The organism is Bradyrhizobium sp. WYCCWR15520 (assembly GCF_056174665.1).
This window is the reverse complement of the sequence record NZ_JBWBWM010000019.1, coordinates 1-178,810: the sequence shown is the minus strand read 5'-3', so window position 1 is coordinate 178,810 and position 178,810 is coordinate 1. Positions and strand designations below refer to the sequence as shown.

The 178,810-nt window shown below is 62.7% G+C and carries 175 protein-coding genes, 2 tRNA genes and 2 pseudogenes; 93 read left to right on the top strand and 86 right to left on the bottom strand.

Going from position 1 to position 178,810, the window contains the following annotated elements; translation table 11 throughout:
* Positions 1-289 (bottom strand): acyl-CoA dehydrogenase family protein (locus AC0QUY_RS22770; RefSeq protein WP_475388471.1); only part of this gene is annotated, 289 nt, incomplete at its 3' end.
* Between the two features lie 185 nt (positions 290-474).
* Here AC0QUY_RS22770 and AC0QUY_RS22765 point away from each other — a divergent pair.
* Together AC0QUY_RS22765 and AC0QUY_RS22760 are read left to right on the top strand one after the other, a co-directional pair.
* Positions 475-1,128, top strand: a complete 654-nt coding sequence (locus tag AC0QUY_RS22765) for a TetR/AcrR family transcriptional regulator (RefSeq protein WP_475388470.1) — start codon at positions 475-477, stop codon at positions 1,126-1,128.
* Between the two features lie 7 nt (positions 1,129-1,135).
* Complete coding sequence (locus AC0QUY_RS22760; RefSeq protein ID WP_475388469.1) at positions 1,136-1,633, top strand: Lrp/AsnC family transcriptional regulator; 498 nt, start codon at positions 1,136-1,138, stop codon at positions 1,631-1,633.
* Positions 1,634-1,676: 43 nt separating this feature from the next.
* Here AC0QUY_RS22760 and AC0QUY_RS22755 read toward each other — a convergent pair whose 3' ends face one another.
* Positions 1,677-1,982 (bottom strand): ETC complex I subunit, encoded by a 306-nt coding sequence (locus AC0QUY_RS22755; protein ID WP_161854494.1) that lies wholly within the window; start codon positions 1,980-1,982, stop codon positions 1,677-1,679.
* A 233-nt stretch (positions 1,983-2,215) separates the two neighbouring features.
* Between AC0QUY_RS22755 and AC0QUY_RS22750 the strand changes: the two genes are divergently transcribed.
* Positions 2,216-3,376: an OpgC domain-containing protein gene (locus AC0QUY_RS22750; RefSeq protein WP_161854493.1), complete on the top strand. Its 1,161-nt coding sequence runs from the start codon at positions 2,216-2,218 to the stop codon at positions 3,374-3,376.
* An 18-nt stretch (positions 3,377-3,394) separates the two neighbouring features.
* Here the strand turns inward: AC0QUY_RS22750 and AC0QUY_RS22745 are convergent, their stop codons facing one another.
* On the bottom strand, positions 3,395-5,209 hold the full coding sequence (locus tag AC0QUY_RS22745; protein WP_475388468.1) for a carbamoyltransferase family protein: 1,815 nt from the start codon (positions 5,207-5,209) through the stop codon (positions 3,395-3,397).
* A gap of 338 nt (positions 5,210-5,547) precedes the next feature.
* Here AC0QUY_RS22745 and AC0QUY_RS22740 point away from each other — a divergent pair, with 338 nt between their 5' ends.
* Positions 5,548-5,826 (top strand): hypothetical protein, encoded by a 279-nt coding sequence (locus tag AC0QUY_RS22740; protein WP_161854491.1) that lies wholly within the window; start codon positions 5,548-5,550, stop codon positions 5,824-5,826.
* Between the two features lie 112 nt (positions 5,827-5,938).
* Here the strand turns inward: AC0QUY_RS22740 and AC0QUY_RS22735 are convergent, their stop codons facing one another.
* The 3 genes from AC0QUY_RS22735 to AC0QUY_RS22725 are packed head-to-tail and all read right to left on the bottom strand — an operon-like array spanning position 5,939 to position 8,888.
* Positions 5,939-7,036: an amidohydrolase family protein gene (locus AC0QUY_RS22735; protein WP_475388467.1), complete on the bottom strand. Its 1,098-nt coding sequence runs from the start codon at positions 7,034-7,036 to the stop codon at positions 5,939-5,941.
* A gap of 41 nt (positions 7,037-7,077) precedes the next feature.
* Positions 7,078-7,854: a cyclase family protein gene (locus AC0QUY_RS22730; protein WP_475388465.1), complete on the bottom strand. Its 777-nt coding sequence runs from the start codon at positions 7,852-7,854 to the stop codon at positions 7,078-7,080.
* Positions 7,855-7,904: 50 nt separating this feature from the next.
* Positions 7,905-8,888 carry a fumarylacetoacetate hydrolase family protein gene (locus AC0QUY_RS22725; protein ID WP_475388464.1) on the bottom strand — a complete coding sequence of 328 codons (984 nt, stop codon included), beginning with the start codon at positions 8,886-8,888 and terminating at the stop codon, positions 7,905-7,907.
* Between the two features lie 87 nt (positions 8,889-8,975).
* Here AC0QUY_RS22725 and AC0QUY_RS22720 point away from each other — a divergent pair, with 87 nt between their 5' ends.
* From AC0QUY_RS22720 to AC0QUY_RS22700, 5 genes are read left to right on the top strand one after another with little or no spacing between them, the layout of a single operon-like run.
* The gene (locus AC0QUY_RS22720) at positions 8,976-9,899 is read left to right on the top strand and encodes an ABC transporter substrate-binding protein (protein ID WP_475388463.1); all 924 of its coding nucleotides are present in this window, start codon (positions 8,976-8,978) and stop codon (positions 9,897-9,899) included.
* 10 nt (positions 9,900-9,909) lie between these two features.
* On the top strand, positions 9,910-10,608 hold the full coding sequence (locus AC0QUY_RS22715; RefSeq protein ID WP_475388462.1) for a GntR family transcriptional regulator: 699 nt from the start codon (positions 9,910-9,912) through the stop codon (positions 10,606-10,608).
* Positions 10,609-10,611: 3 nt separating this feature from the next.
* Entirely contained in the window at positions 10,612-11,415 is an 804-nt protein-coding gene (locus tag AC0QUY_RS22710) for an ABC transporter ATP-binding protein (protein ID WP_475388461.1), read from the top strand.
* A complete protein-coding gene (locus AC0QUY_RS22705) occupies positions 11,412-12,176 on the top strand; it encodes an ABC transporter permease (RefSeq protein ID WP_475388459.1) in 765 nt (254 codons plus the stop codon). The genes AC0QUY_RS22710 and AC0QUY_RS22705 overlap by 4 nt, the downstream gene beginning before the upstream one ends.
* Entirely contained in the window at positions 12,173-12,940 is a 768-nt protein-coding gene (locus AC0QUY_RS22700) for an ABC transporter permease (protein WP_161854483.1), read from the top strand. The genes AC0QUY_RS22705 and AC0QUY_RS22700 overlap by 4 nt, the downstream gene beginning before the upstream one ends.
* A gap of 432 nt (positions 12,941-13,372) precedes the next feature.
* Here the strand turns inward: AC0QUY_RS22700 and AC0QUY_RS22695 are convergent, their stop codons facing one another.
* The 7 genes from AC0QUY_RS22695 to AC0QUY_RS22665 all read right to left on the bottom strand — a co-directional run bounded on the left by AC0QUY_RS22695 (position 13,373) and on the right by AC0QUY_RS22665 (position 17,107).
* Positions 13,373-13,597, bottom strand: a complete 225-nt coding sequence (locus AC0QUY_RS22695; RefSeq protein WP_475388458.1) for a hypothetical protein — start codon at positions 13,595-13,597, stop codon at positions 13,373-13,375.
* Between the two features lie 71 nt (positions 13,598-13,668).
* The gene (locus AC0QUY_RS22690; RefSeq protein WP_475388478.1) at positions 13,669-14,214 is read right to left on the bottom strand and encodes a CAP domain-containing protein; all 546 of its coding nucleotides are present in this window, start codon (positions 14,212-14,214) and stop codon (positions 13,669-13,671) included.
* 109 nt (positions 14,215-14,323) lie between these two features.
* Positions 14,324-14,400 (bottom strand) — tRNA-Pro (locus AC0QUY_RS22685).
* Between the two features lie 62 nt (positions 14,401-14,462).
* Positions 14,463-14,909 carry a DUF192 domain-containing protein gene (locus tag AC0QUY_RS22680; RefSeq protein ID WP_475388457.1) on the bottom strand — a complete coding sequence of 149 codons (447 nt, stop codon included), beginning with the start codon at positions 14,907-14,909 and terminating at the stop codon, positions 14,463-14,465.
* 178 nt (positions 14,910-15,087) lie between these two features.
* Complete coding sequence (locus AC0QUY_RS22675; RefSeq protein WP_161854481.1) at positions 15,088-15,753, bottom strand: cold-shock protein; 666 nt, start codon at positions 15,751-15,753, stop codon at positions 15,088-15,090.
* Positions 15,754-15,953: 200 nt separating this feature from the next.
* Positions 15,954-16,715: an SIR2 family NAD-dependent protein deacylase gene (locus AC0QUY_RS22670; protein WP_161854480.1), complete on the bottom strand. Its 762-nt coding sequence runs from the start codon at positions 16,713-16,715 to the stop codon at positions 15,954-15,956.
* Between the two features lie 152 nt (positions 16,716-16,867).
* Positions 16,868-17,107, bottom strand: a complete 240-nt coding sequence (locus AC0QUY_RS22665) for a hypothetical protein (protein WP_475388456.1) — start codon at positions 17,105-17,107, stop codon at positions 16,868-16,870.
* Positions 17,108-17,146: 39 nt separating this feature from the next.
* On the opposite strand from AC0QUY_RS22665, the gene AC0QUY_RS22660 reads away from it, so the two are divergent.
* On the top strand, positions 17,147-17,464 hold the full coding sequence (locus AC0QUY_RS22660; protein WP_475388455.1) for a hypothetical protein: 318 nt from the start codon (positions 17,147-17,149) through the stop codon (positions 17,462-17,464).
* Between the two features lie 442 nt (positions 17,465-17,906).
* Here AC0QUY_RS22660 and AC0QUY_RS22655 read toward each other — a convergent pair whose 3' ends face one another.
* Positions 17,907-18,092, bottom strand: a complete 186-nt coding sequence (locus AC0QUY_RS22655) for a hypothetical protein (protein WP_475388454.1) — start codon at positions 18,090-18,092, stop codon at positions 17,907-17,909.
* A 448-nt stretch (positions 18,093-18,540) separates the two neighbouring features.
* Here AC0QUY_RS22655 and AC0QUY_RS22650 point away from each other — a divergent pair, with 448 nt between their 5' ends.
* Both AC0QUY_RS22650 and AC0QUY_RS22645 read left to right on the top strand, forming a co-directional pair.
* Complete coding sequence (locus tag AC0QUY_RS22650; protein ID WP_202639079.1) at positions 18,541-18,687, top strand: hypothetical protein; 147 nt, start codon at positions 18,541-18,543, stop codon at positions 18,685-18,687.
* Positions 18,688-18,818: 131 nt separating this feature from the next.
* A complete protein-coding gene (locus AC0QUY_RS22645; protein WP_161854478.1) occupies positions 18,819-19,013 on the top strand; it encodes a hypothetical protein in 195 nt (64 codons plus the stop codon).
* A 57-nt stretch (positions 19,014-19,070) separates the two neighbouring features.
* On the opposite strand, the gene AC0QUY_RS22640 is transcribed toward AC0QUY_RS22645, so the two are convergent.
* On the bottom strand, positions 19,071-19,250 hold the full coding sequence (locus AC0QUY_RS22640; RefSeq protein ID WP_475388453.1) for a hypothetical protein: 180 nt from the start codon (positions 19,248-19,250) through the stop codon (positions 19,071-19,073).
* Positions 19,251-19,279: 29 nt separating this feature from the next.
* Between AC0QUY_RS22640 and AC0QUY_RS22635 the strand changes: the two genes are divergently transcribed.
* Positions 19,280-19,558 (top strand): hypothetical protein, encoded by a 279-nt coding sequence (locus tag AC0QUY_RS22635; RefSeq protein WP_475388452.1) that lies wholly within the window; start codon positions 19,280-19,282, stop codon positions 19,556-19,558.
* Positions 19,559-19,591: 33 nt separating this feature from the next.
* On the opposite strand, the gene AC0QUY_RS22630 is transcribed toward AC0QUY_RS22635, so the two are convergent.
* Both AC0QUY_RS22630 and AC0QUY_RS22625 read right to left on the bottom strand, forming a co-directional pair.
* Positions 19,592-19,888 (bottom strand): putative quinol monooxygenase, encoded by a 297-nt coding sequence (locus AC0QUY_RS22630; protein ID WP_475388450.1) that lies wholly within the window; start codon positions 19,886-19,888, stop codon positions 19,592-19,594.
* Between the two features lie 81 nt (positions 19,889-19,969).
* Positions 19,970-20,128, bottom strand: a complete 159-nt coding sequence (locus AC0QUY_RS22625; RefSeq protein WP_475388449.1) for a hypothetical protein — start codon at positions 20,126-20,128, stop codon at positions 19,970-19,972.
* A 265-nt stretch (positions 20,129-20,393) separates the two neighbouring features.
* Between AC0QUY_RS22625 and AC0QUY_RS22620 the strand changes: the two genes are divergently transcribed.
* Positions 20,394-20,558 carry a Flp family type IVb pilin gene (locus AC0QUY_RS22620; RefSeq protein ID WP_202639078.1) on the top strand — a complete coding sequence of 55 codons (165 nt, stop codon included), beginning with the start codon at positions 20,394-20,396 and terminating at the stop codon, positions 20,556-20,558.
* Between the two features lie 7 nt (positions 20,559-20,565).
* Here the strand turns inward: AC0QUY_RS22620 and AC0QUY_RS22615 are convergent, their stop codons facing one another.
* Positions 20,566-20,727 carry a hypothetical protein gene (locus AC0QUY_RS22615; RefSeq protein ID WP_475388448.1) on the bottom strand — a complete coding sequence of 54 codons (162 nt, stop codon included), beginning with the start codon at positions 20,725-20,727 and terminating at the stop codon, positions 20,566-20,568.
* A 171-nt stretch (positions 20,728-20,898) separates the two neighbouring features.
* On the opposite strand from AC0QUY_RS22615, the gene AC0QUY_RS22610 reads away from it, so the two are divergent.
* The 4 genes from AC0QUY_RS22610 (at position 20,899) to AC0QUY_RS22595 (ending at position 22,545) form a co-directional block, all read left to right on the top strand.
* On the top strand, positions 20,899-21,351 hold the full coding sequence (locus AC0QUY_RS22610) for a VOC family protein (RefSeq protein ID WP_475388447.1): 453 nt from the start codon (positions 20,899-20,901) through the stop codon (positions 21,349-21,351).
* Between the two features lie 48 nt (positions 21,352-21,399).
* Complete coding sequence (locus AC0QUY_RS22605; protein WP_475388446.1) at positions 21,400-21,570, top strand: hypothetical protein; 171 nt, start codon at positions 21,400-21,402, stop codon at positions 21,568-21,570.
* Between the two features lie 47 nt (positions 21,571-21,617).
* Positions 21,618-21,740, top strand: coding sequence for a hypothetical protein (locus tag AC0QUY_RS22600; RefSeq protein ID WP_475388445.1), 123 nt, complete (start codon positions 21,618-21,620; stop codon positions 21,738-21,740).
* A 157-nt stretch (positions 21,741-21,897) separates the two neighbouring features.
* The gene (locus tag AC0QUY_RS22595) at positions 21,898-22,545 is read left to right on the top strand and encodes a glutathione S-transferase family protein (protein WP_475388444.1); all 648 of its coding nucleotides are present in this window, start codon (positions 21,898-21,900) and stop codon (positions 22,543-22,545) included.
* 8 nt (positions 22,546-22,553) lie between these two features.
* Here the strand turns inward: AC0QUY_RS22595 and AC0QUY_RS22590 are convergent, their stop codons facing one another.
* Together AC0QUY_RS22590 and AC0QUY_RS22585 are read right to left on the bottom strand one after the other, a co-directional pair.
* Positions 22,554-22,784 (bottom strand): porin, encoded by a 231-nt coding sequence (locus AC0QUY_RS22590; RefSeq protein WP_475388443.1) that lies wholly within the window; start codon positions 22,782-22,784, stop codon positions 22,554-22,556.
* 57 nt (positions 22,785-22,841) lie between these two features.
* On the bottom strand, positions 22,842-23,102 hold the full coding sequence (locus tag AC0QUY_RS22585; RefSeq protein WP_065756268.1) for a PilZ domain-containing protein: 261 nt from the start codon (positions 23,100-23,102) through the stop codon (positions 22,842-22,844).
* 237 nt (positions 23,103-23,339) lie between these two features.
* Here AC0QUY_RS22585 and AC0QUY_RS22580 point away from each other — a divergent pair.
* The 4 genes from AC0QUY_RS22580 to AC0QUY_RS22565 all read left to right on the top strand — a co-directional run bounded on the left by AC0QUY_RS22580 (position 23,340) and on the right by AC0QUY_RS22565 (position 25,738).
* Positions 23,340-23,414: transfer RNA gene (locus AC0QUY_RS22580), tRNA-Glu, on the top strand.
* A gap of 443 nt (positions 23,415-23,857) precedes the next feature.
* Entirely contained in the window at positions 23,858-24,004 is a 147-nt protein-coding gene (locus AC0QUY_RS22575; protein ID WP_475388441.1) for a hypothetical protein, read from the top strand.
* A 1,007-nt stretch (positions 24,005-25,011) separates the two neighbouring features.
* Positions 25,012-25,296, top strand: coding sequence for a PilZ domain-containing protein (locus AC0QUY_RS22570; protein WP_475388440.1), 285 nt, complete (start codon positions 25,012-25,014; stop codon positions 25,294-25,296).
* 232 nt (positions 25,297-25,528) lie between these two features.
* On the top strand, positions 25,529-25,738 hold the full coding sequence (locus AC0QUY_RS22565) for a hypothetical protein (protein WP_475388439.1): 210 nt from the start codon (positions 25,529-25,531) through the stop codon (positions 25,736-25,738).
* A 616-nt stretch (positions 25,739-26,354) separates the two neighbouring features.
* On the opposite strand, the gene AC0QUY_RS22560 is transcribed toward AC0QUY_RS22565, so the two are convergent.
* On the bottom strand, positions 26,355-26,879 hold the full coding sequence (locus AC0QUY_RS22560) for a hypothetical protein (RefSeq protein WP_475388438.1): 525 nt from the start codon (positions 26,877-26,879) through the stop codon (positions 26,355-26,357).
* A gap of 374 nt (positions 26,880-27,253) precedes the next feature.
* Here AC0QUY_RS22560 and AC0QUY_RS22555 point away from each other — a divergent pair, with 374 nt between their 5' ends.
* Together AC0QUY_RS22555 and AC0QUY_RS22550 are read left to right on the top strand one after the other, a co-directional pair.
* Positions 27,254-27,424 carry a hypothetical protein gene (locus AC0QUY_RS22555; protein ID WP_475388437.1) on the top strand — a complete coding sequence of 57 codons (171 nt, stop codon included), beginning with the start codon at positions 27,254-27,256 and terminating at the stop codon, positions 27,422-27,424.
* Positions 27,425-28,135: 711 nt separating this feature from the next.
* Complete coding sequence (locus AC0QUY_RS22550) at positions 28,136-28,345, top strand: hypothetical protein (protein ID WP_475388436.1); 210 nt, start codon at positions 28,136-28,138, stop codon at positions 28,343-28,345.
* A gap of 603 nt (positions 28,346-28,948) precedes the next feature.
* Here the strand turns inward: AC0QUY_RS22550 and AC0QUY_RS22545 are convergent.
* Entirely contained in the window at positions 28,949-29,392 is a 444-nt protein-coding gene (locus AC0QUY_RS22545; RefSeq protein ID WP_475388435.1) for a hypothetical protein, read from the bottom strand.
* Positions 29,393-29,865: 473 nt separating this feature from the next.
* Between AC0QUY_RS22545 and AC0QUY_RS22540 the strand changes: the two genes are divergently transcribed.
* The 8 genes from AC0QUY_RS22540 to AC0QUY_RS22505 all read left to right on the top strand — a co-directional run bounded on the left by AC0QUY_RS22540 (position 29,866) and on the right by AC0QUY_RS22505 (position 38,342).
* Positions 29,866-30,540 carry a PEPxxWA-CTERM sorting domain-containing protein gene (locus AC0QUY_RS22540; RefSeq protein ID WP_475388434.1) on the top strand — a complete coding sequence of 225 codons (675 nt, stop codon included), beginning with the start codon at positions 29,866-29,868 and terminating at the stop codon, positions 30,538-30,540.
* A 201-nt stretch (positions 30,541-30,741) separates the two neighbouring features.
* Positions 30,742-31,437, top strand: coding sequence for a PEPxxWA-CTERM sorting domain-containing protein (locus AC0QUY_RS22535; RefSeq protein ID WP_475388433.1), 696 nt, complete (start codon positions 30,742-30,744; stop codon positions 31,435-31,437).
* A gap of 616 nt (positions 31,438-32,053) precedes the next feature.
* Positions 32,054-33,286, top strand: a complete 1,233-nt coding sequence (locus AC0QUY_RS22530; protein ID WP_475388432.1) for a hydantoinase/carbamoylase family amidase — start codon at positions 32,054-32,056, stop codon at positions 33,284-33,286.
* Between the two features lie 18 nt (positions 33,287-33,304).
* Positions 33,305-34,519: an MFS transporter gene (locus AC0QUY_RS22525; protein ID WP_475388430.1), complete on the top strand. Its 1,215-nt coding sequence runs from the start codon at positions 33,305-33,307 to the stop codon at positions 34,517-34,519.
* Between the two features lie 145 nt (positions 34,520-34,664).
* Positions 34,665-35,708 carry a PrsW family glutamic-type intramembrane protease gene (locus AC0QUY_RS22520; protein ID WP_161854464.1) on the top strand — a complete coding sequence of 348 codons (1,044 nt, stop codon included), beginning with the start codon at positions 34,665-34,667 and terminating at the stop codon, positions 35,706-35,708.
* A 115-nt stretch (positions 35,709-35,823) separates the two neighbouring features.
* Positions 35,824-36,411 carry an HdeD family acid-resistance protein gene (locus tag AC0QUY_RS22515; RefSeq protein WP_475388428.1) on the top strand — a complete coding sequence of 196 codons (588 nt, stop codon included), beginning with the start codon at positions 35,824-35,826 and terminating at the stop codon, positions 36,409-36,411.
* Positions 36,412-36,626: 215 nt separating this feature from the next.
* On the top strand, positions 36,627-37,715 hold the full coding sequence (locus AC0QUY_RS22510; RefSeq protein ID WP_161854462.1) for a 3-deoxy-7-phosphoheptulonate synthase: 1,089 nt from the start codon (positions 36,627-36,629) through the stop codon (positions 37,713-37,715).
* A 297-nt stretch (positions 37,716-38,012) separates the two neighbouring features.
* Positions 38,013-38,342, top strand: a complete 330-nt coding sequence (locus AC0QUY_RS22505) for a hypothetical protein (RefSeq protein ID WP_475388427.1) — start codon at positions 38,013-38,015, stop codon at positions 38,340-38,342.
* Here AC0QUY_RS22505 and AC0QUY_RS22500 read toward each other — a convergent pair.
* The gene (locus tag AC0QUY_RS22500; RefSeq protein WP_475388426.1) at positions 38,339-38,707 is read right to left on the bottom strand and encodes a DUF6665 family protein; all 369 of its coding nucleotides are present in this window, start codon (positions 38,705-38,707) and stop codon (positions 38,339-38,341) included. The genes AC0QUY_RS22505 and AC0QUY_RS22500 overlap by 4 nt on opposite strands.
* A 76-nt stretch (positions 38,708-38,783) precedes the next feature.
* Positions 38,784-39,977, bottom strand: coding sequence for a lanthionine synthetase C family protein (locus tag AC0QUY_RS22495; protein ID WP_475388425.1), 1,194 nt, complete (start codon positions 39,975-39,977; stop codon positions 38,784-38,786).
* A 442-nt stretch (positions 39,978-40,419) separates the two neighbouring features.
* Between AC0QUY_RS22495 and AC0QUY_RS22490 the strand changes: the two are divergent.
* Positions 40,420-41,609: pseudogene (locus tag AC0QUY_RS22490) on the top strand (MFS transporter).
* A gap of 78 nt (positions 41,610-41,687) precedes the next feature.
* Here the strand turns inward: AC0QUY_RS22490 and AC0QUY_RS22485 are convergent.
* From AC0QUY_RS22485 to epmA, 4 genes are all read right to left on the bottom strand, one after another.
* Positions 41,688-41,942: a hypothetical protein gene (locus tag AC0QUY_RS22485; protein WP_475388424.1), complete on the bottom strand. Its 255-nt coding sequence runs from the start codon at positions 41,940-41,942 to the stop codon at positions 41,688-41,690.
* A 30-nt stretch (positions 41,943-41,972) separates the two neighbouring features.
* Positions 41,973-42,116 carry a hypothetical protein gene (locus AC0QUY_RS22480; RefSeq protein WP_475388423.1) on the bottom strand — a complete coding sequence of 48 codons (144 nt, stop codon included), beginning with the start codon at positions 42,114-42,116 and terminating at the stop codon, positions 41,973-41,975.
* 76 nt (positions 42,117-42,192) lie between these two features.
* The gene (locus tag AC0QUY_RS22475) at positions 42,193-43,284 is read right to left on the bottom strand and encodes a lysine-2,3-aminomutase-like protein (protein WP_475388422.1); all 1,092 of its coding nucleotides are present in this window, start codon (positions 43,282-43,284) and stop codon (positions 42,193-42,195) included.
* Positions 43,281-44,333 carry an EF-P lysine aminoacylase EpmA gene (gene epmA / locus AC0QUY_RS22470; protein WP_475388421.1) on the bottom strand — a complete coding sequence of 351 codons (1,053 nt, stop codon included), beginning with the start codon at positions 44,331-44,333 and terminating at the stop codon, positions 43,281-43,283. The genes AC0QUY_RS22475 and epmA overlap by 4 nt, the downstream gene beginning before the upstream one ends.
* 475 nt (positions 44,334-44,808) lie before the next feature.
* Here epmA and efp point away from each other — a divergent pair, with 475 nt between their 5' ends.
* Both efp and AC0QUY_RS22460 read left to right on the top strand, forming a co-directional pair.
* The gene (gene efp / locus AC0QUY_RS22465) at positions 44,809-45,375 is read left to right on the top strand and encodes an elongation factor P (protein ID WP_057863529.1); all 567 of its coding nucleotides are present in this window, start codon (positions 44,809-44,811) and stop codon (positions 45,373-45,375) included.
* 43 nt (positions 45,376-45,418) lie between these two features.
* Entirely contained in the window at positions 45,419-47,011 is a 1,593-nt protein-coding gene (locus AC0QUY_RS22460) for a M23 family metallopeptidase (RefSeq protein WP_475388420.1), read from the top strand.
* 3 nt (positions 47,012-47,014) lie between these two features.
* Here the strand turns inward: AC0QUY_RS22460 and AC0QUY_RS22455 are convergent, their stop codons facing one another.
* Complete coding sequence (locus AC0QUY_RS22455) at positions 47,015-47,494, bottom strand: carboxymuconolactone decarboxylase family protein (RefSeq protein WP_475388418.1); 480 nt, start codon at positions 47,492-47,494, stop codon at positions 47,015-47,017.
* Between the two features lie 101 nt (positions 47,495-47,595).
* Here AC0QUY_RS22455 and AC0QUY_RS22450 point away from each other — a divergent pair, with 101 nt between their 5' ends.
* Complete coding sequence (locus AC0QUY_RS22450; protein WP_475388416.1) at positions 47,596-48,132, top strand: MarR family winged helix-turn-helix transcriptional regulator; 537 nt, start codon at positions 47,596-47,598, stop codon at positions 48,130-48,132.
* Between the two features lie 66 nt (positions 48,133-48,198).
* Positions 48,199-49,431: a lytic murein transglycosylase gene (locus AC0QUY_RS22445; protein ID WP_475388415.1), complete on the top strand. Its 1,233-nt coding sequence runs from the start codon at positions 48,199-48,201 to the stop codon at positions 49,429-49,431.
* Between the two features lie 66 nt (positions 49,432-49,497).
* On the opposite strand, the gene AC0QUY_RS22440 is transcribed toward AC0QUY_RS22445, so the two are convergent.
* On the bottom strand, positions 49,498-50,187 hold the full coding sequence (locus AC0QUY_RS22440; RefSeq protein WP_475388414.1) for an FMN-dependent NADH-azoreductase: 690 nt from the start codon (positions 50,185-50,187) through the stop codon (positions 49,498-49,500).
* A 109-nt stretch (positions 50,188-50,296) separates the two neighbouring features.
* On the opposite strand from AC0QUY_RS22440, the gene AC0QUY_RS22435 reads away from it, so the two are divergent.
* Positions 50,297-51,187: a LysR substrate-binding domain-containing protein gene (locus tag AC0QUY_RS22435; RefSeq protein WP_475388412.1), complete on the top strand. Its 891-nt coding sequence runs from the start codon at positions 50,297-50,299 to the stop codon at positions 51,185-51,187.
* Between the two features lie 50 nt (positions 51,188-51,237).
* On the opposite strand, the gene AC0QUY_RS22430 is transcribed toward AC0QUY_RS22435, so the two are convergent.
* Both AC0QUY_RS22430 and recJ read right to left on the bottom strand, forming a co-directional pair.
* Positions 51,238-52,047, bottom strand: coding sequence for an SDR family NAD(P)-dependent oxidoreductase (locus AC0QUY_RS22430; protein ID WP_475388410.1), 810 nt, complete (start codon positions 52,045-52,047; stop codon positions 51,238-51,240).
* Between the two features lie 36 nt (positions 52,048-52,083).
* Complete coding sequence (gene recJ, locus AC0QUY_RS22425) at positions 52,084-53,925, bottom strand: single-stranded-DNA-specific exonuclease RecJ (RefSeq protein WP_475388409.1); 1,842 nt, start codon at positions 53,923-53,925, stop codon at positions 52,084-52,086.
* Positions 53,926-54,240: 315 nt separating this feature from the next.
* Between recJ and AC0QUY_RS22420 the strand changes: the two genes are divergently transcribed.
* On the top strand, positions 54,241-55,335 hold the full coding sequence (locus tag AC0QUY_RS22420; protein WP_475388408.1) for a methyl-accepting chemotaxis protein: 1,095 nt from the start codon (positions 54,241-54,243) through the stop codon (positions 55,333-55,335).
* A 4-nt stretch (positions 55,336-55,339) separates the two neighbouring features.
* Here AC0QUY_RS22420 and AC0QUY_RS22415 read toward each other — a convergent pair whose 3' ends face one another.
* The 5 genes from AC0QUY_RS22415 to AC0QUY_RS22395 form a co-directional block, all read right to left on the bottom strand.
* The gene (locus AC0QUY_RS22415; RefSeq protein WP_475388406.1) at positions 55,340-56,059 is read right to left on the bottom strand and encodes a haloacid dehalogenase type II; all 720 of its coding nucleotides are present in this window, start codon (positions 56,057-56,059) and stop codon (positions 55,340-55,342) included.
* A gap of 141 nt (positions 56,060-56,200) precedes the next feature.
* Entirely contained in the window at positions 56,201-57,199 is a 999-nt protein-coding gene (gene glpX, locus AC0QUY_RS22410; RefSeq protein ID WP_161854445.1) for a class II fructose-bisphosphatase, read from the bottom strand.
* A gap of 77 nt (positions 57,200-57,276) precedes the next feature.
* Entirely contained in the window at positions 57,277-58,596 is a 1,320-nt protein-coding gene (locus AC0QUY_RS22405) for a homoserine dehydrogenase (RefSeq protein ID WP_161854444.1), read from the bottom strand.
* Between the two features lie 27 nt (positions 58,597-58,623).
* Positions 58,624-59,844 (bottom strand): LL-diaminopimelate aminotransferase, encoded by a 1,221-nt coding sequence (locus AC0QUY_RS22400; protein ID WP_475388405.1) that lies wholly within the window; start codon positions 59,842-59,844, stop codon positions 58,624-58,626.
* Between the two features lie 270 nt (positions 59,845-60,114).
* Positions 60,115-60,411, bottom strand: coding sequence for a hypothetical protein (locus AC0QUY_RS22395; protein WP_161854442.1), 297 nt, complete (start codon positions 60,409-60,411; stop codon positions 60,115-60,117).
* A 292-nt stretch (positions 60,412-60,703) separates the two neighbouring features.
* Between AC0QUY_RS22395 and AC0QUY_RS22390 the strand changes: the two genes are divergently transcribed.
* A complete protein-coding gene (locus AC0QUY_RS22390; RefSeq protein WP_475388404.1) occupies positions 60,704-62,509 on the top strand; it encodes a PHA/PHB synthase family protein in 1,806 nt (601 codons plus the stop codon).
* 68 nt (positions 62,510-62,577) lie between these two features.
* Positions 62,578-62,976 carry an MAPEG family protein gene (locus tag AC0QUY_RS22385; RefSeq protein ID WP_161854440.1) on the top strand — a complete coding sequence of 133 codons (399 nt, stop codon included), beginning with the start codon at positions 62,578-62,580 and terminating at the stop codon, positions 62,974-62,976.
* Between the two features lie 83 nt (positions 62,977-63,059).
* Here AC0QUY_RS22385 and AC0QUY_RS22380 read toward each other — a convergent pair whose 3' ends face one another.
* The 8 genes from AC0QUY_RS22380 to AC0QUY_RS22345 all read right to left on the bottom strand — a co-directional run bounded on the left by AC0QUY_RS22380 (position 63,060) and on the right by AC0QUY_RS22345 (position 70,548).
* Positions 63,060-64,466 (bottom strand): outer membrane protein, encoded by a 1,407-nt coding sequence (locus AC0QUY_RS22380; protein WP_475388476.1) that lies wholly within the window; start codon positions 64,464-64,466, stop codon positions 63,060-63,062.
* Positions 64,467-64,656: 190 nt separating this feature from the next.
* A complete protein-coding gene (locus tag AC0QUY_RS22375) occupies positions 64,657-65,250 on the bottom strand; it encodes a class I SAM-dependent methyltransferase (RefSeq protein ID WP_475388403.1) in 594 nt (197 codons plus the stop codon).
* A 14-nt stretch (positions 65,251-65,264) separates the two neighbouring features.
* Positions 65,265-66,317, bottom strand: coding sequence for an N-acetyl-gamma-glutamyl-phosphate reductase (gene argC, locus AC0QUY_RS22370; RefSeq protein WP_475388402.1), 1,053 nt, complete (start codon positions 66,315-66,317; stop codon positions 65,265-65,267).
* A 12-nt stretch (positions 66,318-66,329) separates the two neighbouring features.
* Entirely contained in the window at positions 66,330-67,310 is a 981-nt protein-coding gene (gene argC / locus AC0QUY_RS22365; RefSeq protein WP_475388401.1) for an N-acetyl-gamma-glutamyl-phosphate reductase, read from the bottom strand.
* Positions 67,307-67,975 (bottom strand): FMN-binding negative transcriptional regulator, encoded by a 669-nt coding sequence (locus AC0QUY_RS22360; RefSeq protein WP_475388399.1) that lies wholly within the window; start codon positions 67,973-67,975, stop codon positions 67,307-67,309. The genes argC (AC0QUY_RS22365) and AC0QUY_RS22360 overlap by 4 nt, the downstream gene beginning before the upstream one ends.
* Positions 67,976-68,199: 224 nt before the next feature.
* Positions 68,200-69,189, bottom strand: coding sequence for an MBL fold metallo-hydrolase (locus AC0QUY_RS22355; RefSeq protein WP_475388397.1), 990 nt, complete (start codon positions 69,187-69,189; stop codon positions 68,200-68,202).
* A 193-nt stretch (positions 69,190-69,382) separates the two neighbouring features.
* Positions 69,383-69,913: a DedA family protein gene (locus AC0QUY_RS22350; RefSeq protein WP_161854433.1), complete on the bottom strand. Its 531-nt coding sequence runs from the start codon at positions 69,911-69,913 to the stop codon at positions 69,383-69,385.
* Between the two features lie 188 nt (positions 69,914-70,101).
* Entirely contained in the window at positions 70,102-70,548 is a 447-nt protein-coding gene (locus AC0QUY_RS22345; protein WP_475388396.1) for a PEGA domain-containing protein, read from the bottom strand.
* A 219-nt stretch (positions 70,549-70,767) separates the two neighbouring features.
* On the opposite strand from AC0QUY_RS22345, the gene parE reads away from it, so the two are divergent.
* Positions 70,768-72,822 carry a DNA topoisomerase IV subunit B gene (gene parE / locus AC0QUY_RS22340; RefSeq protein ID WP_475388395.1) on the top strand — a complete coding sequence of 685 codons (2,055 nt, stop codon included), beginning with the start codon at positions 70,768-70,770 and terminating at the stop codon, positions 72,820-72,822.
* 232 nt (positions 72,823-73,054) lie between these two features.
* The gene (locus tag AC0QUY_RS22335; RefSeq protein ID WP_475388394.1) at positions 73,055-73,855 is read left to right on the top strand and encodes an outer membrane protein; all 801 of its coding nucleotides are present in this window, start codon (positions 73,055-73,057) and stop codon (positions 73,853-73,855) included.
* 84 nt (positions 73,856-73,939) lie between these two features.
* Here the strand turns inward: AC0QUY_RS22335 and AC0QUY_RS22330 are convergent, their stop codons facing one another.
* A complete protein-coding gene (locus tag AC0QUY_RS22330; RefSeq protein WP_475388392.1) occupies positions 73,940-74,584 on the bottom strand; it encodes a hypothetical protein in 645 nt (214 codons plus the stop codon).
* Between the two features lie 182 nt (positions 74,585-74,766).
* On the opposite strand from AC0QUY_RS22330, the gene AC0QUY_RS22325 reads away from it, so the two are divergent.
* From AC0QUY_RS22325 to AC0QUY_RS22315, 3 genes are all read left to right on the top strand, one after another.
* A complete protein-coding gene (locus tag AC0QUY_RS22325; RefSeq protein ID WP_475388390.1) occupies positions 74,767-74,952 on the top strand; it encodes a hypothetical protein in 186 nt (61 codons plus the stop codon).
* A 156-nt stretch (positions 74,953-75,108) separates the two neighbouring features.
* Positions 75,109-75,879 (top strand): SDR family NAD(P)-dependent oxidoreductase, encoded by a 771-nt coding sequence (locus AC0QUY_RS22320; protein ID WP_475388389.1) that lies wholly within the window; start codon positions 75,109-75,111, stop codon positions 75,877-75,879.
* Between the two features lie 468 nt (positions 75,880-76,347).
* Positions 76,348-77,079 carry an outer membrane protein gene (locus AC0QUY_RS22315; protein ID WP_475388387.1) on the top strand — a complete coding sequence of 244 codons (732 nt, stop codon included), beginning with the start codon at positions 76,348-76,350 and terminating at the stop codon, positions 77,077-77,079.
* A gap of 177 nt (positions 77,080-77,256) precedes the next feature.
* Here AC0QUY_RS22315 and AC0QUY_RS22310 read toward each other — a convergent pair whose 3' ends face one another.
* The 3 genes from AC0QUY_RS22310 to AC0QUY_RS22300 all read right to left on the bottom strand — a co-directional run bounded on the left by AC0QUY_RS22310 (position 77,257) and on the right by AC0QUY_RS22300 (position 82,460).
* On the bottom strand, positions 77,257-78,465 hold the full coding sequence (locus AC0QUY_RS22310; RefSeq protein ID WP_475388385.1) for an FAD-dependent oxidoreductase: 1,209 nt from the start codon (positions 78,463-78,465) through the stop codon (positions 77,257-77,259).
* Positions 78,466-78,579: 114 nt separating this feature from the next.
* Positions 78,580-79,896: an O-antigen ligase family protein gene (locus AC0QUY_RS22305; protein ID WP_475388384.1), complete on the bottom strand. Its 1,317-nt coding sequence runs from the start codon at positions 79,894-79,896 to the stop codon at positions 78,580-78,582.
* 1,064 nt (positions 79,897-80,960) lie between these two features.
* Positions 80,961-82,460, bottom strand: a complete 1,500-nt coding sequence (locus AC0QUY_RS22300; RefSeq protein ID WP_475388383.1) for a caspase family protein — start codon at positions 82,458-82,460, stop codon at positions 80,961-80,963.
* A gap of 382 nt (positions 82,461-82,842) precedes the next feature.
* On the opposite strand from AC0QUY_RS22300, the gene AC0QUY_RS22295 reads away from it, so the two are divergent.
* Positions 82,843-84,327 carry a DEAD/DEAH box helicase gene (locus tag AC0QUY_RS22295; RefSeq protein ID WP_475388381.1) on the top strand — a complete coding sequence of 495 codons (1,485 nt, stop codon included), beginning with the start codon at positions 82,843-82,845 and terminating at the stop codon, positions 84,325-84,327.
* Between the two features lie 129 nt (positions 84,328-84,456).
* Positions 84,457-85,524: a GGDEF domain-containing protein gene (locus AC0QUY_RS22290; protein ID WP_475388379.1), complete on the top strand. Its 1,068-nt coding sequence runs from the start codon at positions 84,457-84,459 to the stop codon at positions 85,522-85,524.
* 6 nt (positions 85,525-85,530) lie between these two features.
* Here AC0QUY_RS22290 and AC0QUY_RS22285 read toward each other — a convergent pair whose 3' ends face one another.
* The 10 genes from AC0QUY_RS22285 to AC0QUY_RS22240 all read right to left on the bottom strand — a co-directional run bounded on the left by AC0QUY_RS22285 (position 85,531) and on the right by AC0QUY_RS22240 (position 93,598).
* Positions 85,531-85,980, bottom strand: a complete 450-nt coding sequence (locus AC0QUY_RS22285; protein ID WP_475388378.1) for a TfoX/Sxy family protein — start codon at positions 85,978-85,980, stop codon at positions 85,531-85,533.
* Between the two features lie 27 nt (positions 85,981-86,007).
* Complete coding sequence (locus tag AC0QUY_RS22280) at positions 86,008-86,394, bottom strand: HesB/IscA family protein (RefSeq protein ID WP_475388377.1); 387 nt, start codon at positions 86,392-86,394, stop codon at positions 86,008-86,010.
* Positions 86,395-86,523: 129 nt separating this feature from the next.
* Positions 86,524-86,937, bottom strand: coding sequence for a VOC family protein (locus AC0QUY_RS22275; protein ID WP_161854418.1), 414 nt, complete (start codon positions 86,935-86,937; stop codon positions 86,524-86,526).
* Positions 86,938-86,946: 9 nt separating this feature from the next.
* Positions 86,947-87,318 (bottom strand): SUF system Fe-S cluster assembly protein, encoded by a 372-nt coding sequence (locus tag AC0QUY_RS22270; protein ID WP_161854417.1) that lies wholly within the window; start codon positions 87,316-87,318, stop codon positions 86,947-86,949.
* Entirely contained in the window at positions 87,315-88,562 is a 1,248-nt protein-coding gene (locus AC0QUY_RS22265) for a cysteine desulfurase (RefSeq protein WP_161854416.1), read from the bottom strand. The genes AC0QUY_RS22270 and AC0QUY_RS22265 overlap by 4 nt, the downstream gene beginning before the upstream one ends.
* Positions 88,559-89,884 carry a Fe-S cluster assembly protein SufD gene (gene sufD, locus AC0QUY_RS22260; RefSeq protein ID WP_475388376.1) on the bottom strand — a complete coding sequence of 442 codons (1,326 nt, stop codon included), beginning with the start codon at positions 89,882-89,884 and terminating at the stop codon, positions 88,559-88,561. Before sufD ends, AC0QUY_RS22265 begins: the two co-directional genes overlap by 4 nt.
* Positions 89,885-89,895: 11 nt before the next feature.
* Positions 89,896-90,651: a Fe-S cluster assembly ATPase SufC gene (gene sufC, locus AC0QUY_RS22255; protein WP_161854414.1), complete on the bottom strand. Its 756-nt coding sequence runs from the start codon at positions 90,649-90,651 to the stop codon at positions 89,896-89,898.
* A 16-nt stretch (positions 90,652-90,667) separates the two neighbouring features.
* The gene (locus AC0QUY_RS22250; RefSeq protein ID WP_161854413.1) at positions 90,668-90,871 is read right to left on the bottom strand and encodes a hypothetical protein; all 204 of its coding nucleotides are present in this window, start codon (positions 90,869-90,871) and stop codon (positions 90,668-90,670) included.
* A 6-nt stretch (positions 90,872-90,877) separates the two neighbouring features.
* The gene (gene sufB, locus AC0QUY_RS22245) at positions 90,878-92,359 is read right to left on the bottom strand and encodes a Fe-S cluster assembly protein SufB (RefSeq protein WP_161854412.1); all 1,482 of its coding nucleotides are present in this window, start codon (positions 92,357-92,359) and stop codon (positions 90,878-90,880) included.
* A gap of 84 nt (positions 92,360-92,443) precedes the next feature.
* Complete coding sequence (locus tag AC0QUY_RS22240) at positions 92,444-93,598, bottom strand: cysteine desulfurase family protein (RefSeq protein ID WP_475388375.1); 1,155 nt, start codon at positions 93,596-93,598, stop codon at positions 92,444-92,446.
* A gap of 264 nt (positions 93,599-93,862) precedes the next feature.
* Between AC0QUY_RS22240 and AC0QUY_RS22235 the strand changes: the two genes are divergently transcribed.
* A complete protein-coding gene (locus tag AC0QUY_RS22235) occupies positions 93,863-94,510 on the top strand; it encodes an alpha/beta hydrolase (protein WP_025589847.1) in 648 nt (215 codons plus the stop codon).
* Between the two features lie 455 nt (positions 94,511-94,965).
* Here AC0QUY_RS22235 and AC0QUY_RS22230 read toward each other — a convergent pair whose 3' ends face one another.
* The 3 genes from AC0QUY_RS22230 to AC0QUY_RS22220 form a co-directional block, all read right to left on the bottom strand.
* The gene (locus AC0QUY_RS22230) at positions 94,966-95,295 is read right to left on the bottom strand and encodes a DMT family transporter (RefSeq protein WP_161854410.1); all 330 of its coding nucleotides are present in this window, start codon (positions 95,293-95,295) and stop codon (positions 94,966-94,968) included.
* Positions 95,296-95,299: 4 nt separating this feature from the next.
* Positions 95,300-95,980, bottom strand: a complete 681-nt coding sequence (locus AC0QUY_RS22225; RefSeq protein ID WP_475388374.1) for a glutathione S-transferase family protein — start codon at positions 95,978-95,980, stop codon at positions 95,300-95,302.
* A 118-nt stretch (positions 95,981-96,098) separates the two neighbouring features.
* A complete protein-coding gene (locus tag AC0QUY_RS22220; protein ID WP_475388372.1) occupies positions 96,099-97,199 on the bottom strand; it encodes an anhydro-N-acetylmuramic acid kinase in 1,101 nt (366 codons plus the stop codon).
* A gap of 178 nt (positions 97,200-97,377) precedes the next feature.
* Here AC0QUY_RS22220 and tyrS point away from each other — a divergent pair, with 178 nt between their 5' ends.
* On the top strand, positions 97,378-98,631 hold the full coding sequence (tyrS, locus tag AC0QUY_RS22215; RefSeq protein ID WP_475388371.1) for a tyrosine--tRNA ligase: 1,254 nt from the start codon (positions 97,378-97,380) through the stop codon (positions 98,629-98,631).
* A gap of 70 nt (positions 98,632-98,701) precedes the next feature.
* Positions 98,702-99,949: an MFS transporter gene (locus AC0QUY_RS22210; RefSeq protein WP_475388369.1), complete on the top strand. Its 1,248-nt coding sequence runs from the start codon at positions 98,702-98,704 to the stop codon at positions 99,947-99,949.
* On the opposite strand, the gene AC0QUY_RS22205 is transcribed toward AC0QUY_RS22210, so the two are convergent.
* The gene (locus AC0QUY_RS22205; protein WP_475388368.1) at positions 99,939-100,865 is read right to left on the bottom strand and encodes a LysR family transcriptional regulator; all 927 of its coding nucleotides are present in this window, start codon (positions 100,863-100,865) and stop codon (positions 99,939-99,941) included. The two genes, AC0QUY_RS22210 and AC0QUY_RS22205, sit on opposite strands and share 11 nt — an antisense overlap.
* Before the next feature lie 101 nt (positions 100,866-100,966).
* Between AC0QUY_RS22205 and bla the strand changes: the two genes are divergently transcribed.
* A complete protein-coding gene (gene bla, locus AC0QUY_RS22200) occupies positions 100,967-101,863 on the top strand; it encodes a class A beta-lactamase (protein WP_475388474.1) in 897 nt (298 codons plus the stop codon).
* A 106-nt stretch (positions 101,864-101,969) separates the two neighbouring features.
* Here the strand turns inward: bla and AC0QUY_RS22195 are convergent, their stop codons facing one another.
* Positions 101,970-105,635 carry a YhdP family protein gene (locus AC0QUY_RS22195; protein ID WP_161854403.1) on the bottom strand — a complete coding sequence of 1,222 codons (3,666 nt, stop codon included), beginning with the start codon at positions 105,633-105,635 and terminating at the stop codon, positions 101,970-101,972.
* Positions 105,636-105,851: 216 nt separating this feature from the next.
* Here AC0QUY_RS22195 and AC0QUY_RS22190 point away from each other — a divergent pair, with 216 nt between their 5' ends.
* From AC0QUY_RS22190 to AC0QUY_RS22175, 4 genes are all read left to right on the top strand, one after another.
* The gene (locus AC0QUY_RS22190; protein WP_475388366.1) at positions 105,852-106,628 is read left to right on the top strand and encodes a peroxiredoxin; all 777 of its coding nucleotides are present in this window, start codon (positions 105,852-105,854) and stop codon (positions 106,626-106,628) included.
* A 101-nt stretch (positions 106,629-106,729) separates the two neighbouring features.
* Entirely contained in the window at positions 106,730-108,085 is a 1,356-nt protein-coding gene (locus tag AC0QUY_RS22185; protein WP_475388364.1) for a M23 family metallopeptidase, read from the top strand.
* Positions 108,086-108,315: 230 nt separating this feature from the next.
* A complete protein-coding gene (locus tag AC0QUY_RS22180) occupies positions 108,316-108,765 on the top strand; it encodes an SRPBCC family protein (RefSeq protein WP_161854400.1) in 450 nt (149 codons plus the stop codon).
* Positions 108,766-109,105: 340 nt separating this feature from the next.
* Entirely contained in the window at positions 109,106-111,181 is a 2,076-nt protein-coding gene (locus AC0QUY_RS22175) for a carbamoyltransferase C-terminal domain-containing protein (RefSeq protein WP_475388363.1), read from the top strand.
* Positions 111,182-111,222: 41 nt separating this feature from the next.
* On the opposite strand, the gene AC0QUY_RS22170 is transcribed toward AC0QUY_RS22175, so the two are convergent.
* From AC0QUY_RS22170 to AC0QUY_RS22135, 8 genes are all read right to left on the bottom strand, one after another.
* Entirely contained in the window at positions 111,223-111,717 is a 495-nt protein-coding gene (locus AC0QUY_RS22170; protein WP_475388361.1) for a cupin domain-containing protein, read from the bottom strand.
* Entirely contained in the window at positions 111,714-112,397 is a 684-nt protein-coding gene (locus AC0QUY_RS22165; RefSeq protein ID WP_475388360.1) for a helix-turn-helix domain-containing protein, read from the bottom strand. The genes AC0QUY_RS22170 and AC0QUY_RS22165 overlap by 4 nt, the downstream gene beginning before the upstream one ends.
* A gap of 84 nt (positions 112,398-112,481) precedes the next feature.
* Positions 112,482-113,387 (bottom strand): DMT family transporter, encoded by a 906-nt coding sequence (locus AC0QUY_RS22160; RefSeq protein ID WP_475388359.1) that lies wholly within the window; start codon positions 113,385-113,387, stop codon positions 112,482-112,484.
* 74 nt (positions 113,388-113,461) lie between these two features.
* Complete coding sequence (locus tag AC0QUY_RS22155) at positions 113,462-114,331, bottom strand: NAD(P)-dependent oxidoreductase (protein WP_475388357.1); 870 nt, start codon at positions 114,329-114,331, stop codon at positions 113,462-113,464.
* Positions 114,332-114,334: 3 nt separating this feature from the next.
* Positions 114,335-115,466, bottom strand: a protein-coding gene (gene prfB / locus AC0QUY_RS22150) for a peptide chain release factor 2 (RefSeq protein WP_141688374.1) whose coding sequence is annotated in 2 segments (ribosomal slippage) — positions 114,335-115,396 and positions 115,398-115,466 — 1,131 coding nt in all. Because the reading frame shifts where the segments join, the coding sequence is not laid out codon by codon here.
* A gap of 126 nt (positions 115,467-115,592) precedes the next feature.
* A complete protein-coding gene (locus tag AC0QUY_RS22145) occupies positions 115,593-118,151 on the bottom strand; it encodes a penicillin-binding protein 1A (RefSeq protein WP_475388473.1) in 2,559 nt (852 codons plus the stop codon).
* 204 nt (positions 118,152-118,355) lie between these two features.
* Positions 118,356-120,890 carry a penicillin-binding protein 1A gene (locus AC0QUY_RS22140; protein WP_475388356.1) on the bottom strand — a complete coding sequence of 845 codons (2,535 nt, stop codon included), beginning with the start codon at positions 120,888-120,890 and terminating at the stop codon, positions 118,356-118,358.
* A gap of 249 nt (positions 120,891-121,139) precedes the next feature.
* On the bottom strand, positions 121,140-122,465 hold the full coding sequence (locus AC0QUY_RS22135) for an N-acetylmuramoyl-L-alanine amidase (protein ID WP_475388355.1): 1,326 nt from the start codon (positions 122,463-122,465) through the stop codon (positions 121,140-121,142).
* A 712-nt stretch (positions 122,466-123,177) separates the two neighbouring features.
* On the opposite strand from AC0QUY_RS22135, the gene AC0QUY_RS22130 reads away from it, so the two are divergent.
* The 4 genes from AC0QUY_RS22130 to AC0QUY_RS22115 all read left to right on the top strand — a co-directional run bounded on the left by AC0QUY_RS22130 (position 123,178) and on the right by AC0QUY_RS22115 (position 129,619).
* Entirely contained in the window at positions 123,178-126,285 is a 3,108-nt protein-coding gene (locus AC0QUY_RS22130; RefSeq protein WP_475388354.1) for an Rne/Rng family ribonuclease, read from the top strand.
* A gap of 298 nt (positions 126,286-126,583) precedes the next feature.
* Positions 126,584-127,963 carry a hypothetical protein gene (locus tag AC0QUY_RS22125; protein WP_475388353.1) on the top strand — a complete coding sequence of 460 codons (1,380 nt, stop codon included), beginning with the start codon at positions 126,584-126,586 and terminating at the stop codon, positions 127,961-127,963.
* A gap of 76 nt (positions 127,964-128,039) precedes the next feature.
* On the top strand, positions 128,040-128,252 hold the full coding sequence (locus AC0QUY_RS22120) for a hypothetical protein (protein WP_161854391.1): 213 nt from the start codon (positions 128,040-128,042) through the stop codon (positions 128,250-128,252).
* A 473-nt stretch (positions 128,253-128,725) separates the two neighbouring features.
* Complete coding sequence (locus AC0QUY_RS22115; protein ID WP_475388352.1) at positions 128,726-129,619, top strand: ferritin-like domain-containing protein; 894 nt, start codon at positions 128,726-128,728, stop codon at positions 129,617-129,619.
* A 64-nt stretch (positions 129,620-129,683) separates the two neighbouring features.
* Here AC0QUY_RS22115 and AC0QUY_RS22110 read toward each other — a convergent pair whose 3' ends face one another.
* Positions 129,684-130,301, bottom strand: a complete 618-nt coding sequence (locus AC0QUY_RS22110; RefSeq protein ID WP_475388350.1) for a biotin transporter BioY — start codon at positions 130,299-130,301, stop codon at positions 129,684-129,686.
* Between the two features lie 53 nt (positions 130,302-130,354).
* A complete protein-coding gene (locus tag AC0QUY_RS22105) occupies positions 130,355-131,542 on the bottom strand; it encodes a pyridoxal phosphate-dependent aminotransferase (RefSeq protein WP_475388349.1) in 1,188 nt (395 codons plus the stop codon).
* 250 nt (positions 131,543-131,792) lie between these two features.
* Between AC0QUY_RS22105 and AC0QUY_RS22100 the strand changes: the two genes are divergently transcribed.
* The 4 genes from AC0QUY_RS22100 to AC0QUY_RS22085 all read left to right on the top strand — a co-directional run bounded on the left by AC0QUY_RS22100 (position 131,793) and on the right by AC0QUY_RS22085 (position 135,644).
* Positions 131,793-133,196 carry a M48 family metalloprotease gene (locus AC0QUY_RS22100; RefSeq protein ID WP_475388348.1) on the top strand — a complete coding sequence of 468 codons (1,404 nt, stop codon included), beginning with the start codon at positions 131,793-131,795 and terminating at the stop codon, positions 133,194-133,196.
* 129 nt (positions 133,197-133,325) lie between these two features.
* Positions 133,326-134,093, top strand: coding sequence for a DsbA family protein (locus tag AC0QUY_RS22095; RefSeq protein ID WP_161854388.1), 768 nt, complete (start codon positions 133,326-133,328; stop codon positions 134,091-134,093).
* Positions 134,094-134,361: 268 nt separating this feature from the next.
* Entirely contained in the window at positions 134,362-134,703 is a 342-nt protein-coding gene (locus tag AC0QUY_RS22090) for a hypothetical protein (protein ID WP_475388347.1), read from the top strand.
* 152 nt (positions 134,704-134,855) lie between these two features.
* Entirely contained in the window at positions 134,856-135,644 is a 789-nt protein-coding gene (locus AC0QUY_RS22085; RefSeq protein WP_475388346.1) for a DUF1236 domain-containing protein, read from the top strand.
* A 104-nt stretch (positions 135,645-135,748) separates the two neighbouring features.
* Here the strand turns inward: AC0QUY_RS22085 and AC0QUY_RS22080 are convergent, their stop codons facing one another.
* Complete coding sequence (locus AC0QUY_RS22080) at positions 135,749-136,861, bottom strand: helix-turn-helix transcriptional regulator (protein WP_475388345.1); 1,113 nt, start codon at positions 136,859-136,861, stop codon at positions 135,749-135,751.
* Positions 136,862-137,104: 243 nt separating this feature from the next.
* On the opposite strand from AC0QUY_RS22080, the gene AC0QUY_RS22075 reads away from it, so the two are divergent.
* The 8 genes from AC0QUY_RS22075 (at position 137,105) to AC0QUY_RS22040 (ending at position 144,926) form a co-directional block, all read left to right on the top strand.
* The gene (locus tag AC0QUY_RS22075; RefSeq protein ID WP_475388344.1) at positions 137,105-138,421 is read left to right on the top strand and encodes a YadA-like family protein; all 1,317 of its coding nucleotides are present in this window, start codon (positions 137,105-137,107) and stop codon (positions 138,419-138,421) included.
* Between the two features lie 10 nt (positions 138,422-138,431).
* Positions 138,432-139,046 carry a hypothetical protein gene (locus AC0QUY_RS22070; RefSeq protein ID WP_246738207.1) on the top strand — a complete coding sequence of 205 codons (615 nt, stop codon included), beginning with the start codon at positions 138,432-138,434 and terminating at the stop codon, positions 139,044-139,046.
* 265 nt (positions 139,047-139,311) lie between these two features.
* A complete protein-coding gene (gene aroQ / locus AC0QUY_RS22065; RefSeq protein WP_475388342.1) occupies positions 139,312-139,782 on the top strand; it encodes a type II 3-dehydroquinate dehydratase in 471 nt (156 codons plus the stop codon).
* A gap of 90 nt (positions 139,783-139,872) precedes the next feature.
* Positions 139,873-140,370, top strand: a complete 498-nt coding sequence (accB, locus tag AC0QUY_RS22060) for an acetyl-CoA carboxylase biotin carboxyl carrier protein (protein WP_161854382.1) — start codon at positions 139,873-139,875, stop codon at positions 140,368-140,370.
* A gap of 24 nt (positions 140,371-140,394) precedes the next feature.
* Entirely contained in the window at positions 140,395-141,756 is a 1,362-nt protein-coding gene (gene accC / locus AC0QUY_RS22055) for an acetyl-CoA carboxylase biotin carboxylase subunit (protein ID WP_161854381.1), read from the top strand.
* 112 nt (positions 141,757-141,868) lie between these two features.
* Positions 141,869-143,398 carry a sensor histidine kinase gene (locus tag AC0QUY_RS22050; protein WP_475388341.1) on the top strand — a complete coding sequence of 510 codons (1,530 nt, stop codon included), beginning with the start codon at positions 141,869-141,871 and terminating at the stop codon, positions 143,396-143,398.
* A complete protein-coding gene (locus tag AC0QUY_RS22045) occupies positions 143,395-143,835 on the top strand; it encodes a response regulator (RefSeq protein ID WP_161854379.1) in 441 nt (146 codons plus the stop codon). The genes AC0QUY_RS22050 and AC0QUY_RS22045 overlap by 4 nt, the downstream gene beginning before the upstream one ends.
* A complete protein-coding gene (locus tag AC0QUY_RS22040; RefSeq protein ID WP_475388340.1) occupies positions 143,832-144,926 on the top strand; it encodes a sensor histidine kinase in 1,095 nt (364 codons plus the stop codon). Before AC0QUY_RS22045 ends, AC0QUY_RS22040 begins: the two co-directional genes overlap by 4 nt.
* Before the next feature lie 202 nt (positions 144,927-145,128).
* Here the strand turns inward: AC0QUY_RS22040 and AC0QUY_RS22035 are convergent, their stop codons facing one another.
* Both AC0QUY_RS22035 and AC0QUY_RS22030 read right to left on the bottom strand, forming a co-directional pair.
* Positions 145,129-146,244 (bottom strand): serine hydrolase domain-containing protein, encoded by a 1,116-nt coding sequence (locus tag AC0QUY_RS22035; protein WP_475388339.1) that lies wholly within the window; start codon positions 146,242-146,244, stop codon positions 145,129-145,131.
* Positions 146,245-146,833: 589 nt separating this feature from the next.
* Positions 146,834-147,637 (bottom strand): IclR family transcriptional regulator, encoded by an 804-nt coding sequence (locus AC0QUY_RS22030; protein WP_475388337.1) that lies wholly within the window; start codon positions 147,635-147,637, stop codon positions 146,834-146,836.
* A 162-nt stretch (positions 147,638-147,799) separates the two neighbouring features.
* Between AC0QUY_RS22030 and AC0QUY_RS22025 the strand changes: the two genes are divergently transcribed.
* The 6 genes and pseudogenes from AC0QUY_RS22025 to AC0QUY_RS22000 all read left to right on the top strand — a co-directional run bounded on the left by AC0QUY_RS22025 (position 147,800) and on the right by AC0QUY_RS22000 (position 152,440).
* Positions 147,800-148,777 carry a Bug family tripartite tricarboxylate transporter substrate binding protein gene (locus AC0QUY_RS22025; RefSeq protein ID WP_475388336.1) on the top strand — a complete coding sequence of 326 codons (978 nt, stop codon included), beginning with the start codon at positions 147,800-147,802 and terminating at the stop codon, positions 148,775-148,777.
* A gap of 11 nt (positions 148,778-148,788) precedes the next feature.
* Positions 148,789-149,406: a flavin reductase family protein gene (locus AC0QUY_RS22020; protein ID WP_475388335.1), complete on the top strand. Its 618-nt coding sequence runs from the start codon at positions 148,789-148,791 to the stop codon at positions 149,404-149,406.
* 57 nt (positions 149,407-149,463) lie between these two features.
* Positions 149,464-150,324, top strand: coding sequence for a fumarylacetoacetate hydrolase family protein (locus AC0QUY_RS22015; protein ID WP_475388334.1), 861 nt, complete (start codon positions 149,464-149,466; stop codon positions 150,322-150,324).
* A gap of 3 nt (positions 150,325-150,327) precedes the next feature.
* The gene (hpaH, locus tag AC0QUY_RS22010) at positions 150,328-151,131 is read left to right on the top strand and encodes a 2-oxo-hept-4-ene-1,7-dioate hydratase (RefSeq protein ID WP_475388332.1); all 804 of its coding nucleotides are present in this window, start codon (positions 150,328-150,330) and stop codon (positions 151,129-151,131) included.
* Between the two features lie 28 nt (positions 151,132-151,159).
* Positions 151,160-151,537, top strand: a pseudogene (locus AC0QUY_RS22005) (RidA family protein); the annotation flags it as partial.
* 27 nt (positions 151,538-151,564) lie between these two features.
* Positions 151,565-152,440, top strand: a complete 876-nt coding sequence (locus AC0QUY_RS22000; protein WP_475388472.1) for an amidohydrolase family protein — start codon at positions 151,565-151,567, stop codon at positions 152,438-152,440.
* A gap of 12 nt (positions 152,441-152,452) precedes the next feature.
* On the opposite strand, the gene AC0QUY_RS21995 is transcribed toward AC0QUY_RS22000, so the two are convergent.
* Entirely contained in the window at positions 152,453-153,394 is a 942-nt protein-coding gene (locus AC0QUY_RS21995; RefSeq protein WP_475388330.1) for an AEC family transporter, read from the bottom strand.
* A gap of 135 nt (positions 153,395-153,529) precedes the next feature.
* On the opposite strand from AC0QUY_RS21995, the gene aat reads away from it, so the two are divergent.
* Entirely contained in the window at positions 153,530-154,204 is a 675-nt protein-coding gene (aat, locus tag AC0QUY_RS21990; RefSeq protein ID WP_475388328.1) for a leucyl/phenylalanyl-tRNA--protein transferase, read from the top strand.
* 97 nt (positions 154,205-154,301) lie between these two features.
* Here aat and AC0QUY_RS21985 read toward each other — a convergent pair whose 3' ends face one another.
* Entirely contained in the window at positions 154,302-155,297 is a 996-nt protein-coding gene (locus tag AC0QUY_RS21985; RefSeq protein WP_161854367.1) for a DUF2155 domain-containing protein, read from the bottom strand.
* Between the two features lie 493 nt (positions 155,298-155,790).
* On the opposite strand from AC0QUY_RS21985, the gene AC0QUY_RS21980 reads away from it, so the two are divergent.
* From AC0QUY_RS21980 to AC0QUY_RS21950, 7 genes are all read left to right on the top strand, one after another.
* Complete coding sequence (locus AC0QUY_RS21980; RefSeq protein ID WP_475388327.1) at positions 155,791-156,570, top strand: SDR family NAD(P)-dependent oxidoreductase; 780 nt, start codon at positions 155,791-155,793, stop codon at positions 156,568-156,570.
* Positions 156,571-156,617: 47 nt separating this feature from the next.
* Positions 156,618-157,565, top strand: coding sequence for an alpha/beta hydrolase (locus AC0QUY_RS21975; protein WP_475388326.1), 948 nt, complete (start codon positions 156,618-156,620; stop codon positions 157,563-157,565).
* Positions 157,566-157,603: 38 nt separating this feature from the next.
* Positions 157,604-158,824: a citrate transporter gene (locus AC0QUY_RS21970; RefSeq protein WP_475388325.1), complete on the top strand. Its 1,221-nt coding sequence runs from the start codon at positions 157,604-157,606 to the stop codon at positions 158,822-158,824.
* 26 nt (positions 158,825-158,850) lie between these two features.
* A complete protein-coding gene (locus AC0QUY_RS21965; RefSeq protein WP_475388324.1) occupies positions 158,851-158,997 on the top strand; it encodes a hypothetical protein in 147 nt (48 codons plus the stop codon).
* A 151-nt stretch (positions 158,998-159,148) separates the two neighbouring features.
* On the top strand, positions 159,149-160,045 hold the full coding sequence (locus tag AC0QUY_RS21960; protein WP_475388323.1) for a hypothetical protein: 897 nt from the start codon (positions 159,149-159,151) through the stop codon (positions 160,043-160,045).
* Between the two features lie 400 nt (positions 160,046-160,445).
* Complete coding sequence (locus AC0QUY_RS21955; RefSeq protein ID WP_475388321.1) at positions 160,446-160,952, top strand: hypothetical protein; 507 nt, start codon at positions 160,446-160,448, stop codon at positions 160,950-160,952.
* Between the two features lie 138 nt (positions 160,953-161,090).
* Complete coding sequence (locus tag AC0QUY_RS21950; protein ID WP_475388320.1) at positions 161,091-161,591, top strand: hypothetical protein; 501 nt, start codon at positions 161,091-161,093, stop codon at positions 161,589-161,591.
* Between the two features lie 11 nt (positions 161,592-161,602).
* Here the strand turns inward: AC0QUY_RS21950 and AC0QUY_RS21945 are convergent, their stop codons facing one another.
* Positions 161,603-162,541, bottom strand: coding sequence for a GlxA family transcriptional regulator (locus AC0QUY_RS21945; RefSeq protein WP_475388319.1), 939 nt, complete (start codon positions 162,539-162,541; stop codon positions 161,603-161,605).
* Between the two features lie 130 nt (positions 162,542-162,671).
* Between AC0QUY_RS21945 and AC0QUY_RS21940 the strand changes: the two genes are divergently transcribed.
* On the top strand, positions 162,672-163,376 hold the full coding sequence (locus AC0QUY_RS21940; RefSeq protein WP_161854360.1) for a DJ-1/PfpI family protein: 705 nt from the start codon (positions 162,672-162,674) through the stop codon (positions 163,374-163,376).
* A 448-nt stretch (positions 163,377-163,824) separates the two neighbouring features.
* Here AC0QUY_RS21940 and AC0QUY_RS21935 read toward each other — a convergent pair whose 3' ends face one another.
* The 3 genes from AC0QUY_RS21935 to AC0QUY_RS21925 form a co-directional block, all read right to left on the bottom strand.
* On the bottom strand, positions 163,825-164,520 hold the full coding sequence (locus AC0QUY_RS21935) for a hypothetical protein (RefSeq protein WP_475388318.1): 696 nt from the start codon (positions 164,518-164,520) through the stop codon (positions 163,825-163,827).
* A gap of 68 nt (positions 164,521-164,588) precedes the next feature.
* The gene (locus tag AC0QUY_RS21930) at positions 164,589-165,059 is read right to left on the bottom strand and encodes a MarR family winged helix-turn-helix transcriptional regulator (protein WP_475388317.1); all 471 of its coding nucleotides are present in this window, start codon (positions 165,057-165,059) and stop codon (positions 164,589-164,591) included.
* Positions 165,060-165,105: 46 nt separating this feature from the next.
* Positions 165,106-165,516: an NADH:ubiquinone oxidoreductase subunit NDUFA12 gene (locus AC0QUY_RS21925; RefSeq protein ID WP_475388316.1), complete on the bottom strand. Its 411-nt coding sequence runs from the start codon at positions 165,514-165,516 to the stop codon at positions 165,106-165,108.
* Between the two features lie 266 nt (positions 165,517-165,782).
* On the opposite strand from AC0QUY_RS21925, the gene AC0QUY_RS21920 reads away from it, so the two are divergent.
* Positions 165,783-166,463: a BA14K family protein gene (locus tag AC0QUY_RS21920; protein ID WP_475388315.1), complete on the top strand. Its 681-nt coding sequence runs from the start codon at positions 165,783-165,785 to the stop codon at positions 166,461-166,463.
* Between the two features lie 60 nt (positions 166,464-166,523).
* On the opposite strand, the gene AC0QUY_RS21915 is transcribed toward AC0QUY_RS21920, so the two are convergent.
* Positions 166,524-167,414, bottom strand: coding sequence for a DMT family transporter (locus AC0QUY_RS21915; RefSeq protein WP_475388314.1), 891 nt, complete (start codon positions 167,412-167,414; stop codon positions 166,524-166,526).
* Positions 167,415-167,595: 181 nt separating this feature from the next.
* Here AC0QUY_RS21915 and AC0QUY_RS21910 point away from each other — a divergent pair, with 181 nt between their 5' ends.
* From AC0QUY_RS21910 to AC0QUY_RS21900, 3 genes are all read left to right on the top strand, one after another.
* Positions 167,596-168,000 carry a response regulator gene (locus AC0QUY_RS21910; RefSeq protein ID WP_161854354.1) on the top strand — a complete coding sequence of 135 codons (405 nt, stop codon included), beginning with the start codon at positions 167,596-167,598 and terminating at the stop codon, positions 167,998-168,000.
* A gap of 18 nt (positions 168,001-168,018) precedes the next feature.
* On the top strand, positions 168,019-170,253 hold the full coding sequence (locus AC0QUY_RS21905; RefSeq protein WP_475388313.1) for a CHASE3 domain-containing protein: 2,235 nt from the start codon (positions 168,019-168,021) through the stop codon (positions 170,251-170,253).
* Positions 170,254-170,357: 104 nt separating this feature from the next.
* Positions 170,358-170,690, top strand: coding sequence for an HNH endonuclease (locus tag AC0QUY_RS21900; RefSeq protein WP_475388312.1), 333 nt, complete (start codon positions 170,358-170,360; stop codon positions 170,688-170,690).
* Positions 170,691-170,711: 21 nt separating this feature from the next.
* Here AC0QUY_RS21900 and AC0QUY_RS21895 read toward each other — a convergent pair whose 3' ends face one another.
* Both AC0QUY_RS21895 and AC0QUY_RS21890 read right to left on the bottom strand, forming a co-directional pair.
* A complete protein-coding gene (locus AC0QUY_RS21895) occupies positions 170,712-171,776 on the bottom strand; it encodes a ketopantoate reductase family protein (protein ID WP_475388311.1) in 1,065 nt (354 codons plus the stop codon).
* A 215-nt stretch (positions 171,777-171,991) separates the two neighbouring features.
* Positions 171,992-172,888, bottom strand: coding sequence for a DMT family transporter (locus AC0QUY_RS21890; RefSeq protein ID WP_475388310.1), 897 nt, complete (start codon positions 172,886-172,888; stop codon positions 171,992-171,994).
* 783 nt (positions 172,889-173,671) lie between these two features.
* On the opposite strand from AC0QUY_RS21890, the gene AC0QUY_RS21885 reads away from it, so the two are divergent.
* Positions 173,672-177,406 carry a vitamin B12-dependent ribonucleotide reductase gene (locus AC0QUY_RS21885; protein ID WP_475388309.1) on the top strand — a complete coding sequence of 1,245 codons (3,735 nt, stop codon included), beginning with the start codon at positions 173,672-173,674 and terminating at the stop codon, positions 177,404-177,406.
* An 89-nt stretch (positions 177,407-177,495) separates the two neighbouring features.
* A complete protein-coding gene (locus AC0QUY_RS21880) occupies positions 177,496-178,686 on the top strand; it encodes a hypothetical protein (RefSeq protein WP_475388308.1) in 1,191 nt (396 codons plus the stop codon).
* Positions 178,687-178,810: the final 124 nt, after the last annotated feature.

Genomic DNA, 178,810 nt, shown 5'->3' with positions numbered 1-178,810 from the left:
CGCCGTAGGACAGACCCACGGAAGCTGACGCCCGCGACATCTCTTCCACCGCGATGCAGTGCTCGAGATAGCCGAGGCCGGCGCCGCCATATTCCTCTTCCACCGTGATGCCGTGCAGGCCGAGCGCACCGATCCTGGGCCAGAGGTCGCGCGGAAACTGATTGCTGCGGTCGATCTCGGCGGCGCGCGGCGCGATCTCGTTCTGGGAGAACGCGTGCACGGTCTCGCGGATCGCATCCGCGGTCTCGCCAAGGTCGAAATTGAGCAGCAGCGCCCGGTTCGAGGCCATCATTCCCTCCGCAGTGTTGTTCTGGAATTAAACGATCATACGTTTTTTTACTATCCCTGCAAGTAGAACCACAGAAAGACTAAAGCACACACTCAGACTATTGAATTTACTACTGTTTCGTGCCAGAATTAAACGATCAATCGCTCGTTTCACGACGGCTACCTCCTTCCCTTTCCAGAGGCCCAATGGCGCGGACGATCGGCTCACACGGCCCCAAGACGATGGAGGCGATCCGCAAGGCCGGGCTGCGCCTGATCTTCGAGCACGGCTACGCCGCCATGAGCCTGCGCCAGCTCGCGGCCGAGGTAGGGATCCAGTCGGGCTCGCTCTACAACCATATCAGCACCAAGCAGGAATTGCTGTTCGATCTGGTGCGGGACCACATCAACGAACTGCTGCGTCAGCTCGATCGCGCGCTCCAGGGCAAGCAGCAGCCGTCCGACAAGCTCCGCGCCTTCGTCGCCTTCCACGTCACCTACCACATGACCAAGAAGCGCGAGGTCTTCATCGCCAATTCCGAGCTGCGTAGCCTGGAGCCGAAGAACTATGAGGAGATCGTGGCGCTGCGCGGCGCCTACGAACAGCGGCTCGCCGCCATCCTCGCCGAGGGCGTGGCGGAAGGCGAATTCGAGGTGGTCGACGTCCAGGTCGCGACCTTCGCGATCCTGGCTTTGCTGACCGGCCTCACCACCTGGTACCGGCCCGGCGGCCGGCTCACCAAGGAGGCCATCGTCGCCGCCCACGAAAAACTGGTGCTGTCGAGCGTCGCCCCGGCTGGAACGCCTGATCGGGCAAGCCTGCGCGCCCCCTCCCCGCGTGGCGGGCTGGAGCGCTGCTGAGATGCCGATGACGGAACATCACGCGCTCGACGAAATCGACCTGAGGATACTGGCCGAATTGCAGAAGGATGGACGCATCCGCAACAATGAGCTGGCTGAAAGGGTCGGGCTCTCGGAGCCGCCGTGCCGGCGACGGGTTCGCTCCTTGCGCGAGCGCGGCTATGTCAGTGCCATCAGAGCTACGCTGGACGAAAAACTGCTGGGATACGAGGTCATTTCCTACGTATTGATTCAATTGCAGAGCCAGGCTCAAGCGACGTTGCAGGCGTTCGAAAAATCGATCGCGGCCATGCCGCTGGTGCAACAGAGCTGGCGGATTTCGGGCGATGCCGACTATCTGCTCAAATGCGTGGCGCGGAACGTCGAGGGCATGCACCAGCAGCTTCTGCAATTTTCAGCCATGCCCGAGGTCCGCCACATCAGAACCTTCCCGGTGCTCGGCGTCGCCAAGGATGCTCCGCTGCCGTTGCCCCGCGCCCCCTCGGCATCTGGCCCGGCGCAATAGCCCACCAAACCTGGCGTCGCACGGAAGCGCGCCGGTCTGCCCCCTAGTGGGTCCAGGGCTCGACGCGCTTGAAGGCGAAATTGTCGGCGTAGGCGGCCGGCCGGCGCACCGAATCCTTGGGCTCGATCACCTGGTAGGCAATGCCCTTGCGCTCGCAATAGGCGATCGCGTCTTCCTTGGTGTCAAAGTGCAGGGTGAGCTGCTGTTTCATGTCTACCGAAGAGGTCCATCCCATCAGGGGCTCGATCGCGCGGGGCTGCTCGGGCTCGTAGTCGAGCTGCCATTCCCGGGTCTTGGCCCTGCCCGATTGCATCGCGTTTTTGGCGGGCTTGAAAATGCGTGCGGTCATGGATGGTTGAGTCCTCAGGCGATATGCGACACGGTAGCGGTTGGTGGAAACACCCGGGATAGTATAGAGACACCTTTCAGGAAATTTGATCGGTGATTCCTGCAAACCCGGATGTACCATTACCGTACCGGTATAGTCATTATGCCGTACTGTGACAATCTAGGGACATCGGGCGGCCGGCCCCCGGTCTTGCGGCGCGATCTTCCCGAAAGCAGCAGTTCGAAGCGGCACCCATGAAAATCAACGCCACCCTGCCAGAAAAAGGACGCGACCTCCGGCTCGACCTGTTTCGCGGGGTCGCGAACTGGGCGATCTATCTGGATCATATCCCCGACAACGTCGTGAACTGGATCACCACCCGCAATTACGGGTTTAGCGACGCCGCCGACCTCTTCGTTTTCATTTCCGGCTATACCGCCTCATTCGTCTATGCCCGGATGATGCTGGAACGCGGCTTCATCGTCGGCGCCACGCGGCTGACCAAGCGCGTCTGGCAGCTCTATGTCGCCCATATCATCCTGTTCGTGATCTATATCGCCTCGATCAGCTATCTTGCCTTGCGGTTTGGCGATTCCCAACTGGTCAACGACTTCAACGTCGCCGGCCTGATCGACAACGCGACCGAAACGCTGCGGCAGGGCCTGTTCCTGAAATTCAAGCCGGTGAATCTCGACGTGCTGCCGCTCTACATCGTGCTGATGGGTCTGTTCCCGCCGGTGCTGTGGTTCATGCTGCGCCAGCCCAACTTGACCATGCTGGCCGCCATCGTGCTGTGGCTGGTGTCGCGGCAGACCGGCTGGAACCTGCCCGCCTACCCGACCGGACACTGGTACTTCAATCCGTTCGCCTGGCAGGTGCTGTTCGTGTTCGGCGCCTGGTGCGCGCTCGGCGGCGCCCGCAAGAACCTGCACATCATCAACTCGCCGATCACGCTGTATTTCTGCATCGCCTACATGATCCTGGCGCTTGTCATGACCATGGCCGGCAGGTTTCCGACGTTCGGCGAGATGTTCCCGCAGTGGCTGTATTCGATGTTCAATCCGAACGACAAGACCAACCTCGCGCCCTACCGCTTTCTGCACTTCGTGGTGATCGTGATCCTGGTCATCCGCTTCGTGCCGAAGGAATGGCCGGGGCTGGAGTGGAGGATCTTCGATCCGCTGGTGGTTTGCGGCCAGCAGTCGCTGGCCGTGTTCTGCGTCGGCGTGTTCCTGTCGTTCGTCGGGCACTTCGAGCTGTCGCTGAGCTCAGGCTCGCTGTTCGCGCAGATCTTCGTCAGCGTGACCGGCATCGCGATCATGACCATCGTCGCTTACTACATTTCCTGGTCGAAGCGGCAGGACAAGCCGCTCAAGCCGCCGGCGCCGAAAGCCACCCCGGCGGCTTCCGGCTGAAGCGCGGCAGCCCCGGCGTCAGGCCGGCTGCGCCGTCGAGGCCACTAGCGTGCGCACGTCGGCGTAGACGTTGAGTACCGGCGCCACCACTTTGTGCATCGCGTTCTTCGATACGATGGTGTCGTGGATGACGAGATGATCGACGCCGGTGGTCAGGAAGCAATTCACGGCATCCTGCGGCGTTTCCACGATCGGCTCGCCCTTGATGTTGAATGAGGTGTTGATCAGCACGGGAACGCCGGTCAGCGCTTCGAACTCCTTCAGCAGGCGGTAGAGCATCGGATTGGTTTGTTCGCGTACGGTCTGCACGCGCGCGGTGCCGTCGACATGCACGATCGCCGGAATTTTGTCCCGCCACTCGGGACGTACCGGCTTGGCAATCAGCATGAAGGGCGAGTCTTCGTCGCCCTCGAAGATTTCCTTCATGCGCTCGGCCAGCACGATCGGTGCGAAGGGGCGGAACGCCTGCCGGTGTTTGACGCGGCTGTTGAGGATGTCCTTCATCTCTCCCTTGCGCGGATCAGCCAGCAGGCTGCGGTTGCCGAGCGCGCGCGGCCCGAATTCCGACCGGTCCTGAAACCAGCCGATCACCTTCTGGTCGGCCAGCAGCTTGGCAGTGTCGCGGCAGACATTGTCGCTGCGCACTGCATCGGCCTGGATACGCACCAGAAACTTTTTCAATTCCTTGGCGGCGTCCTGATCGCTATAGCGCCGGCCGACATAGGAATGATCCATCACGAAATCGCGGCGCTGCTTCAGGATTTCGAGCCAGCCGTAATAGGCGCAGCCGATCGCGATGCCGTCGTCGCCGGCCGCGGGTTGGATCCAGACGTTCTCGAATCCGGCCTCGCGGGCCACCCGGCCGTTCGCCACGCAGTTCAGCGCAACGCCGCCGGCCATGCAGAGATTCTTGGCGCCGGTGGTTTCGCGCAGCCAGCGGGCGCGGGCCAGCAGCACGTTTTCGGTGTCGTCCTGCGTGCGCCAGGCCAGATCCTCCCAGTGCCGCATCGCGGGGTTCTTTTCCCAGTTGCTGCCGGGTTCGAACACATAAGGTTGCTTGAAGTCGGTAGCGTTCCAGTGCGGTACCTGCAGCTTGTCGCCGTTCATTTCGAGCAGATGCTTGACCTGGTCGCGGCGGCCATAGGGTGCCAGGCCCATCAGCTCGCCGCATTTATTCCAGTCGCCGAAGATATAGGTCGAGGCGCGGCTGTAGAGCGCGCCGAGCCCGGGCATGTTGTAGAATTCGTCGCTGAGGAAGCCGCGGTCCGGCTCCATCCAGACCTTCTTGACGCACTCCAGCGTCTTGCCGCTGAACTTGTAGTAGCTCTCGGATTCCCGTGCCAATGGCGTCGCCGTGTCGGCGGGCGGATAGGATTCCATGACGTCGGACTGGTAGCTGCCGACGCCATCGACGATCATCACGACGCCATCTTCGAACGGCGACACCGCAAACGCACTATAGGCATGCGCCAGATGGTGGGAGATCGTGACAACCTTGTCCGAATGCTTCAGATAGAGCGGATGCTTGGCCGCATCGCCGCGCTCGAAGTCCGGCAGGAAGCCCGGCGCGTCGAAATAGACCAGCCGCTCCTCCATTTCCGGGACCGGCAGGATGTAGCAGTTGCGCACGACGAGATCGACGTCGTCGAGCGTAATGCCCTCGGCCTCGAGGCAATAGTCGATCACTTCTTTGTAGAAGCCGGAGGCGTGCTTGGCGCGGGTGATCCGCTCCTTGGCGATCGCGAACGCGATGGCGCCGTCGCGCAACAGGCAGGCGCTGACATCATGGTCATAAGTGTTCAGGCCAAGGACGTAAGTGTGTTTTTTGGACATGGGTACTCGTTGGGAGAGGATCATCTTGCGCTGAAAAATGGAGATCGTGTCGACATCAAGTTGTTGGCGTGGCCTCGCGGAATTTTTTCAGAATTCTAAGTTCCTGCAGTGCACAATCCCAAGTGTTCATCCAGTATTCAGATAGATGAACGGCGCAAGAAGCCGCGACAGATCGGCCGTAACTTGACCTTACCTGCCCTTCTTAATAAAGTCCCAAAAGCCCGAAAGAACCTTAGTGAAAATATTGTCTTAGCGCATCCGAACCGAAGGCTTTCTCACGCGTCTAAGTGAGATAGTGCAGAAGTTCAGATGTTCGGAAGTGACCGGGAGATCCTCGTATGGCTAAACGCTATAATATCCTGACCCGCTGCCTTGCAGCACTGGCCCTGTTGTTCGTCTATGTGGCCAGCACCTCTGCCATTCTGGTGGGCGGGACAACGACGTCCGCGCAGGCCTATCGCGGCGGCCGCGGTTATCGCGGTGGCCGTGGCTTTTATCGCGGCGGTCGTGGCTTCTATCGCGGCGGCCGAGGCTATTACGGCCGAGGCTATGGCTTCTATGGCGGCGGTCCCCGCTGCTGGTGGAATCCCTACGGCGTTCGCGTCTGCAGGTGGTGACATAGATCGATCGCTGTCAGATCAGACGCGATCATGCTGGGAATCAGGCGTGCCGACCGGCACGCCTTTTTCTTTTGGGTAATCGATTCTGGCAGCGTTGGCCGTACCCGACCTAACTTGCAAGCCGCGGAATCAATTTAAGCGCGTTGCCACGCTCGATCGACGCGACCTGTTCGTCCGTGAACACGCCTGCCTCGCGCAATCCTTTCACATGATCGCCGCCGGTGCGGTACGGGAAATCCGTCCCGAACACGATCTGCGACGGCGGGATGATGGCCGCGAGCGCCGACATCGAACCGCGGTTGGAGGTCTGGGCAGTGTCGTAGAAGAAGCGCTTGAGCTCCGCGAGCGTGCCATCAGGCACGGTCTCCTTGGCCTTCGGCGCCAGCAGCGGATGCCGGACGAAGCGCTCGATCAGAAACGGCATCGTTCCGCCCGCGTGCGAGAAGATCCAGCGAATATCGGGAAACCGCCGCGCATTGCCGGAAAAGACGATGTCGGCGATGGTGCGCGTCGTGTCGGTGCCGAACTCGATCATGACGGGCGGCTGCGTCGGCACCAGATTCGCGCAGCAATTGGCCGCCGTCGGATGGGTGTAGACCAGCGTCTTGCGCCGATTGAGTTCCTCCATCACCGGCAGGAATAGCGGATCGCCAAGCCACTTGTCGCCATAGCTCGTCATCAAGGCGATTCCATCGGCCTTGAGCGTATCGAGCGCATATGTCAGCTCGCGCAGGCTGCCTTCGGCGTCGGTGAGCGGCAGCATCGCGAAATTGCCGAAGCGCCCGGGATAATCGGCAACCAGTTTCGCGGCATACTCGTTCGACTCGCGGCAGAGCTTTCGCGCGGTGTCGCCCTTGGTGAAATTGACCGCCGGCGTGGTGACTGAGAGCATCGAGGTGGCGATGCCGGCCTTGTCCATGTCGGCGAGCGATTTCACGATCGTCCAGTTCTTCATCAGCGGATCGCCAAAACCCGCATCATTCGACGCCGTCACATAGGTCGGCGGCGATAGATGATGATGGACGTCAATTCGGAACGGTTTTCCGTCGGCGGTTTGTGCATCGGCGCCGCCGCGTCCCATGGCAGCGGTCAAGGCCAGCGCGCCGGCACCGAGCATGAAGCTGCGCCGGCTGGGCGTAAAGAGCGACGGAGTTGCTGGACCACAGCAGAAGCATCCCCGCAAACGCGGCGCGCGCAAATCCGTCATTCGTTCTCTCCCGGTTTTTTTGTTTGTTGTTGCGTAAACCTTCAGCCGTCGAGAATGGCGACCGCCCGGGTCCAGCCGGCCGAGGCACGCTCGATCTTCACCGGGAAGCACGACACCATGAACCCAGTCGAGGGCAGTTGCTCGAGATTGTGCAGCTTTTCGAGGTGGCAATAGCCGATATGGCGGCCGGCCTTGTGGCCTTCCCAGATCAGGCTGGCGTCTTTGGTCTCGGCATATTTCTTTGCCGTGTAGACGAACGGCGCGTCCCAACTCCAGCCGTCGATGCCGGTCAGCCGCACGCCGCGCTCCAGGAGATACATCGTCGCCTCGTAGCCCATGCCGCAGCCGGAGGTGACGTAATCGGGCCTTCCGTATTTGGCACCGGCGCTGGTGTTGACCACCACGATCTCCAGCGGCGACAACGTATGGCCGATGCGCTTGAGTTCGGCTTCAACATCCTTGGCGGTCGCGACATAGCCATCAGGCAAATGCCGGAAGTCGAGCTTCACGCCCGGCTGAAAACACCATTCCAGCGGTACCTCGTCGATGGTCCATGAACGCTCGCCGCGGTTCATGGTGGGATGAAAGTGCCAGGGCGCATCGAGATGCGTGCCGTTATGGGTGGAGAGCGATACCTGCTCCACTGCCCAGCCCTGCCCGTCAGGCAGATCTTCCGCCTTCAGCCCGTCGAAGAACTGCAGCATGCGCGGCAGCCCCTGCTGGTGATCGATGTACTGAATGGTCGGGTGATTGCCGGGCGGATCGGCCGGCACGTCGTTTTGCAGGGGAACGGAGATGTCGATCAGTTTGCGCGTCATGGCGTTTCCTAAGGCTTGATGTTCTTTTTGGTTAGCGTCGCCGGAACAGACTATTGCCGCTCGACCCGGTTCTTCAAAATGCCGATCTTTTCGATCTCGAGCTCGATCGTATCGCCGTGCTCGAGATACCAGCCGAGTTCGAGGCCACAGCCATTGCCGACAGTGCCGGATCCGATGAACTCGCCGGGCATCAGGGTTTCATCCTTGCTGACATGGGCGATGATCTCCTCGAACGAGAATAGCATGCCCTCGCTTATCCCTTGCGAGCGCCTCTCTCCGTTGACGCGCGCTTCCATCTTCAATTTATAGGGATCGCCGATCTCGTCCGGCGTGACGATCCACGGCCCCATCACGTTGCCGCCGTCGAAACTCTTGCCTTTCGCCGGTCCGAGCCGCCCTTCCATTTCGATGCGTTGGGCATCGCGCGCGGAAAAGTCGTTGAAGATGGTGTAGCCGAAGATGTGTTCCTTGGCCTTGGCCGCCGAAATGTTGGCGCCCTTGTTCCTGGTGACGATGCCGAACTCGAGCTCGTAGTCCATCACCTGACTGTAGCGTGGCCATTTCACGGTCGTGTTGGTGCCGCGAACGCTGAAACGGTTGGTGATGTAGTAGATCGGCTGCTTGCGATAGACCTCCGGCAGCTCGCCCAGCGGCTCGGCCTCGATCCGCGCCAGTTCGGCCATGTCGCCTTTGGCGCGCGCGGCGAGCTTGAGCTGCCCGCGCGGCGCCTGCAGGATGTGCAGCGGGAACGACATGCCGTCGCGCATCTGCCGCGGCTCCGGAACGGGCGCGAGGATTTCCGCCGTCGCCACCGGTATCGACAAGCTCTCGTCCTTGCCATGCTTATCGAACGCCGCTGCTGCCGCTTCGAGCGCGGCGTCTCCGGTATCGATCAATGCTAGCATCGAGGCAAACGCCGGGTTGGCGCTTCCGCTTCGGCCGGCGGCGGCTGCGAGGTCGAAAAGGCGCGTATCGCCTCCATGCACGATTCCGATCTTTTCCTGGCCGCCGGATTTGAATGTCGCGAGTTTCACTGGACGCACCCTTGTTTTCTGTCGAAATATATGATCAAAAAAAATATCGATAAACAAGACAGAAAAATGTGTCATGGGGAGAATGCCGTGAAGAAGGTCCTTGCCGCCCTTGCGGTCAGCGTGGCGCTGACCGGCACCGCCTCTGCGCAAGCCAGGATCCAGGTTGGCTGCACGGCGACCTCGGACTGCGCCTCGGCCATGATCGCGATCGACGAAGGTATCTTCAAAAAGCACGGGCTCGAGGTCGAGATGACGCCGATCGGCATCAACTCGAACATCCCGGCGGCGATCCTGTCGAATTCGATTCAGATCGGCGGGCCGACCTCGACGGTGTTCCTGCAGGCTGTCGACGGCGGGCTCGATCTCGTCGCCATCGCGGGAGCCACCGTCATGAGCCCGGTATCGAACGGCAACATCACCGCCTTCGTGCGCAACGGCATCACCATCAAGGAGCCGAAGGATTTCGTCGGCAAGAAAGTCGGCGCGCCGGGCCTCAACGCCTTCCTGCACGTGCTGTTCGTGAAATGGCTGGTGGAGAAAGGCGTCGATCCCAAGGGCGTGAATTTCGTCGAGGTCACCTTCCCGACCATGGCCGATATCATCAAGTCGGGCGGCGTCGATGCCGTGCTGACAGCCGAGCCGTTTGTGACCCGCATGACCAATGCCGGCCTCGGCTCGGTCGGCGCACGCTATGCGGTCGAACTGGCGCGCACCGATCCGATCATCTTCTACGCGGCGTCGCGCGAATGGGCAGAGAAGAACGCCGCGGCGATCAAGAAATTCCGCGAAGCGCTCACTGAGTCCGCCGTCATCGTCAACAATGATCGCGAAAAGGCGTCGAATTCGATTGCAAAATTCACCAAGCAGCCGATCGAGCTGGTCAAGGCAACGCCGCCGAACCGCTCCGAACCGACGCTCAAGCCTGAACAGCTCGCCTGGTGGATCGAGGTGATGTCGACGCAGAAAATGCTGCAATCCAAGCTCGACACCTCGAAGCTGGTGCTGAAGTAAGGGACTGCCGATGCCGGCTTCCGACCGCCAAACGACCCGACCGGTGACCGAAGCCGCCACCTTGAGCGAGCGCGCGGCGCTGCTGGTCGAGCAGGACATCCTCGCCGGTCACCTGGCGCCGGGGTCGCGGCTCGGCATCGTCGATCTCGTGCAGCGCTACGAGATCGGCGCGACGCCGCTCCGCGAGGGCCTGTCGCGTCTGATGTCGCGGGGGCTGATCGTCGGCATCGGGCAGCGCGGCTTTCGCGTTGCCGACATCAGCCGGGAGGATTTGCTTGATATCACCACCATGCGCACGGCGGTCGAGGTCGAAGCCATCAGGCTCGCGATCGTCAACGGCGATGATGCCTGGGAGGCCGGCATCGTCAGCGCGCTGCACCAGATGCGCCGCCATATCGAGCGCACCGGCGATGAATTCCGCGAAGGCGCCGAGGATTTCGACCGACTGCACAAGGGCTTTCACACCGCGCTATTGGCGGCCTGCGGCTCCAAACGCCTGCTGGCGGCCCATTCCGATCTCTACGATCAGGCCTATCGCTATCGGCGCGTGATGATGCGCTCCGTCGACAGTGGCAAGAAGTTCGTCCGCGCCCATCAATTGCTGGCTGATCGGATCATCGCGCGCGATATTCCCGGCTCTCAGGCCATGCTGACGGCACATCTGCGTTCGACCATGGACTTTGTCTATCCCTCAGGCAGCGAGAGCTGAACCATGGCAAGCGCCGCAAAACGCCTCGACGCCGCCCCCGGCACGCCTGCGCCGCAAATCAGCTTTGACGCGGTCACGCTGCAGCTCGGCGGCAAGACCATCATCGAAAATCTGCACCTTGGGGTCCGCCCTGGCGAATTCCTCTGCATCGTCGGCGCTTCCGGCTGCGGCAAGACCACGGCGCTGCGTCTCGCCGCCGGTCTCTACCAGCCGACCAGCGGAAGAGTGAATTTCGACGGCCAGCCGATGCGCGAGCCGCGCCGCGAGATCGCGATCGTGTTCCAGGATTACGGCAAGGCGTTGCTGCCATGGCGCACCGCAGCCGGCAATGTCTCGCTGGCGCTGGAAGCAGCCGGCATGCCATCGGCCGAGCGCCCGGCCCGCATCGAGGAGTTGCTGCGCACCGTCGGCCTGCCCGGCCACGCCGGAAAATATCCGTCGGAAATGTCCGGCGGCATGCAGCAGCGCCTGCAGATCGCCCGCTGTCTCGCGCAGGAGCCGAAGACGCTGCTGATGGACGAGCCGTTCGGCGCGCTGGACGCGATGACGCGGCAGGGTTTGCAGGACGAGGTGCTGTCGCTGGTGGCGGCCAGCGGCGCCACCGTGATCTTCGTGACCCACGACCTCGATGAAGCGATCTATCTCGGCGACCGCGTCATCGGCCTGCTGCCGCATCCGGGACGAATCGGCATCGAACTGGCGGTCAACCTGCCGCGGCCGCGCGACCAGCTATCGACCCGCGAGCATCCGGAATTTTTGCGGCTGCGCCGACAATTATTCGACTTCATCAAGGCGACCGAGCAGTGACGGCGAATTCCGCCAAGGCGCTGGCGCTGCCGCTCGCCGTGCTGGCAGCGTTCGAGCTCTGGGCCCGTACCACACATCTGCAGAGTGATAGTCTTGCGCCGCCGAGCGACATCCTGATGGCGCTATTCGGCGCCTTCGCCGATCTCTCCATCCTGGCGGCGACGCGCGACACGCTGTTTTCGGCTTTCGCCGGGCTTGCGATCGGTACCATCATCGGCCTGGCCTTCGGCATTGCATTCGGGATTTCGGACACCTTGAACCGCCTGATGGAAGTGACCGTCGAGGCGATCCGCCCGATCCCCTCGATTGCGCTGTTGCCGATTGCGCTGATCGCGCTCGGCTTCGGCTACCGCATGGAAATCGTGATCGTCGCGTTTGCCTGCGTCTGGCCGGTCCTGATCCTTTCGCGCGCGGCGGTACGCAGCATCGAGCCGCGGCTGATGGAAGTGGCGCGGGCGCTGCGGCTGCCGCCGGCGCAACGGGTCTGGAAGATCATCATCCCGGCCGCGCTACCACGGATCTTCGTCGCTTTCCGCCTATCGGCCGGCATCGCGCTGATCGTCGCCGTCACGGTCGAAATCGCCATCAATCCACTCGGCCTCGGCGCCGGTATCATGCTGGCGCAGCAGGCGCTGCGCCCGGACCTGATGCTGGCCTATCTGGTCTGGATCGGCGCCATCGGATACGCGCTGAATGTCCTCCTGGTCGTCGCGCAGAACCGCCTGTTCGGCCGCGCCGCAGTCAGCGGGGACAGCAGATGAATCGCGGCGCAATCCTCTGGCGGGTGGCAAGCTTTGCGGTTGCGGCCGGCTTCATCGGGCTATGGCAACTGATCGCCAATCTGAAACTGGTCTCGCCGGTATTCCTGCCGGGGCCTGACAGGGCCTGGGCGTCGCTGGTGCGGGGATTTTCCTCCGGCGATCTCTGGAGCAAGCTCGCCGGCACGCTCGAACACATGGCCTATGGCTGGCTTCTCGCCTCTATCGCCGGCATCGCGATCGGCGCGATCATCGGCTCGTCTCGGACGATGCGGACCTATGTCGCGCCCTCGCTGGAATTCTTGCGGCCGCTGCCGGTCTCCGCGATCATTCCGGTTGCGATCGCCATGCTCGGGCTGACGCAGGCGATGGCGCTGTTCGTGATCTCCTTCGGCGCGATCTGGCCGATCATGCTCGCGACCATCCACGGTTTTGCGGCGGTCGAGCCCCGGCTCTACGAGGTCGCGCGGTCGCTGCAGATGTCGCGGCTTGCGGTGATCTTCAAGATCGCCCTGCCCTCGGCCAGCCCCGACATCCTCGCCGGCATGCGCCTCAGCCTGACGGTCGCGCTCATCCTCTCGGTGGTCTGCGAAATCCTGGCCGGCCTCGACGGCCTCGGCCACTGGGTGCTGCTATCGGCCCGCGCGTTCCGGTCAGCCGACCTGTTCGCCGGTGTCATCCTGCTGGGGGTAACGGGCTATGTAACGTCGGTGGCGATGTCGCTGGCGGAACACAGACTGCTGGCGTGGCAAGCGGCGCAGCGCTGACGTCGGGCCGCGCAGCTAGAGCATGATCCGGAAAAGTGTGCAGCGGTTTTCCGAAGAGATCATGCTCAAACAAAAAGATAACGCGGGATGGCGATTCGAAGAAAAGTCATCGCACTTTAGGTGTCCGCAACAGGGCGAGCCGAAACCTCGGGCTCCTTCGACGTGGTCATAAGGCGCCGGCAAGCCCGCCCAATCGAGCGCCAGAGCGCGCGAAGACTGAAGGTGACGAGCACCTCATGGTGCCGCATCCCCTTGCCGCCCTTGACCAACCCAAGATCGCGGATGATGCAATACGTCCCGCTGCTCATGCGGGCGAACTTCGCACCTCGAAAATGATTGCGCACACGCGACAACATGCACGCAGCTTGCACCGCGGATCGATTCCGTCAATCTTGACCGGCGGCGAATCAACCCGCCGAAATACGAAAGCCGTCAAAGCGTTGCGTTGTTGCCCCGCTCGCCGATGCGATAGAGTTGCGCAGTCCGAACCGGCAACCGATTGAGCACGGCGCGCCGCTCGTTCATGCGCGCACTCGGCGAATCCGGCTGCGCAAAGTATTCAAGGATCTGGATCCGGATTTCCTCCGCGAGCGGACCCTCGACTTGGCGCATCCGATTCCAGAGCCGGATGATTTCCCGTTGCTTCTCAACATCCATTGGTCACCTCCGAAGATGACCAATGAGAACATACCAAGAACGATATTACAAGCCGAAAATTGCAACCTGTTCTAGAAGCAGAGGCTAAGAATCTTCAGTCGGCAGGCCTCGGCCGGGCGGGATTTCGGCTTCGCAACGCTTGCCTGCTTTGATTCCTTTGGCGAAGTCTTCGGCGAACCCTTTGGCGTCTTGGGACGCTCATAGTCGCCCGCGATCACCATGGCCCAGTACATGCGGCCGGTCTTCGCGCTTTTCACGCTGGCAACACCGACGCGCGTCGCGCCGGGCAACAGCAGGTTTTTCCGGTGCCCCGATGAATTGATCCACTGGTCGAGGGTTTTGGGAAAGCTTTCGTAGCCGTAAGCAATATTCTCTGCGGCGCGGCCTGCGCCCGCCGGACTCATACGCGTATTGAACCGGCCAAGGACATCGTGATCGAGCTGGTCCTTGGCGGCCATCGCCTGGGCCTGATCGTGCGCGATCCGTGTGAGCGTCGCGTCCAGGGTTACGCGCTTCTCCCCGTGCTTCAGCCGAAAATCAGAAATCATCTGCGCGGGATTGGCCATGGCCGCCTGGCTGTCGGCTACCGCGGCAAAGCAAATCAGCAGCCCCAGCAGCAGCACCCGCCGCGCCACAATGACCGTCTTCCTACTAATCACAATTGTTCCCCGCCCATCGCGCCGGGAAAATTCGGCGCGAAAAGAAACAGCAAGTCATTGATTTTATTGGTCGGGGCAGCTGGATTCGAACCAACGACCTGCAGTACCCAAAACTGCCGCGCTACCAGGCTGCGCTATACCCCGATCCCCTGGAAATGCGTCGATACACGCTAAAACCGCTGCCAGCAAGGCGATGGAAGGCCGGGTCAGCGCTTGTTGAACAGCGGGTGCGCCACCCGGTCGCCGGGCTGAATTCCATATTTTTGGGCCGTGCCGGCAATCACTTCCAGCACGCCCCTGGCGAGCCCGCCCGACGAGATGATCTTGGTGGACATGGGCTCGGTATTTTCGGCGATCCGCAGGATGCGGCCGTCGGCGCGGATGAAGATCATGTCGAGCGGGATGTAGGTGTTCTTCATCCACATCGAGATCTGCTGCTCAGGCGAGAAATCGAACAGCATGCCTTTGCCGTCGGGCAGCTCCTTCCGGTACATCAGCCCTTGGGTTTTCTCCTCCTCCGTCGTCGCCATTTCGACCGAGAACACTTGCACCCCCGATTTGGTGACGATCTCGAGCGGCTGGATGCTGGCGGCCTTGGCGGCAGGATTGGCACAGAGGGTGACAAGCACGGCGAATGCCGCCAGCGACGCCATAAGGCGGCCCGCGAAGCGAACCCGCACAATCATCAAAGCGAAACTCATCAAAGCACTCACGCGGAAATCTGAGGGGGGATTGCCGGCGAACCCTACCCCAGGGATTGCGGCAAATGCCAGATGCCGCCGCGCAGGTGCACGGCGGGCGGCTCACGTTTCCGTCAGTGGTCCGGCGGGATTAGTGCGAGGACAGTGCCGACGGTCCGGTCTCGGGATGGATTTCGGCCGCCATCATGCCCTTGGATCCGGGCCCGAAGCGCACCAGCACGTACTGGCCCGGCCGCAGCTCGGTCATGCCGAACCGCCGCAGCGTTTCCATGTGGACAAAAATATCGGGAGTGCCCTCGCCGCAGGTCAGGAAGCCGAACCCGCGCAGCCGATTGAACCATTTGACCTGGGCCCGCTCCAGACCGCTGGTCGGCGTGACGCTGACATGGGTTCTGGGCGGCAGCATTTGCGCCGGATGGATCGCAGTCGATTCGTCCATCGAGACGATTCGGAACGCCTGATAGCCCTTGGCGCGCTGCACGCATTCGACCACCAGCCGCGCGCCTTCATAGGCGGTCTGATAGCCATCGCGCCGGAGCACCGTGACGTGCAGCAGCACATCGGGCCAGCCATTGTCCGGAACAATGAAACCGTAGCCCTTCGAAGCGTCGAACCATTTGATGACGCCCGATATTTCGACAAGGTTGGCTGCGGCATCGCCGAGCCCTGAAAGCGCATCCACTGCCGGATCGCGCTGCGCGCCGGCTGAGTATTCACCTGGTCCAAGTCTGTTTTGCCCTGTCCCGCCTGGCGGCGGCCCCCCGAGCTTCTTGGACCCAAATTCGTCCGACCCCATGACCCCGGACCTCACACTTCTCAAAAAAGCGGCCCGCTGTCGCCGAAGCGGACCGGAACACGCGCCCTACCATGACCATCATGCTAACGCAGCGCGAATCTCTCGAATCAAAGATAACACTACCGATTGCGGCGCATAGCTAAAAAAAACAAAATTGCGGAGACTATGAACAGCTTGCACAACTGCGAATCAGTTGGCGATCAATTGCCTACAAACGGTCCGAGCGTTTCTCCGATGTCGTGACGGATCACGAGATCAGCGACATCATCCTGTTCCGTGGGCTCATTGTTGATGATCACGAGCCTGGCGCCGCAGTTCCTGGCCATCAGCGGAAAACCTGCAGCCGGCCAAACAACTAGCGAGGATCCGATCGCCAGGAACAGATCGCATTGCTGGGCCAGTTCGGTGGCGCGGCGCATCGCGTCTTCCGGCATTGCCTGTCCGAACGAGATCGTCGCGGTCTTTACCGGCTCGTCACAGACGGTGCAGTCGGGCGCACTGCCACTTTCTTCGAAACGCGCCTTTACCCAAGGAAGATCATAGGCATGTCCGCAGCCGATGCAGCGGGCATAGGTGGTATTGCCATGCAATTCGATCACGTCGTCGGCCTTGAAGCCGGACGCCTGATGCAAATTATCAATATTCTGGGTGATGATCGCAGGCGTCTTGCCGGCCTTGTAGAGCGAGGCCAGTGCCCGATGTCCGCGGCCGGGCTTGGCCGCAGCAAAAGTCTCTTCCATCGCAAAGCGCCGCCGCCAGGCCTCGGCCCGCGCGTCGGCACTGGCCACGAATTCGTCGAATGCGATCGGGCGGTTGCGGGTCCACAGGCCGCCGGGGGAACGGAAATCCGGAATGCCGCATTCGGTCGAAATGCCGGCGCCGGTAAAGGGGACGATGCAAGTAGCTTCAGCAATCATGTTGCCGAGTTGCTCGACGCCGCTGCGCAAATCCTTGGCGATCACCGCTGATAGTTCCGAAATGATTGGGCCACGCGACTATAGCACGGACGTCCGGATTGCCAGATCGATACGCCCTGCCCGGCGCCACAGCACGCGCATCGCAACGGCGACGCTATCAAACCGCCTTATATCGCGCCCCTTGTCTTGCCGCCTCATCAGGCGGCCTCTGCAATCGATTCCTTCAGCTCCTTGGCTTCTTCGGACTTCTTCGCCTTGGGCGCGGGTGCGCTTTCCGCTTTCTTCACCGGTGGCTTGCCGTATTGGGCGAGCTTCTCCAGTTCCGCTTCGAGTTCGGCGCGCGTGTAGCGACTTTCTCGAACAGCTTGTCGGTGGCGTGTTCGCGCAGGCCTTGCGAGCTCTTCGATATTAAGTGAATCCAGATCGATCTTTGCCATTGGAACCTCCCGTTTTGTGTTTCGCTACCGGGAACCCGCGTGAGCAATAAGAATTCAGCACACTTTATCCACCGTTTCGCCGCGCAACGACGCGCGATCACGATGCTCCAATGTCGCCTCCCAATTCACGCCTCATTTGCGCTCGCAGTTGATGGCGGGGCACGAATCAAAACAAGCAACGGATGGGCGATGACAGAGAAGGAAGAAAGACTCGCGCGGGACCGGGCCGAAATTGCAGCACGTGTCGCAAGTTTCAGGCAAACCCAGCAGAAGTTCGAACGCGAGCGTGAAGAGTATTACGAGACGACGCTGGCGAACGCGCTGAACGGATCCGGTCGACCCTCCTTCTGGCGCTAGCCCGGAACCGGCAGGCGCATTTGCGTATCCCTCGCGTTATTTCTAATGGAATATCACGCGGAACCCATGGAGAATTCATCGCGGGGCGGAACGAAGTCAGCGCGGCGACGTTTTCCTCACAAGTGCAGCAACCTTGCGAGAGGTGAAAGCACGAAAGACCCCGTCGGCATCCTCGGATGTAGGCGGGGTTTTTAATTGCCTATCAGACCGGATGCGCCGTCACGGGATCGCGAGCCATGCGATCGCGCGGGTCTGATCATCGAACTGCGCAGGAACAAACACGCCCCTCGCGGAGTTTATCGTGAGGGAGAAGTGCGTCATGCCCGTGTGGATGGAAATTCTGATCAATGTGATCGGTTACGCCGGCTTCATCGCCATCGCGACCTATCACAGATCGCCAGGCGAAAACTTGCCCGATCGTTGAGCGCCGGAGTCGCGGGCGTCAGTTCGCCTTATGCGGTTCTCCCGCGGTGCGGACCAGCCTGTCGGCCTTGACCAGCACCTGGCCGCTTTCAGCTTGCGGCCGCAATGAAAAGCTGATGACGACAAAGACGAGACACAGCAGCAGGCCGACCACCATGACGCGCCGGTGAGTCGGGTTGTCTGCGTTGTGAAACGAAGGGAACATGGCCTGTTTTCCTCAAGGCCATTCCCTATCGCAACGTCGGATACGCACAACGCTATCTGGATTTTAACCTAACCAAATAGGGTTATCTGCGTTTCTCAGTGAATTTGAGACGGCAGCCGCAGCGCTTTTTAACTTCCGCACGCGGTCGGTTTCCCGTTATTTCAATCGTCGGCAGCGAGTTCGAAACCTCGTCTCGGGGCGTCGCGCTTCCCAATGTCCGCAAACGGCTCCCTCATCCCCCCTTGCGGGATCTGCGCCAAACCACGATCCGCGCCGAGGGTGAATCGAAGCAATCCTGCATTCATCGAAAAAAGACTCCTTTTGTTCTCCTGGAACGAACAGGGGGCGCATTTTCCAGCACGATTGCCTTCTTAAGATACCGTTACCTCGCGGTGCCGGCCGTCGAACCTTTTCGGCGCCATCCGTACTCATCTAAAAAGGTGCTGCGATGACCCAAGCCGACCATTACCGAGAGCAGTCCACCAGGGCGCGGCGGCTTGCCGAAGCCGTGAAGGATCCGGAAGCCTCGAAGAAGTTGATCGAGATGGCCGAGGAATTCCGCCTCTACGCCGAGCGGCTGGAACAGAGGCATTGATTTTTTTGCACCCGGCGCGAAATCTTAACCGCGCATTTACCGAGTCCCCCTGAAGTGCTGCGCCGTTAACCGAACCTCTTTACAAGACGTAAATGCGCGCCTGACAGGTTTGGCCCAGGAGGGTCAATCCCATGGTCATTTATCCCATACCGGTTGAAGTGACGCAGGCCAGAATACAACTCGTCGTCGACCAGAACGCCAAGGCGCCGCCGAATACGATCAATCAGGATCTTCAGGCCGTCTATCATGCCAAGGCGGCCGCCGTCGAAGCGGCGCTTGCGGAAGTGCAGGCCGACGAACCGTCCCTGCTTGACGTCAAGGTCTGACCTGACGGGAATACTAACTTTGTGCGCAAGGGCCCGACTGCGTCCGGCCCTTCTCTCTCACGCTCGCCATGCGAGCTGCTGCGCATGCACGACGCTGAGCGCGAGCAGGCCGCCGATGCCCGCGAGCACGGCCAACCCTGCGAACCACACCCACTGAGGCTTTTCCTTGTAAGCGAGAAAGGCGGAGCAGATCGTACACACGATGGTCGGCATATTCGCGGTGAAGTGGATGCGCAAGGGCTAACGCGTCCGCGCGTGAGACCACTGTGCCCCGGGTCACATCGGCGACGCGGTCATCGCGCTATCGTCGCGCCATGATGCTGTTTCGCACCATCGTGATCTGGGCCGTACAAGTGCTGCTGTTTTGCGTCGGCATTGGTGTCGCGGGACTGTCCGCGCACCTGTTCGGCCCGATCATTGCCGAGACTTTCAGCATCCACGAACTGATCCCGACCGCGCTGATCTTCTTCGCAGTGGCGGCGACGCTGGGCTGGATCGGAAACAGGTTCTGGCCCGAAGATTGGATGTGCAATCCCCTGCTCTAGCCCCGCTGCGACGGATTACGGCGTGCAGCGGCCTTATCGCGGTATCGTCTCGGCGCGATAGATGTTCGTTCCCGAGGTTTCGACGATCCGGTCCTTGAGCGATTTTACGAACGCTTTCGAGCCTTCGACGGCAAAATGCGTGCGCAACGCCGCCTCGTCTTCCCATCGTTCGAAGAAGAACAGCCGCATCGGGTTCTGGCAGTCGACATGCACGTCATGCGAAATGCAGCCGGGCTCCTTGCGGGAGCGCTCGACATGCTCGATGCACGAGCGAAGCACGTCGTCGAACGTGTCCTCGCGCGCCAGAATGCTGCCGGTTACGATAATCATGCCGATCCCCCGTTCGCGCCAGCCAACCGCCCGCCCTCGAAAGGCGCCGGTCGTTACGCGTCGAGGCGGGCAGTTCTTTCGTTAATGCATCAGGCGCGGCACGACAACCGATACCGCCAGCAACACGCCGAGGCTGCTGACCACGGACAATTTCATCCGGGCCGTCCTGAAATCGGTGATCGGTAGCACGAGAAAGAAAGCCATCGCGAGTATGAGCAGGCCATAGAGCAAATACATCATTGAACCCTCCATTGGTGCGACAATGGAGGGCGGCGCTGGTTGCGTATGTGGAGGGGATCACGCAGGTCATGTGACGCTCTGGGGGCCGAAACAGATGCCAACAACCAAGCCGGACAAAACAAGCCCCAACAACGCTATTAGCGTCGCTTATGAAGTTCGTCGGCCCCCGGGCTTCAGAATAACAAATACTGCAATTTTACGCTTTTGGTTGTTTTGATGGCAACTTGAGCGTGCCACACCGTTTCTGATCGAAATTCGAGAGAGAATGGGAATGCTTGGAAAGTTTCTGCGCGACGAGAACGGCGCCACCGCAATCGAATATAGCCTCATCGCCGGGTTTATCGCATTGGCCATTATCGCGGCTGTCGGAATGACCGGACAAAGGCTCGTGGAGCTGTTCGAGAGTCTTATTCCGGCGCTGACGCGGTAGGTTACGATCAAAACATTATTGCAAAGGCAAGGCTAGCGAGGCCGACCAGAACCCAGAGCGCAATCCCGGCAAGCATTGATTCAAATTCACCCGGGTCTTGTCGGCCAAATAGCCGGAGTACCCACAGTCCGGTGCCGACGATAACAATTTCGAGAAGCGCTTCGATCATCAGCTTTCACGTCGCCGCGGCGTGCCTCGCCGTTTCGCGCTTGTCCAGGTTTCGCGTAAACGGGACGGAGTGAGACCCGCAGCCCCTGCCCTACATTGCAATTTGCTGCTAATTGTTGCCCTCGGGAGCTGAAGAAACTCCAAATTTCGCAAAGACCAGAGGACAACAAACATGCGCTATCTCCACACCATGCTGCGCGTTCGCGATCTCGATACCGCGATGAAGTTTTACCGGGATGCGCTGGGGCTGAAGGAAGTACGCCGGGTCGACAACGACAAGGGGCGGTTCACGCTGGTGTTCCTGTGCGCGCCTGAGGACGAGGGCCTGTTCAAGGCGGCGCCGCAGAACCGCGGCGCGCCGCTGGTCGAACTCACCTATAATTGGGACGAGGAGAAATATGGCGAGGACCGCTATTTCGGCCACCTCGCCTATGAGGTCGACGACATCTACGCCACCTGCGACCGCCTGATGAAGGCCGGCATCACCATCAACCGTCCGCCCCGCGACGGCAACATGGCGTTCGTGCGCTCGCCCGATCTGCATTCGATCGAGCTGTTGCAGAAAGGCGAGCCGAAGCCGCCAGCCGAGCCGTGGACCTCGATGCCGAACACCGGCCACTGGTAGGCCTTGTACCATTTCTTCGTCCACGTCCGTCATCCGAGCTACCGGCTCGTGACCCGAGCGGACACGCCGTTTCCTGACCAGACCAGTGAGCGCGAATGGCGGCTGACGCGCAGCCGCCATTCCGACGATGTCAACGCCGAAGTGCGCGAGGCGGTGGAGCGCGACGGCTACTCGCTGTTTCGGATCGGATTGTCGCTCGTGGGAATTCCGAAATCATAAAACGTTCCTCGCCTAGCGTTGTTTTATCCGCAGGAACTGGCCACGGCATGACGCGTTTTCTCCTCGAATATATTTTGAAGGAGGAAGTGATGGGACGAGGGATTTTGCTTTGGTTGCTGGGCGTGCCTATTCCGGTGATCATTCTGCTCTGGCTGTTCCTGGGCCACTGACCGAGCTGACGTTAGCCTTGCATAATGCGAGAAACGGGCTCTGTCGCGCTGCGGCAGAGCCCTGTTTTTTGTTGACGCTGGCCGTGCGCGAACGCGAGCTTTTTCGTCGATCTTCGGCTAAGAACTGAGCGCAGGCAGATCAGCGGGAGCGAGGCGCGTGGCCGACAACAAGAAACAACAACTCACCATCTGGGGCCGGGCCAACTCGGTCAACGTTCAAAAAGTGCTGTGGTGCCTCGCCGAGCTCGATCTGGCCTATGAACGAATCGACGCCGGCATGCAATTCGGCAGGAACAACGAGGCGCGCTATCTCGCGATGAATCCGAACGGCCGCGTGCCGACGCTGGTGGATGGCGACTACGTGCTGTGGGAATCCAATTCGGTGATGCGTTATCTCTGCATGGCCTATGGTGAGGGCTCGCCGATCTATCCCGCGCAGCCGAAGGCGCGCGCCGGCGTCGATCGCTGGCTCGACTGGACGCTGTCGACATTGCAGCCGGTCGACCGGCCGGTGTTCTGGGCGCTGGTGCGCACGCCGGTCGAAAAGCGCGACATGGTCGCGATCCAGAAGGATGCCGACGCCGAAGGCCTGGTGTGGCGGATCGTCGAGGCGCAGCTGGCGACGCGGCGCTTCATCGAAGGCGATCAGTTCACGATCGCCGATATCGCGCTCGGCGCTTATGCGCGGCGCTGGTTCGGCGTCGAAGGCGTCACCAAGCAGAGGCTGCCAAACCTCGAACGCTGGTTCGCGCAATTCGCTGCCCGCCCCGGTTTCGCCGAGTTCATCGCGCCACCGATGACGTAAGGGCTTGTTCAGCGCGAGCCGCTGGATACACCAGCGCCGACGCTTATCGCGCCGCCAATCTTCATGCAGGTGTTGGTGCCTTCGATTCTGACGAAGCCCGCGCCGTATTCCGCGCACGCATTAGCCGAACTCGGACGCTTCAGCGGAAGCGCCCTGCCCGATGTCGCGGCCTTGTCGGGCTTTTGCGGGCGGGGTTGCTCGGCGAACGCGGGAACCGAAGGCAGCAGCACCGCGATCATGACCAGGAGAGATTTTCGCATCCCGCCTTTTATCGCTGCTTGCGGATCGATGCCAGATTAGCGGACGAACTTCACGCCGACCGATTTGCCGCGGCGCCAGACCACTTCGCAGCGCCGTCCGGTCCTGGCATCGCGCGAAAACGCCAGCCGCAACTTGGCCGGCAGCGAGTTGGGATCGTCGATCGTGACCTTCGCCCCCGTCGTGGACAGATCCTGCACGACGCACTGGCGCGCGGCAAAACCGCCTTCGAGTGTGATCCACCCGGGCTGGCTCAACGATTTGCGCGTCTCGCGCTTCTTGCTCGATAGCAAAGCCATGTCGGAAGTTCCCCCCGATACAGCCTTACGCCAGGCGGCTTTAAAATTCGTTGCGTGTCGTCTGTCGCCGTCGCGCCGATCGAGATCAAAAACAGCCGCAAAACGGCTTTTCGAGCGGCTTGCCCACCCGGCCAAACGCCACTATACGTTCGCCCGTCGCCGCCTCCACGAACCTTGGACGGCCGGTGGCCAACACGGCCCATCAAGCGCCTAACGCCTTGATTTTCCGGTTGTTTTGCTCCCTTCGTCTATCGGTTAGGACGCCACCCTTTCACGGTGGAGAGAGCGGTTCGATTCCGCTAGGGAGCGCCAACAATTTCAATGGGTTAGCTCCTCTGCCGGCTGCGCTGTCCAACAAATGGACAATAAACGCGCACGAGCGAGGGGCGACAAATGGAAACAGCTTGTATCGCGATCGCCGTCTGCATCGCGCTCTACTTCGCAGTTCGGTTGACGCTGCGATACTACTTTCCGCCGGATACCTGATCCCGCCTGCCGGCGGTAATCTGCAAGGCGATGGCAAAGCGCGAACAGAAGATCACGCTGGGGGAAATGCGCTCAGGCGGCGGCCCTCGCCAGCTGTTGGTCTACTGCCCCCATAGCGCCCATAACATCATCGTGGATGCCGATCAGTGGGGCGATGAAGTCCGCCTGTCCGACCTGGAGCCTAAGTTTACCTGTAAAGTCTGCGGCCACCGCGGCGCCGACATCAGGCCGGATGTTCGAACACGCCCGCATGGGCACAGGATCCTGAGATGACCGTCTTTGTCTACGTCGACACCAGTAAGCAGGTTGGCGATGCCGATCACCTCAAGGTCTTCGCGAACGCTGACGCCGCGGAAAAGTGGTTTGAGCAAAACGATCCCAAAGGCGACGCCTTTGAGTACGAGGTTCTGGAATGAAAGAGGCCGCCAACTGAGGCGGCCTCTTCACAATCGAAGTTACGGTCCATTACTTTTTGCAATTCGCAGCAGAACAATATTTGGCGTCCTTGGCACGTGGTGTTCCGGCCCTAGAACAGGTCCCCGCTGGACACTGCACTCCCTTGTCGGTGCATACTCCTCCCGAACAGTTGCCCTTGCCGTCCATCCGACCTGCTGAAGCTGTAGTCGTTGGAACCACAGAACTTAATAATACCAGCGATAATGCCACGATAAAAATTTTCATTCCTTCCTCCCAAAAAAGCTCATTGCGAGCATGGGCCATAATGGCAGCAATCGCGCATTTGTTAACAGTCGATTTAGGACACTAGCAAAATCAGATTGGGACACCGGGGCAATACGGACAGCACCGAGATCCTAATGAGAACAAATCCAGAGACGAGAGGGAATGGCCCGCCGGCGTGAACCGGCGACCATAGGAACTATCGCTCGGCGATCCAATTGAGTCCGCGCTCAGTTAGGCGCGTACCATGAACAATACGGATCAAGAAACGGTATTGCGGGCTATGGAGGATGCCAGGCGTATCCTCGGAGAATACATCGAGCCGGGCCCACGAGACGCCACGCGTACAGTGCACCGGCTCATCGCCGTCCTCGATAGAGATGATGTCATCCTTGCTCTCGATCGAATGAAACGGCGCCGAACCCTTCGAGTTGTGGAATAGAGGCCCGCCGCGATGAGCAAGGCGGCCCTAGCGCGTGCGCCAGAGCCGCCAACCTTGATGCCAAGGTCTGCTACCGGCGGGAGCCTTAAGGCGACGCAAACCGGAAGCACCGAATCGACTCCCTCAAACCAATATCGTTCCTAATAGCGGGCCCGACGCACGACGTTGCCGGATGACATGCTCCGGCCTTACCACTGCCCTCCGCGGCGAATTTGAAAGCCGACGGCGCTATGTCCGTTGGCGGACAGATGATGCGTTCGAATTGCGCTAACGTGCCGATATTGCCGGTTGGAATGAAGCAGTTTGAAACCAGGAAGTATTGAGTTCAGCGGGCGCACGATCGCCTGCCTCATCCGTTGCCAGTCTGAGACTGGAGCGGCGCTGGAGGTCGTCGGCCTTTTAGGCATTCCGACCCAGTTTACTCTACTGATCATTGCTGATCGTTTGAGATGCGATTGCAAGGTGATATGGCGAACCGAACGCTTGATCGGAGTCAAGTTCACCAAGCTTGATGCGTCGAACGGATTACCCCGCCAAAGTTCGGGGTATGACAAAGTAGGCTGTCCCCGCTCTAATCTTCCCCGATAGTCTAGATCTGCGTTCGGACAGGGCGCGCAAGAGGACGGCTCCGGCACGCGGCCCCAGCCCCGCGCCGGGGCTGTTCGTTGCAAGGCCCGCCAACGTGAACCGGCGGGCTTTGATTTTGTTGACAATCAAACGCCCAGGCACGAAGCTTTGCTTTCATAAGAACTTTGAACGTTAGCGCTATCCCTTTTTATTCTCTCGAATAGTTTCTTTCTTTTATTCATTCGGAGGCACCGTGACCGACGAGAATTTCGCCCGTCTGCGCGCCCATGACAACAACATCAGCCGATATCGACGACTGCTCAAAACCAATCTCTCAGACCTTGAGCGCCAATTTCTGGAACGGCGCCTGAGGGAGGAAAGGTCGGCTGTCGAGAGCTTGGCTCATCCTGCTCCCACCCCACCGACTGGTACAGCCGGCCAGTTTGACGCGGGTGCGTTTTGATCTTTTGCTCGTGACACGCGCTCAAAAGATCACCATCGGCGACCGGCTAAAGCGTCGATATGGGCTTCCGGAGACCAGCCCCCAAAGCCCCCCTCCGGAAGAGGGCGGCCCCAGCTGCTGGAAAGAAACTGGGGCCGTTTCTCATTCAAGCCACGTACTGACACGGAAGCAAGCCCGCGCCGCGTAGAGCCGGATCAGGCGCATTCGTTGTCCCCGATCCTCGTCATCGACTGCGACGCTGCTACTTCTTTTCGACAGTCCAGCGATATCCTGAACCAGGCCCCACAAACACGCCGCTCTTCATGCACTGAGCGGCAGCGGCGTCACATTGTGCAGGGGTCACCGATGTTCCGGCTTTAGATGCACCAATTCTCTCCTTACAAAACTGAGCGCCCCCGGAACATGAAGTTGGTTGGTTCTGAGCCCAAGCGGCCGAAGAGGTGGAGAGGATCACAGCAGCGATCAGAATCCTGTGCATGTCGATAACTCCTTCAAATTGGGCAATCGGTTAAAAAATACGCCTAGGCTCCGAAGGTCATATCATTGGGTCTTTAGGGTGCACGGCGCAAGCAGAACCCGCCGGCGTGAACCGGCGGGCCAAGATTTCCTAGATCACCTACGCAACGCCAAGGGCCAGGGCAGTAGCTACGTTTTCAATTAGAAAGTAATGCCACGTCCGCCGTTTGCCGTCGTCCGATACCAGTTCGGCAGGCCAAGCGCATACGTCGGTGTCGTGCATCAAGGCGTGCTGGAGCAGCGCGAGTAGCCCCGCCTGCGTTGTGGGCCGCACGGTAACCAAGGTTACGGCTGCGTCCATCTCGGCGTCCCAAGCTCGTATTATCTCCCGCTCGCATTCAATCCAGCGCGGGTCGTCGGTTTCGACTATCTTTTCCTCCCAAATGGTCACGAACGACCGCCTTTTCTCTTTGGGCAATTCCTTTTCGAGGATGGTGTGGGTGTCCAAAACAGCCACCACAGCGGACATCGCAGCCTTGTGGGTTTCGATCGCCGCCAGGATCGGGTCAGGGACTCGCTGAGAGTCTTCAGCCGATACGGGCAGTGGGAAGTGCCATCCCGAGAACGGCGCCACCGGCGGCCACGCCAGCGGCTTGAGTAAGGAAGCGACGCCGCGACGGGGCATCGGATTGGGTTTGAGGTATGGGCGCGTTTGTGGGTGGCGTGCTATGCACGCTGTCAGCCCGGGTCATTGGATCACAGTCCTTCGTGGCTCGGGTTAGAGCCGTGCAAGTGTTCCAGCACTTGTTCGGCTCGCTATTTTATGGCACCATCAAATCATGAAGTCAACAATTAATAGCGCTAAAAAATCCCGCGGTCGTCCGCCCGTTGAGTCTGAGGCGGTGAATGTCCGTTTGACCCTGCCCGCCCTCAAGGGAATAGATGATTGGCGCCGTCAGCAGGAAGATCTGCCTGGCCGGCCAGAGGCCATCCGCCGGCTTGTAGAGCTGGGGCTGAAGGCGAAGGGAAAGTGAAGTCCAACAGCACAACGAGGGCGATATGATTTCTGCTTTGATAGGGGTTTTAATTATCGTCGTCGTCGGCGCAATCTGCTTTTGGGCGATCGACAAGTTCGCCACCGACAGCCGACTAGCAAATCTGCTCAAGTTGCTCGTGGTGCTCGTTTGCCTCGGTGCTATTTTGCAACGAGTGCTGCCGCTGACATATTAGCCAATGCCCCGGCTTGTGGAGCTGGGACTAAAAGCAAGGACACCTGCGCGGTGAATTGGGGACGCGGCCTATTCCGGTTGTGGGTGATATTCAGCGCCTTTTGGATCGCAATTTGTGCGGCCATCGTCGTCATCGACGGGCGACTGCTTGGAGACCTTTACCTCTCATCTTCCCAGCAGAGTCTCGATCTATTGAAATCGTCAATGAGCCTTGCATCTATCGGAACAATAGCTCCGAAAAGCGTGGGCAGGTTGAGGGGGAGAGTGTCGGGTGTCACAGATGGAAAAGACGACAGATTTACGCCCGGACAAGAACTGCAGTTTCATGTTCGGATCCGCTTCTCGGACGAAAACGATACCATAAGAACTTTTCCTGTCACTCGGCGCATTTTGTCGCCGCAAGCGGCAGAGCCGTGCCCGCCGTCATTTACCCTCGCCGCTCGGCCTGAGGGTTGTTGAGCGAGCGCGACCTGATTGGCTTCGCTCGGTTGGCCGCTCAATCGCGATCCCCTGCCCTCCGGTGCTGGCACTATGCGGCCGTGCCGCTCGATAGACTTCCGGACTGGGGCTGGTACGATGTCTGCGCACATTTGAAGTGTACGCAATGCGGCCCCGTTGGTTGGGTCGATCAGCGGCGAATTGGACTGAAGTAATAGATTATCAAAGGGGTATTTTTCGCCCTAGTTTATATTTGCTGGTCGAGCATTATCGCATGTCTGTTTCTGACGATCTGGCCGATCTCATTCCTATTGGCGAAGAAAACGCGATATCTGGCTTGTTGCTTTGGAAGCAACTGAAGATGTGGTCGCCCGCGAGCATTAAACACAATCTGAGGCTGATGGCTAAAGAGGGCCAGATCGAACGCAAGCGAGTTCTGCTGGGCGGGCATGAGACGACTTTGTATTTCAGGTCCCGAAGTTAATTCAGCCAAAGACAAGGTCCGGTGATGCTCGCGCGCATCGGCGTCATGCGAGCGCTGAACCGGCACCGCTTCGAGCGGATGTCCGCTCCAAGCAAGAAGCGCGCGAAAGCTTACAGGGTTATCTCGGCACGTCAGCCATCATGACGGCGAAGCCGAAGCCGCTTTCGTTCCCGTGCCGCCATTAGGTCAAGGACCGCGACGATAGCGGCCCATAGCCCCAAACCCACTACACCCATAATGAAGAATGTTGCTTCGTTCATCGGACAAGACCATCTGGCCCCGCTTATGAACGTCGCACAGTTCTTCACGTTCCAGATTATCGATAGGTTGATCTAGAATCCTGGCGTCTTTGAGCGCCGAGGTTCCCTTGCTGAGGAACCTCGCGTGTTGCTCAAATCTTCGTCTTGTCTCACTGCACCCATGACGCTTCACTTCTCCTGCAGGCCATTGCGAGCGACATCGGCCTTGGTCACAGGCTACCCTCGCTCCATACCCTGTGTGCCCCCGTCGTGCTCCATGTTGCGGCGGGGGTTTTTCATGCAAGGCCCGGCGGTTGATAGTTGAGACGACGATCATCCACCCCTCGCCAGTTTCATCCAGCCCTCAAGTCGCCATGTCCCGCGCATGGTTGGTCTCGCCAACCCGGCCACGGCGCAGGATTTGAGCACGGCGCATAATGCTGGGATTGTCGGAGAGCACTTCCTCCAACCCGATATCGATCCGCCGGCCGTATTCGGACACACCGTCACCCCGCCGGACTTCACCGATCGTATTGCGGATGATGCCTGACGCTCTGCTAAGCCGACGCTCGCCAAGGGCTTCCAGTTCGCCGAAGGTGCGATCGTGCTGCTTTGCCAAGCCCGCCACTCTGGCGCCGGTTGCCCGGGCTTTCTCGATCGCGGTGGCAAATTCCTTCGTTGCCGCTTCGAGCTCGTCAGATTGCTGGCGATGTTCGGCAATCAACGCATTCTTGGCGTTCGCATCTTCAAGCTTGCGCGCGTCGGCCTGCTTCTGGCTAAAGCCAGCCCTCGCCGCCTCCAGCGTCATCAGGTCCTGATCCAGCTGGGCAATCGCTGTGTGGATCTTGCCCGGGTCGCGGCCGGCTACGATCGCTTCCAGCTCGGTTGCCGTGTGGACGCTCGCTCGGCGATCGGTACGCGATATTGCACAGGGCCGCTGGGCGGCCGATACCGTACATCATCCCGATCGTACTCAGACCGGGAAGATTGCGCATTTATTTTGAGCGCTCCTTAATTTATTTATAGGTTCATGAACTAAAAATTAAATGGAGGGCAATGGATTGTCGGCAGTCGCCAATACAGCCGTAATGGGCCTTTACAGGCAGATGTGAAGGGTCGCAGCGCAACCTATAATGGCTGGAATTATTTTATTCAGAGGTATTTCAGTAAGCCCACTTCCCTTTACGGGTTTTTAATAAATGATATAAGTCGGGAAAATCTGGCAATTCGCGCCGGCAAATAAAAGCAATTTTGAATTCCAGTTATTGGCAGGAGTTGCGCATGGTCAAATCAAATACCCTGGGTGCAATTTGCATCCTCGCTCTGACCGCCGGTGTTTCGCTGCCGGCCCACGCAGATATCGTCATGGTGCCGGCGAGTTCGATCCAGGGCGACAATGTTCTTTTCAACGATGGCACTCAGACCGGTACGACCGTTTTGGGACATACGCAGTCGGGCACGCTTGTCGAGTTTTCAGGCACCACGTACGACGGCGGCAACACGATCACCGCGAACGGTGGACAGGCCCGGATCGAAGGCACAGCGGAGGCGCGCCTCACCAGCCTGAACTGGCATCTCCAAGGCGGCGGCACGTTCAACGACCTGGAGTTCAATATCAATACCGTGCTGAACGGCCGGAACGGCGGCGGCGCAACGTCGGTCAGTTTCACTCTTTACGACGACAACCTGGACCCGTTCTCGTTTAACAATTATGCCCTCGCAAACGGCGAGAACTTCTTTGGCTTTCAGGGCATCAACGGACAGTCCATTTCCTCCATCTTCATGACGTTCAATGGAGGGAACGGCGTTCAGGATGTGAGGCAGATCAGACTTGAGGAAGTCACGGCCGCCGTGCCCGAACCGTCCACATGGGCGATGATGATTCTGGGCTTCGCCGGCGTTGGGTTCTTGGCCTATCGCCGCCGCGGGCAAGGCAAGGCGCTGCGTCTGGTCTGATGGGCGCGTTCCATAGAAAATCAAAGGGCCGCCACTTGTGGCGGCCTTTTTTCCGAAATGACGGCCCACGAATATTAAGTCGCAGCGGGCTGTGCCATCAGCGGTGTTGGGGGCGTCCGAAGTGCGGCCACACGGGCCTTGCAAAGCTCATCATATGCTGGAACACTCCATAATATTTTCACTCATACTCAGGATTGTACGATGAAGCATTTTGCTAAAGCGATCTTCGCAATCGCCGCTCTCGCAGTAGTCGAACAATCCCATGCTACTACGATCACGTTTGAAGAGGTCGGATTGGTTGCGATGGGCAACTCGCCAGGAGCAGCAGTACCGGTTGGCGCTCAGCTCTCTAATCAGTTCTTGGCAGCAAGCGGCGTGTTGTTCACCTCGGGTGCCGGTTACGCCGCTGTCGTCGATCATGGGTATCCATGGTTGACTCCCACTCCGCCCAACATCATCGGAGGCACAACAGCGAACGGAACTCTCGATTACTCCGCTGCAATTGGTGCTTCCTTCTTCACGGTAGCCAATACCTCCATCTTGGCTACTACGAATTTTGTCAGCGTGCTGGGCGAAACCTATGGCCTCGGCTCCGGCACCGTTACGTTGTCAGCTTATGACTATCTCGGAAATTTGCTCGGCTCGGTAAGCGACACCGACAACTATCCGCTCGGCACCGGGCCAACTTTGACCCTCAATTTTGCAGGCATACACTCGGTCACCTTCACTGGCACCTCGGGCACGGTCGGTTTCGACAATTTCCAGTTCGGCGAACTTACGGCGGTTGGTGCAGTGCCCGAGCCCGCCACTTGGGCATTGATGATCTTGGGTTTCGCAGGTGTCGGCTTCATGGTTTATCGACGCAAGGAGCAACAAGGCTCGCTGTGTCTAGCCTGAGGTTATCAGTAGCTTTGCGGAAAGCCGCCTCCGGGCGGCTTTTTTTTGACCAAAGTCTGGAACCGGCTCCGATTCGTTCCCAAGGGGAGGATGACTGAAGAGTGCTCCATGCTCGGCATGCGGCGAGATCATCTCTCTTAGCGCCGCCAGCATGGCTTCGGTCAAGTCTCACACCAGGCGCATCCGGTCGCTCAGCGCGCGGCCGAGTGGTGTCGCCGATCGGAAATGTGGAAGCCCTGCCCGGCCTTCGCGCATTGATCCCTTGGGCCACCAATCCCTCTCTGCACCAGACTTCTTTCGATGAGAATGCGCGAGTAAACTCGTCTCACAACGATCCGCATACCACTACTCTTTTTACGGAAAGAATGCGCGACTACACGCTCAAGGAGAAGGCGAAGATCACCGCTGGCGCCGTGGCGGCACTCGTCATCGTGGCGTGGCTTGCTGTCTTCGCATTGGCGCTGCTATCGACGGGATAGACAAGGCAACCGGCGATATCACAGGAACTTTGTTCTGCTACTGGAACGATCGCAGGAACTTTGTTCTACCCCGGAGAACTACCTCAGGAACTTTGTTCTTCTCCGGAGAACTACGGGGCGACAGGTACGCAACTCAAATGACAGACAATCTCTCACGCGTCGACGGCACGCGAGTCCTCGCCGACCTTCGCGCACTGCGTGCAATCGGCACGTATAAGTCCGGTGTTCACAAGCCGACGTTCTCGGAGCCGCATCTGCGTTCACTAGCGTGGCTGGTGCAGCGGCTGCCCGAGGCCGGCCTTGCGGGCGAGATCGACGGCATCGGCAATATCATCGGCACCAGCACGAAAGACGGACCGAAGCTGTTGGCGGGATCGCATCTGGAAAGCCAAAACCACGCGGGCTGGCTCGATGGACCGCTCGGCGTGATCTATGCGCTCGAAGCCGCCCGCGTCATCAATCCCGATCCAAATACAAACGGCGCGGTCGAAGTTGCGTCCTGGTGCGACGAGGAAGGGCATTTCGGACATTTCCTCGGCAGCCGGTCGTATGTCGGCGGCGTCACCGAAGCCGATATCGACGCGGCGCGCGACCGCAACGATGGCAGGAGCATGCGCGATGCGCTGCGCGACGCGGGTCTTGCCGGCCGCGCCCGCGCGCGGTGCGAACAAGGTCGGCATATCGGATATCTGGAAGCCCATATCGAACAGGGCGAGACCCTCGAAAGCAGCGGTCTCAACATCGGGATCGTCACGTCCATCGTTGGCATCTGGCAATATCGCATCACCTTCACCGGCGAACAGAACCACGCCGGCACCACGCGGATGGCAGTTCGCCGCGACGCCGGCCTCGCGCTCGCCAGGTTCTGCGTCGCGATCGACGACCGCTTCCCCGCGGCCTGCGGTCCGCGCACGGTGTGGACCACGGGCCGCATCACGCTCGATCCCGGCGCGCCGAGCATCATCCCGGGCGCGGCGGAAATGCTGTTCCAGATTCGCGACGACGATCCCGCCGTGATCGCGCGGCTGGAAGATCTCCTCCGCAGCATGGCTGCCGAGGTCAGCGCGCAGGGCCGCTGCAGCGTCGCGGTGGAGCGCATCCGCACCGGGGCGCCTGCGTTGATGGACGCCTCATTCCAGCAAGCCGTCGAACAAGCCAGCGCAGCCTTTGCTGGCGGCAAGTCGCTCCGCATGCCGAGCGGCGCCGGCCACGACGCCCAGATTCTTGCCACCGTGATGCCGGCGGGCATGCTGTTCGTGCCCTCGATCGGCGGCATCTCGCACCACTGGACCGAGAACACCACCGACGCCGACATCGTCACGGGGGCCGAGGTGTTTGTTGATGCCTGCCGGCGGCTGTTGGCGCGATGAGGCGGCACGAGAAACGACATGGCCACTGAGACCAAGCCGACCCGTTCGATCAGGGATATTCCACCAGGCGTATGGGTCCTGGGCTTTGTCTCGATGCTGATGGACATCTCGTCGGAGATGATCCACGCTTTGCTGCCGATCTACCTGGTCTCGGTGCTCGGCGCGTCGATGGTGACGGTCGGCGTCATCGAAGGCATCGCCGAGGCCACCGCCTCCATCACCAAAATATTCTCCGGCGCGCTCTCGGACTGGCTCGGCAAGCGCAAATGGCTGGCCGCCATCGGCTATGGCCTCGCGGCCTTCACCAAGCCGGTGTTTCCGCTCGCACCAACCGTCGGCTGGCTGGTGGCTGCGCGTTTCGTCGATCGGATCGGCAAGGGCATTCGCGGCGCGCCCCGTGATGCGCTGGTGGCGGATCTCTCGCCACCCGACCTGCGCGGTGCGAGTTTTGGGTTGCGCCAATCGCTCGACACGATCGGCGCCTTCACAGGCCCCCTGCTCGCCATTGCCCTGATGTGGTGGACGGCTGATAACTTCACGACGGTGTTCTGGGTTGCCGTGATCCCCGCCTTCCTGGCGTTCGCGCTGATCGTTTTCGCCGTGCGCGAGCCGGAACGACCGAAAGCGCTGCGCACCGTGCGCAATCCGATCAGCCTGGCCGAGATCAAAAACCTGGGAACGGCCTATTGGTGGGTGGTGGCAGTCGCGAGCGTGTTCACGCTGGCGCGATTCAGCGAAGCCTTCCTCGTTCTCCGCGCCCAGAATGTCGGGCTGCCGATCATGCTGGTGCCAGTCGTGCTGGTGGCCATGAATGTCGTCTATGCCCTCGCCGCCTATCCCGCCGGCGTCATGTCGGACCGCATGAGCCGGACGGCCGTGCTGGCGAGCGGCATTGTGTTGCTGATCGCTGCGGATGTCGTGCTGGCCCTGATGCCCTCGGTGGGCGGCGTTGCGCTGGGCGTCGTGCTCTGGGGCCTGCACATGGGGCTGACGCAAGGCTTACTGGCTGCGCTGGTTGCCGATACGGCGCCGGCCGAGTTGCGCGGCACGGCTTTCGGATTCTTCAACCTGCTCGGCGGCGTGGCGATGCTCGCTGCCAGCGTCATTGCCGGCGCGCTCTGGGATATCGCGGGGCCGCAGGGAACGTTCCTGGCCGGCGCCGGCTTCGCGCTGGCCGCGCTGGCGGGATTGCTGATGGTACGGGGCAAGATCGGCCAACGGATCCGCGTTTAAGCCGATGGCGGATTGATCCGCCATTGCGGCGCCCGCAAAGGCTGGAACTTCAAACCTTGCTTGGCGACAAGGAGTCGCGTTCGACTTTTCTTGCAAACGGCTGAGTTTACGGCCATTTACGCTCGCATGAGGTAAGTTCCGCAAGATGTTGCTGCTCCAGGCCCTCCCCACATCGATCGGCGTTGCCGCCATTGCACCGGCGTTGCTGGTGCTCTGGCTCGTCATTGCCGCCGACGAACGCCCTGGCCCGCCGGCGCGGGTATGGCTGGCGTTCGTACTCGGGGCCGCCAGCATTTCGCTGTTGGGAGTGGCGCGCGCCCCGTTTGCCGCGATCCTTGCCGTGCCGGGAAACCCCTGGATGACGCAGGGCCTGCGTTCCATCTTCGGCGTCGCCGCACCGGAAGAAATCGTCAAGGTCCTCGTGATCATTGCCGTATCGCTGCCGGTGCGTCGACGCACGTTTGCGGATCCGATGGACACCGTGGTCTACGGCGCGGCCGCCGGCCTCGGCTTCGCGGCTTACGAAAACCTCGCTTATCTGGTGCAGCACGCCGACATGTGGCGCTCGCTGGCGGCCTTGCGCAGCGTGCTGACGGTGCCGTTCCACGGCGCGCTCGGCATCATCGCGGGCGCCTATATCGCGATCGCGCGCGCGGGTACCGCGCTCGGCGCGCATCGGCATCATCGCGACTGGGCTCGGATCTCGAGTTGGTGCCTGGCGCTGTTCGCGCCGGTGGCGCTGCACGCCGCCTTCGACTTCCCGCTGCTGACGTTGCAGAAACATCCCGATCTCGGCCCCACCACGCGAATGCTGCTGGCGGCGACGAGCCTTTTGATCGGCTTCAGCTCGATCGGATTTGCCATCCGCCTGGTGCGGCGCGTCGGCCGCCATCATGCGCCGCGCACCGAACTTGCACGTGAGCGGCTGAGCCAGTTGCGGCGGATGTGGGCGCTCTTGCTGGTGGGCAGCGGTGCGGGCTTCGCGGGCGCGGCTTTCGTGCTGACCTCGCTCCATCACTGGTTCGTCAATCCGGATCGCAACGCCTCGCTGCTTCTCGTTCCGCTCGGCATGACCTCCATTCTGATAGGCCTGGCATTGTTGCTGGCGACATCTGCGGTTTATGTGTTCGGCCGCAACCGCATCAGGACGTCCTCGGAGGGATTCTCGTCGGCGCCCGAACCGGGCTGAGTGTCGTCTTCCCGTCGTTGATCTCGCTTAAACCTCACGAACAAAGTTCACCCGCAGTCGGCGTACGGGCTATATTGGAAACCCAATCGGCGCGGCAGGCATCGGGAGTTTTCCAATGACCCTTCCCCAGGATGGCGGCCCCCCAGACTTCGGCAAACTGCAGTCTGAAATGAACGCCGCGGTGAAGGCGCGCTGGAAGGCTTTTCTGTTCGAAGGCATCGTGCTCGCCCTGCTCGGCCTTGCTGCGATGATCATGCCGCCGCTGGCTAGCCTCGCCGTCACCATCTTCCTTGGCTGGATGTTTCTGATCAGCGGCATTGCCGGGCTGTTCGTCACGTATTGGGCGCGGCAGATGCCCGGCTTCTGGTGGTCATTGTTTTCGGCGGCGCTGGCCGTTCTGGCCGGCGGTATCCTGCTCGCAAGGCCTATGGAGGGCATTCTCACCCTCACTATCGTGGTCGGCGCGTATTTTCTCGCCGAGGGCGTCGTCACCATCATGTACGCCCTGGAGCACCGACGCGAATTGTCGGAGCGCTGGTCCTGGCTGCTGATCTCGGGCGTGATGGACCTCCTGATCGCGTTCATCATTGTCGCCGGGCTGCCGGATTCGGCGCGATGGGCGATCGGCCTCCTGGTCGGGATCAACCTTATGCTCGGCGGCGCCTCGATGGTCGGCATGGCGCTCGCCGCGCGCAAATCCTGACGCCGATTATGGGGTGACAAGCCCGAATGGCTGGGCTATAGAGCCTGCCATGATCATGATCGCCGCCAGCAACTTTTGGTATTTTAGCTACGACAGCTCGCTGGCGGTGGGAGGATCGCGCTCAATCTGATGAATTGAAGCATAAAGTCCGAACAGCCGCCAAACCTGGCGGCTTTTTTATTGGCCGGCAGGTTTCCTAACCAGGAGCCAGAGCCGTGTTGAGCACCACCGACGACCTTCGAATTCGCGAACTGAAAGAGCTGAGTACGCCGCAGGAGGTGATGGGCGAGATACCGCGCACCTTGACCGCGACGCGCGTCGTGATGGCGGCGCGCAACGCCATCCACGCCATCCTGAACAGCACCGACGACCGCCTGCTGGTCGTCGTCGGTCCCTGCTCGGTCCACGATCCCGCCGCGGCCGTCGATTACGCCGAGCGGCTCGCCGCGTTGCGCGAACAGCTCGCCGACCGCCTCGAGATCGTGATGCGGGTCTATTTCGAGAAACCGCGCACGACGGTCGGATGGAAGGGTCTGATCAACGATCCCAATCTCGACGGCTCCTTCGACATCAACAAGGGCCTGCGCCTCGCCCGCAACGTATTGTCCGCCGTGAACAATCTCGGCCTGCCGGCCGGCACCGAATTCCTCGACATGACGACGCCGCAATACATCGCCGACCTGATGGCGTGGGCGGCGATCGGCGCGCGCACGACCGAGAGCCAGATCCACCGCGAGCTCGCGTCCGGGCTGTCGTGCCCAGTCGGCTTCAAGAACGGCACCGACGGCAATGTCCGCATCGCGGCGGATGCCGTGAAGTCGGCCTCCCATCCGCATCATTTCATGGCGGTGACCAAGGGCGGACGCTCGGCGATCGCGGCGACCACCGGCAACGAGGACTGCCACATCATCCTGCGCGGCGGCCACAAGCCGAACTACGACCGCGAAAGCGTTGAAGCCGCCTGCCTCGAACTTGCCCGTGCCGGCGTCGCACCGCGGCTCATGATCGACACCAGCCACGCCAACAGTTCCAAGAAGCCGGAGAACCAACCGTTGGTGGTCGCTGACATCGCACGCCAGATCTCGAACGGCGAACAACGCATCACCGGCGTGATGATCGAGAGCAACCTCGTCGCCGGCCGCCAGGATGTGGTGCATGGCAAGCCCCTGACCTATGGGCAGAGCATTACCGATGGCTGCATCGACTGGGAAACAACGGTGTCCGCGCTGAACGTGCTGGCCGATGCGGTGACGACGCGCCGGAACGCACAGTCGCGCAAGTTCCGGGAAGAGCGTTCGGCTTAAGCCGCCCGGCTCAAGGACGGTGAAGCAGGGCACGCCGACGGCGCGCCCTGCTTCTGCCTGTTAAAGCACCAACCACGATCCGAACGTGCACGCATAATCGGCACCCGTCCCCCAAACGGCTGATTACGCCGGCAAGCCGCAGCACAGGCTTTGCAAGAATCGGCGGGGCTGTGGGATAGCTCACATGAAGAAATCACGCTTCGAAATATACGTTCCTGCAGCAGTCAGGCCCGTAACCGGTCCCTTGGCGGTGTGGGCAATTCGAACACTGTTTCATTATTTTTTTGGAGTATTGCGATGATCAATTCGGTCGTTCGATTGTTGTTGGCCTTGGTTCTACTTGCTCCGATTTCAGCACTTGCGGCCGATCAGGCCCACGTTCAATTGTGTTGGGCGATGGGCAAGTTCGATCATACGGTCTACTTCGCCGAAGTCGGGAATCGCGAGGACCGGCAGGCGAGCTTCGATACGCTGCTCGAGATATCAGCCATCGATCATCACGCTGTGAAATGCACCACGTCAGATTTTGAGACGCATCGCGTAGCGCGTGCGCAACTGATGATGGATTGGCGGGAGTCCGAATTTGAGATCGTGAACACAACGTTCCTGTCGGACCTCGACTACTAGAGCGTGGGCATTGGCGTCGACATTGCCTCAAGCTCCGCGGTCTTCGTTGGATGGATGCTCGGCGAGGCCAATGGCCCCATGCGGACATACACCTCGTTCGGCACCCCGTAGTCCCGCATCACCTGGGAGATCTTGTTGAGGCCGCAGGCCTCGCGTTGCACGACGAAGAGCCAGAGCGCATATCCCGCCTGTTCGACGAGACCATCGCGGATTTTTCGATCGGAGTTTGCCGTCCGCGGGCATGCGGCAAGTGCCGCCAGCGCGGCCTCAAGCCGCCGTCCAAGCCGTCCGAGCGCTGACGCCCTCTCCTGGGCGATCTCATGCTCGAGAGTTGCGTATCCAGAACGAAGTAAATCCAACGTCATACTGGCGCGCTCCGAAACATTGGCCTGCCAATTATCTCTTATCTTATTGGTCGGCAGGGCGCTGTTCAAGACAAGGTCAGAACACGTCGATCGTCGGGAAGCGAGGCTCCCCAGTGAGGCAATCCCAAAGGTAGATTGCAAGCCCGACGTCGCCGGTCCAGAGCGTATACCGTCCGCGGCCAACGACGGCATGAGCGCCGCGATACTGGACGATGGCCGTCATCGCGAATTGGCGTGCGCGGTCGAGCCAAACCGGGTCGTTCGTGCGGCGGTAGAGCTTGAGGAATGCGTAGCCATTCCCGGCGGTGCCGTGGCAAAGGCCCGCGCCCTTGGTAAGCGGTCCGGCGGCCCAGGCGAAGCGACCGCCATCGACAAGGAGTGCGTCGAATTCAGGGGTAGCAAAGGGCGCGTCCGCAAATGTCGTCACCATGCCGGGCGCACCGTGGCAATGCTGACAATAGAGAGGCGGCCTCGCGCGCTTGCTTCTCGCCGCCCAATTGGTCCCGTTTTCCGACTGCCACGCATTCGCTGCGAGTGTCTGCGGCACAAATTCGGCCACCCGTGCTTGCTGCGTCGGCGTCAACCAATCCCAACCATGCAGCAACGGGATGACGTTGCCGGCAAAACCGTGAACGGGCCCCAGCCAACGGTCATTCTCACCATAGAGATCTTGGGTCCAAAGTTGACCTTGCGGCGTGTCCTCAAGAGCGCCCAACAGCCGCGCCGCCTGCGTTTCGAACAGGCCGCGCCATCGCATTTCCCCGGTCATCTCGGCCATATGGATTGCCGCAAGCATAGAGCCGGGCATGCCCCACATGAGCTCTCGGATCGGCAGTCCCATATTTGCTTCTGCGCGCGTATGCACCAGATCCGCCAAGCTCGATGTAGGGGCGAGACGCATGGCGAGCAGCGCCGCACCCATGTCGCCTTTGAGCAACGAGCCATGCTTCCCGTAATCGGCAGGCGAATTGTTTTCGAAGGCCAAGAGCGTCCGCTCCAGCAGCCGAGGCAGAACAGGGCGAAAGTCTTCAGCAACACTGACAGCGTCGATCCGATGCAAATAGTCCAGCGCCCAAATGACACCGGCCGCGCCCGTGTAGAAACTGGGGTTACCGTCTCCCACGCCATCGTCGCTTGGATGACCCGGCCAGAACGTGTCGGAATCGAACTGCGCTATGGCATCGGCTGCAATTTCTTCGATCACAGCCCGGACGGCCAATTCACTCCAGGCGTCCTGTGCGAGCGGACGATGACGACCGAGGGCAATCATGCCTGAGGGCCTCCCGAGCGCGATCCACCTCGTTCAGACGAGGGAAGGATCGCACGAGCGTCGAAGGCGGCCCAAAGCCCCTCCCACTATCTTCCAATCGTCACGCCCGCGGTTGAGCGCATAGCGCCCTGAGGCGGGTGGCTTTTCATGTCATCGAGCACTTCTCTCGTCAACACGGCGGTCTGCTGACCCCCGACTGACGGCTCCCTCCGGACCGCGATGCCAGGAGCGAGCGGCATACGGACCGATCGCCGATATCGATCAGCCCGGCCATTTCGGTGTCTGAACAGCCTCGGCGTCTTGAGCGCCCGGCAACAAGCGTGTATCGGCGCTAGCGGAATTCAAATGCCGCGCCGGCCACATCGCCGTCGCCGAAGCAGGTGATCGATTGAGCTCAGAACCACAAACGAAGCCCGTGGCTGCATCCAGCTCGTTCGCAGCCATGAAGTCGCAGCCCTATCGCGCTCAGTTCATGGCCTACGTGCTGGCCATGATGGCCGACAACATCGAGCATGTGATCAGCTATTGGGTGGTGTTCCAGAAATTCCATTCACCCGCGCTGGCGGGCTTTGCGGTGCTGTCGCACTGGCTTCCCTTCCTGTTCTTCTCCGTCGCCGTGGGCGGGCTGGCCGACCGGTTCGACCCGCGCAGCATCATCCAGTGCGGGATGCTGCTCTTCATCGTCGCATCGAGCGGATGGGGCGTTTTCTTCATTACCGATACGCTTGAGATGTGGCACGCGATGCTGCTTCTGGTCATTCACGGCTGCGCCGGTGTGCTGTGGCAGACGCCGAACCAGTTGCTGCTCTACGACATCGTCGGCCCCGCCGATCTGCCAAGCGCGGTGCGGATGAACGCGACGGCGCGCTATCTGGGCATCCTGGTCGGTCCGGCCGTCGGCGGCGTCATCATGCTGACGCTGGGCCCATCCCACGGCATCATTTTCAACACGCTGTTCTATTTGCCGATGCTGCTGTGGCTGTTCTGGGCGCCGGTCCGCGACAAGAGCCTGGCGGTGCGCCGCCTCGCCGTTCGCGGCCTTGCCGATATCGTGCAGACCATCCGCGACATCGGCACGCACCGGGTGTTGACCTTGATGACGCTGCTCGCCGGTTTGACCTCCTTCATGATCGGCAACGCCTACCACGCCCAGATGCCGGGCTTCGCCGGAGAACTCGGGCATGGCGACCCTGGCGTCGCTTACAGCGTGCTGCTGGCCGCCGACGCCGCCGGCGCGCTGCTTGCGGGCATCGTTCTGGAAGCGTGGGGACGGCTCAAGGTGACGCCGCGGACCGCCATCGTGCTTGCTATTCTCTGGAGCCTGTCCCTGCTCGCGTTCGCCTCCGTCGGGATTTACGCGCTTGCGATCGCATTGCTGTTTGCCGCGGGGTTTTCGAGCTGTCGTTCAACACGATGGCGCAGGCCCTGGTCCAGATAAATGCGCCGACCGACATTCGCGGCCGCGTCGTCGGCCTGTTCAACATGGCCGGGCTCGGCATGCGTGCGTTCAGCGGGATTACCGTGGGCCTGCTCGGTGCTGCGATCGGCATACACTGGTCGCTCGGGCTGTCAGCCGCCGTGCTGTTGGCTTTCCTGCTTATCCTGCATCGCCGCGCGGCGAAGTACGGCTGAGATCGCAAGCGGAGATCAGCCGCAAGCCAACAGGGTTCGCAGCAACCATCGCTTTCCGGTTCTCAGGGAGCAGGTTCCCTAGCAGCCGCGGCAGATGCTCTTGATCTTGCGGTCGAGCGCTGCGTTTTCCTTGCTCAAGGGATCGTTCGGGTCAGTCACGTTCTTTTCGGGCACGTCGCTGCGACGGGGCTGACGGTGTCCGATCGGCGCCTCCGGAATCCCTCCAGCACTCGGGCTGCTACTCTTTGGCATTGTCGACGTCCCGCCCTGCGCGAATGCAGCAGGCATGCCAAGCAGGACCATCAGCGCGACCGACAAGATTGTTTTTTGCATCCTGATTCTCCCGCCTTTTATTAAATTCAATTAACGTGTCCGTTCCGGCACGTCGATCGTGGCGCAGTTACGGCGTCCCTGGGCCGCGCAGTCCTGCGCCTTTCGTACGTCGGCCATGGTGCCGAGCAACCAGATTCCGGCGGCCACCAGCACCACGAAGAAGCCGAGCAGCACCGCGTTTTCGATTCCGCGATGGCCCTCTTCTTCTTGCGGCTCCGTTTCTCCTCGCCGTCCTCCGTCATCGCGAGAATCACGGCTTTGGCGGATAGAGGTGAACGTCGCCGCAATAGTCGACGATACGATACTGCGTTTCCGAGGATAGTTCAGATTCACTGGAACTTGCATGCGACAAATAATTCGGTCCAATCGGCGCCTTTCCATGGCCGCCGGGAATATCGAGCACATATTCCGGCTGGCACAGGCCCGAGATGCGGCCACGCAAATTTCGCATCAGTTCCCGGCCTTCCGCGATCGTGGTGCGCAGATGCGCGGTCCCCGGCGCCAGATCGCCATGATGCAGGTAATAGGGCTTGATCCGGTTTTCGACGAAGGCGCGCATCAGGGCTTCCAGCGTGGCGGCGTCATCATTGACGCCGCGCAGCAGCACCGTCTGGCTCACCAGCGGAATGCCGGCGTCCGCGAGCCGCGCGCAGGCTGTTCGTGCCTCGCCCGACAGTTCGCGCGGATGATTGGCGTGGACGGCGATCCAGGTCGTCGCACCATCGACTTTCAATGCCCTGATCATATCGCCATCGATACGCGCGGGCGCCGCCACTGGCACGCGGGTGTGGATGCGAACAATTTTAACATGATCGATGGCCGCAAGGTCGGCCATGATTTCGGCCAGCCGCCGCGGCGACAGCATCAAGGGATCGCCGCCGGTCAGGATGACCTCCCAGATTTCCGTGTGCTCGCGGATATAGTCCAGCGCGTCGCGATAGGCCGCATCCGACAACGCGGTGGCCTTGCCGGGTCCGACCATCTCGCGGCGGAAGCAGAAGCGGCAATACACCGCGCAGACATGCACCAGCTTGAACAGCACGCGGTCGGGATAGCGATGAACGATGCCGCTAACCGGCGAATGCGCGTCGTCGCCGATCGGATCAGCATTTTCGCCCGGCGCGCTCACCAGTTCGAGCGCGCTCGGGATAAACTGCCGAGCGATCGGATCATCCGGATTTTCCGTGTCGATCAGGTTGGCGAGCTCAGGCGTCACGGCAATCGCATAGCGCGCGGCGACCCGTTCGAGGTCAGCGAGCTCCGCCGCCTTCGCCAATCCGCGCTCGACGAGATCGGCGGGCCGCCGCAGCGTTGCCGACAATTTCGGATCGATCCTGTTCATGTCTCTCCCGAAGGCGGCGTCCACACCACCTGATCCACCCGCAGCGCGCCGCTGGCCAGCATCACCAGCCGGTCGAAACCGAGCGCGACCCCGCTCGATGGCGGCATCTCGGCAACGGCCGCGAGAAAATCCTCATCCAGCGGATAGCGCTCGCCGTAGCGCCGCTCCTTCTCGTCCATCGCTGCGGCGAAACGGCGGCGCTGTTCGTCGGCATCGGTCAGTTCGCCAAAGCCATTGGCGAGTTCGACGCCGCAGGCATAGACCTCAAAACGTTCGGCGACGCGCGGATCGGCCGCCTTCGTCCGCGCCAGAGCGGCTTCGGGCGCCGGATACTCGAACAGCACAGTCAAACGTCCCTGCCCCAGGTTCGGTTCGACATGCTCGACCAGCACCTTGCTGAAGACGTCCGACCAGGTGTCGTCCCCCGTGATCCGCACCCGCGATTTAGCCGCCGCCGCAAGCGCCGCGCGATCGCCCTCGCCATGGCTGATGGTGGAGAGTAGATCGATTCCTGCAAAGCGTTCGAACGCTGCCGCGACAGTCAGCAGTTCCGGCTCGGCAAACGGATCGGCCGTTCTGCCGCGGAACAAAAACCGGCCGATCCCGGTTGCCTGCGCCGCATGGGCGATGACGACGATGGTATCGGCCATGACAGCGTCATAGCTGGCGTCAGCGCGATACCATTCCAGCATCGTGAATTCGGGCAGATGCAGATCGCCGCGCTCGCGGTCGCGGAACACGCGCGCGAATTCGAATATTTTGGTCTCACCGGCGGCGAGCAATTTCTTGGCGGCGAACTCCGGCGATGTCCGCAGATAGCGCGTCGCGCGGGTGGCGTCGTTGCCGACGATCTCGGTACGGGGCGCATGCAGGTGCGTCTCGTTACCCGGCGAGACCTGCAGGACGCCGGTCTCCACCTCCGTAAAACCCTGCTCGTCGAACCAGCCGCGCACCGCCCGCGTGATCGCCGTTCGCGCCATCAGGAACGGCTTTCGGTCGGCGTGCCGCACGGCCGACCACCACGGCGACGGCTGGTCGGTTCCAGCCATCACAGCCGGTCCCGAATCCGCCGAGCATCCTCAGCGGAGCCAATCAAGGTGTTCAGGGAATCGACAAATACCATTGATATTGTTCAACTTTCTTTGCGGCCGATACGACTGGCCGGAGCAGACGGCGAGGTCCGGCTCGTGATCGGTCATTTCATGTCGAAAGACGCTCTGATTGTCCATTCACCCGGTGGATGTCGACGCGGCCCATGGAAGCTGCGAGCAATCGCGAACCGCTTAAAACGTTGCTTTCAGAGCCATCGGCATCGGTCAGCCCCACCGTCAAATTACTTGCCACCGTCGCCGGCTGACACGGCGAAACAGGGCCGTTGACGGCCTCAGGGGGCCTCGCTGAAGCGGCCGCAAAACGCTGGCATCGACGGGCAAAATCAGTATGTTGCAGCCCGAAACCGCCTGATTGGCCCTGCGGACGCCCATGTCCGGTGTGGCCGAAGGCCAGAAATTCGGGAAAACAGCTTTGAAAGTCATCGCCAGTTCTATTCGCAAGGGCAACGTCATCGAGCAGGACGGCAAGCTCTATGTCGTCCTTTCGGCCGAAAACATCCATCCGGGCAAGGGAACCCCGGTCAGCCAGATCGAAATGCGCCGCATCGGCGATGGCGTGAAGGTATCGGAACGCTACAAGACCACCGACCAGGTCGAGAAGGCCACCGTCGAGGACCGCAATTTCAACTACCTCTATGAGGATGGCGATGGCTTCCACTTCATGAACGCCGAGACCTACGACCAGGTCCAGGTGTCGAAGGAGATCGTGGGATCGTCCGCACCCTATTTGCAGGAAAACATGACGGTGAAGCTGTCGATGCACGACCTCAATCCGGTCGCCATCCAGTTGCCGCAGCGCGCGACCCTTGAAGTTGTGGAGACCGAGCCGGTCACCAAGGGTCAGACCGCGTCTTCCTCCTATAAGCCTGCTATCCTCTCCAACGGCGTGCGGACCTCGGTGCCGCCGCACATTGGAACGGGAACACGGATTGTGGTCATGACCGAGGACGGCTCTTACGTCGAGCGCGCAAAGGATTAACACCGCGCCATAGGCTACGGAGCATACGCCGGGGGGCGATGCATTGGGTACGAAGGCTGTCAGCTTGCTCTCGCGGTGGCTGGCAGCCTTTTGTTTGCTATTGGCCGGGGTGACCGGCGTTTCCGCCAACGAGTTCCGGACGCCGTCGATTTCGGCCATTCGCGTCGAATGGCGCGCCGTCCTCGATCAGCTTCGCACCGAGATCAGTTCCCAGCCGGCGATCGCCTCGCGCTTTACCTTCGCAGGCCGGGCGCGGTTGCCGGCATCGGATCCGCGCGCAACGCCCGCGCTGGTGCAGTTGAACGCGATCAATTCGCCGATGTTCACCGGAATCGGAAACAGTCCGGTACCGGTGCTGTTGCCGTTCGACACCGCAGCCTATCTCGAGGCCCAGGCCCGTGGCACGCGCCATCCGGCGGTGTCGCGCTATCAGGCCGACTTCCGCCCCGTCGATGTGTTTCACGCCGGCGCCTCCGGCTACGACGCGGTGTTTTCGCTGGAGCCCGGCGCCGGCGACGGCCTGCCGTCGCGAACGTTCGCCCGGCCGGTCGAGGTGCAGATCACGGGCTCGGTGCTTGTCTACGACCTCGCCGATCCGCTCGGCGGCAAGGGCGAGCCGGTCAAGGCGCTGGCGGCGCAATTCCCTGACATGCGCCGCTTCATCCGCGAAGGCTATGTGCGCTACGCCTTCACCCGTTTCGGCGTGCCCTATGTGGTGTCGATCCAGTGCCTCGATTCAGCGCCGCGCCCGCGCAGGCTTGCTTGCCGCGAGGCCTATCCGGTCGCCGAGCGCTTCCTGAAAGCGCTGCGCATCGCCGGGGGCCAGCCGGCGCGTCCGCGCTTCGATATTCCCTCCGGCATCGCCGAGCGCCCGGCAGCGGCTTCCGCTGACTTCACCTATCGCCCGAGCGGCGACATCATCGCCCGCAGCGGTGCGCGGAGGCGCGGCGGCCACCCCGATCTCGCGGTCTATTCGCAGATCCGCTTTCCGCTGGCGAGAGCCCCGGCCCTGGTCAGTTCGCAGCAGTTCGGCACGCGCAAATCCGGCGAACGCAACGGCGTCTATCCGTGGCGGGACAATTTTTGCGAGGCGCGCAGCTTCCAGGTCGGCCAATGCGCGGCCGGCTTCGGCCATCAAGGCCAGGACATCCGCCCTGCGCCCTGCCCGCCGAACAGCGGTGCCGAGAGCACCTGCCATCCGCGGAAACAGGCCGTCGTCGCCGTCCGCGACGGTGTCATCATCCGTTCCCTCAAGCAGCAGGCAGCGACGCTGCAAATCAACACAAGCAACGAGCACATCCGCTTCCGCTACATGCACATGAACCCGTCAGCCTTGGACGCCGACGGCGTCCTCAACGGCCGCCGCGTCGCCGAGGGCGAGAAGATCGGCGTGGTCTCCAACTATCTCGATTTCCCCAACGGCACCTCGTACCACCTGCACTTCGACGTGCAGGTGTTCACGCGCGACGGCTGGATCTGGGTCAATCCCTACACCACCCTGATCGCGTCCTATGAACGGCTGATCCGCGGCCGCGGCCGCGAGATCGGCACCCAACCTCCGGCCGCCGCCGTGGCACATGCATGGCCGGAGGATGTCGTCCGTCACGCTGCGCGCGAGGGCCGTCGCGAGAACTGATCGCTACGAAGCCGCGGCGCCCACGGCGTGCTTCCGCGCCGGCGGCGTCCAGCGAAACGCCGCGCCGAACCTGTTCCAGACATTGATCGACGCCACCGCTGAGGTGAGATAGGCCAGCTCTTTTTCGGAGAACTCCGCGCTCGCCTGTGCATAGACCTCGTCGCTGACGCCCTCGCTCAGCAAGGTCAGCGCTTCCGTCCAGGCCAGCGCCGCGCGCTCGCGCTGCGAAAACTGCGGCGCCTCGCGCCAGACCACCACGAGGTTGAGCTTGTCGGTGGATACGCCGAGCTTCTCGCCTTCCAGAATGTGATACTGCACGCAGAAGGCGCAGCCGTTGATCTGCGAGGCGCGCAGCTTGATCAGTTCGAGCAGCTGCTTGTCCATGCCCGCCTTGCCGGCGATCTGGCTGAGCTCAAGCACGGCCGCATAGGCATCCGGCGTCAGCGCCATGAAATCCTTATATTCCTTGCGGGCGTGTGACATCGGCCGTTCCTCATGTTATCAGTGCTCTGATTGATTATAAGAGCACTGATATGCAGCGCAAGGCATCGCAGACCACGGCCGCGCGATCGCGAAATCCATCGGTGAAAACTCCACAAGCGAAACAAAAACCGCCGGCCGGAAAAGCCGGGCGACGGCCGCAAAAATTCGGCGAAAATCGCGCACCATTGATGCTGCGCCCGCCGCCGCCCGGCGAAGGCAAGCGCGGCGAACAGGGCTACCTCGCCTATCTCCTGCGCCAGGCGCAAGGAGCGACCCGGCTGGCGATGGAGCGTTCGCTGGCCGAACTCGGCGTCACCTCGCCGCAATTCGTGGTGCTGACGATGCTCAAGGCCTATCCCGGCCTGTCCGGCGCCGACCTCGCACGGGTGGCGATGCTGACGCCGCAGACCGTCGGCGTCATCATCCGTAATCTCGAGCGCGACGGCGCCATCCGCAAAACTCCGCATCCGGTCCACGGCAGGATGCTGCAATGGACGGTGACGCCGCGGGGCGCGGCGCTGCTGGGTCGATGCCGGCGGCACGCCGAGACGGTCGAACGGCGGCTGGCCGCCGGGCTTTCCGCCGAGGCGGAGCGCACGATCCGCCGCTGGCTCGCCAAAATAGCCGCGGATTTGTAAGAATTCGCCGGTTCCCGCGGCGTCATGGCTTTTGGCCCGGGCGTCCCGCCCCGGTAGAATGGGGGCATGAAACAGCCTGATTCCCTTGATGACCCGAGCCGCCGCGCCCTGCTGAAAGCCGGCCTCGGCGGCGGCATCCTGCTCGCCGCGCCATCCGTCGCGTTTGCGGCGCCGGCCGGCTTCGACCAGTGGCGCGACAATTTTCGCGCGCGCGCACTAGCCAAAGGCATTTCGGACGCGACCTGGACGCGGGTGATGGGGCGCATCGAGCCCGACATGACCGTGTTCCGGCAGATGCAGAAGCAGCCGGAATTCCACGAGCAGATCTGGCAATACATCAACCGCCGCGTCTCGGACTGGCGCATCATCCATGGCCGCGAGGCGCTGAAGAAGCACGAGCCGTTGTTCGCGCGGATCGAACAGGATTTTGGCGTCGAGCGCGGCACGCTGCTGGCACTATGGGGCGTCGAATCCGCCTATGGCGATCCCCTGGTACAGCAGAACCATATGCGCCCGATCTTTCCGGCACTCGCAGCTCTTGCCTGGAATGAACCGCGCCGCCGCGCCTATTGGGAAACCGAACTCATCAACGCACTGAAAATCGTCGATCGCGGCTGGGGCACGCCAGAGGAAATGCGCGGATCCTGGGCCGGCGCAATGGGCCACACGCAATGGATGCCGGAAGTTTGGCTCAATGTCGGCATGGACTATGACAAGGACGGCCGCGTCTCGCCGTTCGGCAAGCCCGACGACGCGCTCGGCTCCAGCGCGCGCTATCTGCTCAACCGCGGCAAGTATCACCGCGGCGAGCACTGGGGCTATGAAGTCCGCAGCTCAGGGGGATCTTCGAGCGGCAGCCGGACCTATGCGGCATGGGCCAGCGCCGGCGTCACCCGCGCCGACGGCAAGCCGTTCCCGCAGCCGAACGCGTCAGCGCAGATGTGGGTGCCGGTCGCCGGCGGACCTTCGTTCCTGCTCGGCCCGAACTTCTATTCGGTGAAGAGCTATAACCCGTCGATGAACTACGCGCTCGCGATCTGCCATCTCGGCGACCGCATTCTGGGCGCCCCGCCCTTCATCAACCCCTTCCCCGGCTCGGAGCGCGCGCTCACGCTCCCCGAGGTGCAGGAGCTGCAGACGCGGCTGACCAAAGCGGGCTTCGACACCGGCGGCACCGACGGCCGCGTCGGCAATGACACGATGAAGGCGGTCCGGGATTATCAGACCAAGATGGGGCTACTGCCGGCGGATGGCTATGGCGGCCTGAAGGTGCTGGCGCGATTGAGGCAGGGTGGATAGCGACCAGGATCGGAAGCGACAGGATCATCAAGCGTCCTCTCGTCAAGGCTCCGCGACGAGACGCGCTCAAGCCGCTTCCCGCTGCTCCGCTTCCCGCACTACCTGATCGACCAGTTCATCGACCGCGCGTTCAGCCGCCGCAATGGACGCCTGCAAGCGATCACCGCCGAACTCGTCATACTCTACCGCAACGCTGTGGAATGCGGTGACGCCGAGAAATGCGAACACATCGCGGATAGCGCCTTCCACATGATTGATATGAGCGATGCGGCCGCCGGGATCGTACCCGTAATCGCCGCGCGACCCGAGCAAGACAAGACGCTTGTCCATCCCCGCCAGCAGCGGCGTATAGGGATCGTCCGGCCGTGAACGGTCAAAACCGAACGTGCGACCGACCCGCACGACGTTGTCGATATAGGCCTTGAACTGCGCTGGCATCCCGAAATTGTACATCGGCACGCCGGCGACGACCAAATCGGCCGCGATCAGTTCGTTGATGAGCGCATCGCTTTCGGCCAGCGTCTCGCTCATCCACGCCTCGCGTTGGTCGGGCTTGGCGAAGGCGGCCCCGATCCATTTTTCGGCGACGGGATGCGGCGGTGATTGGCCGACATCGCGACTGATCAGAACATCATTCGGCCGCAGTTGCAGCCAGCGCCGAGTAAACCGATTGGTGAGCCTGCGTGTATGCGATCCGCGCGAACTTTGGTCTGAGGGCTGGGAACGCGCGCTGGAATCAATTCGTAACAGCTTCATGGCATATCTCCGATCATCTGTAGATTCTTAGATCGGTGCAGAAAGCCGCATTGACAAACGCAAAATACTCAGCCTATGGCTGAATCGAATTCATCTATAGGCCGCCGCAATGAGACGTCTGCCTCCATTGATTGGCCTGCGCGCGTTCGAGGCCGCCGCGAGACATCTGAGCTTCAAGCGCGCAGCGCACGAACTGCACGTCACGCCGACGGCGATCAGTCATCAGGTGCGGCAGCTCGAGGAAGCCATCGGCGTAAGCTTGTTCGAACGGCGTACGCGCCAAGTGCTGCTCACGGCGGCTGGGCAAGTATTGCTGCCGGTCCTGCGCGACGGCTTCGATTCCTTTGCACGCGTTATCGACGGCTTGAGCCGCACGCCGCGGCGCACCGTGGTGACGCTCTCCGCGACGCCGGCTTTCGCGGCCAAGTGGCTGGTGCCGCGCATCGCAGCATTTCGCCAGACACGACCGGACATCGATCTCACATTGCTCGCGACGCTGGAGGCCGTCGACCTCGGTGCGGGTGTCGCTGATCTCGCCCTGCGCTATGGCCCCGGACCCGATCCCGATCTGGTCGCCGAAACCCTGACCGTCGATCGCTTTGCGCCGGTGGCAAGTCCGCGTCTCGGTATCAAGAAGGCGCGCGACCTGCAGTCAGCAACCTTGCTTCATTTCGACTGGTATCGTCGCGATCCCCGCAATCCGACCTGGCGCCGCTGGATGAAAATTGCCGGTATGGACGGCATCGATGCGCGGGCGGGCTTGCGCTTCAGCGATGAGACCCATGCGATCCAGGCAACGGTTGCCGGCGCCGGGATCGCGCTTCATAGCCTGCTGCTGGTCTCCGACGAACTGGCGCAGGGCACGTTGGAGGTCCCGTTCGGACCGGAGCTTGAGGGCTTCTCTTTGCATCTGGTGCGCGGCCGGGACAGGCCGCTGAGCGAGCCGATCGAGGCGGTACAGACTTGGTTGCGGGCGCAATTCACCGCAGCGCCCCAATAGTGCTCTGATGCCCGTCACACCGAAGAAGCAAATTCCGCACGCGTTACGTCTCAAGTCCTCCGCGCAATGCCACCGGCAAACATCCCGCCGTCGATGACGAGTTCGGTCCCCGTCACATAGCGCGAAGCATCCGACGCCAGATACAGCACGCCCTGCGCGATCTCCTCGGCGTGCCCGGCTCGTCCGAGCGGCGTCACCAGTTTCGCGCGTTCCTCGGGATCGATCGGCGCATTCTGTCCGCTGCCTGTGGCACCCGTCGGGATCTTGCCCCAGATCGGCGTGTCGATGATGCCGGGATGCACCGAGTTGACGCGGATGCCATCACCAAATGTTGCGCACTCCATCGCAATCGACTTGGCGAACAGCCGGACGCCGCCCTTGGTCGCGGAGTAACCGGAAAGCCCGGCTGCGCCGCGCAGGCCCGCCAGTGACGACATCATGATGACCGAGCCGCCGCCGGTCTTGCGCATCACGGGCAGGCAATGCTTCACCGAGAGGAACACACCGTCCAGATTGATCGCAGTCTGCCGCCGCCAGTCTGCCAGCGTCATCTCGGTGATCGTCGGCACTGAGATGCCGATGCCGGCATTCGAGACGAGTACATCGAGCCGGCCGTAGCGCTTCATGACATCGGCCACGACCTCGATCCAGCGCTCCTCGCTGGTGACGTCGTGATGCCAGAAGCTCGCCTCGCCACCAGCCTTCTTGATCCGCGCGACGACCTCGGGGCCCCTGAGATCGTCGACGTCGGTCACGGCAATCGAGGCGCCCTCGCGCGCCAGCAATTCGGAAACCGCTTCCCCAATGCCGGATGCACCGCCCGTCACCAGCGCGACCTTGCCCTGAACCTGCCCTGTCATGTCTTCTCCCGCTTGTTGTTCTTGGTTGTTGTTGAACTACCTGATCACGGCCGGCCCCGGGTCCGGCACCGCGACGTCGAGCACGCGCATCTGCACGCGTTCCGAGCCCTGGAAGCGATCGACCGCGAGCGACCCCGCCACATGCAACGGCTGGCCGCGGTTCTGCGTCAGCGCCTGGCCGAGTTTTTGTCCGACCGCGCGAAACGCGATGCCGTTGACGATCGCGCCGTCACCCGCCTTGAAGCGCACGCGCAGGTGAGCCTGCCCGACTTCATCGGCGTAGACGAGCTGATGCGCCGGCAGCGCGATCACCGGCTCGGGATTGGCGGCGCCGAACGGCCCAGCGCGGTTCAGCGTGTTGGCGAATTCCACCGTCACACCGCGCGCGCTGATCGCGCCATCGATGAACAGCTCGTTCTCGTGCCGCGAATTGGCGACATCCTCGGCCAGCGCGCTTTCCATGAAGGCACGAAACTCCGCGAGCTTCTCTTTCCGCAGCGTCACGCCGGCCGCCATGGCGTGGCCGCCGCCCTTCATCAGGATCCGTTCCTTCACCCCCTGCCGCACCGCCTTGCCGAGATCGACGCCCGAGATCGAGCGGCCCGAGCCGGTGCCGATGCCGCCCGGCTCCAGCGCAATGGCAAAGGCGGGACGGGCAAACTTCTCCTTCAGCCGCGAGGCGACGAGGCCAACGATGCCGGGATGCCAGCCTTCGGCGGCGGTGACGATGACGGCGCCTTTGTCCTCGAGCCCCAGCGAGGCCAGCGCCTCGGCTTCGGCCTGCGCCTCGGCCGCCTGTTCGATGACGCGGCGCTCGCCGTTGAGCCGGTCGAGCTCGGCCGCGATCCGCGCGGCCTCGGAAACATCGCCCTCCAGCAGGAGCCGCACGCCGAGATCGGCGCGCCCGATCCTCCCCCCCGCATTGATGCGCGGTCCCAGCATGAAGCCGAGATGCCAGGCTTCGGGCGGGCCGTTCAGCCGAGCCACATCCATCAGCGCGGTATGGCCGACGTGGTCGCGGCGGCGCATCGCGATCAGGCCCTTGGCGACAAAGGCGCGGTTGAGCCCCATCAGCGGCGCGACGTCGGCGACGGTGCCGAGCGCCACGTGATGCAGCATGCCGAGCAGATCCGGCTCCGGCCGCTCGGCATTCCAGAAGCCGCGGCCGCGCAGCTCCCGGTTCACCGCCACCAGCGTGATCAGCACGAGGCCGACGGCGGCAAGATGACCGAGGCCGGAGAGGTCGTCCGGCCGGTTCGGGTTCACCAGCGCATCGACCTCGGGCAACTCCTCCCCGGTCTGGTGATGATCGATAACGACGACGGACATGCCGAGCTTGCGCGCTTCCGCCAGCGGCTCGATGCTGGTGGTGCCGCAATCGACGGTGACCAGCAGCGTCGCCCCCTTGGCCGAAAGCGCCCGCACCGCCTCCACATTGGGTCCGTAGCCCTCGAAGATGCGGTCGGGGATATGGATCAACGGATCGAGCCCGCAATGGCGCAAGTGCCAGGCCAGCAGCGCCGCCGACGTCGCGCCGTCGACGTCGTAATCGCCGAAGATCGCGACTTTCTCCCCGCGCACCGCCGCATCGGCAATGCGCTTGGCGGCCACCTCCATCTGCGTCACGGTGTGGGGATCCGGCATCAACTTGCGGATGGTCGGATCGAGAAAATCCTCGACGTCGTCGATGCCGACATCGCGACCCGCCAGCACGCGCGCCAGCATCTCCGGCAACTGGTAGCGCTGCGTGATCGCCAGCGCCCGCGCCGCCCCCCTCGCGTCGAGCCGGTCCCGCCACAATTTGCCGGTCGCCGAACGCGACACGCCGAGAAACGCCGGCGGTGCTTCAACAGGCAGTGCAGATGCGGGGAGGATCATGGTGCCTTCGAGAAATAGGGGCAAAGCGGCCCTGCGGCAAACGCAAACGGGTCGATAGAGGGCGCCTTCCCCCGCCGAATCGCGGCGGCAGAACCCACCCCAACGCCAGTCGGCACCTGCCACGGGCTACTGCCGACAAAAACGACTTGCACAAAGAAGATGCAACTCGTCCCGGCAAAACTACCCGCAAGCCGCTGAAACTTAAACCAATCGTTAGCCATGATCCCCGACAAAGGAGTCGAACACGCTCTCATTTGAGTCCCCGGCGATCCGCAGAAGATCGATTTCCGCACAAAGACTGAGGAATTCCCGCCAATGTCCGTCGCGCTTCGCTCCCAGACCGCAACGATCAAGAAACAGCCGGCCAACGCAGCGGGGGCCGAGGACGAAGCCGACGTTTCCGCGCTGATCGCCAGATTGACCGCCGAGGTCAACCAGGTCGCCTGCGAGAAGACCAAGTCGATCCAGAAAATCACCAACCAGATGAAGATGCTGGCGTTGAACGCGCTGATCGAGAGCTCGCGCGCCGGCGCGCAAGGCGCGGGCTTTGCCGTGGTGGCGCAGGAAGTCCGCAACGTCGGCCAGCAGGTCGAAACGATTGCCCGCGAGCTCGAAAGCCAGCTCACCAACCGGACCGGCAATCTGATGAACTCGATCGCGCAGATGGCCGACCGCTCGCGCGGCGAGCGCATGGTCGACCTGTCGCTGAACGCCATCGAGCTGATCGACCGCAACCTCTATGAGCGCACCTGCGACGTGCGCTGGTGGGCGACCGACTCCGCCGTGGTCGATTGCGCGGCATCGCCGCAAGCTGCCGCTGTTGCCCATGTGTCGGAACGGATGGCCGTGATCCTCGGCGCTTACACCGTCTATCTCGATCTTTGGCTCTGCGACCTCGACGGCAATGTGCTGGCCAACGGGCGCGCGGATCGCTTCAACGTGACCGGCCAGACCGTGGCTGCGACCAAGTGGTTCCGCGCCGCGCGTGCCCTGCGCTCCGGCGACGACTACGCCATCGGCGACGTCGAATGCCAGCCCCTGCTCGGCAACGCCCAGGTCGTGACCTATTGCGCCAGCGTGCGCGAAGGCGGCAAGGCGCATGGCAAACCAACCGGCGTGCTGGCGATTCATTTCGACTGGGAGCCACAGGCCCGCGCCATCGTTCAAGGCGTGCGCGTCGGCGCGGCCGACAAGGCGCGCGTGCTGCTGGTCGATTCGAATTTCCGGGTGATCGCGGCGTCCGACGGCCAGGGCCTGCTCACCGAGCGGATTTCGCTCCCACTGGAAGGGCGACGCTCCGGCTTCCATCAGGACCGCTCCGGCGCGATGGTAGCGTTCCACGCCACGCCTGGCTACGAGACCTACAGAGGCCTCGGCTGGTTCGGGGTGATTCAGGCCGGCGCGACGTAAGCTGCTAGCACCCCAGCCGGTCGGCGATCCCGCCAAAATCCTTGGCGACGATGTCCCAGTCGCCCTTGGCCTCGAAATCGTATTTCTGGTGCGGGCCGTATTCGGTGGGACGCGCGACGAAGGCGGTCTTGAGGCCGTTCTGCTGCGCAGCTTTGAGGTCGCCATTATGGGCGGCGACCATCATCACCTGCTCCGGTGGCAGGCAGAGCAGCTTTGCCGCGCCGAGATAGGTTTCGGGATCGGGCTTGTAGTGCTCGAACAATTCCGCCGACATGATGAGGTCCCACGGGAGTCCTGCGAACTTCGCCATGTTGGTGAGCAGCGCGACGTTGCCGTTGGAGAGCGGCGAGATGATGTATTTTGTCTTCAACCGCGTTAGTCCCGGCACGCTGTCGGGCCATGGATGCAGGCGATGCCAGCCCATGGTCAGGTAGTGCAGATCGGCGTCGCTCAGTCCCTTGATCGAAAAATCGGCGACCAGTTTTTCCAGCGACCGTCGGTGCAGTGTGTCCAGGATCTGATAGCCGCGTTCGGGATGCTTGCGCACCTCGTCCATCGAGGCCATGTAGACGCCGCGCCAGCCGTCGACCAAAGCAGTCCAGTCGGCCTTGATGCCCGAGGTTTTCGACCACTCGGTAAAATCGTTGATGAGGCTGGTGCGCCAGTCGACGACGGTGCCGAACACGTCGAACACCAGCGCCTTCACTGCTGATACGTCGGACATCGTCGCCCTCCCCTGATTTTTTCTTTTTTGTCATTCCGGGGCGCGCAAAGCGCGAACCCGAAATCTCGAGGTTCTCAGGTGCGCAAATTGCGCACCATAGTTCGATGCTTCGCATCGCTCCGGAACGACGTCGTCACCAACTCAATCCAGGTGGAACTTGTCCAACTGCCGGTGCTCAGCCTTGATGGTGCGCACCGTGCCGGTGACCGATCGCATCACCACCGTTTCGGTCTCGATCACATCCTTGCGGAACTTGACGCCCGTGAGCAGCGAGCCTGTGGTGACACCGGTTGCCGCAAACAGGCAGTCGCCCCGTACCATGTCTTCTATGCCGTAAATCATCTTCGGATCGGTCACGCCCATCTTGTGCGCACGCGCGCGCTTCTCGTCGCTGTCGAGGATCAGCCGGCACTGCATCTGGCCGCCGATGCAGCGCAGCGCTGCCGCCGCCAGCACGCCCTCGGGCGCGCCGCCGGTGCCGATATACATGTCGACGCCGGTGTTGTCAGGATCGGCGCAATGGATCACGCCGGCGACGTCGCCGTCGGTGATCAGCCGCACCGCGGCGCCGGTTGAGCGGACGCCGGCGATGATGTCGGCGTGGCGCGGGCGGTCGAGCACCAGCACCGTGATCGCGGCAGGCTCGACGCCCTTGGCTTTCGCCAGGCGACGGACATTGTCGGCGGGCGATGCGTCGAGCTCAACCACGCCCTTGTCGTAGCCAGGGCCGACCGCGAGCTTCTCCATGTAGACGTCGGGCGCGTGCAGCAGCGTGCCGCCATCGGCCATCGCCATGGTCGCGATCGCGCCCGGCATGTTCTTGGCGCAGAGCGTGGTGCCTTCCAGCGGGTCGACGGCGATATCGACCTGGGGACCTGCATTCAGCCCGACCTTCTCGCCGATGAACAGCATCGGCGCCTCGTCGCGCTCGCCCTCGCCGATCACGATGGTGCCTTCGATCGGCAGCTTGTTGAGTTCGCGGCGCATCGCATCGACCGCGGCCTGATCCGCGGCCTTCTCCTGGCCGTGGCCACGCAGCCGCGCGGCTGAAACCGCAGCACGTTCCGTCACCCGCACGATTTCGAGCGTGAGGATGCGCTCAAGCAGCAATTGCGGCGGAACGGAAATATGGGTCGACATCGGCTTACTCCTCTAAACGTGCACAGGCTTCGCGGCCCGCAATCAATCCTATAACGCGCGATCGGTTGGATCGCGCATCAGTTCTTTTCGATCCGTATCACTTGCGGCCGGCCGCTGATCACCTTGTCGCGCTGCACCGCCTCCAGTGCGCGGTAGACCGCGTCCTCGGAAGTGGCGTAGGTGATCAGGATAACCGGAACCGGTGACGCTTTCTTCGCAGAGCCGTTCGCGTCCACGCCTTCGGGATGACGCTGCACGATCGATTCCAGCGAAATCTTCTGTTTGGCGAGGTGGGTGGCGATGGTGGCGGCGGTGCCGGCGAGATCGCGCGCCATCAGGCGGATGTAGTAGCCACCCTCGTGGCGCTCCATCGGCGCCTTGGTGGTATCGCGCAGCCGCTCCACCGGACGCCCGAATGGCTTTGCGCGGATGCCGCGCGCGACGTCGGCGATGTCGGCTACCACCGCTGACGCGGTCGCGGCGCCGCCGGCGCCGGGCCCGACCAGCGTGATCGCGGGAATGCCCTCGCCGTCGATGGTCACCGCATTGGTAACGCCCATCACCTGCGCGATCGACGACGATTTCGGCACCATGGTCGGATGCACGCGCTGCTCGATTCCCTTGGCGGTGCGCACCGCCACGCCAAGCAGTTTGACGCGGTAGCCCAACTCCTCTGCCGCGCGAAGGTCTTCCGGCGTGATCGAGGAGATGCCTTCGACATAGACCGCGCTCTGCGCTACCTTGGTGCCGAAGGCGAGGCTGGCCAGGATCGCCAGCTTCTGCGCGGTATCGTGACCATCGACGTCAAAGGACGGATTGGCCTCGGCATAGCCGAGCCGCTGGGCGTCCTTCAGGCATTCGGCGAACGACAGCCCCTCCTGCTCCATCCGGGTCAGGATGTAATTGCAGGTGCCGTTGAGGATGCCGTAGACGCGGTTGACGCCGGTGCCGGAAAGCCCCTCGCGCAGGGTCTTGATGACCGGAATGGCAGCGCCCACCGCCGCCTCGTAATTCAACGCCCCGCCATGCTTTTCGGCGGCCTTCGCCAGCCGCACGCCGTGCTTGGCGATCAGCGCCTTGTTGGCGGTTACCACCGACTTGCCGGCCTTCAGCGCGGCCTCGATCGCCGACAGCGCCGGCTCGCCGGAGCCGCCCATCAGTTCGACGAAGCAATCGACGTTGGGATCGCTGGCCAGTGCCAACGGGCTCTTGGCCCAGTCGATGCCGCGCAGATCGAGCGAACGCTTTTTCGCCTTTGAGCGCGCGGTGACGGCAACGACGCGCACGCCGCGCCCGCTGCGCTCGGACAGCGTCCGCGACTGATCTTCGATGAGGCGTACGACTTCGGCGCCAACAGTGCCGAGCCCCGCGATACCCACTCTGAGGGGTGCGACCATGAATGAGAGAACCTGCAGTAAAAGGAATTAGCGCCGGTTGGCGAGAGGAACCACGTTGTGCAACGTTTCAATGCCGCTTTCAAGGAAGCGCCGCACCCCGCGCGCGGCCTGGCGGATACGTTGCTCGTTTTCCACCATGGCGATGCGGACATAGCCCTCGCCATGCTCGCCAAAGGCGACGCCGGGCGAAACCACCACGCCTGACTTCTCCACCATCAGTGTCGCGAATTGCATGCTGCCGACGCCCTCGAACGCCTTGGGCAGCGGCGCCCAGGCGAACATGGAGGCCTGCGGCGGCGGAATATCCCAGCCCGCGCGGCCGAATGATTCGACCAGCGCGTCGCGTCGCCTGCGGTAGGTGTCGCGCATCTCCTTGATGCAATCCTCCGGCCCGTTTAGTGCCGCGGTGGCGGCGACTTGAATGGGCGTGAACGCGCCGTAGTCGAGGTAGGATTTCACCCGCGCCAGCGCGGCGATGATCCGCTCATTGCCGACGGCAAAGCCCATCCGCCAGCCCGCCATCGAGAACGTCTTCGACATCGAGGTGAACTCGACGGTGACGTCGACCGCGCCGGGAACCTGCAGCACCGAGGGCGGCGGATTCTGGTCGTCGAAATAGACTTCGGCATAGGCCAGATCCGACAGGATGAAGATCTCGTGCTTCTTCGCGAACGCCACCAGATCCCTGTAGAAATCGAGGTCGGCGACGTAGGCGGTCGGGTTCGAGGGATAGCAGACGATCAGCGCGATCGGCTTCGGGATCGAATGGATGATCGCGCGTTCCACCGCCTCGAAGAATTGCGGCGTCGGTTCCGAGGGCACCGAGCGGATCACGCCGCCCGCCATCAGGAAACCGAAGGCGTGAATCGGATAGCTCGGGTTCGGGCACAGCACGACGTCGCCGGGGGCGGTAATCGCCTGCGCCACATTGGCAAAGCCTTCCTTCGAACCCAGCGTCGCAACGATCTGGGTGTCGGGATTGAGCTTTACGCCGAACCGCCGCGCGTAATAGGCAGCTTGCGCCTTGCGCAGGCCGTTGATGCCGCGTGAGGCCGAGTAGCGATCGGTCCGCGGCTTGCCCAGCGTCTCCTTCAGCTTGTCGAGCACATGGGGCGGCGTCGGCAAATCCGGATTGCCCATGCCCATGTCGATGATGTCGGCCCCGGCATTGCGCGCGGCCGCCTTGGCCTGATTGACCTTCTCGAACACGTAAGGCGGCAGACGACGGATGCGGTAAAAATCTTCCATGGAACCCTTGCTCCGACAACCGGCAGGACAGAATCGATTGGAACTCTCGCAGCCATCGAAACCGGACGGGTTTCGTTCAGAAGTCGCGTCCAATCAACGAGTTAGAGCGAATTCCGGCGAGAGGTCCTTAAGCTCTGGACCCGCAATGCGGTTGAATTGGGTTCTTTTACCACGGGAGCCCGGCCACGCCAGTTTTATAGTGTTTTCAAGCGAAGTCTGACCGGGGATTGCCATTTCGCGCCGGGGAGCCCCGCCGCACCAAGGACATCCCTACTTTTTGGCCGGTTTTTGCGGAGTCGTCGTAGCCGTCGCCTGACGGTCCCGGGCGGCGGTCAATTCTGCCTGGATTTTAGCCAGCTCGGCCGGCTTCATCGCTTCCTCGTTGCGGTCCGGCGGCATGTCATGAACCGGCAGATAGCCACCGGCTTCCTTCGGACGTTCCGGCGCGTCAGCCGGCAGACCAACGCCCGGCATATCCGCGATCTGCGTCGAGCAGCCGCCAAGCGTGAGCGCCGACGCGCACAGCGCGGCCATCGACCACAGCCTTATCGTTCGATCGACCGGCATCCGTCCGGAAATCCCCAACTACCTGCGCACCCCGCATCGCGATGGTATCTATGCGCTGGTACGAGCCTTGCAACGCCAAACCGTCCCGCGGCGTTGATTTCGCTGTAACCGTTCAAACCATTGTCGCCCGAAACGATTAAAGCCCAAAGAGCAAATGCGACAGGTGCGGCTGCAATGTGTGCAACTTGTGTGAACACGCAAACTTTATCGCAGTGCAACAGGGTTAACGCCAACCCTCTTGCCATCAATCGACGCGGTGACGAACGCGAAATGAAGCTATAGTGTCCTTGATATGAGTGACGTCAATACCGAAACGCAGTTTGCGAAAACCTTCAACGCCGAAGCCTTCGCCATGAACATCGCCAGGGCGATGGAGACGAGCGGCCAGGCGCTCGCGGCCTATCTCAAGCCGCGCGAGGGCGGGGAACCAAAGGACAAGCCGCCCAGCGAAATCGGCGAAGTCGTCAAGACCTTCACCAAGGTCGCGGAATACTGGCTGTCGGACCGGGAACGCGCCGAGAATCTGCAGATCAAAATGGCCAAGGCCTATCTCGATCTCTGGGGCTCGGCGGCGCGCCGCATGGCCGGAGAAGAAGCCAAGCCCGCGATCGAGCCGTCGCCGCGCGACAAGCGCTTCAGGGATCCCGAGTGGAAATCGAACCAGTTCTTCGATTTCGTGCTGCAGCTCTATCTGCTCACCGCGCAGTGGGCGCAGGAACTGGTGAAGAATGCCGAAGGCGTCGATCCGCACACGCGCAAGAAGGCCGAATTCTACGTTCAACAGATCACCAACGCGATCGCGCCGTCGAATTTCGTGCTGACCAATCCGGAAGTGCTGCGCGAAACGCTGGCCTCGAACGGCGACAATCTCGTGCGCGGCATGAAGATGCTGGCGGAAGACATCGAAGCCGGACGCGGCACGCTGCGCATCCGCCAGTCCGACCCGTCGAATCTCGTCGTCGGCGTCAACATGGCGACGACGCCCGGCAAGGTGATCTACCAGAACGAGTTGATGCAGCTCATCCAGTACACGCCGACGACGGAGACGGTGCTGCGCACGCCGCTTTTGATCGTGCCGCCCTGGATCAACAAGTTCTACATTCTCGATCTCAAGCCGGAAAAATCCTACATCAAATGGTGCGTCGACCAGGGCATCACCGTGTTCGTGATCTCCTGGGTCAATCCGGACAAGGAACTCGGCAAGAAGACCTTCGACGACTACATGAAGGAAGGCCCGCTCACCGCGATGGACGTCATCGAAAAGGTGACGGGCGAGATGAAGGTCCATACCGCCGGCTACTGCGTCGGCGGCACCCTGCTCGCCTCGACGCTGGCCTGGCTTGCAGAGAAGCGGCGCCAGCGCGTCACCTCGGCGACATTCTTTGCGGCACAGGTCGACTTCACCCATGCAGGCGATTTGCTCGTGTTCGTCGACGAAGACCAGATCTCGACGCTGGAGCGCGAGATGGAAGAGCGGGGCGTGCTCGAGGGCAGCAAGATGGCGATGGCCTTCAACATGCTGCGCTCCAACGACCTGATCTGGTCCTACGTCGTCAGCAACTACCTGAAGGGCCAGCCGCCCACCGCCTTCGACCTGCTGCACTGGAATTCCGACGCCACGCGGATGCCGGCGGCCAACCATTCCTATTACCTGCGCAACTGCTATCTGGAGAACCGGCTCTCCTCCGGCAGCATGGTGCTCGACAACACTCTGCTCGATCTCTCGAAGGTCAAGGTGCCCGTCTACAATCTGGCGACGCGCGAGGACCACATCGCGCCGGCGGATTCGGTGCTCTACGGTTCGCAGTTCTTCGGCGGCCCGGTCAGATATGTGCTGTCCGGCTCCGGCCATATCGCCGGCGTAGTCAACCCGCCGGCCGGTGGCAAGTACCAGTACTGGACCAACGACAACATCAAGGACGTCACGCTCGCCGACTGGATGAAGAACGCCCGCGAGCACAAGGGCTCGTGGTGGCCCGACTGGCTGCAATGGCTGGATGGCCTCGACCCCGAGCGGGTGCCCGCGCGCGCCGTCGGCTCCGAAGCGATGCCGCCGATCGAGGACGCGCCCGGCAGCTACGTCAAGGTCCGCGCATAGCGCTGCCGCGCGCACTTCGCTATAAACAGTCATCCCGCGCCGGGATTCGAAATCAATTGGGGGATACAATGACCCGCGAATTGTTCTGGCTGACGCTGACCGTGATTTTGACCGGGCTCCTCTGGATTCCCTACATCATCAATCGCTGCCAGGTGCGCGGCCTCTCCGGCGCGATGGCCAACCCCTCGCGCAACGACAAGCCGCATGCGGAATGGGCCAACCGGCTGATGTTCGCGCACGACAACGCGATCGAAAATCTGATCATCTTCGCGCCGCTGGTCCTGATCCTCAACGCCATCGACTATTCGGACAGATGGACCGTGATGGCCTGCGCCGTGTATTTCTGGTCCCGCGTCGCCCACCTGATCGTCTACACGCTCGGCCTGCCGGTATTCCGCACGCTGGCCTTCACTGTCGGCTTCCTGGCGCAGGCCGTGCTGGCACTGGCGATCTTCAGGGTGGTCTAGGGTTCGCTCCAGATACACGACAGCAAAGCAAAACCCCGGGGGCTCGGCCCCGGGGTTTTTCATTGGCGCTTCTGAAACGGCACTCAGTACTTCGCGACGACCGGCGAATTGAAGTGGTAGTTGATGCCGGTGCGGAACACGTGCTCGGTCACCGAACGGGTTGCCGTCGCCGGGGTAGCGCCGATGATGAAGTTGTCCGAGTTCGAACCGAGGTCGACATAGAGATATTCGGTCTTGGTCGTCCAGTTCGGCCCCAGCAATCCAAGCAGCGTAAAGGGCGTCTCGATGCCCGCGCCGGCAGTCCAGCCGGCGTTGGTATGCGAGAACGATTGCGTGACCGGGACGCCGGTGGCGAACGTGTTGATCTTGGTCTTGATGTTACCGTACGCGAGACCGCCGGTCGCGTAGAACAGGGTCGAGCCGACCGAATAGCCCACCCGCCCGCGAACCGTACCGAACCATGGCAACGTGGCATCGTACGCCGCGAAGAGCCCGGGCGTGCAGGTGAGAATGCACGTCTTGTTGTCTTTCTGGGTGCTGCCCTGAATATCAGCCTCGAGACCGAACACCCAGTTGGCCGCCTGCCAGTTGTAACCCGCCTGGACGCCGCCATTGAGCCCGTCAGGCGCGAGGTTGAACGACTCAACAATCGGCACCGCCGGTATGCTCAGCGAGCTGCGATCGCGGCCTGTACCGGACCCGAAATTGCCACCGAGATAGAACCCGGCCCAGTTGGCGGCAGCGACCGGAGCATATGCCTTGCCGCCGATGCGATAGTTCAGGCCGACCCGGAAGATGTTCTCGCGAATTTCGGTATTGATCGGAGCCGTCGCAAGAAGGGTGGAAATGTCGGTCTTGTTGCCGAGATTGAGATAGAGATACTCGATCTTTCCAGTCCAGTTGCCGCCCAGCGACGCTTCGACGCCGCTGCCGAAGACCCAGCCACTTTGCGTGCGGTCGGTGGAGAAGCTGGACGCGAGCGGGCCGATCACCTGCGTCGCGTTGGTCTTGACGTTTCCGAATGCGTAGCCGGCGGTCACATAGCTCAACACTGGACCATTGGCGATGCCGACACGTCCGCGGGCGGTGCCGAACCAGTCGAGCTTCTGGCTGTAGCTTGTCGTAATGGGACCGTTGACAAAACGGGTGTGGTCATCGCTCAGGTCGCCGCCCTGAATATCCGCCTCGACGCCGAAAACAATGGGTCCGAGCACCGAACCCGTCTGCCAGTTGTAGCCGATCTGGCCGCCGCCGAAGCCCCCCTGTGGCGACGCATAGAACGAGTACGGCGAGCCTGAATTGAGCCAGTCGTGTTGAAAGCGATCACGGCCGATGCCGACGCCGGCGTTGACGCCGATGTAGAAGCCGGTCCAGTCGTAGACGGCTGCCAGTGCGGGAGCTTTGGTGTAGGGCCTTGCGGCGAGGTCTGCGGCGATTGTCGGAGCGGAACCAAGGCCAACGAGCGCGGTGGCCAGCAGATACTTCTTCATCTTCATTTACAGCATTCCCAGTCCGGCATTCCCAGAACTTCCCGACGCAAGATTGGTCGGCACTTGGGCAGTGTTTCTACTGGATTCGGATTCTAATGCTGTAGCCTGGCAGCCACATCTTTCCGTGAATTCGCCAGCTCCGAATAACGCGACAATATCCCACCAGAATCATAGGGTTAGAGGCCGATCTTCAGCGCCTTTTTTGGGCCACAACAAACAGCATCGGCGCCATCTTGTCGTCGAATCCCCGGACCTCGCCGCGCTCGATCGACAGCGCGTTCCAGTTTCCTGCCTCGGCATAGGTCGCACGCAGCCAGTCCTGCGAAGGATAATTGTAATAGCGACTGAGCGTGTCGCGGCCGTCGGCGTCACCTTCCTTGTAAGAGGCAAAGAACACGCTGCCCGGTTTCAATGCGCGCCAGATCAACGAAAGCACGGTCGCAAGCTGGTCGCGTGGAACATGCAGCAGGCAGGCATTGGCCCAAATACCGTCGAACGCCTCGACTTCGTCGAGCTCGTGGAACAGCAATGTCTCGACCGGACGGCCGAGGCGCTTTGATGCCACCTCGGCCATTTCCGGCGATCCGTCGGTCGCGCGGACATCGAAACCTCGCGCCAACATTTCAGCGGTGTCGCCGCCTGCCCCGCAGCCGAGTTCAAGAATGATGGCGCCCGGCGGAAGCTGCGCCAGAAACGCCGTCAGCCGCGCCTGACGCGAGGTGATCTCGCGCCCGGCATAGGCCTCGGCATTGCTGCGGTAGAACTGCAGCGTCGCTTCGTCCACCGCAGCACCTCTTGTCACGGAAACAGCGCGATCTGCTCCAGCCCCGCCGTCTCGGGCAGGTCGAACATCAGGTTCATGTTCTGGATCGCCTGTCCGGCCGAGCCCTTCACCAGATTGTCGAGCGTGGAAATGACGATCGCCCGGTTCTTGATGCGGTCTGCGATGACGCCGATCTGCACATAGTTGGAGCCGCGCACATTCTGGGTCTGCGGCAGCACGCCCTTCTTCGCGACATGCACAAAGGGCTCGTTGGCGTAGGCATTCTCCAGCGCGCCGCGCAGATCGTCCGGCGTCGCGCCGCCTGCGAGCTTGACATAGGACGTGCATAGTTCGCCTCGCGCCATCGGGATCAGGTGCGGCGTGAAGTTCACTGTCACCGCAGAGCCGGCGGCGACGCCGATCTCCTGCTCGATCTCGGGCGCATGCCGGTGGGTGCCGACCGAATAGGGCGACAGCCCCTCGCCCGCCTCGCTGAACAGCGTGTTCTGCTTCAGCCCGCGCCCTGCGCCGGTGACACCCGATTTCGCATCGATGACGATGTCGTCGACGTCGATCAGTTTTGCCTTGGCAAGCGGCACCAGCGCGAGCAGCGCCGCGGTCGGATAGCAGCCTGGACAGGCGACGAGCCGCGCCGACGCGATCTTCTCCCGGTAGAATTCGGTCAGGCCATAGACCGCCTCGCTTTGCAATTCGAGCGCCCGGTGCTCATGGCCGTACCATTGCGCATAAGTGTCCTTGTCGCGGAGCCGGAAATCGGCGGACATGTCGAGGACCTTGATCTTCGGATTGGCCTTCAGGACGGCGGCGATGATCTCCTGCGTGGTGCCGTGCGGCAGCCCGCAGAACACCGCGTCGAGGCTGGTCCAGTCCACTTTCTCCCATTCCACGAGTTTCGGCAGGTCCAGCATGAAGAAATGCGGAAAGACATCACCCATCGCCTTGCCCGCATGGGTGTTGGCCGTGAGCGCGGTGATCTCGGCATTCGGGTGCCGCGCCAACAGGCGCACCGCGTCGGCCCCGGTGTAACCGGAGGCGCCGAGAATGCCGATCTTCTTCTTCGAACTCATCACGCGTTCCCTTTACGTCTCGGCAAGGCCGAGCATCAGCCGCATGTTCTGCACGGCTGCGCCAGAGGCACCTTTACCGAGATTGTCGAGCCGCGCGACGAGCACCGCCTGACGATGTTTTTCGCTGGCAAAGACGTAAAGCTCGAGCTGGTTGGTCTCGTTGAGCGCCTCGGGCTCGATCCGCCCGCCTTTGGTCGCCGCGTTCTCGAGCGGCATCACCGAGACGTACTTGCTTCCCGCGTAGCGCTTGGCCAGTGCGGCGTGCAAGTCGGCTCCGCTGGGCTTGCCGAGCAGCGTGTCGAGATGCAGCGGCACCGAGACCAGCATGCCCTGCCGGTAATTGCCGACCGACGGCACGAAGATCGGCCGCCGCGTTAGCCCTGAGTAAAGCTGCGTCTCCGGCAGATGCTTGTGCTCGAAGCCGAGGCCATACAATTCGAAGGACGGCGCGCTGCCATCCTCGAAACTGGCGATCATCGACTTGCCGCCCCCCGAATAGCCCGAGACCGCGTTGATGGTGACGGGATAATCGGCCGGCAACAGACCGGCATCGACCAGCGGCCGCAACAGCGCAATCCCACCGGTCGGATAGCAGCCGGGATTCGAGACTTTTCGCGCGGCCTTTATCTTGTCGGCCTGATCCGGCGTGAGTTCCGGAAAACCATAGGTCCAGTCGCTGGCGACCCGGAATGCGGTCGACGCGTCCAGAACCTTGGGCGCGGACGCGCCCATGCTGTCGATCAGCGCAACGGTTTCCTTCGCCGCGTCGTCAGGCAGGCAGAGGATGACGAGGTCCACCTCCTCCATCAGCGCCCGCTTGGCGCCGGCATCCTTGCGCTTATCCTCGGCGATGCTCTTCACGACGACATCGTTCTGCAACCGCAGGCGCTCCTGAATGCCAAGGCCCGTGGTGCCGGATGCGCCGTCGACGAACACGGCAGGCTTGGTCGAGACGCCGGCGGTTTTCGGCTGGTGGCTATCGGTGAGGGTCATGGCACGGTCCTTTCGAGCTGGTTCGTTTCGTCGGCAAAGGCATTGGGCCGCGCCTCTTTCATCAATCGTGCAATCTCTTGCGCGCCGGCGTCAGCCTGCGCGGCAAGCGATCCCGCAACCGCGGCATAGTCGGTCTCGGACTTGTGCTGGTTCAGCTTGAAGCTGCCTTCAATTTCTTCAACCGTCATCTCAAGACCCACGATCGCCTTCTTCATCGCTTCCAGCCGCCCGGCCGTCATCTTCGACGACAGCCACGGTTTTTTTGGCAGCAGCCGCCCTTCGAACTTGGCGCTGAGCGCCTCGATCTGCGCAGCGAGTTCATCTTCGGACATCGCCCGCACCGGGCCAGTCAGATGCACCGCCTGATAGAGCCAAGTCGGCACCTGATCCGGCGAAACGTACCAGTCCGGCGACACATAGGCATCCGCGCCGTTGACGGCCAGCAGCCAGGACGTCGTCCCGTCCGCGAGCTTTACCAGCGGATTGTGACGCGCAACATGAAACGCCACGCGCGGCGTGCCGTCATTGGCCGAGGTCAGATAGAACGGCAGCGACGAGGCGACCGGCTTTGCGCCATCCCACGCGCAAGCCAGCCCAAAGCCGCGCGCTTCCGCGAACGCGAGGCTCGCGGCGCGGTCGGACTTGAACGGTGGTGGCGTATACATCTCAAACTCCTGCTTGACGTAGGAGCCGCCAGTTCAGTCCGCGATTTCTGGAAAAGGAAGAAGCCGCGGGACCGGATCCGGCGGCAGGGGCGATGATCTTAAACGCAGACGACCGCCCGAACCGCGATGGCGCGGCGGCGGCGAGCGATGGTCGAGGCGTTGATCATGGGCGCGGCTATAAGGCCGCGCCCGCCGGACGTCAAGTTATGACTGCCATTCCGGCGTCAGATCACTGGATTCCACGGTGCCGGGATCAGCCGGTAACCATTGCCGTCCTTCTCGACAAAGCCATTGGCCGGGAACGGATAATGGAAGCCCTGGACCCGCATCTTGTCGGCGACCAGCATGTCGTAGACCCGGCGGCGGGTCTTTTCCGCCAGCGCCGGATCCTGGTCGAACATCAGGTGCCAGCCCGGATTGGCGACGAACAGCGCCGGCAGGTTGGTGACGTCGGACTGGATGAACACCTTGTCGGAGCCGGAGGCGAGCACGAACGAGGTGTGGCCCGGCGTGTGGCCGACAGTTTCCACCGCGGTCAGTCCCGGAGCGACTTCCTTGCCCCATTCGTAGGGCGTGGCCTTCTTGTTCAGGCCTGCCTCGAACACGCGGCGGGCGTTCTTGAACACGGTCTGCATCCGCCCTTCCGGCGCCCGGCTCATTTCGCCGTCATCCATGAAGTATTTCCATTCCGCCGCCGGCACCAGCACTTCGGCATTGGGGAACGCCAGCTTGTTATCGGCGTTCAAAAGCCCGTTGATGTGGTCGCCGTGGAAGTGCGAGATCACCACCATGTCGACCGCATTGGGATCGAACCCGGCGGCGACCATGTTGGTGGCGAACTGTCCGACATTGCCCTTGCTCGAGGCAAAGGCGGCCGCGCCATTGCCGGTGTCGACCACCACGAGCTTGCCGCCGGTGTTGATTACCAGCGGCGCAAACTGGATCGACATCTTGTCCTTTGGCATGAAGTTCTTTTCGAGCACCGCGTTGACTTCGTCCTTCTTGACGTTGAGCACGAAAGTATCGGGCAGCGCGAAATTGTTGACGCCATCCGAGATCGCCGTCACCTGGGCATCGCCCACCTTGTAGCGATAGAAGCTCGGCGCCTGCTTGTCCGCGACCGGAGCTGCGGCCCTGGCGGGCGCTTGCGGCAACAGCGGCGTGGCGGCGAGTGCCGCGGCGCCAGTGAGTGCGTGACGACGTGTCAATTCCATAGTGATATTCTCCCCAGTGAGACGATGGATGCGGTTCGCGGGAATTCGCGTTTCTTGCCTGCCCTTGTTCGGTCGCGGCGGAACCTATCAGCGATTCTGCGTTGGTGCGACGACAGCCGGGCGACGGCAATGCGAAGATGGCTCCAGTATCGTGGGAGCTAACACCCCCGCCGTCAGCTTATTCCAGCATGCCCTACGCCAGACGCCACAGCCATTCGGCGATCTTGCCCATGACGTCGCCGACCAGCAGCAATGCGGCCGACCAGATCAGCGCGGAGACGAAATTGGCGATCTGGAATGGCCAGTAGGACATTTCGAAAATGCCGGCGGCGAGCGGCACCGAGGCGCGCAGCGGCCCGAAGAACCGGCCGATGAAGATCGAGGGCACGCCCCATTTTTTCACGAACTCTTCGCCGCGCGGCAGGATCTCGGGATAGCGCGACAGCGGCCACATCTCGGCGACGTGCTCCTTGTAGCGGTAGCCGACCCAGTAGGAGACCCAGTCGCCGAGCGCAGCCCCAATGCCGCCGGCGAGCCAGACCGGCCAGAAGCTGATGCCGCTGACGCCAATCAGCGCGCCGATCGCAACCAGCGCTCCCCAGGCCGGCACCAGCAGCGAAACGAAGGCAAGCGATTCGCCGAATGCCAGCAGCAGGACGATCGGTGCGGCCCAGGCCTGGTTGTCGCGCACGAAATCAGCCAGCGCGCGCACATAGTCTTCCATATCTTGAGTGCCTTCCCAGCCCCGTTAATGCCGTTGAATTCCTCCGATTCAAGGCTCAGGACAGCTAAGCCAGCCGCTTGCGTGACTTCAAGTCACAATGGCGGGGACGGGTTGTGATTAAAGGCCGCTCGTCCCCTCCCCCGGGGCGTCGTTCCATGTCGTGTCGCCCCCGGTCTTCCGAATGCCGATCAGCTCTGCGGCTGCGGCGGTCGTCGTGGGGGTCGCGGCTTGGCCACACGGGGCGGTGCGGCAGGCTGCAGGGTCACAATGACCGGATTTGGCTTGTGATCCAGCGCCGCGCCGGTCGCAGCATCCACGCCCATTCCGACCAGGCCACCGAGCAGGACATTACCGGCGAAGCCTGCCGCCCCGGTTCCGGGGATCTCCTTGGTCAACGGAATAATCTGCGGCTCATAGCCTTCCTTGCTGACCGTTACGGTGATGTCGGCGTTGCGCTTGGCCTGAACCACGCATGGCGTCACGCAAGCCGTTGGAATATCCAGCCCGGTAATTTCGGCTGTCGCGCCCGCTGGCGTGCTCGAAATGGAAATATTCTCTGTCGTTCCCCGTGTCACCGAGGCACACCCAACACACGGCGCCGCGATTGCGACGGCCAGCACTAGTCTGATAATCATTTGATCGGTCCCCCTGCCCGCCGGAACATTCCGACAACCGCAAAGTGAATGCAAGGGCACACCCGCGCCGACGTTGACATATAGTTATTTGCAAGCCCCGCGCTGCAGCCTTAAGAGCCGCGAAGCGCCCTTGCCCACCGTCACCTTTTGAGCCCATCCGTGGCATAGTCAGACCAACCGATTCGCTCGCGCGAGATCGCGCGCAACACCTAAAGAGCCATGTCCAAGCCATTGAAATCTGCAGCAAAACCTAAATCCGCCAATGACCTCTTCGGCGCGGAATCGAAGGGTCGCGCCGCGCCCAAGGCCGCCTCGCGCGGAACCAGCGCCGAGGCCGGCTATACCGCGGCCGATATCGAGGTGCTGGAGGGATTGGAGCCGGTGCGCCGGCGTCCCGGCATGTATATCGGCGGCACCGATGAGAAGGCGCTGCACCATCTGTTCGCCGAAGTCATCGACAACGCCATGGACGAAGCTCTGGCAGGGCACGCCTCGTTCATCGAGGTGGAGCTGAGCGCCGACGGATTTTTGACGGTCACCGACAACGGCCGCGGCATCCCGGTCGATCCGCATCCGAAATTTCCGAAGAAGTCGGCGCTCGAAGTCATCATGTGCACGCTGCATTCCGGCGGCAAGTTCGACTCCAAGGTCTATGAGACCTCGGGCGGCCTGCACGGCGTCGGCGTTTCCGTCGTCAACGCCCTCTCCTCGCGCCTCGAGGTCGAAGTCGCGCGCAGCCAGAAGCTCTATCGCATGAGCTTCGAGCGCGGTCATCCCAAGGGCAAGCTCGAAGACCTCGGCAAGATCAACAATCGCCGCGGCACCCGCATCCGCTTCAAGCCTGATACCGATATCTTCGGCGCCAAGGCTGCGTTCAAGCCGCAGCGCCTGTTCAAGATGACGCGCTCGAAAGCGTACCTGTTCGGCGGCGTCGAGATCCGCTGGCGTTGCGATCCTTCGCTGTTGAAGGGCGTCGAGGACGTGCCCGCCGAGGATAGCTTCCACTTCCCGGGCGGCCTGAAGGATTATCTCGGCGCGGCGATCCACGCCGACACGCTGGTGCACCCCGATATCTTCTCCGGCAAATCCGGGCGCAACGGCGCCCATGGCGCCTGCGAATGGGCGGTCGCCTGGACCGCGGACGCCGACGGCTTCCTCTCCTCCTACTGCAACACGGTGCCGACGCCTGATGGCGGCACCCACGAATCCGGCCTGCGCAGCGCGATGCTGCGCGGCCTGAAAGACCATGCCGAGCGCATCGGCCAGGGCAAGCGCGCCGCGCCCGTGACGTCGGAAGACGTCATGGTGGGCGCCGCCGTGATGCTGTCGGTGTTCGTGCGCGAGCCGGAATTCCAGGGCCAGACCAAGGATCGTCTCGCCACTGCGGAAGCGCAGAAGATCGTCGAACAGGCGATCAAGGATCCGTTCGACCACTGGCTGTCGGGCAATCCGCTGCAGGCCAACAAGCTCCTGGATTTCGTCATCGAGCGCGCCGACGAGCGGCTGCGCCGCCGGGCGGAGAAAGAGACCTCGCGCAAGACCGCGGTGAAGAAGCTGCGCCTGCCCGGCAAGCTCGCCGACTGCACCAACACGGCAACCGAAGGCTCCGAGCTCTTCATCGTCGAAGGCGACTCGGCCGGCGGCAGCGCGAAACAGGCGCGCGACCGCAAGACCCAGGCCGTGCTTCCCCTGCGCGGCAAAATCCTCAACGTCGCTTCCGCCGGCAAGGACAAGCTGATGCAGAATGCGCAGCTTGCCGACCTGATGCAGGCGATCGGCTGCGGCACGCTCGCGCATTATCGCGAAGAGGATCTGCGCTATTCCCGCATCATCATCATGACCGACGCCGACGTCGACGGCGCGCACATCGCTTCGCTCTTGATCACGTTCTTCTACCGCCAGACGCCGCGGCTGATTGACGAGGGCCATCTCTATCTGGCGGTGCCGCCGCTCTATAAGCTGACCCATGGCAGCAAGTCGGTCTATGCCCGCAACGATGCACACAAGGACACGCTGCTGAAGAGCGAGTTCAACGCCAACGCCAAGGTCGAGGTCAACCGCTTCAAAGGCCTCGGCGAGATGATGCCAGCGCAGCTCAAGGAAACCACCATGGACCCGGCCAAGCGCACGCTGCTCCGCGTGGTGCTGCTGGCCGACGACCGCGAAGGCACCGCCGATTCTGTCGAGCGGCTGATGGGAACCAAGGCCGAGGCGCGGTTCGCCTTCATCTCCGACAAGGCGGAATTCGCCAGCGACGACCTGCTGGACGTCTGAATCGCCAGTTTCAGGCTGTTTTCGGGCGATTTCCGGCCAATTTGGCCGGAAAGCGCCGGTTTATGCCTGTTTTCTGGGCCGTTTCGCAACCGCCGATTTCGATCGCCTGTGTTCCTCACGCAACAGCAATTTGAGCGGAACTGCGTATAGTCACGGTACTGGATTTTGGGAATCGGCGCTCGCGCACCCCAGTGGGGGATCTACTGGGGCCACCTAAGTGAGGAATTTGAAAATGAAGAAGTTGGTGATCGCGCTGGCTGCGGCAGCGACTTTCTCGGCCCCGGCCGTTGCAGCTGACCTCGGAGCTCGCCCTTATGCCAAGGCTCCGGCCCCTGTGGCCGCGGTTTACAACTGGACCGGCTTCTACGTCTTCGGCGGCGGCGGCGGCGGGCTCTGGAACGCCGATAGCAACGTGCAGACGTTCCCCGGCGCTGTTGCACTCACCCGCGACCAGCGGTTTGGCGGCAGCGGCTGGTTCGGAACGGTCGGCGCCGGCTATGACATGCAGTTCGCCGGCCGATGGGTGGCCGGTATTTTCGGTGACGCACAGTTCGGAGATATCCGTGGCTCCCTCGGCGATCCTTTCTTCGGTACCGAAGGCCGTATGAAGCTCGAGACGAGCTATGCCGCTGGTGTGCGACTGGGCTATCTGGTTGCCCCCAATGTGTTGTCTTACGTTAATGCTGGCTACTCTGGTTCAGAGTGGTCGGGCACTACTCAATCCACTGTCTTCGTGCCCGGTGGCCCTGGGTTCTACACCACGCCCTCCTTCGATCGGAATGGATGGTTTATTGGCGGCGGCGTCGAGAACAACCTGGACCTCTTCGGCATCTCGGCTCCCGGCTGGTTCATGAAGACAGAGTATCGCTCTGCTTTCTATGACCGCGTCACCTTGCCCGGGACGGTCACGCCTGCCTTTGGCGGCGGTCCGACCGGCACCGCTGCGACCTTCAAGCCCTGGACGCAGACCATCAGCACCTCGCTGGTCTACCGCTTCAACTGGGGCGGCCCCCCGGTCGCCGCCAAGTACTGATTTCTTCGAAATCGGCAATTCAAAAGCCCCGGCATCGTCCGGGGCTTTTTTTGTTGTCCGGATTTGGGATCTTTTCGAACCGTCTTAGCCGCCAGCCACCGCCGCCTTCAGCGACCGATACGCGCGCCGCAGCGGGCACTCGATCTCGGACCAGTCCGCCTCCATCATCCCCTGCCCGCGCGCGTCGCGCCAGGCCATCGCCTCGGCGCGGCCGATGCCTGATATCACCAGCGACGGATCGTCGGCCCGCTTGCCGTAGGTGATGGCGGCGACGCGGGCGACCGTCAGGCCGTACTGCGCCGGGGCCACGGCTTCGCGCCGCGCCTGCCACCAGTCGAGTTCGAGACGCGCGGCCTCCTCGGCATCGAATCCGCCGGGCGCGGCGGATGCCAGCAGGCGGTAGTAGATCACGAGCGGCGGCAGCGCGGCGTTGGCCGCTTCGCGGGAGCGCGTCGGCTGAAACGCTCTTGCGGCCTGCGCGGCTACCCAGGCGATCCGGAAGCTGTCGAGCGGCGCGAAGCCGAACTGCGTCCGCGACAGCTCGTAGAGATGGTAGAACGGCGCGCCGTAGCGCTTGTCGTAATAGTCGCGCCACATCGCCGTCTCCAGCTGGGCGATTTCAGCCGGCTCGAAGCGGCGCAGATCCGCCTGCCGCGGCAACGACGCGTAGACGCCCAACGCCAATGCGGAAACTAGCGCGAGCGTTGCAATGACGGTTCGGCGGTTCATGACGTCCCTTGAGATGGCGCCGCGACGCCGCCCTTGCGAAGCCGGCCGGCTTTCTATTCGATCGGAAGCTACGGCCGCCGCCGGCAATGGTTTCCAGCGGCGGCCCAGGAAATCGTACGATCGGAACGCACGATACGCCGCGCGGCGCGTAGCAACCGGGACGGCAATCAGGGAGAACAGCCATGGCCCGATCGCTGTCGATTATCGGCTTTCTGGCGCTCGCCATCGGCCTCCTCTGGATCGGTCAAGGCACCGGCGTGTTTCCGTGGCCACCATCGAGCTTCATGATCAATCAACTGCAATGGGCCGGCTATGGCGCCCTGCTCGGCGCCGTCGGCCTAATCCTGATCTGGCAAGGCAACCGCTAGACTGCTTCTCGCTGGTCATGGCCGGGCTTGTCCCGGCCATCCACGTCTTTAAACATCGGCGGCAAGGAAGACGTGGCTGCCCGGGACATAGGCGAGCGCAAGCGACGCCGTCCCTCCGGACGGCTATGCCCGGGCATGACAAGGAAGGGAATCGCAATGACAACAGGACTCTTCGACCTTACCGGCAAGGTAGCCATCGTCACCGGCGGCAATGGCGGCATCGGGCTCGGCATGGCCCGCGGCCTCGCGCAGGCGGGCGCTGCGGTTGCCATCGTCGGCCGCAACGAGGCCAAGTCGGCCGGCGCGGTCGCAGAGCTTGCGCAGGGCAGCGCCAAGGCGATTGCGGTCGCGGCCGACGTCACCGACAAGGCGGCGGTCGCTGCGATGACCGAGCGCATCGTGCGTGAGCTCGGCCGCATCGATATCCTCGTCAACAATGCCGGCATCAACATTCGCAAGCCGCCGCAAGCACTCGACATTGCCGAGTGGAACAGCGTGATCCAGACCAACCTCACCAGTGCCTTCCTGTGCTCGCAGGCGGTCTATCCCGCGATGAAGGCAGCGGGCGGCGGCAAGATCATCAATATCGGCTCGATGATGTCGATCTTCGGCGCCAGCTTCACGCCGGCCTATGCCGCGAGCAAGGGCGGCATCGTGCAGTTCACGCGCTCCTGCGCCTGCGCATGGGCGGCCGACAACATCCAGGCCAACGCCGTACTGCCGGGCTGGATCGACACCGACCTCACCAAGCGCGCCCGCCAGGAGATCGATGGCCTGCACGACCGCGTGCTGGCGCGTACGCCGGCGGCGCGCTGGGGCGCGATCGGCGACTTTGCCGGCATCGCCGTGTTCCTCGCCTCGCCTGCCTCGGATTTCCTCACCGGCACGGCGATTCCGGTCGATGGCGGATATTCGATCATGGGTTGAAGCGCCATCCTCGCACAGGCGACTAAAGAAGAAGCCCCGGACGATGCCGGGGCTTGCTTGCGCTGGGGCGTAGCACGCTCGGTATTTAATTGGCGATCACACACCCCGACGCAGTCAGTTCCAAAACGCCGCCGATCCCGATTCGGAGGTATGCACCCATTGAGCGAGCACGTAATCGCATAAGCGCCGGTAATATATTATAGGGCAGGCGAGTCGAATCGCTGGAATCGTTAAGTGTCACTCGTAATCGGCCTCGATGAAGATCCGTCCCCGGGCGTCGTTTGGGTGGAGGATCGTCGAAACCTCGATGTTTTGCCCGCTTCCCAACCGAATTTCGGCGATGCCTTGGTCCTCACGCGTCGAAGGTTTGCGACTGTGGCGTGCAGGTGACAGCCTTGGTGCGACTCCTGGGCTATGTTGCATCCACATCAATTGCCCGCATTACTTGTCTGAAAATTGGGGAACACAATGAAAAAGCTCGCTATCGCCGCCGCCGCCCTGGTCATCGGCACCGCCAGCGCTTCGGCCGCTGATCTGGCTGCCCGGCCTTACACCAAGGCTCCCGTCGCGCCTGTCGTCGCCGTCTACAACTGGACCGGCTTCTACATCGGTGCACAGGTCGGTTACGCCTGGGGTGACAACAGCACCCGTGAGTTCGTCACCGTAACGGGCCTGCCCACTGGCTTCAATCAGGGTTTCAACACTGACGGCTTCGTCGGCGGTGGTCACCTCGGCTACAACTGGCAGTTCGGTCAGTTCGTCTTCGGTCTCGAAGGCGACATTGAAGGCGCCGACATCAATGGCGGCTATCGCCTGGCAAACCTCAACGGCACGGACTTCCGGATCGATGCTCAGGCCTCTATCCGTGGTCGCCTCGGTGTGGCCTTCAACAACTCGCTGCTCTACGTGACCGGCGGTGCGGCCTGGGCCGATATGGACCACACCTACGTCTTCGCGAACACCCTGTTTGAAACTCACTCCACCACCCGCACCGGCTGGACCGTGGGCGCAGGCTGGGAATACGGCTTCACGCCGAACTGGTCGGCCCGTCTCGAGTACCGCTACACCGATTTCGGCAACTTCCGGAACAACTCGGTCTTCTCGTTCCCCGGCTTCACCTACGAGCATGACCCGGTGTTCCATACCGTGCGTGGCGGTATCAGCTATCGCTTCGGCGGTCCGGTCGTCGCGAAGTACTGATCCGGCTACCTGATAGCCTCAACAGCTCAAAGCCCCGGCATCGCCCGGGGCTTTTTGTTGCCTAGAGCATGATCCGGAAAAGTGTGCAGCGGTTTTCCGAAAAGATCATGCTCAAACAAAAAGATAAAGCGGGATGACGATTCGAAGAAAAGTCATCACGCTTTAGTCGGGCACTAACTAGCCGCCCGGCGACTGCACGTGCTCGGGCCGCACGCCCAGGCCCACAAATCGCGCCGTTATGCCTTGCAGCCAGGGCACCTTGGTGACCAGCCGCATCACGAACGGAACCTTCAGCGGCTGGTTTCCCGGCTTCAGCGCCGCGTTGACGATGTTGTTCTGCACGACCACCTGCATCCGCTGCGTCATCCGCACCGGAAACGTGCGGCGCCGGCGCACCGCGTCGAGTTCATCCTCCGATGGACAGCCGCTCACCAGCTTCGATGCCAGCAGGTTCGCGGTCGCGACCGCATCCTGCACCGCGAGGTTGACGCCGACCCCGCCGATCGGCGACATCGCGTGCGCAGCGTCGCCGATGCACAACAGCCCCGGCCGCGTCCAGCGCTCCAGCCGGTTGACTGCAACGGTCAACAGCTTGACGTCGACCCAGCTCTTCACCTCGGCGAGTCCGGGTTTGAGGATTGGCGCCATCCGCGCAATGTCGTCGAGCAGCGCGGGCAGTCCCCTCGCCTTCACCGCATCATGCTGCCCCTTGGGAATGACGAACGCGCATTGCCAATAGTCGCCACGGTCGAAGGTCACCATCATCTTGCCGGGCTCGACCCGGGCGAACAGGTTCTCGCTTTCGCCCTCCCGCTTGCCGGCGCGAAACCACAGCACATCCATCGGCGCGCCGATTTCCTCGACCGCAAGGCCCGCGCGCTCGCGCAGCAGCGAATGGCGGCCGTCGCAGGCAATGGTGAGATCCGCCTCGATATCGATCACGCCATCCGGCGTCCTTGCCTTGACGCCGGAGATACGCTCGCCGTCGCGAAGCAGATCGATCGCTTCGGTCGACATCATCACCTTGAGTGAAGCGAAGCGCTTGCCGCTCTCGCGCAGGAAGTTGAGAAAGTCCCACTGCGGCATGAAGGCGATGAAAGGATATTTGACTTTGAGCCGGCCCAGATCGGCAATCCGCACGGCCTCTCCCCCGAACATGCCTTCCATCTTCTGCAGGCGCTGATGTGGCAGCTTCAGGAATCCGTCGATCAGCCCAAGCTCGTCCATCACCTGCAGCGTGGATGGATGCACGGTGTCGCCACGAAAATCGCGGAAGAAGTCGGCGTGCTTCTCCAGCACCACGACCTCGATGCCGGCGCGTCCGAGCAGATATCCAAGCATCATGCCGGCCGGCCCGCCGCCGACGATGCAACAGCGCAGTTTCATCGCGCTACCCCATCAATCGTGTTACGCGAATTGTATAGGGTATCTTCCAGCCCAAGGGAATTGGTCGCGAATTGGTCGCCGCCGCTGAGGCGCGTACTTTGCCGTCGATATTGCTTAAGGCCGGCTCATGCCTGCCTGCTCTGATCCGCAGCCTGAAGCAAATTGAGACTGCGCACGCGCGACCATGCCGCCCACTACCCCGACGCCGAGAACGTAGATCCAGCCTTCGTGGAAATCGAACAGGTGCGAATTGAACAGCGAACTGACGAAGTTCTGAACCACGACCACCATTCCAATCCACGCCGCAAGCGTCGAACCCCGAAACAGCTGCAGGTGAAAGTACCACATCGCATACAGGATAAGGCAGCCGAGCACGCCCCACTGGATGGCGGCGTAAAGCGTCTGGTTGTGCGGGTTGCGAATGGACCAGCCCCACTCGCCGCTCTTGCCTTCAGCTTCTCGTTCAAACAGCTGCTTGGTCGATCCGGTACCGTGACCGAAAATCGGCGACTCCGAAATCGATCTGACCGACGCGCGCCAATACGCCAGCCGCAGGCCGTTCGAGGTCGCAGCCGGAGTTGCTGCATTGGAATCCACAGTGACCTGCGAGTCCTGCACCGTGCGCTCGACGCGGTCGCGCAGATAGGGTGACGTGAACAGAACAGCACCCTCGACGATCGCCGCGAACACGAGCAGATAGATTGCGTGTCGCCGGTTCAGATATTTGAAGGAAAAAAAGACCAACAGCACGGGGAAGCAGACCAGCGTGGTGCGCGACGTCGCCACAAACCGCATGTCGCAATAAAAGCCCAACATGATGGCTGCGAGCGAGATAGCCCAGGCGCGATGGCCGTTTGCAGCAAATGACAGCAGCAGCGGCGCCACGGCAAACAGGCACAACGCGAATTCGTGGCTTTGGTCGATGTAGTTTCTGACGGGGACTCCGGCCATGCCGCCCGGCGAAGGCTTCCAGTCCGCGAAATATGTCGCCCATGACACACCCATGAGGAGAACGCAGGAAGCCAGGAAGGCGATCAGCACCCAGTGCCCGCGCTCCGAACGCTGGTAGTGATAAATGAGAAGCGGAATGGCCAAGAGCTTTACGACGGGACTGAGCCCCAGCAATTTTGCCGCAGCAGTATCGCCGGCCCAGAGAACGCCGAGGAGCGCCAGTGCAAAGAAGGCCAGAGGCACGGACCGCGCCGGAGCACGCAAGGATTCGAAGAACGCCGGCCAGTGGATCGTGGGCAGCACGATGGCCAGCCACACCGCCGTAAATACCGAGACCGCTGTCGTCGACCATGGCAGCGCGGCTGCGGCCAGTGCCGGGTAAACATCAACACTAAGCAACCAGAACCGGGACAGCGGCCAGGCCGCAACTAACCCTGGAATTCCCGGTCTCAAGACTGGAGTGGCGGCTAACTCTGACATACGCAACACAACTCAAAACAGATTTTACAAACGAAGCTGCAACTGCAGCGACACCGCAGATGTCCGAAATGATCGTCTCTTCGAGGTGTCGGCTAATCCACTTGGATGCAGGCACATGATGGCCAAAAGAGGAGCCATTTCGGCCGGCGATATGGTGAACATCCGGCCTTTTATCGCGGCCGCTGTACCGCTGCCCTGCACTCGTCCGCTTCGCGCCGCGCAGGTACCTCATTCTGCGCGCATTGGTTGATGCAACATTGGGGACAAACGGATCAAAAAGCCGCCGCGCGAAAACTGAAATTTGCGCAGCCATTTCAAGCTGATTTGGGCAGTCCAGTCGTCGGCCGAAAAATATACTGCTTTCCCTCGCACCCAAATCAGTGGCTATTTCCACCCGTCTCGACCCGGCAAGAGGGGCGTATCGCGATCGTCACGAACGCGGGACGGGATGCGGTGGACGCGACAGCGTCAGGCGCGAGACGTTGTTCGCAGGGCGGATTCTTCCGTGAGCGAGCACCGCGCGCAGGATGACGGCGCTTGTTGCGTACGGCAAAACCGTGTGGTCCTGACACCCGTGGCTGGTGCCAAGCTGCCGGTGACTATTCTGATCCAACCGGATCGATGCGTCATCAAGCCGGCAGTGACGGAGGCCAGAGGAATTCGGCTCCGGGGAGATCACGGCATAAGCCGTCAACCCATTGCGCAGGGAATGCCGGCGTGCCTCGGCTGTACCTGTATGCTCGTGTGCGCATTTCTTTCCACACTTTGTACACGAGACCGCGGGTGCAGCAAGCACCCGGCATTCCCTGCTCCCTCGTTTGGAGGGAGGAAAGAAGGTTGATGCAAACCTCGGGCGCGGTGCGCCGCGAGAATGCAAAGGTCTGTCCACCGTCATTGCTGCGGAGCGAAGCAATCCATTGTCGCCGAGCATGCCGAAGGATGGATTGCTTCGTGGAGCCTGTCATCGGGCGGCGCTTCGCGCCGACCCGTTGGCTCGCAATGACGTGGAAAGGCCGCGGTGTACTGGGTACCCGCCTGCGCGGGCTATAACACCGGCAAGAACTCTACCGCCTGAAACTCTTGATCTCCGACACGCTGCCGTCGCGGTACGTCAACTCCACCGAAACCGACCTGGTCGCCGGGGCGAGCTTCAAATACGGCGTCGCATCATGCGGAATGGCGATGGGATCGCGGGGATCGCAAGGCGGCATTTTCAAAACCTTGTCCGGCACCGCGGAGTCGATGCCGACGCGCACCTCGCGGATCGCGCAGCGATACGACATCAGGTGCGTGTAATAGACCAGCAGCCCGTTGAAGTCGCGGAACGACAGCCAGCTTGTCGCCGTCATGTCGAGGATCTTGCGCTGGTCGCGGATCAGCGCAGCTTCAGGATCGAATCGGATCGGAAACGGCCCCTGCAACTCGCCATTGGTGTCGACATAGCGCACCTGGATCACGGCAGCCGGTGCATCGGCCGGCAGTTCGATCGACGGGTTGGGCATCCGCTTGCGGGTGCGCGGGTCGAGCGTGTCCATGAACCCGGTCTCGCGGAAATTGCCGCTATCCCCGATCCGCCAGGAAATGCCGAGCGTCGGATCGGCGATCGAGAACACCACGGTCCATCCGCCGTTGTGGCGAGAGAACATCGCGATCGGCGCGTTGATGGAATCGTTCTGCGGCTTGAGTTGCTGCACCGGCGGCAACGCCGCAAGCTTTTGCAGCGGCTCGGCGGATTGCGCTGCAGCCTCGGGCTGCGCTTTTGCAAGCCCGTTCAGAAAAACGTCGTCGACCATCTGGTCGAAATAGACCGGGATCTGCTTGTGACGGACGGTCTCCGCCAGTTCGCTGACCGCGCGCCGCGTGCGCTGCGCGACCTGAACGAGGTTCGCGCCGGGCTGCGTCAGCTCCTTGGCGAAGGTGCGCGTGAACACCGAATTGGGATTGGCGTCGTCATTGGAGAGCCGGTCGAGCGCGGTCTGCCGCGGACCGGCCGAGAAGATCGAGAACACGCCTTCCGGCAATTGCGTCATCGGTGCGAGACCGCCGCCGCCGGCAACCGCGCGCGTGCCGGGACGCTCGAACGGATTGTTGCGGCAGGCGTCGAACACCAAAATGGCGGTGCGCACCTTGCGGTTCTGCAGCCGTTCGATGATGCGGTCGGCGAGGATCGAGGCGTCGCGCACCAGCTCCTCCTGCCCTTCGGTTGCCGGCGGCACGTCGGTCGGCAGCAGGAAGTTCTGGCCCGCGATTTCGAAACCGTGGCCCGCGAAGAAGAAGAACGCGGTGTCGCCGGCATCGACCGCCTTGTCGAACGCCAGCAACGTCTGGCTGAACGCCTGCCGGCTCTGGTTCTCCGCCACCATCACCGTGAAGCCGAGCTGCTTGAGCGTATCGCCCATGGTGCGGGCGTCGTTGACCGCCTTCTGCAGCTTGGGCACGTTCCGGTAGTCGTTGTTGCCGACCACCAGCGCAACGCGCTTTTCCGCACACGCGGGCGCGGCGAAGACTGCGATGCACGTTGCGAGGCTCGTCACCGCGAGCAGTCTGGTAAGCCAACCCTTCATGGAATTCCCCATCCGCACGATTCGTCCTTTGGGCCGTGCGATACCGCTTCATGCCATAGTCGGCGGCCCGTTGCCCACGGTTCAACAGCTTCTCTTGATTGGAATGGGATGGCCGGATTTGACGGCCAAATGACGGTTTTTGCCGTTATTTGTGCGAAAACATTAAGCTTTTTGGGCTTCAATGGGGGTTCCTAGATTGACTTTGGTCATTTCGACCCTATGTTCGCGCTCAACGCGGCCTTGGATCGAAACGCGATTCCCTAGGTTAGCCGCTCGTCTGCGTAAGTCAGAGCCCCCAGCTTTTCAAAGCGCGCCGTTTCGGGGCAAAACGCGACAGCCTTTTTACCCTCGATTCCGAACGGCGGTGTCGACTAGAGGCTCAATGTCTTTTTCCAATCTCGGCCTTTCCGATAAGGTCCTCGCCGCAGTTGCGGCCACCGGGTACACCACCCCCACCCCCATCCAGGAACAGGCAATCCCGCACGTTCTGGCCCGCCGCGACGTCCTCGGCATCGCCCAGACCGGCACCGGCAAGACCGCCGCCTTCGTCCTGCCCATGCTCACGCTTCTGGAAAAGGGCCGCGCCCGGGCACGAATGCCCCGCACCCTGATCCTCGAACCGACCCGCGAACTCGCAGCTCAGGTCAAAGAGAACTTCGACAAATACGGCGCCGGCCAGAAACTCAACGTTGCGCTCCTGATCGGCGGCGTCTCGTTCGGCGACCAGGATTCCAAGCTGACCCGCGGCGTCGACGTCCTGATCGCAACCCCAGGCCGCCTGCTCGACCACACCGAGCGCGGCGGTCTCCTTCTCACCGGCGTCGAACTGCTGGTGATCGACGAAGCCGACCGCATGCTGGACATGGGCTTCATCCCCGACATCGAACGCATCTGCAAGCTGGTGCCGTTCACACGCCAGACGCTGTTCTTCACCGCAACGATGCCGCCGGAAATCAGCCGCATCAGCGAAACCTTCCTGCACAATCCCGAGCGCATCGAAGTCTCCAAGCCCGCCACGACCGCGACAGGCGTATCGCAGTTTCAGGTCGGTTGCGGCCGCGAGCCACACGAGAAGCGCGAAATCCTTCGCCGCCTGTTGCGCGACGCCAAGGATCTCAACAACGCGATCATCTTCTGCAATCGCAAGCGCGAAGTCGCCGTCGTTTACAAATCGCTGCAGAAGCACGGCTTCAGCGTCGGCGCTCTGCATGGCGACATGGACCAGTCGGCGCGCACCGCGGCGCTCGATCAATTCCGCAAGGGCGAGATCCCGTTGCTAGTTGCCTCCGACGTCGCCGCACGCGGCCTCGACATTCCCGCCGTCAGCCACGTCTTCAATTTCGACGTGCCGCATCATGCCGACGACTACGTGCATCGCATCGGCCGTACCGGTCGCGCCGGACGCGCCGGCACCGCGATTTCGATCGTAACCTCGCTCGACAACAAATCGATCGCTGCGATCGAACGACTGATCGGGAAAAACATTCCCCCCGCCGAAGGCGATTACGCCGTGCACTCGGAGACGTCCGAGGACGGCGATCAGCCGCGCGAACATCGCTCGCGAGAAGGATCGCGCGGCGGCCGCAAGCCGCGGCGCGAACGCGAGCCGCGAGCCGCCAGGGGTTCTGATAAGCGCGGCGACAAGAGCGCCGAGCGCGAACCGCGGCCCGCCAAGGGCACGGGCCGCAACGCCAGACCGCAGCCTGAGGCTGGAGCCTTTACGCCGCCCGCCGCTGCGCAGCCTTCGCGGGTGCCCTCGATCGGACGGCCTGAGCCGCGGCGTGCCCATCGCGAGATCGAATCGGAGCCCGCCGATCACTCGCATCTTCCCGCATTTCTTTTGCGGCCCGTTCGCGCCCGCGTCTGACCGGCGTCGAACCCGACGGCCGGAAGCATTTACCGGCCGTTCATCCTCCTCCGTTAACTTGGCGGCGATAATTTAGTCATTGCTGCTGCCCGGCAACGACCGGCGCTGCTCGTTATTGGGGACGGATCAGTGGTCAAGCTGCTGGACGAACACGAACGCACGATGGCGTTTGCCGAAGTTGCGTTGGGCCAGATCAAGTCCCTCCGCCAGACCGCCGTCCCGCGCAACTATGAAATCTGGTACGTCTACGCGACCGGATACAACGCCCAGCTTAACAAGATCATCAACGAGACGCTGGCGCGCAACGGCAAGCTCAGCGAAGCCGATCTCGAACAGATCTACGAGACCTACCTCTCCCACATCAAGGCATCCGACCGCATCGACAAGGTCGGCGCGCGCGTGATCGGCGAGATCGACGACGTGATGACGCTCATCACCGAAGCGCTCGCCATGTCGCAGAGCTATGACTCCAGGCTGAGCGGCGCGAACGAGAAACTTAAGGCAGCCAAGAGCCGCGATCAGATCAAGGCGGTCGTTGACGGCCTCTTGAAATCGACACGCGAGATGCAGGAGACCAACAAGGCGCTGGAGAACCGGCTGGCGCTGTCGAAGACCGAGATCAGCAATCTTCAGCACAGCTTAGAGGCGATCCGCGCCGAAAGCCTGACCGACCCGCTGACCGGATTGGGCAACCGCAAATATTTCGACCGCTCGATCGAGATGGCGGTGCGGACGGCGCTGGCGAACGGCGAGCCGCTGTCGCTCCTGATGTTCGACATCGACCATTTCAAATCGTTCAACGATTCCTACGGTCATCTCACCGGCGATCAGGTGCTGCGGCTGGTTGCGATGTCGCTGAAGCAGACCATCAAGGGCCAAGACATCACTGCCCGTTACGGCGGCGAGGAATTCGCGGTCGTGCTGCCGAATACCGGGCTGCGGCAGGCGCTGACGGTTGCCGACCACATCCGCCGCGCGGTGATGGCGAAGGAGTTGAAGAAGAAATCCACCGGCGAGATTCTCGGCCGCGTCACCATCTCCGTCGGCGTCTCCATGCTGAAACCGGATGATGATACGGATTCGCTGATCGAGCGCGCGGACGCCTGCCTCTACGCCGCCAAGCGCAACGGCCGCAACCGCGTGATCTGCGAAGTCTACCCCGAATACGCCGACGAGACCCGCAGCCAGGTCGCCTGAGGGAATCTATTTGCGCGGCGCCGTCCTCGTCCGCGCGGCCTTCCTCGCCCCCGTCGCCTTCCGCTTCGCAGCCGGCTTGCGCGCAGCCTTCCCCGAAACCTTCGCCTTCGCTGCCTTGCGCGCCTTCGGCCGCTTGCGCAGGGCCGCGCGCTGCGCCGCGGCCAATGCCGCCCTCGCCCATCCGGCCAGTTCCTCGGAATCGTCGAACAGCCGTGCCGGCAATTGCCAGTACGAGTTCACAGTGACCGTCTTGGCCCGCGTCTGATACTGAAACGGCTGCGAGCCTTCCGCTTCGAATTGCGGAATGGTCTGGTCATCGGCGCGGAAATAGAGACCTGCCCTGAGGGCGAGCGCGAAATTGGTGCCGTCGGCGGAAATGCCAAAGCCTGAAAACATCGGGCGGATGGTGACGGGGCCGAAATCGGCAAACAGGTCGGTCAGGAATTCGCGATCCATTTGCTCACCGCCCCGGCGATGCGATCGCTACACCTTCGCCGGCGTCAGTTGCACCGACTCGCCGCAGCCGCAGGCGGAGACCTGGTTCGGATTGTTGAAGATGAACTGGGCCTGCATTTTGTCGGCTTTGTAGTCCATCTCGGTGCCGAGCAGGAACAAGACCGCCTTGGGATCGACCAGGATCTTGACGCCCTTGTCCTCGACCACTTCGTCGGTCGGACGAATCTCGTGGGCGTATTCCACCGTATAAGACTGGCCGGCGCAGCCGCCGTTTTTGATGCCGACGCGCAAGCCGACGATCTCGGAATCGGCGCGCTTGGTCAGTTCCGTGATCCGGGTAGCGGCAGCCTCGGTCAGTTTCATGACCTGCGGACGGGGCCGCGGCTTCGGCTTGGACTGGATGCTGGTATCCATTGCGGTCGATCTCCGGCGTCGCCTCATGGCGACGAGCTATCATAGCATTAAAATAACAACGAAATTCCCAGTGTGAAGGTCTCTCGTCATGAACTCAGTCAGAACCCGTCGAAACAAGCCGCAAGCTTCCTAGTAAATCGCCCATATTCCCGGCGTCGCCAGTTCCAGCAGGTGATTGTCGGGATCACGGAAATAGATGCTCTTGCCGCCGCGCGGCCAATCCGTCCTGCCCTCGATCGCGACATCGTGCTCACCAAGCGACTTTTCCCAGGCCGGCAGTTCGGCCGCCGCGATGGCAAAGGCCATGTGGATCGGGCCGCTGCCGTCATGTGGCGGAATTGTCCCGCCGGGCAACTGGATCGGCTCGGGTGTTGAGCCGCGGAGAAAGAGCAGCAGCACGCTCCGGCCACCGATATCGTAAGCAAGAAACCGCGAATCCGCCGTCAGCGGCACAAGCCCGAGAACCTTCTCGTAAAACGCGCGGGCGCGGTCGAGGTCATCGACGTAAAGTGCAGTTTCGATGACGCCGGATAGCTGCGGCAACGGATCCCTTCACCACATGTTGAGGACGAGGCGCGCCTCGTCGGACATGCGATCCGGCGTCCAGGCCGGATCCCACACCAGATTGACATTCACGACGCCGACGCCGGGCACGCTGGCGATGGCGTTCTCCACCATGGTCGGCAGCTCGCCGGCCGCGGGGCAGTTCGGCGTGGTCAGCGTCATCGTCACGTCGACGGCGCGATCGTCCTTGAGGTCGACCTTGTAGATCAGGCCGAGTTCGTAGATGTCGGCCGGGATTTCAGGATCGAATACCGTCTTCAGCGCGGCGACAATTTCGGTCCCTAGCCGCTCGGTTTCCTCCGGCGGCAGCGCCGACTGGGTTTCCATGTTGGCGGTTTTGACTTCGGCCGTATCACTCATGAGAACAATTCCCGCGCCTTCATCAGCGCCTGTGCCAGATGGTCGACTTCTTCCCGGGTATTATACATTCCAAACGACGCCCGGCAGGTGGCTGTGACGTTGAACCGCTCTAAAAGCGGCATCACGCAATGGGTGCCGGCGCGCACCGCAATGCCCTGCCGGTCGATCACGGTCGCGACGTCATGGGCATGCGCGCCCTTCATCTCGAAGGAAATCACGGGACCCTTGTTACGGGCGGTGCCGATCAGTCGCAGTGAGTTGATCTCGCGCAGTCGCTCCTGAGCATAGGCAAGCAGGCCCTCCTCATGCGCGGCGATGCGCTCCTTGCCGATCGAGTTGACGTAATCGATCGCAGCGCCCAGCCCGATCGCCTCGACGATCGGCGGCGTTCCGGCCTCGAACTTGTGCGGCGGGTCGCCATAGGTGACCCAATCCTTTGCCACCTCGCGGATCATCTCGCCGCCGCCGTTGTAGGGCCGCATCGCCACCAGGTGCTCATGCTTGGCATAGAGCGCGCCAATCCCGGTCGGGCCATAGATCTTGTGGCCGGTGAAGGCATAGAAATCGCAACCGAGGTCCTGTACGTCAATCGGCAGGTGGACCGCGCCTTGCGCGCCGTCGACCAGCACCGGAATGCCGCGGTCATGAGCGAGTTTCACGACTTCCTTGATCGGAACGAAGGTGCCAAGCGCGTTCGACATTTGGGTGATCGCGACGAGCTTGGTGCGCGGCGTCAGCAGCTTCTCAAATTCCTCGATCAGGAAATTGCCTTCGTCGTCGACCGGCGCCCATTTGATCACCGCGCCATGGCGCTCCCGCAGGAAGTGCCAGGGCACGATGTTGGAGTGGTGCTCCATGATCGAGAGCACGATCTCGTCGCCCGGCTTGATGTTGGGCTCGCCCCAGGACGATGCCACGAGATTGATGGCCTCGGTGACATTGCGGGTGAAGATAATTTCTTCGCTGCGCGCCGCATTGATGAATTTCGCCACCTTGGCGCGGGCGCCCTCGTAAGCCTCGGTCGCAGCATTGGCGAGGTAATGCAGGCCGCGATGCACATTGGCGTACTCGGTCTTATAGGCTTCCGTCATGCGGTCGAGCACGGCGGTCGGCTTCTGCGCGGAAGCAGCGTTGTCGAGATAGACCAGCGGCTTGCCATAGACCTTCATCGCCAGCGCGGGGAAATCTTCCCGCACGCGGGCTACATCATAGGCGCCATTCTTGACCGCCGGATGCTGCGTCATCCCCGTGCCTCCAGCCAACGATGCGCGGCAGCGATCGCAAGCTCACGCAGACCGTCATTGACGATCGATTCAATCGCTTCGCCCGCAAACGCCTGGATCAGCAGCGCCTGAGCTTCCTTTTCGGACAGGCCGCGGGCGCGCATGTAGAACAGCAGGCTCTCGTCGAGCGCGCCGGTGGTAGCGCCATGGCCGCAGGTGACGTCGTCGGCGAAGATTTCGAGCTCCGGCTTGTTGTCGGCCTCGGCCTCGTCGGACAGCAGCAGCGCCCGCGTCATCATCTTGGCGTCGGTCTTCTGCGCATCGGGACGCACGATGATACGGCCCTGGAACACCGAATGGGCGCGGTCGTCGGCGACGGCGCGGAACACCTCACGGCTAGCGCAATGCGGCACCGCGTGATCCATGAACAGTGTAGTGTCGGCATGCTGGCGGCCATTGAGCAGATTGACGCCGTTGGTCTCGACCCGGGAATGCTCTCCCGCGAACGCAATCGTCGCCTGATAGCGGCTGACGGCAGCGCCCGAGGTCATGCCAAAGGTGTTGAAGTGGGCATGCGCCCCCAGCGTGACGACGGCGGAGGAAATGTTGAAGGCCTCGCGGCCGTCCTCGACCAAGCGAACCTGATCGAGCCGCGAATTATCGCCGATCGTAACGATCAGCGAGTCGTGAACCTGATAGGCTTTCGCGCCATCGGCCGCAATGTAGCTTTCGACCAGCGTCACGCCGGCATCCTTGCCAAGACGCAGCAGCGAGCGGGTGAACATCGCCGCGGGTGCGGCGCCGCTGGCGACATGAATGATTTGCAGCGGTTGCTTCAGCACCAGGCCGTTGGCAATCTCGATCACCACGCCATCGGTCATCATCGCGCTGTTGAGCGCGACCATCGGATTGGTGTTGTCGGGCGTGAGGAGCTCTGCTTGCAGTACGGCGTCGCCGGCTTCCAGCACGTCTCGCAGGGTGCGGACGGCAAGGCCCCTCTCCAGCCCATCCAGTTCGGAAAGCTTTGGCGCGAAAACGCCATCCACCAGCACCAGCCGGCGCGCGCCCTTGATCGCCTGCACTTTTACGGCCGTTGCAGCCCGCTTCAGCGCTGCAGCATCCGGCGCAGGAGCAAGCGGCAGCACTTCGCGCATGAGCGCGCGCAGGTCGGTGTATTTCCAGTCCTCTATCCGCCGGTGCGGCAGGCCCACACGATCATAGGCCTCGAAGGCGGCGCTTCGCGCCTCGGCGATCCTGCCGGTGCCCGGCAGCCGGTCGCGCGCGATGGCGAAGCTGTCGCTCAGCGCGCGTCCGGTCTCGTTCTTTGCCAAAGCCAAATTCATCACGATACCTGTCAGGCTGCGTCTTCGAACTGCGCGTAGCCCGAAGCCTCGAGCTCCAGCGCCAGATCCTTGCCGCCGCTTTTGACGACCCGGCCCTTCGACATCACGTGCACGAAATCAGGCACGATGTAGTTCAGCAGCCGCTGGTAGTGGGTGATGACCACCATGGCACGGTCCGGCGAACGCAGCGCGTTGACGCCGTCGGCTGCGATCCTGAGCGCATCGATGTCGAGGCCGGAATCCATTTCATCGAGAATGCAGACAGCCGGCTCGAACAGCGCCATCTGCAAAATCTCGTTGCGTTTCTTCTCGCCGCCGGAGAACCCGACATTGACGCCGCGCTTGAGCATGTCCTGCGGGATGTTGAGCGACTTCGCGACCGCGCGGACCTTCTTGAGGAATTCCGGAGACGAAAGCTGGCTCTCGCCGCGAGCTTTGCGCTGGGCGTTCAATGCAGTGTGCAGGAAATTCCAGGTGGTGACGCCGGGGATTTCGACCGGATACTGGAACGCCAGGAACACGCCCTTGGCGGCGCGCTCATCCGGCGACATCTCAAGGAGGTCCTCGCCCCTGAACAGGATCTGGCCGTCGGTGACTTCGTAGCCCGGCTTGCCGGCGATCACATGCGACAGCGTCGATTTGCCCGAGCCGTTCGGCCCCATGATCGCGTGCACCTCGCCCGGATTCACGGCGAGCGTCAGTCCGTGGAGAATTTCGTTATCCTCGACACGAACCTTCAGGTCTTTCACTTCAAGCAACGCAGTCATCTTGTTTCCTTGTGGCCTATAACGCCCGAATAAAAGCCGGAATAAAAGCCCAGACGAAGAAGCCCAGGGCCCCACAACCGGCAGCCAATTTGCCCAATTCGGCTACATCAACCCATCCCGCCAAGCTGCCAATCAGAGCCGCAAAGGCTCCAGCGATCGCAACAAACAAAAAGATCGCAAACGGCGCAAAACGAACAAATGCGAAGATGTTGCTGATCATCTGGGCTTATCCGACACTGCCCTCCAGCGAGATCGAGATCAGCTTCTGCGCCTCAACCGCGAACTCCATCGGCAGTTGCTGCAGCACATCCTTCACGAAGCCGTTGACCACGAGGCCGACCGCTTCTTCCTGCGAAAGGCCGCGCTGGACGCAGTAGAACAGCACGTCCTCGGAGATCTTCGACGTCGTCGCTTCGTGCTCGAAGGTCGCCGACGAGTTCTTCGCCTCGACGTAAGGGACGGTGTGCGCACCGCATTTGTCGCCGATCAGGAGCGAATCGCACGCCGTATAGTTGCGCGCGCCGGTGGCCTTCCGATGGGCGGTGACGAGGCCGCGATAGGTGTTCTGCGAGACGCCCGCGGCGATGCCCTTGGAGATGATCCGGCTGGTCGTGTTCTTGCCGAGGTGGATCATCTTGGTGCCGCTGTCGACCTGCTGGTGACCGTTCGAGATCGCGATCGAGTAAAATTCGCCGCGCGAATTGTCGCCGCGCAGGATGCAGCTCGGATATTTCCAGGTGATCGCCGACCCGGTCTCGACCTGGGTCCAGGAGATCTTCGAATGGTTGCCGCGGCAGTCGCCACGCTTGGTGACGAAATTGTAGATGCCGCCCACACCCTCGGAATTGCCGGGGTACCAGTTCTGCACCGTCGAATATTTGATCTCGGCGTCATCGAGAGCCACGAGTTCAACGACGGCGGCATGCAACTGATTCTCGTCGCGCTGCGGTGCGGTACAGCCTTCGAGGTAGCTGACGTAAGAGCCCTTGTCGGCGATGATCAGCGTGCGCTCGAACTGGCCGGTGTTGCGCTCGTTGATGCGGAAATAGGTCGACAGCTCCATCGGGCAGCGCACGCCCGGCGGCACGTAGACGAACGAGCCGTCCGAAAACACCGCCGAGTTCAGCGTCGCAAAATAATTGTCCGAGGTCGGCACGACCGATCCGAGATACTGCTTCACCAGTTCGGGATGCTCGCGGATGGCCTCCGAGATCGGCATGAAGATCACGCCGGCCGCCTTCAGCTCTTTCTGGAACGTGGTCGCCACGGAAACCGAGTCGAACACGGCGTCGACCGCGATCTTGCGCTCGCCTTCCGGCTTCACGACGCCTTCCAGCACCTCGACTTCACGCAGGGGGATGCCGAGCTTCTCGTAGGTCTTGAGGATTTCCGGATCGATTTCGTCCAGCGAGCCGATCTGCTTCTTCGGCTTCGGCGCGGAGTAGTAATAGAGATCCTGGTAGTCGATCTTGGGGTAGTTGACGCGCGCCCAGGTCGGCTCGGTCATGGTCAGCCAGCGGCGATAGGCCTCCAGGCGCCATTCCAGCATCCAGGCCGGCTCGTTCTTTTTCGCGGAGATGAAACGGACAGTGTCTTCCGACAGTCCCTTGGGAGCCTTGTCGGATTCGATAAGCGTCTCAAACCCATATCGATATTGGTCGACGTCGATGCGCCTGACGCGCTCGACCGTCTCTTGTACGGCTGGCATTCCATCCTCCGCTCGCGGTTTCAAGGACCGCGGTGGAACAAAATCTGTGACGAAGCTTGTCCGGCGAAACGCGCTTAGAACGGTTCAAGCCGTGTTTCGTCGTCCTCTAAGTAAGACATCAGCAAGCTTTCGCCAAGCCTCCAGGGCCAAATCAACGTCTGTTTCCGAGGTAGACCAGCCCAGACTAAGCCGCACCGCTCCCTGTGCCAGATCCTTGCCAAATCCCATAGCGGCCAGGACATGCGACGGTTGCACCTTGCCGGAGGAACAGGCAGAGCCCGAGGATACCGCAATACCGGCAAGGTCGAAGCCAATCACGGCCGTTTCCGCCTTCAGCCCGGGAACCGTGAACAGGGTGGTATTCGGCAACCGTGGCGCATCTTCGGAAAACACAATTACATCAGCGGTTTGCTTGAGCCCTTTCTCAAAGCGCTGACGCAAGGCCAGAAGCCGGTCGGCATTTGTCGGCAGTTGCGCCGTCGCGGCTGTGGCTGCAGCGCCAAAGGCCGCGATGCCGGCCACATTCTCGGTACCCGCCCGGCGTCCAAGTTCCTGCCCGCCGCCGCGCAAAAGCGGCTCGATCCCCTGCACACCCTCGGCCAGAACCAGCGCGCCAACGCCCTTGGGGCCACCAATCTTGTGTGCAGACAGCGTGACCAGATCGGCCCGCATGGCCTTGATATCGATCGATATTTTTCCCACTGCCTGGATCGCGTCGACATGCAGCAAGCCGCCGGCCTCATGCACAATGTCAGCGGCTTCGGCGATTGGTTGAATGGCGCCGGTCTCGTTATTGGCCAGCATTACCGACACCAGTGCCGGCGGCCCTTCCGCCAGCAAGGCACGCAGATGATCGAGGTCCACCACGCCGGCGCCGGAGACGTTGATGGACGCGATCGCGTCCGCCGGAAACCGTCCCCCTGACAGTACCGATGGATGCTCGATGGCTGAGACCACCAGCCGCTGGACTGGCCAGCCCGTGCCGGGGCGCAATCCCGGCGTGAGCGCCATTGCATTGGCTTCAGTGCCGCCGGAGCAAAACACCACGTCCTGCAGCCGGGCCGAAACGGCCGCAGCCACGGCGGCACGCGCTTCTTCGACCAGCCGACGTGCCTGCCGGCCTTCGGCATGAACTGAGGAAGGATTGCCGGCCATGTCCCAGGCAGCCGCCATTGCCTGCCGCACCTCCGGGCGAAGCGGCGTGGTTGCATTCCAGTCGAGATAGACCCGATCAGGCATTGCTGTACTATATTACCTATACTGATAAGTGTCTTTCGCGCGCGAGCGCCAGAAGCCTTATTGCAATTGGCGATCGCCTCGTCTGCAGGCAATCGCAAACTAGCACCTTGAACCGCCTTCTAGACGTTCAAGATGCTTGCTTTTTGCCCCTCGCCTCATGTTAGAAGGCCGCCATCAGTTCACGGGAGCGTCGTTCGCGCATCGCCCAGCGACGCCTGACCCCATTCTCTCCGCCGGATCACATCCGTTGCCCAGGAATCATCAATGCCTGAAGTAATTTTCACCGGCCCCGCGGGCCGCCTCGAAGGCCGTTATCATCCGGCCAAGCAGAAGAACGCGCCGATCGCGATGATCCTGCATCCGCATCCGCAGTTCCACGGCACGATGAATCACCAGATCGTCTACCAGTGCTACTACGCGTTCGCGCATCGCGGCTTCTCGGTTTTGCGTTTCAATTTCCGCGGCGTCGGCCGCAGCCAGGGCTCGTTCGATCATGGCACCGGCGAGCTCTCGGACGCCGCCTCCGCGCTCGACTGGGCGCAGACCATCAATCCCGAAGCGCGCGCGTGCTGGGTCGCGGGCTTTTCGTTCGGCGCATGGATCGGCATGCAGCTATTGATGCGCCGCCCCGAGGTCGAAGGATTCATTTCGATCGCGCCGCCCGCCAATCTCTATGACTTCTCCTTCCTCGCGCCCTGCCCGTCCTCGGGCCTGATCGTGCATGGCGAGAAGGACGCGGTGGTGCCGCCGAAGGACGTCAATACGCTGGTCGAGAAGCTGAAGACCCAGAAGGGCATCGTGATCGATCAGCAGATCATCCCGGGCGCCAACCACTTCTTCGACGGCAAGCTCGAGCCGCTGATGGAGACGGTGACCGGCTATCTCGACATGCGGCTGGCGAACGTGCGGTAAGAATCCGTCGGATGGGGTGAATTCGTGCGGTCGCCCCTAACGAGGCTTACTCTTCTGCTTTTGCCCGCCCTCCTGACGGGTTGCTCGGAAGCCGTTCCAGACTCTGACCTGGTCGGCAGCTATGCCGTCAATTACCGCGGGGATACCGCGACCTTGTCCTTGAGGGCTGATCATACTTACACGCACACCGTCCTTGTGAATGGCAACAAGGTCGAGGAACAAACGTCAACGTGGAAGACCACTCAGTCGAAATTTGGATGGACCGACATCTATTTAGAGAAGTTCGTCACAGCTCCAACGTATCGGAGGAACCAGGGCGACAAAACAGAGCCCTTGACTTGGGGCCCCACGATCGAGCGGACGTGGTTGGGGAAGATAGAACTCTGCTTCAATTCGGATGTTGGATACTGCTACGCTAAGCAGCGCTAGCCCCTAACTCCCAGGCATTCATCACTTCACGACGGCGCAAACTTCAGCGCCGCGATCCCGGCCAGCACCAGCGCGATGCCGGCGAGCTTCATCGCGCTCATGGCTTCGCCGAACAGCAGCACGCCCATGATCAGCGTGCCGGCGGCGCCGATGCCGGTCCACACCGTGTAGGCGATGCCGACCTCCAGCACCTGCAGCGCCCGTCCCAGCAGGAATACGAACGCCGCCAGCAGCACCAGCGACACGAGGCTCCAGCCGAGGCGCGTATAGCCGTCGGCATATTTCATCGCGATCGCCCAGCCGACATCGAGCAGGCCGGCGGTGACCAGCGCGATCCACGCAACCGACGGCGACATGGTTTTACGCCGCGAGCTTCAGCATGTGCGCATTGTGACGGTCGAGGAACGCGCGCAACAGTTTTGCGTATTCCGGTGACACCGCGCCGCGCACGCTTGCACGCTTTGCGAGTTCGACACGCCATGCCCGTACTTTCGGAGTCTCGGCGAAGATCGCGAGATCAGTGAGCTCGTCGAACACGTCGAAATAGCGGAAGATAGGCGCGAACACTGCATCCACCAGGCTGAAATCCGCACCGGCGAAATACGGCCCCGCGCCGAGCGTCTTCTCGACCTGCGCGAATTTGGCGGCGACCGCCTTCCGCTTGGTTTCAAACACCGCGGGATCACCCGTCGTCTCCAGGCCCCAGAGCTCGCTCAGAATGGTGGAGCCGAACTCCATCCACGCACGATGCTGCGCGCGTTGGAGCGGATCCTGCGGATGCAGTTTTTCGCCGCCTTGCGTATCTTCGATGTACTCGCAAATTACGTTGCTCTCGAACAGCGCAACCTGGTTGCCGTCGTCGCCGGTCACCACGAGCACCGGCACCTTGCCGAGCGGCGAAATCTTCAGGAACCAGTCCGGCTTGTTGGCGAGATCGATGTCGACCCGCTCGAACGGAACGCCCTTTTCGTTCAGCGCGATCACCGCGCGCTGCACGTAAGGGCAAAGCTTGTGGCTGATCAAAGTGAGTTTTTGCGCCATGACGACCTCCCAAGGCGAAGGCTGGCCGCCCTCGCTCCATGCATCTGCATCCAAATTAGATGCACATGCATGCAGTCGTCAAGGTCGATGCAGTTGCATCAACAGATCTTGAACCGGCTCACGGTCGCGCGATGATGCCGCCGGTCATCGGGATCGGCACCCCCGTGGTGGCGGGGTAGCTGAGCGGCAGGCCTTTCAGGCCCCGCGCCGCCAGAAATCCAAACGCCTGCGCCTCGATGGCGTCGGAGGCCCAGCCAAGTGTATCCGCCGCCTGGACCTGTGCCGGCGCCAGGCATTCGCGCAACATCCGCAGCATGGTCATGTTGCGGGCGCCACCGCCCGCCACGATCCAGCTATTGGGCTCCTTCGGCAGCAGCGGCACCACCCGGGCGATCGCAGCCACCGTAAACGCGGTCAGCGTCGCCGCTCCATCCTCGGGCGGCATGTCGCCGAGCTTCAGCCCCGCAAAATCATTGCGATCGAGCGATTTCGGCGGAGGCAGCGAAAAGAACGGCATCTGCAGCGCGCGATTGATCCAGGCCGCATCGACCTTGCCCAACGCCGCGATGCGGCCCTCGGTATCGAAGCGCTGGTTCATGCGGCGGAGCATGTGGTCGTCGAGCAGCGCGTTGCCCGGGCCGGTATCGCAGGCGATCAGCGTGTCGCCGTCGATATAGGTGATGTTGGCGACGCCGCCGATATTGACCACGACGGTCGGCCCCTCCCGCTCCAGCGATTGGGCCAGCGCGCGGTGATAGACCGGCACAAAGGGCGCGCCTTGGCCACCGGCTTCGACGTCGGCAGCGCGGAAGTCGTACATGACCGGAATGTGGATAGCCTTGGCCAGCATCAGCGCGTCGCCGATCTGGACCGTCAGCTTCTTCTCGGGCCGGTGCAGCACGGTCTGGCCATGGAAGCCGACAATGTCGATGTCGTCGAAGCGCATCCGGTGTTGGGCGGTGAAAGCGGCCACCGCCTCGGCATGGGCCGCCGTAACGACCCGTTCGGCCTCACGCAGGCACCCGGGCCGCGCCGTACGATCCGGCAGGTCGGCAGCCTCGTACAGCGCCTGGCGCAGCAGGCTGCGCTCCGCATCCGTATAGGGCCGGTATCCGGACGGTCCGAGCGCATTCACCCGGCGGCCGTCGGTTTCGATCAAAGCGACATCGACCCCGTCGAGCGAGGTGCCGCTCATCAAACCTAATGCCGTCAACATCATAGCAGATTGTGCCTTTGAAACGCCCTGCTCGATACGTCCCGCCGACGACGACCAGCTTGTGCCAAACACGCACATCTTATAATGCCACAGCGCCCGGCCCTGCGGCAGCCTGTTCCGCGATGGTTCCGCAAAACAGTTACAATTACAGTGAAAATAGAATGATCAAAGCAGCCCGCCAATGACCGCATTTAAATCAGATTTCCTGAACATTTTACAGGAGCGCGGCTTCATCCACCAGTGCTCCGATTTCGAGGGTCTCGACGCGCTGGCGGCGAAGGGCCAGGCAATCGCCTATGTCGGCTACGACTGCACGGCGCCCTCGCTCCATATCGGCAATTACCTCACCATGATGATGCTGCACTGGCTGCAGCAGAGCGGCAACAAGCCGATCACCCTGATGGGCGGCGGCACCACCATGGTCGGCGACCCCTCCGGCAAGGATGAATCGCGCGCCATCCGCTCGATCGAGGAAATCGAGGCCAACAAGGCCTCGATCCGCGGCGTGTTCGCCAAGGTGTTGCGCTACGGCTCCGGGGCCTCCGATGCGATCATGCTGGATAACGCTGAGTGGCTGACCAAGCTGAACTGGATCGAGATGCTGCGCGATATCGGCCGGCATTTCTCCGTCAATCGCATGCTGACGATGGACTCGGTCCGCCTCCGCCTCGAGCGCGAGCAGGAGATGAGCTTCATCGAGTTCAACTACATGGTCTGCCAGGCCTACGACTTCGTCGAGCTGGCGCGGCGCACCGGCTGCCGGCTGCAAATGGGCGGCTCCGACCAATGGGGCAACATCGTCAATGGTGTCGACCTCGGCCGCCGCATGGGCACGGAGCAATTGTTCGCGCTGACCACGCCGCTGCTGACGACCGCCTCCGGCGCCAAGATGGGCAAGACCGCGCAGGGCGCGGTGTGGCTCAATGCCGACCAGTTCTCGCCTTACGACTTCTGGCAATACTGGCGCAACGCCGAAGACGCCGACGTCGTCAAGTTTCTAAAACTGTTCACGACCCTGCCGATGAGCGAGATCCAAAAGCTTGCGGCGCTGCAGGGCGGCGAGATCAACGAAGCCAAGAAGGTGCTGGCGACGGAGGCAACCGCGCTGCTGCATGGCCGCGATGCCGCCGACACCGCCGCCGAGACCGCCCGGCAGACGTTCGAGCAAGGCGCGATCGCGGAGAACCTGCCCACCGTGGAAGTTTCGCGCGGCGAACTCGAGGCCGGCGCTGGTGTCGTGGGGCTATTCGTGAAGGCCGGTCTCGTCACCTCGAACGGCGAGGCGCGGCGCCAGATCAAGGGCGGCGGCTTGCGCGTCAATGACGCCGCCGTGACAGACGAGAAGATGGTGCTGACGCCGTCCAACCTGACGCCGGAAGGCGTCATCAAACTTTCCATGGGGAAGAAAAAGCACGTCCTGCTCAAGCCGGCCTGATCCGGCCTGCATGGGCGCATTCGCTTTTTGACGCTTGCGGGGACCTGCGGAAACGCGCTCCCTGCATGCCATGGATAGCAAGACGCCAGATGAAGACACCTCGGCCAGGCTGCTCAAGCCGGACCGGGTTGCGCTCAACGTGCTGGCGCTATGCTTTATGCTGGCGCTGCTCGGCCGTGGCCTCGGCGAGAGCTTTACGGTTTTCCTGAAACCGATCGCGGAGAATTTCGGCTGGGACCGCGCGGAAGTGGTGTCGGTCTATTCGCTGACCTGGCTGGCCGGCGGGCTGATGGCCCCGGTGGTCGGCCGGCTGTTCGATCGCTACGGCCCGCGCACTGTCTATTCGCTCGGACTGCTACTGCTCGGCGGCGCGTTTCTGGGGGCATCCCGCGCGCAGGCACTGTGGCAATTGCAATTGAGCACCGGGCTGTGCGCCGGGATCGGCATCGCCTTCATCGGCAACGTGCCGAATTCGATCCTGCTCGGCCGCTGGTTCGGCCCGCGGCTGCCGACGGCGATGGCAGTGGTCTATTCCGGGGCCGGCGCGGGTGTGCTGGTGTTGTTACCCGCCTCGCAGCTGCTGATCGACCATGTCGGCTGGCGCGGCGCCTACCAGATCTTCGGCATCGCTGCGCTTGGCCTGCTGGTGCCGTTGCTGCTGCTGCCGTGGGGGCTGTTCTCCACCGGCTCGCCACACATCGCCAGAAAAGCCGAACCCGGTTTCGTCGACGGAGGCTGGACGCTCGCCAGCGCCATGCGCCACCACGCATTCTGGGCGCTGTTTGCAACCTTCTTCTTCACGGCGGTGGGGATGTATGCGCTTGCCGCACAGATCGTTGCCTATCTGATCGACGCCGGCTTCCCGCCACTGCAGGCGGCGACCGCCTGGGGCTTTTCCGGCATCGTGCTGCTGTTCGGCATGCTCGGCGTGACCCAGCTCGACAGCATCATCGGGCGACGCCCGTCGGTGCTGCTCAGCTACGCCATCTCGATCGTCGGCATCATCCTGCTCTGGCTGTTGCAGTACTATCCGAACTTCTGGCTGCTCGGCGCCTTCGTCGTGACCTTCGGCAGCATGATCGGCTCGCGTGGGCCGCTGATCACGGCAACCGCGATGAAGATCTTTCGCGGCGAGCGCGTCGGCACCATCTACGGCACTATTTCGATCGGCAGCGGCCTTGGCTCGGGGTTGGGCGCCTGGGCCGGCGGCCTGATCCACGACTGGACCCACAGCTACAACCCCGTGATCGCGTTCGCGCTGGTCGCGGTGGTGCTGGGGATGATTCCGTTCCTGGTCGTCCCGGCGCTCAGGCGGTAGTCAAGTCTCGGCCCGCTTGCCGGGGGCTACTCTTTTTTGCTGCGATCGTTTCAAGCAGCCAGTTCTTGAATGAGAGCATCGCTTGTGTCGGTTGCCGGGAGCGCAGCGACGTAATCCAGTAGTCGCCGAGTGCCACTTCAATCTGGAAAGGCCGGACCAGCCGCCGTCGACCGATCTCATCCTGAAACAACGCCGCCGGCAGCAACGCAACACCGAAGCCCCGCGCGGCTGCACTGGCGATCGTGATGGATGAATCGAATACCATTCCCTTGAGGACCGGACTTTGCAGTCCCGCCGCGGCAAACCATCGCGGCCATTCCTCCTGCCGGTAGGAGCGCAGCAGCACCTCGCGCTTGAGGTCGGCCGGACGGCTCAGCCTGCGAGCCAGCGACGGCGCGCAGAGTGGGGTAAATGGCGCTCCCATCAAGCGGGTCGCATCGGTACCGTGCCAAAGGCCATCGCCAAACCTGATCGCGTAATCGAGGCCTTCGCCCGCGATGTCGATACGGTTGTTGTTGGTGAACAGGCGCAGATCGATCCGCGGATGGGCCTTCCTGAAGGCGTCGAGCCGCGGCAGCAGCCATCCCGAAGCGAAGGTACCGACCACGCCGACAGCGATGACGTCCTGGTAGTGGCCGTCTTCAAAACGATTGAGCGTTTCAGTGAGCCGGCCGAAGGCCTCGACAATGCTCGGCAACAGCAACTGCCCCTCATCGGTGAGCGCGACGCCACGGGGTAGCCTGCGAAACAACTGCACGCCAAGCCGATCCTCCAGCACCTTCACATGCTGGCTGACGGCCGCCTGCGTGACCCGAAGTTCCAGGCCGGCGCGGGTGAAACTGAGGTGGCGCGCTGTCGCTTCGAAGGCCCGCAGCGCGTTGAGCGGAAGGTGCGAAAGCTTCGTGCGGCGCCGCATTGCTTGTCCCTAGTTTTTCTTATGCCTGCCCGCAGAACTGATCGTTTGTCAAGATTGCGGCCTGTCGGCACTTTCCCGGCCGCAGCAAGGAGAGATTCATGATGATCACGAGAAGACAGTTCCAGCTTGGATGCGGCGCAGTGCTGGTAGCGATTGCCTTGAGCGGCCGGCTGAAAGCGGTACGTGCGTCGACCCCAAATCAACGACTGATCGACGAGATCAAGCGGCTGGAGAGCGAAAGCGGCGGCCGGCTCGGTGTTTGTGTACTGGACACCGCAACGGGCACTCGTCACGTCCACCGGGGCGACGAGCGCTTCCCGATGTGCAGCACCTTCAAGGCGCTGGCGGCCGCCGCGATCCTGGCGCGGGTCGATGCCGGCAAGGAACAGTTGACGCGGCGCATAACGTACGACGCGTCCGCACTCGTCACCTACTCGCCTGTCACTGAAAAGCACGTCGGCGGCGACGGTATGACGCTCGCTGAAATTTGCGAGGCGGCGGTGACGCTGAGCGACAACACGGCCGGCAATCTGCTGCTCTCTGCTCTCGGCGGACCTCCGGGGCTGACGGCGTTCGCACGGAGTCTCGGCGACCAGATCACGCGGTTGGACCGGGATGAGCCCTCGCTCAACGAGGCTTTGCCCGACGATCCCCGCGACACCACGACCCCGAACGCCATGGCTTCCAATTTGCAGGCTCTCGTCGTTGGAACTACTGCGCTGTCGGCGCCATCGCGCGAGCAACTGACGGCATGGCTCGTCGCCAACAAGACCGGTGATACGAGGCTGCGTGCAGGCCTTCCGAAAGACTGGCGCGTCGGCGACAAGACCGGCACGGGTGCGCGCGGCACGAACAACGACGTCGCCGTGATCTGGCCTCCTGGCAAGGCGCCCATCGTAATCACCGGCTATCTGACTGGCGCCACCGTTCCTGCCGCGCAGCAAAACGCCATTTGGGCTTCGGTCGCGCGGGCGGTCTCTGTCATAGCGTCCGGCTAGGTGCCGAATGCACATAGCAACTGCCGCGGATCAGAGCGGTGATTTCTGCCGGACGCAGCTTCCCATCGCGAAGCTTCGATCATGCACCGCCCGCGGCGGTGCCTGACTAATTATTCGGCGGGAGTTCGATCGGGTTGTTGTTCTGCTTGCCGGTATTGAACTCGAAGATCTTGCGCAGCACGCCTGGCATCACCGCCGAAATCGGATTGACGCGCAGCACCGGCTGGCCCGGCGTGCCGACCACTTCATAGGTGACGCCGATCAGGCCCTCATTGCTGCCACCGCCGAGGAACAGGCCCAGCACCGGAATCTGGCCGAACATGTTGTTCAATCCGTACATCGGAACGAAGGTGCCGCTCATGCGCACGGCATTGCCGACATAATCGATGCTGCCTTCGATGGTCGCGCCAATGGTCGGACCCTTGACGACACCGTCGCGGATCGCGAGCTGTCCGCTTTGCCGGGTGAATTCCGCCCGCAATGCCGAAAAGGATATGCCGCTCTGGGCGCCGGCCGGTGCGCCGGCAGCGGCGCGCTCGAGCGCGGCCTCGCCCTTGACGGAGAAGTCGCGAACGTTGATCAGGCCATCCTTCGCGCTGGGTTCGACGGTCGGCGGCTCCATCGCCAGCGAAAGTTGGCCGCCGACCATTTTCGAGTAAGTGTCGGTGAAGCGGAAGAACGCACCCGCATCGTTGGTCTGCAGCACGATGATGTCGCGGCCCTGCCCGGCTCCGCGGCCGCGCAGGTCTGCCGTCACGGCCGTGTCGCGCCCGACCTTGCCGGCGAGCGTAAAGGCTCTCACGACGCCGTTGCGGCGGGAGAACTTGCTGTCGACGCTGCGCAACGCCTCGCCGTTGAAGCCCGCGACCGCACCAAGCTTGACGTCGATATCGAGGTCGATGTTCCTGGACTTGCTCTTGTCGGCTTCCTTGCCCGAGATTGCCGATTTGAGGAAGCCGCGGCCGTCAAATACATCGCCGCGCATCATGACCTTCACGACGCCATCGGCGCCGCGCTCGGCCTTCAACGAGGTCTTGTCGCCGTCCGACGGCGCGTAGGTCGGGAAGTTCGCGCTCATCAAGTCGCCATTCTGGTCGACTTCGAGCGATCCCTTGATCGAGACGCCGCCGCCTTCGACCACGATATCCTGGAACAGCGTCGACTGTTCCTTCTTCACGACGTTGAACGTCGCCTTGCCCGACTTGCCGGGCACCTTGACCCAGCCCGGCAGGATGTTGTCGAGCCGCAGCGAGGTCAGATCGGCCTCGATGCCGACACGGCTGTCATTCTCGCCGATCTTGCCGACCACCTTGATCGGGATCGAGCCGCTCACCGCAGGTCCGAGATCGATCCCGAGCCGCGCGCGGCTGGCATCGTCCAGCGTCGCCTGCAGCCTGATATCGGCGTCGCCCTCGCTCGGCTTGCGATAGTCCAGCGAAGCCGCCTGCCCGTTGATCTTGACGTCGCCCTTGACCTGGTAGCCCGCATTGTTGGCCAGCACCTTCAGCGCGTTGGCCTCGAGCTTCTGGTTCATGACGAGCTTGTCGGCAGCAAACCCGCTGAGGTCGCCAATCACGGTATAGGTGGTATCGGCCTTGGTCATCGAGCCCTTGACCGGCATGCCGAGCGTGATGGTGGCGGCAACGTTTCCCTTGCTGGCGTTCGGATCGATCAGCGTGCCGGAGAGATCGCTGATGCGGTCGGAAGCCAGAATCTCGGCCGCGGCCGGCACCGGGCAATCCACCCTGAATTTCACGCGCGAGGGTGACGGCTTCGGCGCCATATCCGGTACCTCGAAGATGAAATCCGAAATGTTGATCTTGCGTCCCGCGGGCGTGTCGGCGATTCCCTGCCCGATCGTCACCGTCGCGGTGCGCCCGGTAACCCGCGCTTTCAAGTCCGCATCGCGGACCGCCGGCATGTCGTCGACCGGACGCGCCGTCACTCCCGAAGCGACGATGTTGACGGCCAAGCCATCGTCCGGAATCGGCGGTCCCTTGCGCGACAGGTTGCGGACCGGCGAGTTGACGCCGACTTCGATGCGCTGGAGTGTGCCGCGCTCGATGCGCTCGATCACCCATTCGCGCACTTCGGGCACGATCAGGATCGGCCACATCCGCTTCAGCGCGGATGCCGACATCGGCGTACCCGCAAAACCAAGCTGCAGGCGAGCCTCGTTCGCATAGTCGATACTGCCGGTGCCGGCGATGCCAATCTCGCCGTTGCTGATATCGGCCTGGGTGAGCAGCACACGTTTCCGGTCAGTGTCGAACTTCATCCCGATCGAGATGCGGTTGAAGATCAACGGCGGTTCATTGTCGGTGCCGGCCAGCAGGATCGTGCCGCCGCTAAGGCCGGCCTGCCATTCGGTGGTGGCGCCGTTCGGCGGCTCAAGATGGCCGAGCAGCGTAATCCGGTTCGCGCCGGAAACGACCTTGAAGGGCGCGACCAGCACGCGGCGTCCGGCATCCCACTCCACGCTCATCTCCGCCGAATCGATCGGCATCGGATAGTCCGGCGTGTCGGTATCGATGAGATGCCCGGCGCCCGCGGTGACCTTGCCGCGGAAATAGGTCGGGATGCCATCGCGGCCCAATTCGCCTTTCAGTTCGCCGGAAAGCGGCAGGTCCGCGCCATAGGTGAGATCCTTGACCCGCATTGCCAGCAGGATGTTGGCGGCCGGCACTTTGTCGGCGCGAAGATCGACCGAGCGCACGCCGTTCTGCGGCGGCCCGACCACCACCTTCAGCGACCACGGACGCGCGCCCTCCTCGCCAAGGCTCACCGCAACCCCGCCACTGCTCGGGCGGCGCATGCTGAGACTGATATTGTCGAACGTCCATTTGTTGCCGCGCTGCTGGTCGTCGACGACGAGATTGCCGTTCTTCAGGCCGATCTCGTTCAGGTTCTGCCCGTCGAGCCCGGTCAGGCTGAGGCTGTCGAGCCAGTCGAGGCCGGCCAGCAATCCGTTCTGCGTCGGATCGGGAGCCGTCGCCGGCGCACCCTGGACAGGCGCAGGTGCTTGGCGGGGGAATGTCGGCGCCATGCCTGCATCGCGCTTGGAGGCAACGCCCGTCGCCAGCGGCTTGGCGGTGTCGCCGGCGGATACCGTCACCTGGCCGTCCGGCGTGATGCGTACCGCGAGTTCGGCGTCGACCAGATTAAGGCTTTCGGCGCGCAGTCGCCCCAGCAAGAGCGCCGTTCCCGACAGTTTCACCTCGGCCTTCGGCGCGGTGGCGACAACGACCTGGTCGCGGTCGCGGACCACGATGTCGCGAATGCGCACCGCTATACGAATCCGTCCGGCCCGCTCGATCTGCGTACCGCCAACCGCAACCGTATTGCCGTGGCCGATATTTTCCTCGATCGCGGCCGCGAGCCACGGCGTCGCGATATCGAGATTGATGGGCCCGGCGCCGAGCCGCCACCACAGCCCGCCGAAGCAGCCGATGAAAATCACCGCCAGCACGGCGATCACGATCGCCAGCCGCTTGACCCAGCGTTCGCCGCTCATCCACCTCCGCAGCGCTGAGAACCTGTCGCCCGCACGGTGAAATCCGGAATCGGAACGCGACAACAGGCGCCGCGCGCGGTAGCCGGCGGCCTCGTCCTGTTCCCAGCCCGCCGCGTCATCCCATTGCTGGGTCTCGGCACGCGGATTCGACCCCTTTGGCGAAGTATTCCTAGCCATTGCCTCTCGGTGCCGGCGCTGAGGTTGATCGCCGCCAAGGACGCGCTCTTCGATCTGTATCGAGCGCTCCTGTGCCGGCATCGCTGCCATTCCTCGATTAATACTGTTACTCGTGGTCGGGCCCAAGGACTGATTAGGCGGCCCCATCGACGAGCGGACGGGTGTAGCGTCGAATTCCTTGTAACCATACTCCGGGGTCATCAAAGTTGCCCAGCAGCCGGAGCGAATCCGACGGTCAAAGGCGAGACCCGCAATACCCTAATGGTTGATCTGCGGAAAGCGACGAAAGGAAGGCGTATGTCCAAGAAAACGCGCATGAAATCCTCCAAGCCATCCCCCAAGACCCGCAAGCCGCCAGCCGCAAAACCGGCCGCCGCCAAGACCGCCCGCCGCACCGCACCGGCTCCTCCAGCCAAGAAGCCTGCCGCCAAGACCGCCACTACGGCCGCCAAGAAGGCGGCCAAAACCGCAGCCACGACGCCCGCGGGCAAAACCGGCAAGACGGCCAAGACTGCAACCAGCAAGACCGTATCGGCCAAAGCGTCGCACAAGCCCCCATCGAAATCGTTAAAATCCAATCAATCGGCTGCGCCCCAACCGGCTGCCGGAACCGGGCTGGCCGAGGGCGCGCCGGCGCCCGCCTTCAGCCTGCCGCGAGACGGCGGCACCAACGCGTCGCTGGCCGACTATGCGGGCAAGAAACTGGTGCTGTTTTTCTACCCCCGAGCCGACACCCCCGGCTGCACCCGGGAGGCAATCGACTTCACGCGACTCAGTAGCGCGTTTGCCGATGCGGGCGCGGAGGTGCTCGGCGTCTCGGCCGACACCGTGAAGGCCCAGGAGTCCTTCCGCGACAAGCACCAGCTTTCGGTTCCTCTGATCTCGGACGAGCAACATCAGATGCTGGAGGCCTATGGGGCCTGGGGCGAAAAATCGATGTATGGCAGGACCTTCATGGGAATCATTCGCACCACGGTTCTGATCGATGCCAATGGGCGGATCGCAAAAATCTGGCGCAATGTCCGCGTCGACGGCCATGCCGACGAGGTGTTGGCCGCCGCCCGAGCCATCTGATTGGCCAGTTCCCATTTTCCAAAAATTAACCATGAACGGGTCAAATCGGCCCCGCAAATTGAGCCGTACGGAACTTTTCTCCGACCGGCGCGGGAGTGCCGATGTCGTACCGTTCCGGTCATTATTCCGATCACCACCATCCCCATGATCATGGCCGGACGCCGCCGCGCCGGCCCGCGCCCCAGGCAGCAAGGGCGGCCGCAGCGCTCGATGGCAATGGCTATGCCATCGTCCATGCCGGCAAGCAGGTCCGCTTCGGACCGGTGGTGTTCTGGATTGTGGTCGGCACGATCGTCCTGCTCGGCATGTGGTCGGCGGCGACGGCCACCTATTTCGCGTTTCGCGACGACGTCCTGACCCGGTTGATCGCCCGTCAGGCCGAGATGCAATACGCCTATGAAGACCGCATCGCGGAGCTGCGCGCCAAGGTCGACCGCACCACCAGTCGCCAGTTGCTCGATCAGGAACAGTTCGACCAGAAGCTCGACCAGATCATGCGCCGCCAGACCGCGCTCGAAGCGCGAGCTACCGCGCTCGGCGCGATGCCGGATGCCGCAGCTACCGGTTCGATCAGGCCGCCGGCCCGCGGCGCGGCCGTGGAGACGCCCGCTTCCGGCACCCTGAAACCCTCCCCGATCAGTGATACCGTGATCTTCGTCGCACCGCCGGATCGCGAAGCGCGACTGGAATCGCGCACGCCGATCGTCGCCAAGCCGCAGACAAACCAGTTCGCCAAGGTTCAGGGCGTCGACAATGTGCTAGTCCGCCTGCAGAGCTCGCTCGATTCCGTCGAGCGGCGCCAGATGGCGGCGCTGAGCGCGGTCGAGGACAGCATGGAATCGCGCGTCCGCCGCATGCGCGGCGTGTTCACCGATCTCGGCCTCGACATGGCGCAACTCGAGGCGGCAACGCCGCGCTCGGCGATCGGCGGCCCGTTCGTGCCGGTGAAGCTGTCGGCCGATGCCGGTGCGTTCGAGCGCCAGCTCTACCGCATCAACCTCACCCGCGCCCAGATGCAGCGCCTTAACGCGACGCTGGCATTGGTGCCCTACCGCAAGCCTGTTGTCGGCGAGGTCGAATTCACCTCGGGCTTCGGCGTGCGCAGCGATCCCTTCCTTGGCCGCCCTGCCATGCATACCGGACTCGATTTCCGCGCCGCCACTGGCGACCCTGTACGCGTCACCGCGAACGGCAAGGTCGTATCGTCGGGATGGATGGGCGGTTACGGCCGCATGGTGGAGGTCGACCACGGCAACGGCCTGTCGACCCGCTACGGCCATCTGTCGGAGATTCACGTCAGGGTCGGCGAGGTCGTCAAGATCGGCCAGGTGATCGGCGCTGTCGGCTCGACCGGCCGCTCCACGGGCCCGCATCTGCACTATGAAACGCGGATCGACGGCGATGCAGTCGATCCGCAGAAGTTTTTGCGCGCCGGCGTGCGACTGAGCGCGGGATAGAAATGCGCCGTCAGAACTGGCGCGCAGGCTTGTTGATCTTCCGCGGAATACTTCCTTCCATTCTCTCCATTTTTCTGCGGTCACTAAGCGGAACCGCCGCGCAGGCGTCAGCGAATTTTTTTCGAGCCTCATGTCGGCTCACATGGAGTTCAGTCGTCCTTGTGGCAGAGACTGAGCTAACCTGACCAAATCATGTGAAAACCCCGCTCGGTACCGGAGAGTATAACGTCATGTCCCAAGGCAACACCGTTCGTTTGCACCGCGTTTTCGCCACCAAGCCGGAGAAGGTTTTTCGTGCCTTCCTCGATCCGGAAGCCATGGCCAAGTGGCTGCCGCCCTACGGCTTCACCTGCAAGGTCCACCACTTTGAAGGGAAAGTCGGCGGCACATTCAGGATGTCGTTCACGAATTTCACCACGAATACGGGCCATTCGTTCGGCGGCGAATATCTGGAGATCGTGCCCAACGAGCGTATCCGCTACACCGATCGTTTCGACGACCCCAATCTGCCTGGTGTCATCGAGGTCACGGTGACCCTGAAAGCAGTTTCGGTCGGGACCGAAGTCAACATCGAACAGACAAACTTGCCGACGGTGATTCCGGTCGAAGCCTGCTATCTCGGTTGGCAACAGTCGCTCGCCCAGCTCGCGCTGGTCGTGGAGCCGGATATTCCGGGATAGTGTTGGGTCGAGGCACCACACCGTAGTGCCTCTTTTCTCCAGCCCGCCAGGCCAGCATTGTCCTGCATGCGACCCGACATCGTTTTCTCCCTTATTTTTCAGCCTTCTTGCAGGCACGTCTCGCAAGCCGCATCCGCGCTTGCGAGCATGTGCTTATTCCGCATGGTGAAACGGCATTGTTGCCCGGCCGCAATTGTGATTGATGCTCCTTCGCGTCATTACCGAGCGTGCAAGGCTTCGAAGGTTGGACAGGTTGAAACCGAACGTACGAATTGGACCGCGACATCCCAGGCTCGCGGCCGGCGGCTTCCGCATCGCGCGCTGGCTGGCGGCGAAAACCATGGCTGCTGCCGGATTTCACCAGCTCGGCTCTGATTTCGCCGATGCGCGGATCGCGCATGTTCGCGGAAAACTTGCGCGGGGCGAAACCGTCTATCTTGCGGGCCTCGGTGCGCCCGGCACGCATAATTCCGGTCTGGCGCTGATCGAGGTGACGCAAGCGGACGGGCCGCGGCTGATCGTCAACAACGAGGAAGAGCGCTTCTCGGGCAATAAACACACGACCGAGTATCCAAAACTGTCGGTCGACGCTGTCGTGGCGACGCTGCGGGAGATGGGCCGCGATATCGGCGATATCGATGCCTGGCTCACGAGCTGGGACTATCCGACGCTCGCCGGCACGTTGGCGCGCTCGGTGATCGAGGAACTGCCGCAGAGTTTCAAGCTTGCGCGCACCACCGAGGCCGCCGGCTTCGACGGCCGACGCCTCGACCAGATGACGCGGACGCCAAAGATCCTTGCCCGCCAGCTCGGGCTTGCCGAGCGCGTGCCGCTGATCTGCCTGCCGCACCACGACAACCACGCCTGGTTTTCCTACGCCGCCTCGCCGTTTGCCGACGACGGCGAGCCGACAGCGATTGCGGTGCTCGACGGCACCGGCGATCAGGGCTCGATCTCGCTTTACGTCGTCGAGAACGGCGCGATGCGCCGGCTTTACTGCAATGACAGCATGTTCGACTCACTCGGCGCGTTCTACAGCGTGATCTCGTCGACGCAGGGCGGTTGGACCTGGTTGTCCTGCGAGGGGCGCTACATGGGCGCTGCCGCCTGGGGCGACATGGACCGCGCCAGCAATCCCTATTATGCGCGCTTGCGCGATGTTCTGCATTTCGGTGCGAACGGCGAGGTTCAACTCAATCGCGCGCTGGCCAACTGGTACTGCGACCCCTTCGATCATCCCTACAAGCAGGCGCTCACCGAGATACTCGGCGAGCCGCTCAGGCCTGATCAGCTCTGGAATCCCGATGCCGTGCTGCGCGTCGAGGACATCCATCATCGCCCCGACACAAAAGATCGTCTCGACAAAGCCGCCGCGACACAATTGGTGTTCGAGGACGCCATGATCCATGTCGTCGCTCATCTGTTGCGCACGACAGGCGCCGACCGGCTGGTGCTGACCGGCGGCGTGGCGCTGAACGCGGTCGGCAATATGCGGTTGCTCGAACATTTCGATGAAGCATGGTTCGCGCGCGTGCAGCAGCGCAACGCGAGACTGCATCTGTGGGTACCGCCGGTGCCCGGCGATCCCGGCGTCACCATTGGCGCCGCCTGGCTGTTTGCGCATCTGGCGGGCGCCCGGCGCGGTGCGCCGATGACACATGCGTTCTACTGCGGCACGCCGCCGTCGCGCGAAGACATTGCCGACGCCATTAAGGCCGATGAGATCGCCGCGCAACAGATCGGCGATATCTCGACGCCTGAAGGCCGCGATGCGATCGCCGACCTGATGGCGTTCATGGTGGCGCGAAACGGCGTCATCGCGCTTTATCAAGGCGCGGCGGAAACCGGTCCCCGCGCGCTCGGTCATCGCTCGATCCTCGCCAATCCCTGCGATCCAGACGCGCGGGAACGGCTGAACGAGCGTGTCAAATACCGCGAGGCCATTCGGCCGCTGGCGCCGATGGCGACGCTGGAAGCGGCACAGGAATATTTCGAGTTACTGCCCGGCGCTGCGGACGCTGACTACAACGCCTATAATTACATGGTGCTGACGGCGCATTCGAAGCCGCATGCCCGCGAAAAAATCCCGGCCGTCATCCACGCCGACGGCACCGGCCGTATCCAGATCGTGCGCGCGGAGGACGATCCCCTCACCTACGCCTATCTGAAGGCGCTCGGCCGCCATGTCGGAGTCGAGCTCTCCGTCAACACGTCCTTCAATGTCGCAGGTCCCATCGCCCAGACGCCGCAGCAGGCGATCGATACGCTGCGGCGTTCGAAGGGCCTTGATGTCGTCATCATGGTCGCCGACGACGGCACCGTGCACGCGGCCTGGCATGGGGGGACGCGCGACAGCGGAAGGTTCAGAAACTGGCTTGCCGACTGGAAGAAGACGTCGGCTTCCAGTCAGCCTTAAGCGATAATTCGCTTCCTCCCCGAGATCGAGTGATCGCCGGTTCAGAGATCGACGCGTTCGCTCGCAACCGCTTTGCGTTCCGCCATGTTGAACCGGTCGCTGTAGATCGGGCGCTCACCGGTCGTCGGACCAGGATACTGGACGATGAATATCTCTCCACCCGTTTCGGTGCGGAATTCGCCCTCAAAGTGCGGGTCGGGATGGAACAGAACCGTTCCCGGACCATGCAGCGTTCCGTCGATTGAAAACTCGCCTTTCAGGATATGCCAGACCTGCGCAAAGCCATGATAGTGCTCGGGGTGATAGGCGCCGGGCTCAAGCCGCAGAATTCCCGCGTTCGGTTCGGTCGGACGTTCAGGTCGCGGATGAAAAAGCATTTTGCCTGTTTCGCCCGGCCAGCGGATCGTCTCCCATTCGACGTCGTCGAAATGGCGCGTCTCGTAGGGCTTGTGGTCCTTACGCGACGCTTCGCGCGCGGTCGTCAATTCCGCATTGGCAGCCGCCGTGTCGGGAATCTCCTTGCTCCTGACGCTCATTTTGCTCTCCCTTTTGCAGTTTTCTCTCGTTCGCCTTTCTTGCCCGCAATATTGCTCCACCACTCAACCGCGATGGCCGACTGGTTTTCGATTGATGTCACCATGAGCAGGCGCGCACGGCCAGACTCTCGCGCCCACGCCATATGCGGCACGTCCGAGCGCAGATGAATCGAATCGCCACGCTCCAGCGCGATGGTCTCATTGCCCACCTGAAATTCGACACTGCCTTCGAGGACGAAGCACATTTCTTCGCCGGGATGCGCGACCAGCGTCGGCTTGCGCGGCTTTGCCGACAATTCGAGCAGAAAAGTTTCCAGCCGCTGCTCGCCGATGCCCGAAGCAAGCTTGCACCAGGCATAATTTGCGTCGGCGTCCTTCGATGGAGCGGCATCGCTTGACCGCACCACGCGATAGGCGCGTGTCCGGTCCTCGCCTTCGATGTCGGCAAACAATTCGGCCGGCGGCAACTGAAGGACGCCAGCAATTTCCAGGAGATTGCCGATCGAACAGGCGATCAGTCCGCGCTCGATCCGCGAGAGAAATGTCACTGACAGCCCGACCATTCCGGCGAGTTCATCGAGTGTCAAGCCGCGCGCCGATCGGGCCCTGCGAATGACGGCTCCAATTGCGGCAAGGCGCGCCGCCTCGCGGGCGCGCCGGCCAGCTTCCGCCGAAACCATGCGATCCCCCTTTTGCTTATAAGGCAAATCGTATTGCTATATAGGCAAATGTCAAGTTGGCGCGTGTCGCCTGGCGAGAGGAAATCAGCGTGCGAAAAACTTCAGCACCCGGCCGTCGATCACCAGCAGTGCGCTGCCAATCACCAGTGCGCCCGCGATTTCACGCAGCGAAATCTGCTCGCCGAGCACGAGCGAGCCGAGCAGGATGGCCGTAACCGGCACAAGCAGCGTCACCAGCATGACGTTGGTCGCGCCGGAGCGCCGCAACACCTGGAAGAAAACAATATAGGCCAGCGCCGTCGACAAGCCGGCAAGGCCGAGCACCGCGAGCCACGTCACGGTCCCGGGCATCGGCAATTGCCAGGGACGCTCGAAAATTCCGGCGACGACAATCATCATCAGGCTCGATGCCATCAATTGAAATGTGGCGGTGGCAAGCGGCGGCGTCTCCGATAGCGCGCGCCGCGCGATCAGCGCGGAGATGCCGTAGCTCAGAGCCGCCGCGAGACACAGCAGGACGCCAAACCCCTGCCCGCTGGCAAAGCCGATCCCGCTGCCGCGAAGGATCACGACGCCGACAAGGCCTGCAATCACACCGGCCACACGTCTGATGATGAGCTTCTCCTCGCCCGCCACCGCCATCACCGCCACCGTGAACAGCGGCGTGGTGGCATTGAGGATCGAAGCCAGCCCGCTCGGGATGTAGACCTGTCCGGAGACGATCAGCGAGAACGGCAGCACATTGTTGAACAAGGCAACGAGGAAGAACGGCTTCCAGCCCATCCAGCCCTTCGGAAACGGCAGCCGCTGCGCGCAAAGCACCGGCAGCAGGATCATGGCGGCCAGCAGCACGCGCAACAGCACCAGCGTGAACGGCGGCAGTTCCCTCAGCACGACACCGTTGAAGAAGAACGATCCGCCCCAGAGCACCGACAAGGCGACGAGCAATGCCCAATCGCGCGTATCGATCCGGCCGTCGCTGGCTGACATTTCGCAAGAACCTGATGAAATCGCGCAACCAGCTAGGACCGAATGCACGTCGCCGTCCACCCGATTTCCGAAGCCTATTTCGGACGCGAGACGATCTCGATCATCTTGCCTTCGTCTTCATCGGGCGCGTTTGCCTTCGCCTTCTCATAGGCGGCGAGTGCAGCGCGGCTGACGGGCACGCCGGGCAGCAGCGTTTCGGCGAGCGCCACCGCATAGGCCGCGTCCTTGTGGCGAAGCGATGACGTGAACGACGCCCCGGAGAAATCACGCGCCACCATGCGCTTGGAGTGACGGATCACCTGCGGGCTCGCCACCGCACCCGTCGCCAATGCTTCCGCCACCAGATTCATGTCGAGCCCGGCCTGTTCGGCCATCGCCAGGCCTTCGGCCAGACTCGCGATCTGCACCGCGCCCATTAGATTGTTGATCAGCTTGAAGACGGTGCCGGTGCCGACGGCGCCAAAGTGCCTGATCACGTCGCCAATCGGGGCGAGATAGGGTTTTGCTCGATCGAGATCAGCCGCGTCAGCGCCGACAAGCAAGGTCAGTTTCCCGCTGGCCGCCGCCTGCGGCAGGCCGGTGACAGGACAATCGATATAGATCAGGCCGCGGCCGCGCAGTTCGCGCGCCATGTCGAGTGCGTGTTGATGCGAGACCGTCGAGCATTCGATCGCGAAACTGCCCGCCTGCAGCTTCGCGGCTGCGCCGTTCTCGCCGAGCCAGACGAACCGCGACGCCTCGTCGTCGGCAACCATGGTGACGACGGCATCGGCGCCGTCGGCGGCCTCCGCCGGAGACGCAGCCCAGCGCGCGCCACGCGCGATCAGGTCTTCGGCTTTCGTCTTGCTGCGATTCCACACCGCAACGTTAGAACCTGCATCGAGATATCGGCCGGCCATGCCATGACCCATCCGGCCGAGCCCGATGAAGGCCACTTTGCTCATGGATTAGTCCACATCCTCGACCGAGCCCGGGCCCGTGCCGAATGCGCGCTGCGCCAGCGTTGCCGCCATGAACTCGTCGAGGTCGCCGTCGAGCACACCAGACGTATCGGAGGTCTGCACGCCGGTGCGCAGGTCCTTCACCATCTGATAGGGTTGCAGCACGTAGGAGCGGATCTGGTGGCCCCAGCCGATATCGGTCTTGGCGGCCTGATCGGCGGCAGCCTGTTCCTCGCGCTTCTTCAGCTCGATCTCGTAAAGCCGGGCGCGCAACATGTCCCACGCCTGCGCACGGTTCTTGTGCTGCGAGCGGCCGGCCTGGCAGACCACGGCAATGCCGGTCGGAATATGCGTCAGCCGCACCGCCGATTCGGTCTTGTTGACGTGCTGACCGCCGGCGCCGCCCGAACGCATGGTATCGGTACGAACGTCGGATTCCTTGATCTCGATCTTGATGGAGTCGTCGATCACGGGGAATATCTGCACCGACGAGAACGAGGTGTGCCGCCGCGCGTTGGAATCGAACGGCGAAATCCGCACCAGCCGATGCACGCCGGCCTCCGTCTTCAGCCAGCCATAGGCATTGTGCCCGCTGATCTGGATAGTGGCGGACTTGATGCCGGCCTCTTCGCCCTGTGACTCTTCGAGATATTCGATCTTGAAGCCGTGATTCTCCGCCCAGCGCGTGTACATGCGCAGAAGCATCGAGGCCCAGTCCTGGCTTTCGGTGCCGCCGGCTCCGGCATGCACCTCGAGATAGGAATCGAACTTGTCGGCCTCGCCCGACAGCAGCGCTTCCAGCTCGCGGCGCGCCACTTCCTTCTTCAGGGCTTTGAGCGCGTTCTCGGCCTCGACAACCACGCCTTCGTCGTTCTCGGCTTCGCCGAGCGCGATCATCTCGACATTGTCGTCGAGCTCGCGCTCGACCTTGCCGATGCCTTCGAGCGCATCCACCAGCGAGGTGCGCTCCTGCATCAGCTTCTGGGCTTTCTGGGGATCGTTCCAGAGATTGGGATCTTCGGCGAGACTGTTCAGCTCGGCGAGCCGGGCCGTGGATTTCTCGACGTCAAAGATGCCTCCTCAGCAGCCCGACTGACTGCTTGATCTCTTCTACGAGGCGTTCGACTTCGGCGCGCATGGTCTCTTCTGTCTGCGGTCAACGACCGCTACTGGATGGCTCATTCGGTTCCAATTGAATCAGAACCGATCGCGGGTCTTGTGTGACGCGTCGGATGTAGCGGCGCGCGCCACAAAGCGCAATTGGCTAGTAAAGCCTGCCGGTTCCGGGACGCATGATACTGTCGCCCTCGGGCCGATACCCTCCTTGCGCCTGGGGATATCCTTGCGCCTGGGGATAGGTCTGCGCTTGGGGATATCCCTGCGGCATCCGTCCTTCTTCCCCCTCGGCGACGCCGACGACGGCGGCATAACTATCCGGCGGCGCGGTGCCCGGCTTGAACGCTTCCAGGATGGTACGGCCGCCCTCGCCCGGGTTCGGCCGCATGCCGCTCTTGGCGTCGAGGCGCACCAGCCTGATGCCGGGAGGCACCTTGAACGGGGTCGCCGGTTTGTCCGCGAGCGCAAGCTTCATGAAATCCTTGGCGACCGGCGCGGCGATGCGGCCGCCCTGTGCGGCCCTGCCCAGCGTGCGAGGCTTGTCATAGCCAAGATAGAGGCCGACGACGAGATCGGGCGAAAAGCCGACGAACCAGACGTCTTTTGCGTCGCTGGTGGTGCCCGTCTTGCCGGCGATTGGCTTGCCGACCTCGCGCAGGATCGTCGCCGTGCCACCCTGCACCACACTCTCGAGCATCGACGTGATCTGGTAGGCGGTCAACGTATCGAGCACCTGCTCGCGGCGGTCGACGAGCTGGGGCTCGGGCTGATTCTTCCAGCCCTCCGGCGCATCGCAGCCGCGGCACTCGCGCTGGTCATGCTTGAAGATCGTGCGTCCGTAGCGATCCTGGATCCGGTCGATCAACGTCGGCTTCACCCGCCGACCACCGTTGGCGAACATCGAATACGCCGTCACCATCCGCATGACCGTCGTTTCGCCGGCGCCCAGCGAATAGGAAAGATAGTTCGGCAATTCCTCATAAACGCCGAAGCGTTTGGCATATTCGCCGATCAGGGGCATGCCGACATCCTGCGCCAGCCGCACCGTGACCGTGTTGAGCGACTGTTTCAGGGCGTCGCGCAGCGTGATGGGACCCTTATAGCTGCCCACCGAAAAATTGTCCGGCCGCCAAACGCCGTTGCCCTGCCCCTGATCGATCTCGATGGGACCATCGATCATGATCGACGCCGGCGTGTAGCCATTGTCAATCGCCGCCGAATAGACCAGCGGCTTGAACGTCGAGCCGGGCTGCCGATAGGCCTGGGTCGCGCGATTGAACTGGCTCTGGTCGAACGAGAAGCCACCGACCATCGCGACTACGCGGCCGGTCAACGGGTCCATCGCGACCATCGCGCCGGACACTTCCGGCAATTGCCGCAGGCGATACTGGCCCTCGACCACCTTGCCTTCCTTGTCGAACAGCGGATCGGCGTAGATCACGTCGCCCGGCGACAGGATTTGCGAGACCGAAGCCATCGCCGGCTTGCCGCGCGCCGCGGCAGCGACCGGCTTGGCCCATCGCACACCGTCCAGCGTGATGAGACCGGTTTGCCGCTCCTTGGAGATGGCGCCGCCGAGTTCGCGGCCGGGCTGGAAGCCGATCCGCGCCGACTGGTCGGACGTCTCCAGCACCACTGCCATGCGCCACGGCGAGATATCGCTGAGCGACTTGATTTCGGCGAGCTTGACGCCCCAGTCACCGGAAATATCGAGCTTGCTCATGGCGCCGCGCCAGCCCTGCGCCTCGTCGAAATTCACCAGGCCGGCGGCCATGGCCTTGCGCGCGATCACCTGCAGCTTCGGATCGAGCGTGGTGCGGACCGACAATCCGCCTTCGTAGAGTTTCTTCTCGCCGTAACGCTCGAAGATGTCGCGCCGGACTTCCTCGGCAAAATACTCGCCGGCAAAGGTATGCGCGCCGGTACCGCGGCTGGCCACGACCAGCGGTTCCTTGCGCGCCTTGTCGGCTTCGGCCTGCTTGATCCAGCCGTTTTCCAGCAGGCGATCGATCACATAATTGCGCCGCTCGGTCGAGCGCTCGCGGTTGCGCACCGGATGCAGCGTGCCCGGTGCTTTCGGAAGCGCGGCAAGATACGCGGCTTCCGCAACCGTCAGTTCGTTCACCGATTTGTCAAAATAGACCAGCGAGGCCGCCGCGATGCCGTAGGCGCCAAGGCCGAGATAGATTTCATTCAGATAGAGTTCGAGGATGCGGTCCTTGGAATAGGCGCGCTCGATGCGCATCGCCAGCAGGGCTTCCTTGATCTTGCGGGTGAAGGAGACCTCGTTGGTCAGCAAGAAATTCTTCGCGACCTGCTGGGTGATCGTCGAGGCGCCCTGCGGGCGGCGGTTGGAGCCGAGATTTTGCACGTAGAGGACGCCGGCGCGCGCCAGACCGGTGAAGTCGAGGCCGCCATGCTCGTAGAAATTCTTGTCCTCTGCCGCGAGGAACGCGTTGGTGACGAGTTTCGGCATCGCCTGGATCGGCAGATAGAGACGCCGTTCCTTGGAATATTCGCCGAGCAGCGCGCCATCGGAGGCGTGCACGCGCGTCATCACCGGCGGTTCATAATTCTGGAGCTGCGAATAATCAGGCAAGTCCCTGGAAAAATGCCAGATACCGGCTGCGACGCCGGCCACGCCCACCAGGAACACCACGCTTCCGGCTGCGAACAAGAAGCCGGTAAACCGCAACAGAAAGCGTATTATCAAAGTTTCATTCCAACTGTTGCGTCGTAATTCCCGACGGTCATTCCACACAAACCCTCTACTCGAGGATTCGCCGTCTGACGCTATCCCATGTTCACATGGTCGAAATCGGGCAATTCACTTTCTTCGATGCCGCCCGGCATGCCGGGTCGATATCGGCGACATCGCAAGCAGAGCGTGCGATTGCAGTGGGCTCTCGGATTAGTAAAGCCCGCCGGTGCCGGGACGCATGATGTTGCCGGCATCGGGCTGTTGATATCCTTGCTGATATCCCTGCTGATATCCTGGCGGGTATCCCTGCGGCACTCGGCCATCCATGTCGGCTACGCCGATAACCGAGTAATTGTCCGGCGGCGCGGTGCCTGGCTTGAACGCCTCCAGGATGGTGCGACCGCCCTCGCCCGGGCCGGCGCGCATGCCGCTCTTGGCATCGACGCGAACCAGCTTGATGCCGGCGGGCACCTTGAAGGGGATAGCCGGTTTGTCGGCGAGCGCAAGTTTCAGGAAATCCTTGGCGATCGGCGCGGCGAGATGACCGCCGGTCATGCCGCGGCCGAGATTGCGTGGCTTGTCGAAGCCGACATAGATGCCGACCACGAGGTCCGGCGAGAAGCCGATGAACCATGCGTCCTTTTCGTCGTTGGTGGTGCCGGTCTTGCCGGCGATCGGCTTGCCGACTTCCTTGACCACCGTCGCGGTGCCGGCCTGCACCACATATTCCATCATCGAGGTGATCTGGTAGGCCGTCATCGGGTCCAGCACCTGCTCGCGGCGGTCGACGAGCTGGGGCTCGGCCTGATTCTTCCAGCCGCCCGGCGCGTCGCAGCCGCGGCACTCGCGGGCGTCATGCTTGAAGATGGTGTGGCCGTAACGGTCCTGGATGCGGTCGATCAGCGTCGGCTTCACCCGGCGGCCGCCATTGGCGAACATCGAATAGGCCGTCACCATGCGCATGACCGTGGTTTCGCCGGCGCCGAGCGCGTAGGACAGGTAATTCGGCAATTCGTCATAGACGCCGAACCGCTTCGAATATTCGCCGATCAAGGGCATGCCGATGTCCTGCGCCAGCCGCACCGTCACCGTGTTCAGCGATTGCCGGAGCGCGTTACGCAGCGTCGTCGGGCCGCCATATCTGCCGGACGAATAGTTTTCCGGACGCCAGACGCCGGCGCCCTGCCCCTGGTCGATTTCAATGGGCGCGTCGACCACGACGGTCGACGGCGTGTAGCCGTTATCCATCGCCGCCGAATAGACCAGCGGCTTGAACGACGAGCCCGGCTGCCGATAGGCCTGGGTCGCGCGGTTGAACTGGCTCTGGTCGAACGAGAAGCCACCGACCATCGCGAGCACGCGACCGGTCCACGGGTCCATCGCGACCATCGCGCCGGACACTTCCGGCAATTGCCGCAGCCGGTACTGGCCCTCGACCGGCTTGCCTTCCTTGTCGAACAGCGGATCGGCATAGATCACGTCGCCCGGCGACAGCACCTGCGCCACCGAGGTCGGCGTCCTGCCCTTGGCGGGCCCGGATGCGGCCTTGGCCCAGCGCACACCATCGAGCGCGATGATGCCGGTTTGCCGCTGCTTGCTGACGGCGCCGCCGAGTTCGCGGCCCGGCTGGAAACCGATCCGCGCCGACTGGTCCGATGTCTCCAGCACCACGGCCATCCGCCACGGCGCAATGTCGCTCAGCGATTTGACGTCGGCGAGCTTCACGCCCCAGTCGCCGGAAACGTCGAGCTTCGAGGGCGCGCCGCGCCAGCCACTCGCCTCGTCATATCTCACGAGCCCCGCGACCATGGTCTTGCGCGCCATCACCTGCATCTTCGGATCGAGCGTGGCACGGACCGACAGGCCGCCTTCGTAAAGCTTCTTTTCCCCGTAGCGCTCAAAGATGTCGCGCCGGACTTCCTCGGCAAAATACTCGCCCGCGAAGGTATGCGCGGCGTTACCGCGGGTGCTGGTGACGTTGAGCTGTTCCTTGCGGGCCTTGTCGGCGTCGGCCTGCTTGATCCAGCCGTTTTCCACGAGACGATCGACCACGTAATTGCGCCGCTCGACCGCGCGATCGCGGTTGCGCACTGGATGCAGCGCAGCGGGCGCCTTGGGCAGCGCCGCCAGATAGGATGCTTCGGCGATCGTGAGTTCATTCACCGATTTGTCGAAATAGACCAGGGAGGCCGCCGCGATGCCGTAAGCGCCGAGGCCGAGATAGATTTCGTTGAGATAGAGTTCGAGGATGCGGTCCTTTGAATAGGCGCGCTCGATACGCATCGCCAGCAAGGCTTCCTTGATCTTGCGGGTGAAGGAGACCTCGTTGGTCAGCAAGAAGTTCTTCGCAACCTGCTGGGTGATCGTCGAGGCGCCCTGCGGACGCTTGTTGGAGCCGAAATTCTGCGCGTAGAGGACGGCCGCGCGCGCCATGCCGGTGAAGTCGATGCCGCCGTGCTCGTAGAAGTTCTTGTCCTCGGCCGCCAGGAACGCGTTGATGACGAGCTTCGGCACGGCCTGGATCGGCAGATAGAGGCGGCGCTCCTTGGAATATTCGCCGAGCAGCGCACCGTCGGAGGCGTGCACGCGCGTCATCACCGGCGGCTCGTAATCCTGGAGCTGCGAGTAGTCGGGCAGGTCCTTGGAGAAATGCCAGATCGCGCCCGCGACGCCGGCTACGCCGACCAGGAACGCGACCGTGCCGGCGGCGAACAGGAAACCCAGAAACCGGACCAGCAAGCGCATTATTGACGTTCCGTTCCAACCCTTGCGCCGTCAACTGCGGCGGCTATCCAAACGCGGCAATCCCCCCGAACGGGCGCCACTACGCGGTCGAACAATAAAAAAGGTCCGGCGGACAATATTGACCGATTCCGAAGACCAGTACGCGATTTTCTATCCGATCTATACCGTTGCCGCTGTGGCCAAACTAGGGCTTGGGCCGCCAAACGGCATGCTTTTCAGCGCGCTTCTACGCAATGCGTACCGGGCTTTTTACTTGCCCGGCCCGTTTGCCAGCCGTTTGGCCAGAAACGTATCGATTGCTTGCGCCATCGAGCCGACGGTCCGGTTCCGCCAGTTTTCCGACACCAGGTGCTCAAGATCGCCCTTGTTGGAGACATAGCCGAGTTCGACCAGCACCGAGGGCACATCGGGCGCCTTCAGGACCCGGAAGCCGGCCGATTTCAGCGGGTGCTTGTGCATCCGCACCGTGTTCTTCATTTCGCCCATCAGGACCCGCGCGAACCGGTTTGAAAAGGTCTTGGTCTCCCGCTGGACCAGGTCGATCAGGATATCGGCCACTTCGGTCGGCTCGTCGGTGAGATTGACCCCGCCGATCGCGTCCGACTTGTTTTCGGCATCTGCCAGTCGTTGGGCCTCGGAGTCGGTAGCCTTGTCGGACAATGTGTAGATGGTGGCGCCCTGGGCGTCGCCCTCGCCGCGCGGCAAGGCGTCGGCATGGATCGAAACGAACAGTGCCGCCGCCTCGCTGCGTGCGATCTTCACACGGTCAGCAAGCGGAATGAACGTGTCGTCGGTCCGGGTCATGACCACGCGATACTTGCCGGACTTCTCGATCCGATCGCGCAGCGCCAAGCCGAAGGTCAGCACCAGGTTCTTTTCCATGATATCGGCGCCGCCGGCCTGGGTGCCGTTGTCGACGCCGCCATGGCCGGGATCGATCACGACCACCGGCCTCTTGTCAGGCGGGGCCGCAGACTTCGCCGCGGCTGCGGCGTCCGGGGTGGCGGCGTTGGCTTCGGCAATTGCGGGCCGCAATTCGGGACGGTTTTCGGGCGGCAACGACTGGACAAAGGTGGTGCGATCAATCTCTTCGAATTCGATCACCAGGCGCGGCGGCTGGCCGTTGGCCGCCTCCAGCACATAGGATTTGGCAATCTTGGCCGGCCCGGTCAGGTCGAACACGATCCGCGATCCACCCGGCATGACGAGACCGTAGCGAAACGCCTTGACCAACCCCCGGCCCGTCGTGCCGATCCCGGCCGGGAGCGTGAAACTGACCTGGGGAAGATCGACGATCACGCGATAGGGGTCGGCCAGCGCGAAGGCACGAAACTGAATCGGCTTGTCGAGATCGAGGATGAAACGGGTCTGCCTGGCATCGCCAGCCAGCCGGGCGTCAGACGCGACCGGGAAATTCGATCCCGCCGCCGGGTTGGGGGCAGCGGCTACCGAGGCCGGCGCCTGAGGCGCCACCCCTTGGGCTGCGCTGGGGCTGATCATCTGGGTACACAGCAATGCTGCGGCGCACAATGGGCCACATCCCAGCAAAACAAGGAGATTTGCGCGGCTCGCCAACGATTCGATGCCTCCGGAGGAGCCTTCCATTACCGCATTAGGCCCGCAGGGTTAATCGGACCTTAATAGCCGGCCAGCGAAAAGGGGCAAGTGTTGCCGCGTTGCGACGCTCGCCGGAAGGTTCCCTTGCACGGAGCCCCCAATCCACGTATGTACGAGGGGCTGACGGCTAATACTCCCGGTTGTGTCGCGTTCAGCCTCCCGGTGCAGCGCCGGAACTTTCGGAACCGAAGGTCTCCTGCGTCTTTCCCGATCCCTCCACAGCCAGCGCCGCGCGCGGCTGACACGGAGCGGCGGTTTCGAGCCCGAGCGGCGTCCGGTCCCAGGTCTTTTTCCAGGGACGGTTTGAGACACGGCAAAACTGATTATCCGGACCCCAAACGGTCCGATATGCGATGGCCGGCGGGCGTTTAGGCGCCGAACCGGGCTTTCAGCGATAGATACGGCGGTATCCCTTTCCGCCAACATGTTCAGACGGGCCGACGCTTGATGCGCCAGACTGTGTTGCCGACCAAGATCCACGGAACGATCGCGCCGACGCGAAGCGAAAGCTTCGCACGTCGCATCGTCCTGGTGGGCCCCCGTTCGGCGCGGCGCCAAGAAGTGCGTTTTGGCCTTCCCCTCACCCCCGAATCAGGTGGACCGTCGCGTCACCGGGCCGCGCAATTTGCGCGCGCCATGCACCGCGCCCGCCCCCGTCAAGAGTCCAAAAATGCCCAACAAGATGTTGATCGACGCTACCCACCCGGAAGAGACCCGGGTTGTTGTGGTTCGCGGCAACCGCGTCGAAGAATTTGATTTCGAGACCGCCCAGCGCAAGCAACTGCGCGGCAATATCTATCTCGCCAAGGTCACGCGCGTAGAGCCGTCGCTGCAAGCGGCGTTCATCGAATATGGCGGTAACCGCCATGGCTTCCTGGCCTTCAGCGAAATCCATCCGGACTACTATCAGATCCCGGTCGCCGACCGTCAGGCGCTGATCGAGGCCGACGAACGCGCCCATCGCGAAGCCGAGGAAGAGAGCGAGAACCGCTCCAGCCACCGCCGCCGCTCGCGCCACCGCAATGCGCGCCGCCGCGGCCATGGCGACCGCGTCCAGAGCGATGTCATCGAGAACGCCGGCCAGGATCCCTCGCAGGCGGCCCAGCCCTATGAAGGCGGCGAGCATGAGCACGACGGCGTATATGCCGAAGCGCAGCCGCACGATGCCGAACATCATGAGGATGCGGCCCATCATGACCATGACGCACACGAACACGAAACGCATGGTCACGATCACGATCAGCCGCACGCCCACCATGATGACGATACGACGGCGCCGCAGGAACAGGCGGATGCCGTAAGCGAAACGCCGGTTGCGGAATCGGAGTCGGGCGCACCCGCCGCGGCGCCGGTCGAAGCGGCAGCCACGGAAGTCACGGCTGAGCCTGCCCAAGTCGCGGCTGAACCTGCGCATGATGAGCATCATGACCAGGAACAGGCGGTCGACAACGCTGCCCATGCCGACGAGCCGCCGCATGTCGAGCATGCCGGTGAAGGCTACGCCGCTGCCGCTCCGGACGAGTTCGCCCGCGTTCCCGAAGGCGACGACGGCCACGACGATGAAGAGGATGGCGAGGACGTCGAAGAGGAAGTCGTCGAATCCGTCGGCGGCGACGACGTGCTGGAGGAAGTCCCGGAACGTCCGTTCCGGCCGCGCCGCCAGTACAAGATCCAGGAAGTCATCAAGCGCCGTCAGGTGATGCTGGTTCAGGTCGTCAAGGAAGAGCGCGGCAACAAGGGCGCGGCGCTCACGACCTATCTGTCGCTGGCCGGCCGTTACGCCGTCCTGATGCCCAACACCGCCCGCGGCGGCGGCATCAGCCGTAAGATCACCTCCGCCCAGGACCGTTCGCGGCTGAAGGAAGTGGTGCAGGACCTCGACGTGCCCGAGGGCATGGGGATCATCCTGCGCACCGCCGGCGCCTCGCGGACCAAGCCCGAGATCAAGCGCGACTTCGAGTACCTGATCCGCATGTGGGAAACCGTGCGCGACATGACGCTGAGGTCGCAGGCCCCCACCCTCGTCTACGAAGAAGGCTCGCTGATCAAGCGCTCGCTGCGCGACCTCTATAACAAGGAAATCGAAGAGATCCAGGTCGCCGGTGAATCCGGCTATCAGGAAGCCCGCGACTTCATGAAGATGCTGATGCCCTCGAACGTGCGGGCGGTGAAGCAGTATCGCGACGGCCAGCCGCTGTTCTCGCGGATGGGCGTCGAGAGCCAGCTAGACGCGATGTTCTCGCCGACCGTGCAGCTCCGTTCCGGCGGCTACATCGTCATCAACCAGACCGAGGCGCTGGTCTCGATCGACGTCAACTCCGGCCGCTCGACCCGCGAACATCACATCGAGGACACCGCGCTCAAGACCAATCTGGAGGCGGCGGAGGAAGTCGCCCGGCAATTGCGACTGCGCGACCTCGCCGGCCTGATCGTCATCGACTTCATCGACATGGACGAGAAGCGCAACAACCGCGCGGTCGAGCGAAAGCTCTCCGACTGCCTGCGGCAGGATCGCGCGCGCATCCAGGTCGGACGCATCTCGCATTTCGGCCTTCTGGAAATGTCGCGCCAGCGCATCCGCGCCAGCGTGCTGGAGAGCTCGACCGAGCCCTGCCCGCAATGCGGCGGCAGCGGTCATGTGCGCTCGGTCTCCTCGGTGGCGCTGCAATTGCTGCGCGGCATCGAAGAGATCTTGATGAAGGGCGCCACCCATAATCTGGTGGTGCGCACCCGCACCGACGTCGCGCTCTATGTGCTGAACCACAAGCGCGGCCATCTGCGCGACCTCGAAAACGCCTTCAAGGTGACCCTGGCCGTCGTCGCCGACGCCACCGTGAGCGGCCAGCAGTCCTATGTCATCGACCGCGGCGAGCAGGTGCACACGCTGGAAGCCGCCAAGGCGCTATTGGCGGCGCAGGCCGCGGCCTTCCCTCCGCAGCTCGAGGAAGCCTATGACGACGATGATGCCTACGACATCGAAACCGAATCCGAGGTTGAGACCGAGGAGACCGAAGGGCTGACCGACGATGCCGCCGAAGCGGCGACGGGCGAAGGCGACGGAGACGGCCAACGCCGCAGGCGCCGCCGCCGCCGGCGCGGCCTTGGCGAGCCGCGTGAAGGTGGCGCCCCGCGCGAGGACGGTGACGCGACGCGCGTCGCAAGCGAGGCCGTCGAAGGCGCGATCGCCGAGGACGGCGAGGCCGATGAGGATGAAGGCGACGAACAGCCGGGCATGGCCCGCGGCGATCAGCCCGCTGGTGGCGCGCGGCGTCCGCGCCGCCGCGGCCGCCGCGGTGGCCGTCGCCGGCGTGGTGGTGGGCTGGAAGACGGCCTTGCCGGATCGATCGCAGACGAACTCGGTCCGACCTCGCCGCCAGAAGCGGCCGAAGCAGCCGCCGATTTCGACGGCGGCTCGTCCGAACCCGCGCCATCGCTGGCGCAGGCCGATATTCAGCCCGAACCGGCCACGGCATCAGCGGAGACCCCGCCCGCGGCTGGTGCCCAGCCGGAGCCGGTTGCGAGCGCGCCCGCCCCGGCCGCTGAAGAAACCGGACAAGAGGCCGAACGGGCCGCGGCGCGGCGGCGCTCGACCGTCCGCGAGAAAGTCAGCTTCATGACCAGCGCGCCGGTCGAACCGGCGCCTTCCGTCAGCCAGTCCGCGCCAGAGCCGATCGCGCCCGCCGAGCCTGCTGCGGCCGAACCGGCGCCAGCCGCATCGGGCGAAGCCGCCCCACGCAAGGCCGGCTGGTGGTCGCGGCGCTTCGGTAGCGGCGAGTAAGAAAATCGAACCCAAAGAAACCGCCCGGCGAACACCGGGCGGTTTTTTGTTGGCGGTATCTATTCCGGCAAGCCCTAACCCGTCGTGTGTCGCTGCGGGCCGCCAACAGGCAGTCGGTGTCCTGGTCCGCAAAGATAAATTTTTCCGACACGGTTCGGCTCGATGGAACAAAAGCGGAGACAATCGCGCGCCGGTCCGAATACAACAGCTCTCATCTTGGCCGTGTTCGTTCCAGCTTGGAGCAAAAACCTCGCGGCATACGTTAGCTAGTTGCGGGGCCGATCTTCGCGAGATCGCCATGCCGCTGCGCGCATCGATGACGATAGCGATCGCCGTTCTCCCGCTATGCTCTGCTGCGGCGCAAGAACCGCGCGCGCTGCTCGACCTGCCTCAACTCGGCCCTTGCAGTTCAACATCGCATCCGCGCCTGCCAGAGAAATGGCAGGGCACCTATCTCATGGCGCCCTTCACCAAGGCGCAGCTTATGCTGGCCGAAATCGTCTCTGACGTCGCGCTTTCCGCGATGCGCGTAAAGCTTCATGGAGTCAGACGCGGGTCGCTGGACCTGTTCATTGCCGGCAACCGGACGTACCTCCTCAAGTCGGAAGGCTCCGCGATCAAGGTGTGCAGGACATTAGGCGATACCGGCTGGCGGCCGCTTCCGACGGACTGGCTCGCGCCGCAGTCACAATGCGCCGGCTCGGCGCCAATCGGCGAGACGCCGGTCGAGTGGTGGAAAACTGCGATCACGCCAGAGCCTGCAAGCTATTGGCTCTGGTTCAAGACGTCGGATCAATCGCCGTTTCGACTCGTCTTTCCATTTGCGAGCGATCACCTTCCACCATTCAGCGGGTATGCGCTCAGCTATCAGGTTCGATTCAACACAGTGGAGGAGACCGGCCTTGCCGAGATCGCTGCTATCTGCAGACGGTCCAAGCCGACAATGACTGGAAATCCGGTGCGAGCGCTGCATGCCATGATCGGTAACATGTCGCGATCGCCCCAAGTTGCGGAGAGCGAGATCAACCGGGTCATGCCCGAACTCCAGGCGGATTGTCCTGCGGTCGCTTTTCCCGAGTGGCCCGAGAGGCTCGCAATCACAGGCCTGATGACCCCGTTCGATTCCGATGAAAGCCCCTACCCAGCCGAAGTGCTGTATGACTGGACCGTGCCGGCACAACGCACCCGCACATTCGGGGGACCGGAAGACGGGATCACGTCTCAAGACTCACTTCTTCTGAGCCCGAAAGGTTACACAGTCACGCATTATCGTGACCGGCCTCTGGTCTGCCGGCCGGTGCTGCCCGGCGCTATCCGTCCGGATTGGGCCGTGCGCGCTCCGTGCGAGTGCGCGGCAACGATCAACGGCACGACCGCTCTGTCGCCTTACGGAACGGCCCGGATTCTCGTGTGTCCGCTCGCAAGTCCGCGCGTCGCCTGGGCCTGGTACGCTCTCTCCGGGAAACCCACCACGTTCATGGTGACTTCATTACGGGGTGACGAGGGAAAACGCCTCTTCGCGGTGCTTGACTATCGCACGTGGCTGCCGGGCCAATCATTCTCGCGCACCGTATTTGACAAGCCGCCGCAATGTGCACCTGCTTCGCATTCGCATCCCACTCGATCCCCATTGAGACGGTGCTCTACATGTCATCTCGGCACCGAGTATTTGCGCTGAACCCGCAGGGCGGGAACGCGGGTAACGCTCGCGCGTTCGATACCGGGGCGAGTATCAACTGCAAATGGAGGAGCAGATGAGAAAGCTGACATTGATCCTTGCTGCCGCCGGCTGTGTCGGCCTTGCGGTACCCGCATTCGCCACCGAGAGGCCGCTCGCTGGACAGAGCGGACCACAGGTCGCAGGATCGGATTTGAGCGGAAAGAGCCCCATCAGTGAATTTTCGGCACAAAAGAAGAAAAAGACAAAGAAAAAAGCGGCAGCCGACCGCAGCTCGTGGGGCGGATAGGCCGAGATGTCCGCTCTCGCACTGATCTATCGCCGTTAGCTGGCGATACGGGAAGAACTGTGACATTCCTTGCCGGGATCGGCGCAAGTCTTCTGCTTGTAATTGGCTCGATTTTCTCGACGACGCGGCAAGTCATTCAAACAATTCTTCCGTAGGCCGGGGTGCTCCGGATGATCATGGTCGCGCGCATGGCACGCTTCCGCTTTATGTTCACGTCGGCGTGCACGCGGTCATGCCTGCGTCCACGCACACTGCACCGTGATGATTGGCGAAAGCCAAAACATTCAAATGACGACTTCGTCGAAGCGTCATGAAATCGTGCGGCTTGGTTTGAGGCGCTGCTAGGAACGGGTCACGTGCTCTCACGTTGTGCGCTTCAAGCACCAGCGCACTGGTGCCGAGGTCGCGCCCATAGCGTCCTTCTTGCGGTGAAGAGCGGCGCGGCCCCTCAATCAGAACAGAGGAGGTTCGCCATGGGTTCGTTGCCTATTTCGCGCCGGCAATCGATCGCCGGCCTATCGGTCGCTGGCCTCGCGGGATTACTCATTCCGCACGCCTATGCTCAGCAGAAGCGCGAGACGACCGGCGTTGGAATCGGCCCGAAGGGGGCCGCAATCGACGACGAGGACATCTTCACCTTCGCGCTGAATCTCGAATACATGGAAGCCGAGTTCTATCTGCGCGCCACGACCGGCAAAGGTATCAGTGAGGCCGATGCCGGCATGGACGCAGGTCGGGTCGTGGGTGGACACGAGGCCCAATTCAAGGAGAAGGCGATCCGCGAGTTCATCGAGGAAACCGCGGAAAACGAACTCGCCCACGTTCGCTTCTACCGCAAGACGCTTGGCAGACGCGCCATTTCGCGACCCGCGATCGATTTCGACGCGGGCTTCAAGGCAGCCGCCCAGGCTGCCGGATTGCCTGCCGATTTCGATCCGTTTGCCGACGACATGTCGGTCTTGCTCGGCGGCATGCTGTTCGAGGACGTCGGCGTAACCGCATATGCCGGTGCGGCCCCGCTGCTCAAGAAAAAGGAGTTCGTGCAAGCGGCCGCCGGGATTCTTGCGGTTGAGGCTTATCACATGGGAATGGCCCGTTCCCAGCTCTACATGATGGGCGAAAAGGCATGGGACGCCGCCAACGCCATCTCGGATGCGCGGGATAAAATTGACGGGACCCCCGAAAAGGAAGACGAGGGAATCAGGGTCGACGGCAAAGCCAATTTCGTGCCTTCAAACGCCGACGCGATTGCCTTCACCCGTACGCCGCAACAAGTCCTGCATATCGTCTACCTGACCGACAAGGCCGGGATCAGCAAGGGTGGCTTCTATCCGAACGGAATGAACGGAGAACTCAGGAGCACCTGACTGCAGCAGTCTCCTGCTGCTCGGGCTCGAATCGGCCGCAAGGCGGCCGATTCGATGCGCTCGCTTAATCGCGACGGTCGAAAATCCGGCGGATCGCCGGCACTAGCGCGGCACCGAGCGCGTTCTTGATCAGCGACGCCGCGATGAACGGCGCAATGCCGACCAGCCACGCCTTTTCCACGCCGAGCTTCATGCCGAATGCCAGCCAGCCAAATCCGGCGGCGAGAATGAGAATGTGTCCGAGCGCCATCGCAGCAAACAGCCAGAACACCGATCGATCCCAGCCGCGCTCGGCGAGCCATCCCGTGACAAAGGCCGCCGCCACGAAACCGAAGAGATATCCGGCCGTCGGACCGACGAGCGGCGCGAGGCCGCCGACAGGGCCTGCGAATACCGGCAGTCCGATCGCCCCTTCGGCGAGATAGGCCATGAGCGTAGCGCTGCCAAGCCGCCAGCCATAGGCCGCGCCGATCATCAGCACGACCAGCGTTTGCAGCGTCATCGGCACATAGGGCAACGGCAGATTGACCTTGGCCGACAAGGTCAGCAGCGCCGTTCCCAGCGCAATCAGGATCACGCCGCGCAACAGGCCCGATGAACCGTCCGCACGATGCGGCCACAGCAGCGCGACGAGCGGGAAATGCGACGGGATGACGGTTTCAGGCATGGTTCTGGCGGACATGATGGCTCCCCGATTGATTGCAGATGAGAATGTGTATGACAGATTGCTGCGCGCTAACGAAGCCAGCGCGCGATGCGTGCTACCGCCTCGCGCATCTCGTCGGCCGAGCGCGCATAGGAAAAGCGGATGAAGCTGCGGCCGTGAATCGGATCGAAATCGACGCCTGGCGTCGCCGCCACATGCGCCTTCTCCAGCATCCGGCCGGCAAACTCGAAACTGTCGGAGGTGAAATCCGAGACATCAGCGTAGAGATAGAACGCACCGTCCGCAGGCAGGAACTTGGTGAGGCCGGCCTTCGGCAATCCCTCGATCAGGATGCGGCGGTTCTCCTCGTAGCCCCGCTTGATCGCCTCCATCTCTTCGCGGCCTTCGAAGGCCGCTTCGGCAGCGATCTGCGACAGCGTCGGCACCGAGATCGACAAGTTCTGCTGCAGCCGCTCGATCGGGCGCACCAACGGCTCCGGCACCACCATCCAGCCGACCCGCCAGCCGGTCATGCAGAAATATTTCGAGAACGAATTGATCACGAGCGCATGCGGCGACAGCTCGGCCGCCGTCACGGCCGGGAACGCATAGTCGAGCCCGTGATAAATCTCGTCGGAAATGAAGCGGATCCCTGCCCCTTCCGCCGCACTGATCAGGCCGGTGAGTGCTTCGCGCGACATCATGGTTCCCGTCGGATTGGCGGGGCTGCCGACCAGCACGCCCTTCAGCGGCGTTTTGCGATGCGCCGCCAGCAACGCTTCGCCAGTCAGCGCATGGCGCGTCGCGCTCGATGTCTCGATCAGCACCGGCTCGCAGCCGAGCGCGGTCAGGATGTGCCGATATGGCGGATACCCCGGCACAGTGACCGCCACGCGGTCGCCGGGCTCGAACATCGACAGAAACGCCAGGATGAAGCCGCCCGACGAGCCGGTCGTGACCACGATACGGTCAGGCTCGGCCGTACAGCCATAAGTATCGCGGTAGTGCCGGGCGATTCGCGCCCGCAGTGAGGGCATGCCAAGCGCGGAAGTGTAGTCGATCCGCGCCTCGTCGAGTGCGGCATGGGCGGCCGCGATCGCGACCTTGGGCGCGGGCGCCGCCGGCTGTCCGACTTCCATGTGAATGACATGGCCGCCGGCCGCTTCGATGCGGGCGGCGGCCGCCATCACGTCCATCACCATGAAGGGCGGAACGTCGCTCCGTGCCGAGGGAGTCAATAGCGCTGTCGCGCGGTCTCTAAGTGTCGATTCCAGCATCGATTTCTGTTATTTGCGCGGGCGCTGCCCGAATCGAGGTTCCCGAACCGGTTACCGCCCCAGACTGGCCGTATTCAATGGCTTGTTATAGCGTTTTCAAGCGCAGTGATACCGGGTTCATGCAGTGATACCTCGGCTCGGATGAAGAAACGCGTTGAAACAACAAACTGGGACCTGTTTCTGATCTAATCGGAGACCGAACCGGCTTCCGGCCAAATCCGGAATGAAAGCCAATCGCCAAAGACCGCTCATGCTCCGCATCGCCTTACGCAAGAAATCACTGAAGTTGACTGCGCTGGCCACAGCCGTCGCGCTTGTCGCTGCGCCGATGGCCGCGACGGCGCAGGAGAACAGGGGTCCGCCTGTGCTCCGCGACGCCGAGACGGAACAATTGCTGCGCGAATATACAAGGCCGATCCTGCGCGCCGCCGGTCTGGAAAAGCAGAACATCCAGATGGTCATCATCAACCAGGGCGTCTTCAACGCCTTTGTTGCCGACGGCCGGCGCATCTTCGTGAACTACGGGGCGATCCTGCAGTCGGAGACGCCGAACCAGATCATCGGCGTGATGGCGCATGAAACCGGCCACCTTGCCGGCGGTCATCTCGCCAAGATGCGCGAGCAGATGGCGCAGGCGCAGACGCAGATGATCATTGCCATGCTGCTCGGCGCCGGCGCGATGGTCGCGGGCGCGCAAGGAGGCGGCGGCAATAGTGGCCTGGCCAACGCCGGCGCAGCGATGTTCTCGGCTCCCGGAGAAATCATCCGCCGCAACCTGCTCTCTTACGTGCGCCAGCAGGAGGAAAACGCCGACAAGGCCGGCGTGAAGTTTCTGAACGCCACCGGCCAGTCCTCGAGGGGCATGTACGAGACCTTCAAACGCTTCACCGAGGAAAGCCTGTTCGCCGCGCGCGGCGCCGACCCCTACGTTCAGTCGCATCCGATGCCGGCCCAGCGCGTCGCCGCGCTGGAAGAATTGGCACGATCGAGCCCTTATTGGGAAAAGAAGGACGACCCTGCACTGCAGCTCCGTCACGACATGGTGCGCGCCAAGATCTCGGCGTTCATGGAGCGGCAGGAGACCGTGTACCGGCGCTATCCGATGTCCAACAACAGCCTGCCGGCGCGCTATGCGCACGCGATCGCGACCTACCGCCACGGCGACCTGCGCAGCGCACTTGCCCAGATCGACGCCTTGCTTCAGCAGCAGCCCAACAATCCCTATTTTTATGAGGTGCGCGGACAAGCGCTGCTGGAGGGCGGCAAGCCGCAGGAGGCGATCGCGCCGCTGCGCAAGGCCGTGCAGCTCTCCAACAATTCGCCGCTGATCGAGATGATGCTGGGGCAGGCCCTGGTGGCAACCGGCAACAACGCCTACACCGACGAGGCCATCTCGATCCTGCGCGCGGCGACGGCGCGCGAGCCCGAGGCGCTGATCGGCTACACCCAGCTCGCCATGGCCTATGGAAGAAAGGGCGACTACGCACAGGCCGACCTCGCCTCGGCCCAAGCCGCCTACCTTCGCGGCGACAGCAAGACCGCGCGCGATCTTGCGTCACGCGCAAAAACGCGCTTCGCAATCGGCACGCCAGGCTGGGTCAAGGCTGACGACATTGTGAGCGCCAAGCCGCTGCCGGGCCAGAAGAGCAACTAGAAATCAAACGCATTCGGCTATAATCCGACCCGGTTCAACCCAAGGACCTGGTCGCCACGAACCGAGATATCCTCCAGGAGCCGGCCTTCAGCAGAATTGCCCGGGACCCCGCCGCATAAGGACTTACCGATGCCCTCGTTCCGTTTTCTCATTCCCGCATTGTTCGCTGTGGCGCTCTGCGGCACGCCGTTGGCGGCTTCCGCGCAGAGCTTCACCGACACCCAGCGCCGCGACATCGAGGCCGTCATCCGCAATTACCTGATCGCGCATCCCGAGGTGCTCGAAGAAGCGATGGCTGAGTTGAGCAAGCGTCAGGCCGCGGCGGAAGCCGCCAAGCACGAAGCCGGCGTCGCCAACAATGCCGAGGCGATCTTCAATTCACCGCGCAACGTCACGCTCGGCAACAAGGACGGCGACGTCACCTTCGTCGAGTTTTTCGATTACAATTGCGGCTACTGCAAGCGCGCGATGCTGGACATGATGGAGCTGATGAAGGCCGACCCGAAGCTGAAGGTCGTGCTCAAGGAATTTCCGGTCTTGAGTGCCGGTTCGGTCGAGGCCGCGCAGGTCGGCGTCGCCGTGCGCATGCAGGATCCGACCGGCAAGAAATATCTCGACTACCATCAGAAGCTGCTGACCGGCCGCGGCGCCGCCGACAAGGCGCGCGCGATGGCCGTTGCCAAGGAAGTCGGCCTCGACATGGCAAAGCTGGAGAAGGACCTGTCGAGCGCCGAAGTCCGCAACACGCTCGAGGAAAATTTCAAGCTCGCCGAGGCAATGGGCATGAACGGCACACCGAGCTATGTAATCGGCAAGCAGGTCGTGATCGGCGCTGTCGGCGTTGAAGCCCTGCGCGAAAAGATCAACAATGCCCGTTGCGGCAAGGCGACCTGCTGAGGTCAGCCGAAATCATTGAAGCAAGCAAATCCGGCTGCGTCGCAGCCGGATTTTCTTTTGCGGGCAAAGCCCTCCGATCGAACCGTGACCATGCAAGGGGTCACTAAGGAACGTTCGACACACGAGACCCCGCCTCGTCGACAATCCGCTCCTGCAGGGCAACGCGCCACCTCCATGGCTGGAGAAGGGTTCGGCGCGTGCAGCGTTCGATCTCAATATCGGCACCTATGACAGCATTGAAGAGATCGCGCAGAAGCATTGGTACCGGTTGTTCGGCGGCGTTCCGGAAATCGGCCACGGCGCTTATGCCATCGGAATCTCGGTGCGCGAAGGCGATCCAAATGTCGGCAAGCCGCCGCGCGACCATTTGCTGCACAAAGACGAACTCGCCGCGTACATCGCGCCCTATACCGAGGCTGCCGAACTGTTCGATCTGGCACGACTGTCCGGCCGCAATCATCTCGGTGGCACCATGTTTCCGTGTCAGTGGACGCCGAAATTCAGCGCGACCTATCTCGAGATCGAAGAGCATTTCGGCGGCTTCAATTTTGGTGGCGGCAACGGTCAGTTCGATCTCGCGACGATGGAATTCGACTGGGCCTGCGGCTGAAGAGCGACGGCGCTTTCGATCGACGCATCAGAACGCCGGCGTTCATCTCGCATTCACAAAACTATTGCCGGCGGAACCGCCAACCATCAGGAACATCAGTCAATTCCCTTCGTTGTCGGTGCGGGCAATGCAGACACTTGAGGAGACTTTCGATGAGTAATCGCTTTCTGATTACGGTCGCGACAGCGGCTCTGATCGCCGGAACCGGCTTTGCGAATGCGCAAGGTACCGGCACGGGGCGCGACACCGGGGCCGGTTCCACGGCGCAGCAGAGCGCGCCTTCTTCTGAGCGCGGCGGCGCCTCGTCAGGCAGCATGCAGCGCGATCCCGGCGGCGCGTCCGACATGAAGGGTGCGCAGTCCGAGCCGAAGTCGAAGGGCCCTGAAAAGAACCAGCGCGCCGACGACCAGATGAAGGGTGGCAAGGACATGAAGGCCGAGGGCAAGGAGGACCGCGGCGGCAAGGCCGAAAAGGGCCAGACGACCGGTCAGGGCGCCGGCCCAGGCACGCAGCGTGATCAGAGCACCCAGCGTGACCAGACCACGACCCAGGACCGCGACAAGAGCATGCAGAAGGGTGACCAGAAGGCTGGCCAGCAGGACCGCCAGCAGGATCGCACCCAGACGCAGACCCAGACGGAGGGTGGAGCCGCGGGCCAGACCACGACAGGTCAGGCCGGCGCCGGCGCGAAGCTCTCGACCGAGCAGCGCACCCAGATCACCAGCGTGATCAAGGAGCAGCGCGTTCAGCCGGTAACGAACGTGAACTTCTCGATTTCGGTCGGCACCCGCGTGCCGCGCGACGTGCACTTCCACGCGTTGCCGGAGCGAGTGGTGACGATCTATCCGGAATGGCGCAGGTATAAGTTCATCCTCGTCAAGGAGCAGATCGTGATCGTGGATCCGAACACCTTCGAGATCGTGGCGGTTCTGGAAGCCTAAAACAGGTTTTCGCAAGAGATCAGGGCGGGCAGAAATGCCCGCCCTTTTTCTCTCTCGGCGCAGCCAATTCTGAAGCGGCCGCACACACTGCCCTCAAGCCTGGATTAACGTCCGAAGTTGCGGACCAGCGCCACCAATGCGGCCTGATTATGCATGCCGGTCTTGCCGAAAGCGCTTTTCAGATTCTGTCGCACAGTCCCGGCCTGAATTTCCAGACGGGCGGCGATCGACGTCACACTCAGCCCGCCCGCCAGCAGGCAAACGATCTCACATTCGCGCGGCGTGAGCCCGAAGGTCTCGATCAGCGCCCTTTCGTCGATCTGCAGCGGCGCGTCCGGCTCCTTGATGAAGATGACGACACGCGGTGCGCGCATCCCGGGCTCAGGAATGCCGAGCCGCCAGATCGGCATGACATCGAGCAGCAGCGGCAATCGGCGGCTGGGGCGCGGCACACTCAGGCGCCGTCCGTGATCTTCTGCGGACGTGGCAGCCTGTGCGATGGCATTCTGGAGCCGGTCGGTCGTGGCCGCGGTCGCGGCCTGCAATGCGCCTGCAGCTTGAGCGAGCCCGTCTCGTTGATTGAGGATCTGGCGTGCACGCGTGTTGACAATGAGCAGACGGCCCGACGCGTCAAGTACGATCGCGGCATCGGCGAGCCGTTCAATCACGGCCGTCAGTCCCGCCGCCCGGTCATCCCCGATGCGCAGCCTCCGGTACAACTGTTGGGCGCGCGTCAGATGGGGAAACAGTTGCTCCAGTGCGCGCGCCTCGGGCTGCAGAAAGGGGCCCCCTGTCCGGGTGCGGCAGGTGGCGACCTGAAGCCATGGGTTCTGCGAACCGCCCCATACCGTCAGGCCGTAGTATCTGTTCATAGGCCGAAGGATTTCGTTATAGAATTCGGTTTGCTCGAACTCAGGGTCGGCCATCAGCTGGTCACCGGTCAAAGCGGTGCCCGGCGCTTGTGCGGGAGATACCCGGTCCATGAACGGTATCAACATGCGAGCAGCGTCCGGCGACAGCAAGCGTGCGACATCGGCCTCGTCGATTCCGGCCATTGCGATCAGTGGCGCCTCGACACCCGAGTCATGGTCTATGACAAGAAAGCTGTGCTCGGCATCCAGCCGCCGGTTCAAGCCATCGAGGGCCGCCGGCCAGATGCCCGGCTCCAGCGCTGCCTGGTAGAACATCTCGGTGAGTGCGAGCCCTGCCGAATCCACGCCGCCGTCCTGCTTCCGGAATACTGCAGGTCGCATATTTGCGGGAACTGCACCGGAGCGAAATGGGGTCTGCTGCTTGTTTTTGTCGCATCCAGAGGCGGTGTGACGATCCTGCAACACGCAGGGGCAATAACGTCAGATCACTACCGTTTGGGCAATGCGGCCTCCAGCGGTTTCAAGGATCAATCCCTTCAGAGGGCGCGCCTGACTCTCGAAGCAGCGGCCTTACGGCAGGGGTGGTCGATGACGAACAGATTGAAACCAACGTGCATCCGGACGCCCGCGCGGCTTCTCGTGAGCGGCGTGGTGTCGGGCAGCACCCTGCGCTGCCTTGCCGCGGCGGCCGGCACGACGGTAGCGGGAATCTCGCCCGCCTTCGCTGTTTGCTACTCCAGCGGCGCAGGTTTCACCGGATCGTGTAACGCCTCAGGGACAACCGGCTTCGCCACGGCAGTCGGCCAAGCGACGATCGCGGATGGCGCCAGCGCTACTGCCTACGGCGCTGCAGCCTGGGCGAACGGCGAAAACGCGACCGCGACCGGTTACGCCAGCGAAGCGAACGGCGACGGTGCGACCGCGACTGGCGCGGGCAGCTACGCGAGCGGCGACAACGCGACCGCGACCGGCAGGGGCAGCTTTGCGATCGGCGCTAGCGCCACCGCGACTGGCCAAGCCAGCACAGCGGCCGGCGCGTTCGCGACCGCAACGGGCCGGCAGAGCTTCGCGAATGGCGGGCTCGCGACCGCGACGGGTGCTCTCGCGAATGCGAGCGGCGCCGGCGCGACCGCGTACGGGCAGAACAGCCGCGCATACGGCGCTAGTGCCACCGCGACAGGCCAAAACAGCATCGCTGACGGCGCCACCGCGAGCGCCTTTGGCCAGAGCAGCAATGCCACCGGGGACGCCACCACCGCCATCGGCCAAGCCAGCATCGCGAGTGCCACCGGCGCAACCGCTGTCGGTGCCAGCGCACAGGCGACCGCGACCGGTGCGGTCGCGGTCGGCAACAATTCGGCCGCGACCGGAACTAACGCAACCGCCATAGGCCCGAACGCCGCGGCCACATTCGCCAATTCGACGGCCATCGGCAACGGCGCGACCGCGACCGCGGCCAATCAGATATCGATCGGCACCGCATCGAATACCTACCGCATGTCGGGCATCACGTCGGCGGCAAGTCTCGCGGCGCAATCCGGCCCGACTTCGATTGTCACCACCGATGCCAATGGCAATCTCGCCGCCGCTCCTTTCAGCGCACAGGATATTTCCGGTCTCCAAACCAACGTGTCCGTGCTCCAAGGCAACGTCGCGACGTTGCAGACGCAGATGCGGCAGGCCTTCGAGGGAACGGCGATCGCCATCGCCATGGGCGGCTCTGCGCTGCCATCGGACAAGAAGTTCGCGATCTCGACGAATTGGGGCACCTTCCGCGGGCAGAACGCCATGAGCCTCGGCGCGCAGATGCGGTTGAACGAATACGTTGTCCTCAACGGCGGCGTCGCCGCAGGCTTTGTGCAAGGCGGCGTCGGCGGACGTGCCGGAGTAACCGTCGCATGGTGACGGCAGCGTGATGACCGGCAAGCGGCGAAGCTGGCGAATTCTGCTGTCCGCGGTTGGTCTGCTGGCGATGATCTCCGCTGCTGCCGCGGAATCGCCCACGCAGGCACCAAAGCCCGCACAGATCGATCGCAACGGGGTCCTGATCCTGATCCGATCGGCGCTGCTGGCCCTGGACCACGCCAACAAGACTGGCAACTACACGGTGCTACGGGATATCGGCGCGCCTGGATTCCAGAGCAATACGGCTGCGCGGCTCGGCGACATCTTCGTCAAACTGCGGAACGACAATCTCGATCTCTCCGGCGTTGCGGTAATCGAACCGCAGTTAAATCTACTGCCGCAGATCGAGGCAAACGGCATGATGCGCATGGCCGGCTTCTTTCCATCGGTACCGACACAGGTCAATTTCGATCTGTTGTTCGCGCCGGTGAACGGCCAGTGGCGGTTGTTTGGCATCTCGGTCGGTGTTGGATCGTCGGCGCCCGTCGCGCCCGAACCATCGGCGGCGAAAAAACTGCCCGCTACTCCGAACGGAGCCAAGCCGGCAGTGGCTGCGAAGTCGGCGCCTGGGACGAAGCCCGCGGCACCGGACAACAAGCCGGCCGAAAGCCAGCAACCGAAGTAGCCCGCAAGCCAGTCACCCTGGATTTCCGGCAATTTCTGCATGAGAACCGGTCATCAGGGCAACCGGCGGTGGATGATGGTGGGCCGGCGGCCACCCGATCGATTCGTTCGGCATTGGTTAATGAACGAATTCAGCAGGTTCCATGCGCCTTTTTATGAACAGGATGAGGCCCTTGAAAGGGGACGGAGCGGCCTAAAGGCTTCCCCTTGGCCGCGATGTTACCTATAACGCCGCGACCTGCCCGACCCTTTTTGCTGGAATCCGGATGGCCCAAGGAACCGCTGCCGCGACGATCTATGTGCTCAACGGCCCGAACCTCAACATGCTGGGGATTCGCGAGCCCGAAACCTACGGCCATGCGACGCTCGCCGATGTCGAAAAACTGTGCGTGGAAACGGCAGCACAGTTCGGCCTGAAGGCCGATTGCCGCCAATCCAACCGCGAGGGTGAGCTGATCGAGTTTATCCACGACGCGCATGCCAAGAAGGCAGCCGGCATCATCATCAACGCCGGCGGCTATTCGCACACCTCGATCGCGCTGCACGACGCGCTGGTCGCGGTGAAGATCCCGACGGTCGAAGTGCACATCAGCAACATCCACGCCCGCGAGAGCTTCCGTCACCACTCCTTCACGGCCATGGCCGCCTTCGCCTCGCTCTGCGGCTTCGGCATCGACGGCTACCGACTCGCAATCAATGGCCTGGCCGCCAGAATCGGCGCCAAGGCGAACACCTGACTCTCAAAAACTGACCTCACAACTGAGATCGAAAGACACCAAGCCTGACGCTTAAGCCGTCACCCACATCGAGATTCCGGATCAAAGAGCATGGCCCGCCAGCCCGACAACAAGTCAGCGGATACATCAGCCGCCAATCTGCAGAGCGACGACAGTGCGCTCATTCGCGAACTCGCGCTATTGCTGGATGAGACCAGCCTGACCGAGATCGAAATCGAGCGCGCCGGCCTGCGGCTGCGCGTCGCGCGCAACGTCACCGTGTCAGCCGCGATGCCGGCAAACTTCCAACCCATGGCGGCCGCGGCAGCAGGCGTCTCCGCCGCACCGACCGCGGGCGCCGATCTGGCCAAGCATCCGGGCGTAGTCCCCTCGCCGATGGTCGGCACCGCCTATTGGGCGCCTGAGCCCGGCGCCAAGCCGTTCATCGATGTCGGCACCAAGGTATCGGCCGGCCAGACTCTTCTGATCATCGAAGCGATGAAGACGATGAACCAGATCCCATCGCCGCGCGCAGGCACGGTGACGCAAATTCTCGTCGAAGACGGCCAGCCGGTCGAATTCGGCGAGCCGCTCGTGATCATTGAATAAGATTCGTCAACGTCAGGCGCTGCGATGTTCGATAAGATTCTGATAGCCAATCGCGGCGAGATCGCCCTGCGCGTGCTGCGCGCGTGCAAGGAGCTCGGCATCTCCACCGTTGCCGTGCATTCCACCGCCGACGCCGATGCCATGCATGTGCGGCTCGCCGACGAGAGCGTCTGCATCGGGCCGCCCCCCTCCAAGGACTCCTATCTCAACGTCCCGGCGCTGCTCGCGGCCTGCGAGATCACCGGAGCGGACGCCGTGCATCCCGGGTACGGATTCCTGTCCGAGAACGCCCGCTTCGCTGAAATTCTCGCCGATCACAATCTGCATTTCATCGGCCCGAAGGCCGAACACATCCGCCTGATGGGCGACAAGATCGAGGCCAAGAAGACCGCCAAGCGGCTCGGCATTCCAGTGGTGCCCGGCTCCGACGGCGCGGTCTCGTCCGATGACGACGCCCTGGCAATCGGCAAGGCGATCGGCTTCCCCGTGCTGGTCAAGGCGGCGGCCGGCGGCGGCGGGCGCGGCATGAAGGTGGCGCACACCGCTGACGACCTGATGCTGGCGCTCTCGACCGCATCCAACGAGGCCAAGTCGGCGTTCGGTGACGCTTCCGTCTATCTGGAAAAATACCTGCAGAAGCCGCGCCATATCGAGATCCAGATTCTCGGCGACGGCCGCGGCGGCGCGATCCATCTCGGCGAGCGCGACTGCTCGCTGCAGCGCCGTCACCAGAAGGTCTGGGAAGAAGGCCCCTCGCCGGTTCTCGCCGCCGCCGCCCGCGCCAAGATCGGCGAGACCTGCGCCAAGGCGATGCGGGACATGAAATATCTCGGCGTCGGCACCATCGAATTCCTCTACGAGGACGGCGAGTTCTATTTCATCGAGATGAACACCCGCATCCAGGTCGAACATCCCGTGACCGAGAGCATTACCGACATCGACCTGGTGCTGGAGCAGATCCGCATCGCCGCCGGCGGCGACCTGCCCGCCAAGCAGGAAGAGATCGCCATCATCGGCCATGCCATCGAATGCCGCGTCAATGCGGAAAACCCGCAGACCTTCCGCCCCTCGCCCGGCAAGATCACGCAATTCCACCCGCCCGGCGGGCTCGGCGTGCGGATCGATTCCGCCGTTTATCAGGGCTACGTCATTCCGCCCTATTACGATTCGCTGGTCGGCAAGCTGATCGTGCACGGCAAGACCCGCGCCGAATGCCTGATGCGGCTGCGCCGGGCGCTCGACGAGATGGTGGTCGACGGCATCGAGACCACCCTGCCGCTGTTCCGGTCCCTGGTCCGGGAAGCCGATATCATCAACGGCGACTACCACATTCACTGGCTTGAGCAATACCTCGCCGGCAAGCCGGTGGACGGCAAAGCCTCCTGAGCGACGCTCCCCATATTCGACGGTGCATGGAACCGATGGGTTCCATGCACGTTGGCATGTGTAAGGGTTGGCCAGGGGTACTTGTTCCGTTTGCTCATGACGCGAGATCAACGTGACCGCTGATGCCCAGCGCAAGCGCGCCGTGGGCCACATCCTGCTGCTTGCGGCGGGGCTTTTGGTCTTGACCGTCATCAGCGCGGGCTCGGTTCATCTCGTGAACATGGCTCGCGAGGATGCACGCAGGGTCTTGCACACCCTCGAGGTCGAAAACCAGATATCGCTCGTTCAACTGCAGTTGCGGCGTGCCGAAAGCGCCCAGCGCGGCTATCTGGCGACCCTGCGACCGGATTTTCAGGCCGATTTCGAGCAGGCGATGACCGCACTGGCCCCTGCGCTGACGCGGCTGAGCCAGCTCATCAGCGACAATCCGGTCCAAAGGCGGCTCATCAACGAGATGATGCCACTCTACGACCAGCGGGTTGAGGAATTCCGTACGACCATGGAACTGGCCCGCTCGCAGCGCATGAGCGATGCTGCCAAAATCGTGCGCGAGGGCATCGGCCGCGACACCATGAAACATATCGAGGATCTCGCGGTGCGGATGCGGACCGAAGAAGATCGTCTGTTTGTGGAGCGCACGACCAACGCCGACCACAGCCAGACGCTGGCGGCTTCGATCACGGGCATCGGCTCGGGTCTCGTCGTCGTGCTGGCCGGTATTGCGATCTTCCTGGTGCGGCGCTCGTCGCACGCGCGCGACCAGGCCGACGCCAGGCTACGCGACAGCCATCTCAACCTCGAAGCCACGATCGACGAGCGCACCGCGGACCTGCGCGAGGCCAATGACGAGATTCAACGCTTCGCCTACATCGTCAGCCACGACCTGCGCTCGCCGCTGGTGAACATCATGGGCTTCACCAGCGAGCTGGAGGAATTGCGCGGCGACATATTCAAACGGATCGCAGCGCTTTCCCGCGCGCAATCTGAAGCTCCACCCGCGCCGGAAAACGCCACCGATACCGCCGAACCCGTGCTCGAGGGTTCCGACAAGCAGCTCTCGGAAGATTTCTCCGAGGCGCTCAGCTTCATCAAATCGTCGATCGGCAAGATGGACCGGCTGATATCGGCGATCCTCAACCTCACCCGCGAGGGACGACGCGAATTCGAGCCGGTCTGGATCGATACCAGGGAGCTAATCGAAGCCATTGTGACGACGGTGGCGCATCAGGCCGCGGAAGCCCAGGCCGAGATCCGCATCGACGCGCTGCCGAATATCGTCAGCGACCGCCTTGCACTGGAGCAGATATTCTCCAATCTGATCGACAATGCACTCAAATACCTCAAGACCGGGGTCCCCGGCGAAATCTCGGTGCGAGGTCGCACCAAGCTCGGCTTTGCGATTTTCGAGATATCGGACAATGGGCGCGGCATCGACCCCAAGGACCATCAGCGCATTTTCGATCTGTTCCGCCGCGCCGGAACCCAGGATAAGCCGGGACAAGGCATCGGGCTTGCCCACGTACGCGCCTTGGTGCGCCGGCTGGGAGGAACCATGTCGGTCGCCTCGGAACTCAACCAGGGCAGCACGTTCACGATAACGCTGCCTATTAATTGGTCTGCCAAGCGGAACACACGGCCATGAGTAATCCAGTCACCATCATCATGATCGAGGACGATGAGGGCCATGCCCGCCTGATCGAGCGGAATATACGCCGATCCGGTGTCAACAATGAGATAATTCCGTTCACCAGCGGTACAGCCGCGCTGAACTATCTGTTCGGCTCGGACGGGACGGGCCTGAACCACAAAGGCAGCGCGCTCCTGATCCTGCTCGATCTCAATTTGCCCGACACGACGGGCATCGACATTCTGAAGCGGGTCAAGGAAAACAAGTATCTCAAGACCACGCCGGTCGTGGTGTTGACCACCACCGACGATTCTCATGAGATCAAGCGCTGTTACGACCTCGGTTGCAACGTCTACATTACCAAGCCCGTGAACTACGAAAGCTTCGCCAACGCCATTCGCCAGCTCGGTCTGTTCTTTTCCGTCATTCAGGTCCCTCCGGCAGCCATATGAAACCTGCGACGCCGACATTGCTGTACATCGACGACGATGCCGGCCTCGCCCGGCTGGTCGACCGCGGCCTGACGCGGGCCGGCTTCAAGGTCATCCACGCTGCAGGCGGAGAAGAAGGACTCGCGCGGCTGGCGCAGGGCGGCATCGATGTGATCGCGCTCGACCAGTACATGCCGGGTCTCGACGGCCTCGAAACGCTGGAACGGATCATGGCGATCGCGGACGCCCCACCCGTGGTGTTCGTCACGGCCGCACAGGATTCGGCGATCGCCGTCACGGCGCTCAAGGCCGGCGCCGCCGACTATCTCGTCAAGGATACGCAGGGTGATTTCATTCCGCTGCTTCAGGTTGCCGTCAATGGCGCGCTGCGGCAGGCGGAACTGCAGCGGGCCCGCGACGAGGCCGAAGCCGAGGTTCACGCCTCGCGCGACCGTTATGCGGCGCTCGCCGCCGAGCGCGAAGTGCTGCTGCGCGAAGTCAACCACCGCGTCGGCAACTCCCTGCAGATCATCGCCTCGCTGTTGCACCTGCAGGCCAATTCGGCCACCCAGGACGATGTCAAGGCGGCGCTGACCAATGCGATGGGCCGCGTCGCCGCGGTCGCCCAGGTGCACCGCCGCCTCTACACTTCGCATGACCTCAAGAGCGTGCTCTTGAATCAGTATCTCGAAGCCCTGCTGGAAGACCTCCGCCGTTCGGCCGAGGGCAACAGGATGTCACGGCTGACGCTCAAGGCCGAACCGATCGAGATCGACCCGGACCGCGCCGTGGCGATCGGCATCATTGTCAACGAATTGGTGATGAACGCCGTCAAATACGCCTATCCCGACGGCGCCGGTCCCATTCATGTCGAGCTCAAGCCCGACGGCGAAGATCTCGTGGTCTCGATTGCGGACGACGGCGTCGGTCTCAACGCCAAGGCGGACCCGCGCTCCACCGGGATGGGACAACGCATCGTCAGCGCGATGGCCGCCAAGCTGGACGCCAGCGCCGAGCGCGATCCCAACCATCACGGCACACGGATCGTGCTGCGCTTCCGGCGAGTCCCGGCAACGCCGGCCGCGAAACCGACCAACGCCGCGGCGGGTTAAGCTGGACCTGATACACTGTTGGTTCGAAGGAGCCCTCCGGCGTCTACACGGTGTAGGTGAGACATGGAGATTGAGGAGTGGCTGCGCGGCTTGGGCTGTAGCAATACGTTCCGGCTGCGGAACAGAACCTCGCCACCTCAGCCGAAGGTGTGAAAGAGTCCGCACCAATCACGGAACTCGCGTCCCACGATTTTCGGTAGTCTTACTTACTTCGCTCAGATTCTTGGGACGGGCCTTTTATGCTCTTTGGCACCGCCTCGATCAGCAGCGCGAGCGCCTTGCTGAAGCCTGAAGTGGCGTAAGATGCTCCCCGATAGTGGCCGAGACGCACGACGACGAGGTCGTGCGAGGGCATGATCAGCGCGGTCTGCCCGCCAGCGCCCGCCATGTAATAGGCATCGCGCGGGACCGGATATTGTCTGTCGCCGTTGAGCCAGAAAAAAGCTCCATAGATCGGCCGATTGTCCGCGGCCCATGCGGGCGCAGGCGTGCTGACGAATGTGGTGTAGCCCTCTGGGAGAATGCGCTCACCGTTCCAAACGCCTCCCTGAAGAAAGAGATTGCCAAGCCGCGCCCAATCGCGCCCAGAGCCTACCCCATAACCTTGCCCTAGAAAATTTCCGAACGGATCAGTTTCGACCACCATGGTACGGATGCCGAGCTTGTCGAAGAGCGCCCGCTGAGGAAATGAGAGATATTCGTCGCCGCGTTTTTCGACACCGAGCCGGATCAGATAGTTGATCAGGACCGGATCGGTGTTGCGATAGCGTCCGACCGTGTTGGGAGGCCATTGCAATGGCCGTGTCGCCGCATAGTGAAAGGAATCGATGCCGCCGGTATAAAGATAGACGTGATCAGGGTAAGGCCCGCTCAAGTCATAATCCGGGTCTTGGGGCGCCCTGATCCGAAGCCCGCTCGACATGCGAAGGAGATCTGCAATGCGTATTTTGGCGCGCGGGTCGCCGGGGGTTTGCCATTCAGGGATCGGTGCCGGCTGGTCTAGATCATAGACGCCGTCTTTGACCAGAATGCCAAAGAGCGCTGCCGTAACGCTTTTGCCCATGGACCAGCTTTCGAGCGGCGTCTGCGCCGTAGCACCTTCGGCGTAGTGCTCGGCAATGAGGCGGCCTTTCCATGTCACAACGAACGCCGCGGTCAGTCCTTCGGCCGGCTGAAACGCGGCATTCACGGCAGCTTTGAGTTTCTCGGCATCGATCTCTGTCGGCAACGGCTCTTGCGGCAGCATGTCGCCCATGGGCCACATTTGGGTCGCGGGATCGGGCAATCGGCTCTTGACGGCGACCGGCTTGAAATTCACGGCGCTCTCGCCGATCGGGAAGGTGACGCAACCCTGGCTCCCGAGATATTTTGCCGTCCGGGTCACGCCGCTAGGGAGCGCGACGTGGACCGCCTTGTTGGTGCGATCGATGACCGGCTTGCCAAGCTTCGCGCGCTGTCCGTAGGGAGCCGTGAAGAACCCAACATTTTCGGCCGCGAAATCAGGCGCCAGGCCGGTCATGAATACAGCCGAGCACATCACCTTCGCATATCCGGCGGCATGATGTGTCAAGGGGTCGCCTGGCGGCGGCGCATAGGGCGAATCTAGTTCGAACGATTTCGCGCGCGCGATGAGCGCGTCGTTGGCCAGAGCCTGCGCAGCCGCCGCCGTACCGGTGAGAGCCGCAAGAATCGTCACCAGAAGACACCTATTCATGATCGCTCCCGCGATAAAAGAACGAGAATCGTGTGGTTCAATTGCCGCCCATGCAACACATCAATATGCCCTAACGCGCATCTGAGTGAGAGTATGGGACCATATCAGATCGGCGGCACAACCGTCAGGGCCGAGATGCCATTACGCAACTCGGCTCGCAACGACCAAGCTAAAACGTTTCCAATCAAGCGGGCTATGAATCCTGCGGCGTCGCCGCCTCAATCGCGCGTGCAGCCGCGACGAGAACGTCCGCCACTTCGATCGCGCGGCGTGGGCTCATTCTGTTCCGAATGGCAGACAACGTAATCGCTGCGGCGGGCTGGCCGTCCGGCGTCCGGATCCAGGCTGAAAGCGACTTCGTGCCCTGAACCAGACCGACGTCACGCAGATTGTAGCCCCTGCGGCGGGCGAGTTGGACCTGTCCGAGCACCGTCGGCGTATCGGTCCGATAGCCCTTAAATCTGGCTTCGTTGGCGAGCACGATCTTGCGCGCCTCCGATGGCGGCATGGCGGCCAATATTGCTACCCCTGCGCTGCTGACGCCCAGCGGACGACGCACGCCGACCTCGATCGACAATATCTGGATCGGATAGCTGCCGATGCGGCGCGCCACGCACAAGGTGTCGAGACCGGTACGCACCGTCAGAAACAGGGTATCGCCGAGTTGCGCCGACGCCGCCGCCAGATGTGGCTCGGCCGCAATCAGCAGCGGTGAACGCGATGGACGCGCCAGCGCCAGTTCAGGCACCTGGCGGCCGACCACGTAATTGCCGGTCCGCTCGCTGCGCTCGACGATGCCCTCCTCGATCAGCACATGCACGATGCGATGGACGGTGGGGCGCGTAAGCGAGGTGGCCTGCACGACTTCCGCGAGAGGCACGCCACGCTCGCCGCCGATTGCGAGCGTACGCAGCACCGCCAGCGCCCGGCGGATCGCCTGCCCGCCCTGCAGCGGCTCGCGCCTGCGCACCTTTAACCGGCCGTTTGTCATACGCATGGCCCACTGTCCACAATGTGGACAGAAACACCACAATTTCGTCGACAGTGGAAGGGGTGCGCGCAAAATCCGCGACGCGGAACAATAGATGCGCATGCCGCTGGGCGGGGCGCGCGCAAACAAAAAAGTAGCGGCAAATGTGCCGCTTTTCGGGAGAATCCGATGAAGTTTTTCGCGGTCGCAGGCGTCGCTGTATCGGCACTATTGGCTGTGCTGTCGAACACACCGGCCGACGCCCAGCAATGGCCGGCGCGGCAGGTGCGCCTGATCGTCCCCTATCCGGCCGGCGGCAATGTCGACAGCGCCGCGCGCGTCATCGCCGACAGGCTCCAGGCCAAGCTCGGCCAGCCCTTCATCGTGGAAAACAAGGCCGGCGCCGGCGGCCTGATCGCCGGCGAGGCGTTCGCGAAAATGCCGCCCGACGGCTACGCACTGTTCGTCGGCGCCAACGGTCCGGTGCTGTTCGCGCCCGAGATCGCCAAACGCGACGCCTACAACTGGAAGCGGGATTTCGTTCCCATCAGCTCGATCACGATGACGCCGCTGGTGCTCGAAGTGCATCCGTCGGTGCAAGCCAAGGATCTGAAGGAGTTCATCGAACTTGCCCGCCGCGATCCGGGCAAGCTGACGATGGCCTCGCCCGGCCAGGGCACAACCAACCATCTGCTTAGCGAGCTGATGCAGGAGAAGCTGAAGCTGCAATGGCTGACGGTGCACTACCGCGGCAACGCCCCTGCCCTCAACGACCTGATCGGCGGACAGGTGCAATTTGCTTTGGACCAGATTTCGGTCGGACTGCCTTCCATCAAGAGCGGCATGCTGCGCGCGCTCGCCGTCACCGGCAACCACCGCGCCTCCTGGCTTCCTGACGTCCCGACCTTCACCGAACTCGGCTACAAGGAATTTGACGGCCAGACCTTCACCGGCCTGTTCGCGCCCGCGCGCACGCCACCTGAGATCGTGACCAAGCTTCACGAAACGATCGCGGAGATCCTGAAAGATCCTGCCATCGTCGAGAAGTTCAACGCGCTCGGCGCCGAGGCCGTGTCGATGACGCCAGCGGAATTCACGAGCTATCTCGAAAAAGAAGACGCCAAGTGGATTCCCGTCGTCCGCAAGGCGAATATCAAGGCTGACTGAAGGTCTTTCCGATGCGGATCGATCCGGCATATCTCGACTCCGAAACGGCCTACCGGCTGATTACCGGCATCGTGGTGCCCCGCCCGATCGCCTGGGTGACCAGCTTGTCGGGCGGCGGGGTGCTCAACCTCGCCCCGTTCTCTGCCTTCACCTTCGTCTCGCCGAAGCCGCCGATGCTGGCCATCAGCGTCGGCCGCAAGGGCGGGCTCTACAAGGATACCGCGCAGAACATCCTCAACAACGAGGAGTATGTCGTTCACATCGCGGACTCCAGCCTGATGAATGCGGTGCATGAGAGCTCTACCGAGCATCCGCCAGATGTCAGCGAGGTCGAGGAGTTGCGGCTTTCGACGCTGCCGGGCGAGCGGATCAAGGTCCCCCGCCTCACGGCCGCACCGATCGCGATGGAATGCCGCTTCCGGCAGTGCCTCGAATTCGGCGAGACCCGCAGCCGGCTCATCGTCGGCGAAGTGCTGGTCTTCCATATCAGGGATGGCCTGCTCAACAACGGCAAGATCGAAACCGAGGCGCTCGATCCGATCGCCCGCATCGCGGGCCCTCGCTACGCCAAGCTCGGCGAGATCGTCACCCTGAAGCCCGTGTTCCAGACTTCGAAAACTGAATCCTGAAAACGCCGAAGGGCGTTGTCGCTGCGCGAACGCGGCGCTGATCCGGAGATCCACCGCATGCATCTTCTGAGTTATCTCGCAAACGGCGAGCCGCGCTTCGGTGCGGCCGTTGCCGGCGGTGTGGTTGACCTCACCAAACGGCTCGGGCCGAAATGTCCTGACCTTCGGTCCCTGATCGCCAGGAACGGCCTTGAAGTGGCGCGGCAACTGGTCGCCGATCTCAAGCCGGACCATGCCCTCGATGAACTCGTGCTGTTGCCGCCGATCCCGAACCCCGAAAAGCTCTGGTGCATCGGCGTGAACTACAAAGACCGCAATGCCGAGTACAAGGACAATTCGGACCTGCCGAAATATCCGAGCCTGTTCGTCCGCAATCCCTCCTCGGTCGTCGGCTCCGGTCAGCCGATCGAGAAGCCGAAGATCTCCGAGCAGCTCGATTACGAGGGCGAACTCGTGATCGTGATCGGCAAGGAAGGTCGGCACATTCCGCGCGAGCGCGCCTTCGAGCACATCTTCGGCATGACGCTGTGCAACGAGGGCAGCGTTCGCGACTGGCTGCACCACGGCAAGTTCAACGTCACCCAGGGCAAGAACTTTGACCGCTCGGGCAGCGTCGGCCCGTGGATCGTCACCTCGGACGAATGCGACCCGCGCGCGCCGCTCGACATCGTCACCCGCGTCAATGGCGAGGTGCGCCAGAGCGATACCACGGAACGGCTGATGTTTCCGTTCGACTTCCTGATCGCCTATCTCTCCACCTTCGCCACCCTGAAGCCCGGCGACATGATTGCGACCGGCACCCCGACCGGGGCCGGCGCGCGCTTCACGCCGCCGCGCTGGCTCAAGGTCGGCGACGTCGTCGAGGTGGAATCCGCTGGTATCGGCATCCTCCGGAACACCGTGGCGGCGGAGCAATAGCCGATGCTCGATCAACAGACCATCGAACGGCTGGCGCAACGCCTGGACGAAGCCGAACGCAACAAGTCGCTGATCCCGGCGTTCACGCGCGACTATCCGGATCTCACGATCGAGGACGCCTACGCCATTCAGCGCGCCTGGACCAAGCTGCAGCTCTCCCGTGGCCGCGTCGTCAGGGGCCACAAGATCGGGCTGACGTCGAAAGCGATGCAGAACGCGGTCGGCATTTCCGAGCCTGACTACGGCGTGCTGTTCGCCGACATGTTCTATCCCGACGCGTCGGCGATTCCGTTCGACCGTTTCCGCGCGCCCCGGATCGAGGTCGAACTGGCGTTCGTGCTGAAGGCGCCGTTGAAGGGACCGGACTGCACGCTGTTCGACGTGCTCAATGCCACCGACTACGTCACGCCGGCGCTCGAAATCCTGGAAACCCGGATGCATCGGGTCGATCCCGATACCAAGGCGCCGCGCAAGGTGACGGACACGATCTCCGACAATGCCGCGAATGCGGCGCTGGTCGTCGGTGGCCGGCCCATTCGCCCGCTCGACGCCGACCTGCGCTGGATCGGCGCGCTGTTGTTTCGCAACGGCCAGATCGAGGAGACCGGCATCGCGGCCGGCGTGCTCAATCATCCCGCCAACGGCGTAGCCTGGCTTGCCAACCGGCTGGGCGCCCAAGGCGAGCATCTCGATGCCGGCGAAGTGGTGTTGGCGGGATCATTCACGCGTCCGGTCGACATTGCCAGAGGCGACACGTTCCATGCCGATTACGGCCGGTTCGGATCCGTGTCCTGCCAGTTCGTTTGAATAAAAAAGCGTTCCAGGGAGAGCAGTAATGACAAGGCGCAAGAGCATTCATATCGGCGAGTTCAAGCACGCCAATCCGATTCCCAACGCCTGTCGGATCGGCAATCTCCTGATGTCCGGTGTCATCCTCGGCCGCGACCCCGCAACCGGCAAGATGCCGGAAAAGATCGAGGACCAGTGCGCCAACATGTTCGCCCACATGAAGGCCATCGTGGAAGCCGGCGGCGGAACCACCGATGACATCATCAAGATGACGGTGTGGCTGCAGGATCGCACACAGCGCGCGCCGGTGAATGTCGAATGGCTGAAGATGTTTCCCGACGAGCATTCGCGCCCTGCCCGCCACGCGCTGCAGATGGATATGGAGAACGGCGCGCTCGTGCAATGCGATTTCACAGCCGTGATCGGGCTGACCCCCCACAAGGAACCTGACATGCCGACCTATCTTCCGTTCGATCCGAACCCGCGCCGTCCCTCAAAACTGCCGCCGCCGAAGAGCATCGACAGCCAGTTTCATGTGCTCGGCCCGCTGGACAAATATCCGGTGCGGCCGGGAGCCGCCTACCAGATGCCGACCGCGACCTGGGAAGCGGCGCTGCGCGTTCACAAGACGCTCGGCATCGAGCGCGGCATCATCGTGCAGACCACGACCTATGGCGCCGATCATTCGGTCGTGCTCGACGGCCTGGCGGCGATGGGACCGAACTATCGCGGCTGCGCCAATGCGCTGGTGTTTGCCGAAGCCGATGACTCATATCTCGCCAGGCTGCATGACGCCGGCGTGCGCGGCGCGCGTTTTAGCTTCCGCCAGGAACTTGGTGCGGTGCTCTCGGACAAGGATTTTGCCCGCGCGATCGCCAGAATTCGCGAACTCGGCTGGTATGCAAAGATCCAGCCGGAGAAGGATGGCATCGTCTCCAGCGTCGCCAAATACGAAAATCTCGACGTTCCCGTGCTGATCGATCACATGGCGCGCCCTGACCCGACGGGCGGCAAGGAGGACCCGAACCTGCAGAAGATGCTTGAGCTTTTGTCGAAGGGCAATTTCTGGGTGATGCTGTCGCTCGGCGAAAAGACCTCGAAGAAGGGCCCGCCCTGGGACGACGTCATCCCGATCGCACGCGCCTATATCGAGGCGGCACCCGACCGGTGCGTATGGGCGAGCGACTGGCCGCATCCGGTGTCGGTGGTGCAGCCGCCCAACGATGCCGACCTGCTCGAACTGCTCTATCGCTACGTAGCCGATGAGGCGGAACTGAAGCGAATCCTGGTCACCAACCCGGCCAAGCTGTTCGGCTTTGAGAATTAAGCGGCATAGCGCCTAGCGCAGCGCGACCGTCACGAATGACACGACAACGGGCAGCGTCACCGCCGCCAGCGTCGTGCCAAGCGCGACGGCGCCCGAAACGGCTTCGTTGAGCCGTCCGTATTGGGCTGAGAAAATATAGGCATTGGCGCCGGTCGGCATCGCGGCAAAAAGAACGACCACGGCCGCGGAGATCGGCGGCAAGGCCAGGACGTAGAATGCGAGGACCGCCGCGACGGCCGGCATCGCCACGAGCTTGAGCGCGCACATGATGGCCATGCCGAGCGCCTGGCCCTTGATCCTGAATCCAAAGAGGTTGATGCCGAGCGCGATCAGGGCCGTGGGCGAGCCCGCCTGCGCCAACAGTTCGAGGGTCTTGTCCGCAACCGGATGCAGCCCCAATCCGGTGAGGCGCCAGAGGAAGCCGAAGCCGAGCGCGAGCATGATCGGGTTGCGCGCGATCTCCCGCACGGCCCGCAGCACCAGCAGCGGCGCCGTCTCGGAAGACTTCCGCTCCGCCCATGCCATCTGCAGCGTGCCGCAAAGCCAGAGCAGCGGCGTGTTGACCGACAGGATCAGGGCCATCGAGCCGGCGGCCTGGCTTCCCAGCGCCGACAATGTCAGGGGAAGGCCGAGCATCACGATGTTGCCGTAGATCGAGCCGATCGCGAGCACCACGCCATCCGCCCGGGATTGCCGCAATAGCGCTGACGCCAGCAGCGCGGCGATCCATATCACCGCCGTTGCGCCGTAATAGGCGCCCCACACCGAGAAAGCGTTGACGGCGGGAAATTCGGCGACGACCACGATCCGGAACAGCAGCGCCGGAATGGCGATGCTGAAAGCGAACTCGGCAATGCCCTTGTGCGCCGTAGGGGTTATGAAACGCAGCGCGACCGCCGCATAGCCCGCCCCGATCAGGGCGAACACGGGGACGACGATCAACACTGCATTCATGCCGCACTCATCTGCCGGAATTCGGCCGGGATTCCCCCTCGCCGTCATCCTTGTCGCATCAATGCGGCCATGGTTGCGCACCAATTGCTCTTGAAACGTAGCATAGGCCCGCTGCCTCCTGCTATCCTCCCGCCCATGACATCGCGCGAGTCAGCCGCTTCCGAAATCACCCCCGAAGTGCTGCTGCGGGCCTATGCCTGCGGCATCTTCCCGATGGCCGAGAGCGCCGATGATCCGACGCTGTTCTGGGTCGAGCCGGAACTGCGCGGGGTGATCCCGCTCGAAGGCTTCCGCATTGCCTCGCGGCTTGCCCGCACCGTGCGCTCGGACACTTTCAGCGTTACCGTCGACACCGCCTTCAAGGCGGTTATCGCGGGCTGCGCGGCGCCGCAGCCGGGCCGCGACGACACCTGGATCAACAAGCGCATCCGCGATCTCTATCTCGGGCTCTACGAACTCGGACACTGCCACAGCGTCGAGGTCTGGCAGGACGGCGACCTCGTCGGCGGGCTCTACGGCGTCAGCCTGGGGCGGGCGTTCTTCGGTGAGAGCATGTTTCATCGCGCCCGCGATGCGTCCAAAGTAGCGCTGGTGCATCTGGTGGCGCGGCTGATTGCAGGCGGGTTCGAGCTGCTCGACACGCAATATGTCACTGAGCATCTGCGCAGTTTTGGCGCGGTCGAAATTTCAAGGCGGCGCTATCGCGCAATGCTCGACAAGGCGATCGCGGGCGAGCCTGCGGAGTTTATGCGGCTGCAAGCCAGCATCAGCGGTGCCGATGCACTGACGATTATTGCAAAACGCGCGTAGCCCGGATGGAGCGCAGTGAAATCCGGGGCCGCTTTCTCCATGGCGACACTGATCCCGGATTGCGCTGCGCTCCATCCGGGCTACGCTTGTAACGCCGTTAATTCCCGAACAATCCGCCGAACAGTCCACCCGGCCGCTGTTGCGGCGGCGGCGGTGGTGGCGGCGGGGCCTGCTGCGGCTGCTGCTGGAACTGCGGCTGTGGCGGCGGTCCCGGCGGGCGTGGCGCCGCCTGCTTCGGCTGAGGCGGACGCTTCTGCGCACCCGGCGGCGGCGCGGCCGCCTTGGCCGGATCGGGTTGCGCACTGACGATAGTCTGATCCGGACCTTTGCAGTCCGTCAGCCAGATATCGTAGACCGGATGCTCGACGCCGTGCAGGCCGGGGCTGGCGGCGAACATCCAGCCTGAGAAGATCCGTTTCACCTCGCCCTGCAGCGTGATCTCGTCGACCTCGACAAAGGCATCGGTGTTGGCGGCTTCGGTCGACGGCCGCGTGTAGCAGGCGCTGGTCTTCACGCGCAGCGCGCCGAACTGCACGGTCTCGCCGATGTCCTCGTCGAAATTGATGATGCGGCCGGTGATCTTGTCGAGGCCGGAGAAACTCGCCTTCTTGTTGGTGATCTTGGTGGCCGGCGGCTCGGACACGACTTCGTCGCCCGGCTGCAGGGTCGCCGGTGAACTCGGAACGCCCTTGGCTGGCGGCTGGCGTTGTCCCGGCGGCGCATTGGCGACGCCCGGCTGACCCGGCTGCGGCGGCTGAACGGCGACTCCCGGCTGCTGGCCTTGCGGAGCGACGGTCGTTCCGGGCGGCGGCGCCAGCGGCTGCGACTGGAAGCTGCCAGGCGGCGGTGCACCCTGCCCCGGCGGCGGCCGGTTCGGCGTCGGCAACAGCCGGCCGCGCGGCAATTCCGGCACTTCCTCGTCGTCGTCGGGGAATTGTTGCTGCTGCTGATTGCCGCGCGGGATGGCGCCCGGCGGCCGCAGCGGCGGATCGGAAAAAATATTGCCGATCTGCGCCTGCGCGGGGGGCGCGAGCGAAGCCGTGGTGGCGGCGATCAGGGCCGCAAGACCGGTCAGGGCAATGGTTCGAAGCATCTCGCGGCTTTTACAGGCGAATCGGGCTCGCGACATAGTACAGACTAATCGGCCGCTCGCGTCCCTTCCGGTTAACACGGCGAATACGGCGCGGAAAGGGCGGCTTGCCCCCTTCCCGCCGCACTCGATGACGGCCCGGAACAGCGGAAACCGACTTCCGACAGTCGCTCCATGATCTCGATCGTGGCCCGGAAAGGCGGAAACCGTTCTCGGACAGTCGCTCCACGATCTCGATCGTGGCCCGGAAAGGCGGAAACCGTTCTCGGACAGTCGCTCCACGATCTCGATCGTGGCCCGGAAAGGCGGAAACCGTTCTCGGAAAGTCGCTCCACGATCTCGATCGTGGCCCGGAAAGGCGGAAACCGTTCTCGGAAAGTCGCTCCACGATCTAGTCACGGCCCGTTTCAGATGAAATAGTCGCTCCATTCACGCGGCCACGCGCGAAAACCACCAAAATCCGGGATAACCGGAGGAGTCAGAGGAAACCCAGGATATGCCCGATCGAATTCGCCTCGATGGCCGGGTAGCCGTCGTGACCGGGGCGGCCGGCGTTATCGGAACCGCAACTATCCACCTGTTGGCCGAACGCGGCGCCCGTATCGTCGCCGTCGACCGCAGGGAGGACGATCTCAAAGCGGCCATCAAGGACCTGCCCGCCTCCGCCGAAGCGCTTGCGGTCACGGCCGATGTTACCCGGGAAGAGGACGTCGCCGAATATGTCCGCGCCACCGTCGACCGGTTCGGCACGATCGATGCGTTCTACAACAACGCCGGGATCGAGGGCGACATCAAGCCAATCCCGGAATATTCGCTGGAGAGTTTTCGCCGCGTGCTCGACGTCAACGTGGTCGGCGTCTTTCTCGGCATGAAGCACGTGCTGCCGGTGATGCTGAAACAGCACAAGGGCAGCATCATCAACACCGCCTCCATCGCCGGCCTGATGGGATCGCCGATGATCGCCGTCTATAGCGCCAGCAAGCATGCCGTCATCGGTCTCACCAAGAGCGCCGCCTGGGAGTGCACCGGCACCGGCGTGCGGGTCAATTGCGTCTGCCCCGGCCTGATCGACAGCCGGATGCTGAGCACGATCCTGCAGGGCCGCAATCCCGGCAACGAGCCGCCGCCGACCGAGAAGATCGTCGACCGGATTCCGGCGCGGCGGCTCGGACAGGCTTCCGAAGTCGCTTCCATCGTGGCGTTCCTTGCTTCCGACGAAGCGAGCTACGTCTCCGGCTCCGCCTATACCGTCGATGGCGGCCGCACCGCCGCCTGAGCTTTCAGTCAACGTAATTTCAGTCAACGCAAAAGGTCTTTGTCCGTATGCCCGTCACGCTCGATCCCGATGCCGCCGCCGTCTACAAGGCTTTTCAGGACGCAGGCCGCCCCGCCTATGAGACGCTGACCGCACCGGAAGCGCGCGAATATTACCGGGCCGCCCGCGTCGCCGTTAACCCCGAGCCGCCAGCGCTGGAATCGAACAAGCCGCTCGCAATCCCCGCGCCGCATGGCGCAATACCGGCGCGCATCTACACGCCGAAGACACTGCGGAAGAGCAATGGACTCGCGCCGTGCCTGGTGTTCTTTCACGGCGGCGGTTGGGTGATCGGCGATCTCGATACCCATGAGGTGGTTTGCCAGAAGCTTGCCCATGAGGGCGAGTTGATCGTCATCTCCATCGACTACCGTCTGGCGCCGGAGCACAAATTCCCCGCCGCCATCGACGACGCGATCACTGCGACCAAATGGATTGCCACCAACGCCAATGAGCTCGGCGTCGACGCGGGGCACCTGTTGGTCGGCGGCGACAGCGCCGGCGGCAACCTCGCCGCCGTCGTGGCACTCGCCGCGCGCGACGGCGACGGCCCCAAACTTGCCGGCCAGGTGTTGGTCTATCCTGCCACCGATTTTGCGATGAAACATCCCTCGCACAGCGAGCCCGAGACCGGCATTCTCTTGACGCATTCCGTGATCAAATGGTTCTGCAATCATTATCTCAACGGCACGGCCGACATAGATCACTGGAAAGCCTCACCCGCGCGCGCCAAAACGTTCACCGGATTGCCGCCTGCCTATGTGCTGACCGCAGGCGCCGATCCGCTGCGCGACGAAGGCGCCGAATATGCCGCGCGGTTGAAGGAAGCCGGCGTGCCCGTAACGTATCGCCACTTCCCCGGCCAGTTCCACGGCTTCTTCACCATGGGCAAGTTGCTGCAGCAGGCCAATGTCGCCGTCAGCGAAATCGCGGGCTGGCTGAAGGCGCTGAAATAGACGACAGTAGCCGCATCCGTCCCGCGCGCGAGGCCATAGTGATCGACCCGATCCTTGTGTTTGGAATCCCCGTCGACTTCATCCTGTTCGCGCTGACGCTGCTCGGGGTCGCGCTATTCCATCACAGAACGCTTCAGGTCGCGCTGACGGGACTGGCGGCCATCGTGATCTACAAGCTGGTCTTCACCGGCTTCAAGCACGGCACGGGCCTCGCCGGCCTCGGCCATCACATGGCGCATGAATGGGTCACGCTCGCCAACCTGTTCCTGCTCTTGATGGGGTTTGCGCTGCTGTCCCGGCACTTTGAGGAAAGCCGGATTCCGGATGCGATGCCGGCGCTATTGCCGGACGACTGGAAGGGCGGCGTGGTGCTGCTGGTGCTGGTGTTCGTGCTGTCGAGCTTCCTCGACAACATCGCCGCCGCCCTGATCGGCGGCACGGTTGCGCGGCATGTGTTCCAGGGCAAGGTTCACATCGGCTATCTCGCCGCGATCGTCGCGGCCTCGAATGCCGGCGGCGCTGGCAGCGTCGTCGGCGATACCACCACCACCATGATGTGGATCGCCGGTGTCAGTCCGCTCGCCGTGGTGGAGGCCTATGTCGCCGCCGTCGTTGCGATGCTGATCTTCGCGGTGCCGGCATCGATTCAGCAGCACCGTTTCTCGCCGATTCAGAAGGATCTGTCGAAAAGTGTGATGATCGATCCGGCGCGGGTCCTCATCGTCGCCGCCATCCTGATCGCCGCGCTCGCCGCCAACATCATCGCCAATGTGAAGTTCCCCGCTTTGCTCGATACCATGCCGGTTCTCGGCATCGCCGTCTGGGCGATCATTCTGCTGACGGCGGCATGGCGCGCGCCGGATTGGAAGGTGATGCCGGAAACCTTCAAAGGCACGATCTTTCTGCTTGCCTTGGTCACCGCCGCCTCGCTGATGCCGGTCGAGAAGCTGCCGGCCGCTTCATGGCCGACCACGCTCGGCCTCGGCTTCGTCTCGGCGGTGTTCGACAACATCCCCCTCACCGCGCTCGCGCTGAAACAAGGCGGCTATGATTGGGGCTATCTCGCCTATGCCGTCGGCTTCGGCGGATCGATGATCTGGTTCGGCTCATCGGCCGGCGTCGCGCTGTCGAACATGTATCCGGAGGCAAAATCCGTCGGCCGCTGGGTCAGCCAGGGCTGGCCGGTGGCTGCCGCCTATGTCATCGGATTTTTCGTGATGCTGGCGGTGCTCGGCTGGCATCCCGACCGGCCGCATTAGCCGTTTTCGCTGCTGTCGATCCATTCATGTTCGGCATCGTTGAGAACCAGGCTACGGCGAACGGCGTCGTCACGCCGCTCGAATGCGCGCGGCATCCACGCCGCGGAAAAGAACGCATGCATCTTCCTGAAAGGGCGCAACTGAGCGCTGTTGTCTCAGCCCATGTGTACTGAAGGTGTTGGTCAGCCCGCCGGCCATCATCCTGTTGACCAGTTTCGCTACGCGAACTTAAGCCGCAATGTCTCCAAGTTTCGGGCTATTCTTCGCAAATAACGAATCTTCCCGCTGATTCGGCGGATGATCGCGACGCGCGGGGGTATTGCCATGGCATTTTTTAAGCGCGACCTTTTTAAGCGGGAACTCGACCCGATCGAGCGCTTCGAGAACGCGCTAAAGGAGAAGCTGGCGGCCCGGCAGAAGTTGGCCGACCGCTTGAGCATTGCCGAAACGGAACTTGCTGAGAAACGCGCCGCTGCCGAACGGCTGGCGGTCGCAGGAGCCACCGCTGCCCGACTCGATCGCGCAGAAGCCGACATGCGCGCCGTCGATGATCGCACCAAGACGTGGCGCGCCTCGTTGGCGGAGTTCGACGAGCAGGTCGCCTCGGCCGAGCGCGCACTCTCCGATGCCAAGGCGCAGCGTGACCGCGACACGACGGCTGACCAGATCGAAGCGCTGGCTGCGGCGATCGAGCGGGCTGCGCCGGGATTTGATTCCGGCGCTACCGCGCTGGTCGATGCGGTCACCAAGGGCGCGCTGTCGATACCGGAAGCGACCAGGTTCTCGAACAATGTAGATGCCGTGCGCCGGGAAGTTCTGTCGGCGGCGGACTTGATATGCTGGGAGCTGCGGTCCGCCGCCGTGCGTACACGTGCCGGCAACGCCAACCTCGCCAGCCTCACGCTATCAGAGTCGGAGCAGCCGCTATCGCCGGAGATCGAGCGGCAATTGATCTACACCCTGCATCCCTTGCGCTGGCGCGAGGACGGCGAGGTGCGCAAGGTTTCGGCCTTTACCCTGGTCGGACTGCCCAAAGCGTTGCTGCCGGTGGCGCTGCAGCATCAGCACGTGGACCATCTCAACGCCCGCCGCGTGCAGACATTGATGCACCTTCATGGCAGCGCGGGGAACGGCGAACCGCAGGACGACGATCCGCAGCTCGTCGACCTCGATGCCTTGCTCTCAGAAGATAAGCCGAGCGCGCAAGCCGACGTTGCCTGAGCGGAACGACGCTCGCTCAGGGAGCCGGACCGCGCGCACTCGACCAACCCTTGCGCCAGCGCTACTGACATCCTGCTGGCGGCGGACTGGGTGCACTCGGTGGCGGTTTGAGCAAAGCTGCATTCTTGCGATTGGGCCCCCCGATCGCTTACGCGTGAGACGGGCCTTGAGTGGTCGCACAGCATCGCGAGAAGCACTGCGAACCGCCACACCTCCGGAGGGTTGAACAGAGTGCTCAATCAGCGCGGCGGCCTCAACGGAAGCTGGAGGACACCGGCGTCACATGCAAGACATGACGCGAGCCGGTATGTGCCTGGCGTGGATCCAATGCCTCTCCCGCTCCGCGCTCTGGATCACATTCCCGACTGGCTCAAAGGTACCGGGCTCGGAGGAGGTGTCGGTGCGGCAATTGCAGGTGGCGACTGTGAGTGCCGCCGTTAAGGCCTTGATCCGATTCCTTTGGGACCTGCTCTACTTCTTGACCGGCGAAGGCAGCTGGAGCCTGCGTCCTCACGAAAGGGTAGTGATCGAAGCTGTGATCGATACCCTCCCTGAGCAATCCCAAGTGTTGTTGCGCTCTCAATTGAATGAGACCACGTTTGTCCAGCGGTCGCACAAGCAGATTTGCCGGCCGCGCTTCTACACAGCGCCTTATCTTCAAGACCGAAGAGCGGTCGAAGGTGGGGAGTACTCCGAGAAGGTCATCGACGTTCAAGTTGACGTGGACGGTGTGAACGAAGTTGCGCAAGTTGAATTCTTTCGGGGGCGCGTAGATAGCATTCAATTCAAACGACCTGCGGCGTACTACGTCGGCAAGAGACTGAGGGTGACGGGCACTCGACCCGGTAAGCCGACCCGTTCGCACGCTGCGGCCATTGATCGGCGCGAGCACGGCGCGGAGCGCTGATCGAGCAGGGTGTAAGGCGCGATCCGCGCCGAAGCCGCGCATATTAGCAGAGTTCCTCCGGAAATCGGGTGGCTGCCACGCCTCCATCCTGCGATCCCACGCGTTCACGAGAGAACGCAATCGCGGTTGGAGACATCAATGAACAATCCAAACATCGCATCGGACAGCGGTCCAGCACCACGAAATCCATTCGGCGTGATGGATGTTCCGCATCCGAACGACGATGACGTGATGCAGTATGCCCGCAACACGATGCCGGAAGAATCTGCGGCCGACGAGAATGCAGAGCCGTGGAGCGCCCAGGATAGCAGCTACCCGCACGGCACGATCGAGGGCCAATGGTCGAGCCGCTGGAAGGGAGGTGCGGATCCCACCATTCCGGGCGATATTCCTGATCAATGGAAACAGGGCCGGGGCGAGGCAAAAATCGTGGGCGACCGCGTCTACCTGCTGTTCGACTGGGATTCCGGCAAGCGCAGGGGACTGATCGACGCACAGCGCGAAGGCCCGCGGCGGCTGGTCGGCAAATATATCAACCTGAACAACCCGGAGATCACCGTGCCCTGGGTCGGCCTCGTGGTGAGCGATCAGCGGATAGACAGCTATTTTTCACAAGGCCGGGTGGATTTCCGCAGATAACGGCTTTCCGCCTACCCTGCCCTTGCCGCTCGGCGCAGCGATTGCGGCGGCTGGCCGAAGGCACGAATGAAGGCGCGGCGCATCCGTTCGGGATCGCGGAAGCCGGTGGTTTGCGCGACGTGCTCGATCGCCTCGCTGGAAGACTGCACGCGCTGACGCGCCACCTCGATGCGCAACCGCTCCACCGCCTTGGATGGCGTCGTGCCGGTCTCCGCCATGAAGGCGCGGGTGAAATGCCGCGAACTCATGCCAGCCTGCTCGGCGAGATCCTCGACGGTCAGCGGCGCATCGAGGTTTTCCCGTGCCCAGACCAGCAGCGGCCCGAAACGGCCATTCGGAGCCTTCAATTCCAGCAGTGAGGAGAATTGCGATTGGCCGCCGCTGCGGCGGTGATAGAGCACCAATTGTTTGGCGGTCTTCTGCGCGATGTCGTCGCCGTAATCTTCCGCGATCATCGCCAGCGACAGGTCGATGCCGGCCGATATTCCGGCCGAGGTCCAGACGTCGTCGTCGCGGACGAAGATGCGGTCGGGCTCGAGCTTCACTTGCGGATAGGTTTTTAGAAAGTGCCGCGTGCGCTGCCAATGCGTGGTGGCGCGGCGGCCATCGAGCAGGCCGGCCTCGGCGAGCACGTAAGCGCCGGAGCAAACGCTGGCAATGCGAACGCCACGCCTCGCCATGGCGCGCACGAAACCAAGTGTCTTCTCGCAGGTCGCCGCCTGCCGCACGCCCTCGCCGCCCGCGACCATGAGCGTCGTGATCGCAGATGCCGATTTCAATCCCTTCGCGACGATCTCGACGCCTGACGACGAGCGCACCGGCCCCGGCGTCACTGCCATCACCCGGATCGATGGCGGGGCCTCGGCGTAGCGTGCCGCGATCTCGAAGGCCGAAATCGGCCCGGCAGCGTCGAGCAACTGGAAGTCCGGAAAGATGAGAACGCCGATCATGATGCTGGCTCGCTCTTGGCCTCTGCTCTAACTTTGGCCTATGTCTGAAAATGAGGGAAAAATGCCATTTCGGACACGAAGCGACCATGTCAGGATGCCTTCCGTCAAGCCAAATTTTCCGGAGGTCACGATGTCCGCGCCGTCCCCGACACCCACGCCGCTGCAAATCGGTCTCGTGCTATTCCCGCGCGTCACCCAGCTCGACTTCACCGGCCCCTTGCAGGTGTTCTCCAGCCTGCCCGGCGCAAAAATTCATCTGATCTGGAAGCGGATCGAGCCGGTTACGAGCGACTCCGTCCTAACGCTGACGCCGACCACGACCTTTGCCGAATGCCCGCAACTCGACGTCATCTGCGTGCCCGGCGGGTTCGGCACCGATGACATGATCAACGACGAGGAGATGCTGGCCTTCCTGCGCCAGCAGGCCCCCGGAGCCAAATACATCACCTCGGTCTGCACGGGTTCGCTGGTGCTGGGGGCCGCCGGCCTGCTGAAAGGCTACCGCGCGGCGACGCACTGGACCGCGATGGATTTCCTCTCCGCGTTCGGCGCGATCCCGACCAAGACGCGTGTCTGCGTCGACCGCAACCGCGTCACCGGCGGCGGCGTCACCGCCGGCATCGACTTTGCGCTGACGCTGGTCTCGCTGCTGCACGACCGGCGGACTGCGGAAGCGATCCAGCTCCGCCTCGAATACAATCCCGCGCCGCCGTTCAATTCCGGCTCGCCCGACACGGCGCCGCCGGAAGTCCTCGCCCTCATGAAGGATCGGATTGCGCCAGCGCAAATCCGCCGCGGCGAGATGATCGACCGCGCTGCCGCGCGGCTGGGGTGATGCTGGCAGTGTCCGGACGCCGCACGACAGTGACGCGACGCCAAGCCGGGACCCATCTGCGTTGTAGGTCGCGGCTCTGCGGTGCACTGCTGAAGAGCGCTGCACCGCGTCCGGGACACGTGAGTGTCGCCACAAAGAAAAAGGCCGCCTGGTTGCCCAGACGGCCTTTCCTTCCTACGGCAGCCACACATTAGCGGGCGATTTCAGGAAATCTGCACCGGGGGCCTATCTCCCAGCCGTTTCCTACTCGGTGGCCGCTGCAAATCGGGGCAGTCGCGAACTGGAGCCCGACACCGACGCGATGGTTTCCCATCTCCGTAAGATGGCCCTATTGAGCCGCAGCCTCGCGGAGAGCACAAGGCGGCGGTGACGGTTGTACCCGCTGATCCCGCTATCCACAGGCGAGCCGGTGCAAAACGGGACCATGTGTGCGGCGCAACGCCAGGCTTCAGCCCGGTGCGCGCTGGCCGACCTGCGCCAGCCGCGCAAAGATAATGCCGTGTACAATCAGGAACATCGGCACCAACACCGTCGGAATCAGCGACCAGGGCAGCACCTGCACCGCCTCCGAGCCTTCGCCGGCGTGAATGATCTGCAGCGGCGAGCCATTCGCCGAGATAATTCCGAATGCCACCGCGGCCACCAGATCGAGCATGCCGAATGCATTCCAAGTCCAGACCAGCGCCTTGCCTTGGCCGCGCAGCGCGAGCCAGGCCACGGGCAAAGCCAACACGCCGGTGATGATATCGCCCCAACCCGCCGAGGTTGGAAATGGTCCGCCAAGCCGGCCTTCGGCCGCAAGGAGAAGGAAGAATCCTCCCGCCACACGCCAGACGTTGAGGCCGATCAGGAAGGGCATCGGCATCCCGAGCAGCGTAGCCCGCACCGACGGCGAGATCGCCGCCGCAACGGCAGTCGCGACCAGCGGCAACGCGATGACTGTACCGATCGTCGGCGGCCCCAGCGGATTTGACCCGAGGAACAGGTTCGCGCCGGCGAGCGCGGCAGCCAGCCCAGTCCACAGCCCGGCGCCGACCGAAAGCGCGAGACGTTGTGACGTACTGACCGGCATCGCGCCGGTGAGCGCATTGATGCTGACGATGATGGCGGCAACGAGCACGATGGTTCCGATGAAATCGAGCATGACATCTCTCCTTTACGTGTAGTTACACCTATCGGAATGAAAAAGCGGTGGGCCGAAGCCCGTTCGTCTCACCCCAGATTCCGGGAATCCAGCAGCTTCAGCGCAGCCTGGCCGTCAGCGCCGAGCAACTTGCCGATATGCGCCTGCGCCTTCGACCAGAACGGAAAGCTGCGGCGCACCACGCTCTTGCCCTGTCCGGTGATGCCGATCATTCGCGCGCGCGGATCGTCGCCAGGCTTGATCGAAATCCACTTTTGCTGCTCGAGCACCGTAAGATTTCGCGTCAGCGTCGTGCGTTCCATGCCAAGAATGCCGGCCAGCTTGCCGATCGGCATCTCCCCTCGCAGCATCAACTGCGACAGGATGGTGAACTGGGTGACCCGAATTCCGGATTCCTGCATGTAGGAATCGTACAACCGCGTGATCTTTCGCGCGGCCTGCCGCGACGCCAAGCAGAAACAGCCGGCGGCGGCCATATAGTCAGCGGCATCAGGGTCGCTCGGCTGCTTCATGATATAAGTGTATCTACACTTATTCACGTCAGCAAGGGCTCCTGATGGTCTTCCTGCTAAAATAAACGTGAAGTCAGCTTCCCGGCGTCCAGGCCTGGTAGTCGCCGGTCGCCTTGGGGCGGCGGCCGCTGACCAGCGTCGAGCCGGAGGGACGGTAGGCCGCGGGCGTGCCGGTCATGTTTGGCACATGCGGCTTTTCCCATTCCCGCGGCGTATAGTTCTCTTCGGTCGGGGCGACATCGACGGTGTGATGCAGCCAGCCGTGCCATGACGGCGGCACCCGGCTCGCCTCGGCATAGCCATTATAGATCACCCAGCGCCGCTCGAAGCCGAGCGTCGGATCGATCTTGCGGCCTTTGGTGCGGTAGTAGCGGTTACCTTGCTCGTCCTGACCTACCAGTTCGCCGAATCGCCAAGTCCACAATTGCGTGCCGAACGTCTGGCCATTCCACCAGGTGAAAAACTTCAGCAAAAACTGCTTCATGGGGCTCGGCCGGTTCGAGAAAACGTGTCGCTCTGATGCCATCGGCGGGGCGGATTGTCCAGACAAAGGCTGAGATTGCGGCCTTGCCGAGGGCGGTTTTGCCACGCCCGATTGCGCCCGCCCATGGTCGCGGAATCGGCGCAGTCCGTTCATTCCGCATACAGTTCCGCTGCCGCAAGCTGAACTGGCGCGCAATCAATGCGCGGGCTCGGGAACGTCCGCCCCTTAAACGGGTTAGGGCCTATATCCCGCAAATGGAGCCTACAATGATCAATCTAAAGGTTTTGAGTACCGCGGCAGCGATCGCGCTTGTGCTGCCGCTGGTTGCGCCAAGCTTCAGCGACGCTCAGGCACAGGGCATGGCCGGTGGCCGTGGTGGCGGCGGTGGCGGTGGTGGGGGCGGCGCAGCTATCGGTGGTGGCGGCGGGGGTGGCGGCGGCGGGGGTAGAGGTGGCGGCGGCGGCGTAGCAATCGGTGGAGGTGGCGGCGGTGGCGCGGCAATCGGCGCAGGTGGCGGCTTTAGAGGTGGCGGCCCTGGCATAGCGGCCGGTGGCGGCGCTGGTGTGAGAGGCGGTGGAATGGTCGGAGGAGGACCTGTCGCGACACCGGGCGTCCGCCCTGGTGGCGGCGCAGTTGTCGCGGGCGGCGGCGCGGGGAACTGGTCTGGCGGTGGCTGGCGTGGCCGTCATCACCACCATCACCGTGGCTTCTGGCCGGGCTTCGCGATTGGTGCCGGCATCGGCTCAGCCTACGGCTACTACGGCAACTCCTATTATAACTCCTATTATTACGATGACCCTTACTACTATGACGACACCGTCGTAGCGGCGGCGCCCGTCGGCGATGACGCCGTGGCGTATTGCATGCGCAGGTACAAATCCTACGATCCGGCGTCAGGCACATATCTTGGCTATGACGGCCAACGACACCCCTGCCCGGCGCAATAGCGCGCTATCTTGAAATTGAAGGGCGGCGCACTCCTCTGCGCCGCCCTTTTCGTTCCAGAGTTAGGCCCGTAGCGCCACTGCGACACCACCAAGCGTGAACACCAGCGCGGCGATTTCGCGAAGACCGAACGGCTCGCGCAGCATCGCCGCCGCCGCCAGCACGCCGATGACGGGAACCAGCAGAGTTCCGATCGAGGCCGTCGCCGCCGGCAGCCGTTCCAGTGCGGCAAACCAGCACACGTAACACAGGCAGAACTGGATCAACGTCATATAGACCAGCGACGCCCAGCCCACCGATGATAGATCAGCCAGTTGCGGCTGCTCGACTGCGAGGCCGACGATCGCGATCGGCAGGCAGCCCAGTCCGATCTGCCAGGCGGCCAGTGACAGCGGAGGCATCGCCAGCGGGAAATGCTTGGTCAAGACGGTGCCGAGCCCGACGCAGACCGCGCCTGCCAGCGCGAACGCGATGCCCGGCAGCTTCTCGACGCTGGCCTCGATGCCATGGCCGCCGATCAAAACGGCGATGCCGGCGAGCGCGACCGTCAGCGCGACGGCGCGGAGCGGCGACAGCCGCTCACCCAGGATCGGCCATGCCAGAAACGCCACCCAGACCGGGATGGATATACCGAGCACCGCGGCCTCGCTGGCGTTGAGCCACAACAGCGCCAGCCCCATGAACGCGACCCAGCCGCCGATGGTGAGCATCGATACCAGCAGGAGCCGCAGCCACATCGGCCGCGGCACGGTCAATTTCTGCCGCCGCGCGAGCGCAAACAGCGCCAGCGCCGCAGCGCCGGCGATGCCGCACAGGCCCCGTGAGGACAATGGCGGCCATTCATTCAGCAAATGTTTCATGATCGGGAAGTTGAGACCCCACCCGACCGACGTGACCGCAAGCAGGATGAGCCCAAAGGGGGACAGCCGTCCCGAAAGCTTGGTCGGCGGCATGGCAGGCTTAGATCCGGAACCGGAATTGCATTTGTTATTGTTCTGACACAGCGAAACGGAATTGCTCTCGACAACTTTTATGTGCACTCTACCATACAGACGACCTGTCGGCGTTTCGACTTAATCGTCGTGTGGGATGTGCGAGTCACTTGGCCGCCGCCCGAGGGAAGAAGGAATCATCGTGCCGCGCGTTCTCGTGGTCGATGACGACCCGATGGCATGCGTTGCCATCGAGGTTTGTCTGACCCGCAAGGGTTTCGAGGTCACCGTTGCCGACGGTGGTGAAGCGGGAATGCGCGCCCTTGAATCCGACGATTTCGACGTCATGTTGATCGACGTGTTCATGCCGCATATGCGCGGCTTCGAGTCGATCCGGATGTTTCACGAGCACAGGCCGGACGTGCCCGTTATCGCGATGTCGGGCTACGCCTTCGCCAATGCCGAGCGCGCGCCGGATTTCCTGCGGATGACGATCGAGCTCGGCGCGGCATGCTGCCTGCGCAAGCCGTTCACGCCGGAAGCGCTGTTGACCTCGGTCAATCAATGCCTCACCAAACCGAAAGCTTCCGCGCAGCCGTCAAAATAGTGAAATAAGCAACTGGCAATGCCTTCGCAGCGTATCATTCTTGGAATTGGCCTCGCCATCCTCCTCGTTATCGGCGCTGCCTCGATCGGTCTGGATCTCAAGTCGCGGTATGATGCGGCCTCGGTCGACCGCGCGCTCGGAATCCTCAGCAAGCTCTCCGACATGCGCCCCCTGCTGCGCCGCGCTGAAAGCGCCGCGCGCGCCTTCGCGATTACCGGCGATCAGCAATTCGCCAGGGAATACCGCGAGGCCAGCGACGCCATCCTGCTGGCACTGCCGCCGCTGATCGAAGCGGTCAAGGATAATCCCACCGAAAAGCAATTGATCGAAGAGACCAAGGCGCTGGTGGAGCGCCAGATTGCCGTCAATGGCGAGTTGATCAGGCTCCGGAATGCGGGAGACAGCGCCGCGGTCGCGGCGCTCGTCGGCCAGGAGGACCGCGCGGCGACGGCTGCGATCGCCGGAAATCTTGCAAAGGCGGTGGCGGAAGAGCGCCGGTTGCTTTTTGCCAGGCGCGCTGAATCCGACATCAATGGGAGGTTTCTGCTGGCGATCGATCTTGCCGGCGTCGCGCTGATTCTGGTCCTTGCCACCGTTCTGACGGTGTCGACCCGCCGCTCGCGTCGGGAACTGCAGGATTCGCTGAGTGCCAGCAAGGCCACCAACGAGGCGCTGGAGGCTGCGGTTGCCGAGCGCACCGAGCATCTGGTCGCCGCGCATGAGGAACTGCGCCTTTCGGCCGCGGTCTTGCGCAGCACCTTTCACAGCATGGCGGAAGCCGTGCTCGTCATCGACACCAAGGGCGAGATCTTGCTCTCCAATCCGGCCGCCGAGAAGATGCTGCGCTACCGGCCGGGAATGACGATCGAACTGCTGCGCTCGCTCAGCACGGTTTTTCATGCCGACGGCGTCACGCCGCTGCCGCTCCAGGACATGCCCGCCTCGCGCGCGCTGCGCGGCGAAGCGTTCGACGCCAGCGAAATCGTGATGCGCCCCGTCAGCGGCAATCCGCCGGTTCATCTCGTGATCAGCGGCCGGCCGTTGCGCGACGCCTCCGGCGCCATCAGCGGTGCGGCGCTGGTCTATCATGACATCACGGGGTCGCGCGAAACCGAGCACAAGCTGTTGCAGTCGCAGAAGCTCGACGCCATCGGCAAGCTCACCGGCGGCGTCGCCCACGACTTCAACAACATGCTGACCGTGATCACCGGCACCACCGAGACGCTGGTTGCGGGCCTTGCACATGAGCCGGCGCTGCAGAAGACCGCCGAACTGATCGACCAGGCAGCGGAACGCTGCAGCGAGCTGATCCAGCATCTACTCGCCTTCGCCCGCCGCCAGCCGCTGCAGCCACGCAATGTCGACATCAACGCCACCGTGCTCGACATCGCAAAACTGCTGCGCCCGACGCTCGGCGAGCAGATCGAGGTCAACTCGATCCTCGATCAGGAAACGGCGACCGCCCATATCGACGCCTCGCAGCTCGCCAACTCCCTGCTCAACATGGCGATCAACGCGCGCGACGCGATGCCGAATGGTGGCAAGCTGTTGCTGGAGACGCGCAACGTCGTGCTCGACGAGGCCTATGCGCAGGCCAATCCGGGCGTGAAGCCCGGCCCCTATGTGATGCTCGCGGTCAGCGATACCGGCGCCGGCATGCCGCAGGACGTGCTGGACAAGGTGTTCGAGCCGTTCTTCACCACCAAGGAGGTCGGCAAGGGATCAGGCCTCGGGCTGAGCATGGTCTACGGCTTCGTCAAGCAATCGGGCGGGCACATCCGCATCTACAGCGAGGTCGGTCACGGCACCACGATCAAGCTCTATCTGCCCCCTGCCCGCGGCCAGGTCGAGGCCACGCCGGCTGCAGCCCCGCCGCTGCCGCATGGCAACGAGACCATCATGGTGGTGGAGGACGACGCGCTGGTGCGCAACTTCGTCACCGCGCAATTGCAGAGCCTCGGATACCGCACCGTGGCCGCCGCCAACGGGCCGGCGGCGATGAACCTGATCGAAGGCGGCCAGGCATTCGACCTCCTGTTCACCGACGTCATCATGCCCGGCAGCATGACCGGGCGCGAACTGGCGGATAAGGTGTTGAAGCTCCGCCCCGGCATCAAGGTGCTGTATACGTCCGGCTATACCGACAACGCGATCGTGCACCAGGGCCGGCTCGATGCCGGCGTGCTGCTGCTGACGAAACCTTACCGGAAGTCGCAGTTGGCGAACATGGTGCGGCGCGCGCTGTCGGGGTGAACAAGCCGCAAGCCTCTCCCTGGCGGCGTCGTTTTCAATGCCGACTTGATATATGAAAAGGGTGAGACGTTGGACGAAATGATTCGCGGGAAGAGCCAAGGCTGATGGCCGACGTGATCTACAAGCGCTGCTATTTCGATTGGGGCGGACGATGCGCCTACTGCGACGTTGCACTCTCCCGGCAAAAGACCGGCGGCAAGGTGAAGGCCAGCATCGACCATTTCATCCCGCTCTCAAAGGGAGGCCAGAACGGCAGGAGCAACCGCGTGCTGTCCTGCTACCCCTGCAATCTCGCCAAGGACGATACCGATCCGCGCGAGACCAATCAGTGGCCCAACGTCGAGCAGCGGCTTGCCGAGATCGCGGCTTCACCGCTCATCAGTCACGGGAAGCTCAGACAGCTTATTCCCGAACTGGAGAAACAACTTGGCGCGTGAGACGAACAGGACTCACGCCCCTCACTGCGCCCCCGATCCACCCGCGACGATCTTCTCGTTCAGCTTCTGATCGACGGTCTCGACCGTGCGATCGATCTCGGCGCTGGGGGCGCCGAGCTGATGCGAGATCAGCTTCACGAGCAGGTCGACGCGCTCGATGAACGGCGCGCCGGCGGCGACTGCGCGCGCCGCCGATGACGGCTTGAGCAGGCTTTCCGCAGCCTTGGCATATTTCGCGAACGGCACCTGGTCGGCCGGGTCGGCGCCAAGGCGCCGGGCGATGCCGTCGACGTGGTCATAGATTGACTGCGACAGCTTGAGATCGCCGTGCACGGCGTCGCGGATCGACTGCGGCTCGCTCGGCGTGATGCAGCGGTAATTGCCGGTCAAGAGCATCGACCATTTGGCGAGCGGCACGAACAGCGAGTCGAACACCTTCAGCTTCACCGGGACGTCGTGGCCGTCGAGCGTCACCGCGTCGATGTCGGCCTCCAGCTCGCGCAGCAGCTTGTTGTGCTGCTCGTCGGCAAAGGCTGCGGCCTTGAAGTTGGTGGGCAGGCCGACATGCAGCACATTCGCCGCCTCTTCCGGCGGACGGAAGGCCTGCGGATCGGGCGAGCAGAGCGACACCAGCCCGGGCTCGAAGCGCTCCCACACCTGCGCGTTGGTATAAGCCTCCTCGAGGTCCATATCCGCCAGCGCCGGTATGCGCTTGAGATAGGGCAAGGGCGGCATGTTCATGATCGACAGGCACGGCAATTTTGCCGCGGCGATCTTGATCATCAGAACCCGGATCGTGTGATTGGTGTATTGCGGCTCCTGCATCGCAAGACCGACCAGGTCGTAGCGGGAAAGATTGACCTCCGCGGGCGTGGTCGCGTCCAGCTTGCCCGGCAGGTCGCGCGAGAAGATCGCGCGGTGCACGGCTTCATCGCGCAGCTTGATGCGAACCTCGGTGCCGTCGCGGTTGATGAGCTCGGCCGTCTTCTTGCGGCAGACCAGGGTCACGTTGTGCCCTGCCATCAAAAGCTTCGTCGCCAGCAAGGAGCCGTACGAGGCCCCCAGGATCAAAATGTTGCGCGCCATACGCTCTCTACTCTTTCACAGAAAAAACCAGGCCCTCAGACCTGGCACCCATTATGCCAGAACTTTCCGCCCCGATGCCTACTGCAAACCGGCAGGCATTACAATCGGATACCCCATCCCCGTCATGGCCGGGCATAGCCGCCCGAAGGACGGCGTCGCTTGCGCTCGCCTATGTCCCGGGCATGACGACGCCGTGAGACCTGCCTTTGCCGGTGCTAAGACCTTGTCGCCAGCACGACGCCGGCCAGCGTAAACACCAGCGCGACGATCTGGATCAGCCCGAGCGGCTCGCCGAGCGCGATCGCCGACGCCACGACGCCGATCACCGGCACCGCCATGGTGCCGATCGCTGCGACCGAGGCCGGCAGGCGGACGAGTGCGGCGAACCAGCTCACATAGGCGATGCAGAACTGGATCACGGTCGAATAGATCAGGAGCCACCAGCCGAGCGGCGTCACCTTTTCGATATGCGTGGTCTCGAAGGCGAGACCGATGATGACGATCGGAAAACATCCGAGCCCGATCTGCCAGGCCGCGGCGGGAATCGGCGGCAGCGGCACCGGCAGCTTCTTTGCGAGCACCGTGCCGAGCGCAAAGCCGAACGCGCCGGCGAGCGCCATCACCATGCCCGGCAGTTTTTCCGTCGTCGCCGTGATGCCGTTGCCGCCCATGATGGCTGCGAGCCCCGCAAACGCCATCACCAGCGCCACCGTGCGCAGAATGGTCGGCCGCTCGCCGAGCACGGGCCAGGCCAGCAGCGAGGCCCAGACCGGCATGGTGTAGGCGATCAGTGCCGCCTCGCTCGCCGGCAGCCAGAGCAGCGCCAGCCCCATCAGCACCATCCAGCCTGTGACATTGAGCAGCGCGGAGAGCATCAGCCGCGGCCACAAATGCCGCTCGACCTTCAGGCTTTCCGAGCGCACCAGCGCCAGGAGGGCCAGCAGCGCAGCGCCGATCACCCCGGTCGAGCCGCGCAGGGTCAGCGGCGGCAATTCGCTCAGCAGATATTTCGTGACGGGCCAGTTGAAGCCCCAGCCCACCGAGGTGATGGCGAGGAACATCAGGCCTGCCGGCGCGATCCGCGCCGGCGCGGTGGGTTTTGATTCTGTCATGGGGCCCGGCAGAGGGTGGAATCGGCCCCACCTTGCCGCTAATCGCGGCGTGCCGCCACGGATGCCCGGACATGCCAGACCTCCCCTCCCCGTAGCCGTACGTGAGTCTCTCGAGTGCAATCCCGAAAGCTCAAAAAATACCTGCCCTGTGAACAGCGGGACGAAGGCGATTTCCACGGGGACGAACAATTTTTTCGTTTGGGAATCCCTGAGGACTCACTGATACTTGGCGCCATCACAGGCGCGGCACCGACCCCTGTTTTCCCGCACTTTCCACCATATTTAGTATTTGATTCAGGAACTCGTACTACTCCTTGACGGGCGTAACGGGTTTGTCCTAGCCTCAGTACTGGACGGCGCGAGTTAAGTTCTGGGTCCCGCCGATCACTCCCAAACGGGTTCCGAACGAGCACTCCGTCAGCCGGTTGAGGCACGGATCGAGGGCTTGTCTGCCCAAAATTCGGGGGTGATCCGGGGCCGAAAAACGAGCCGAATGGCTCAGGCGACGAGTTGCGGCGTTGAGTTCGAGCATGATCCGGAAAGCCGACTAGGGGTAGGCGGCGGACCGATCAGGCTCAAAGCCAAGGGATGGGGTTGGCCTCGCCGTTAGGCGGGACGAACCCTTGGGGTGGCGAAAGCAGAAACAGGGCCGGGTTCACCGGTAGAGCTGGCGGATCTCAAGGGCCAAGGTTGTCTTCAACCTTTGGTCCCGAAGGTTCGCTCACTGAAACATCCGGCAACCGCCAGGAAATGCGGACCGGGCAAGAAGACGGGGCACTAAAAATGCGAATCGAGCGGCGCAACACCACTTCCGGCCAGTCACCCTATGCAGGGATTGATTTCAGGCTGACGACATCGGAGATCCGCAATCCCGACGGTTCGATCGTGTTCCGGCTCGAAAATGTCGAGGTGCCCCAGTTCTGGTCGCAGGTCGCCTCCGACGTCCTCGCCCAGAAGTATTTCCGCAAAGCCGGCGTCGCCGCGTGCCTGAAGAAGGTCGAGGAAGAGACTGTCCCCTCGTGGCTGTGGCGCTCGGTGCCCGACAACGAGGCCCTCGCCCTGCTGCCCGAGAGCGAGCGCTATGTCGGCGAGATCTCAGCCAAGCAGGTGTTCGACCGCCTCGCCGGCTGCTGGACCTATTGGGGCTGGAAGGGCGGCTATTTCTCCAGCGATGAAGACGCCCAGGCGTTTTACGACGAGCTTCGCTACCAGCTGGCAAAACAGATGGTCGCGCCGAACTCGCCGCAGTGGTTCAACACCGGACTGCATTGGGCCTACGGCATCGACGGCCCCGGCCAGGGCCACCATTACGTCGATCCGTTCACGGGGAAGCTGACCAAGTCGAAATCGGCTTACGAGCATCCGCAGCCGCATGCCTGCTTCATCCAGGGCGTGGGTGACGACCTCGTCAACGAGGGCGGCATCATGGACCTCTGGGTGCGCGAGGCGCGCCTGTTCAAATACGGCTCCGGCACCGGCTCCAACTTCTCCCGCCTGCGCGGCGAAGGTGAGCGCCTGTCCGGTGGCGGCCGCTCGTCCGGCCTGATGAGCTTCCTCAAGATCGGCGACCGCGCAGCCGGCGCCATCAAGAGCGGCGGCACCACGCGCCGCGCGGCCAAGATGGTCGTGGTCGACGTCGATCACCCCGATATCGAGACCTATATCGACTGGAAGGTGAAGGAGGAGCAGAAGGTTGCAGCTCTCGTCACCGGCTCCAAGATCAACCAGAAGCACCTGAAGGCCGTGCTGAAGGCCTGCGTCAACTGCGAAGGCAGTGGCGACGACTGCTTCGATCCCGAAAAGAACCCTGCCCTGCGTCGCGAAATCAAGCTCGCGCGCCGCGCGCTGGTGCCCGACAACTACATCAAGCGGGTGATCCAGTTCGCCAAGCAGGGCTATAAGGACATCGACTTCCCGATCTACGACACCGATTGGGATTCGGAAGCCTATCTCACGGTATCCGGCCAGAACTCCAACAACTCGGTCTCGCTGAAGGACGATTTCCTCCGCGCCGTCGAAACCGATGGCGACTGGAACCTGATCGGCCGCACCAACAAGAAGATTACAAAAACTCTCAAGGCCCGCGAGCTCTGGGAAAAGATCGGCCACGCCGCCTGGGCCTCGGCCGATCCCGGCCTGCATTTCAACACCACGATGAACGACTGGCACACCTGCAAGGCGTCAGGCGAGATCCGCGCGTCGAACCCGTGCTCGGAATACATGTTCCTGGACGACACGGCGTGTAACCTCGCCTCGGCCAACCTGATCACGTTCTACTCGACCACGACCAAGCGTTTCGACGTCGAATCCTACGAGCATCTGTGCCGGCTCTGGACCATCGTGCTCGAAATCTCCGTGATGATGGCGCAATTCCCGTCGAAGGCGATCGCCGAACTGTCCTACGAGTTCCGCACGCTGGGCCTCGGCTTTGCCAACATCGGCGGCCTGCTGATGACCATGGGCCTGCCCTATGACTCAAAGGAAGGCCGTTCGCTCTGCGGCGCGCTGACCGCTGTGATGACCGGCATCGCCTACAAGACCTCGGCCGAGATGGCGGCCGAGCTCGGCACCTTCCCCGGCTACAAGAAGAACGCCCAGCACATGCTGCGCGTGATCCGCAACCACCGCCGCGCCGCCCACGGCAACGCGTCGGGTTATGAAGCGCTCGCCGTCAACCCGGTGCCGCTCGACCACGCCTCCTGCCCGCAAGCCGACATCATCGCGCATGCGACCAGGGCGTGGGACGACGCGCTCGCGCTCGGCGAAACCAACGGCTTCCGCAACGCGCAGACCACGGTGGTGGCGCCGACCGGCACCATTGGCCTCGTCATGGATTGCGACACGACAGGCATCGAGCCTGACTTCGCGCTGGTGAAGTTCAAGAAGCTCGCCGGCGGCGGCTACTGGAAGATCATCAACCAGGCCGTGCCCGAGGCGCTGCGCGCGCTCGGCTACCGCGAAAGCGACATCGCCGAGATCGAGGCCTACGCCGTCGGCCACGGTTCGCTCTCCAACGCCCCCGGCATCAATGCCTCCACCCTCAAGGCAAAGGGCTTCACCGACGAAGCGCTGGCCAAGGTGGAAAAGGCGCTGCCGACGGCGTTCGACATCAAGTTCGCCTTCAACAAGTGGACCTTTGGCGAGGATTTCCTGCGCGATACGCTCAACCTCGCGCCCGAAGTCATCGCAGCCCCCGGCTTCGACCTGCTCGCAGCCCTCGGCTTCAGCAAGCGCGAGATCGAGGCGGCGAATGTCCACATCTGCGGCGCGATGACCGTGGAAGGCGCACCGCACTTGAAGGCCGAGCACTATCCGGTGTTCGACTGCGCCAACCCCTGCGGCAAGATCGGCAAGCGTTATCTCTCGGTCGAGAGCCACATCCGCATGATGGCGGCCTCGCAGCCGTTCATCTCGGGTGCGATCTCGAAGACCATCAACATGCCGAACGACGCCACCGTCGAGGACTGCAAGGCGGCATACCTGCTCTCCTGGAAGCTCGCGCTGAAGGCCAACGCGCTCTACCGCGACGGCTCGAAGTTGAGCCAGCCGTTGAACTCGCAGCTCATCTCAGATGATGACGACGAGGACGATGCGGTGGAGGCGCTCTACGAGAAGCCGATGGCCGCGCGTGCCGCCCAGGTCTCGGAAAAGATCGTCGAAAAACTGGTCGAGCGCATCGTCGTGATGCGCGAGCGCGAGAAGATGCCGGACCGCCGCAAGGGTTACACCCAGAAGGCGGTTGTCGGCGGCCACAAGGTCTACTTGCGAACCGGCGAATATGACGACGGCCGTCTCGGCGAGATCTTCATCGACATGCACAAGGAAGGCGCGGCGCTCCGCTCCTTCATCAACAACTTCGCCATCGCGGTTTCGCTCGGCCTGCAATACGGCGTGCCGCTGGAGGAATATGTCGACGCCTTCACCTTCACCCGCTTCGAGCCGGCGGGCCCCGTGCAGGGCAACGACAGCATCAAGTACGCGACCTCGATCCTCGACTATGTGTTCCGCGAACTCGCGGTCAGCTACATGTCGCGCTTCGACCTCGCCCATGTCGATCCGACCGAGTCGAATTTCGACGCGCTCGGCAAGGGCGTCGAGGAAGGCAAGGAGCCGTCCGACGGCCACCAGGCCACCAAATATCTGTCCAAGGGCCTGACCCGCTCGCGCACGGATAATCTGGTCGTCATGCGCGGCGGCGATGTCGATGCCCGCGGCTCGGGCAACGTCACCGCGATCGGCGGACACGGCCCCAGCGCCCGCCTCGCCGACACCCTCGAAGGCGCGGTGGCCTTGAAGCAGGAAGCGAGCCACGACCTTTCGCCGACGGAAAGGCTGCAATGGAGCAAGGCCGGCAGCGCCGCAGTCGCCGTCGCCCCCTCCAAGGCCGAACGCCGCGCGGAAGCCAAGGCCAAAGGCTACGAAGGCGAGATGTGCTCGGAGTGCGGCAACTTCACGCTGGTGCGGAACGGGACCTGCATGAAGTGCGATACGTGCGGAAGTACGACGGGGTGTTCGTAAGGCTACAGTTTCTTGAGACGGGCCTATAAAGGCCACCTACCTAGAAAGGGCGGCCTAAGGGCCGCCCTTTCACCATTGGGGACTATCTGATGTTCGATAGCATCGTAATTTTTCGCAATAGTCAGGACAGCGGCCCTCCAATCGACAAAGGCCTGCTAGCTGAGGCACTTCTGTTCTATGGAAATGTCCATTTGCTTCTGAATCACGGCACGCTCGTCTCTCTGTTGCAAGAGTTAGGAGCCGACGGGTTAAATAAGTTGCTTGATCGCCCGGAACTGCGGATCTCTTATCTGAGAGAGAATTTTGGGACCATTGGCAGTTCCACAGGAGGAGGACTTCGAAGTTACAATTTCGGGATATTTGAATTCGGCGGCAAAGAAAAAAGACGGCTCAGCAAGCAAGAAGAGTTGGAGCAGGTTCTAGAAAGGTCATTGGGTCGGGAGAAAGCCACTAGGAAGTTGAAAAGCCGATTGACTGCTTCAACGTCCTTTCCCCGAGTAGCTGACGACATGAAGCCCGATCAGCTAACGCAAGGTGCTCGGGGAGATTTAGATGATCCAAATTTTGTTAGCGAGGCCGTCCGTCAAGCGTTGCACGCGCTCGTACCAACTTTTCCATTGCCGCAACGTTGGCACTTCCGCGTCCTCAAATTCGATGACGGCTCGTTCGCAGTCGACACGAATTTGGACTATGTCGCTTTGAATAATGAATATCACAAAACTATTTCGCCAGATCACAGCTCAATTTCCACAGATTATCTTCTAAACTTCATCTACGACTCGCATGTTGGCACATACTTGGCGAGCAGATACTCTGCAGAGTTCGTTCACACGCCGCTCTGCTCGTCGATCATGAAGCTGAAGTACCTCAATCTATTTCGCAGGCGAGAACGATCGATACATGAGATCGATCTCTTTCAAGATTTGCATCTGGAAGCCCGAAATATAAGTGGGATTGTAAATAAAGGGGAACGTTCCTTTGATGAGTTCTTGGATCTCTTGGATCAAGCTAGAAAATTCAAGAAATGGTTGTGCGAGACAAACCCAGACGAAAATCTCCTACGAGAATACTTTGATGCAGTCACGCGCCAGACTTGGATCGACAAGCTCCCTACCAAGGGGATGCGATGGTTGATAACAACGGGTTTGGCCGCAGCCGTCGAAACATTCTATCCGACAGGGGGAGCGATGGCCGCCGCACAAGGGCTCGGGTTAGCAGATGCGACCGTACTCGATCGGATTTTGAGGGGGTGGAAGCCGGATCAATTCGTGAAGGGGTGATCTTCCCCCGAAAAAATGGACAGGGTTAAGCTGCTTTTAGCTCCATCTCGATCGGGCTGATAAAGCCGATGGCGGAGTGACGACGAGTCCGATTGTAGAAGCCCTCGATATAGGCAAAGATATC

Excerpts from the sequence above, each read along its gene's own strand:
- AC0QUY_RS22765 (WP_475388470.1), top strand. The coding sequence starts at position 475 with ATGGCGCGGACGATCGGCTCACACGGCCCCAAGACGATGGAGGCGATC.
- AC0QUY_RS22760 (WP_475388469.1), top strand. The coding sequence starts at position 1,136 with ATGACGGAACATCACGCGCTCGACGAAATCGACCTGAGGATACTGGCC.
- AC0QUY_RS22755 (WP_161854494.1), bottom strand. The coding sequence starts at position 1,982 with ATGACCGCACGCATTTTCAAGCCCGCCAAAAACGCGATGCAATCGGGC.
- AC0QUY_RS22750 (WP_161854493.1), top strand. The coding sequence starts at position 2,216 with ATGAAAATCAACGCCACCCTGCCAGAAAAAGGACGCGACCTCCGGCTC.
- AC0QUY_RS22745 (WP_475388468.1), bottom strand. The coding sequence starts at position 5,209 with ATGTCCAAAAAACACACTTACGTCCTTGGCCTGAACACTTATGACCAT.
- AC0QUY_RS22740 (WP_161854491.1), top strand. The coding sequence starts at position 5,548 with ATGGCTAAACGCTATAATATCCTGACCCGCTGCCTTGCAGCACTGGCC.
- AC0QUY_RS22735 (WP_475388467.1), bottom strand. The coding sequence starts at position 7,036 with ATGACGGATTTGCGCGCGCCGCGTTTGCGGGGATGCTTCTGCTGTGGT.
- AC0QUY_RS22730 (WP_475388465.1), bottom strand. The coding sequence starts at position 7,854 with ATGACGCGCAAACTGATCGACATCTCCGTTCCCCTGCAAAACGACGTG.
- AC0QUY_RS22715 (WP_475388462.1), top strand. The coding sequence starts at position 9,910 with ATGCCGGCTTCCGACCGCCAAACGACCCGACCGGTGACCGAAGCCGCC.
- AC0QUY_RS22710 (WP_475388461.1), top strand. The coding sequence starts at position 10,612 with ATGGCAAGCGCCGCAAAACGCCTCGACGCCGCCCCCGGCACGCCTGCG.
- AC0QUY_RS22700 (WP_161854483.1), top strand. The coding sequence starts at position 12,173 with ATGAATCGCGGCGCAATCCTCTGGCGGGTGGCAAGCTTTGCGGTTGCG.
- AC0QUY_RS22695 (WP_475388458.1), bottom strand. The coding sequence starts at position 13,597 with ATGGATGTTGAGAAGCAACGGGAAATCATCCGGCTCTGGAATCGGATG.
- AC0QUY_RS22680 (WP_475388457.1), bottom strand. The coding sequence starts at position 14,909 with ATGGCGTCGCTGGCGGCATTCGCCGTGCTTGTCACCCTCTGTGCCAAT.
- AC0QUY_RS22675 (WP_161854481.1), bottom strand. The coding sequence starts at position 15,753 with ATGGGGTCGGACGAATTTGGGTCCAAGAAGCTCGGGGGGCCGCCGCCA.
- AC0QUY_RS22665 (WP_475388456.1), bottom strand. The coding sequence starts at position 17,107 with ATGGCAAAGATCGATCTGGATTCACTTAATATCGAAGAGCTCGCAAGG.
- AC0QUY_RS22655 (WP_475388454.1), bottom strand. The coding sequence starts at position 18,092 with ATGTTCCCTTCGTTTCACAACGCAGACAACCCGACTCACCGGCGCGTC.
- AC0QUY_RS22650 (WP_202639079.1), top strand. The coding sequence starts at position 18,541 with ATGACCCAAGCCGACCATTACCGAGAGCAGTCCACCAGGGCGCGGCGG.
- AC0QUY_RS22645 (WP_161854478.1), top strand. The coding sequence starts at position 18,819 with ATGGTCATTTATCCCATACCGGTTGAAGTGACGCAGGCCAGAATACAA.
- AC0QUY_RS22630 (WP_475388450.1), bottom strand. The coding sequence starts at position 19,888 with ATGATTATCGTAACCGGCAGCATTCTGGCGCGCGAGGACACGTTCGAC.
- AC0QUY_RS22625 (WP_475388449.1), bottom strand. The coding sequence starts at position 20,128 with ATGATGTATTTGCTCTATGGCCTGCTCATACTCGCGATGGCTTTCTTT.
- AC0QUY_RS22620 (WP_202639078.1), top strand. The coding sequence starts at position 20,394 with ATGGGAATGCTTGGAAAGTTTCTGCGCGACGAGAACGGCGCCACCGCA.
- AC0QUY_RS22615 (WP_475388448.1), bottom strand. The coding sequence starts at position 20,727 with ATGATCGAAGCGCTTCTCGAAATTGTTATCGTCGGCACCGGACTGTGG.
- AC0QUY_RS22610 (WP_475388447.1), top strand. The coding sequence starts at position 20,899 with ATGCGCTATCTCCACACCATGCTGCGCGTTCGCGATCTCGATACCGCG.
- AC0QUY_RS22600 (WP_475388445.1), top strand. The coding sequence starts at position 21,618 with ATGACGCGTTTTCTCCTCGAATATATTTTGAAGGAGGAAGTGATGGGA.
- AC0QUY_RS22590 (WP_475388443.1), bottom strand. The coding sequence starts at position 22,784 with ATGATCGCGGTGCTGCTGCCTTCGGTTCCCGCGTTCGCCGAGCAACCC.
- AC0QUY_RS22585 (WP_065756268.1), bottom strand. The coding sequence starts at position 23,102 with ATGGCTTTGCTATCGAGCAAGAAGCGCGAGACGCGCAAATCGTTGAGC.
- AC0QUY_RS22575 (WP_475388441.1), top strand. The coding sequence starts at position 23,858 with ATGACCGTCTTTGTCTACGTCGACACCAGTAAGCAGGTTGGCGATGCC.
- AC0QUY_RS22560 (WP_475388438.1), bottom strand. The coding sequence starts at position 26,879 with ATGCCCCGTCGCGGCGTCGCTTCCTTACTCAAGCCGCTGGCGTGGCCG.
- AC0QUY_RS22555 (WP_475388437.1), top strand. The coding sequence starts at position 27,254 with ATGATTTCTGCTTTGATAGGGGTTTTAATTATCGTCGTCGTCGGCGCA.
- AC0QUY_RS22550 (WP_475388436.1), top strand. The coding sequence starts at position 28,136 with ATGTCTGTTTCTGACGATCTGGCCGATCTCATTCCTATTGGCGAAGAA.
- AC0QUY_RS22545 (WP_475388435.1), bottom strand. The coding sequence starts at position 29,392 with ATGACGCTGGAGGCGGCGAGGGCTGGCTTTAGCCAGAAGCAGGCCGAC.
- AC0QUY_RS22540 (WP_475388434.1), top strand. The coding sequence starts at position 29,866 with ATGGTCAAATCAAATACCCTGGGTGCAATTTGCATCCTCGCTCTGACC.
- AC0QUY_RS22535 (WP_475388433.1), top strand. The coding sequence starts at position 30,742 with ATGAAGCATTTTGCTAAAGCGATCTTCGCAATCGCCGCTCTCGCAGTA.
- AC0QUY_RS22530 (WP_475388432.1), top strand. The coding sequence starts at position 32,054 with ATGACAGACAATCTCTCACGCGTCGACGGCACGCGAGTCCTCGCCGAC.
- AC0QUY_RS22525 (WP_475388430.1), top strand. The coding sequence starts at position 33,305 with ATGGCCACTGAGACCAAGCCGACCCGTTCGATCAGGGATATTCCACCA.
- AC0QUY_RS22520 (WP_161854464.1), top strand. The coding sequence starts at position 34,665 with ATGTTGCTGCTCCAGGCCCTCCCCACATCGATCGGCGTTGCCGCCATT.
- AC0QUY_RS22515 (WP_475388428.1), top strand. The coding sequence starts at position 35,824 with ATGACCCTTCCCCAGGATGGCGGCCCCCCAGACTTCGGCAAACTGCAG.
- AC0QUY_RS22505 (WP_475388427.1), top strand. The coding sequence starts at position 38,013 with ATGATCAATTCGGTCGTTCGATTGTTGTTGGCCTTGGTTCTACTTGCT.
- AC0QUY_RS22500 (WP_475388426.1), bottom strand. The coding sequence starts at position 38,707 with ATGACGTTGGATTTACTTCGTTCTGGATACGCAACTCTCGAGCATGAG.
- AC0QUY_RS22495 (WP_475388425.1), bottom strand. The coding sequence starts at position 39,977 with ATGATTGCCCTCGGTCGTCATCGTCCGCTCGCACAGGACGCCTGGAGT.
- AC0QUY_RS22485 (WP_475388424.1), bottom strand. The coding sequence starts at position 41,942 with ATGCAAAAAACAATCTTGTCGGTCGCGCTGATGGTCCTGCTTGGCATG.
- AC0QUY_RS22475 (WP_475388422.1), bottom strand. The coding sequence starts at position 43,284 with ATGAACAGGATCGATCCGAAATTGTCGGCAACGCTGCGGCGGCCCGCC.
- epmA (WP_475388421.1), bottom strand. The coding sequence starts at position 44,333 with ATGGCTGGAACCGACCAGCCGTCGCCGTGGTGGTCGGCCGTGCGGCAC.
- AC0QUY_RS22455 (WP_475388418.1), bottom strand. The coding sequence starts at position 47,494 with ATGTCACACGCCCGCAAGGAATATAAGGATTTCATGGCGCTGACGCCG.
- AC0QUY_RS22445 (WP_475388415.1), top strand. The coding sequence starts at position 48,199 with ATGAAACAGCCTGATTCCCTTGATGACCCGAGCCGCCGCGCCCTGCTG.
- AC0QUY_RS22440 (WP_475388414.1), bottom strand. The coding sequence starts at position 50,187 with ATGAAGCTGTTACGAATTGATTCCAGCGCGCGTTCCCAGCCCTCAGAC.
- AC0QUY_RS22435 (WP_475388412.1), top strand. The coding sequence starts at position 50,297 with ATGAGACGTCTGCCTCCATTGATTGGCCTGCGCGCGTTCGAGGCCGCC.
- AC0QUY_RS22430 (WP_475388410.1), bottom strand. The coding sequence starts at position 52,047 with ATGACAGGGCAGGTTCAGGGCAAGGTCGCGCTGGTGACGGGCGGTGCA.
- recJ (WP_475388409.1), bottom strand. The coding sequence starts at position 53,925 with ATGATCCTCCCCGCATCTGCACTGCCTGTTGAAGCACCGCCGGCGTTT.
- AC0QUY_RS22420 (WP_475388408.1), top strand. The coding sequence starts at position 54,241 with ATGTCCGTCGCGCTTCGCTCCCAGACCGCAACGATCAAGAAACAGCCG.
- AC0QUY_RS22415 (WP_475388406.1), bottom strand. The coding sequence starts at position 56,059 with ATGTCCGACGTATCAGCAGTGAAGGCGCTGGTGTTCGACGTGTTCGGC.
- glpX (WP_161854445.1), bottom strand. The coding sequence starts at position 57,199 with ATGTCGACCCATATTTCCGTTCCGCCGCAATTGCTGCTTGAGCGCATC.
- AC0QUY_RS22405 (WP_161854444.1), bottom strand. The coding sequence starts at position 58,596 with ATGGTCGCACCCCTCAGAGTGGGTATCGCGGGGCTCGGCACTGTTGGC.
- AC0QUY_RS22400 (WP_475388405.1), bottom strand. The coding sequence starts at position 59,844 with ATGGAAGATTTTTACCGCATCCGTCGTCTGCCGCCTTACGTGTTCGAG.
- AC0QUY_RS22395 (WP_161854442.1), bottom strand. The coding sequence starts at position 60,411 with ATGCCGGTCGATCGAACGATAAGGCTGTGGTCGATGGCCGCGCTGTGC.
- AC0QUY_RS22390 (WP_475388404.1), top strand. The coding sequence starts at position 60,704 with ATGAGTGACGTCAATACCGAAACGCAGTTTGCGAAAACCTTCAACGCC.
- AC0QUY_RS22385 (WP_161854440.1), top strand. The coding sequence starts at position 62,578 with ATGACCCGCGAATTGTTCTGGCTGACGCTGACCGTGATTTTGACCGGG.
- AC0QUY_RS22380 (WP_475388476.1), bottom strand. The coding sequence starts at position 64,466 with ATGAAGAAGTATCTGCTGGCCACCGCGCTCGTTGGCCTTGGTTCCGCT.
- argC (WP_475388402.1), bottom strand. The coding sequence starts at position 66,317 with ATGAGTTCGAAGAAGAAGATCGGCATTCTCGGCGCCTCCGGTTACACC.
- argC (WP_475388401.1), bottom strand. The coding sequence starts at position 67,310 with ATGACCCTCACCGATAGCCACCAGCCGAAAACCGCCGGCGTCTCGACC.
- AC0QUY_RS22360 (WP_475388399.1), bottom strand. The coding sequence starts at position 67,975 with ATGTATACGCCACCACCGTTCAAGTCCGACCGCGCCGCGAGCCTCGCG.
- AC0QUY_RS22355 (WP_475388397.1), bottom strand. The coding sequence starts at position 69,189 with ATGGAATTGACACGTCGTCACGCACTCACTGGCGCCGCGGCACTCGCC.
- AC0QUY_RS22350 (WP_161854433.1), bottom strand. The coding sequence starts at position 69,913 with ATGGAAGACTATGTGCGCGCGCTGGCTGATTTCGTGCGCGACAACCAG.
- AC0QUY_RS22345 (WP_475388396.1), bottom strand. The coding sequence starts at position 70,548 with ATGATTATCAGACTAGTGCTGGCCGTCGCAATCGCGGCGCCGTGTGTT.
- parE (WP_475388395.1), top strand. The coding sequence starts at position 70,768 with ATGTCCAAGCCATTGAAATCTGCAGCAAAACCTAAATCCGCCAATGAC.
- AC0QUY_RS22335 (WP_475388394.1), top strand. The coding sequence starts at position 73,055 with ATGAAGAAGTTGGTGATCGCGCTGGCTGCGGCAGCGACTTTCTCGGCC.
- AC0QUY_RS22330 (WP_475388392.1), bottom strand. The coding sequence starts at position 74,584 with ATGAACCGCCGAACCGTCATTGCAACGCTCGCGCTAGTTTCCGCATTG.
- AC0QUY_RS22325 (WP_475388390.1), top strand. The coding sequence starts at position 74,767 with ATGGCCCGATCGCTGTCGATTATCGGCTTTCTGGCGCTCGCCATCGGC.
- AC0QUY_RS22320 (WP_475388389.1), top strand. The coding sequence starts at position 75,109 with ATGACAACAGGACTCTTCGACCTTACCGGCAAGGTAGCCATCGTCACC.
- AC0QUY_RS22315 (WP_475388387.1), top strand. The coding sequence starts at position 76,348 with ATGAAAAAGCTCGCTATCGCCGCCGCCGCCCTGGTCATCGGCACCGCC.
- AC0QUY_RS22310 (WP_475388385.1), bottom strand. The coding sequence starts at position 78,465 with ATGAAACTGCGCTGTTGCATCGTCGGCGGCGGGCCGGCCGGCATGATG.
- AC0QUY_RS22305 (WP_475388384.1), bottom strand. The coding sequence starts at position 79,896 with ATGTCAGAGTTAGCCGCCACTCCAGTCTTGAGACCGGGAATTCCAGGG.
- AC0QUY_RS22300 (WP_475388383.1), bottom strand. The coding sequence starts at position 82,460 with ATGAAGGGTTGGCTTACCAGACTGCTCGCGGTGACGAGCCTCGCAACG.
- AC0QUY_RS22295 (WP_475388381.1), top strand. The coding sequence starts at position 82,843 with ATGTCTTTTTCCAATCTCGGCCTTTCCGATAAGGTCCTCGCCGCAGTT.
- AC0QUY_RS22285 (WP_475388378.1), bottom strand. The coding sequence starts at position 85,980 with ATGGATCGCGAATTCCTGACCGACCTGTTTGCCGATTTCGGCCCCGTC.
- AC0QUY_RS22280 (WP_475388377.1), bottom strand. The coding sequence starts at position 86,394 with ATGGATACCAGCATCCAGTCCAAGCCGAAGCCGCGGCCCCGTCCGCAG.
- AC0QUY_RS22270 (WP_161854417.1), bottom strand. The coding sequence starts at position 87,318 with ATGAGTGATACGGCCGAAGTCAAAACCGCCAACATGGAAACCCAGTCG.
- AC0QUY_RS22265 (WP_161854416.1), bottom strand. The coding sequence starts at position 88,562 with ATGACGCAGCATCCGGCGGTCAAGAATGGCGCCTATGATGTAGCCCGC.
- sufD (WP_475388376.1), bottom strand. The coding sequence starts at position 89,884 with ATGAATTTGGCTTTGGCAAAGAACGAGACCGGACGCGCGCTGAGCGAC.
- sufC (WP_161854414.1), bottom strand. The coding sequence starts at position 90,651 with ATGACTGCGTTGCTTGAAGTGAAAGACCTGAAGGTTCGTGTCGAGGAT.
- AC0QUY_RS22250 (WP_161854413.1), bottom strand. The coding sequence starts at position 90,871 with ATGATCAGCAACATCTTCGCATTTGTTCGTTTTGCGCCGTTTGCGATC.
- sufB (WP_161854412.1), bottom strand. The coding sequence starts at position 92,359 with ATGCCAGCCGTACAAGAGACGGTCGAGCGCGTCAGGCGCATCGACGTC.
- AC0QUY_RS22240 (WP_475388375.1), bottom strand. The coding sequence starts at position 93,598 with ATGCCTGATCGGGTCTATCTCGACTGGAATGCAACCACGCCGCTTCGC.
- AC0QUY_RS22235 (WP_025589847.1), top strand. The coding sequence starts at position 93,863 with ATGCCTGAAGTAATTTTCACCGGCCCCGCGGGCCGCCTCGAAGGCCGT.
- AC0QUY_RS22230 (WP_161854410.1), bottom strand. The coding sequence starts at position 95,295 with ATGTCGCCGTCGGTTGCGTGGATCGCGCTGGTCACCGCCGGCCTGCTC.
- AC0QUY_RS22225 (WP_475388374.1), bottom strand. The coding sequence starts at position 95,980 with ATGGCGCAAAAACTCACTTTGATCAGCCACAAGCTTTGCCCTTACGTG.
- AC0QUY_RS22220 (WP_475388372.1), bottom strand. The coding sequence starts at position 97,199 with ATGATGTTGACGGCATTAGGTTTGATGAGCGGCACCTCGCTCGACGGG.
- tyrS (WP_475388371.1), top strand. The coding sequence starts at position 97,378 with ATGACCGCATTTAAATCAGATTTCCTGAACATTTTACAGGAGCGCGGC.
- AC0QUY_RS22210 (WP_475388369.1), top strand. The coding sequence starts at position 98,702 with ATGGATAGCAAGACGCCAGATGAAGACACCTCGGCCAGGCTGCTCAAG.
- AC0QUY_RS22205 (WP_475388368.1), bottom strand. The coding sequence starts at position 100,865 with ATGCGGCGCCGCACGAAGCTTTCGCACCTTCCGCTCAACGCGCTGCGG.
- bla (WP_475388474.1), top strand. The coding sequence starts at position 100,967 with ATGATCACGAGAAGACAGTTCCAGCTTGGATGCGGCGCAGTGCTGGTA.
- AC0QUY_RS22195 (WP_161854403.1), bottom strand. The coding sequence starts at position 105,635 with ATGCCGGCACAGGAGCGCTCGATACAGATCGAAGAGCGCGTCCTTGGC.
- AC0QUY_RS22190 (WP_475388366.1), top strand. The coding sequence starts at position 105,852 with ATGTCCAAGAAAACGCGCATGAAATCCTCCAAGCCATCCCCCAAGACC.
- AC0QUY_RS22185 (WP_475388364.1), top strand. The coding sequence starts at position 106,730 with ATGTCGTACCGTTCCGGTCATTATTCCGATCACCACCATCCCCATGAT.
- AC0QUY_RS22180 (WP_161854400.1), top strand. The coding sequence starts at position 108,316 with ATGTCCCAAGGCAACACCGTTCGTTTGCACCGCGTTTTCGCCACCAAG.
- AC0QUY_RS22175 (WP_475388363.1), top strand. The coding sequence starts at position 109,106 with ATGGCTGCTGCCGGATTTCACCAGCTCGGCTCTGATTTCGCCGATGCG.
- AC0QUY_RS22170 (WP_475388361.1), bottom strand. The coding sequence starts at position 111,717 with ATGAGCGTCAGGAGCAAGGAGATTCCCGACACGGCGGCTGCCAATGCG.
- AC0QUY_RS22165 (WP_475388360.1), bottom strand. The coding sequence starts at position 112,397 with ATGGTTTCGGCGGAAGCTGGCCGGCGCGCCCGCGAGGCGGCGCGCCTT.
- AC0QUY_RS22160 (WP_475388359.1), bottom strand. The coding sequence starts at position 113,387 with ATGTCAGCCAGCGACGGCCGGATCGATACGCGCGATTGGGCATTGCTC.
- AC0QUY_RS22155 (WP_475388357.1), bottom strand. The coding sequence starts at position 114,331 with ATGAGCAAAGTGGCCTTCATCGGGCTCGGCCGGATGGGTCATGGCATG.
- AC0QUY_RS22140 (WP_475388356.1), bottom strand. The coding sequence starts at position 120,890 with ATGCGCTTGCTGGTCCGGTTTCTGGGTTTCCTGTTCGCCGCCGGCACG.
- AC0QUY_RS22130 (WP_475388354.1), top strand. The coding sequence starts at position 123,178 with ATGCCCAACAAGATGTTGATCGACGCTACCCACCCGGAAGAGACCCGG.
- AC0QUY_RS22125 (WP_475388353.1), top strand. The coding sequence starts at position 126,584 with ATGCCGCTGCGCGCATCGATGACGATAGCGATCGCCGTTCTCCCGCTA.
- AC0QUY_RS22120 (WP_161854391.1), top strand. The coding sequence starts at position 128,040 with ATGAGAAAGCTGACATTGATCCTTGCTGCCGCCGGCTGTGTCGGCCTT.
- AC0QUY_RS22115 (WP_475388352.1), top strand. The coding sequence starts at position 128,726 with ATGGGTTCGTTGCCTATTTCGCGCCGGCAATCGATCGCCGGCCTATCG.
- AC0QUY_RS22110 (WP_475388350.1), bottom strand. The coding sequence starts at position 130,301 with ATGTCCGCCAGAACCATGCCTGAAACCGTCATCCCGTCGCATTTCCCG.
- AC0QUY_RS22105 (WP_475388349.1), bottom strand. The coding sequence starts at position 131,542 with ATGCTGGAATCGACACTTAGAGACCGCGCGACAGCGCTATTGACTCCC.
- AC0QUY_RS22100 (WP_475388348.1), top strand. The coding sequence starts at position 131,793 with ATGCTCCGCATCGCCTTACGCAAGAAATCACTGAAGTTGACTGCGCTG.
- AC0QUY_RS22095 (WP_161854388.1), top strand. The coding sequence starts at position 133,326 with ATGCCCTCGTTCCGTTTTCTCATTCCCGCATTGTTCGCTGTGGCGCTC.
- AC0QUY_RS22085 (WP_475388346.1), top strand. The coding sequence starts at position 134,856 with ATGAGTAATCGCTTTCTGATTACGGTCGCGACAGCGGCTCTGATCGCC.
- AC0QUY_RS22075 (WP_475388344.1), top strand. The coding sequence starts at position 137,105 with ATGACGAACAGATTGAAACCAACGTGCATCCGGACGCCCGCGCGGCTT.
- AC0QUY_RS22070 (WP_246738207.1), top strand. The coding sequence starts at position 138,432 with ATGACCGGCAAGCGGCGAAGCTGGCGAATTCTGCTGTCCGCGGTTGGT.
- aroQ (WP_475388342.1), top strand. The coding sequence starts at position 139,312 with ATGGCCCAAGGAACCGCTGCCGCGACGATCTATGTGCTCAACGGCCCG.
- accB (WP_161854382.1), top strand. The coding sequence starts at position 139,873 with ATGGCCCGCCAGCCCGACAACAAGTCAGCGGATACATCAGCCGCCAAT.
- accC (WP_161854381.1), top strand. The coding sequence starts at position 140,395 with ATGTTCGATAAGATTCTGATAGCCAATCGCGGCGAGATCGCCCTGCGC.
- AC0QUY_RS22045 (WP_161854379.1), top strand. The coding sequence starts at position 143,395 with ATGAGTAATCCAGTCACCATCATCATGATCGAGGACGATGAGGGCCAT.
- AC0QUY_RS22040 (WP_475388340.1), top strand. The coding sequence starts at position 143,832 with ATGAAACCTGCGACGCCGACATTGCTGTACATCGACGACGATGCCGGC.
- AC0QUY_RS22030 (WP_475388337.1), bottom strand. The coding sequence starts at position 147,637 with ATGCGTATGACAAACGGCCGGTTAAAGGTGCGCAGGCGCGAGCCGCTG.
- AC0QUY_RS22025 (WP_475388336.1), top strand. The coding sequence starts at position 147,800 with ATGAAGTTTTTCGCGGTCGCAGGCGTCGCTGTATCGGCACTATTGGCT.
- AC0QUY_RS22020 (WP_475388335.1), top strand. The coding sequence starts at position 148,789 with ATGCGGATCGATCCGGCATATCTCGACTCCGAAACGGCCTACCGGCTG.
- AC0QUY_RS22015 (WP_475388334.1), top strand. The coding sequence starts at position 149,464 with ATGCATCTTCTGAGTTATCTCGCAAACGGCGAGCCGCGCTTCGGTGCG.
- hpaH (WP_475388332.1), top strand. The coding sequence starts at position 150,328 with ATGCTCGATCAACAGACCATCGAACGGCTGGCGCAACGCCTGGACGAA.
- AC0QUY_RS22000 (WP_475388472.1), top strand. The coding sequence starts at position 151,565 with ATGCCGACCTATCTTCCGTTCGATCCGAACCCGCGCCGTCCCTCAAAA.
- AC0QUY_RS21995 (WP_475388330.1), bottom strand. The coding sequence starts at position 153,394 with ATGAATGCAGTGTTGATCGTCGTCCCCGTGTTCGCCCTGATCGGGGCG.
- aat (WP_475388328.1), top strand. The coding sequence starts at position 153,530 with ATGACATCGCGCGAGTCAGCCGCTTCCGAAATCACCCCCGAAGTGCTG.
- AC0QUY_RS21985 (WP_161854367.1), bottom strand. The coding sequence starts at position 155,297 with ATGCTTCGAACCATTGCCCTGACCGGTCTTGCGGCCCTGATCGCCGCC.
- AC0QUY_RS21980 (WP_475388327.1), top strand. The coding sequence starts at position 155,791 with ATGCCCGATCGAATTCGCCTCGATGGCCGGGTAGCCGTCGTGACCGGG.
- AC0QUY_RS21975 (WP_475388326.1), top strand. The coding sequence starts at position 156,618 with ATGCCCGTCACGCTCGATCCCGATGCCGCCGCCGTCTACAAGGCTTTT.
- AC0QUY_RS21965 (WP_475388324.1), top strand. The coding sequence starts at position 158,851 with ATGTTCGGCATCGTTGAGAACCAGGCTACGGCGAACGGCGTCGTCACG.
- AC0QUY_RS21960 (WP_475388323.1), top strand. The coding sequence starts at position 159,149 with ATGGCATTTTTTAAGCGCGACCTTTTTAAGCGGGAACTCGACCCGATC.
- AC0QUY_RS21950 (WP_475388320.1), top strand. The coding sequence starts at position 161,091 with ATGAACAATCCAAACATCGCATCGGACAGCGGTCCAGCACCACGAAAT.
- AC0QUY_RS21945 (WP_475388319.1), bottom strand. The coding sequence starts at position 162,541 with ATGATCGGCGTTCTCATCTTTCCGGACTTCCAGTTGCTCGACGCTGCC.
- AC0QUY_RS21940 (WP_161854360.1), top strand. The coding sequence starts at position 162,672 with ATGTCCGCGCCGTCCCCGACACCCACGCCGCTGCAAATCGGTCTCGTG.
- AC0QUY_RS21935 (WP_475388318.1), bottom strand. The coding sequence starts at position 164,520 with ATGCTCGATTTCATCGGAACCATCGTGCTCGTTGCCGCCATCATCGTC.
- AC0QUY_RS21925 (WP_475388316.1), bottom strand. The coding sequence starts at position 165,516 with ATGAAGCAGTTTTTGCTGAAGTTTTTCACCTGGTGGAATGGCCAGACG.
- AC0QUY_RS21920 (WP_475388315.1), top strand. The coding sequence starts at position 165,783 with ATGATCAATCTAAAGGTTTTGAGTACCGCGGCAGCGATCGCGCTTGTG.
- AC0QUY_RS21915 (WP_475388314.1), bottom strand. The coding sequence starts at position 167,414 with ATGCCGCCGACCAAGCTTTCGGGACGGCTGTCCCCCTTTGGGCTCATC.
- AC0QUY_RS21905 (WP_475388313.1), top strand. The coding sequence starts at position 168,019 with ATGCCTTCGCAGCGTATCATTCTTGGAATTGGCCTCGCCATCCTCCTC.
- AC0QUY_RS21900 (WP_475388312.1), top strand. The coding sequence starts at position 170,358 with ATGGCCGACGTGATCTACAAGCGCTGCTATTTCGATTGGGGCGGACGA.
- AC0QUY_RS21895 (WP_475388311.1), bottom strand. The coding sequence starts at position 171,776 with ATGGCGCGCAACATTTTGATCCTGGGGGCCTCGTACGGCTCCTTGCTG.
- AC0QUY_RS21890 (WP_475388310.1), bottom strand. The coding sequence starts at position 172,888 with ATGACAGAATCAAAACCCACCGCGCCGGCGCGGATCGCGCCGGCAGGC.
- AC0QUY_RS21885 (WP_475388309.1), top strand. The coding sequence starts at position 173,672 with ATGCGAATCGAGCGGCGCAACACCACTTCCGGCCAGTCACCCTATGCA.
- AC0QUY_RS21880 (WP_475388308.1), top strand. The coding sequence starts at position 177,496 with ATGTTCGATAGCATCGTAATTTTTCGCAATAGTCAGGACAGCGGCCCT.